The organism is Flavobacterium sp. MMS24-S5, assembly GCF_050320125.1.
Lineage (GTDB): Bacteria > Bacteroidota > Bacteroidia > Flavobacteriales > Flavobacteriaceae > Flavobacterium > Flavobacterium tyrosinilyticum.
The window spans coordinates 2,770,767-3,001,452 of record NZ_CP190016.1 but is presented as its reverse complement, the minus strand read 5'-3'; the positions used below and the strand labels follow the sequence as shown (position 1 = coordinate 3,001,452).

At 33.3% G+C, this 230,686-nt stretch carries 201 protein-coding genes, 3 tRNA genes and 17 pseudogenes (1 of these 221 running past the window's edge); 99 read left to right on the top strand and 122 right to left on the bottom strand.

Annotated elements, in window-relative coordinates; genetic code table 11:
- Positions 1–171 precede the first annotated feature (171 nt).
- The 10 genes and pseudogenes from ACPWTF_RS13890 to ACPWTF_RS13845 all read left to right on the top strand — a co-directional run bounded on the left by ACPWTF_RS13890 (position 172) and on the right by ACPWTF_RS13845 (position 12,814).
- Positions 172–1,201, top strand: a pseudogene (locus ACPWTF_RS13890) (2Fe-2S iron-sulfur cluster-binding protein).
- A gap of 6 nt (positions 1,202–1,207) precedes the next feature.
- A complete protein-coding gene (gene nuoH / locus ACPWTF_RS13885) occupies positions 1,208–2,260 on the top strand; it encodes an NADH-quinone oxidoreductase subunit NuoH (RefSeq protein ID WP_427871620.1) in 1,053 nt (350 codons plus the stop codon).
- A gap of 86 nt (positions 2,261–2,346) precedes the next feature.
- The gene (locus ACPWTF_RS13880; protein ID WP_111286267.1) at positions 2,347–2,892 is read left to right on the top strand and encodes a NuoI/complex I 23 kDa subunit family protein; all 546 of its coding nucleotides are present in this window, start codon (positions 2,347–2,349) and stop codon (positions 2,890–2,892) included.
- The gene (locus ACPWTF_RS13875; RefSeq protein ID WP_095929645.1) at positions 2,893–3,432 is read left to right on the top strand and encodes an NADH-quinone oxidoreductase subunit J family protein; all 540 of its coding nucleotides are present in this window, start codon (positions 2,893–2,895) and stop codon (positions 3,430–3,432) included.
- Complete coding sequence (nuoK, locus tag ACPWTF_RS13870) at positions 3,432–3,752, top strand: NADH-quinone oxidoreductase subunit NuoK (RefSeq protein WP_008466103.1); 321 nt, start codon at positions 3,432–3,434, stop codon at positions 3,750–3,752. Before ACPWTF_RS13875 ends, nuoK begins: the two co-directional genes overlap by 1 nt.
- A 6-nt stretch (positions 3,753–3,758) precedes the next feature.
- Positions 3,759–5,643: pseudogene (gene nuoL / locus ACPWTF_RS13865) on the top strand (NADH-quinone oxidoreductase subunit L).
- A 10-nt stretch (positions 5,644–5,653) separates the two neighbouring features.
- Entirely contained in the window at positions 5,654–7,093 is a 1,440-nt protein-coding gene (locus ACPWTF_RS13860) for a complex I subunit 4 family protein (RefSeq protein ID WP_427871617.1), read from the top strand.
- 66 nt (positions 7,094–7,159) lie between these two features.
- The gene (locus ACPWTF_RS13855) at positions 7,160–8,551 is read left to right on the top strand and encodes an NADH-quinone oxidoreductase subunit N (protein WP_095929642.1); all 1,392 of its coding nucleotides are present in this window, start codon (positions 7,160–7,162) and stop codon (positions 8,549–8,551) included.
- 164 nt (positions 8,552–8,715) lie between these two features.
- Positions 8,716–9,486 carry a Bax inhibitor-1/YccA family protein gene (locus ACPWTF_RS13850; protein ID WP_095929641.1) on the top strand — a complete coding sequence of 257 codons (771 nt, stop codon included), beginning with the start codon at positions 8,716–8,718 and terminating at the stop codon, positions 9,484–9,486.
- 568 nt (positions 9,487–10,054) lie between these two features.
- Complete coding sequence (locus tag ACPWTF_RS13845) at positions 10,055–12,814, top strand: T9SS type A sorting domain-containing protein (RefSeq protein ID WP_427871614.1); 2,760 nt, start codon at positions 10,055–10,057, stop codon at positions 12,812–12,814.
- 51 nt (positions 12,815–12,865) lie between these two features.
- Here the strand turns inward: ACPWTF_RS13845 and ACPWTF_RS13840 are convergent, their stop codons facing one another.
- The 5 genes from ACPWTF_RS13840 to amaB all read right to left on the bottom strand — a co-directional run bounded on the left by ACPWTF_RS13840 (position 12,866) and on the right by amaB (position 17,390).
- Positions 12,866–13,282, bottom strand: coding sequence for a hypothetical protein (locus ACPWTF_RS13840; RefSeq protein ID WP_427871612.1), 417 nt, complete (start codon positions 13,280–13,282; stop codon positions 12,866–12,868).
- Positions 13,251–13,724 (bottom strand): LemA family protein, encoded by a 474-nt coding sequence (locus ACPWTF_RS13835; RefSeq protein WP_427871610.1) that lies wholly within the window; start codon positions 13,722–13,724, stop codon positions 13,251–13,253. Before ACPWTF_RS13835 ends, ACPWTF_RS13840 begins: the two co-directional genes overlap by 32 nt.
- A 96-nt stretch (positions 13,725–13,820) precedes the next feature.
- A complete protein-coding gene (locus ACPWTF_RS13830) occupies positions 13,821–14,864 on the bottom strand; it encodes a hypothetical protein (protein ID WP_427871608.1) in 1,044 nt (347 codons plus the stop codon).
- A 30-nt stretch (positions 14,865–14,894) separates the two neighbouring features.
- The gene (locus tag ACPWTF_RS13825; protein WP_427871606.1) at positions 14,895–15,707 is read right to left on the bottom strand and encodes a leucine-rich repeat domain-containing protein; all 813 of its coding nucleotides are present in this window, start codon (positions 15,705–15,707) and stop codon (positions 14,895–14,897) included.
- A 129-nt stretch (positions 15,708–15,836) separates the two neighbouring features.
- Positions 15,837–17,390 carry an L-piperidine-6-carboxylate dehydrogenase gene (amaB, locus tag ACPWTF_RS13820; protein ID WP_427871604.1) on the bottom strand — a complete coding sequence of 518 codons (1,554 nt, stop codon included), beginning with the start codon at positions 17,388–17,390 and terminating at the stop codon, positions 15,837–15,839.
- A 182-nt stretch (positions 17,391–17,572) separates the two neighbouring features.
- On the opposite strand from amaB, the gene ACPWTF_RS13815 reads away from it, so the two are divergent.
- Positions 17,573–18,529 (top strand): MBL fold metallo-hydrolase, encoded by a 957-nt coding sequence (locus ACPWTF_RS13815; RefSeq protein WP_427871602.1) that lies wholly within the window; start codon positions 17,573–17,575, stop codon positions 18,527–18,529.
- Positions 18,530–18,860: 331 nt separating this feature from the next.
- On the opposite strand, the gene ACPWTF_RS13810 is transcribed toward ACPWTF_RS13815, so the two are convergent.
- The 3 genes from ACPWTF_RS13810 to ACPWTF_RS13800 form a co-directional block, all read right to left on the bottom strand.
- Positions 18,861–19,172 (bottom strand): hypothetical protein, encoded by a 312-nt coding sequence (locus tag ACPWTF_RS13810; RefSeq protein WP_427871601.1) that lies wholly within the window; start codon positions 19,170–19,172, stop codon positions 18,861–18,863.
- Between the two features lie 83 nt (positions 19,173–19,255).
- A complete protein-coding gene (locus tag ACPWTF_RS13805) occupies positions 19,256–19,795 on the bottom strand; it encodes a 3-hydroxyanthranilate 3,4-dioxygenase (RefSeq protein ID WP_286971470.1) in 540 nt (179 codons plus the stop codon).
- Between the two features lie 115 nt (positions 19,796–19,910).
- Positions 19,911–21,011 carry an endonuclease/exonuclease/phosphatase family protein gene (locus ACPWTF_RS13800; RefSeq protein ID WP_427871599.1) on the bottom strand — a complete coding sequence of 367 codons (1,101 nt, stop codon included), beginning with the start codon at positions 21,009–21,011 and terminating at the stop codon, positions 19,911–19,913.
- A 127-nt stretch (positions 21,012–21,138) separates the two neighbouring features.
- On the opposite strand from ACPWTF_RS13800, the gene ACPWTF_RS13795 reads away from it, so the two are divergent.
- From ACPWTF_RS13795 to ACPWTF_RS13770, 6 genes and pseudogenes are all read left to right on the top strand, one after another.
- Complete coding sequence (locus ACPWTF_RS13795; protein ID WP_427871597.1) at positions 21,139–22,122, top strand: serine hydrolase domain-containing protein; 984 nt, start codon at positions 21,139–21,141, stop codon at positions 22,120–22,122.
- 248 nt (positions 22,123–22,370) lie between these two features.
- Positions 22,371–23,270: a S66 peptidase family protein gene (locus ACPWTF_RS13790; protein ID WP_427871596.1), complete on the top strand. Its 900-nt coding sequence runs from the start codon at positions 22,371–22,373 to the stop codon at positions 23,268–23,270.
- A 200-nt stretch (positions 23,271–23,470) separates the two neighbouring features.
- A complete protein-coding gene (locus tag ACPWTF_RS13785) occupies positions 23,471–23,842 on the top strand; it encodes a YraN family protein (RefSeq protein ID WP_427871594.1) in 372 nt (123 codons plus the stop codon).
- A 119-nt stretch (positions 23,843–23,961) separates the two neighbouring features.
- A complete protein-coding gene (locus tag ACPWTF_RS13780; RefSeq protein WP_008466087.1) occupies positions 23,962–24,618 on the top strand; it encodes a hypothetical protein in 657 nt (218 codons plus the stop codon).
- A 479-nt stretch (positions 24,619–25,097) separates the two neighbouring features.
- Positions 25,098–25,229, top strand: a pseudogene (locus tag ACPWTF_RS13775) (RNA polymerase sigma factor); the annotation flags it as partial.
- Between the two features lie 268 nt (positions 25,230–25,497).
- Positions 25,498–27,645, top strand: coding sequence for a glycoside hydrolase family 97 protein (locus tag ACPWTF_RS13770; RefSeq protein ID WP_427875758.1), 2,148 nt, complete (start codon positions 25,498–25,500; stop codon positions 27,643–27,645).
- Between the two features lie 161 nt (positions 27,646–27,806).
- On the opposite strand, the gene ACPWTF_RS13765 is transcribed toward ACPWTF_RS13770, so the two are convergent.
- The 3 genes and pseudogenes from ACPWTF_RS13765 to ACPWTF_RS13755 form a co-directional block, all read right to left on the bottom strand.
- Positions 27,807–28,361 (bottom strand): DUF5683 domain-containing protein, encoded by a 555-nt coding sequence (locus ACPWTF_RS13765; RefSeq protein WP_250834487.1) that lies wholly within the window; start codon positions 28,359–28,361, stop codon positions 27,807–27,809.
- Between the two features lie 188 nt (positions 28,362–28,549).
- Positions 28,550–31,914: pseudogene (gene mfd / locus ACPWTF_RS13760) on the bottom strand (transcription-repair coupling factor).
- Entirely contained in the window at positions 31,907–32,515 is a 609-nt protein-coding gene (locus tag ACPWTF_RS13755; protein ID WP_250834491.1) for a hypothetical protein, read from the bottom strand. Before ACPWTF_RS13755 ends, mfd begins: the two are co-directional and overlap by 8 nt.
- 320 nt (positions 32,516–32,835) lie before the next feature.
- On the opposite strand from ACPWTF_RS13755, the gene ACPWTF_RS13750 reads away from it, so the two are divergent.
- Both ACPWTF_RS13750 and ACPWTF_RS13745 read left to right on the top strand, forming a co-directional pair.
- The gene (locus ACPWTF_RS13750; protein WP_427871590.1) at positions 32,836–33,774 is read left to right on the top strand and encodes an L-threonine 3-dehydrogenase; all 939 of its coding nucleotides are present in this window, start codon (positions 32,836–32,838) and stop codon (positions 33,772–33,774) included.
- Positions 33,775–33,949: 175 nt separating this feature from the next.
- Positions 33,950–35,146, top strand: a complete 1,197-nt coding sequence (locus ACPWTF_RS13745) for a DUF418 domain-containing protein (protein ID WP_427871588.1) — start codon at positions 33,950–33,952, stop codon at positions 35,144–35,146.
- A gap of 130 nt (positions 35,147–35,276) precedes the next feature.
- On the opposite strand, the gene ACPWTF_RS13740 is transcribed toward ACPWTF_RS13745, so the two are convergent.
- From ACPWTF_RS13740 to ACPWTF_RS13690, 11 genes and pseudogenes are all read right to left on the bottom strand, one after another.
- Positions 35,277–36,335, bottom strand: a complete 1,059-nt coding sequence (locus tag ACPWTF_RS13740) for an SDR family oxidoreductase (protein WP_427871586.1) — start codon at positions 36,333–36,335, stop codon at positions 35,277–35,279.
- 94 nt (positions 36,336–36,429) lie between these two features.
- Positions 36,430–37,014 (bottom strand): Crp/Fnr family transcriptional regulator, encoded by a 585-nt coding sequence (locus ACPWTF_RS13735; protein WP_427871585.1) that lies wholly within the window; start codon positions 37,012–37,014, stop codon positions 36,430–36,432.
- 361 nt (positions 37,015–37,375) lie between these two features.
- Entirely contained in the window at positions 37,376–38,410 is a 1,035-nt protein-coding gene (locus ACPWTF_RS13730; RefSeq protein ID WP_427871583.1) for an XAC2610-related protein, read from the bottom strand.
- On the bottom strand, positions 38,388–39,335 hold the full coding sequence (locus tag ACPWTF_RS13725; protein ID WP_427871581.1) for a hypothetical protein: 948 nt from the start codon (positions 39,333–39,335) through the stop codon (positions 38,388–38,390). The genes ACPWTF_RS13730 and ACPWTF_RS13725 overlap by 23 nt, the downstream gene beginning before the upstream one ends.
- A gap of 3 nt (positions 39,336–39,338) precedes the next feature.
- Positions 39,339–43,001 (bottom strand): PAAR-like protein, encoded by a 3,663-nt coding sequence (locus ACPWTF_RS13720; protein ID WP_427871579.1) that lies wholly within the window; start codon positions 42,999–43,001, stop codon positions 39,339–39,341.
- A gap of 161 nt (positions 43,002–43,162) precedes the next feature.
- A complete protein-coding gene (locus tag ACPWTF_RS13715) occupies positions 43,163–43,357 on the bottom strand; it encodes a LysM peptidoglycan-binding domain-containing protein (RefSeq protein ID WP_427871577.1) in 195 nt (64 codons plus the stop codon).
- Positions 43,350–44,213: a hypothetical protein gene (locus tag ACPWTF_RS13710; RefSeq protein WP_427871575.1), complete on the bottom strand. Its 864-nt coding sequence runs from the start codon at positions 44,211–44,213 to the stop codon at positions 43,350–43,352. The genes ACPWTF_RS13715 and ACPWTF_RS13710 overlap by 8 nt, the downstream gene beginning before the upstream one ends.
- Positions 44,203–45,021, bottom strand: coding sequence for a hypothetical protein (locus ACPWTF_RS13705; RefSeq protein ID WP_427871573.1), 819 nt, complete (start codon positions 45,019–45,021; stop codon positions 44,203–44,205). The genes ACPWTF_RS13710 and ACPWTF_RS13705 overlap by 11 nt, the downstream gene beginning before the upstream one ends.
- A 194-nt stretch (positions 45,022–45,215) precedes the next feature.
- Positions 45,216–47,097: pseudogene (locus ACPWTF_RS13700) on the bottom strand (M1 family metallopeptidase).
- 64 nt (positions 47,098–47,161) lie between these two features.
- Positions 47,162–48,800: pseudogene (locus ACPWTF_RS13695) on the bottom strand (S8 family peptidase).
- A gap of 284 nt (positions 48,801–49,084) precedes the next feature.
- Positions 49,085–49,213 carry a hypothetical protein gene (locus ACPWTF_RS13690; protein WP_427871571.1) on the bottom strand — a complete coding sequence of 43 codons (129 nt, stop codon included), beginning with the start codon at positions 49,211–49,213 and terminating at the stop codon, positions 49,085–49,087.
- 259 nt (positions 49,214–49,472) lie between these two features.
- Between ACPWTF_RS13690 and ACPWTF_RS13685 the strand changes: the two genes are divergently transcribed.
- Together ACPWTF_RS13685 and ACPWTF_RS13680 are read left to right on the top strand one after the other, a co-directional pair.
- Positions 49,473–54,101: a T9SS type A sorting domain-containing protein gene (locus ACPWTF_RS13685; protein ID WP_427871569.1), complete on the top strand. Its 4,629-nt coding sequence runs from the start codon at positions 49,473–49,475 to the stop codon at positions 54,099–54,101.
- Between the two features lie 2 nt (positions 54,102–54,103).
- Positions 54,104–54,805, top strand: coding sequence for a hypothetical protein (locus tag ACPWTF_RS13680; RefSeq protein ID WP_427871567.1), 702 nt, complete (start codon positions 54,104–54,106; stop codon positions 54,803–54,805).
- A gap of 86 nt (positions 54,806–54,891) precedes the next feature.
- Here ACPWTF_RS13680 and ACPWTF_RS13675 read toward each other — a convergent pair whose 3' ends face one another.
- Both ACPWTF_RS13675 and ACPWTF_RS13670 read right to left on the bottom strand, forming a co-directional pair.
- Positions 54,892–55,749 carry an MBL fold metallo-hydrolase gene (locus ACPWTF_RS13675; protein ID WP_427871565.1) on the bottom strand — a complete coding sequence of 286 codons (858 nt, stop codon included), beginning with the start codon at positions 55,747–55,749 and terminating at the stop codon, positions 54,892–54,894.
- A 78-nt stretch (positions 55,750–55,827) separates the two neighbouring features.
- On the bottom strand, positions 55,828–56,742 hold the full coding sequence (locus tag ACPWTF_RS13670; protein WP_427871563.1) for a hypothetical protein: 915 nt from the start codon (positions 56,740–56,742) through the stop codon (positions 55,828–55,830).
- Positions 56,743–57,061: 319 nt separating this feature from the next.
- Here ACPWTF_RS13670 and ACPWTF_RS13665 point away from each other — a divergent pair, with 319 nt between their 5' ends.
- The 7 genes from ACPWTF_RS13665 (at position 57,062) to sufD (ending at position 62,039) form a co-directional block, all read left to right on the top strand.
- Positions 57,062–57,391, top strand: coding sequence for a HesB/IscA family protein (locus tag ACPWTF_RS13665; protein ID WP_068841559.1), 330 nt, complete (start codon positions 57,062–57,064; stop codon positions 57,389–57,391).
- Positions 57,392–57,477: 86 nt separating this feature from the next.
- Complete coding sequence (gene sufB / locus ACPWTF_RS13660; RefSeq protein ID WP_427871562.1) at positions 57,478–58,926, top strand: Fe-S cluster assembly protein SufB; 1,449 nt, start codon at positions 57,478–57,480, stop codon at positions 58,924–58,926.
- A 16-nt stretch (positions 58,927–58,942) separates the two neighbouring features.
- The gene (locus ACPWTF_RS13655) at positions 58,943–59,140 is read left to right on the top strand and encodes a DUF2683 family protein (protein ID WP_250834503.1); all 198 of its coding nucleotides are present in this window, start codon (positions 58,943–58,945) and stop codon (positions 59,138–59,140) included.
- Positions 59,131–59,403 (top strand): Txe/YoeB family addiction module toxin, encoded by a 273-nt coding sequence (locus ACPWTF_RS13650; RefSeq protein ID WP_427871559.1) that lies wholly within the window; start codon positions 59,131–59,133, stop codon positions 59,401–59,403. Before ACPWTF_RS13655 ends, ACPWTF_RS13650 begins: the two co-directional genes overlap by 10 nt.
- A gap of 6 nt (positions 59,404–59,409) precedes the next feature.
- Positions 59,410–59,898, top strand: a complete 489-nt coding sequence (locus ACPWTF_RS13645; RefSeq protein WP_427871557.1) for a flavodoxin family protein — start codon at positions 59,410–59,412, stop codon at positions 59,896–59,898.
- Positions 59,899–59,909: 11 nt separating this feature from the next.
- Complete coding sequence (gene sufC / locus ACPWTF_RS13640; protein WP_008466070.1) at positions 59,910–60,656, top strand: Fe-S cluster assembly ATPase SufC; 747 nt, start codon at positions 59,910–59,912, stop codon at positions 60,654–60,656.
- Between the two features lie 66 nt (positions 60,657–60,722).
- Entirely contained in the window at positions 60,723–62,039 is a 1,317-nt protein-coding gene (sufD, locus tag ACPWTF_RS13635) for a Fe-S cluster assembly protein SufD (protein WP_095929604.1), read from the top strand.
- A 99-nt stretch (positions 62,040–62,138) separates the two neighbouring features.
- On the opposite strand, the gene ACPWTF_RS13630 is transcribed toward sufD, so the two are convergent.
- Positions 62,139–63,494, bottom strand: coding sequence for a serine hydrolase domain-containing protein (locus ACPWTF_RS13630; RefSeq protein ID WP_427871554.1), 1,356 nt, complete (start codon positions 63,492–63,494; stop codon positions 62,139–62,141).
- 219 nt (positions 63,495–63,713) lie between these two features.
- Here ACPWTF_RS13630 and ACPWTF_RS13625 point away from each other — a divergent pair, with 219 nt between their 5' ends.
- The 6 genes and pseudogenes from ACPWTF_RS13625 (at position 63,714) to ACPWTF_RS13600 (ending at position 67,954) form a co-directional block, all read left to right on the top strand.
- Entirely contained in the window at positions 63,714–64,928 is a 1,215-nt protein-coding gene (locus ACPWTF_RS13625) for an aminotransferase class V-fold PLP-dependent enzyme (protein ID WP_427871552.1), read from the top strand.
- 11 nt (positions 64,929–64,939) lie between these two features.
- Positions 64,940–65,365, top strand: coding sequence for a hypothetical protein (locus ACPWTF_RS13620; RefSeq protein ID WP_427871550.1), 426 nt, complete (start codon positions 64,940–64,942; stop codon positions 65,363–65,365).
- 2 nt (positions 65,366–65,367) lie between these two features.
- A complete protein-coding gene (locus tag ACPWTF_RS13615) occupies positions 65,368–65,793 on the top strand; it encodes a SufE family protein (protein ID WP_427871548.1) in 426 nt (141 codons plus the stop codon).
- A gap of 167 nt (positions 65,794–65,960) precedes the next feature.
- Positions 65,961–66,284 carry an iron-sulfur cluster assembly protein gene (locus ACPWTF_RS13610; RefSeq protein WP_427871546.1) on the top strand — a complete coding sequence of 108 codons (324 nt, stop codon included), beginning with the start codon at positions 65,961–65,963 and terminating at the stop codon, positions 66,282–66,284.
- A gap of 132 nt (positions 66,285–66,416) precedes the next feature.
- Positions 66,417–66,926 (top strand): DUF2480 family protein, encoded by a 510-nt coding sequence (locus tag ACPWTF_RS13605; RefSeq protein WP_427871544.1) that lies wholly within the window; start codon positions 66,417–66,419, stop codon positions 66,924–66,926.
- 78 nt (positions 66,927–67,004) lie between these two features.
- Positions 67,005–67,954, top strand: a pseudogene (locus ACPWTF_RS13600) (DUF3078 domain-containing protein).
- Between the two features lie 66 nt (positions 67,955–68,020).
- Here ACPWTF_RS13600 and ACPWTF_RS13595 read toward each other — a convergent pair.
- From ACPWTF_RS13595 to ACPWTF_RS13510, 18 genes are all read right to left on the bottom strand, one after another.
- Positions 68,021–68,182 (bottom strand): hypothetical protein, encoded by a 162-nt coding sequence (locus ACPWTF_RS13595; protein ID WP_427871542.1) that lies wholly within the window; start codon positions 68,180–68,182, stop codon positions 68,021–68,023.
- A complete protein-coding gene (locus ACPWTF_RS13590; RefSeq protein WP_427871540.1) occupies positions 68,169–68,753 on the bottom strand; it encodes a zeta toxin family protein in 585 nt (194 codons plus the stop codon). Before ACPWTF_RS13590 ends, ACPWTF_RS13595 begins: the two co-directional genes overlap by 14 nt.
- A gap of 125 nt (positions 68,754–68,878) precedes the next feature.
- The gene (hflX, locus tag ACPWTF_RS13585) at positions 68,879–70,114 is read right to left on the bottom strand and encodes a GTPase HflX (RefSeq protein ID WP_427871539.1); all 1,236 of its coding nucleotides are present in this window, start codon (positions 70,112–70,114) and stop codon (positions 68,879–68,881) included.
- Between the two features lie 166 nt (positions 70,115–70,280).
- Complete coding sequence (locus ACPWTF_RS13580; protein ID WP_427871537.1) at positions 70,281–71,138, bottom strand: hypothetical protein; 858 nt, start codon at positions 71,136–71,138, stop codon at positions 70,281–70,283.
- A gap of 137 nt (positions 71,139–71,275) precedes the next feature.
- Positions 71,276–72,613 carry a DUF5689 domain-containing protein gene (locus tag ACPWTF_RS13575; RefSeq protein WP_427871535.1) on the bottom strand — a complete coding sequence of 446 codons (1,338 nt, stop codon included), beginning with the start codon at positions 72,611–72,613 and terminating at the stop codon, positions 71,276–71,278.
- 11 nt (positions 72,614–72,624) lie between these two features.
- On the bottom strand, positions 72,625–75,444 hold the full coding sequence (locus tag ACPWTF_RS13570) for a carboxypeptidase-like regulatory domain-containing protein (protein WP_427871534.1): 2,820 nt from the start codon (positions 75,442–75,444) through the stop codon (positions 72,625–72,627).
- A gap of 322 nt (positions 75,445–75,766) precedes the next feature.
- On the bottom strand, positions 75,767–76,879 hold the full coding sequence (locus tag ACPWTF_RS13565) for an MFS transporter (RefSeq protein ID WP_427871532.1): 1,113 nt from the start codon (positions 76,877–76,879) through the stop codon (positions 75,767–75,769).
- A 262-nt stretch (positions 76,880–77,141) separates the two neighbouring features.
- On the bottom strand, positions 77,142–78,185 hold the full coding sequence (locus ACPWTF_RS13560) for a Gfo/Idh/MocA family oxidoreductase (RefSeq protein WP_427871530.1): 1,044 nt from the start codon (positions 78,183–78,185) through the stop codon (positions 77,142–77,144).
- Between the two features lie 219 nt (positions 78,186–78,404).
- Positions 78,405–79,475 carry an NADH:flavin oxidoreductase/NADH oxidase gene (locus ACPWTF_RS13555; RefSeq protein WP_427875757.1) on the bottom strand — a complete coding sequence of 357 codons (1,071 nt, stop codon included), beginning with the start codon at positions 79,473–79,475 and terminating at the stop codon, positions 78,405–78,407.
- 134 nt (positions 79,476–79,609) lie between these two features.
- A complete protein-coding gene (locus ACPWTF_RS13550) occupies positions 79,610–81,760 on the bottom strand; it encodes a peptidase domain-containing ABC transporter (protein WP_427871528.1) in 2,151 nt (716 codons plus the stop codon).
- A gap of 6 nt (positions 81,761–81,766) precedes the next feature.
- Positions 81,767–82,825, bottom strand: a complete 1,059-nt coding sequence (locus ACPWTF_RS13545; protein WP_427871527.1) for an HlyD family secretion protein — start codon at positions 82,823–82,825, stop codon at positions 81,767–81,769.
- 167 nt (positions 82,826–82,992) lie between these two features.
- Positions 82,993–83,163 (bottom strand): hypothetical protein, encoded by a 171-nt coding sequence (locus ACPWTF_RS13540; RefSeq protein WP_427871525.1) that lies wholly within the window; start codon positions 83,161–83,163, stop codon positions 82,993–82,995.
- A 12-nt stretch (positions 83,164–83,175) separates the two neighbouring features.
- Positions 83,176–83,805: a CPBP family glutamic-type intramembrane protease gene (locus tag ACPWTF_RS13535; protein ID WP_427871524.1), complete on the bottom strand. Its 630-nt coding sequence runs from the start codon at positions 83,803–83,805 to the stop codon at positions 83,176–83,178.
- A gap of 7 nt (positions 83,806–83,812) precedes the next feature.
- Positions 83,813–83,992: a bacteriocin gene (locus tag ACPWTF_RS13530; RefSeq protein WP_427871522.1), complete on the bottom strand. Its 180-nt coding sequence runs from the start codon at positions 83,990–83,992 to the stop codon at positions 83,813–83,815.
- A gap of 208 nt (positions 83,993–84,200) precedes the next feature.
- Complete coding sequence (locus tag ACPWTF_RS13525; RefSeq protein WP_427871520.1) at positions 84,201–84,773, bottom strand: DUF3267 domain-containing protein; 573 nt, start codon at positions 84,771–84,773, stop codon at positions 84,201–84,203.
- 415 nt (positions 84,774–85,188) lie between these two features.
- The gene (locus ACPWTF_RS13520; protein WP_427871519.1) at positions 85,189–85,356 is read right to left on the bottom strand and encodes a class IIb bacteriocin, lactobin A/cerein 7B family; all 168 of its coding nucleotides are present in this window, start codon (positions 85,354–85,356) and stop codon (positions 85,189–85,191) included.
- 29 nt (positions 85,357–85,385) lie between these two features.
- Complete coding sequence (locus ACPWTF_RS13515) at positions 85,386–85,541, bottom strand: class IIb bacteriocin, lactobin A/cerein 7B family (protein ID WP_427871517.1); 156 nt, start codon at positions 85,539–85,541, stop codon at positions 85,386–85,388.
- Positions 85,542–85,605: 64 nt separating this feature from the next.
- Positions 85,606–85,926, bottom strand: a complete 321-nt coding sequence (locus ACPWTF_RS13510; protein ID WP_427871516.1) for a hypothetical protein — start codon at positions 85,924–85,926, stop codon at positions 85,606–85,608.
- Positions 85,927–86,261: 335 nt separating this feature from the next.
- Here ACPWTF_RS13510 and rseP point away from each other — a divergent pair, with 335 nt between their 5' ends.
- From rseP to ACPWTF_RS13495, 3 genes are all read left to right on the top strand, one after another.
- Positions 86,262–87,605, top strand: a complete 1,344-nt coding sequence (gene rseP / locus ACPWTF_RS13505; protein WP_250834517.1) for an RIP metalloprotease RseP — start codon at positions 86,262–86,264, stop codon at positions 87,603–87,605.
- A gap of 83 nt (positions 87,606–87,688) precedes the next feature.
- Positions 87,689–87,762, top strand: a tRNA-Asn gene (locus ACPWTF_RS13500).
- A gap of 39 nt (positions 87,763–87,801) precedes the next feature.
- Positions 87,802–87,875: transfer RNA gene (locus ACPWTF_RS13495), tRNA-Asn, on the top strand.
- Positions 87,876–88,912: 1,037 nt separating this feature from the next.
- On the opposite strand, the gene ACPWTF_RS13490 is transcribed toward ACPWTF_RS13495, so the two are convergent.
- Both ACPWTF_RS13490 and ACPWTF_RS13485 read right to left on the bottom strand, forming a co-directional pair.
- Complete coding sequence (locus ACPWTF_RS13490; RefSeq protein ID WP_427871513.1) at positions 88,913–89,593, bottom strand: hypothetical protein; 681 nt, start codon at positions 89,591–89,593, stop codon at positions 88,913–88,915.
- 119 nt (positions 89,594–89,712) lie between these two features.
- Positions 89,713–89,991: a hypothetical protein gene (locus ACPWTF_RS13485; RefSeq protein ID WP_427871512.1), complete on the bottom strand. Its 279-nt coding sequence runs from the start codon at positions 89,989–89,991 to the stop codon at positions 89,713–89,715.
- Positions 89,992–90,166: 175 nt separating this feature from the next.
- On the opposite strand from ACPWTF_RS13485, the gene ACPWTF_RS13480 reads away from it, so the two are divergent.
- The 4 genes from ACPWTF_RS13480 (at position 90,167) to ACPWTF_RS13465 (ending at position 94,447) form a co-directional block, all read left to right on the top strand.
- Positions 90,167–90,559 (top strand): helix-turn-helix domain-containing protein, encoded by a 393-nt coding sequence (locus ACPWTF_RS13480; RefSeq protein WP_427871510.1) that lies wholly within the window; start codon positions 90,167–90,169, stop codon positions 90,557–90,559.
- A 185-nt stretch (positions 90,560–90,744) separates the two neighbouring features.
- Positions 90,745–91,905 (top strand): hypothetical protein, encoded by a 1,161-nt coding sequence (locus ACPWTF_RS13475; RefSeq protein WP_427871509.1) that lies wholly within the window; start codon positions 90,745–90,747, stop codon positions 91,903–91,905.
- Entirely contained in the window at positions 91,902–92,405 is a 504-nt protein-coding gene (locus ACPWTF_RS13470; protein WP_427871508.1) for a three component ABC system middle component, read from the top strand. Before ACPWTF_RS13475 ends, ACPWTF_RS13470 begins: the two co-directional genes overlap by 4 nt.
- On the top strand, positions 92,402–94,447 hold the full coding sequence (locus ACPWTF_RS13465; protein WP_427871506.1) for a DUF3732 domain-containing protein: 2,046 nt from the start codon (positions 92,402–92,404) through the stop codon (positions 94,445–94,447). Before ACPWTF_RS13470 ends, ACPWTF_RS13465 begins: the two co-directional genes overlap by 4 nt.
- Positions 94,448–94,519: 72 nt before the next feature.
- Here the strand turns inward: ACPWTF_RS13465 and ACPWTF_RS13460 are convergent, their stop codons facing one another.
- The 15 genes from ACPWTF_RS13460 to ACPWTF_RS13390 form a co-directional block, all read right to left on the bottom strand.
- Entirely contained in the window at positions 94,520–95,716 is a 1,197-nt protein-coding gene (locus tag ACPWTF_RS13460) for an aminopeptidase C (RefSeq protein WP_427871504.1), read from the bottom strand.
- Between the two features lie 221 nt (positions 95,717–95,937).
- A complete protein-coding gene (locus ACPWTF_RS13455) occupies positions 95,938–97,098 on the bottom strand; it encodes a BamA/TamA family outer membrane protein (RefSeq protein ID WP_427871502.1) in 1,161 nt (386 codons plus the stop codon).
- Positions 97,099–97,155: 57 nt separating this feature from the next.
- A complete protein-coding gene (locus ACPWTF_RS13450) occupies positions 97,156–98,124 on the bottom strand; it encodes a SphA family protein (protein ID WP_427871500.1) in 969 nt (322 codons plus the stop codon).
- Positions 98,125–98,195: 71 nt separating this feature from the next.
- Positions 98,196–99,371: a helix-turn-helix domain-containing protein gene (locus ACPWTF_RS13445; protein ID WP_427871499.1), complete on the bottom strand. Its 1,176-nt coding sequence runs from the start codon at positions 99,369–99,371 to the stop codon at positions 98,196–98,198.
- Positions 99,372–99,502: 131 nt separating this feature from the next.
- Complete coding sequence (locus ACPWTF_RS13440) at positions 99,503–100,081, bottom strand: DUF4136 domain-containing protein (protein WP_095930698.1); 579 nt, start codon at positions 100,079–100,081, stop codon at positions 99,503–99,505.
- Positions 100,082–100,371: 290 nt separating this feature from the next.
- Positions 100,372–101,772, bottom strand: a complete 1,401-nt coding sequence (locus ACPWTF_RS13435) for a DUF2252 domain-containing protein (RefSeq protein WP_427871498.1) — start codon at positions 101,770–101,772, stop codon at positions 100,372–100,374.
- Positions 101,773–101,813: 41 nt separating this feature from the next.
- Positions 101,814–102,155 (bottom strand): hypothetical protein, encoded by a 342-nt coding sequence (locus tag ACPWTF_RS13430; RefSeq protein ID WP_427871497.1) that lies wholly within the window; start codon positions 102,153–102,155, stop codon positions 101,814–101,816.
- On the bottom strand, positions 102,088–102,639 hold the full coding sequence (locus ACPWTF_RS13425) for a hypothetical protein (protein WP_427871496.1): 552 nt from the start codon (positions 102,637–102,639) through the stop codon (positions 102,088–102,090). Before ACPWTF_RS13425 ends, ACPWTF_RS13430 begins: the two co-directional genes overlap by 68 nt.
- 40 nt (positions 102,640–102,679) lie before the next feature.
- Positions 102,680–103,696: an HAD family hydrolase gene (locus tag ACPWTF_RS13420; RefSeq protein WP_427871495.1), complete on the bottom strand. Its 1,017-nt coding sequence runs from the start codon at positions 103,694–103,696 to the stop codon at positions 102,680–102,682.
- Positions 103,697–103,755: 59 nt separating this feature from the next.
- Positions 103,756–105,423 (bottom strand): arylsulfatase, encoded by a 1,668-nt coding sequence (locus ACPWTF_RS13415; RefSeq protein ID WP_427871494.1) that lies wholly within the window; start codon positions 105,421–105,423, stop codon positions 103,756–103,758.
- A 601-nt stretch (positions 105,424–106,024) separates the two neighbouring features.
- Positions 106,025–107,458 carry a pyruvate kinase gene (gene pyk, locus ACPWTF_RS13410; RefSeq protein ID WP_095930693.1) on the bottom strand — a complete coding sequence of 478 codons (1,434 nt, stop codon included), beginning with the start codon at positions 107,456–107,458 and terminating at the stop codon, positions 106,025–106,027.
- Positions 107,459–107,463: 5 nt separating this feature from the next.
- Positions 107,464–107,952: an IPExxxVDY family protein gene (locus ACPWTF_RS13405; protein WP_095930692.1), complete on the bottom strand. Its 489-nt coding sequence runs from the start codon at positions 107,950–107,952 to the stop codon at positions 107,464–107,466.
- 125 nt (positions 107,953–108,077) lie between these two features.
- A complete protein-coding gene (gene rnc / locus ACPWTF_RS13400; protein ID WP_095930691.1) occupies positions 108,078–108,818 on the bottom strand; it encodes a ribonuclease III in 741 nt (246 codons plus the stop codon).
- Positions 108,819–108,828: 10 nt separating this feature from the next.
- Entirely contained in the window at positions 108,829–110,082 is a 1,254-nt protein-coding gene (gene fabF, locus ACPWTF_RS13395; RefSeq protein ID WP_111368511.1) for a beta-ketoacyl-ACP synthase II, read from the bottom strand.
- Between the two features lie 244 nt (positions 110,083–110,326).
- The gene (locus ACPWTF_RS13390) at positions 110,327–110,563 is read right to left on the bottom strand and encodes an acyl carrier protein (protein WP_007137004.1); all 237 of its coding nucleotides are present in this window, start codon (positions 110,561–110,563) and stop codon (positions 110,327–110,329) included.
- A gap of 175 nt (positions 110,564–110,738) precedes the next feature.
- On the opposite strand from ACPWTF_RS13390, the gene purN reads away from it, so the two are divergent.
- Both purN and rnhA read left to right on the top strand, forming a co-directional pair.
- Positions 110,739–111,302: a phosphoribosylglycinamide formyltransferase gene (purN, locus tag ACPWTF_RS13385; RefSeq protein ID WP_427871493.1), complete on the top strand. Its 564-nt coding sequence runs from the start codon at positions 110,739–110,741 to the stop codon at positions 111,300–111,302.
- A 70-nt stretch (positions 111,303–111,372) separates the two neighbouring features.
- Positions 111,373–111,849 (top strand): ribonuclease HI, encoded by a 477-nt coding sequence (gene rnhA, locus ACPWTF_RS13380; RefSeq protein WP_427871492.1) that lies wholly within the window; start codon positions 111,373–111,375, stop codon positions 111,847–111,849.
- 51 nt (positions 111,850–111,900) lie between these two features.
- Here the strand turns inward: rnhA and ACPWTF_RS13375 are convergent, their stop codons facing one another.
- Positions 111,901–112,248, bottom strand: a complete 348-nt coding sequence (locus ACPWTF_RS13375) for a DUF6249 domain-containing protein (protein ID WP_095930687.1) — start codon at positions 112,246–112,248, stop codon at positions 111,901–111,903.
- A gap of 298 nt (positions 112,249–112,546) precedes the next feature.
- Between ACPWTF_RS13375 and ACPWTF_RS13370 the strand changes: the two genes are divergently transcribed.
- The 5 genes from ACPWTF_RS13370 to ACPWTF_RS13350 all read left to right on the top strand — a co-directional run bounded on the left by ACPWTF_RS13370 (position 112,547) and on the right by ACPWTF_RS13350 (position 117,639).
- Positions 112,547–113,134 (top strand): RNA polymerase sigma factor, encoded by a 588-nt coding sequence (locus ACPWTF_RS13370; protein ID WP_111286420.1) that lies wholly within the window; start codon positions 112,547–112,549, stop codon positions 113,132–113,134.
- Entirely contained in the window at positions 113,118–113,522 is a 405-nt protein-coding gene (locus ACPWTF_RS13365) for a hypothetical protein (protein WP_427871489.1), read from the top strand. The genes ACPWTF_RS13370 and ACPWTF_RS13365 overlap by 17 nt, the downstream gene beginning before the upstream one ends.
- An 8-nt stretch (positions 113,523–113,530) precedes the next feature.
- A complete protein-coding gene (locus ACPWTF_RS13360; protein ID WP_427871488.1) occupies positions 113,531–114,439 on the top strand; it encodes an alpha/beta hydrolase family protein in 909 nt (302 codons plus the stop codon).
- A gap of 294 nt (positions 114,440–114,733) precedes the next feature.
- Complete coding sequence (locus ACPWTF_RS13355) at positions 114,734–115,657, top strand: PfkB family carbohydrate kinase (protein WP_095930683.1); 924 nt, start codon at positions 114,734–114,736, stop codon at positions 115,655–115,657.
- A gap of 83 nt (positions 115,658–115,740) precedes the next feature.
- Positions 115,741–117,639: an amidophosphoribosyltransferase gene (locus ACPWTF_RS13350; RefSeq protein ID WP_248728938.1), complete on the top strand. Its 1,899-nt coding sequence runs from the start codon at positions 115,741–115,743 to the stop codon at positions 117,637–117,639.
- Positions 117,640–118,522: 883 nt separating this feature from the next.
- Here the strand turns inward: ACPWTF_RS13350 and ACPWTF_RS13345 are convergent.
- From ACPWTF_RS13345 to ACPWTF_RS13330, 4 genes are all read right to left on the bottom strand, one after another.
- The gene (locus tag ACPWTF_RS13345) at positions 118,523–119,134 is read right to left on the bottom strand and encodes a superoxide dismutase (protein ID WP_095930681.1); all 612 of its coding nucleotides are present in this window, start codon (positions 119,132–119,134) and stop codon (positions 118,523–118,525) included.
- A 140-nt stretch (positions 119,135–119,274) separates the two neighbouring features.
- Positions 119,275–119,901, bottom strand: coding sequence for an aminoacyl-tRNA hydrolase (gene pth / locus ACPWTF_RS13340; RefSeq protein ID WP_427871487.1), 627 nt, complete (start codon positions 119,899–119,901; stop codon positions 119,275–119,277).
- Between the two features lie 631 nt (positions 119,902–120,532).
- Positions 120,533–121,144 (bottom strand): 50S ribosomal protein L25/general stress protein Ctc, encoded by a 612-nt coding sequence (locus ACPWTF_RS13335; protein ID WP_026727205.1) that lies wholly within the window; start codon positions 121,142–121,144, stop codon positions 120,533–120,535.
- Between the two features lie 102 nt (positions 121,145–121,246).
- Positions 121,247–122,188, bottom strand: coding sequence for a ribose-phosphate pyrophosphokinase (locus ACPWTF_RS13330; protein WP_095930679.1), 942 nt, complete (start codon positions 122,186–122,188; stop codon positions 121,247–121,249).
- Positions 122,189–122,474: 286 nt separating this feature from the next.
- On the opposite strand from ACPWTF_RS13330, the gene ACPWTF_RS13325 reads away from it, so the two are divergent.
- Positions 122,475–122,554, top strand: a tRNA-Leu gene (locus ACPWTF_RS13325).
- Positions 122,555–122,590: 36 nt separating this feature from the next.
- On the opposite strand, the gene ACPWTF_RS13320 is transcribed toward ACPWTF_RS13325, so the two are convergent.
- From ACPWTF_RS13320 to ACPWTF_RS13235, 18 genes and pseudogenes are all read right to left on the bottom strand, one after another.
- Positions 122,591–123,061, bottom strand: a complete 471-nt coding sequence (locus tag ACPWTF_RS13320) for an OsmC family protein (RefSeq protein ID WP_427871486.1) — start codon at positions 123,059–123,061, stop codon at positions 122,591–122,593.
- 11 nt (positions 123,062–123,072) lie between these two features.
- The gene (locus tag ACPWTF_RS13315) at positions 123,073–123,465 is read right to left on the bottom strand and encodes a hypothetical protein (RefSeq protein WP_427871485.1); all 393 of its coding nucleotides are present in this window, start codon (positions 123,463–123,465) and stop codon (positions 123,073–123,075) included.
- 3 nt (positions 123,466–123,468) lie between these two features.
- The gene (locus ACPWTF_RS13310) at positions 123,469–123,696 is read right to left on the bottom strand and encodes a hypothetical protein (protein WP_427871484.1); all 228 of its coding nucleotides are present in this window, start codon (positions 123,694–123,696) and stop codon (positions 123,469–123,471) included.
- A 154-nt stretch (positions 123,697–123,850) separates the two neighbouring features.
- Positions 123,851–125,041 (bottom strand): aldose epimerase family protein, encoded by a 1,191-nt coding sequence (locus ACPWTF_RS13305; RefSeq protein WP_427871483.1) that lies wholly within the window; start codon positions 125,039–125,041, stop codon positions 123,851–123,853.
- Positions 125,042–125,181: 140 nt separating this feature from the next.
- Positions 125,182–126,690, bottom strand: a complete 1,509-nt coding sequence (araA, locus tag ACPWTF_RS13300; RefSeq protein ID WP_250834546.1) for an L-arabinose isomerase — start codon at positions 126,688–126,690, stop codon at positions 125,182–125,184.
- Positions 126,691–126,845: 155 nt separating this feature from the next.
- A pseudogene (locus tag ACPWTF_RS13295) lies at positions 126,846–127,548 on the bottom strand (L-ribulose-5-phosphate 4-epimerase).
- The gene (locus ACPWTF_RS13290) at positions 127,532–129,223 is read right to left on the bottom strand and encodes a ribulokinase (protein WP_427871482.1); all 1,692 of its coding nucleotides are present in this window, start codon (positions 129,221–129,223) and stop codon (positions 127,532–127,534) included. Before ACPWTF_RS13290 ends, ACPWTF_RS13295 begins: the two are co-directional and overlap by 17 nt.
- A gap of 292 nt (positions 129,224–129,515) precedes the next feature.
- On the bottom strand, positions 129,516–130,631 hold the full coding sequence (locus tag ACPWTF_RS13285) for a glycoside hydrolase family 43 protein (RefSeq protein WP_427871481.1): 1,116 nt from the start codon (positions 130,629–130,631) through the stop codon (positions 129,516–129,518).
- Positions 130,632–130,672: 41 nt separating this feature from the next.
- Positions 130,673–132,652: a glycoside hydrolase family 127 protein gene (locus ACPWTF_RS13280; protein WP_427871480.1), complete on the bottom strand. Its 1,980-nt coding sequence runs from the start codon at positions 132,650–132,652 to the stop codon at positions 130,673–130,675.
- A gap of 12 nt (positions 132,653–132,664) precedes the next feature.
- On the bottom strand, positions 132,665–133,645 hold the full coding sequence (locus ACPWTF_RS13275) for an arabinan endo-1,5-alpha-L-arabinosidase (protein WP_427871479.1): 981 nt from the start codon (positions 133,643–133,645) through the stop codon (positions 132,665–132,667).
- A gap of 112 nt (positions 133,646–133,757) precedes the next feature.
- Complete coding sequence (locus ACPWTF_RS13270; RefSeq protein WP_427871478.1) at positions 133,758–134,255, bottom strand: family 43 glycosylhydrolase; 498 nt, start codon at positions 134,253–134,255, stop codon at positions 133,758–133,760.
- Between the two features lie 23 nt (positions 134,256–134,278).
- Positions 134,279–134,704: a family 43 glycosylhydrolase gene (locus tag ACPWTF_RS13265; protein WP_427871477.1), complete on the bottom strand. Its 426-nt coding sequence runs from the start codon at positions 134,702–134,704 to the stop codon at positions 134,279–134,281.
- Between the two features lie 322 nt (positions 134,705–135,026).
- Positions 135,027–135,851 (bottom strand): glycoside hydrolase family 43 protein, encoded by an 825-nt coding sequence (locus ACPWTF_RS13260; RefSeq protein WP_427871476.1) that lies wholly within the window; start codon positions 135,849–135,851, stop codon positions 135,027–135,029.
- On the bottom strand, positions 135,808–136,650 hold the full coding sequence (locus tag ACPWTF_RS13255) for a family 43 glycosylhydrolase (RefSeq protein ID WP_427871475.1): 843 nt from the start codon (positions 136,648–136,650) through the stop codon (positions 135,808–135,810). The genes ACPWTF_RS13260 and ACPWTF_RS13255 overlap by 44 nt, the downstream gene beginning before the upstream one ends.
- An 11-nt stretch (positions 136,651–136,661) precedes the next feature.
- On the bottom strand, positions 136,662–138,200 hold the full coding sequence (locus ACPWTF_RS13250) for an alpha-N-arabinofuranosidase (protein WP_427871474.1): 1,539 nt from the start codon (positions 138,198–138,200) through the stop codon (positions 136,662–136,664).
- Between the two features lie 8 nt (positions 138,201–138,208).
- The gene (locus tag ACPWTF_RS13245; RefSeq protein WP_427871473.1) at positions 138,209–139,261 is read right to left on the bottom strand and encodes an arabinan endo-1,5-alpha-L-arabinosidase; all 1,053 of its coding nucleotides are present in this window, start codon (positions 139,259–139,261) and stop codon (positions 138,209–138,211) included.
- A 124-nt stretch (positions 139,262–139,385) separates the two neighbouring features.
- Complete coding sequence (locus tag ACPWTF_RS13240; protein ID WP_379794999.1) at positions 139,386–140,948, bottom strand: RagB/SusD family nutrient uptake outer membrane protein; 1,563 nt, start codon at positions 140,946–140,948, stop codon at positions 139,386–139,388.
- A 28-nt stretch (positions 140,949–140,976) separates the two neighbouring features.
- Positions 140,977–144,033 carry a SusC/RagA family TonB-linked outer membrane protein gene (locus ACPWTF_RS13235; RefSeq protein ID WP_427871472.1) on the bottom strand — a complete coding sequence of 1,019 codons (3,057 nt, stop codon included), beginning with the start codon at positions 144,031–144,033 and terminating at the stop codon, positions 140,977–140,979.
- A 573-nt stretch (positions 144,034–144,606) separates the two neighbouring features.
- On the opposite strand from ACPWTF_RS13235, the gene ACPWTF_RS13230 reads away from it, so the two are divergent.
- Positions 144,607–145,296: an NUDIX hydrolase gene (locus ACPWTF_RS13230; RefSeq protein WP_095930664.1), complete on the top strand. Its 690-nt coding sequence runs from the start codon at positions 144,607–144,609 to the stop codon at positions 145,294–145,296.
- An 85-nt stretch (positions 145,297–145,381) separates the two neighbouring features.
- Here ACPWTF_RS13230 and ACPWTF_RS13225 read toward each other — a convergent pair whose 3' ends face one another.
- Positions 145,382–146,380: a GntR family transcriptional regulator gene (locus ACPWTF_RS13225; RefSeq protein ID WP_427871471.1), complete on the bottom strand. Its 999-nt coding sequence runs from the start codon at positions 146,378–146,380 to the stop codon at positions 145,382–145,384.
- 101 nt (positions 146,381–146,481) lie between these two features.
- On the opposite strand from ACPWTF_RS13225, the gene ACPWTF_RS13220 reads away from it, so the two are divergent.
- From ACPWTF_RS13220 to ACPWTF_RS13200, 5 genes are all read left to right on the top strand, one after another.
- On the top strand, positions 146,482–147,534 hold the full coding sequence (locus ACPWTF_RS13220; protein WP_427871470.1) for an aldose epimerase family protein: 1,053 nt from the start codon (positions 146,482–146,484) through the stop codon (positions 147,532–147,534).
- Positions 147,535–147,780: 246 nt separating this feature from the next.
- Entirely contained in the window at positions 147,781–148,941 is a 1,161-nt protein-coding gene (gene galK, locus ACPWTF_RS13215; protein ID WP_427871469.1) for a galactokinase, read from the top strand.
- 15 nt (positions 148,942–148,956) lie between these two features.
- A complete protein-coding gene (locus ACPWTF_RS13210) occupies positions 148,957–150,015 on the top strand; it encodes a UDP-glucose--hexose-1-phosphate uridylyltransferase (protein WP_427871468.1) in 1,059 nt (352 codons plus the stop codon).
- Between the two features lie 250 nt (positions 150,016–150,265).
- Complete coding sequence (locus tag ACPWTF_RS13205) at positions 150,266–151,954, top strand: sodium/sugar symporter (protein ID WP_427871467.1); 1,689 nt, start codon at positions 150,266–150,268, stop codon at positions 151,952–151,954.
- 278 nt (positions 151,955–152,232) lie between these two features.
- Positions 152,233–153,012 carry an SDR family oxidoreductase gene (locus ACPWTF_RS13200; protein ID WP_427871466.1) on the top strand — a complete coding sequence of 260 codons (780 nt, stop codon included), beginning with the start codon at positions 152,233–152,235 and terminating at the stop codon, positions 153,010–153,012.
- A 225-nt stretch (positions 153,013–153,237) separates the two neighbouring features.
- Here the strand turns inward: ACPWTF_RS13200 and ACPWTF_RS13195 are convergent, their stop codons facing one another.
- Positions 153,238–153,846 (bottom strand): helix-turn-helix domain-containing protein, encoded by a 609-nt coding sequence (locus ACPWTF_RS13195; protein ID WP_427875756.1) that lies wholly within the window; start codon positions 153,844–153,846, stop codon positions 153,238–153,240.
- Positions 153,734–154,126 (bottom strand): hypothetical protein, encoded by a 393-nt coding sequence (locus ACPWTF_RS13190; protein WP_427871465.1) that lies wholly within the window; start codon positions 154,124–154,126, stop codon positions 153,734–153,736. The genes ACPWTF_RS13195 and ACPWTF_RS13190 overlap by 113 nt, the downstream gene beginning before the upstream one ends.
- A 171-nt stretch (positions 154,127–154,297) precedes the next feature.
- Between ACPWTF_RS13190 and ACPWTF_RS13185 the strand changes: the two genes are divergently transcribed.
- The 4 genes from ACPWTF_RS13185 (at position 154,298) to ACPWTF_RS13170 (ending at position 158,205) form a co-directional block, all read left to right on the top strand.
- The gene (locus tag ACPWTF_RS13185) at positions 154,298–155,953 is read left to right on the top strand and encodes a UxaA family hydrolase (protein ID WP_427871464.1); all 1,656 of its coding nucleotides are present in this window, start codon (positions 154,298–154,300) and stop codon (positions 155,951–155,953) included.
- Positions 155,954–155,990: 37 nt separating this feature from the next.
- On the top strand, positions 155,991–156,755 hold the full coding sequence (locus ACPWTF_RS13180) for an SDR family NAD(P)-dependent oxidoreductase (RefSeq protein ID WP_289879194.1): 765 nt from the start codon (positions 155,991–155,993) through the stop codon (positions 156,753–156,755).
- 252 nt (positions 156,756–157,007) lie between these two features.
- Positions 157,008–157,865, top strand: coding sequence for a fumarylacetoacetate hydrolase family protein (locus tag ACPWTF_RS13175; RefSeq protein WP_427871463.1), 858 nt, complete (start codon positions 157,008–157,010; stop codon positions 157,863–157,865).
- 4 nt (positions 157,866–157,869) lie between these two features.
- Complete coding sequence (locus ACPWTF_RS13170) at positions 157,870–158,205, top strand: L-rhamnose mutarotase (RefSeq protein WP_427871462.1); 336 nt, start codon at positions 157,870–157,872, stop codon at positions 158,203–158,205.
- A 221-nt stretch (positions 158,206–158,426) separates the two neighbouring features.
- Here the strand turns inward: ACPWTF_RS13170 and ACPWTF_RS13165 are convergent, their stop codons facing one another.
- Positions 158,427–159,677 carry an NAD(P)/FAD-dependent oxidoreductase gene (locus ACPWTF_RS13165; protein WP_427871461.1) on the bottom strand — a complete coding sequence of 417 codons (1,251 nt, stop codon included), beginning with the start codon at positions 159,675–159,677 and terminating at the stop codon, positions 158,427–158,429.
- Positions 159,678–159,778: 101 nt separating this feature from the next.
- Between ACPWTF_RS13165 and ACPWTF_RS13160 the strand changes: the two genes are divergently transcribed.
- The 34 genes and pseudogenes from ACPWTF_RS13160 to ACPWTF_RS12995 all read left to right on the top strand — a co-directional run bounded on the left by ACPWTF_RS13160 (position 159,779) and on the right by ACPWTF_RS12995 (position 192,316).
- Entirely contained in the window at positions 159,779–161,299 is a 1,521-nt protein-coding gene (locus ACPWTF_RS13160) for an HAL/PAL/TAL family ammonia-lyase (protein ID WP_427871460.1), read from the top strand.
- A 40-nt stretch (positions 161,300–161,339) separates the two neighbouring features.
- Entirely contained in the window at positions 161,340–161,669 is a 330-nt protein-coding gene (locus tag ACPWTF_RS13155; RefSeq protein WP_427871459.1) for a WG repeat-containing protein, read from the top strand.
- 63 nt (positions 161,670–161,732) lie between these two features.
- Positions 161,733–162,563, top strand: a complete 831-nt coding sequence (locus ACPWTF_RS13150) for a WG repeat-containing protein (RefSeq protein WP_427871458.1) — start codon at positions 161,733–161,735, stop codon at positions 162,561–162,563.
- Between the two features lie 94 nt (positions 162,564–162,657).
- Entirely contained in the window at positions 162,658–163,389 is a 732-nt protein-coding gene (gene fabG, locus ACPWTF_RS13145; RefSeq protein WP_111378968.1) for a 3-oxoacyl-ACP reductase FabG, read from the top strand.
- 176 nt (positions 163,390–163,565) lie between these two features.
- Positions 163,566–164,801, top strand: coding sequence for a beta-ketoacyl-[acyl-carrier-protein] synthase family protein (locus ACPWTF_RS13140; RefSeq protein ID WP_427871457.1), 1,236 nt, complete (start codon positions 163,566–163,568; stop codon positions 164,799–164,801).
- Complete coding sequence (locus ACPWTF_RS13135; RefSeq protein WP_177211448.1) at positions 164,794–165,048, top strand: acyl carrier protein; 255 nt, start codon at positions 164,794–164,796, stop codon at positions 165,046–165,048. Before ACPWTF_RS13140 ends, ACPWTF_RS13135 begins: the two co-directional genes overlap by 8 nt.
- Positions 165,049–165,949 (top strand): annotated as a pseudogene (locus ACPWTF_RS13130) (lipid A biosynthesis acyltransferase).
- 138 nt (positions 165,950–166,087) lie between these two features.
- The gene (locus ACPWTF_RS13125) at positions 166,088–166,990 is read left to right on the top strand and encodes a dialkylrecorsinol condensing enzyme DarA (protein ID WP_427871456.1); all 903 of its coding nucleotides are present in this window, start codon (positions 166,088–166,090) and stop codon (positions 166,988–166,990) included.
- A 17-nt stretch (positions 166,991–167,007) separates the two neighbouring features.
- Complete coding sequence (locus ACPWTF_RS13120; RefSeq protein WP_427871455.1) at positions 167,008–168,141, top strand: beta-ketoacyl-ACP synthase III; 1,134 nt, start codon at positions 167,008–167,010, stop codon at positions 168,139–168,141.
- Positions 168,141–168,569 (top strand): hypothetical protein, encoded by a 429-nt coding sequence (locus ACPWTF_RS13115; RefSeq protein ID WP_427871454.1) that lies wholly within the window; start codon positions 168,141–168,143, stop codon positions 168,567–168,569. The genes ACPWTF_RS13120 and ACPWTF_RS13115 overlap by 1 nt, the downstream gene beginning before the upstream one ends.
- Positions 168,570–168,578: 9 nt before the next feature.
- A complete protein-coding gene (locus ACPWTF_RS13110) occupies positions 168,579–169,046 on the top strand; it encodes an ABC transporter permease (RefSeq protein WP_427871453.1) in 468 nt (155 codons plus the stop codon).
- A gap of 316 nt (positions 169,047–169,362) precedes the next feature.
- Complete coding sequence (locus ACPWTF_RS13105; protein ID WP_379795021.1) at positions 169,363–169,767, top strand: hypothetical protein; 405 nt, start codon at positions 169,363–169,365, stop codon at positions 169,765–169,767.
- Positions 169,768–170,765: pseudogene (locus ACPWTF_RS13100) on the top strand (BtrH N-terminal domain-containing protein). It abuts the gene before it with no gap.
- A gap of 63 nt (positions 170,766–170,828) precedes the next feature.
- Positions 170,829–171,527, top strand: a complete 699-nt coding sequence (locus tag ACPWTF_RS13095; protein WP_008465897.1) for an ABC transporter ATP-binding protein — start codon at positions 170,829–170,831, stop codon at positions 171,525–171,527.
- Positions 171,517–172,800, top strand: a complete 1,284-nt coding sequence (locus ACPWTF_RS13090) for an ABC transporter permease (RefSeq protein ID WP_427871452.1) — start codon at positions 171,517–171,519, stop codon at positions 172,798–172,800. Before ACPWTF_RS13095 ends, ACPWTF_RS13090 begins: the two co-directional genes overlap by 11 nt.
- Positions 172,775–173,224 carry an acyl-CoA thioesterase gene (locus ACPWTF_RS13085; RefSeq protein WP_427871451.1) on the top strand — a complete coding sequence of 150 codons (450 nt, stop codon included), beginning with the start codon at positions 172,775–172,777 and terminating at the stop codon, positions 173,222–173,224. The genes ACPWTF_RS13090 and ACPWTF_RS13085 overlap by 26 nt, the downstream gene beginning before the upstream one ends.
- Before the next feature lie 160 nt (positions 173,225–173,384).
- Positions 173,385–174,525 (top strand): annotated as a pseudogene (locus ACPWTF_RS13080) (beta-ketoacyl synthase N-terminal-like domain-containing protein).
- 89 nt (positions 174,526–174,614) lie between these two features.
- The gene (locus ACPWTF_RS13075) at positions 174,615–175,082 is read left to right on the top strand and encodes a hypothetical protein (protein ID WP_427871450.1); all 468 of its coding nucleotides are present in this window, start codon (positions 174,615–174,617) and stop codon (positions 175,080–175,082) included.
- 41 nt (positions 175,083–175,123) lie between these two features.
- Positions 175,124–175,741 (top strand): 3-oxoacyl-ACP synthase, encoded by a 618-nt coding sequence (locus ACPWTF_RS13070; RefSeq protein WP_198855005.1) that lies wholly within the window; start codon positions 175,124–175,126, stop codon positions 175,739–175,741.
- Positions 175,742–175,743: 2 nt separating this feature from the next.
- Positions 175,744–176,001, top strand: coding sequence for a phosphopantetheine-binding protein (locus ACPWTF_RS13065; RefSeq protein ID WP_111378796.1), 258 nt, complete (start codon positions 175,744–175,746; stop codon positions 175,999–176,001).
- A 138-nt stretch (positions 176,002–176,139) separates the two neighbouring features.
- Positions 176,140–177,337: pseudogene (locus ACPWTF_RS13060) on the top strand (beta-ketoacyl-[acyl-carrier-protein] synthase family protein).
- Entirely contained in the window at positions 177,337–178,398 is a 1,062-nt protein-coding gene (locus ACPWTF_RS13055; RefSeq protein ID WP_427871449.1) for a beta-ketoacyl synthase N-terminal-like domain-containing protein, read from the top strand. The pseudogene ACPWTF_RS13060 and the gene ACPWTF_RS13055 overlap by 1 nt, the downstream one beginning before the upstream one ends.
- 92 nt (positions 178,399–178,490) lie before the next feature.
- Positions 178,491–179,180, top strand: a complete 690-nt coding sequence (locus ACPWTF_RS13050; RefSeq protein ID WP_427871448.1) for a polysaccharide deacetylase family protein — start codon at positions 178,491–178,493, stop codon at positions 179,178–179,180.
- Positions 179,181–179,462: 282 nt separating this feature from the next.
- The gene (locus tag ACPWTF_RS13045; protein ID WP_427871447.1) at positions 179,463–180,089 is read left to right on the top strand and encodes an outer membrane lipoprotein carrier protein LolA; all 627 of its coding nucleotides are present in this window, start codon (positions 179,463–179,465) and stop codon (positions 180,087–180,089) included.
- Positions 180,055–180,690, top strand: coding sequence for a hypothetical protein (locus ACPWTF_RS13040; RefSeq protein ID WP_427871445.1), 636 nt, complete (start codon positions 180,055–180,057; stop codon positions 180,688–180,690). The genes ACPWTF_RS13045 and ACPWTF_RS13040 overlap by 35 nt, the downstream gene beginning before the upstream one ends.
- Positions 180,691–180,727: 37 nt before the next feature.
- The gene (locus ACPWTF_RS13035) at positions 180,728–181,324 is read left to right on the top strand and encodes a porin family protein (RefSeq protein WP_095930630.1); all 597 of its coding nucleotides are present in this window, start codon (positions 180,728–180,730) and stop codon (positions 181,322–181,324) included.
- A 2-nt stretch (positions 181,325–181,326) separates the two neighbouring features.
- Positions 181,327–181,939, top strand: a pseudogene (locus ACPWTF_RS13030) (outer membrane beta-barrel protein).
- 5 nt (positions 181,940–181,944) lie between these two features.
- Entirely contained in the window at positions 181,945–182,316 is a 372-nt protein-coding gene (locus ACPWTF_RS13025; RefSeq protein WP_201999172.1) for a 3-hydroxyacyl-ACP dehydratase, read from the top strand.
- Positions 182,317–182,318: 2 nt separating this feature from the next.
- Positions 182,319–182,804: a hypothetical protein gene (locus ACPWTF_RS13020; protein ID WP_427871444.1), complete on the top strand. Its 486-nt coding sequence runs from the start codon at positions 182,319–182,321 to the stop codon at positions 182,802–182,804.
- A gap of 15 nt (positions 182,805–182,819) precedes the next feature.
- Positions 182,820–183,995 (top strand): DUF2062 domain-containing protein, encoded by a 1,176-nt coding sequence (locus ACPWTF_RS13015; protein ID WP_427871443.1) that lies wholly within the window; start codon positions 182,820–182,822, stop codon positions 183,993–183,995.
- 162 nt (positions 183,996–184,157) lie between these two features.
- Complete coding sequence (locus tag ACPWTF_RS13010; protein WP_427871442.1) at positions 184,158–187,835, top strand: 1-acyl-sn-glycerol-3-phosphate acyltransferase; 3,678 nt, start codon at positions 184,158–184,160, stop codon at positions 187,833–187,835.
- On the top strand, positions 187,832–189,349 hold the full coding sequence (locus ACPWTF_RS13005) for a phytoene desaturase family protein (protein ID WP_427871441.1): 1,518 nt from the start codon (positions 187,832–187,834) through the stop codon (positions 189,347–189,349). Before ACPWTF_RS13010 ends, ACPWTF_RS13005 begins: the two co-directional genes overlap by 4 nt.
- 7 nt (positions 189,350–189,356) lie before the next feature.
- The gene (locus ACPWTF_RS13000) at positions 189,357–191,021 is read left to right on the top strand and encodes a C45 family autoproteolytic acyltransferase/hydolase (RefSeq protein WP_427871440.1); all 1,665 of its coding nucleotides are present in this window, start codon (positions 189,357–189,359) and stop codon (positions 191,019–191,021) included.
- Positions 191,018–192,316, top strand: coding sequence for a phenylacetate--CoA ligase family protein (locus tag ACPWTF_RS12995; RefSeq protein ID WP_427871439.1), 1,299 nt, complete (start codon positions 191,018–191,020; stop codon positions 192,314–192,316). The genes ACPWTF_RS13000 and ACPWTF_RS12995 overlap by 4 nt, the downstream gene beginning before the upstream one ends.
- Before the next feature lie 48 nt (positions 192,317–192,364).
- Here the strand turns inward: ACPWTF_RS12995 and ACPWTF_RS12990 are convergent, their stop codons facing one another.
- Positions 192,365–193,468 (bottom strand): hypothetical protein, encoded by a 1,104-nt coding sequence (locus ACPWTF_RS12990; protein ID WP_427871438.1) that lies wholly within the window; start codon positions 193,466–193,468, stop codon positions 192,365–192,367.
- A gap of 219 nt (positions 193,469–193,687) precedes the next feature.
- Between ACPWTF_RS12990 and dusB the strand changes: the two genes are divergently transcribed.
- A complete protein-coding gene (gene dusB, locus ACPWTF_RS12985) occupies positions 193,688–194,680 on the top strand; it encodes a tRNA dihydrouridine synthase DusB (RefSeq protein ID WP_427871437.1) in 993 nt (330 codons plus the stop codon).
- Positions 194,681–194,741: 61 nt separating this feature from the next.
- On the opposite strand, the gene ACPWTF_RS12980 is transcribed toward dusB, so the two are convergent.
- The 5 genes from ACPWTF_RS12980 to rbfA all read right to left on the bottom strand — a co-directional run bounded on the left by ACPWTF_RS12980 (position 194,742) and on the right by rbfA (position 198,594).
- The gene (locus ACPWTF_RS12980) at positions 194,742–195,017 is read right to left on the bottom strand and encodes a Txe/YoeB family addiction module toxin (RefSeq protein ID WP_109191262.1); all 276 of its coding nucleotides are present in this window, start codon (positions 195,015–195,017) and stop codon (positions 194,742–194,744) included.
- A gap of 5 nt (positions 195,018–195,022) precedes the next feature.
- Positions 195,023–195,280, bottom strand: coding sequence for a type II toxin-antitoxin system Phd/YefM family antitoxin (locus ACPWTF_RS12975; RefSeq protein WP_427871436.1), 258 nt, complete (start codon positions 195,278–195,280; stop codon positions 195,023–195,025).
- Between the two features lie 121 nt (positions 195,281–195,401).
- The gene (locus ACPWTF_RS12970) at positions 195,402–196,829 is read right to left on the bottom strand and encodes an MATE family efflux transporter (RefSeq protein ID WP_427871435.1); all 1,428 of its coding nucleotides are present in this window, start codon (positions 196,827–196,829) and stop codon (positions 195,402–195,404) included.
- Between the two features lie 171 nt (positions 196,830–197,000).
- Entirely contained in the window at positions 197,001–198,200 is a 1,200-nt protein-coding gene (locus ACPWTF_RS12965; RefSeq protein WP_427871434.1) for an ABC transporter permease, read from the bottom strand.
- Position 198,201: 1 nt separating this feature from the next.
- The gene (gene rbfA / locus ACPWTF_RS12960) at positions 198,202–198,594 is read right to left on the bottom strand and encodes a 30S ribosome-binding factor RbfA (protein WP_095930618.1); all 393 of its coding nucleotides are present in this window, start codon (positions 198,592–198,594) and stop codon (positions 198,202–198,204) included.
- A gap of 124 nt (positions 198,595–198,718) precedes the next feature.
- Between rbfA and ACPWTF_RS12955 the strand changes: the two genes are divergently transcribed.
- On the top strand, positions 198,719–199,138 hold the full coding sequence (locus ACPWTF_RS12955; RefSeq protein ID WP_427871433.1) for a CBS domain-containing protein: 420 nt from the start codon (positions 198,719–198,721) through the stop codon (positions 199,136–199,138).
- A gap of 41 nt (positions 199,139–199,179) precedes the next feature.
- On the opposite strand, the gene ACPWTF_RS12950 is transcribed toward ACPWTF_RS12955, so the two are convergent.
- The 26 genes and pseudogenes from ACPWTF_RS12950 to ACPWTF_RS12825 all read right to left on the bottom strand — a co-directional run bounded on the left by ACPWTF_RS12950 (position 199,180) and on the right by ACPWTF_RS12825 (position 225,428).
- On the bottom strand, positions 199,180–200,433 hold the full coding sequence (locus tag ACPWTF_RS12950) for a murein hydrolase activator EnvC family protein (protein WP_427871432.1): 1,254 nt from the start codon (positions 200,431–200,433) through the stop codon (positions 199,180–199,182).
- A 24-nt stretch (positions 200,434–200,457) separates the two neighbouring features.
- On the bottom strand, positions 200,458–201,237 hold the full coding sequence (locus ACPWTF_RS12945) for a DUF4292 domain-containing protein (protein WP_427871431.1): 780 nt from the start codon (positions 201,235–201,237) through the stop codon (positions 200,458–200,460).
- Positions 201,238–201,251: 14 nt separating this feature from the next.
- Positions 201,252–202,604, bottom strand: a complete 1,353-nt coding sequence (locus ACPWTF_RS12940; protein ID WP_427871430.1) for a tetratricopeptide repeat protein — start codon at positions 202,602–202,604, stop codon at positions 201,252–201,254.
- 48 nt (positions 202,605–202,652) lie between these two features.
- Positions 202,653–203,668, bottom strand: a pseudogene (locus ACPWTF_RS12935) (sugar phosphate nucleotidyltransferase).
- A 65-nt stretch (positions 203,669–203,733) separates the two neighbouring features.
- On the bottom strand, positions 203,734–204,168 hold the full coding sequence (gene dut, locus ACPWTF_RS12930; RefSeq protein ID WP_198855027.1) for a dUTP diphosphatase: 435 nt from the start codon (positions 204,166–204,168) through the stop codon (positions 203,734–203,736).
- 29 nt (positions 204,169–204,197) lie between these two features.
- A pseudogene (locus ACPWTF_RS12925) lies at positions 204,198–205,659 on the bottom strand (lipopolysaccharide biosynthesis protein).
- A gap of 95 nt (positions 205,660–205,754) precedes the next feature.
- The gene (locus tag ACPWTF_RS12920) at positions 205,755–206,201 is read right to left on the bottom strand and encodes a GNAT family N-acetyltransferase (RefSeq protein WP_427871429.1); all 447 of its coding nucleotides are present in this window, start codon (positions 206,199–206,201) and stop codon (positions 205,755–205,757) included.
- 800 nt (positions 206,202–207,001) lie between these two features.
- Positions 207,002–207,646, bottom strand: coding sequence for an AAA family ATPase (locus ACPWTF_RS12915; protein ID WP_427871428.1), 645 nt, complete (start codon positions 207,644–207,646; stop codon positions 207,002–207,004).
- Positions 207,640–208,491, bottom strand: a complete 852-nt coding sequence (locus ACPWTF_RS12910; RefSeq protein WP_427871427.1) for a hypothetical protein — start codon at positions 208,489–208,491, stop codon at positions 207,640–207,642. The genes ACPWTF_RS12915 and ACPWTF_RS12910 overlap by 7 nt, the downstream gene beginning before the upstream one ends.
- An 11-nt stretch (positions 208,492–208,502) precedes the next feature.
- On the bottom strand, positions 208,503–209,333 hold the full coding sequence (locus ACPWTF_RS12905) for an ATP-binding cassette domain-containing protein (protein WP_427871426.1): 831 nt from the start codon (positions 209,331–209,333) through the stop codon (positions 208,503–208,505).
- A gap of 2 nt (positions 209,334–209,335) precedes the next feature.
- The gene (locus ACPWTF_RS12900; RefSeq protein ID WP_427871425.1) at positions 209,336–210,106 is read right to left on the bottom strand and encodes an ABC transporter permease; all 771 of its coding nucleotides are present in this window, start codon (positions 210,104–210,106) and stop codon (positions 209,336–209,338) included.
- A 46-nt stretch (positions 210,107–210,152) separates the two neighbouring features.
- Positions 210,153–211,967 carry an OmpA family protein gene (locus ACPWTF_RS12895; RefSeq protein ID WP_427871424.1) on the bottom strand — a complete coding sequence of 605 codons (1,815 nt, stop codon included), beginning with the start codon at positions 211,965–211,967 and terminating at the stop codon, positions 210,153–210,155.
- Between the two features lie 28 nt (positions 211,968–211,995).
- A complete protein-coding gene (locus tag ACPWTF_RS12890; RefSeq protein ID WP_427871423.1) occupies positions 211,996–213,117 on the bottom strand; it encodes a hypothetical protein in 1,122 nt (373 codons plus the stop codon).
- 4 nt (positions 213,118–213,121) lie between these two features.
- The gene (locus ACPWTF_RS12885; protein ID WP_427871422.1) at positions 213,122–213,790 is read right to left on the bottom strand and encodes a hypothetical protein; all 669 of its coding nucleotides are present in this window, start codon (positions 213,788–213,790) and stop codon (positions 213,122–213,124) included.
- Positions 213,791–214,196: 406 nt separating this feature from the next.
- Positions 214,197–215,057, bottom strand: coding sequence for an ATP synthase F1 subunit gamma (atpG, locus tag ACPWTF_RS12880; RefSeq protein WP_427871421.1), 861 nt, complete (start codon positions 215,055–215,057; stop codon positions 214,197–214,199).
- A 90-nt stretch (positions 215,058–215,147) separates the two neighbouring features.
- Positions 215,148–216,727, bottom strand: a pseudogene (atpA, locus tag ACPWTF_RS12875) (F0F1 ATP synthase subunit alpha).
- A 37-nt stretch (positions 216,728–216,764) separates the two neighbouring features.
- A complete protein-coding gene (gene atpH, locus ACPWTF_RS12870; protein ID WP_379795051.1) occupies positions 216,765–217,298 on the bottom strand; it encodes an ATP synthase F1 subunit delta in 534 nt (177 codons plus the stop codon).
- A 4-nt stretch (positions 217,299–217,302) separates the two neighbouring features.
- A complete protein-coding gene (locus tag ACPWTF_RS12865) occupies positions 217,303–217,803 on the bottom strand; it encodes a F0F1 ATP synthase subunit B (protein WP_095930604.1) in 501 nt (166 codons plus the stop codon).
- A gap of 90 nt (positions 217,804–217,893) precedes the next feature.
- Positions 217,894–218,091 carry an ATP synthase F0 subunit C gene (gene atpE / locus ACPWTF_RS12860; protein ID WP_008465835.1) on the bottom strand — a complete coding sequence of 66 codons (198 nt, stop codon included), beginning with the start codon at positions 218,089–218,091 and terminating at the stop codon, positions 217,894–217,896.
- Positions 218,092–218,124: 33 nt separating this feature from the next.
- Positions 218,125–219,299 (bottom strand): annotated as a pseudogene (gene atpB / locus ACPWTF_RS12855) (F0F1 ATP synthase subunit A).
- A gap of 118 nt (positions 219,300–219,417) precedes the next feature.
- Positions 219,418–219,810: a hypothetical protein gene (locus tag ACPWTF_RS12850; protein ID WP_427875719.1), complete on the bottom strand. Its 393-nt coding sequence runs from the start codon at positions 219,808–219,810 to the stop codon at positions 219,418–219,420.
- A gap of 58 nt (positions 219,811–219,868) precedes the next feature.
- On the bottom strand, positions 219,869–220,096 hold the full coding sequence (locus ACPWTF_RS12845) for an AtpZ/AtpI family protein (protein ID WP_095930601.1): 228 nt from the start codon (positions 220,094–220,096) through the stop codon (positions 219,869–219,871).
- Complete coding sequence (locus ACPWTF_RS12840; protein ID WP_250834613.1) at positions 220,077–220,475, bottom strand: bactofilin family protein; 399 nt, start codon at positions 220,473–220,475, stop codon at positions 220,077–220,079. The genes ACPWTF_RS12845 and ACPWTF_RS12840 overlap by 20 nt, the downstream gene beginning before the upstream one ends.
- A 12-nt stretch (positions 220,476–220,487) precedes the next feature.
- Positions 220,488–223,100, bottom strand: a complete 2,613-nt coding sequence (locus ACPWTF_RS12835; protein ID WP_427875718.1) for a tetratricopeptide repeat protein — start codon at positions 223,098–223,100, stop codon at positions 220,488–220,490.
- A gap of 90 nt (positions 223,101–223,190) precedes the next feature.
- Entirely contained in the window at positions 223,191–223,886 is a 696-nt protein-coding gene (locus tag ACPWTF_RS12830) for an ABC transporter ATP-binding protein (protein ID WP_427875717.1), read from the bottom strand.
- Positions 223,887–223,967: 81 nt separating this feature from the next.
- Positions 223,968–225,428 carry a DUF5687 family protein gene (locus ACPWTF_RS12825; protein ID WP_427875716.1) on the bottom strand — a complete coding sequence of 487 codons (1,461 nt, stop codon included), beginning with the start codon at positions 225,426–225,428 and terminating at the stop codon, positions 223,968–223,970.
- 128 nt (positions 225,429–225,556) lie between these two features.
- Here ACPWTF_RS12825 and ACPWTF_RS12820 point away from each other — a divergent pair, with 128 nt between their 5' ends.
- The 3 genes from ACPWTF_RS12820 (at position 225,557) to ACPWTF_RS12810 (ending at position 227,652) form a co-directional block, all read left to right on the top strand.
- On the top strand, positions 225,557–226,609 hold the full coding sequence (locus ACPWTF_RS12820; RefSeq protein WP_427875715.1) for a 2Fe-2S iron-sulfur cluster-binding protein: 1,053 nt from the start codon (positions 225,557–225,559) through the stop codon (positions 226,607–226,609).
- A gap of 160 nt (positions 226,610–226,769) precedes the next feature.
- Positions 226,770–227,078, top strand: coding sequence for a hypothetical protein (locus ACPWTF_RS12815; RefSeq protein ID WP_427875714.1), 309 nt, complete (start codon positions 226,770–226,772; stop codon positions 227,076–227,078).
- 295 nt (positions 227,079–227,373) lie between these two features.
- On the top strand, positions 227,374–227,652 hold the full coding sequence (locus tag ACPWTF_RS12810; RefSeq protein ID WP_427875713.1) for a hypothetical protein: 279 nt from the start codon (positions 227,374–227,376) through the stop codon (positions 227,650–227,652).
- A 197-nt stretch (positions 227,653–227,849) separates the two neighbouring features.
- On the opposite strand, the gene ACPWTF_RS12805 is transcribed toward ACPWTF_RS12810, so the two are convergent.
- Both ACPWTF_RS12805 and ACPWTF_RS12800 read right to left on the bottom strand, forming a co-directional pair.
- Complete coding sequence (locus ACPWTF_RS12805) at positions 227,850–228,860, bottom strand: glycosyltransferase family 9 protein (protein WP_427875712.1); 1,011 nt, start codon at positions 228,858–228,860, stop codon at positions 227,850–227,852.
- Between the two features lie 43 nt (positions 228,861–228,903).
- Positions 228,904–229,509, bottom strand: coding sequence for a DUF4254 domain-containing protein (locus ACPWTF_RS12800; RefSeq protein ID WP_250834620.1), 606 nt, complete (start codon positions 229,507–229,509; stop codon positions 228,904–228,906).
- Positions 229,510–229,619: 110 nt separating this feature from the next.
- On the opposite strand from ACPWTF_RS12800, the gene upp reads away from it, so the two are divergent.
- Positions 229,620–230,273: a uracil phosphoribosyltransferase gene (upp, locus tag ACPWTF_RS12795; RefSeq protein WP_427875711.1), complete on the top strand. Its 654-nt coding sequence runs from the start codon at positions 229,620–229,622 to the stop codon at positions 230,271–230,273.
- Here upp and ACPWTF_RS12790 read toward each other — a convergent pair.
- Positions 230,268–230,686: the end of a DUF6427 family protein gene (locus ACPWTF_RS12790; protein WP_427875710.1), read on the bottom strand. The gene runs 511 nt beyond the window's last position; the window shows 419 of its 930 coding nt (coding positions 512–930); its start codon lies beyond the right edge, outside the window; its stop codon occupies positions 230,268–230,270. The genes upp and ACPWTF_RS12790 overlap by 6 nt on opposite strands.

Sequence of the window (230,686 nt, the reverse complement as noted above, 5' to 3'; positions counted from 1 at the left end):
AATAAAAAGCAGAAAGTTATAAAGTTCATAATGTTAAAAAGGACAGCAATTCTTTTCAATATTCCGACTTTCAACAAAAAAGTTTAAAATAGTTTCAAGTTTCAAGTTTTTTTAGTTTCAAGTCCAACAACTTGAAACTTTAAACCTGAAACTAAAAAAACAAACAAAGAGATGAAAGTAACCATAGACGGTCAAAGTATAGACGTAGAGCCAGGAACAACAATCCTGCAGGCTGCACGTATGATTGGAGGGGATTTAGTACCGCCAGCCATGTGCTATTACTCAAAATTAAAAGGCAGCGGCGGTAAATGTCGTTGTTGTTTAGTTGAAGTTTCTAAAGGAAGTGAAGCTGACCCACGACCAATGCCAAAATTAATGGCATCTTGTGTAACAGGATGTATGGATGGTATGGAAGTAAACAGTAAATCGTCTGCAAGAGTAACTGAAGCTCGTAAATCTGTAACAGAATTTTTATTAATCAATCACCCATTAGATTGCCCTATTTGTGATCAAGCTGGTGAATGTGATTTACAGAATTTAAGTTTTGAGCACGGAAATCCGAAATCACGTTACATTGAAGAGAAACGAACATTTGAACCAGAAGATATTGGTCCAAATATTCAACTTCACATGAACCGTTGTATTTTATGCCAAAGATGTGTACAAGTTGCAGATCAATTGACAGACAACAGAGTTCACGGAGTATTGGATCGTGGTGACCACGCTAATATTTCAACTGGAATTTCTAAAGCGATTGACAATGAGTTCTCTGGAAACATGATTGATGTTTGTCCAGTTGGAGCTTTAACAGATAAAACTTTCCGTTTTAAATCAAGAGTTTGGTTTAACAAACCTTATAACGCGCACAGAGAATGTACTACTCCAGGATGCTGCGGAAAAACTACAGTTTGGATGTTTGGTGGAGAAATTCAGCGTGTAACTGGTCGTAAAGACGAGTACCATGAAGTGGAAGAATTCATCTGCAACAGCTGTCGTTTTGATCACAAAAATGTGAATGACTGGGTAATTGAAGCTGTCAAGAGAATTTGAAAAAGATTCTGTTATCAACCAAAACAACTATACTCAAAAATTAGAGAAAGTTACAATCGATACTGAAAAAAATATCCTTTTAGGTAGAGATATTGACCGTAAAAAGATTAGTATGGCTGCAATTCCATTAACTGATAAAGATCAAAAATAGTAAGAAATGGAAAGTGCATTTATTATAGAAAAAAGTGTTGTTATTGTTGTCGTTTTCGCGGTAACAATGATCATGGCGATGTATTCTACTTGGGCAGAACGTAAAGTTGCTGCTTTCTTGCAAGATCGTGTTGAACCAAACCGTGCTGGATGGGGAGGTTTATTACAACCACTTGCAGATGGTATGAAATTGTTCTCTAAAGAAGAATTTTTTCCAAACACACCAAATAGATTTTTATTCGTAGTTGAACCTGCAATTGCAATGAGTACTGCTTTAATGACTAGTGCTGTAATTCCGTGGGGAGATCGTTTGCATCTTTTCGGAAGAGATATTATTCTTCAAGCTACAGATGTAAACATTGCTTTATTATACATTTTCGGAGTTCTTTCTGTTGGAGTTTACGGGATCATGATTGGTGGATGGGCTTCTAACAATAAATTCTCTTTAATGGGAGCAATTCGTGCCGCTTCTCAAATGGTTTCTTACGAGGTTGCTATGGGATTATCAATAATTGCTTTATTGATGATGACTGGAACAATGAGTTTGAAAGAAATTTCATTACAGCAGCAAGGAATGAATTGGAATGTTTTTTATCAGCCATTATCATTCTTAATTTTCTTAATCTGCTCATTTGCAGAAACAAACAGAACTCCTTTCGATTTAGCAGAATGTGAAAACGAATTAATTGGAGGTTACCACACCGAATATTCATCTATGAAAATGGGATTCTATTTATTTGCTGAATATGCAAGTATGTTTATCTCTTCTACTATTATTTCTGTATTATTCTTTGGTGGATACAATTACCCAGGAATGCAATGGATGGTAGAAAATGTAGGTGTAAATACAGCAAACTTATTAGGAATTGGAGCATTATTTATAAAAATATGTTTCTTCATTTTCTTCTATATGTGGGTACGTTGGACAATTCCAAGATTTAGATATGACCAATTAATGAACTTAGGCTGGAGAATATTAATTCCGCTTTCGATTATTAATATCATGATTACAGGTGTTGTTATTTTAAGACACGAAATCTTAGCTGCTTTAGGATTCTAAGAACTGTAATTAGCTTCAAATAAAAACAAAATAGATTTTGAATTTGATCGATGTCAAATTATAAATCATAAACTATAATAGTAAAAATGTCAATAGAAACTATATCATTATCGGGTAGAAAAAAGGTGGTGTCAAATAAAGACATGTCTTTTGTTGAACGATTGTATCTTGTGGCGATTGTAAAAGGTTTGGTTATTACAGTAAAACACCTTTTCAGAAAAAAAGTTACCATTCATTACCCAGAGCAGGTTCGTGAAATGAGTCCAGTTTACCGTGGTCAACATATGTTGAAACGTGATGAACAAGGCCGTGAAAACTGTACAGCTTGCGGATTATGTGCTTTATCATGCCCTGCAGAAGCGATCACTATGAAAGCTGCAGAACGCAAACCTGATGAAAAACACTTGTATAGAGAAGAGAAATATGCAGAAATCTATGAAATCAATATGCTTCGTTGCATTTTCTGCGGTTTATGTGAAGAAGCTTGTCCAAAAGACGCTATTTACCTAACTGAATCTAAAGTATTAGTTCCTGCTAATTACAATAGAGAAGATTTCATTTTCGGGAAAGATAAATTAGTAATGCCTTTAGAAATGGCTTTGAAAAACGCTCAACTTAAAAACGCTAACTAAATGATACATATTCCTGATTTTGCACACGCAACAACTGTTCAAGTTATCTTTTGCTTTTTAGCGTTCATTACCGTTATTACTGCTTTCTTGACTATTTTCAGTAGAAACCCGATTCATAGTGCCATCTACTTGGTAATTTGTTTCTTTTCAATCGCTGGTCATTATTTACTATTAAATTCTCAGTTTTTAGCTGTTGTTCATATAATAGTCTACTCCGGAGCTATTATGATTCTGTTCCTGTTTACCATCATGTTGATGAACCTGAACGAACAGCGAGAAGTTCACCGCCCTAGAATTACACGTTTAGGTGCTATTGTTTCTTTCTGTTTAATATTGATTGTTTTGATTACAATCTTTATTAATTCGAAACCAATTGTTGGTGAATACGATTCTACTGGAGAAGATTTCCAATCAATTAAAGTTTTAGGTAAAATATTATTGAACGAATATATGGTTCCGTTCGAATTTGCTTCGATCCTACTTTTGGTTGCTATGATTGGAGCAGTTCTATTGTCTAAAAAAGAAAAATTAAATAAATAATGGGTAATATATTAAATCAAATAGGTATTGAAAACTACATCTTTTTAAGTGTTGTACTTTTCTGTATTGGTATTTTTGGTGTATTGTACAGACGAAATGCTATTATCGTTTTCATGTCTATCGAAATTATGTTGAATGCGGTAAACCTTTTATTTGTTGCTTTTTCAACTTATCATCAAGATGCGCAAGGACAAGTTTTTGTGTTCTTCTCGATGGCGGTTGCTGCAGCCGAAGTTGCGGTAGGATTGGCCATTTTAGTTTCTATCTTTAGAAATATCGGATCAATCAGTATCGATAATTTAAAAAATTTAAAAGGATAATCAGAAATGGATACCAATTTAGCTTTAATTTTAGTTTTAACTCCTTTACTAGGTTTTCTAGTAAATGTCTTTTTTGGAAAAAGCTTAGGCAAAACAGTTTCTGGTGCAATCGGAACAATTGCTGTAGCTATTTCTTTTGTAGTTTCTCTTTTACTTTTTAATCAAATAACTTCAACTGGAAAAGGAATCGAAGTTACTTTATTTGATTGGATTCAAATTAGCAACTTAAAAATCAATCTTGGATTTTTATTAGATCAATTATCTGTTCTTTGGTTACTTTTTGTAACTGGAATTGGATCTTTGATTCACTTATACTCTATCAGTTACATGCATGATGATGAGAATATGCACAAATTTTTTGCGTATTTAAATCTATTCGTATTCTTCATGATTACACTTGTAATTGGAAGCAACTTATTAGTTCTTTTCATCGGATGGGAAGGTGTTGGACTTTGTTCTTACCTATTAATTGGATTCTGGCATAAAAACCAAGATTACAATGATGCCGCGAAAAAAGCTTTCATCATGAACAGAATTGGAGATTTAGGTCTTTTAATCGGAATGTTCATCATTGGTTCAATGTTCTCTACATTAGATTATGCAACTTTAAAAACGGCAATTGCTGGAGCTACAAATTTAAATTTACCATTACTTTCTCTAGCAGCTTTATGCTTGTTTATTGGGGCTTGTGGTAAATCTGCTCAAATTCCGTTATACACTTGGTTGCCTGATGCGATGGCTGCAACCAACTCCAGTTTCTGCATTAATCCACGCAGCTACCATGGTTACTGCTGGTATTTTTATGGTAACAAGATTAAATTTTGTTTTTGACCTTGCAACAGATGTTCAATCTGTAATTGCAATTATTGGAGCTATCACTTCATTAGTTGCTGCTACAATCGGACTTGTTCAAAACGATATCAAAAAAGTATTGGCTTACTCTACAGTTTCTCAATTAGGTCTAATGTTTTTAGCATTAGGTTTTGGAGCTTATGAAGTAGCGGTTTTCCACGTAATTACTCATGCTTTCTTTAAAGCTTGTTTATTCTTAGGATTTGGATCTGTAATTCACGGATTACACGGAGAACAAGATATGCGTAATATGGGAGGTTTGCGTAAAGCAATGCCAATTACATTCTGGACCATGTTGATTTCTTCATTAGCAATCTCAGGAGTTCCCTTCTTCTCAGGATTCTTTTCTAAAGACGAAATTTTATTGACAGCATTCCACCACAGTATTCCATTATACGTTGTTGGATCGATTGCTTCAATCATGACAGCTTTCTATATGTTCCGTTTAATGTTCTTGACTTTCTTCAAAGAATTTAGAGGAACTGAAGAACAAAAACATCACTTACACGAAAGTGGTTCATTAATTACTATTCCACTTATCATCTTAGCTATTTTGGCAACTTTTGGCGGATTAATAAGTTTACCTGGAAACAGCTGGTTAAATGGATACCTTGCTCCTCTTTTCACAAAAGTGGCAGGTGAAGAACACCATTTAGGCGCAACAGAATACACTTTAATGGGTGTAGCTGTTTTAGGCGGATTACTTGGAATTTTAATTGCTTACGTAAAATACTTTAAACAAGATAATGTTCCAGAATCTGATGAAAACATTATTGGTTTAAGCAGACTTTTATATGACAAATATTATGTAGACGAAATCTACGATGCAGTATTTGTGAAACCAATTAATGTTTTATCTAAATTCTTTAGAGATCACGTTGAAACTGTATTATCTGCCGCTGTTTTTGGATTAGGTAAAATAGCAAGCGAAATTGCTTTCCAAGGAAAAAAATTACAAACCGGAAGTATAGGATTATATCTATTTGTATTTGTTTTAGGACTTTGTGCAATTGTTTCCTATATATTTTTAGCTCAATAATATTATTACTATGAACGTTTCTACTATATTAATTATACTTTTAATTGGTGCATTTGCCACTTACTTTTCTGGTGACAAACTAGCTTCAAAAGTTGCTTTACTTTTTAGTTTAGCTGCTTTAGGATGTTCAATTGTATTATTGAATAATTATAACGCTGGCGAAAATATCGGCCTAATCAACAGCTGGATTAATCAGCCAAAAATTTCATTCGCTTTAAACGGTGATGGACTTGGGCTTGCAATGGTTTTATTAACCGCAGCTTTAACTCCGATAATCATATTTTCTTCTTTCGGAAATGAATATAAAAATGCAAAAGGCTTTTATGCTCTAATCTTATTTATGGCATTTGCTATGGTTGGAACTTTCTTAGCAGCTGATGGTCTTTTATATTATATTTTCTGGGAATTAGCACTTATTCCAATTTACTTTATTGCATTAATCTGGGGTAATGGCGACGCTGAAGAACGCAGAAAAGCAGTGGTTAAATTCTTTATTTACACACTTGCTGGTTCGTTATTCATGTTAACTGCATTTATTTATTTATATCAAAAAGCAGGTTCTTTCTTAATCGAAGATTTATATAAAGTAAACTTATCTGCTTGCGAGCAATTCTGGATTTTCTTGGCTTTTTTCTTAGCTTATGCTATCAAAATTCCAATTATCCCTTTCCATACTTGGCAAGCAAATGTATACCAAAAAGCACCAACTGTTGGAACAATGCTTTTATCTGGTATCATGCTTAAAATGGGATTATACAGCGTACTACGTTGGCAATTGCCAATTGCGCCTTTAGCTGCAAAAGAATACATGAATATTTTTATTGCTTTAGGAATTGCTGGCGTAATCTACGGATCAATCGTTGCCTTGAGACAAAAAGATTTGAAAAAATTATTGGCTTATTCTTCTCTTGCTCACGTTGGTTTAATTGCTGCGGGATCGTACACCTTAACTCTTGATGGTTTAAGAGGAGCTGTTTTGCAAATGATTGCTCACGGTTTTGTTGTAGTTGGATTATTCTTTGCTGCTGAAGTAATTTTCAGAAGATATGAAACTAGAGAAATTGAAGAAATGGGCGGAATCCGTACTCAGTCTCCAAAATTCACATCAATGTTTTTAATCTTAGTATTAGCTTCTGTTGCATTACCAAGCACATTTAACTTTGTTGGAGAGTTTACAGTATTGTACAGTTTATCTCAAATCAATATTTGGTTTGCTATTCTTGGCGGAACAACTATCATTTTAGGAGCCTACTATATGTTAAGAATGTTCCAGCATGTTATGTTAGGTGAAACTAATTCTAAAACTTTTTCTGATGTTACGCTTAACGAAGGAGTTTCATTTGCGGTAATCATTGCAGTTTTATTATTCTTTGGTTTCTATCCAAAACCAATCACAGATTTGATTACACCTAGCTTGGAAACTATTTTACAAGTTATCAATAAGAACTAATATTTTAAACAAAAAATAAATTAGGATTCCACTTAAAAATTGAAATCCTAAATCAAAAAGATAAAAATGAATACATTAATAGCTATAACAGGATTGGGTATTTTCTGCCTATTGTTTGAAATTCTTAATTTAAGAAAGGCCATAATTCCTATTACCATTTTGGGTTTAATAGGTGTATTGGCACTTAATTATTGTGAATTTGGAACAGAACAAAGTTATTACAACAATATGATAGCAGTGAGTAAGTTTTCTACAGCTTTTTCATCATTGTTTATCGTTTTGACGATTTTCCTTGTAGCGTTAAGTCACAATTTTTACCAAAATCACCCAACGAAAATTTCAGATTTCGTTGCAATTAAAGTATTCTTATTAGCTGGAGCTGTAGCAATGGTTTCTTTTGGAAACTTAGCGATGTTCTTTTTAGGAATTGAAATCTTATCTATTGCATTATATGTACTTGCTGCAAGTGATCGTTTGAATATCAAAAGTAACGAAGCAGGTATGAAGTATTTCTTAATGGGATCTTTCGCATCAGGAATTATATTATTTGGAATCTGCTTGATCTACGGCGCTATGGGAAGCTTTGATATCAGCGAAATTCACGAAAGTGCTTTGTCTGCAGAGTTACCAATCTGGTTTCCAATCGGAATGATTTTAATGGTTGTTGGAATGTTATTTAAAGTAGCTGCTGTTCCTTTCCATTTCTGGGCTCCAGATGTTTATGAAGGTTCTCCTGCACTAACAACTGCTTTAATGAGTACATTAGCAAAAGTAGTAGCAATAGCAACTTTATTTAAACTGATTGCTGGAATGAACTTTATTTCTTCATTAGAAAATCAAGATCTATTACATACTTTTGAAGTTATAGTGGTTATTATTTCTATTGCTTCAATGTCTGTTGGTAATATTATGGCACTTAGACAAGTAAACGTAAAACGTATGCTTGCTTTCTCTGGAATCTCTCACGCAGGTTTCATGTTAATGACATTGTTAACTGTTTCAGCATCAGCTGGAGTTTTATTGTACTACACTGCTGCTTATGCATTAGCGGGAATCGCAGCTTTCAGTGTGATTTTATATGTATGCAGAGATCAAGATAATGAAGATATTACAAACTTCCACGGTTTAGGAAAAACAAATCCGCTATTGGCTGCAGTTTTAACGGCTTCATTATTATCAATGGCTGGAATTCCTATTTTCTCTGGATTCTTTGCTAAGTTGTTCTTATTCAATCAAACAATTCAAGCAGGATATATTGGTTTAGTAATCGTTGCGGTAATCAATTCTATCATTAGTGTTGGATATTATTTCAAACTGATCATTGCAATGTATTCTAAAGAACCTAATCAAGAAAGAACAGGAAGACCATTCCTTATTTATGCTACAGCTGTAGTGTCAATTGTTTTAAATATTGCTTTAGGTTTATTTCCATCATTAGTTTTAGACTTATTGAAATAAGATAATTTCTTTAAATTAAAATATTCAAAATCCATTAAATTAGTTTTAATGGATTTTTTTTTATGTCTTAAATAAAGAACAGAAATTCATGTTAAAAAATTCTTCTATGCAAGTGCACATCAAAAAATCTCCATATATTTGAATTCAATTAAATGCATTACAATATGAACTTTAATTCAAAAAATCCATTTTTAAACAGTAAGCGTTTTTCGTCTAATACTGAATCAAGAACAGAAGTACACCAAGCTCAGATTATTGATTACAATCAAGAAATGACGGTGTCTGGAACAATTAACAAAACAGCAATCTTATTTCTAATTTTATGCGGAGCTGCTATGGTAACATGGTGGATGGCTTTTAATGGAATGAATCCGATGTTACCAACAATTGGAGGTGCAATTATTGGTTTTATTTTAGTTCTAGTTTCTTCATTCAAACCACAGCTATCTCCTTACCTAGCGCCAGGATATGCTTTATTCGAAGGATTGTTCATAGGTGGTATTTCTGCGATATTTGAATTAAAATTTCCAGGAATCGTAATCAATGCAGTTGGTGCAACTCTTGTTACTTTCTTGGTTTGCCTTGGTTTGTACAAATTTAGAATCGTAAAAGTTACAGAACAATTCAAATCTGTTGTGGTTGCTGCAACGTTAGCAATTGCAACTTATTATTTAATTTCTTGGGTTGTATCAATGTTTACAAGCTGGACACCTGTTCATTATGGAAATTCTATGATGAGTATTGGTATCAGTGTTTTTGTTATCATTATAGCGGCTCTTAACCTTTTCTTAGATTTTGATTTAATTGAAAAAGGTGCAAGAGAAAAAATGCCAAAATATATGGAATGGTTTGGAGCAATGGGATTAATGATCACATTGGTTTGGTTGTATATTGAATTCTTAAGACTTTTATCAAAACTTTCTAGTAAAGACTAATTGTCCAAAAATATTAATTCAGGCCCTTTTGAGTAAAATCAAAAGGGCTTTTTTTTGTTTCTAATAGACTAAAATTTGAATGCCAATTCAATATTCTAGCTAAATCTTCTAAGAATAATCTCCTATTCAAAACACAAAAAGAGTCCATTTCCTACAAAAATTTGAAATGTAATTTATGTAATAAAAAAAAATTACAGATCCTTTTTCTTCTTTTTGTTTAAGGTTTAAAATTACAAAAAAAAGAGAAAGATACGGCTTTCCGTATTTTTCTTACGACATGTAATAAATTACAATTAATGCAATTTATTACATTTTTAATATTTTAAAAGCTAAATAATTCAAGTATCCACTTTTTTTTAGTAAAAAAATTATCGTATTAAAAATTAATATATAATTTTGTGTAATCGATTACAATTAAACCACTTGAAATCGAAAGTAAAAACCACTTACTTATTTTATTAACTATCTTAAACAAACCTTATGAAAAAAAACCTACTTTTCGTGGCTGTCTTTCTCATGACAGTTCAATTATGCCCAAACTATCCAAATTAATGAAGCTTCTGGCTGGTTGGAAACTGCTTTTGTAAAATGGCAGCCAGTCAGTGGTGCTCAGACCTACAATGTCTATTACAGTGGCAATGGATTTACAGACCAAAAAATAGACGACCAGCTTATTAGAAGCTATGGTTCTTATTTCCGCGCTGACATTCCGGGACTTAAAGCCGGAACTTACACTGTAAAAGTAAAACCTGTTATAAATGGCACAGAAGGAACTGGAGCCACAACAGGAAATCTAACTGTAACTGCACACGACAGAAACGGATTTGCTTTTGATGGCGGTCGTGTTCCAGGAGGATACAAAGCAGACGGAACTCCTAAAGACAATGCGGTAATTCTGTACATTACCCAAAATACTAAAAACACTATTTCAATGAATATTACTGGTGCAAGTTCAAACCCTTGTATTGGTTTACAGAATATTCTTTACGCTATCAAGAAAGGAAAAGATACACGTCCGTTTATTATCCGTTTAATCGGAAATATCACTGATATGACGGTTATGGAAGGTGGCGATGTTGTTATTGAAAACGCAAACAATGCTTCGAGTTATGTTACCTTTGAAGGTATTGGAGACGATGCTGTAGCAAATGGATGGGGAGTTAGACTAAAGTCGGCTTCAAACATCGAGGTAAGCAATCTTGGATTTATGAACTGCAATAGTACTGCTGGTGATAACGTAGGAATGCAGCAGGACAATGACCACGTTTGGGTTCATAACTGTGATTTATTCTACGGAAATGCAGGTAGTGATGCTGACCAAATAAAAGGTGATGGTGCACTTGACAATAAAACTTCAACTTATATCACATTATCGTACAACCACTTTTGGGATAATGGAAAAGCAAGTCTTTTAGGTTTAAGCGAAGGAACAACTTCTGGACTTTATATCACGTATCACCACAATTGGTTTGACCACTCCGATTCACGTCATCCTCGTGTGCGTTATTATTCAGCACATATTTATAACAACTATTACGATGGTGTTTCTAAATATGGAGCAGGATCAACTTTAGGATCTTCACTTTTTATTGAAGGAAATTATTTTAGAAATAGTAAGCACCCAATGCTAACTTCACTTCAAGGTTCTGATATTTGGGATGAAGCAAACCAAGTGAATAATGCTGGAACAATGGGAACATTCTCTGGTGAAGCAGGAGGAAGCATTAAAGCTTTCAACAATACTTTTGACGCTTCTAACGGAACAAACAATATGCGTTTCGTAGCTTACAACGATCCAAACCCGCTATACAATATCTCAGGAAAAATAAGCTCTACAACAGATTTTGATGCTTTTGTAGCTGCAACAAGAGGAGAAACGGTAAGCAGTACAGTAAAATCTAAATCGGGTGCCAATGTCTACAACAACTTCGATACAGATGCTAATTTGTATGTAAAAAATCTAGTAATCGATACTCCAGCTGCGGCGAAAACAAAAACGACTCAATATGCTGGACGTGTTTCTGGAGGAGATTTAAAATGGACATTTAATAATGCAACAGATGATACTTCTTCATTAGTAATAACTGCATTAAAAACAGCTCTTACAAACTATACGGGAACTTTAGTAGCTGTACAAGGAGAAGGAAATCCACCTGCTGGAACGCAAACCTTAACTTTGACTTCTGCATCAAACAGCAATCAAACAGTTGCAAGTGGTACTGCAATCTCTTCAATCGTATTTACATGGGGTGGAGATGCAACTGATGCAACAGTAACAGGATTGCCTGCTTCTGGATTATCTTTTGTAAAAAATTCTACAGCTAAAACTATAACTATCACGGGTACGCCAACTGCAACAGTTTCGTATTCCATTGCAACTTCTGGAACTAGTGGTTCCCCAGCCACTGGTTCTGGAACTGTAACAGTAACTGCAGCTGGAACACAAACATTAACTTCATCTGGCAACAACAGCCAAACGGTTTCTTCTGGAACTGCTATTGCTTCGATTGTATTTACTTGGGGCGGAAACGCTACAGATGCAACTGTAACTGGATTACCTGCTTCCGGATTGTCTTTTGTAAAAAATACAACAGCAAAAACTATAACTATTACAGGAACACCAACAGCAAATGTATCTTATTCTGTAACAACATCAGGCACTGCAGGAACACCTGTAACGGCATCAGGAACGATAACGGTTACAACAGGCTCAACTGGCGGATCTGAGCTTCATAACTTTACAACTTCTGGAAAAACAAGTACGTTCTACTCTATTACAGGAAACATGAATTCAACTCCTGGATCTGTGACCTATAACGGATTAACATTGACAGAGCGTTTAAAGATAGAATCTAGTACATCAATAACGTATACAACAACTAGTGCATCAACTTTAACTTTGGTTTTCGATTCAAGCTTTACTGGAACGATTAAAGTAGATAATGTTTCTTATACAGCATCGGCTGGTATCGTAACGGCTTCAATTGCTGCTGGTTCTCATACTATAACAAAAGGCTCTGTTGCCAATTTATTCTATATCAGTACAGTTTACAGCGGAGCGACTTTAAAAATGGCCGCAGTAGCCGAAACTACAACTCCAGAATCAGCAAAAATAATTTTATATCCTAATCCTGTTTCAAGTACATTATACTTATCAGATCCAGAACAGAAAGTACAAAAAGTACTTATTTACAATATTTCTGGAAACCTTGTAGTTAATTCTGGAAACTCTGAAAGTATTGATACAAGCGGTTTAATTCCGGGAACTTATCTAGCTAAAATCTCTACTGTTGATGGATCATTTAACCAAACATTAATTAAAAAATAACTTAACTTAAAAAGGCTTCCAAATCTGGAAGCCTTTTTAACTTTATTATCATTATCTTCTTCGATTTCTAAACTCCTCTTGTTCTGTAACTTTTCCAAATTCATTCAAACATTTTTTGATTGTTTCGAGATTAAAACCAACAAAAAACAACATTCCAATAAAAATGGTGATCCAACTGTACATAATTTTTACACCAGAAATATCTGAAGCCACAACATAAAAGACAATTGTTGGCAAAATAGCAACAAGTAATGTTAATCCTAAAGATAACATAAGCGGATTAATAAAATAGCTATTGAAACTTTTAAGGCCCAGTTTTCTAATCACTATTGAAATAAATAACAGCGCAACAATACTAAAAATAATACCTGCAAAACCATAAATTAAAACTTGGTCCCCTAGATTGTTAATCTGGGTTTCATGACCAAAAAAAGTATTAAAACTGAATCCCATCATACTTCTTTTCATTGAGTGTAACTTCAAATAAACCTTGCGTTCTATAACCAATCATTTTGGCTAATATAAAATTAGGGAATTCCTGAATTCCAACATTATAAAGACTTACACTATCATTAAAAAACTCTCTCCTGTCTGCAATTTTATCTTCCATCTGAGAAACTCTTTTCTGCAATTCTAGAAAATTATTGTTGGATAAAAGAGCTGGATAATTTTCAGAAACTGCAAATAGATTTTTCATGGTTTTTGAAAACTCATTGGCATTTTCTATTTTTTCATCAACTGTTTTTGAATTCAAAAAATCAGTTCTTAATTTGGTCAAACTGGTTAGCATTGCGGTTTCATGTTCCATAAATTTCGAAGCTACTTTTACCAATTCTGGAACTTCATCAGCTCTCTGCATTAAAATAACATCAATGTTTCTAAAAGCTTTCTCATAATTATTCTTTAGCATAACCAACTTATTATAAATTCTGATAAGTACATTAAAAAATATAAGTATGAGAAGTAATCCAACAATTAAGGCAATGTTTTGAGCGGTCATATTTTTTTAATTTAAAATGATATAAATGAGTATAAGGGAAATGAAAAACAAAGTCACCAAAAAAGAGTCTAATAAAGGTTTGTATTTATTTCTGAATGAAATACTTCTCGGCATAGCAATGCCAAAAACAGTATCTGGACTTCCTTTTCTAATTATGGTAGTACCATTGTCTGAATCTGCGTAACCTATAAGTAGCATATAATCATTGCTTTTTAAGTACGTTTCGGTATACCTGGTCTTTCCTCCCGCTTGATTATCTATTCTGTTAAAATAATATTCTAATCCTTCCCCATCTACTGTTACCGAGCCTGTTTCGTCTTTTATCTTAAATTTACCTGTTTTAATTTCTGAAAAAATAGTGCTGTAAGTCGTTCTTCCATCATCATCGCGAGGACTTTCTTTTTCAATTTTATAATAATATCCAATACAAGGTTTATTAAAATAGGGGGAAATAATGGGTTCGATTTCTTCTAAATCTCCTACAATCTCTACCTGACCCATCGCTATTGCATCAATTTTTGAAGTTGGTAAAATAGACTGCAGCCTCATAAATTTGCTTTTATTACTTGGGAAAAATATAGAACTAACTATAATGAAACCTGGAATAATAAGCAAAAGAAGTTTCAAATTTCCATTTTCAGCCAAATAGATAAAAGATAAAATAATACCGATCAAAACAACGATTCCAAGGATTTTTTTACTCAATGGTGTTTTTTGAATATTATGTTTTCGATTGAATTTTTCCCTTTCTATCCTTTCCTCTTTACTGCTTCTAATTCCCGAAACAATCATTCCAATAAAAGCCGATAAAAAAACAGACAAAAACAATAGCAATACAACTGCCAAAGGATACGAAGAATCAATTAAAAAACTGAGTCCGACAAGTACGGGAGATAAAACAAAAAACAGCCAAGATGGAAATTTAAAATTAAAAAGTCCTGAATAAATGACCGTCTGGAACAAAGCAATTCCTAAACTAAAAAGCATCAGAAAAACAACCTCTACGGCATCTGTTTTATTTTGAGTTAAAAATTCGAAAAGATCATTCATAAAATGATAAATAATGATATTGTTAAAGGTTTAAAATAGGATCTCAACTTCCGTAGAAATTAATTTTCTGATTTTATTTCTTTCTTCATCTGAAATTGGATTATTACTTAAATCCAAACCAATCAATTTACTCAATTTATTGATTTCATTTGGAACTTCGGTAATTTGGTTATGACTTAAAATAAGAAACTTCAAATTTTTAAACTTCAAAATCTCTTCAGGAAATAGTGTCAATTTGTTCTTAGACAAATCCAATTCTAGTACTAATTCTGGTTTAAATTTCGCTTGCTCCAGATCATAGAAAGATGTTTTTTCTCTTTTCTTCTCTTCTTTATTTTTACTCAAAAGGCCAAATCCTGCTAGAATAAGTGCTGCCACAAAAAAGATGCACAAAAAAGCAACCCAAACAGGATCTTGATTTTTTTCGTTTGTGAAAAGTCTTTGGTAAATATAAAATGCCATTCCGAAAAACAGAACCAGAAATAAACCTAAAAAAATTAAATAAAGAAGGTATTTAAAAAAGGTAAAAATCACTTTTTTCACGCTGGAAGTATTTTTTGCAAATCGAAAATAGACAACTAACGTCAAGATTAAGACCCAAAAAACAGCAACTCCAATTTTAGCCCATAGGTTTCCATTTTCAATAATCGAAAAGGAAATAAAAGTTGGAAACATCAAAACAAACCAAATAATTATTCCTCCAATTCCAATAGAAAAACAGCCAATTTTATCCTCTTTCCCATTTGATTTCAACCAAAAATAGGCCAATAAAAACGATAAAAGAAGTACTCCAATAAATCCGTATCCAAAAGGGGTAAGTCCGGCTAAAAAAAATAGAGTCATTTTGGGTTGCTTATAATTTATAGAAAGTTTAGGCTAATAAAAGTAAAAATACTACAAATTTTTAGCATTAAAAAACCGCCTTTCTCAAATACTGAAAAAAGCGGTTTTATTTATTTTAAACTTCCCTTCCTACAAGTCAAATTTAATTCCCTGTGCTAACGGAAGATTTGTTGTATAATTAATGGTATTTGTCTGACGTCTCATATAAATTTTCCACGCATCAGATCCTGACTCACGCCCTCCTCCTGTTTCTTTTTCACCACCAAAAGCACCTCCGATTTCAGCACCAGAAGTTCCTATGTTTACGTTTGCAATTCCGCAATCAGAACCTGTCGCAGATAAAAATCTTTCTGCTTCGCGTAAATTATTCGTCATAATTGCAGAAGATAACCCTTGAGCAACACCATTTTGAATTTCGATGGCATTCTCTACTTCTCCAGAATATTTAATTAAATACAAAACTGGAGCAAATGTTTCATGCTGTACAATTTCAAACGAATTTTCAGCTTCCGCAATGGCTGGTTTTACATAACAGCCACTCTCGTAACCTTGACCAGAAAGCACTCCTCCTTCTACAAGGATTTTTCCGCCTTCGGCTACAACTTTATTCAAAGCCGCTGCATACATTTCTACAGCATGAGTATCAATTAGTGGTCCAACATGATTGTTTTCGTCAAGCGGATTTCCGATTCGTAACTGCTTATAGGCCGCAACCAGAGCATCTTTTACTTTATCATAAATACTCTCATGAATAATCAGTCTTCGAGTTGAAGTACAACGTTGTCCAGCAGTTCCAACAGCGCCAAAAACAGCACCAATAACCGTCATTTTAATATCTGCATCTGGAGTAACAATAATAGCATTATTTCCTCCTAATTCTAATAATGATTTTCCTAATCTTCCTGCAACAGTTTGTGCTACGATTTTCCCCATTCGGGTAGAACCTGTAGCTGAAATAAGAGGAATTCGAGTATCTACAGTCAACAACTCTCCTATTTTATAATCACCATTTATTAAACACGAAATTCCTTCTGGAAGATTGTTTTCTTTTATAACTTGAGCAATTATATTTTGGCACGCAATTCCGCAAAGAGGTGTTTTTTCAGAAGGTTTCCAAACGCAGACATCTCCAGAAATCCAAGCTAAAGCTGTGTTCCAAGACCAAACTGCAACTGGGAAATTAAATGCCGAAATAATTCCAACAATTCCAAGCGGATGATATTGTTCGTACATACGGTGTCCAGGTCTTTCAGAATGCATTGTTAACCCATGAAGCTGGCGAGATAAACCTACTGCAAAATCGCAGATATCAATCATTTCCTGTACTTCTCCATATCCTTCTTGTAATGATTTCCCCATTTCATAAGAAACCAATTTACCAAGCGCTTCTTTATTTTGTCTCAATTTTTCTCCAAACTGACGAACAATTTCACCACGCTGTGGAGCAGGAATTAATCTAAAAGTTTTAAAAGCTTCTGCAGCAGTTTGAATTGTTTTTTCGTAATCTGCTGCCGTTGACATTTTTACCGAAGCAATTAATTTTCCATCAACTGGCGAATAACTTTCTAAGATTTCTCCAGAAGAAAAATTATTAATTCCTGTTGATGTTCCTTCATTTATTGTCTTGATGCCCAATTTATCAAGAGCTTCCTTCATTCCAAATTGCGATGCTATTGTTGTCATTGTAACTTTTTTGGTTAAAATTGTTATATTTTTATGTAAAGATATTATTTTAGAATTAATTTTCAGTTGAAGTTAATTCATAAATCAAAGTAAATTTAAGTTTATTTTATAGTATTAACAGAACCGAAACCTCATTATTGAATTTATTTAATGAAATTTGCAGTACTTAAAAATTAAAAAATATGACCCTTTTCAATAGGCTTCTGCTTTGTTTTCTTTTAGTTACGACCAGTATATTTTCTCAAAAGGAAAAAACCTCTTTTTCTGTAGTTCCATTGGGAGTAATGGGCGGTATCGACGAAAAAAATCTTTCGGCTTATTTAATCGCTCCAGCCAATACAACTGATTATATCTGTCTTGATGCTGGAACTGTAAACGCCGGAATCGAAAAAGCTATAGAAAATAAAACTTTTAAAGTTTCTACAAGCGAAGTTTTACGAAAATACATCAAAGGATATTTGATTTCTCATGCACATTTAGATCATGTGTCAGGTTTGATAATCAATTCTCCTGCCGATTCTTCGAAAACGGTTTATGCTACAAAGAAATGCATGGAAATGATGGAAAACCATTATTTCAACGATCAGACTTGGGCTAATTTTGGAGATGCAGGTGCTGGTTTTCATATCAAAAAATATCATTTTCAGACTTTAGATTTGGCGAAAGAAACTCTTTTGACCAATGCTAAAATGACGGTTAAAGCATTTCCTTTAAGCCATGTTAATCCGTTTGAAAGTACCGCTTTCTTAATTAAAAACGACAATAATTATGCTTTGTATTTAGGTGATACAGGGCCTGACGAAGTGGAAAAAAGCAATAATCTCCGTGATTTGTGGACAACTGTTGCGCCATTGGTTAAGGCCAAGCAATTGAAAGGAATTTTTATTGAAGTTTCGTTTCCAAATGAACAGCCCGATAAATTTTTGTTTGGTCATTTGACTCCGAATTATTTAATGAAGGAACTTCATGTTTTAGAGGAATTAGCAGGAAAAGGTTCTCTGGAAAACTTTAAAATCATTATTACACATTTGAAACCTCCTGCAAAGAATATTGCAAAAATTAAAGAGCAGTTAAAAACTCAAAATAATTTAGGATTGAAGATTATTTATCCTGAGCAGGGGAAAAATTTTAGTTTATAAAATGTTTATTTTGTAAGTTTATTTCTATATTTTAGCCGAATATTCAAATTCACAATGGAGATTATTTGGTCTAAAAAAGCGCAATATAACTTTGATAATATTCAAAATTACCTTGAACAATTTTAGTCGCCACACATAGCTCAAAAATTCATTAAGGATGTTTTACACATTATAACTTTATTACAAAACAATCCTATGCTTGGAAAATACGATACGAAATTGAAATGTCGAAGTATAATTATTTCAAAAAACATTACTCTATATTATGAACTTACAGACAATCATATTGAATTGATCTCATTTTATAACAATCGACAAAAACCAATAAATTTTATATAAGATTTTTGCTCTTCAGCTTGGCTAACATTTGTTCATGTGTTATAAAATCTCCATTTTTTATATCTTGCTTTCCTTGCTCAATATCCGCCTTTAACTCTAACATAAAATTTTCTTCTGGAGAAAGTATTTTAGCAATAGATAATACTTCGTCAGGAGTAAATGACAGTGTTTTCAATTTACGATAAAATGTTGGACTAGGAATTCCTACTTTTTCAATTATGTAGTTTTTCTTGTAAGGGGATTTTTCCATTAATCCTTCAATATTATCAACTATATTCTTATATGCGATTATTTCTTGTATCATGATTGATATGTTTTTATTTCGTTTTTGATACAAATATAAAAAATAAAGCACATATATATGTGCTTTTTGCAGTTAAATACTTCTTATTTCTTAGCCGTAAATCTAGGATCGGTTTCCATAACAGTTCCACAATTATCACAAGTTCTTAATTCTTCTGAATTATAGAAGTGCTCAAAATGAGGAAGAAAGTCTTTCTCTATGTTATGAAGTTCAAAATATACTTCATACAATTTATGATTGCAGTTATCGCAATGCCAAAGCAAACCATCTGTAAAACCTTGTCCAGCACGTTTTCTTTCGATTACGAGTCCGATAGAACCTTCTGAACGAACGGGAGAATGAGGCACTTTTGCAGGATGCAAATACATATCGCCAGCATTTAATTCCATTTCTTTACGCTGTCCATCTTCCTGAATGACGACCTTAATACTTCCTTCTAACTGATAAAAAAGTTCTTCTGTTTCGTTATAATGGTAATCTTTTCGTGCATTTGGTCCAGCAACTATCATTACAATATAATCTCCAGAATCAACATACAGGTTTTTATTTCCAACAGGCGGTTTTAGTAAATGACGGTTTTCGTCAATCCATTGAGTCAGGTTAAAAGGTTTTGCTATAGCCATTTTTATTCAAAATTTATGAAAAGCTAAGGTAGTGAAATTGTAGAGACGCACCGCAGTGCGTCTATGGGTTTGTATTTTAATTTCTGAAAAACTTCAGACGCACTGCAGTGCGTCTCTACCTTAAAAACTCTTTTATCAAATAAACATAAACCGGAAAATGATCACTAAAACCTGCATCGCTCAATGTATTCCGCAACGGATATCCTTTATATGCACCAGAATTTTGAATAAGATAAGACCGATTGAAAATACCTGCTTTCCAAAAATTAAAAGTCGAAAAATCAGCTTTAACTAAGGATTCTGTTAGGATAATTTGATCAAAAATATTCCAAGAGTCACGATAAGCAATAGTTCCTAAGCCATTTTTAGCAAGCTCTTCAAACGGATTAAAAACATCAAATTCAGCAACTTCAGCTTTTATTCCCTTAGCTCCTAACCCTATTTTTATACTTTTATTAAATGGTCCGTCATTAAAATCTCCCATTGTCAATACCTTTGCCTGCGGATTAATCTGTTGCAATGAATCAATAATTTTTCGGTTCAATTTTCCTGCGGCTTCCCGAAATACCATTGTTGCTTTTTCTCCGCCAGATCTGGACGGCCAGTGATTGACAATAATATGGATTTCTTCGTCTTCTAAAAATCCTGATACCAAAAGCTGGTCTCTTGTAAAAACTCGATTTTTATTTTCTTTTTTAATTTCAATTTCGTCATCCAAAACTTCTGCTTCTTGTTCTTTTTTGACCATTTCTTTTTTGTAAATAATTAAAGGAATATTCGAATAAGAAGTGGGTCTAAAATATTTTTTCTGATACAGCAAAGCCACATCAATTCCTCGTTTGTCTGGCGAATCAAAATGAATGATTCCTAAATCTAGTGGCAATAGCTTTGGTTCTTTTATCAAATCTTCTAAAACGCCACGATTCTCTATTTCAGCTCCTCCAATTAAAGTTGGAGCATTTGAATTCTCGGGTGTACCAATTTCAGATATTACCTTTGACAAATTTTTTAATTTCTGCTGGTATTTTTCCGTTGTCCAATGCTGCGCACCGTTTGGAGTCCATTCATCATCATTTGTAAATTCATCATTTACAGTATCGTAAAGATTTTCAAAATTGTAAAAAGCTACAGTATGTATTTTGTATTTTTTCGGTTGGCTAAACAGAACATTCAACGCAAAAAGAATAATCAAAGAGAATTTATATTTTAACGGCATAGAGAAGATTTTAAAAAAAACAAACTTAATTATTTGTAAGATTTTTACCTAAATAAAATTTAAAAATATTACATTTGTTTCTAATAAAACTCTTGTATCTTGCTCAAAAAATCTGACAATTTATAACATGAAAAAAATACTGTTTTTTGCTTTATTCTTGAGCTTTATAATTCCATTTTACGGACAAAAAAATAGTTCCAGAGCAGAGGAAATCAGAAAACAATATAAAATTCCAGAATTGGCTTATGCAGTTGTTTCTTCAGATTCTATACTTGAAATTGACGCTTTAGGACTTCAACGTTACAAGTCTTCTCATAAAGCAAAAATTAATGATATATTTCGTTTAGGATCCATCACAAAAACGGTCACAAGTTATATTGCGGCGACTTTAGTTAAAGAAGGAAAAATAAACTGGAATTCTAAATTTTTTGATTTATATCCTGAATTAAAAGCAGAAAGTAATCCAGAAATTTATAATGTAACCTTGCAAGATTTCTTGACATTTAGAGCCCCAATTCCAACTTGGTCTTACGGAAATGCAACTCCAAATCAACAAGAAATTAAAGGAAATAATCAAGAACAGCGTTATGAGTTTATAAGCTGGTTTTTTAAGCAAAAACAAATTGTTACAGAAAAACAAGAATGGTATGGGTCCAATCCAAGTTTTGTTGCTGCAGGTTTAATGCTTGAAAAAGCAACTGGAAAAAGTTATGAAACTTTAGTGCAAGAGTTGGGTAAAAAGCTAAATATTAACTTTGGTTTTGGACAACCAAACGTGACTGATATAAACCAGCCGTGGGGACATGATGAAAATTTGAAGCCTGAAAAACCATTTGTAAATTATAAATTAAATTGGCTTTCATCAGCAGGAAATATCAATGTAAATCTTCCTGATTTTTGCAAATTTACGCAGATGCAATTGCAAGGTTTGTTAGGAAAATCAAAAATATTGTCTGAAGAAGAATTTAATAAAATGCATTTTGGTTTTCCTGAATTTTCTTTTGGATGGTATTCTGAAATAAATGAAAAATCGGGATTAAAATATTCTTTTCACTACGGAAATCCAGGAAACATTTTTAACCAAAGTGTATATTTGCAAAGACATCGATAAAGCTTTTATCTTATTTGCCAATGTGCAATCTGAAGAAGCAGACAAAGGTTTAATGTTGCTTTTGGCCGAACTGCAAAAACAATATGGAGGTTAAATTGTTAAACCTTAAAAATTAATTTTATAATTTTAAGCAAAAGAAAAAAATGAATAAAAACTGCTTTCACTATATAAAGAGACACTTTGTCTTTTGTAAACTCGCATTTCTTATTTTTGCTTTACAATCATTCAACTGTCAATCTCAACAAAACATGATAACACCGCCTTATTTACAAAAAGGAGATACTGTGGCACTTTTGGCAACAGCAAGAAAAAACATCGATGACAATTTAAAACCAACAATAGATTTATTGCACAGTTGGGGGTTAGAAGCCGTAATCGGGTCAACAATTGGTTTAGATTATCATCAATTGGCTGGAACAGATGAACAGAGAGCTGCCGATTTTCAGAAACAAATGGACAATCCAAATGTTAAAGCTATCTGGTGCGTTCGCGGCGGATATGGAACTGTTAGAATGTTGGATTTATTAGATTTTACGAAATTTAAACAGCATCCTAAATGGGTTATCGGTTTTAGTGATGTAACGGTTCTTCATAATCATTTGAATACGATGGGCTATAAATCTATTCATGGCATTATGCCAGTAACCGTTCCTAGAGCGACGCCAGATGCCGTCAGCTCATTAAAAGCCGCTTTATTTGACGAACCTATTTCTTACTCTATTAGTCCAAATCCTATGAATCGTTTAGGAAGTGCTACTGGAGAATTGGTTGGAGGCAACTTGTCTATTTTATATAGTTTGTTAGGATCCCCATCGGCAATTGACTGCAAGGATAAAATTTTATTTATCGAAGATTTAGACGAATATCTGTATCATATTGACCGTATGATGATGAATCTAAGACGTAACGGATGTATCGAAAATCTAAAGGGAATTATCATTGGCGGAATGACAAGCATGAAAGACAATGAAGTTCCTTGGGGGAAAAATGCATTGGAAATTATTGATGATGTTACGAAAAAATACAATATTCCAGTCATTTTTAATTTCCCAGCCGGTCATATTAGAGACAACAGAGCTTTAATTATGGGAAATACTATTTCTATAGAAGTTACTGCTTCTGGAAGTACGGTTACTTTTAAAAAGTAATATCACATTGCTTAGGATCTAAGCAAATCTCACAATACCACATAAAATCTCGCAAAGACGCGAAGTCGCAAAGTTTTAATATCCTTTGTGGCTTCGCGTCTTTGCGTGCAAAAAACATAAAATTAATATGACGCTTTCAAAACTCAAAACTCAAAACTTGAAACCTGAAACTTGAAACTTGAAACAAAAAAACAAAACCCATGGCAGAACATAACGATTTAGGAAAATTAGGAGAAGATCTCGCTGCGGCACATCTTGAAGAAAATGGATATTCGATTATAGAACGAAACTTTGTTATCCAAAAAGCAGAAATAGATATAATTGCACAAAAAAATAATGTTTTGGCAATTGTTGAAGTTAAAACTCGTTCTAGTTTAGATTTTGGTTCTCCGCAAGATTTTGTGAAGTCCAAAAAAATTCAATTACTCATTAAAGCAGTAAATGCCTACATAAACGATAGGGAAAAGGATTTTCAAGAAGATTTAGAAATCCGTTTTGATATCATTGCGGTCCATAAAAACGGCGAATCATTTGCAATTGAACATCTTACTGATGCTTTTTATCACTTTTAACATATTTTTTTATTGTTATAATTGTAACAATTTGTTTTTTTATTTATATTTGCAAAGAATTATAACATCGCAATGTTAAATTAACTACCAACTCAACTGTTACCAAAAAAAAAAAAATTATGAAAACTGTTTCTTCTATTGTAGAAAACTACATTAAAACAAAACCATTTTTATTAAATGCCCTGTCACTCGGAATTATTAACCTAACTTCACTTTCGCGAAATATTATGACCGAATTAGAAAGTGAGTTTGGCAAAGAAGTAAAACAAGGCGCTGTTGTAATGTCTTTAAAACGACTAACGGAAGAACTAGATTTTAAACTAAACCACAAAATCAATAAAGTAATTAAAAATATTGGTGAAATCACAGTTCGTTCGGAACTTACCGATTACACTTTTGCTGCATCTGAAACGGTCTTAAACAAACAAGCAGATTTGATCTCTGATATTAATGCTTTATCTGATATTTTTTATACCTCATCTCGTGGAGTAAATGAAACTAATATTGTAGTGAGCAGCAGTGTAAATCACTTGGTTGAAAAACACTTTATGAGAGAAAAATTAATCCAGAAATTGGATAATTTAGCTTCTATTACAGTAAAATTACCAAAAGAGAACATTGTTGTCCCTGGTATTTACTACTTCATTTTCCAGCGTTTGGCTTGGGAAGGAATCATTATCAATGAGGTAATTTCGACTTCAAATGAATTTACTATTTTAGTCGGAGAAGATCAAGTTGATGTTGCTTTTAAAGTAATTAAAGACTTGAAAAATTAATTAAATAAGATAAAGAATCGCTTTGATTCTTCTTTATAACAAAAAAATCCTTTTGTCTTTTTAATAAAAGATGAAAGGATTTTTTTGTTATAAAGAAGTACATCAACATAATTCTATTTTTAGCAAATAAGAATATTCTCAAAAGTAAAATTCAAAAATTACTTTCTACTTCAGAAAAGCGTCAATATGACACTTACTTGCAGAATGCCACTTCACAATGTATTTTATGTCTTTCTCTAAAAAAACTAACAAAAAATTTGAATTAAGTTTTTTTATATATGATTTATTGAGAATAATATTTTTATATATTTGTGAAGAAGTCAGACATCAGACCTCGAATTTTGATAGTTTAAGACCACTAGAATTAAATAAATGCAAATTAAATTGTTCAAAGCGGCTAACCATAGTGAAAAATTATTGCTAAGTGAACTCCAAAAAGGAAACTTAAAAAACAAGCTATAAAATAGCTTCCACCCAAACGAAGGCAGATTTTAAAATGTCGGAAAAAAGGAATGAGCTACGAAGAAATAAGCAAGGAACTCGGAATCTCGATAAATGCATTCCGGAACCAAATAAGTAAAGCGCTCGAATTGATGCGCGGTTTTTTTTAACTTCATAATAAAATTATCTAACCAAAACCACAAATATTACCCTTAAAATCACTCTTCGGAGTGATTTTTTTTGATCAATTCCAAGTGCTATATTTCCTAAAAGTTTCTATCATTTCGACCGAAGGGAGCACGATTTCTGTAGATTCAGAAATTAATTTAGAAGCTTACCAATATTTAATACTTAAAAAAGAATAAAAGCTTATAATAAAGTTAGATTTGCAAAAAACTAAATAAAATGAATTTTCAATCCCAAAAAACACTGCTTCAAATGCGTTTGAACAAAAAAACAGCGTTTTTATTTTTTACTATCCTAAGTGTATTTTCACTTCAGGCACAAGAAATAGCTTCGCCAGACAAAAATCTTTCTCTAAAATTTGAATTAAAAGAAGGTGGTATTCCGTTTTACCAATTATCATACAAACAGAAACCAGTTATTAAACCAAGTTCTTTAGGTTTAGAGCTTAAAAACAATGCTTCGTTTATGGATGGTTTTACCATTACAAATACAGCACAATCTTCTGTTGATGAAAATTGGAATCCGGTTTTAGGAGAAGAAAAAACAATTCGCAATCATTACAACGAATTGGTTGTCACTTTAGCGCAAGCGAAAAACAACAATCGATTTATCCGTATTCGTTTCCGTTTATTTAACGACGGATTGGGATTTAGATATGAATTTCCGAAACAAAATGACCTGAATTATTTTGTAATTAAAGAAGAGCGCACCGAATTTCAGTTGGCTGGAAATCATAAAATTTTCTGGATTCCAGGAGACTATGACACCAACGAATATGCTTATACAACATCAAAGATTTCAGAAATCCCTTCTTTGATGAAAAAAGCTACGATTGAAATCAATGCACAGCAGCCAATTAAAGAATTGTCAGTACAAACACCATCTATGATGAAGTCTGATGATGGTTTATATATCAATATTCACGAAGCAGGATTAATTAATTATCCAGCAATGTATCTTGAAGTTGATGCTAAAACCAACAAAATGACAAGTCATTTAGCACCAGATGCCGTTGGCGCAAAAGGCTACATGCAGACTGATGCTCAAACACCTTGGAGAACTATTGTGGTAAGTGATAAAGCAACTGATATTTTAGCTTCAAAATTAATTTTAAACCTTAACGAACCAACCAGTTACAAAGATGTTTCATGGATTAAACCAGTAAAATACATTGGAATTTGGTGGGAATATTTCGTAGCTGGAAGAAGTACATGGGCTTTCGGGAAAGAAAACAACGTAAAAATGACAGATGATTTTACGAAACTTACTCCAAACGGAAAACACGGAGCCACAACAGAACGCGCAAAAGAATACATTGATTTTGCTTCTAAAAATGGCTTTGATGCAATCCTTATTGAAGGTTGGAACATTGGCTGGGAAGACTGGATTGGCAATTGGAAAGAAGACGTTTTTGATTTCGTTACCGCATATCCCGATTTTGATGTAAAAGCGGTTCATGCTTATGCAGCTTCAAAAGGTGTAAAAATTATCATGCACCATGAAACTTCAGGTTCTGCAACCAATTACGAACGTCGTTTAGATCGTGCTTTTCAATTTATGAATGATAACGGTTATGATGCTGTAAAAACAGGTTATGTAGGACAGATTATTCCGCGTGGAGAACATCATGACGGACAATGGATGGTCAATCATTACATCAACGTTGCGAAACGTGCTGCCGATTATAAAATTATGATCAACAGCCACGAAGCCGTTCGCCCAACGGGATTAAACCGAACTTTTCCAAACTGGATTGCTCAGGAATCAGCGCGCGGTACCGAGTTCGAATCTATGGGAGGATTAGCTCCAGATCACACTACAATTCTGCCATTTACCCGCTTAATGGGAGGCCCAATGGATTATACGCCTGGAATTTTCCAGACCGATCTTTCCTATTACGGAACAGGAAGTTCACAACGAGTAAACACTACTTTAGTAAAACAATTGGCTTATTATGTAACTATGTACAGTCCGTTGCAAATGGCGGCTGATATTCCTGGAAATTACGAGCGTTTTCCAGATGCATTTCAGTTTATTAAAGACGTAGCTGTAGATTGGGATAACAGTTATATTCTAGAAGCCGAACCTGGAGATTACATTACAATTGCTCGTAAAGCAAAAGGCAAAAACGAATGGTTTATTGGCGGAATTACAGATGAAAATGCCAGAACAGCAAACATTTCTTTTGATTATTTACCTGCAGGAAAAAATTTCGTTGCCACAATTTATGCCGATGCTAAAGAGGCCAATTGGAGTCAAAATCCACAGAAGTATAAGGTTGCTAAAGTTATCGTAAACTCAAAAAGCAAATTGAAGCAGTATTTAGCTCCTGGTGGAGGTGTTGCCATCAGTATTAAAGAAGGAATGGCTTCCGATTTAAAAGGATTGAAAAAGTTATAATTTAAAGTGCTAAGATACTAAGGCATTTAGTTTCTTAGTTTTTTGCCACGAATTTCACACTAGATTATTTCTAAAGATTTTAAAACTAAAAAACTGATTTTAAATAAATTCGATTGGGTTGAAATATAAAAGCGCATGAAATTCATGCGCTTTTATATCTTTTAAAATGTGTAATTCAGAGCAAATCCTAAATTATTCTCCGATGTGATTTCATTTTTATTTAATGCGGGTTTAAAAGCTAAATTCTCATTTACATTAAACTGAGATAAAGCAGCATCAACGTTAGCGTCGATAATGTTTAAGACATAAAAACCAACCATAAACAAAGCCGATAAATCTCTATTTCTTTGATAGCCTTTTTGAGCTGTAATTAATTGGCTTTCGCTTAAACCAGCCAAAAATTCAGAATCGCTTTTTTTACCTTCAAGCCTATTTTTGTATTCATTTCTATAAAGATTGTAATTCTTCTGATTATCGATGTAGAAATAGGCACTCGTGCCAATAGCACCATATACCAAAGGAAGTTTCCAATATTTTTTATTATAAATCTGTCCTAAACCAGGCAAAACTGCCGAATAAAAAGCTGCTTTTGCTGGACGAAGCGGATCGATTGTTTCTGATTTTAAGGAATCATTTGAAATAATTCTATCTTTTCCCTGAGCGAAAATTGAAGTAAATCCAAGAAGTAAAAAAAGAACAAGAAGTTGATTCTGCATATAAAGTGTCTTTGAAAATTTTGGTTCAAAGAAAACTTTTTAATTCTAAGGTTTTTCTTAAATAAAAGATAAAGAAAACTTAATTTTTGATTCGCCACGACTCGAGCGATAGCGAACAGGCGGAGCAATTCACGAATTATTTTAAAAAGATTTATAAAAATTAAATTCGTGAATTCGTGGCTATCTTTTTACTCCTCAAACAACTCCATCAACTCCAAAGCTCGTTTTATCGACTTCACATTTTCAAAAGTCAATAACAAGCGTAGGCCATTCACGGTTTGTTTTTCTTTCATTTTGCAAAGATTACTATGCTTTTGAACAAAGTTTAAAACATTTCTAAACTTCACAGACTGGTAATAATCTGATTGTTGATCGGATACAAAATAGCCAATCATTTTGCCTTGCTTCAAGACTAATTTCTCGATTCCGACTTTTGTAGCAATCCATTTTATTCTAATGCTGTTTAACAATGCTGTTGCCTGTTTTGGCAATGGCCGAAACGGTCAATTAATTTTTTCTCAAATTCCTGTAATCCCGCTTCGTCTTTTATTGCTCCTAATTCGTTGTATAAAACCAAACGTTCCGAAACGTTATTGATATATTCATCTGGGAATAATAATTCGAAATCGGCATCAATTTGAATGTCTTTTACGTATTCTTTGGTATCAATATCATTTTCTTCAGGATACAAATCTTTGAATTCGTTTTCCTTCAATTCTTCAATGGCTTCATTCATGATTTTCTGGTAGGTATCAAAACCAATTTCATTAATGAAACCGCTTTGTTCTCCACCCAATAAATCTCCAGCACCACGAATCTCCAAATCTTTCATGGCAATATTGAAACCGCTTCCCAATTCGCTGAATTGTTCCAACGCCTGAATACGTTTTCTGGCATCTTCGGTCATTGACGAATACGGCGGACAAATGAAATAACAGAATGCTTTTTTGTTGCTTCGCCCTACTCGACCGCGCATTTGATGCAAATCTGATAATCCGAAATTATTGGCATTATTGATAAAAATCGTATTTGCATTTGGAACATCCAAACCACTTTCTATAATTGTGGTTGCCACCAAAACATCAAAATCTCCATTCATGAAACCTAGCATCAATTCTTCGAGTTTGGCACCGTCCATTTGTCCATGACCAATTCCGACTCTTGCATTTGGAACCAAACGCTGAATCATTCCTGCCACTTCTTTTATGTTTTCAATTCTATTATTGATAAAGAAAACCTGTCCGTTTCTCTGAATTTCATACGAAATCGCATCACGAATAATTTCTTCATTAAAACCAACTACATTCGTTTCAATAGGATATCGGTTTGGCGGAGGCGTTGTAATTACCGATAAATCTCGAGCCGCCATCAAAGAAAACTGAAGCGTTCTCGGAATTGGTGTTGCCGTTAAAGTCAATGTATCGACATTGGCAGCAATGGTTTTCAGTTTATCTTTTACGTTTACACCAAACTTTTGTTCCTCATCAACAATCAATAATCCTAAGTCTTTAAAAACTACATTTTTATTGACCAATTGATGTGTTCCAATTACGATATCTAGTTTTCCTTCGGCTAAATCTTTTAAAGTCTGTGTTTTCTGTTTTGCAGTTCTAAATCGGTTTAAGTAACCAATTGTAACCGGCATATCTTTTAATCGTTCCGAAAAAGTTCTATAATGCTGGTAAGCCAAAATAGTTGTGGGAACCAAAACAGCCACTTGTTTACTATTATCAACCGCTTTAAAAGCAGCACGAATCGCAACCTCTGTTTTTCCAAAACCAACATCACCACAAACCAAACGATCCATTGGGCGATCGCTTTCCATATCGGCTTTCACTTCTGCCGTCGATTTCATTTGGTCTGGCGTGTCTTCGTAAATAAACGAACTTTCCAATTCGTTTTGAAGATAACTGTCAGGCGCAAACTGAAATCCTTTTTCTAAACGGCGTTTTGCATAAAGCTGAATCAAGTTGAATGCAATATGTTTGACGCGCGCTTTGGTTTTTTGTTTTAAAACCTTCCAAGCGTTTGATCCTAGTTTATATATTTTTGGAGGGGTTCCGTCTTTTCCGTTGTATTTCGAAATTTTATGAAGCGAGTGAATACTCACATACACAATATCATTATCGGCATAAACCAATTTTATCGCTTCCTGCGTTTTGCCTTCAACCTGAATTTTCTGCAAACCGCCAAACTTTCCAATTCCGTGATCGATGTGTGTTACATAATCACCAACCGAAAGTGCCGTTAATTCCTTAAGCGTAATATTCTGCTTTTTCGAATATCCGTTTTTGATGTTGAATTTATGATAACGTTCAAAAATCTGGTGATCAGTATAAGCCGTTATTTGATTTTCTTCGTCAATAAAACCTTGATACAAAGGCAATACAATGGTATGATATTGCTTTCTGATATTCTCTGAATTGGCTTCATCTAAGCTTTCAAAAATATCGTGAAAACGTTTTGCCTGCGTATCATTCGAACAAAACAGATAATTGACATATCCGTTAAAATGATTTTCACTCAGATTATTCAGCAATAAATCAAATTGTTTATTGAAAGATGGCTGAGGCTGAATATGAAATTCGATTTTTTTAGTGGTTTTAAAAATCGGTCTTGGAGCCAATTCTACCACCGAAAAATCTAAAGCGCGTTTAATAAACGAAGCCTGATTTAAGAATAATTGCTCTGGCGTGGCGTGTTTTATTTCTTTCGAAAGTTTCTCAAAAGCTTCTTCTGCTCTTGCAAATTGTTTGTCTAACTGACTAAAAAGTCCGTCAGTATTTTGAATGAAAAGAACTGTCTTTTCAGCAATATAATCTAAGAAGCTTTCTCGGTTTTCCTGAAAAAGCTTGTTCTCCACATTTGGGATAATCGTGATTTTTTTATGTGTTTCGACAGATAATTGCGTTTCCACATCAAAAGTTCTGATGCTGTCTACTTCGTTTCCAAAAAACTCAATTCGATACGGATGATCATTTGAGAAAGAGAATACATCGACAATTCCTCCACGAACTGAAAATTCGCCAGGTTCTGTAATGAAATCTACTCTTTTGAATTCGTATTCAAATAAAACTTCGTTAATAAAATCAATCGAAATTTTATCGTTTAAAGCCACTTTTAAAGTGTTTTTATCGAGTTCTTTTCTCGTAACAACTTTTTCAAAAAGTGCTTCAGGATACGTAACAATTACGGCTGGTTTTTTTCTTGAATTAATTCGGTTTAAAACCTCAGCGCGAAGCAGCACATTGGCATTGTCTGTTTCATCAATCTGATATGGACGGCGAAATGACGCTGGATAAAACAATACATCTTGTTCTCCAATCATTTGCTCCAGATCGTTTAAGTAATATGCCGCTTCTTCCTTATTGTCTAAAACAATCAGAAAAGGCAGTTCGGTTTTCCTGAAAACAGAACGTATTATAAAAGAAACAGCAGATCCCAACAATCCGCTGATATTCATTTTTACCTGATTTCCCTCCAGTAAACTTTTAGCAATCTGCTCGGCTTTTGGCAGATTATCGTAGGTTGTATATAAGGCGTTTTTACTCAACTTTTGGTATATTTTTATCTAAAGGCGGTGCCGAACTCGGAATCGCACGTGTTGTGTCTAACATTCTAAGGAAATCTTCTTCTCCTTGTTCTTTAGGAATTTTGGCTTTTTCGACAATTTTATCCATTTGTCTTTCCAAAGAAATCAGCTCTTTATTGATTTCTTGTATCAAAAACACCACTTTATCATCTGGAATAGTACTCAAATGAATAAATAAATCCAGCATTTTAATTTTAGTAATCAAAATAGAAATACGGCTTTTGATCTGTGGCTGATTAAATTGAGCCGGAATATTATTGTTTAAAGCCATTGCTTTCTTAGAAATCGCAGCCGATTTTTTCTGAAAAGCCCCAATGGTCTTTCTAGGCTTTTCTGAAATTTCTTTATTAAATTCACGCCACTCTGTCCATGAATTCAATTGCGATTCTGAAATCTCATTAATGGGTTCGTCTAGAAAAGTCCAACCTTTATTTATGTTGTTAAAAATAGCTTCTTTCTTTTTTGCTTCTTTTGCATTTTCTGCAAGGCGTTTTTCATTTTCATTTTGGCAAGAAAATAACACAGTTGTCAAAAGCAGAAAAAGAGATATTTTGTATTTCATTTATTAAAATGTTAGGTTGCAAAGTTACGAAGTAAATTTACAATTACGAATTCTGTTTTTTGCTAAAGATTCTATAAATCAAGGTTATTTTTTTGCATTTTTATCTCTATCAGAGAATCAATTTAAAAAAAAGTCATTTGATCATTATATCAATAAAATAGCGCTTTTTCGTGGGATTCTTAAAAAGGCACAAGACACACTCTTAAAAGAGAATAATATATCAAACAAACTTTTAAATTATTGAATTTATAATTTATTCTTCAAAAAAGCGCAAGTAATTGCGAAAACGTTATATTTGTGTCTCTAAAAATCATCATGAAATGAATCCTAAAATATTGATCATTGGCGCCTGCGGTCAGATTGGAACAGAACTGACGCAGAAACTGCGCAAAATATACGGAACCGAGAATGTTATCGCTTCTGATATTCGAAAATTAAATACTGATGTTGTTAATTCGGGACCTTTTGAAGTGGTCAATGCTTTAGATTTTAATCAGATCGAACATTTGGTAGAAGTGCATAAAATTACTGATGTATATCTTATGGCGGCACTTTTATCGGCAACAGCTGAAAAAAATCCAGCTTTTGCTTGGGATTTGAATATGAATTCACTTTTTCATGTTTTAAATTTAGCTAAAGCCAAAAAGATTCAGAAAATTTTCTGGCCGTCGAGTATTGCGGTTTTTGAACCAACAACTCCAAAAGAAAATACGCCTCAATATACCGTAATGGAGCCTTCTACAGTTTACGGAATTAGTAAACAGGCAGGCGAAAGATGGTGCGAATACTACCATAATATTTATGGTGTCGATGTTCGCAGTATTCGTTATCCAGGCTTAATCAGCTGGTCTACTCCTCCAGGCGGCGGAACTACAGATTATGCTGTTGATATTTTCTATAAAGCGATTGCTGATAAAAAATACGAGTGCTTTTTGTCTTCTGAAACCAGAATGCCAATGATGTATATGGATGATGCAATCGATGCGACAATTAATATTATGAAAGCGCCAGCTGAAGAAATCAAAATACATTCTTCATACAATTTGGCTGCTATGAGTTTTACTCCAACTGAAATTGCTGCTGAAATTAAAAAACATATTCCTGAATTTGAAATTACGTATAATCCAGATTTCCGTCAGAAAATTGCAGACAGCTGGCCCGCAAGTATCGACGATGCTGAAGCAAGAAAAGATTGGGGATGGAATCATAAATTTGATTTGGAAACTATGACTAAAGATATGCTTGAGCATTTGGCATAATCTGAAATAATAAAATTTTAAAGCGCGTTATTCTAAAAAATAACGCGCTTTTTTGTACATTTTATTTGTAAGAAAAAATATTGATTGTATAATTTATGTACTTTTGATTGCGTTTGAATAATAATCAAGTTTATTCCAAAATCATCAATCAAATCACAACAAAAACATCAATCAAATGACAAATTCTTATCATCCTGTCGAGCAAGGCAAAAGAACTGCAATTGTCGACATCCTTCGGGGCTGGGCTATATTGGGTGTAGCCATTGGCAATTATCTGGATTTTCTATACATCGGTATAGAAAAAGAACTTAAGCATAGTGCTTTCTCTGAAACTCTTCAATTTATTAACCGCTATTTATTTGCGGCAAAATCTTGGACATTATTAACTCTTTTATTTGGCTACGGATTTGCAATTTTGATTAACAATGTTGCTTCTAAAGGAAAAAATCCTGTCGCTTTTTTTGCGTGGCGAATGTTTTTGCTATTTATTTTAGCCTTTATTAATTCTGCTTTTTGGCTTGGCGACATTTTAAAAGATTATGCCTTTTTAGGACTTATATTATTGCTTTTTTACAGATGTTCTACCAAAACTTTAGCCATTATTTCTGCCGTAATTATACTTACAATTCCTTTTGTAATGGCTTATGTAAATGGTTTAAAAATTGAACATCCTGCAATTGCAACAAATCCAGAATATTTAAAACTATATCATTCTGGAAACTGGATTGACTTTTTCAGATTTAATCTGCTTGCGTCATTCTACGAACAAATTATAATTCCAGGCTATGCAATTACGGCTCATTATGTAATGTTGGGCTGTATGCTTTTTGGGTTTATGCTTCAAAAACTAAACTTCTTCAATCGCTTAACAGAATTAAAGAGACTTTTAAAATCTGTCTGCATCATTAGTTTGGCTGTTGCTGTACTTATCGCGATTGGATTTAATATTGCTATAATATACAAAGCTCCGTTATTAAAATTCTTTCACCCACTTTACTGGTTAGTGCTAAGTACAATGATTTTTATCTCGACTGGAATCTGTCTTTTATACGTCAATGGAAAATTAAAAACAGTTTTCAGTTATTTTAGCGCAGGCGGAAAAATGACATTGACCAATTATATGAGCCAAAATATATTGGCTGGTATTATTTTTTCTGGAATTGGATTCGGAATTGCAGATTCAATGCCGTATTGGTTTTACTTTTTATTGGCTGTTTTTATCTTTATCATTCAATTGTTTATTAGTAAATGGTGGCTTTCAAAATACAATTATGGCCCAATTGAATGGTTGTGGAGATCTGCAAGTTATAGAGAATGGGTTCCTTTTAAAAAAGCACAGCCAAAGGTTGCTGCTGATATAAAAATGGTCTAAAATTAAAAATTTGGAATAAACTTGAATATAAAAGAAAAGCCCTTAAATTTAGATTTAAGGGCTTTTTTAAGTAGTCTAAAGGAATTACTTCACTTCAAAATATTGTTTGTTTTATATCTGTCGCTTCAATTTATGGTATGATTTTTTTCTGACGCAATTGATCAAAAAGACTAAAAAACATTTCTTCGGTATCTATAAATTCATAAAAACCCAAACGTCTTGCTTTGGTTCCATCAGCAAAAAAATCATAATCCCACGAAAAAACAAAATCTCCAAAGTTCCAACTGGCTAATTTTTCATAATCGTGTTTTTCTAAATTGTATTTTTCCTGAATATTTCCCCATAAAACCTTTTTGTCAGCCATAACTGTTTTTAATTCCATTTGAAGCGGAGGCGCAATAGGAATATCAAAATAAGAAGCAATTTTTGGCCAAAGTTCTGTCCATCGAAACAAATCTCCATTTGTAATATTAAAAGCCTGATTGGCACATTGCGGATTTGTTGCTGCCCATACGGTTGCTTTGGCCAATAGACCGGCATCAGTCATTTCCATAAGCTTATCATACGCTCCTGCTTTTCCAGGAAATCGAAGCGGAAGATTTAATTCTTTAGAAATTGATGCGTAAACAGCTATCAAAAGTGCAAGATTCATTGGGTTTCCTATTGCTGTACCGCCTACAACAGAAGGTCTAATGGCGCTCCAATTCCACTTTTTTCCTTCTTTCTTTTTTTCTAAATATTGCTGCTGGTCAATGTTAAATTCAGGAGGCATATGTCCAGCATCTGTTTCTTTGGCTGGAGTTTTAAATGGCCCTAAATGAGCTCCATAAACTTTATAACCTTGCATCAAACTAATATGCTGTAAGTCTTTAGCTATTGGTTCAATTATCTCAACTACATTTTTAAGCATGTTTAGATTTGGCTCAACAAGTTCAGACCATGATGGACGATCTTGATAAGCGGTATAAAATATATGGGTAATATTTTTAAGATCAGATAATTGTTTCTTACTGTTTTCAGTATCCAGCAAATCAACTGAAATGTATTTCAGATTAGGCGCATCATTGCCTCCTTTTCGGGATAATCCAATAATATCCCAATTGTTAGTAGATAAAAGATATTCTATAAGATTTGCACCGATAACGCCATTTGCGCCAACAACCAATGCTATGTTTTTATTTGCTGTCATTTTCTTTGTATTTAAAATTGTTTTACAAAGTTCAGACAAGCTAAAGAGGTATAAAATGAAGTGGATTATGAAATAAGGTTGAACTAGTTCAAGTTTACTTTTTCAATTTATTGTTTTTTATTTTTGAAAGAAATTCTGTTGTCATTCCCAAATAAGAAGCCAAAGCATATTGAGGTACCCGATTTGCGATTAAAGGGAATTGATTTATAAATTTCTCATAACGCTCTTCTGCCGAAGAGGTAAGATTGGTAATAATTCTTCGTTGAAAAAATGCAGCCGTACGTTCTGCTGTAATACGAAAAAAAGTTTCAAATTTTGGATTCGCCATTTTCAATTTGCTTTCCGTTTCAAAATCTATTTGCAGCAAAACAGCATCTTCTAAAGCCATAACAAACATCGTGGCCGGCTGCTGATAAATGTAACTATTATAGTCAGAAATCCACCAGTCTTCAATAGCAAAGGCAATCGTATGTTCCTGACCTTCATCATTTACCACATACGCTCTTAAAGCGCCTTCGACCACATAGTTTCTATGTTGAGCCACAAAATCTGGCTGCACTATAAACTGCCGTTTCTTTATCTTTTTTATTTTAAAATTAGAAACAAATTGACTGGCCTCTTCGTCAGAAAGTTCTATTCGGTCTTGCAAATGCTTGATTAAAAACTTGTATTCTGTCATCCTTTTTTGATTTAAATATTTCAATATACAAGATTACTATTGTATCAAAATTACAACTCTTTTAAATTTATCAAGCAAAAAAAAACCAAAGCTAGAAACCAGCTTTGGATTTTTTTTGTTGATGTTTTACGCAGATTATAACCAAAAATAAATTTGTAAAACAGCCAATAAGATACTTTTATTTCTACTGAAACATCGTTCTCCTATTCAATCTTTTTAAATGAGTGCGAAACACGAAGTATAACTTTCCATCATTTTATACGTTTTAAACCTTTTTAAAACTGACAGACTAGAACAATATTACATATCATTTGCCTAGAAAACTTTATCACTAACTTTGCACATTACCAACCAAGCAGAGTTAATTAGTGATATTTTCCTGTTTAGATGAGATCATCACCCATTTGTTGCCGTCTGTTAATTGATAAATGATAGTATTTATTTTGCAGCAACCAACAATGCTTACTTGTTCTAAAGTTTTGTCGATTTTGTTTATTTTTGAAGGAATAAGTCTAACAGGAAAAAGCTTATTTTCTTCAAAAAAACCTTCTGAATTTTGAAAAAAATAAGTATAAATTGTTCCTGTATTAATACTATTGTCATACACAATCGCAAAATCATCAAGTGAGTCGAAGTTGTAATCTCCCACGATTATTTCATAGTCATTATGTAAAGGAATATCATTAGTAAATACTATTGATTTACAGTTAAAATCAAAATTAAATGGGGTATAATTTAGTTCTTGAAAAATAATATTGGACTTACTATCAATTAATGTAATTTTTAAATTTTGTGAATTCACAATTTCTGACTTTATTATATGAATAGTTTTGTCTTTCAGTAAATTTTTATAAAAACATTCTTGTAAATTTTCTTGCGCGATTATTTTATTATCATGTCTAATTATAAAATCAATTTTATATTGATTTTTTTCTTTTATTACTCCTAAACATATTTTTTCATCTTCTTTTCCATTATAATAACTAACAATGTATTGATTGTTTACTGATTCATCCTTTTTAACTTTCAATGTTTTAATCCAACCATCATAAAAATCTTGTGCATTTACAAAAGGATCCCAATCTAGACTGCCATTTTCCATTTGATTCCTAATATTTTGTATCAATTTTTTTGATATATATTTATCTTTTATTTTGTTTATAATGTTGGAATTAATTTCATTTTTTGAATTTTCAAAAATATAAGAAATGTAAAACTCTTTAATTGTATTAATTATCAATGAATCATTTTCTTGAATTTGTTCTGTACCATTTATATCTTTTTGAGATATTGAACTCTCTTCTTTTTTTTGAATATCCCTTTTGCAGGAAATTACAAAAAGCATGATACACAAAACATAAAAAAATTTAGACCTAATTACTTTTATTTCCATCATTATCAAATTTTGTTTTCAACACAACTTCTGATTTTAATGATGGACAACATCTAGAATCAGTATCTTTATATTCAATCTTCTCAACGTAGATACTATTATTTGATATTTTTTTAACATAAAACATAAAATCAGGTATAATACTTTCTATTAATTTCATCTCCTTACCTGTGTTTTTATAAATGTTTAAACCAGCACTTATATTGGCATTCCCATCTTTTGCTGTTAGGGAATAAAAAAGAACTATATCATCAATATTATCATTTGTTACATCTCCTAAATATGCTTCCAATATATCTATACCTCCAATTAATTTATTTGTTTTCTTTAATTTTGGCAGTTCTATATTAATGAATTCTTGTTTCACTAATTCAATGGACTTGTTAAAAGAACTATCTTGTAACTTAATAGTTTCTACTATTTTCTTCTGAGGCTCTAATTTGTTGCACTCTTCCTCATCCCAACATTCTCGACAAGGTTGATTATAAAATGTAATTTTCTTCTTGATTAAACTTATACTATCTGCAAACTGATATTGTGATTTCTCGTCACTAAAATCCCATAGTAATTGATCAATCTTTCTTAAATGCCATATTTTTTTACTTGGTATCGGCTTTTCATTTGATAAAAAATAATAACCTTTAGTTGTTATTTTATAGTTTTGATTTTCAATTTCCTCTATTAATTCAGTGAGATAATAAGCTCCCTCTTGTGGAATGTAGAAATAAAATCTATTTTTATAAAAACGTAATACTGGATATCCCCCATCACATCTGTTTATCACTGTGTAAACACTATCCGTCTTCGTTACACCTAATAATGTTAAATTATTTAAATTAAAACTTTCTTTATTTTGTTCTTTGTCTTGTCCTTTGCAACTAATAATTAAAATTGAAAAGATTACACTTAAAAATTTATTTATATTCATTTGTTAATATTTTATTATTTCTCCGTTTTCATTTATATTTCGTCTAACTTGAGTCAAAGTATAAGTTCTTCCTTTTTTCCAGACATCGTCAGAGTATAGTTTTTCAGCAGTTAAAACAAACTTAAAATCACTTTCCTCTCCCTTTGTTGTTGCTACATCCCAAAATCTATACTTAAGCACATTATTATCACAAAACCTTCCTACAATTATAACATAATGATCTGATGTATTTGGCGTTTCATTATAGCCGTAATTTAAAGTATGATTAACTCCTACCATAACAGGATAACCTGCCTCAAGCGATTTGTCTATATAATTTAAACCTTTAACAAAATCATCATTGTTTAATATCAGTTTTTTATTATCCTCCGATTCTATCGCAGTTTGGTAAAAAGATTGGTTTCCGGGTTCTGTGGGATTTTCAGGCACAATATTTAAAACGCTCATTATCTTTCTACAAGTAATATTGCAATCTGTTCTTGTTTGCTGTGCCTGAAAAGTCAATTGCTTGCGTAAATCAACATTTATTTTTCCACCACAACTAATTAATTGATTACTGTCTTTATCTTTACCACACTGACAACTCTCATTAAACTCACTTAAAAAGCCAGATTGTAAATGCAAATTAGTAATTCCTAAAAGTTCCTCTTTCAAAAATTTCTGATAATGTTCAATACATTTCTTCATTGGTGTTGCTGGTTGTCTTACACCATTATAAAAATAATGGCTTTCATTACCTACTTCAGGTAAACTCGCCCAAATAAAACAGCCATCTTTTCTAATTGCATTCTCTATATCATTTTTAATAATCTTTTTAATCAAATTTGATCTTTGAGATTTCATTAATATCACACATATTTTATCTTGCGATTCTTCTTTATAGTCTTCTATTTTATATTTTTTGATATAATCATGTGATACTTTATATATACCAGTTTTTAAATTATTTTCATCAAGTTCTTCACCGTTTAGCCACCACCAAGTATACCTCATTATTTGATACGCACCAGCAGCGGTAGAACCTCCATAATTTTTTTGTGGATGAGTACTTAAATCCGTTATAATATTTCCTCCAAATGCAGTAGTATAACCTTTTTGAAAATCATGATTAATATATATAATCTCTTTAGTATTTTTATCCCAAGATTTAATCAGTTCACCCGTTCCTTCTCCAACTCTTAACATCCTCATAAACGCCCTAACTCTAGCCTCGCATTCACAAGCACAATTTTTATTATTCATTTTAGAAATACTACTCTCAGACTTCTTCACCAAAACAGCGCTCTTATACTCCGCCAAACCTTGCAAAGCACTTGTTTTTGTAATATGCACTCCACCGTTAGCTACTTTATTGCCCTCGTACAAAATCTTGTTTTCGCTATCCTGTACAACTGCATGCACCACACGGCTTGGTATTTTTTGGCTTATCGTGTCCCATTGTAGTTTTGCCTGTATAGCACCGCTTGTATCTATTGTAACATCTTTTACATCAAAAAGCATTTTGCCTTTTTCATAAATCGTGATTTTAAGTTTTTCACCAGCTTTTATACCACGAGACTTTCCGTAGAAATAACTTATTTTGTTGTAGTCTACATGATAATGCCTTTCTTTACCGTCTTGTGTGCCAATTTGAGCAGAGTAGATTTCGCGTTTATCCTCAACATTGAGGTGGTTTTTAGATTTAAAAATATTATTTTCATTGGCCAATTTTAACTGTGGTGCGCCAATTTTTACATATAGCATTCCCCAATCTCCTGCTTTGTTTTTTATATAACTATCTAAAGTTAGCGGTATAAGATTTCCGTCGTATTTTTTTACATTAATTACTTTGCAGTAATCGTCTTTAAAGGCGTCGTTGTCCCAAATCTCAATCGTTAGGTCTTCGCCAATAAGATGTTCTTGTTTTACCCAAATGTTTACGGTTTGGTACCAGCTCGATTTTTCAATCTCGATACCATTGCTGTCTGTAAAAAGCATTCCCAATACTTTTGCCTGTTTTACATCTATACTTAATGTTTTGCCAGGCTGTCTGTTTATACGGCATTTTACAAGTTCTTTTCCTGCTTTTAGGGGTTTTATAGCTATTGTATTTTCACTTGCAATAGTATGCGGTATTGCAGTATCCCAAACCACCATTTCGTTTCCTATCTGTTTTGAAAACACCAATTGATCTGCTTCTAAAAATGTTGTTTTACCTACTTTGGGAACGCCGTTGTAGCTAAAAGAAATTACATCATTTTCTTTTACTTCAAAATGCCAATCGTCGTTTTCATGTTTTGCATTTTGTCCGTAAGCATTTGCGAGTGTTACATAAGCTTCTACAACATATTTGCCTAGTTTCATAAATTCATGCCCTGGTATGGTTATGCTTTTTCCATTGCCCAATAAACGTCCGTTTAAATTCCATTTTACAGCTTGAACTTCTTTAGAAATGGCTTCTTCCTCATCTGGAATGTACATACTAAAACTACTTTCTTTTACGGCAAAGCTCATTGGGGTTCCAGGTCTTATAACCTCGGCATCATGTGTTATTTCTGAGACCGAATTGGTTATGGTTTCACCTGTAAAATTTTGAGTTTGTGTTTCCTTGTCATCAGGTTTATACACTGCAGTAATTTTGTACTGTGCTTTTGAATTTATGGGTGTAAATGAAACCGTATTCTCAATTCGTGTAGATTTTAAAACATTTCCTGAGGCATCTGTAACATACATTTTCAAATTTTCGAGTTCAGAATCTGTTGGAGGCATCAAAAATTTGGCTTTAAAACTAGCTGGAAAGTTTTGTCTTAATCTCATTTTTCCTCCAATTATTTTGGCAAAATTTTCTCCGTCAATTGGTACAAGCTCAGTTCCCTCAAGTTTATTTAAAACTACCTCAACATCAATAGAACAGTCTGGATAGTTCTTATTATATTTTCCGCCCTCGAAATCTTCTTTTTTTGGTTTTCCATATCCTTCAATACGATATTTACCTATTGTTGAGAATGTATATTTAAAGCTTGTTCCCAGCTGTTCTTCTGTAAATAATCTTTTGTCTTTGTCGCCAGTAAAACCATCATAAATAACCCACGAAGTCAGGTTAACATTTCCCTTTTTTATTTTTGCCAAGAAACTGCATTCTTCGTTTTGGCGTATGGTAATTTTTTCGACACTGCCTGTATCGCTTGATGATACTGTTTTAAAATTGGGTATATTTTTAAGAGTTTTTAATGTAATATTCGAAACACTTGGATAAGCGATTTCTAAAACCGGTGTTTTTACCGCGGGGTTTATAAGCGCAAGAGCTGCGGGGTTTGTGTTCTCGGCATGCTCTTTCATAACGGTATCCGTCTGTCCAGATTTTACGACTTCTATTTTACCTCCAATAGTACATTGTAATGTTGAAATCTCTGTAAGTACTTTGTTTCCAAAAATACTTGTTTTATCGTAGGGCTTTGTCCATTTTGGTGCAGGCGCAAGTGCACATGGCTGGTTACCGGCTGAAGATGGCTTAAGCGTGCATTTGCCAAAAGTTGCCGCCGCAGGATCAAAAGTTTTATCTGCATCTGTAGCAGCATATTTACCCGCCTCGCCATTATAGATTACTTTGTTGTGAGAAGTAACCAATAGTTTGGCTGTCTGCTTTGGGTTTTCTGCCTTATCACAGCAGCACAAACCTCCATGCACTACAAAATATTTATTGTCGTGGGCATTTTGGGCAGTTTCTTTTTCTTTCTTTTCTTCTTGTTCTTTTTCTTCTTTCTGCTGTTTTTGCTGTTCTTTTTTTACTTGCTCTTCCTTTTGTGTTTCTATTTCTTCGGCTTCATCAAGTTTAGCTCTTTTGGCATTTATTTCCTTAGTTTTTTCTGAAGAAGGAGTAAGCAGCGTTTTCCCAACAGGAGGTTCGGGCCAATTCCGTCCATTATTTCTGCGTTCATATTGTGATAATGGCGCAAATCCTGAGGATTGTCTATTCCTAACTCTTTGGCAATACTTTGTAAGGTGTCTCCTTTTTTTACTAAATATGGTATTGAATTATTCATGGCTTTGTTTTTTATTAATGGCAGATATGTAAATGGTTTCGCGATGTTTATAAAAATTCCTTATATCTATTTGTATATTAGTTTCAGAAAAATCAAAACCTCCCGTTTCGTTCAGAAATTCCACTTTATGTTTAATGCTGGAAACTATAGGATCTTGCTTAATTTTAATTTTTAACGCAGATTCAAAACCCATTGCCATCTTATTTACAATCTTTGAAATTTCCTCACTTTCCATCACTTCTCCATTGTAGGTTACTTCATTTAAAACAGGATCAAAATGTTTCTTACCTTTCCATAAAATTTCATAGTCAAACAGATTAATACTCCATGGGAACTCATAAACAATATCATTTTCTGATTTTTGAGTACAAAAAACTGCCATTTTCAAAAAACTAAGTGGTAAATAATATTTTGCCATTTGTTTCCCATCTTTTTGGGCTAAACCTATAAAATGATCTTTCATACTTTCAATTATAGCGTATTGGTCTATATCGCCCCCTTTATCTAAATTTCCCTCTATAAAATACTCTGGCATTAGTCTAAGTTTTTCATTTCTTGTACTTATTCTTTCCATTATATCTTTGTAATTACAGAGCTCAATTGAATCTTCACTAACAGTAAATAAAAGCGGACATAATATTTTTGAATATTCCTGAATGACTTTTGCTGCAATCCCTAATTTTACACTGCTGCCATTTACTCTAAATGAAAACTTACGTATTTCTATTTTTAATTCCTGATTATTAATTTCGTGAAAACTAAACTCATAAGTTTCTGTTGTCTCGGCTATATAATTTGGATGCTCTGTTCGTATATTCCTTAGTACCTTAAAATTTCCATGTGATTTAATACTCATATTTATCTTTTGTTTTACTAAAAGCTGTTATGGAAAAATTCTCCTCATAATGAAAATAAGTATTGCTGATTTGAATATTCGTTTCAGATAATTCAAAATCAAGCTGCGCACTATTATATTGAGTTTCGTGTCTAATAGTAGTGGTAATTACAGATTCTTGATCTGTAACTGTGTCAGGATATTGATATGCGTTACCAGCAGTTTTTATATGCTGAAAAAGTGCCTCATTTTGATGGCCTTCTCCTTCATATTTTAAAGTATTAGTTTCAGAGTCAAACCTTTTTTTACCTTTCCAGAAAACGTCATTATCTAATAGCGGGATTTTCCAATTAAAATGGTAGTTATTATCGTTTTCTGGTTTTTCTATACACAGCAATAGTATTCTTATTAATCCAAAAGAACCTATATATTCAGCCATCGCATAGCCATCTTTTGTCGTTTGTGAGAGAAAATCATTGCGAATATGTTCTAATCCTGGGCCTTGATGTCTAGATTTAAGTTCTAGGTCTTTTTGAGTTATCCTCTCCGAAATTTCATTAAAATTAGCCAATAAAAAATTCCCCTCTTTTATCTCAAATAAAATTGGAAAAATTGCATGATTATACGCATATACTATTTTTTCAAATTTTTTGTCTGGAATCTGATCGTCTATCTTAAAATTATAACGCGTTAATTTTACTCGAAAATTGTAGTTCTCGACTTTTTCAAGTTCAATTTCGTAAGAGGCACTGCCTTCATATTTTTTATCAAAAAGTTCGTGATTGATTGTGTGTCGAATTCTGAAATTATACTTTTCCTCTCTGCTCATTTTAAATCATCAAAAAGATTAACAGTTAAAAGTATATATTAATCACGGTTTTATCCTGTCTTAAAAAGTCCTATTTGTAACACAATAAGACTAAGTTTTCGGGTTAATGCTTGTCATTGTTTTTTATATCAAGCAAAAAAAAATCCAAAGCTAGAAACCAGCTTTGGATTTTTTTATTTGAGATTTTTGAATCTTTACTTCACTTCAAAAACATTGTTTGCTTGTTTTACATCAGCCATTAATCCGCTTGGATCAATAGTGATTTTTTTGATTGCCGTTTTGTTTTTGTCAATTGTAAAACTATAGTTTTGCTGTGCCCAAGCCCAGTCTTCTAGAACTGTTCTTTTCTCGTTCGGGTTTGGATTTGGTTTAATGAAATTCATCATTCTTAATGGAATGTAGAATGTTTCAGATGTTCCGTCTGTGTAATCCACTTTCAAGTCAATTGGCATTGGCATTCTTCCAATTCTTTCTAAAGAAACCGTTGTTTTTCCTGCATTGTCAGCAACGTCTTTAATTCCGTAGTCGATCGTATTGGTTGTTTGTGTCCAATCAATCAAATACCAATCTAACTCAGCTCCAGAAACTCTTTCAGCTGTTCTTTTGATGTCGTTTGGCGTTGGGTGTTTGAATTTGAAATCGTTGAAATATCTTTTTAAAGTTGCATCAACATTCTCTTTTCCGATTATATATTCTAATTGAGAAAGGAAAAGACTTCCTTTAATATAAGAAGAAATACTATACGGACGGTTTTCATCGTAACGATCTCCGTGCGTAGTTTGTGGCTGTTCTTTACCAGAATTTACTAAACTGTAATATGCTTTATAATTTCCTACAAAAGGATTTACTTCTTTTTTGTCTCCTTTTAATTCATTCAAAGCACTGTCTTCGATGTAAGTTGTAAAACCTTCGTCCATCCAAGGGTGTTTTGACTCGTTTGAAGCTAAAATGTGCTGGAACCAAGAGTGTCCTAATTCGTGTGTAGCTGTTCCTAGAATTCCTTCAAGAGTTCCGTTTCCTAGCATTAAAGTACACATTGCGTACTCCATTCCACCGTCTCCACCTTGAATAAATGAGTATTGTTTGTATGGATACGCTCCAACTCTCTGGTTGTAATATTCCATTACTTTAACCATTAAAGGTTCTAACTGTTTCCAGTTTGCAGTTGTTTTTTCGTTGTTTTTGTAAAAGAAATGCAAATCTACATCGTTTGGTTCCTTTTACAATATCGTGTGTATATTCTTTATCTGCAGCCCATGTAAAATCGTGAACATTTGGCGCAATAAAATGCCAAGTCAACGTTTTTGCTTTTTTAGGATATGTTACCGTTACACCAGCATCTTGGTAACCATGCCCAATTGAATTTTTGTCTTGCAAATATCCAGAACCACCAATAGTGTAGTCTTTATCAATTGTAATTTTTACATCAAAATTACCCCAAACACCGTGAAATTCTCTTGCAATGTATGGATCTGCATGCCATCCTTCAAAATCAAATTCGGCTAATTTTGGATACCATTGCGACATAGAAAGTTCTACTCCTTCAGAATTGTTTCTTCCAGAACGACGAATCTGAACTGGAACTTGTCCGTCAAAATCTAATGTAAAAGTCGTTTTAGAATTTGGAAGGATTGGTTTCGCCAAAGTTACTTCTAAGATCGTTCCAGAAACTCTTGTTTGAGCAACAGCACCGTCTTGTTTGAAGTTTGTAATTTTTAAATAACCAGCTTCATTTGGTTTTAAAGTCTCAATACGGCTTTGTTTTACTTCTTTTCCGTCAGCTTGTTTTACTTTGTTTACCATTCTTCCGTCTGGATCTTTAATAAAATGAAGACGTGCATCCATTTCGCTTCCTGGTTGAAATGCGTTTGGATATAAATGATAAAATACTTTTTTTAAAGTATCAGAAGAATTATTGGTATAAACCAATTCTTGTTTTCCTTTGTACTGATAGTTTTTTACATCCATAGAAACCTCCATTTTATAGTCAGCGTGTTGCTGCCAATATGGGGCGCTTTGTGCAAAAGCCGAGTTAAAACCTAAGCTTAGGAAAGAAAGTAAAATAATTTTTCGCATGTTTATATGTAATAGAAAATGGAAGAGCGTTAGCCCTTCCATTGGATTAATCGTTTATTATTGTTTATTTTTTAGACATCTTTTCAGCCATTAATAACGCATTATAAGCATTTACAATCTTAGCCGTTTTTGATGATTCTGCAGAAGAAACCGCAACTGGTTTTTCATCTGGATTCTCACTTTCGCCTAAAACAACCATTGAAGGAAGCGCTACTCCAGAGTCCATTAAAATCTTTTTAACTTGAGCTGCTTTCAATTTTGGATAGTACGAACGAATTAATGCTTGCAACACCTGCTGCATTTGGAGACGCCATTGAAGTTCCTTGCAAGTATTTGTATTTGTTGTTTGGCACTGTTGCATAAATTTCTTCACCTGGAGCAAAAACGTCTACGTTTATTTTTCCGAAGTTTGAAAATGGAGCAACAACATTTTCTCCGTACGATTTATTAATCGCTCCAATTGTAATTACATTATCTGCAAATTCTTTTATGTTGTCTTTAGAATCATTTGGATAATTGATGTTCTTTGTTTCATCGATATTGTAACCGTCATTACCTGCAGCATGCACAATTAAAACATCTTTTTTGGCTGCATATTTAATCGCATCATAAACCCATTCTTTCTGTGGAGAGAAGCTTTTCCCAAAACTTCCATTGATTACTTTAGCCCCATTATCTACCGCATAACGAATTGCCAAAGCAATATCTTTATCGTATTCGTCTCCATCTGGAACGGCTCTAACCGTCAAAATTTCGACATTTGGAGAAGCAACTCCGTCTCCACCTAAATTATTACCGCGAATTTGTGCAATAATTCCAGCTACGTGAGTTCCGTGAAGCGCTTTTTCTTTATCTGGACCAAAAACTACATTATTACCGTAATGATTGTCTTTAATGTCTTCTGGATTATCTCCGACGATTTTTCTTCCGTCATAATCTTTGTTAAGATTATATTTTAACTGTTCTTCTACATAATCGCTATACTCTGTAAATTGAGCCTCCGGATCAAAAGTTGGTCCTGCATTTGTAAAAATCATAGTCATAGCCCTTTTACTTTCCAAAACATTTGGATCAGCAGAAGTAATTGTACTTAAATCTTCTAATTTATAATCCGTTTTATTAAGCTCTTTTTTAATCGTATTATGAAAAGCCATTAAACGATCTGCTTGCCCTTTATTTTGAAGAGCTTCTTGATACTTCTCTGTATATTGTGCTAAAGCTGCTTTATATTCTGGAGAACCGTCATCGGCTTTTTTCACGATACGTGTCATTTCCAGATTTTCATGAACAGCATTTCCTAGAAAATTCCATCCGTGAACGTCATCTATAAATCCGTTTTTGTCATCATCGATTCCGTTTCCTGGAATTTCTTTTTTATTCGTCCAAATCATTCCTTGAAGATCTTCGTGCTCGATATCGACACCAGAATCTACAATTCCTACGATTACTTTTTGCCCTTTTTTACCTTGCAGTAATTCAGTCAAAGCTCTGTCTACACTCATTCCCGGAATAGAATCTTTTATCAAATCAAGATGACTCCATCTTTTTAATTCATTTTCGCTAACTGGAGCTTTTTTTACTACTGCTAAAGGAGCCACAATTGGCTGTTTTGGCACTGAAGTTTGTGCTTGTAAAGTGGCATTACAACCTGCTAAAACAAGTAATGCAAACGCAGATAATTTAAGTGGTTTTATATGACTCATATATCTATAAATAATTGTAAAGTTAAAGATGGGTCTAAATTATGCTTTTTTGTTACAAAATGCTAACTGTTAACAATGTGTTATGAAAATACCGTTGTTTTTAAGTCTTAATTATTTAAATAGTAAAGAAATTTCATCCACAAAAATTTATTTTTTATTAGCCATCAATTTTCTAGCTGAATAAATAAAATAAAAAAATCCGCCATTTTAGAGCGGATTTTCAATATTAGAAATTAATCAACATGAGTAACAACCTTCAGAATGTATATTATATTCAATCCAATCTAAAGGATCGACATCATATTTTCTAGGAGCCTGCCACCAATTCCACCATTAATTTCTTTCAATTGATCAAATTCAAGTGCTACAACACCTAACTCATCAGCATTTTTAATAAAATCGTCTAAATTCATAATTAATAAAATTTTTGTTTGCCTACTCTTTAGCTTTTCGACATCCGCTATATTTTGCTAAAATATAAAAATTAACTTACAAAAATATATCAATAGAGAATATTTTCTTGTTAAAATAATAAGTGTTTATGGATAAATATATTTTTGGTTTACTATTTACTTAGCAGTGTAAAAAAAATAATATAACGTTTACGGGTTCACGTAAATATTATCAGTTAAAAAGACGTACCATTGCGCGACCTAATTCTAAACATATTCTATGAAGACAAAACTACTCTTGTTGCTGTTTTTGGCAAGTTTTTCTAATTATGCGCAAAACACAAAAATTCCAGATCTTAATTTTGAGAAATTCTTAATTAATGAAAAATACGATTCTGGAGTTCCTGATGGACAAGTTTTAACTGCAAATATTGCTGCCATAAAAACATTAAATGTCAGTGGATTAAATATTAGCGATTTAACTGGTATTCAAGACTTCAAAGCATTAACCCAGTTAATTTGTTCTTTTAATAATTTAACTTCTCTTGATGTTTCGCAAAATACGGCTCTTTTAACTTTAAATTGTTTTTCTAATAAAATAACAAGTTTAAATATTTCAACAAATACGTTATTAGATAATTTAAATTGTGCTAGTAATTTGCTAACTGTTTTAGACATATCGGCAATTCGCAATGTAAGAACATTAAACTGTTACGACAATAAGCTTAAAGTTTTAGATCTTAAAAACAATACTAATCTAAGTAGCCTTAACTGTTCTGCAAATGATTTTACAAATGGACTAACTCTTTTTAAGAATACTTATTTGACATTTTTAAACTGTAACTTCAGCAATTTAACTTCGCTAGATCTTTCAGAAAATAAATCTTTACAGTCATTAAATTGTCAGGGAAATAGTTTGAAAGCATTAGATCTTTCAAAAAATACTGCGCTTACATTTGTAGACTGCAGTTCAAATCAATTAAAAAGTTTAGATTTAAAAAATGGAAAAAACACCATTTTAACGACCACTTCCACTTTTAAAAACAATCCAAATTTAAGCTGTATTCAGGTTGACAATGATGTTACTGCAAAGGCAAACTGGGGAAATCTAAAAGATGCTGCCGCTACTTATAGCACTAATTGCAGTATAGAAATTCCATATACATCTATTCCAGATATTAATTTTGAGAATAAATTAATTGCTCTTGGCTTTGACTCTGGAGCTCCAGATGGAAGGGTTCCAACTGCAAATATTAACAAAATAACATTCTTAAACGTTTCTTCTAGTTCTATTGCGGATCTTACAGGAATTCAGGATTTTGTTTCTCTGACAGTACTTTGGGCATCACAAAACAAACTAACTAAATTAGATGTTTCAAATAATCTTTTTTTGGAATCGTTAAGTTGCGAATCTAACAAAACACTTGAAACTTTAAATGTTTCCAAAAACCTTTCTTTAACTCAGCTTTGGTGCTATGGCAATAAAATAACAAATTTAGATGTTACAAAACTGCCTAAATTAGCTACTTTGTATTGCGACAGTAACCCTTTGACAAGTATTGATCTTTCTGGCAATCCAAAATTGGGAAATTTACGTATTAGTGATACTGATATTACCTCTTTAGATTTGAGCAAAAACCCTGCTTTAACTTATTTATACGGCAGAAACAACAGACAATTATCTCAAATAAACTTGAAAAACGGAAACAATAAGATCTTACCAGAGAACGCTCTTATTATATACGACAACTCTATTTTAACTTGTATTCTTGTTGATGATGTTGACTATGCAAATGCAAATTGGGCAAAAAGTAAAGACGCTAGTGTTGATTATTCATTAGTTTGCACAGAACCCGAATATACACTTATTCCTGACATTGAATTTGAAAAAAAATTAGTTAATAATGGTGTTGATTTTGCTTTAGACGGAAGAGCATTAACAAGAAAACTTGCGGCTCGTGAATATTTATATCTAGATGATGCTCCAATTACCGATCTTACCGGACTAGAAGCTTTTACTAATCTAAAAACCATCAATTGCAGCAAAATTAAGGTAAGTAATTTTAATTTTTCAAAAAACACAAAGCTAACAACTATAAATTGTTATAGTAACAATATAACATCTATCGATTTATCTCAAAATTTAGCTCTGACAGATGTAAATCTATCAAACAATAGTTTAACGGAGATTAATGTTTCAAAGAACACGGCTTTAAAAAATTTAAACGTGTACCAAAATAAAATTACAGCGATAGATGTGTCAAACAATAAAGATCTAATTAACTTATCAATTAGCAATAACCCATTAGGTAAAATTGATGTTTCAGGAAATCCGCAATTAACTTATTTGGGGTGTACAGATAATTCACTTACAACTTTGGATGTAACTCATAATCCGTTGCTAAAAGGACTTGATTTTGAGCGTAATAAAATAACTGATATTGACGTAACTAAAAACCCTGAATTAGAATCTCTAAACACAAGCCAAAATCCTTTAAAGGCATTAAATGTAACTAAAAACACAAAATTAATAGGTTTGCAATGTTATGGCAGCAGTTATGTCTCTAATGGCGGCGGCGGAAGCGGCTCAATTAAATCATTAGATCTTTCTAATAATACTTTATTGAGTACTTTAAATTGTGGCGCTAATCAATTGACCAGTCTTGATCTTACTTCTAATATTCAACTTCAATATTTTAGAGGTTATGGCAATGCTTTTACCGATTTAGACCTGACAAAGAATACTAATTTAGTTGAATTACATGTTGGTGACAATAAACTGAAAACGGTAAATCTTAAAAATGGAAACAACACAAAATTAACTAAAGTTAATTTTCAAGGGAATAAAAATCTAAGCTGTATCCAAGTAGATAATGTTGAATATTCTAATACTAATTGGGCTACTAATAAAGATGCAACTGCAACATTTAATGTCGATTGCGCTTATTCAACATTAATCCCAGATGAAAAATTTGAACAAAAATTAATTGATTTAGGTATTGATAACGATGGAAAGAATGGAAAAGTTCTTACTGCAAACATTTCTACATTAACATCGTTGGACGTTTCATCTGCAGAAATTACTGATTTAACTGGTATCGAAGATTTTAGAAGCTTGGAGTCATTGTCTGCCGACCAAAATAAACTAACCAAAATAAACGTGTCTAAAAACCAAAAATTAGTTAGTTTAAACGTGTCTAAAAATGAAATAACAAAGCTAGATGTAAAAAACAATATCAAACTTGAAAGCATTTATTGCAACAATAACCTCCTTGCTACTTTAGACCTTTCAAAGAATGTATACTTAAAAACTATATATTGTTCTGACAACAAACTGATTTCATTAAATTTAAAAAATGGAAACAATGTTGCTTCTGATCCTGTTGGGCTTAAAAACTTCACAAATAATCCTAACTTAAAATGTATTCAGGTAGATGATGAAACTTATGCGAATTCAAAATGGACTAATTTCAAGGATGCAACTGCAAGTTACAGTTCAAATTGTGAATATTCAACAGCAATTCCTGATCCGAAATTCGAAGACAAATTAATCGCTCTTGGAATTGATTCTGGCGAAAAAGATGGTAAAGTAGCTACCGCTAATATAACTGAAATTACAAGTTTGGATGTAAGCAGTTCTCAAATTACAGACTTAACTGGAATTCAGGATTTTGCTTCGTTAAAGAGCTTAAACGTAAAATCTAATACTCTAAAGACTTTAGATGTTTCTAAAAATACAGAGTTAACAAGTTTAGATTGCTCTTTTAATACATTGACAAGTTTAAGTATTTCAGAAAACAAATCTTTGAGAAGTTTAACTTGTTATTATAACGCATTAACCAATTTAGATATTTCTAATAATATCGTTTTATACAATTTAGATTGCAGCGGTAATAAAATTGAGTCATTAGAGCTTTCTAAAAACAAAGAATTAATTTTTTTAAATGTTAATAATAACCAGATAAAAAACTTAGATATTAGCAAAAATCCTTTAGTTAGTTCTATTCTTTGTTACAATAATAAACTTCAAACTTTAAACTTGCAAAATGGCGCAAATAAATTACTAACAAGTAATAACGCATCCTTTTCAGGCAATTTGAGCTTGTACTGTATACTTGTTGATGATGTGGCGTATGCCAATAGTACTTGGTCTACCAAAAAAGATGCTATAGCAACTTTTAACACAGAATGTACAGGAGAAATAAATTTACCTGCAAACAACTTTGCTATAGAAACTAAAGGAGAATCTTGTCTTGGTGAAAATAACGGAGAAATCAGTATTGTTGGAAAAGCTTCTTTTGCTTACAGCGCAACGATTAACGACAAGTCTTACACGTTTACAAACAATGCTTTAAAACTTACAGCATTAACTCCAGGAACTTACAATATCAAGATTACAATTCCTGAAATGATTTATGAACAAATTTTTAATGTAACTATTCAAAAAGGTGCAACTGCTACAGGAAAATCTAGCATAAGCGCTAAGAATGTAGAAGTTGAAATTACTGAAGGAACGGCTCCTTTTACTGTATTTGTTAATGGTACAGAACAATTTCAAACAACAGATACAAACTTCACAGTTTCTATGCAAACAGCTGGATTAGTTGAAGTGGCAACGGCAAAAGCTTGCGAAGGTATTTTTGCTAAAAAAGTTTCTTCTTACGAATTGGGGACAATACTTGCCGCTTATCCGAACCCAACTACTGGAATTATTGAAATTGAAATTCCAAGCAGTAAAACTGAAGTTGCAATTGAACTATACAATTTTGGAGGCCAATTAGTTTCTCACGGAACTTATTCTATTGAAAACGGAAAAGCTCTTTTAAATCTTGAAAAATTACCTTCAGGAATTTATGCTGCTAAAGTCAATTTAGAAACTCCAGAATACATTAAAATTATAAAAAAATAAAGATGAAGAATTCTATATACCTTTCAATAATCTGTTTAGTATTTGCTGCTTGCGGAAGCGGAGGCGGAGACGACCCTGTTACGCCACCAGCGGTTAATACGGCTCCGACAGTTCCTGTATTAACACTTCCGGCTGATAATAAATTATGTTTAGACAACAACGTTTCTTTTCAGTGGAACGCTTCAACCGATGAGCAAAAAGACGCGATTGTTTATCAAATTCAAATTGCAAAAGATAATGCATTCAGTCAAATCGTAAGTACACTAGATAATTCGTCTCTTTCTACAAGTGCTTTAGCATTAGAAAAAAATACAGCGTATTACTGGAGAGTAAAAGCAACAGATGCCAGAGGATTGTCAAGCGCTTATTCTTCAACATTTAAGTTTTATACTGCTGGAACAGCTGTGGTGAATCATTTGCCTTTTTCTCCAGAATTGATTGCTCCAGTTTTAAATGGAAACATCAGCACATCATCTGCAAATTTAAGCTGGAATGCTTTTGATGTTGATACTGCAGATGTTTTAACTTATGATGTCTATTTTGGAACTGCAAATCCGCCAACTGCAAAAGTAGGCGATAATATAACTTCAAAAGCATTTGAAGTTGCCCTTCAACCAACTACACAGTATTACTGGAGAGTGGTTGTAAAAGACAATAAAGGCGGTGAAACAGTAGGTCAAGTTTGGAAATTTAAAACCAACTAAACTTTATAATTACAATTAGTTAAAACCAAAAAATCCCATTTTCATTCAGTTGAAAATGGGATTTTTTTATATCTAATTTATTTCGATTAAAGAATTTCTTCACAGGTAAAAACATCTTTTAATCGAACGCCTTTTTCGGTATGTTCCACAGTTATAATCTGATTGTGCGCATCATGTTCTAAAAATAAATAATGATTGTTATCTGCTGCCAAATTCAAGAATTTCGATTTCTCAGGCATTGTCAGCAAAGGTCTTGTATCGTATCCCATAACATATGGAAGCGGAATATGCCCAGCTGTAGCCAATAAATCGGCACAAAAAACAATCGTTTTATCTTGGTATTTAATGTACGGAATCATTTGTTTTTCAGTATGACCGTCAACATAATAAATATCAAAATCAAGTTCTTTTGAAAAGCCAAAATCAGATTCTGGTTTTTCAATAAAATTCAATTGACCGCTTTCCTGCATTGGCAAAATATTTTCAGACAAGAAAGAGGCTTTTTCTCTAGCGTTGGGTTTTGTCGCCCATTCCCAATGGTTTTCGTTGGTCCAGAATTTAGCATTTTTAAAAGCTGGCTCGTAACCTGTTTTATCAGCATTCCATTGAACACTTCCTCCGCAATGATCAAAATGAAGATGCGTCATAAAAACGTCGGTAATGTCATCTCTATTAAAACCATATTTTGCCAGAGATTTATCTAAAGAATGCGATCCCCAAAGTGAATAATACCCGAAGAATTTTTCTGATTGTTTATCGCCCATTCCCGTGTCGATCAAAATAAGACGATTTCCGTCTTCAATCAACAAACAGCGAGCCGCAATATCGATAAGGTTATTGGCATCGGCAGGATTTGTTTTATTCCAAATGGTTTTAGGAACAACGCCAAACATTGCGCCGCCATCTAACTTAAAATTTCCAGATTCTATTGGGTAAAGTTTCATGAGAATGATTTTCTAAAAGAACAAAGCTAGAAAATTCAAACTCCTTTTGCTAAAATTCAAAGCTAAAAAACTTTTAGATTATTCTAATGTAATCGAAGTGCTTCCCATTATTTCCTGCTTATCAAAATAATTCACAAAATAAGTCCCTTTCTTAAACCCATCTGCATTTAAAATTCCATAAGCATTAAGAGATTTACCTTGAAAATCGGTACTAACAATAAAACTATAAACCAGTGCTTTATCATTTCCAAATTCAATCAATTTGTTATCTCCTAAAACCGTATTTTTTTGATCCAAAACTTGAACATAAAAAACTCTTTTTCCTGTCTTTGCAACGGCATTTCCGTTCACGGTAAAACTAATTTTAAGTTTCTTTGCGTTCTTTGCTTTTGTCGTTTCTAGTTCTGCTCCAGAGTTTTTTTCGCGAAGTGCAATTGCTTTAAAATTGCTTAAATAAAGTTTTGAAGCATCTTTTAAAGTCGATTCCAATTTCACTTGTTTAGAAATCAAAGTGTCATTTTCTGCCTTTTGTTTGTACATGACAACATTCTGACTTTCTATTTCGGTCAGTAAATTTTTATTCTGAGATTTTAATTTTTTAATCTCTATGACTTTACTGTCCAATGAAGATTTTAGTCCCGAAAGCTGGTTCCGGTAAATTCTAATTTGATCTGCCGACGGATTTTGCGAAACTTTTATAATTTCCATTAAATTTTCGACATTCTTACGTTCCAGTTCCAACTCTTTAGACAGAGCCGTATTTTCCTGAATGACCAGATCGTATGCTGCTTTCAGTGTACTTAATGAATCTAAAATGTTTTCCTGTTCTGTTCTTTCATTATTAAACATTAAAGCTTTAGCGCTTTCCGCTTTAACTTCTTCCTTAATTTTATCAGATTCACTGCTAAAAACCAATACTGCAGCACCTAATCCAAAAACAAAAATTACTGCCAATAAGGGCTTTAACCACTTATTTTTGTGTTGTTTTTTCATAATTACTCACAATTTTCTGCAAAAGTACCGAATAAATAATGGCTATAATCAGTAGAAATACTTGTTTTTTAACATTTAGGAGCGATATTTGCAGCACGATTCAAAAAACAATTCCTTTTCGAATTTTGATTTCGATTTTGTCAAAATAAGTATTATCTATTTTCACATTTGTTATAATAATGTGAACCGTTATGGAAAAAGGTTTTTAAGTCGTATCTTTGCAGATAATTTCTATTTAACATTGAAAATTAGCGTTTTAAATCTGTAATAAATTCATTACAGACAAAAAATGTTCATTAAAAACAAACATCTAAGAACAATGATAAAAGTTTCTGATACTGCCAAAAAGAAAATCATCGACCTGATGACGGATGATGGTTTTGACGCCGCAAGCGACTACGTAAGAGTAGGCGTAAAAAGTGGTGGATGCTCTGGTTTGTCTTACGATTTAAAATTTGACAAAACCAAAGGAGATGACGACAAAATATTCGTTGACAACGACATACAAATTGCTGTAGAAAAAAAATCATTCCTTTATTTAGCTGGGACAATTTTAGAATTCTCTGGCGGATTAAACGGAAAAGGATTTGTTTTCAACAATCCGAACGCAAGCAGAACTTGCGGATGCGGAGAATCATTCTCTCTTTAGTCAAAAGCGGAAAGCTGTAAAGTCATTAAAGACTTCAATTGACTTTCGAACTTTAGACTTTAAAACATTAGACAATAACAAAAATAATGAGCAAATACACCGAAGACGATTTAAAGATCGAACTGGAAACTAAAGAATACGAGTACGGATTTTATACTAATATAGAATCTGAGACTTTCCCTATTGGCTTAAACGAAGAAATTGTAAGAGCTATTTCTCTTAAAAAAGAAGAACCTGAATGGATGACCGAATGGCGCATCGAGGCTTTCCGTGCTTGGAAAGAAATGATCGAGCCAGAATGGGCAAACGTACATTACGAAAAACCAGACTTTCAGGCCATTTCATATTATTCAGCTCCAAAACAAGTAGATCCTAACAAAACTTTGGATGATGTTGATCCAGAATTATTAGAGATGTACAAAAAATTGGGAATTTCTGTTGATGAACAAAAAATAATGAACAATGTCGCTATGGATATTGTTGTCGATTCTGTTTCTGTAGCAACAACTTTCAAGAAAACATTGGCCGAAAAAGGAATTATTTTCTGTCCGATTTCTGAAGCTATTAAAGAACATCCTGAATTAGTAAAAAAATATTTAGGAACTGTGGTACCTCAAAAAGACAACTTCTACGCAGCATTAAACTCAGCTGTTTTCTCTGACGGAAGTTTCTGTTATATTCCAAAAGGCGTAAAATGTCCAATGGAACTTTCAACTTATTTCAGAATCAACCAAGCAGGAACTGGACAATTCGAAAGAACTCTAGTTATTGCCGATGAAGGAAGTTATGTTTCTTACCTTGAAGGATGTACCGCTCCAAGCCGTGATGAAAATCAATTACACGCTGCTGTTGTTGAATTAATCGCTTTGGATGATGCTGAAATTAAATATTCTACTGTTCAAAACTGGTTCCCTGGAAACAAAGAAGGAAAAGGTGGAGTTTACAACTTCGTGACTAAAAGAGGTTTATGCGAAACAAACGCTAAAATTTCTTGGACACAGGTTGAAACTGGTTCTGCTGTAACTTGGAAATATCCTTCTTGTGTATTAAAAGGAGATAATTCGGTAGGAGAATTTTATTCGATCGCCGTTACCAATAATTACCAACAAGCTGATACTGGAACAAAAATGATCCATTTAGGAAAAAACACTAAATCGACTATTATTTCTAAAGGTATCTCGGCTGGAAAATCACAAAATAGCTACCGTGGTTTAGTGCAAATCTCTCCAAGAGCAGAGAACGCAAGAAACTTTTCTCAATGTGACTCATTGTTAATGGGTAACAATTGCGGTGCACATACTTTCCCTTATATCGAAAGTAAAAATCCATCAGCAAAAATCGAGCACGAAGCAACTACAAGTAAAATTGGAGAAGACCAGGTATTTTACTGTAACCAAAGAGGTATTCCAACTGAAAAAGCCATTGCCTTAATTGTAAACGGTTTCAGTAAAGATGTCTTGAACAAACTTCCAATGGAATTTGCCGTTGAAGCTCAAAAATTATTAGAGATTTCTTTAGAAGGATTTGTAGGATAATCAAAAGCAAGTAATTATGGACATCATCTTAAAAAATGTAAAGAAAAAAGATTTTCCAGTTTTTCAATCACTGGCAAAATCTCTTGGTTTTGAAATTGTTGAAGATAATGAAAAGCCATATAATCCAGAATTTGTAAAAGAGATTATTGACGCTGAAAAAAGTATTGAAGAAGGAAAAGGAATTAAAATAAAAGTTGAGGATTTGTGGAAGTAATTTATTCTGAAAAGGCACAAAAAGACATTCTTTTTTGGAAAAAGTCCGGAAACAAATCAATAATGAAAAAAATCACAAGTTTAATTGAAGATATTTTACTTCATCCTTATGAAGGGCTTGGAAAACCAGAACAATTAAAATATGAATTATCTGGAAGATGGTCTAGAAGAATTGATAAAGAGCATAGAATTATTTACAGAATAACCGAAGAAAACAATATAGAAATACTAAATATTCTTTCACTGAAAGGACATTACGAATAAGTATTAATGGAAAACAAAAACGTCATCATTTTAGGTTCTTCTAGAAAAAACGGAAACACAACAAAAATTGTGGATGAACTTTCGAAAGAACATAACATTGATGTAGTTAATTTGAGTGATTATAATATTTCATATTACGATTACGAAAGCAAAAATATAGACGATGATTTTTTGCCTCTTATAAGAGGAATTATCGAAAAATACGACACCTTAATTTTTGCAACGCCCATTTATTGGTACAATATGAGCGGAATTATGAAGGTCTTTTTCGACAGGATTTCAGATTTAATCCGAATTGAGAAAGAAACCGGAAGAAAACTTAGAGGGAAGAAAATCGGAGTGATATCCAATTCTCACGATGATGAAACTGACGAAAGTTTTTACATTCCATTTCAAAAATCTGCCGATTATTTAGGCATGGAATATTTAGGACATGCGCATTTTAATGCCAACATCCTAAACCAACAAACAAAAATAGAATTGACATTTATATAAAATAAAAAACAATGTTATCAATAAAAAACCTTCACGCCGCGATTGGTGATAAAGAAATTCTTAAAGGAATTAATATAGAAGTTAAAGCTGGAGAAGTTCACGCGATAATGGGACCAAACGGTTCTGGGAAAAGTACACTTTCTGCTGTTATTGCAGGAAACGAAAATTATGAAGTTACAGATGGAGAGGTTATCCTCGACGGAGAAGATCTTGCTGATTTAGCTCCTGAAGAAAGAGCACATAAAGGTGTTTTTCTTTCTTTTCAATATCCTGTAGAAATTCCTGGAGTTAGCGTTACTAACTTCATGAAAACTGCTATCAACGAAACTCGTAAAGCAAACGGTCAGGAAGAAATGCCAGCAAACGAAATGCTGAAAGTAATTCGTGAGAAATCTGAATTGTTAGAAATCGATCGTAAATTTCTTTCTCGTTCTCTTAATGAAGGTTTTTCTGGAGGAGAGAAAAAAAGAAACGAAATCTTCCAAATGGCAATGTTAGAGCCTAAATTAGCTATCCTTGACGAAACCGATTCTGGTCTTGATATCGATGCTTTAAGAATTGTGGCTAATGGTGTAAACAAATTAAAAAGCGACAAAAACGCTATTATTGTTATCACGCACTACCAACGTTTGTTAGATTATATCGTTCCTGATTTCGTTCACGTTCTTTACAACGGAAGAATCGTAAAATCTGGAGGAAAAGAATTGGCTTATGAGCTTGAGGAAAAAGGATACGATTGGATTAAAGCAGAAAACTAGTTTACAGTTACAGTTTACAGTTTGCAAAAACTCATAACTCATAACTCATAACTTACAACTAAAGAAATGGATTTAAAAGAAAAATTAGTATCGTCTTTTATGGCTTTTGAAGAGCGTGTCGATGTACATTCAGATTTACATGACATACGCACAAATGCTTTAAAAAACTTCGAAAATAAAGGTTTCCCAACCAAAAAAGAAGAAGCTTGGAAATATACATCGCTAAATGCCATCTTAAAAAATGACTTTACGGTTTTTCCAAAGCAAGAAAATGCAATCGAATTCAATCAAGTAAAAAAATACTTTTTACACGAAATTGATACTTACAAATTAGTATTTATCGATGGTGTTTTCAGTTCGCATTTGTCTTCTACAACGCATGACGGAATCGATGTTTGTTTGATGTCATCGGCATTGACTAAACCAAAATATAAAATGGTTATTGATACGTACTTCAATCAAATTGCAAGTAAAGACGACAGCTTGACTTCATTGAATACTGCTTTTGCAATTGAAGGTGCATTTATCAATATTCCGAAGAAAAAAGTAGCCGATAAACCAATTGAGATTATGTATTTCTCAACTGGAAACGAAGCCGCTTTAATGGTTCAGCCAAGAAATTTGGTTATTGTGGGCGAAAATTCACATGTTCAGATTATTGAGCGTCACCAAAGTTTGAACGAAAATCCAGTTTTAACAAACTCTGTTACGGAGATTTTTGCTCAAAAACGTGCAATTGTTGATTATTACAAAATTCAAAACGACAACAGCGAAGCGAATTTAATTGACAATACTTATGTTTCACAACAGCAAGAAAGTCATGCTTATGTACACACTTTCTCATTTGGTGGAAATCTAACTCGTAACAACTTAAACTTTTATCACTTTGGTGAAAGATTGACAAGTACGTTAAACGGAATTTCAATCTTAAATGACAAACAACACGTTGATCATTATACTTTGGTAAACCACGCGCAGCCAAACTGCGAAAGTTTCCAAGATTATAAAGGAATTTTCTCTGATCGTTCGACTGGAGTTTTCAACGGAAAAGTTTTGGTAGAAAAAGAAGCTCAAAAAACAAATGCTTTCCAAAAAAGCAACAATATTTTATTGAGTGATAAAGCTACTATCAACGCAAAACCGCAATTAGAGATTTTCGCAGATGATGTAAAATGTTCTCACGGATGTACTGTTGGACAGCTTGATGAAACAGCAATGTTCTACATGCAATCACGTGGAATTCCGAAAAAAGAAGCTAAAGCTTTATTGATGTACGCATTCTCAAATGCCGTTATCGAAAGCATTAAAATACCAGAATTAAAACAAAGAATTACTAAAATCATTGCCATGAAATTAGGCGTGAATTTAGGATTTGATTTGTAGTCGGGTTTTACCGCAAAGACACAAAGGTTACGCAAAGTTCGCAAAGGTTTATTACAAAACTTTGCGAACTTTGCGCTTTTACCCTTGCGCTCTTTGCGGTTAAATCTTATTTTTTACTGAAGAAATTATATCTTTCAAAAACCCATTAAAGTCAAAACTTTTATCACCTTCTCTTACTCCCATTCTCACAATTACCATATCCAAAGACGGAATAATCGCTACCATTTGCCCTTGATATCCGCTACAATAAAACATATCACGAGGAACATCTGGGAATTTCCCTCCAGCGTTTAACCAAAATTGTGCTCCGTATTTTCCTTCTGAAGTATTGGTTGGAGTTGCAGTATATTTTACCCAGCTTTCGTCTAAAATTTGTTCACCGTTCCAGTTTCCTTTGTGAAGATATAATAATCCAAATTTTGACCAATCTCTTGGCGTTGCCCATCCGTAAGATGAACCTACGAAAGTTCCTGACATATCTTGTTCGACAATCATCGAGTTCATTCCGATTTTATCAATTACGGCGCTGTACCAAAAATCAAGATATTCTTGCTGTGTTTTAAATTGTCTTCTTAAAATCAGAGATAATAAATTGGTTGTTCCAGACGAATAATTCCAATGTGTATTGGGTTTAAATTGTGCTGGTTTATCCAATTGTACTTTTCCCATATCTTCGGCCTGAAAAAGCATTTTTGTAGCATCACAGATTGTACTGTAATTTTCTTCCCATTCTAAACCAGAATTCATGTGAAGCAAATCATTAAGTGTGATGTTTTTACGCTCATCATTTTTCCATTCTGTAACTGGAGCAGGTTTGTAAATATCGATTTTTCCTTGTTTAGCCAAAACGCCAAAAGCCGAACTCGTAATGCTTTTTGTCATTGACCAGCCTAAAATTTTACTGTCTTTATTAAAACCTGTATCGTATTTTTCGGCAATCAACTTATCTTTATACAAAACCACAACAGCCCGAGTTCTTTTGATTTTTCCACCTGTTTTGTCAAAAGCATTATCGACAGCTTTTTTCAATTTCGAATAATCTACATCAGAAAATGCAGTGTCTTTTGGCTCATTATTTCCGTATGGAAAAGGAAGATTGTTTTCTAATTTCGTTCTCTTTGGAAGCAGATATGGTTTTGAAACATCAAAATTATCATTAATCAAAACTGCACCTAAACCTTCACGATAAATTGCTTTTCTTTCCTTTAAACCATAAACATTTGAAGTGGCAAATTTCCCAGCTTCATCAATTGAATTTTTCGCTAAATCAATCATATCGATATCATTGTCGGTTTTTTCAATTAAATCCAACGGACGATTATCTATAAAATGTCCAGATGCGACACTTTTAGCCGAGAAGCCTGAAATCAAATCAAGCTTTGGATAAGTTGTAAATCCGAAATACAAAAAAGCAAGAACCACTGCAAGCAAAAGTACTTTGAGAAATTTTTTCATGATGATTAGATATTTTTACTGCAATATAAATAATTTATGTTCAATATTTTAAGCATCAAATTAGAAAACCGTTTCAGATAATTCAGAAAACTGATTTGATTTTTACGGAATCAGCATTTACGCCCTAAATCAATGGTACCATAAAAGGAAATTATAGAATTACTGTATAAACAAATTTAGTTTTAGTACTTTTGTAAATAGATTTTTTCTAAATAAGACATGCTAGATATTCAAAAAATAAGAGCTGATTTCCCGATACTTTCTCAAACTGTAAACGGAAAGCCATTAGTATATTTCGACAACGGAGCTACTTCTCAAAAACCACAAGTTGTAATTGATGCAGAAGTAAAATATTATCAAGAAATTAATGCCAACATTCACCGTGGCGTTCACACTTTAAGCCAGTTAGCAACTGATGCTTACGAGGTTGCTCGCGGAAAAGTAAAAGACCATATCAACGCAAAACACGCCCACGAAGTTCTTTTTACTTCGGGAACAACACACGGAATTAATTTGGTTTCAAATGGTTTTGCTTCCATTTTAAAACCTGGTGACGAAGTTGTTGTTTCTTCATTAGAACATCACAGTAATATTGTGCCTTGGCAAATGTTATGCGAGAAAACTGGAGCAATTTTAAAAGTTATCCCAATCAATGACAATGGAGAATTAATCATTGAGGAATTTGACAAATTGCTTTCAGACAAAACAAAAATTGTTACCGTAAATCATATTTCAAATGCATTGGGTGTAATTAATCCGATCAAATATATTATCGATAAAGCTCACGCAGTTGGTGCTGCAGTTTTAATTGACGGTGCTCAAGCAGTTTCACATTTAAAACCAAATGTTCAAGAATTAGATTGTGATTTTTATGCTTTTTCAGGGCATAAAATGTGCGGACCAACTGGAACAGGAATTCTTTACGGTAAAGAAGAATGGCTGAACAAACTTCCTCCTTACCAAGGCGGTGGTGAAATGATCAAAGAAGTTACTTTCGAGAAAACAACCTACGCTGATCTTCCTCATAAATTTGAAGCAGGAACGCCAAATATTGCTGGCGGAATTGTTTTAGGAACTGCAATTGATTATTTAAACGAGATCGGTTTTGATAAAATTCATGAATATGAAAATGAATTATTAGAACATGCTACAAAACGTCTTAACGAAATTGAAGGTATCCGAATTTATGGAAACACCAAAAATAAAGCTTCTGTAGTTTCATTTAACATTGATGGAATTCACCCGTATGATGTTGGTTCTATTATAGATAAATTAGGAATTGCCGTTAGAACAGGGCATCATTGTGCGCAACCGATCATGAATTTCTTCTGTATTCCAGGAACAATTCGTGCTTCTTTCTCTTTTTACAACACAAAAGAAGAAATTGATGCAATGGTTGATGCTGTGAAAAAAGCACAAACCATGTTAAGCTAAAAAAGAAACATATGAGAATATTATCACTATTGCTTTTAACTCTTTTTATTGCAACTGGATGTTGCAGTCAAAAAAAGACCGATATGAAATCGACACAAATTGAATACTCCGCTCATTCTAGAGGTTATTTTAAAGTGATAACAGTACAAGACAAAACTGTTTCGGTTATTAAGGAACGTAATGCTGAAGCCGTTAGAAGCAATATTGATGATGCAAAATGGAATAAAATTGTTGATGCGTTTTCAAAAGTAAATTTAGAAGGACTTTCTACTTTAAAAGCACCAACAGACAAACGTACTTACGACGGTGCTGCAATAGGAAATTTAAAAATAGTAAAAGACGGAAAAACGTATGAAACTCCAGGTTTTGATAACGGTTTTCCTCCAAAAGAAATCGAAAAACTAGTTAATTTATTAGTTGACTTTTCTAAAGAATAATTATGACAATAAAAGAAATACAAGACGAAATAATAGATGAGTTTTCAATGTTTGATGACTGGATGCAACGTTATGAATACATCATCGAACTAGGAAAAAGTCTTCCATTAATAAAAGAAGAATACAAAACCGATGATAATTTAATTAAAGGCTGTCAGTCAAAAGTTTGGTTGCAAGGTGAACAAAACGATGATAAGATTGTCTTTACAGCAGATAGCGATGCTATTTTGACAAAAGGAATAATCGCAATTTTAATTCGTGCTTTTTCCAATCAAAAACCAAAAGATATCCTAGAAGCTGATACTGATTTTATCGACGAAATTGGACTAAAAGAACATTTATCTGCAACTCGTGCCAACGGTTTGGTTTCGATGATAAAAAACATCAAAATGTACGCTTTGGCTTTTGATGCAAAAAACAAAAATTAAATTTTAATTAAACCATTAAGAAATTAAGCTTCGTAAAGATGATATGCTTAATTTCCTTAATAGTAAAAAGTAAATTAAGCTTGCTATTTTGACACAAAGCAAAACTTAATTTTCTTAATATCTTAATGGTAAAAACATAAAACACTTAGTGTTCAAAAACAAAAACAATGGAACAAGAAATAGACACAAACGAATTAGGAGAATCAATTGTAAGAGTTTTAAAAGGCATTTACAATCCTGAGATTCCTGTAGATATTTACGAATTAGGATTAATTTACGATGTAATGGTAAATACAGATTACGAAGTAAAAATCCTTATGACGCTTACTTCTCCAAACTGCCCAGTTGCTGAAAGTTTACCAAGGGAAGTAGAAGAAAAAGTGAAAACAATCGAAAACATTAAAGATGTTGACGTTGAAATTACTTTTGATCCGCCTTGGAGCAAAGATTTAATGAGCGAAGAAGCGAAATTAGAATTAGGAATGCTTTAAAAAAAAGTGTTCAGTGTTCAGTCGCAGTTTTCAGTATTAACTTTGGCTAAAAAAACACTTAAAATGTATACAGTTTATAATCTCAATCACAGTTCTCACTGTGACTGAGACTGTGACTGAAAACTAAAAAAAATGGAAGAAATTATCAATAAAGTTGCCAATAGTGCTTTAGAAGTTTTTGATTTGGAGGATTATTATCCAAAAGGAATGCGTGTGCAGATTGACATTTCGCAATGGCTTTTGGAAGGATTTTTATTGAAAGAAAAAGACTTTAGAGAACATCTTAAAAACCACGATTGGTCGCAATATCAAGATCAATATGTGGCTGTGCATTGCAGTACAGACGCTATAATTCCTGCTTGGGCATTAATTTTAGTAAGTGTTCATTTAGCGCCTTTCGCAAAAAAAGTCGTTAACGGATCAATTGAAGATCTTGACGCAAGTCTTTACGAAGAAATTCTAAGTACAATTGATTACTCTGCATACAAAGGCAAACCTGTAATTGTAAAAGGTTGCTCTAGAAAACCCGTTCCTATGAGGGCTTACATTTTGGCAACAACTTATCTGCAGCCATTTGCCAGAAGCATTATGTACGGCGAAGCATGCTCTGCAGTGCCTTTATACAAAGAATCTAAGAAATAACCTGCAATAACAGGATAACATCACTTAACTTTCCATTGGTTTTTAGTATATTTGATAATACACTCTAAACTAAAAACCATGAGAAAGATTCTATCATTGCTCTTCGTTTTAGCAAATCTTACTTTTGTTCAAGCCCAAAACACTGAAAAAGAACTAGCCCAAAACACCGAAAAAGCCGTAAAAAAAATCAATGATACAATTGAAAAAGAAGGCTGGAAAGCAAAAGGAACCGTATCTCTTTTATTAAATCAGTCCAGCTTCAATAACTGGATTGCGGGAGGTGAAGACAGCTTTTCGGGAACACTCGGAATCAATTACGACTTCAATTACAAAAAAGAAGATGTAACCTGGGATAACAAAATACTAGCTTCATACGGTCTTTTACAAACTAAAAATACTGATTTCGGAAAAAAAACGGATGACCGTTTAGAATTTAACTCCATTCTTGGTAAAAGAGCCTTTGGTGAATGGTATTACTCTTATTTCTTAAACTTCAGAACTCAATTTACGACAGGTTATATTTATGGGCAGGATGCCAACGGTAAAGAGATCAGAACTGAACAGACGAAGTTTATGTCGCCAGGATATCTTACCACTGAACCGGTATTTATTGGTCTAAAGATGAAAATCTGAAAATTAACTTCGCACCACTGACTTCAAAATTCACTTTTGTAGACAACGCTTATACAAGCGGCATAGATAGGTTTACTGGTCTGCCTTATGTAGATGGAGATTATTTTGGCGTAGATGAAGGCAAAACCATGCGCTATGAACTGGGTTTTTATGCATCAGTTTATTACAAATTAGCCATTATGACGAATGTAACGGCAGAAAACGCACTTAATTTATATTCTAATTATTTAGAAGATCCTCAAAATGTAGATATCAATTATTCTTTGAATATCATTATGAAAATTAACAAATTCTTATCTGCAAATTTTGCTTTTCAAGCAATATATGATGACAATGCCTTCAGAGGGCTTCAAACCAGACAAGTATTTGGTTTAGGCGTTAATTTTGGATTTTAATAAATCCGTTTTTACAAACATATAAAAAAACGGCTTTGATTATTCAAAAGCCGTTTTTTTATATTCTTACTTATTAAATGATTCAGGTTTTATTCGGACGATTTTATCGTCCTTCATAATAACTAATTCCGTTTTTGATTTCTTTTTGAATTCAATTAATTTATCATAAACTAAATCCATCGCATCTAAAATTTTACTTTGAGTTGCAGATCTTTTATATATTTTCATTATAAATTCTTTTTAGTTTATCGTACTTAATTTCATTTATTATATCAATATCGCTTTCGAGTATTTTTTCTGCCAATAATTCCGGTTTTCCAAATGAATTATCAAAGATCATGACTTCATCAGCTATTGGGATATATATATTAAATAAGTTTAATATTCCATTAATGTATCTTCTCTTAATAACATCTGTTTCTATATTATGTCCACCTTCAGTAACTCTAGTTTTTACCCTTTCAATTGCTAACTCAACATCTTGCAACCAAAAAAACAAAAGAATGACTTTATAACCTTTTTCCTGGGCTAAAGTAATTTTAGATTTATAACTTTTAGTTGCAAGTGTAGTCTCAAAAGCAAATACTTGTCCACTTTCTAAGAGATCATTTATTCTGTGAAGCATTATCCTTCCTGCCTCAAAAGCTACTTTTTCAGGCTGAAACGGAGATAGACCTTTTGCAATCTCATCTGCATTTACAAATTCTCTACAATCTAAAACTTCAGGCAATATAGTAAAAGAAGCAGTAGTTTTACCTGCACCATTACAGCCTGAAATTATATATAAATTCTTACTCATTATAACAAAGATATAAAATATCAATCTTCATTAAATGTTATTTGACATATATTTAGTAAAGTTTAAAACCTCTCATAATAGAACTAAAAAAACGACTTTTGAGAAATCAAAAGTCGTTTATATTTTTATTCTTCTTCATCTTCTTTTTCAACTGCATCCTTATAATCTGGATATAAGAAATTGTTATAAGGAAAACGTGTAATATGAATTTGGCGAACAGCTTCATAAACCGTTTCTCTGAATTCTTCGAAATTCTCTTTATTTCTTGCAGAAATAAATAACGCTTTATTGTGACCAACATTACTCATCCAAGTTTGTTTCCACTCGTCAAGTGTCCAGTGTTTTCTGGTTCTTTCTGTTATCAAATCATCTTCCTCGATAGTTAAATGTTTATAAGCATCGATTTTATTAAAAACCATAATTGTTGGTTTGTCGTTGCTTTTGATCTCTTGCAAAGTCTTGTTTACAGACTCAATATGATCTTCAAAATCTGGATGCGAAATATCTACTACATGCAGCAATAAATCGGCTTCACGAACCTCATCTAGAGTACTTTTAAACGAATCTACCAATTGTGTTGGCAGTTTTCGAATAAATCCAACCGTATCAGAAAGTAAAAAAGGAAGGTTTTTAATCACCACTTTTCTAACTGTTGTATCTAAAGTTGCAAACAATTTATTCTCTACAAAAACATCGCTTTTACCAATTGCATTCATCAAAGTCGATTTCCCAACATTGGTATATCCAACCAAAGCAACACGAACCATTGCACCGCGATTACTGCGCTGAATACTCATTTGCTTGTCGATCGTTTTGATTTTATCTTTCAATAACGAAATTCGGTCACGCACAATACGCCTATCGGTTTCAATCTCTGTTTCTCCAGGTTCACGCATACCAATACCTCCTTTTTGACGTTCAAGGTGCGTCCATAAACCTGAAAGTCTCGGAAGTAAATATTGGCATTGCGCCAATTCTACCTGCGTTCTAGCGTATGAAGTTTCGGCTCTTTGTGCAAAAATGTCTAGAATTAAGTTCGTTCTGTCTAAGATTTTGCAATCAATTATTCTTGAGATATTTTTTTGCTGAGATGGCGTTAGTTCATCATCAAAAATTACAGTAGATATTTTGTTCTCTTTTACAAAAAGATTGATGTCGTCAATTTTTCCTGTTCCAACAAAAGTTTTCGGATTAGGGCGTTCCATTTTCTGCGAAAAACGTTTAATAACCTCACCTCCAGCGGTAAAAGTTAAAAACTCCAATTCGTCTAAATATTCATTTAGTTTTTCTTCACTTTGATTCTGAGTAACAATACCAACGATAACTGTTCTCTCAAAATTTATAACTTCTTTTTCTAACATAGTCTTGAATAAGGTGCAAATTTAATCATTTGTCAGCTACAATCAATTATACAATTTTGTTTTTACGTTTATATTAAGACATTATAATTCAAAAAAAAATGGAACCCGTCAAGATAAACTCAACTAAAGCTCCACTTTTCAAATGAATGGTCTAAGTTTAAAACCTTTATTCGTAAATAAAAGTTTTTTCCGTTTTCACAATTCCGTTTTCTTCTATTTGAGAACAAGAAATTGGGTAATTTAATTTGTTGTATTTGTATTTTCTGCTCACCGCAACTAAAGCTGTAGATGATGGGCTGAAATTCATTTCGTTATTATAAGAAATAGATTCAAACTCAAATTCTTCTTCATGATAAGAAACCATCGGAACAATTACTTTGTAATTATCTCCAAAAAGACTCTGAACGATTAACTGGTCAACCGATTTTTTATCATCATAAGTATATGATTTAGAGATCTTATCTCCTACCAATCCTTTATGTCTTGATACATTATCGTTTACATAAACATATTCTAATTTTCCAATAATAGCTTTATTTCTATCTCGTGAAGTACGTCTTACAATAATTCCGTTTTCAACAAGATATTCAATATCATCTACTAAATTCTGATGGTTGGTACTCTTTTTTGTAGTTACTTTTACCCTTGCTCCTTCGTATACAAACGAAACCACTTTTGTAATGTAATTAGGCCCTTCCTGATATTTTTTCACAAATTTGGTAATATTGTTATCAGCGTTGTAAGTATAGTTGATTACTTCTTTCCAATCGCTTCCCACTTTGTCTTTTACAGTCATATCCAGCAAACCATTTTTGTTGTAATAGAAATGCTGCACAACATCTGAAGTGGTTATGGTTTGAAGCTTACCCTCTTTAAAAACCATTGTTTTGTTAACAATTTCGCCGTCTTTAGAGTTTTGGTAATTTGTTCTTACAATGTTAATCTGCTTTAGTTTAACGTCGTCTTGACTGTGCATCAAGCAAGGAAACACCATCATTAAGATGGCAATAAAGTAGGTTTTCATATTTGTTTTTGTATTGATTTGGGACGACCAAAATACAAAATTCAATTAGATTTTAACGTTTTGAAATACAAAAACTACAAACTTTTCAATAATACTTTAAAAATCAGTAGATTATTTTCATTATTCTAAATTAGTTCTTACTTCTCTCCAAATATCTTTACGTCATCTACCATAAAAGCGCCATTTAATGTTTTATCTTTTCCAGAACCAATATATTTAAATGCAATATGTATATTTCCAGAATAAGCAGAAAGATCGATTCCGCCAGAACTTATAAATTCTCGAGCAGGCGTTGAAAGCGTTGGCACTTTTGCTTCCAGTTTTGTCCATTTTGCTTTGGTCACACTTGCACCGTCAAAATTGGTTGAAACATAAACTTCTAAAGTATTTAAAGGCGAATCTACTTTCAAATCATGCTGTGCACTTCTAAACGAGAGAACAGCATTTTTATACCCTGTAAGATTTATTTTTGGTGAAACTAACCAAGCTATATTCTCAGCCGCAGTTGTGCTTGTGGTATTAAATTCGGCATAACCATTTCCGGCGTAAACCATGCTTTTCCATAATTTAGATGCTTTCTCTACAATATTACTCCAGCCCGGAAGCACAAAATTGACATTGTTTTTAACCGATTGGAAATCTTCTGAAAAAAACGGAGTATTTCTTTTTCCATTCATCACAATATCACTTTCATATCGGACCATAAATTGATAATCAGTTCCAAATTTTGTTAGAATACCTCTTACTTTTCCGCTTCCTTCTGGCACAAAATGATCTGCAAATTTTGCATAAGCGCTGGTTCTAAAAATAATCTGATTTCCTGTTTTATCTCTCAAATACCAATTCGTTGAACCTCCTACATTATTGGATTCTTCAAAATAATGGCGTCCTAATGCTGCCTCTGTAAATTCAACATCATTTAATTCTATCAAAGTATTTAGTTTAGAATCTGAAAGTGCTTCATCTATAGAAAGCGATTTCACCAATTGATTCTCCTCTATAGTTGCACAGGAAGCATTCAGCACATTTCTATATTCGTTTTGAGAAATCCTTCCAATTGTCGGGTCTCCAGCATTGCTCACATACAAACTTCCGATTCTTAAACCACCATAATACAAATCTGTAAATTGATTTTTAAGTTTTACAAACACTTTATTTCCCACTCGATAATCAATGTAAGTATTTGTGGCATCAACTGAAGCACTAAAACCAATAGCAGGTATATTTTCAGTTTCTTTTGTCTGTAATGAAATCGTTTTGAAAAAATTACCGCCTTCATCACTCGATATAACATAAGCTTCTATGATATCATCATATAAATATTGTTTAGCAGTCGTTCCCGAAAGCTCGTATACTTTTGCTACCGATTTGTTTACAGTAAAATTAGGTTGATTACATTTTAATTCTGGCGTTTCAACCTCGTTACTGCAACCATACAGTAACGATATAACAAAAAATAAAATTAGTTTTTTCATGAGGAATAGGTTTATAAACCGATTGTAAGATTTAGAAAATAAGTTCGGCCATAGCCATAATAATATCTTGGTCCAAAAGATGGAGTTCCGCTAGATGCGTCCTGATTTAGTGCTCTAAAATTGGCATTTCTTGCCTGTTCAAAACCACCAGTTTTATACATTAAATCGAAAACATTATTTATGCTGGCAAAAAGCCCCACATATTTTTTATGAATACGCCAAGATTTGCCTCCGCTAAAATTCAGTAACGTAGCAGGATTAAACTTTTCTTGTTTTAACAATTCATTTCCTCTTTCAGATGTTGCTTCAGGAAAAGGAAAACCATTGGCTGGATTGATATAAAATTGAGAAGTACGAGAAATTGGCGAAACATCAATATAGCTTTCTGCCAAATAATTGATGTTGCCTCCAATCCACCAGAACTTTGGATCACGATATTCCAATCCAAAAGAATAGGCCTGTTGTGGAGTTCCTGGCTGTTTGTAGTTCTTTAAATAAGCGCGTCCAAAATCAAAAGACGTTTGCGCTCCTTCTTTCGCTCTATTGGCATCGTTTACAATGATTACATTCGGATTGCTATTGTAGATGTAATTCCCAAATGCTGCAGATAAAGTTGTTTTTACTGTTGGCCAAATCTGATATTCAAAACTTAATTCTGCTCCAATATTTTTCTTATCCAAATTGGTCAAAGTCTGACTTACAAATGCATTGGTTGAATCATAACCCGAACCGTTGTCAAAAATTCCTTCTGCATAGAAATAAGAAGTTTTCGAAGTGTTTTTAATCAAAGAATAATATGCTGTTAAGCGTAATTTGAGTTTTGCCGAACGGTATACATAATTAGCCTCGGCACTACTGATATTTTCACTTTCGATTCCGTCAACGACATTGTTATTTAAACGTGAATTTGAAAACGTATTTCGAAGCGAAGGCGCTCTGGTAAAATGTGCAGCATTAAAATACAACAATTGTTTTCCTGAAATCTTATAGGTGAAACCTCCTTTGAAGCCGAAATTCTCAAAATTTACTTTCTCACTTTTACCTAGCGAATTTGTTGGATACAATCCGTTTTGATATAACCCTTCTCTTTGGTAATCTGACATGGAATAGGATTGTGCCAAGAAGAATTCTGTTTTGTTATAGCTAAATTTAAACTGCGCAAAAACATCTAAAGTATTGGCCAGTAAATTATAATTGTATCCGTAAATATCTCCCTTACCGACCTGACGATTTGGATGCTGTAAATCGGACTGAGAAAGGCTTCCTTTATAAAACGGATCAATATCTTCAAAATAAGCGCCACCAAGAAGATCTAATAAATATTGAAAATTATGCGATTTTAATTTCTTAAAAGTAAATCCGCCATCAAAAGAAATATTGGGAGTTATCTGTGTATTCAGATTTGAGTTTACTGCCAAAGTCCTATCATCTGTTCGGTCTTCATAAAGCACATAACGACTTTGAGCAGGAGAATAACCATTTTGTCCTATTTTTTGATTGGCAAAATACATCTCATCCCAATTTATCTGTGACTGGTCCAGAAATGCCACTTTGTTTTTTTCTGCATTTTCATAATCTGGAGTAAACGCGCCTGAAAATTCGCCTTGATCTTTCGCGTAAAGCGAACTAAAATAGCTTGGCATTTTTTTATAATAAACAGGATCTGGACTATCAGCATTTTGGTAATCGATATTACTGTTTCCAACTTTCCCGAATTGATACATAATGGCTGAATTCAGATTGGTTTTATCATCTATTTTAAAATAATGATTCAGCATAAAGAGCGGCTCTTTTACATTTTTTACTCTTGCATTTCGCTTTTCACCATTCTGAAATCCCCAATACGAGTTGTATTTTTCGCCCATTAAATCAGTAACCTCAGCTGTATTCGCAGAATTCTTTCCGCGAGAATTTGGCGTGTAAAATCCTGTAAAATTGAAAGAATGTCTGTTGTTTAATTTCTTTTCGACACTAAGAAAAAAAGAATCAGCATCGAAATTTGTGCCTTCAAAATACCCTTCATCTGCCCAGCGTTTTCCAGCCGAAACTACAAAAGCCCAACCAGAGGCATTCATTCCTGAAGCATATGTTCCTATTGCCCGCCATAAATAAGTGGTATTGCTTCCCGAAAACGTAAGTGATGTTCCTTTTCTATATAAAGAAGCACGAGTAAAAATCTGTTGTGTTCCTAAAACACCTCCAAAAGTATAATTGGAAGCGGCTGTTCCTACTGAGAATTCCTGATTTCGGAGCACATTGTTTAATCCGCCCCAATTTCCCCATTGTGGTCTGCCATCGTAGATTTTATTCATTGGCATTCCGTTAAGCATCGTGATGGCGTTTTCGCTATCTAAACCGCGAACACGAAATCTAGCTTGACCCCAATTGAATGCCGATGCCTGCATAAAAGCATCTCTTGAAGATTGCAAAAGTCCAGATGTCATTTCTGATGAACTGTTATCATCTGAAAAATCATTATCTGAGAGCGTAATCAATGCAGCCGGGACCTCGTCTGAATAAGTATCTTCTAATTGTAAAATTCCAAGATCAATATCCTGTCCAGAATTAGACTTTACTTTTAAAAGAAAATCTTTGTATCCTTGACTCCTTAGTAAAAGTAGTTGTTCTTTTTTAGGAAATATATGAAGTTCAAATTTCCCTGTTTTTGACGTAAGCTGCATCACGGCTGTGTTCTGGATTGTCACCACTACACTTTCCAACGGATTCTGTGTTCGGGCATCAATAACAATTCCTGTTACCGTAATTTCTTTCTGCGAAAAAGCAAAATTAAAGAACCAAAAAATAAAGAAGACTGCGTAATTTTTTACCATTAAAACCTATTATTAACTTTGAAAATACTCTAGGATTGTAATCCTTAATTCAAAAGATAAAATTGGTTTTTGGAAAAAGAAAATTTCAAACTTCAGAGCTTGAAGTTTGAAATTCAAAAATAAACAAAATATTTAATTATAAGTAAATTCCTTCAATTTTATTTTAATGTAATGAAAGAATAGTTAATAATAGACAATTTTACAAAGGCAAACTATTACGCTTCTGTTCTAATTTTAGAAACCATAAAAGCAATCAGCACTCCAAAAATTCCGATAAAAGCAAAAGAAAACTGCAATCCGAAACTTTGCGCAATATGTCCAATTACTGGTAGCGCATTAAGAACCCTAAGAAACTTACACTCGAAACAATCGTTAAAGCCTCTCCCGCTGGAACTGTCGGATTTTTACCTGCAATACTATATACAGTAGGAACAATCGTTGCAACGCCCAAACCTACAAACATAAAGGCGATTGTACACGGAATGATATAAGGAAGAAAAACAGCTGTAAAAAGCCCAGCTGAAATCATAACACCGCTGATCTGCATAACACGTTCACGCCCAAATTTATTGATTAGTCCGTCGCCAAGAAATCTTCCGCTGGCCATCATAATCATAAAAGAAGTGTAGCCTAAAACCACCAATGCTCCAGGTGCTTTTACAATATCTTTAAAGTAAACGCCGCTCCAGTCGAACATAACGCCTTCGCTGGCCATACTGCAGAATCCTATAACACCTAACCAAAGTAACGCGGTATCTGGTTTTACAAATAGCTTTTTGCCTTCTTCTTTTGGTTTCTTTTTTTCTTTGGCTCTAACCAAAAATTTAAAGTTAAAAGCGACCATCAATAAAACAATTCCGGCTACAATGATAAAATGATGTAGCGGACTTAATTTTAAAGCTAACATTCCCAAACCTACCAATGCACCTGTAAATCCGGCAAAACTCCACATTCCGTGAAAAGAGGACATGATTGTTTTTTTGAACAAAACTTCAGTATAAACCCCCTGCGTATTTACGGCAATATTGGCAAGATTTCCGAACACACCAAACAAAAATAATCCTAAAGATAATTGTAACGATGTTGTCGCCAAACCTAAATTGATTAAGCACAAAACATACATTATTAAAGAGAAAATTAGAATACGATGACTGCCGAATTTGGTTACCATTTTTCCTGAAAATGGCATAACAATTAGCTGTCCAACCGGAAGTGCAAAAAGAATAGAACCTAAATCTCCTTCTGTTAAATGTAAAGCTGTTTTGATATCTGGAATTCTACTAGCCCATGTGGCAAAACTCAAACCCATTCCGAAATAAAACATTCCCACAGCAAAACGAATCCGATTTAAATAGGAAGCTTTGGCTTCTCTAAATACTTTCTTGATTTTGGCTTTGGTTTGAAAAAGCGATAATGGATTAATGTTTAACAGCATATTGAATTTTATTGGAATAGGTTCAAAAATACTAAAAACCCTCGTTAAAGTGCATAAAGGCTAAGGTTATACACAATATACAACGTTATTGTTTATAAATTCAAAGGTTTTGAGTTGAATTCTTATTACTAAAATTACAATTTTTCGGCTTTAGTAGAATTATAATTGGTTTGATTTTTTTATTGAAGCAAAAAAGGAGCATTCTCAAAATTGAAAATGCTCCTTTTTTAAATATTATACTTCTTTGTTCCTACAGAATGTGTTATGATATGCCTATTACCTTTTGCTGGGCATTACTCGCAATTGCAGCTTCTATAACCTGCATTACTTTTACACCTTCGTCTGCGGTAACAGGTTCTGTTTTATTGTTTGCAATAGAATCATAAACGCCATCGAAGAAACTGAAATAATTGCCTTGAAGCGTTGGTATTTTTTCTCGCACAATTTTACCGTCTATTTCGGTGTGTAAAAGTCCCTGTAAACTTTCATCTTCTGTTCCCCAAGACTCTAGGTTTGGTTTTTTACCCACTTTCAATTCGTCTTCCTGAACATCTCCACGAGGTTTTAAGAAAGAACCTTTTTTTCCGTGTAAGGTGTACGCCGGATTAGCTTCTCTCACAAAAAATCCAGCTTTTAGGCGGACTCTGAAATTAGAATAAAACAATGTCAAATCGATCCAGTCGTCTACAACAGAATTTTCTCTCGTTACTCGAATATCTCCAAAGACAGCTTTTGGGCAGCCAAATAAACTTACTGCTTGATCTATAATATGAGGCCCTAAATCTTTTAGAACTCCTGCCCCATCATTGGCAGTTTCTTTATGCGCTTTCGGGCTCAATAATGGATTGTATCTGTCAAAATGAAATTCGGCCTCAACCAAATCTCCCAAAAGACCATCATCGATTACTTTTTTTACGGTTTTAAAATCGCTATCCCATCTTCTGTTCTGGAAAACAGCCAATTTCAATCCTTTTTCTTTCGCGATTTTTGCCAATTCTTTTGCTTCTTCAGCCGTTGTGGTAAATGCTTTTTCTACAACGGCATGTTTCCCCGCCAAAAGCACTTTTTTAGCATATTCGTAATGCGTTCCAACTGGCGTATTCACAATGACCAAATCGACATCATCGTTTAATAATTCGTCTAGCGAAGCATAACTTTTTACGTATGGATAATCTTCCTGAATTAATTTTTTGCTTCTTTCCCAAGAACCTAAAAGTTCAAATCCTTCGTGAATATCTAAAAACGGAGCGTGAAAAACTTTCCCCGACATTCCGTATGATAATAATGCTGTTTTTATCTTTTGCATGTTGTTATGTTTTTTTTTTGCCACAGATTATATGGATTAAAAGGATTTTATGTCTGCCACGACTCGAGCGATAGCGAACTGGCGAAGCAATTACACAAATTTACACAAATCATAATGTTCAAAACCTAAATAAACTTCGTGAAAATTTGTGTAATTCGTGGCGAAAAAAAATAAAAAAAAATCATTTTAATCTGTGTAATCTGTGGCTAATAAAAATATTTAAAGTTTAGCTCTTTCGTATTGTTTTGGCCATTGAATATCGTCGTTTAGTTCTTTAGCAAAATCCAAAGGAAGATTTGGGTTTCTTAAAGATTCTCTGGCAAATAAAATCAGGTCGGCTTGACTGTTATTTAAAATTTCTTCGGCTTGTTTGGCTTCTGTAATTAAACCCACTGCACCTGTAGAAATTCCCGCCTCTTGTTTCACTTTTTCTGCAAATGGAACTTGATAACCTGGCCCTAATGTGATTTTCTGATGCGAAACCAATCCGCCTGACGAAACATCAATTAAATCTACTCCTTTTTCTTTTAATATTTTAGAAAGCTGTACAGATTCTTCTGGATTCCATCCGTTTTCTGCCCAATCTGTTGCCGAAATTCTAACAAACAAAGGCAAATCTGAAGGCCATTCTGATTGGACTGCTTCTACAATTTCTAATGTAAAACGGATTCTATTTTCGAAACTTCCTCCATATTCATCTGTTCTTACATTTGTTAAAGGCGATAAAAATTGGTGCAATAAATATCCGTGAGCCGCATGGATTTCTACAACTTGATATCCTGCTTCTACTACTCTTTTTGTAGCGGTTTTAAAATCGGAGATCACTTTCTGGATTCCGTTTTTATCTAACGCTTCTGGAAGAAAGGGTTCGTTGTCATGATACGGAATCGCACTTGGCGCAACGGTTTGCCATCCGCCTTGAGCGAAATCTAACTTTTTATTTCCCAACCACGGAGCCGAAACACTTGCTTTTCTTCCTGCATGCGCTAACTGAATTCCGGGAATTGAATTTTGAGAAACAATAAAAGCGTTGATTTGTTTTAGTTTTTCGATGTGTTCGTCTTTCCAGATTCCTAAATCGGCTGGAGAAATTCTCGCTTCTGGAGAAACCGCCGTTGCTTCCTGAATAATAAGCCCTGCACCTCCGCTGGCACGGCTTCCTAGATGAACCAAATGCCAATCGTTTGCAAATCCGTCAACGGCAGAATACTGGCACATAGGCGAGATTGCAATTCTATTTTTTAAAGTGATATTTTTTATAGTAAGCGGAGAAAATAATTTCGTTGCCATAAATAATTTCGTTGCCATATACGTGTAACTTTTAGTGATTTTTTACTGCCCATTGAGTAAGGCAGTGTTCAAAAAGTAAAGTTACAGTATCTTGTTAAAACGAGAAATCGAAATGTTTATTAATTAACAAACATTTAAATCAAATTCTGCTTATTCCATAAATTATAATACTCCGTTTTTTGATCCAACAAATCAAAATGATTACCTGACTCCACAATAGAACCATTTTTCATAACCAATATGGTGTCAGCGTTGGCTATTGTGCTCAACCGATGTGCAATGACGATTATAGTTTTTCCTGAGGATTTAAAATTATCAATAACATCTTTCACCATTTTTTCTGAATGAGTATCTAATGATGCAGTCGCTTCATCCATTAATAAGATTTCAGGATTTTTATACAATGCCCTTGCAATGGCAATTCTTTGTTTTTGTCCGCCCGAAAGCATCGCTCCGTTTTCACCAATCTGTGTTTCAAAACCGTTTGGCAATTTTTCGACAAACTCGTGAATTCCAAGTTGCTTTGAAAGCTCCAAAATTCTCTGAATATTAGGAAAAGATTCCCCTAAAGCAATGTTTTCTATAATATTTCCAGAAAACAAATTAAGCTGTTGGGGAATAACACCAACAATTTTTCTTAAACTCTTATAATGAACAAATTGAAGATCAAAATCTCCAATATTAATTTTACCTTCTTTTATTGGGTAAAGATTTTGCAAAAGCGAAATTAAAGTCGTTTTTCCGCTACCACTTTCACCGACAATAGCTGTTGTTTGGTTTTTCTTGAATACAGCATTAAAATTTTTAAAAACTTCGACGCGAGATCCATACCGAAAAGAAACATTTTCAAATTTTATATCTCCCAAATTTTCTTTTGATAATTCAATTTTGTTTTCTGTTTCTTCTCTTTCTAAATCCATGATTTCAAAAAGTCTGTCTGCTGCAATTAGTGCGTTTTGTGCTGTTTTATTCATATTAATTAAGGATGCAACGGGCGATGTAAAATAACCGATTAATGCATAAAAGGAAAACAATTCTCCAGGAGTAATTGCTCTGTCGATTACATAACCTGAACCAATCCACATTAAGATTACAGTAAATATAGATGCCAGAAACTGTGTCGATGTTGTGGCAAAAATGCCATTTAGACCAGATTTATATGTTATGAATAATAGTTTTACAAATTTGTTTTCGGTTTTTAAATTTGAAAACTCTTCAATCCCAAATTCCTTTACAGTTCTAACATGCGTAATGCTTTCAACTAATTGTGTTTGTAATTCTGCAGCATTCTCCATTATATTTCTTTCAACTTTTTTGTTGAATTTATTTAGCAGAAAATAAACTAAAACATAAAATGGAATAACTAGAATAATAACCAAAGCCAATTTCCAATAATAGGTAAACATTAATGCAAATGAAAAGACAACAATAAAAATATTTACAATCATTTCGATTGCGGTTTCATTTATAAAGGATCGTATTTTTACAGCATCATTTATTCTAGAGGTGATTTCTCCTATTTGCATGGTATCAAAAAACCGCTGTGGCAGATGAAGCAAATGTTTATAATACCCTAAAATTAATTTAGCATCGATTAACTGACCTGTCTTCATCACAAAAATACTCTTCTTTGACCCAATATAAGCTTGAAGCAGAATAATTGCGACCATGGAAACACTTAATAAATTAAGCAGATTTCTATTGCCATCAACTAAAACATAATCTGTTATTTTTTGAATATAGATAGACATAGCCAATCCTAAAACTGTAAATACTATAGCGCCAATTAATGCTTGAATTAATATAGTTTTGTGTGGCTGAATTAAATTCCAAAACCTTTTTATAGGTGACGTTTTTTCATCTACTATTTTAAAATCATCATTTGGTGCAAAAAGAATTAAAACACTTGTCCATATTTTTTGAAACTCTTCAAAAGTGTATGTTCCCATTTTGCCAAAACCTGGATCCATAACCGTAATTGTAGATTTTTCAACTTTGTAAATAACTACATAATGTTGCAATTGCTCTTTTACAATAATATGGGCAATAGCAGGAAGCGGTATTTTATCTAAAGAGTCTAAACCTCCTTTTACTCCTTTTGCTGTAAAACCCATTTTTTCGGCAGCTTCAATTATTCCAAGAACATTCGTGCCTCGCTTATCTGTGTTGGCATACTGACGAATTCTCGCTATTGGAAGATTAACTTTGAAATGGTTTCCAATAGATGCCAAACAAGCAGCGCCACAATCTTTAATATCATGTTGTTTTATTTTTATTGAAGCCATTTAATTTTAAGCTGATAGTTGTTTTGGGTTTAGCCAATTGTCTATTTTGTCAAATAGCAAATCGAATAAACTTCGGCGTGTAATTATATATCTCGTAGTTAAGGTCATTCCTTTTGAAACATCAGTCTTATAACCTGATTTTAAATGTAAAGTTTTAGAATCTAATGCACAGCGAACTTTAAAAAAAGCTTGCTCTCCCTGCATTGTTATATTTTGGTCAATATCAATTACTTTCCCTTCCAATAACCCCCATTGATTATAATTAAAAGCATCTATTTGAAATTTTACTTTTTGATTTTTCTTAATCAAACCAATATCGTTTGGAGAAACATTATTCTCAACAATAAGATGATCTGGAGAAGAAATTGTTGCAATAGATTGCGATACGTTTATAAAAGAACCTTTTTGAATTCCTGAAAAGTTTTCTATAGTTCCAGAAATGGGAGCCAAAACGAAATAATTATTGGCCTCAACGTTTATTTTAGCAACAGTTCCATTAAGATTTTTCAATCGTTCTTCTAAATCTCTTTTCTGATTTTCCCATGTTGATTTTTGCTGACTTATAAAACTTTGCAATGCTTGTTTGGCTAAGCGTAACTCATATTCATATTTTTCAAAATCTGCTTTTGCGATAATATCTTTATCGTACAAAATCTTATTTCGGTCATAATTTATCTGAGCGTGAGAAATTTTGCTTTGCAGTTCATTTTTTCCAGATTGAAATTTAAATAAATCTTCACGCGCTGTGGATGTCTGCAATTGTGATGGCTTATTTTGTAAAAGATTTGAAATATCACTTAACAACAACAAAACAGAGCTTGACAATGTATCTTGGGTTCTTTTATCGCTTTCCAAATTTTCTTTAGAGATCTTTAAAAGTGTATCTCCTTTTTTTACAAAAACATTATTTTTTAATGCTATACAATTTATCCTTCCACTTACAATTGTTGTAACAGGAACATTATCTATCTTACTTCGAATTATTCCTCTACTCTGACTGCTTATATCTAATTTAATTACTGGCAATAACCCCAATAAAGTGATAACAGCAAGAAGAATTATCAAATAAATTGAAAAGCTTTTTGTTTTGTTTTTTGCAATAAGATTTTCGAGAGTGTTTATAGGGTCTGAACTGAAGTCCATAGGTTATTTACTATAAAGAAGAATGTTTTTAGTCAAAACAATTATTAAAACTGCTTATAAATCTAATTATAAGCAGTTCTAGATAAAATTTAAATTCCTTGACGACTATGCGCAGTAATGTCGCTTTGATCAAGAAATCTATTAAACGAATTCCACATCATATGCGCCCCAACTCCTAATTCATAAAAAAAACCACCTCCATCAATGTTTTCTATTTCAAGGTCATTTAATTCTACTAAATTTAATTCAGTGCAATCCATAATAATAAAGTTTTAGTTAAAAAATAAAGCAAGTGTTAAAATAATTAAATTATATAAAGAATGAATTATGACAGCATTTAGAAAAAAAGTTTTTAATCGAACCGCTGTGAGTATTAATCCTACTACAAGTTGTGGTAGGAAAAGAAATATTTTAGAAAAAACAGGGAGTGAGTTTAGTTGTTCTTCTTGATAGTTAGCAAAATGCAGTGAAACAAAAGTAACAATAGATAAAACTATAATTATGTTTTTCGTTAAACAATCTGGCATTACTAATTTCTTGTCAAACTGATATAGCAATATTGCCCCAATATACAAAAGACACATAATTCTAAGAAAAAACAAACTTGCTGATAGAAATAAAAACACGCAAAGTGTAATACTACTTAGATAATGATTATTCTTTTTTAAAGGAAGTCTAAAAACTATTTCTTCCAGAATAGGAGCAATTAATACAATACCAATACTACCCAAAAAAATATTCTTAAAAAAACTTTCCTCTACTTTACTGCTTGTCGGTTCATCGATACTCAAAATGAATTTTAAAATCTCAGTTACTATCCCAACTATAACAACTACGGATAAGCACTTAAGAATATAAAAAATATTTTTTTTTTCAAAAACGTTGTTCTGCAATTCATTCATTTTTATTCTACCAGCTTCCAGTAGATACTCTGCTATAAGACTCTACCGAATTCCACCCAGCTCCAAAATCACTAAACGCATCATATATTGAAGCTACTTCTAATATTCTTCTAAAAATATTACCCCCTTCAACTTGTTCTATTTCTAGAACATTAAGTTCTACTAAATTTAAATTTTCTAATTCCATAATTTTTAATTTTAAAAATGTTAATTAATAAATCCAACAAAAATCATTTTCTCGAGAAACAATTTGTTATAGCAAACTTATCAGAGTTCCGTCCAATAAACTTGGACGGAACTCTGAATTGTCTGTTTTATTTTCAAAACAGTTGCTTCTTCTTTACTTCCTTGATGAATAGATATTCTTCTTTCTTGCTCGATCAATTTATTTCATTTTAATCTATGATCATAAAACCAACTTTGCTCTTATGATCTAATAATTTATGATTTAAACCTACTTTGAATATTAAATAAGCATAGATAAAATCTCCGACTGCACCTAAAGTCATGGAAAAGCCTATAAATAAAAAAGTCAAATTATTATAAAGAAATCCATAAATTGAAGGCAATAATCCAAGAATAAAAAATGGCGCAAGTGCAACAACTAACATCTTCTTGGATTCTAACGGTTCTATACAATTTGCAAAAGGCATTAAATATTTCTTAATGAAACCAAATTTTACCGATTGCCATCCTTTTTTTGAAAAAAGCGCCATAAAAATCCCATGTATAATTTCATGCACAAGTATACCTACGCAAATAATTAAATTGGGAACCAATAAAATTAAAAGTACATTTAGTTTTTTATTATCAAAAAACTGAAATGTTTGCTTTACTACTTTCAAATTCGCTGTAAAAATCTCATTCCATGTCAAATACAAAACAAATAGGAAAAGCAAAACAATCGGAACACTTATTAGCATTCCTAAAATTTGTACTTTTTTAGAATCAATAGAGATTTCTTTCATTTTCTATGATTTTATAATTTCTAGCAACTCCTGTGGAATTTTCAATTTTTTCTAATGATATTAATCTTTTTAGTCGTTCTGATTAATTTGAGTTCAATTTATTTCAATTTTGTATCTATAAAATGAAACTCTCATTATTTTGTTTTTTGCAATAAGATTTTCTAGAATGCTTATGGGTCTGAGTCAAATTGCACAATTTTTTAAAGCTTAAAAAATGTTTTTTATGCTAAAACAAACACTACAATAACTTTTAACTATTATAGTGTTTGCGTAATTTTAATAATGTTCTAATTAAAAAGATAATGACATACTCTACCTATTATATAGCCCAAAACATATAATACAAATGATATATAAATAATATACTGAATCACGTAAATTTTTGTTTTTGTCATAGTATATTTATAAGTGATTATTAATCATTATATCCAACATAAATCCCTGTACAAAGCAGACCAATACCTAAGCCTCCTGCCCAACCCCAAAGCAACCATTCCGCTTTACCACCTTCAACATTAACTAGTTCATCGCTTGTAAGAGATACTAAACTAATTTCCTCAGAAATATCAAATAAATTTTCCATAATAATTACAATTTAATTTTTTTATTAGATTAACTATTCTCTAAATGATGAGCAACTCTACCAATAACATATCCAGTGCCATAAATACCACCACATATAGCCATAAGTAATGGAATTATTCCTCCTTCAACTTCTTGGATTTCCTGAACATTAAGTTCAACTAAATTCAATTCTTCTAAATTCATAACTTTAAAATTTAAATGGTTAATTAATAAGTTTTAACAAAAATCATTTTCTCGAGACATTTTGTTATAGCAAACTTATCAGAGTTCCGTCCAATAAACTTGGACGGAAGTTAGAACCGCCAAAAATTTCTCTTGATTCATCATCTTTTATTGTTTTTAGCGAAAAAATTAATATCAATTCAAAAGGAGTTTCATAGTAAAAGGTCTCCCTCTTTTTACAATATTTTACTGGCGCATCGAGTTCTTTTATAAGATCTAGCTCGTTATAAAACTGGCTTCGGCTCAAACATAACCTTCTAGCAAATGTTAAAGGAGAGCCTGTTTTTTCTCCGCAAATTAACTTATGCATTTTTTTGATTCTTTCAATTTGTCTAATAAAATTCATATTCTCACTGTAAAAAATTAATAAAACAAAAAAGTCTTTAAGAAATTCAAAATAGTTTTGTTAACTATTTAAGAATAATCTTTTAAGCTTAAAAAATGAAATTAGAATTGAAATTTTAAAAACACCTCCCCAATAAGTTTTAAAAATATCAGAATAGGACATTGTAACATTTTCATGCAATGAAGTACTAATGCAATAAGTGAGATTTACTTTTTGTTTAATAAAAACTAATGTAATTATTAACAAACATTTAAAACCTTAAACACTATCTTGCACTCTTATATTAAAATAGAAAACGCTACTTTTGTGCGTTAAATACGAATTAAAAACAAAAAATGGATATAGTTATCAAACTCTCTCAATTTCTATTGAGTTTATCTTTACTTATTATTCTTCATGAATTAGGGCATTTTATCCCTGCTAAATTGTTTAAAACCAGAGTCGAAAAATTTTATTTGTTTTTTGATGTTAAATACTCACTATTCAAAAAGAAAATCGGAGAAACAGAATACGGTATCGGATGGCTTCCGCTTGGTGGTTATGTGAAAATTTCTGGAATGATTGACGAAAGTATGGACAAAGAGCAAATGGCGCTTCCGCCTGAGCCTTGGGAATTTCGTACTAAACCAGCTTGGCAGCGTTTAATTATTATGCTTGGCGGGGTTACGGTAAACTTTATCCTGGCTTTTATTATTTATATCGGAATGGCATTTGCTTACGGAGATACTTACATTGCAAACTCTGACTTAAAAGATGGTGTTGCGATTGAAAATCCTGCTATGCTTAAAGCTGGTTTTAAAACCGGTGATAAAATTATTTCTATTGATGGTAAAGCGGTAGAAAACTTTGACAGTGATATGAACATGAATGTAATCATGGCAAAACACGTTTTGATTGAAAGAAACGGACAACAGCAAACGATTACTATGCCAACTGATTTTGTTGATCAGCTTTCTAAAACAGAAAAAGGCTTATTAGTTGGCATTAGAATGCCATTTGTTGTGGGCAAAATTACTGAGGAATCTGAAAATACTGCTCTAAAACCAAAAGATTTAGTGGTAAGTCTGAACGGACAGAAAATTAAATATTTTGATGAAGCCAAAGTTATTTTAGAAAGCAATAAAGGAAAATCTATTCCTGCTGTTGTTTTGCGTGATTTAAAAGAAACTCCTATTACAGTAAAAGTATCTAATGCAGGGAAACTTGGAGTTGCTGTTGGTGGTTTAGGAATGGATTCTTTAGAAAAATTAGGCTACTATAAAGTAAGCAAAAAAGAATACGGTTTCTTCGAATCTATTCCGGTTGGTCTTCAAAAAGGAAAAGATCAATTGGTAGGTTACGGAAAACAATTGAAAATGATTTTTAATCCAGAAACTAAAGCTTACAAACAAGTGGGTGGTTTTGCTGCGATTTACAATATTTTCCCTAGTTCTTGGAGCTGGGAAGTTTTCTGGTCAATCACGGCTTTATTGTCAATTATGCTTGGAGTTATGAATTTATTGCCAATTCCGGCACTTGATGGTGGACACGTAATGTTTTTATTATATGAAATTGTAAGCGGCAAAAAACCGAGCGATAAATTCCTAGAGAATGCGCAAATGGTTGGTTTTGTTTTACTTATTTCACTACTACTATTTGCTAATGGTAACGACATTTACAAAGCAATTGTAGGCAAGTAAAAAAAAGTCAAAAAAAGAGTGAAAATGTTTTTGAGAAACTAAAAATAGTTTTATATTTGCACTCGCTAAAAAGAGCAACACTTTCCTCCTTAGCTCAGTTGGTTAGAGCATCTGACTGTTAATCAGAGGGCCCTTGGTTCGAGCCCAAGAGGGGGAGCAACTTTTTTTAGCAAACATATTAACCTTTTAAGGTGATTCCTCCTTAGCTCAGTTGGTTAGAGCATCTGACTGTTAATCAGAGGGCCCTTGGTTCGAGCCCAAGAGGGGGAGCTTAAAAAAAGACGATCAAATTTGATCGTCTTTTTTTTTATTCAAATTCCAAAGTTTAAAAATTCCAAATTCCAATAGTAGGGGTGTTTATTTAACCGCAAAGAGCGCGAAGGTTTACGCAAAGTTCGCAAAGATTTAACGCAGAGGACGTGAAGAGTTTTTTTTTATACGAGACTTAATAGGAATCTATAAAAGAGATCGCAAAGGTTGCCAATCTTTATCGATATGCGAGTGTGATCCTTCGTTCCTCAGGATGACAAACTGTAGGTAAAACAAAAAAATTCGCAAAGCATTATCTACAATAAAACTTTGCGAACTTAATCTTTAGATTTAGCTCAAAATAACCTTAGCGAACATTGCGTAAATCTTAGCGCACTCTGCGGTAAAAAAATTAGAAATTCCAATATATTGGATTGTTTATTTAACCGCAAAGAGCGCAAGGTTTTTACGCAAAGGCCGCAAAGATTTAACGCAGAGGACGCTAAGAGTTTTTTTTATGTGAGACTTAATAGGAATCTATAAAAGAGGATCGCAAAGGTTGCCAATCTCTGTCGATATGCGAGTGTAATCCTTCGTTCCTCAGGATGACAAACTGTGGGTAAAACAAAAAATTCGCAAAGCATTATCTACATAAAACTTTGCGAACTTAATCTTTAGATTTTGGCTAAACTCCATATTCAAATAGCTTTGTGCTCTTTGCGTAAACCTTAGCGCACTTTGCGTTAAAAAAATTAACCCAATCTTGTCATCCTGACGGAGGAAGGATCGCACTAGAAACTCTACAAAGCATTTCTCCAATCTTTATCGATATGCGAGTGTGATCCTTCGTTCCTCAGGATGACAAACTGTAGGTAAAACAAAAAATTCGCAAAGCCTTATACACACAAAGCTTTGCGAACTTAATCTTTAGATTTAGCTCAAAATAATCTTAGCGAACTTTGCGTAAACCTTAGCGCTCTCTGCGTTAAAAAAACTTCGCGCCCTTTGCATAAATCTTAGCGCTCTTTGCGTTAAAAAAAACCTACGAAAGGTAAAACCTATTTCATACTCAAAGTCTCACTCTTAAACCTTTTCATTAAAGTATTTGCTTTTTCATTTTCATTTATTGCTTTTAAGGACTGAGCATATCTGTAATAATAAATAACATCCAAATCTTTAGCTTCTTCAAATAACTGAGCGTAATAACCAGCCGCAGCACTTAGATTCCCTTCAAAATAAAAGCGGTCTGCTACTTTTTTAAGCATATCGATAGATTTATACCCTTTATCAATAACTTTTGTGTACGTGTCAACCATATTAACGGTTACATATTTTGAAGTTGTCGGTGCAGGAGCTGTAATTTCGACTTTAACGGGCTCTACAGAGACAGACGAACTTGCAACAAGCGTTTTGGTCTCTATTGCATTTGGAGCTACCTTGGGCTTTCTTTTTACGTAATTCGGAATTACTGTTCTAGTATTGTTTGGTCCAAGATCGTAAGTGTCGACCATGTCCAATTTGGAAACTTGGTAGGTAATAATTCTACCTCCAAAAAGTTTATTTATTCTCTCTTCTACATAATAAGATTGAATGACCAAATCATCATTAGAAAGACTATCTGTCAAAAGTGTCGTTTTTCCTGTTGCTGGAGAAGCGGAGGCATGGTTGGTGCGCTGAGCAAAACAGCCGAGAGAAAATACGAACGCAAGTGTACATAAAATTGCTTCATACTTTTTCATGATTTTTGAATAAAATTAGATGCCCCAATTAAAAAACTCAGTCTAAAGTTACTGATTTTCTTTTAGTTAGCTTTTATTCTGACCACGAATTACTTAGAAAACCGATAAAATACTTCTTTTTACCCATTTATCATTTGAACGCATGCTTTTTGTATTTCTTCGTCTGAAAATGGTTCCAGTGCTTTTGCCACCATTTTACTGGTTCTAATACAGCTTAGCATTTTAATTCGCAAAGAACGGCTGTCTCCCGATTCTGTTTCTAGAAGATGCTCAAAAATCTCGGTTAAGTATTCTGTATGGTTTTTATATTCTCCGTCGAAACAAAGATCTGATACCAATCTAGCTACCGATTCTATTATTTTGTTTTGATTGGCATTGCTTTCGTTTTCTGTTTTCATGGCGTTTATTTATGGTTTTGATTATGAATTATTATTGTACGAAAAATTGTATTTTTGTTTCGGCTAAATAAACGATAGAATACATTCTAACAAAACATCGGGTTTGGTAATTCACCAAAAAAGATAGTCTTTTACCAATATCCTAATTTTTAAGGATTTTTAATATCTTTGAAGTATGAGCACAGCAACAAAACCAAAACATATCGGGAGAAACATAAGCCGCATTAGAGAGCTTAGAGGAATGAAACAAGAAGCACTTGCCATTGCTATTGGCATGAGCCAACAGACGATTTCTAATATTGAAGGAAGCGAAACGATAGATGACGAAAAACTAAATGTCATTGCAGAAGCTTTGGGAGTTTCAGCTGAAGCAATTAAGAATTTTTCTGATGAAGCAGTTTTGAATGTTATTGGAAATACTTATACCAATAATGACATTGTGAATGCTGGGCTGAATTACAACTGCACTTTCAACCCGCTTGATAAAGTTGTAGAACTTTATGAACGTTTGGTTCAGGCTGAAAAGGATAAAGTGGAGTATTTGGAGAAGTTGATGAAGGGGAAGTAAAATTCTTTGAAAAATATATTATTAAAAGAGGCGCATTAAGCGTCTCTTTTTTTATTTAAGTAGTAATTACGGAAATCCGTATAAAAATTATTCTCCAGCATTTTATCTTTGGAACAAATACATCATGTTTTTTTGTAATCGATTATTTATATATTTACAAATATGAATATAATTCTAATTGATATATGACTAAAGTTAAATTTTCATCTCCTCAACCGACGGGCGCAATAATATCACAATTTTTCTTAGCATTAGAAACATGTTTTAATATGCGAGAAGGAGAAATTGTACTTGTTGAAAAAGATGGTGATGTTAGTTTAAACAATACTCAAAATGAAGGGCTTCAAATTGAATTAAAAGAATATGGAAATGAAGATGATTTAACTGATTCTCATCTTAACATCTGGAACACTTTTAAAAATTGGGTTGATCCAAAATTCAATCATTCAAAATATAAATATTTAATTTTAGCTACGACTCAAGATTACGGAGAAAAAACTTTATTCACAAATTGGAACACTTCTAATCAAAATGAAAAATTAAATATTTTAATAAAGATTTACGAAAAAGCGAAAGAAAGATTTGAAATTGCAAAAGAAAAGGATTCAGATGCAAAACCATCTGAATCGCTTAATTTAATGAATCAAGTTTTAAAAACATCTAATTTAGAAAGTATACTGTCAAAAATTATAATAGATTCTAATAGAACTAGAAGAAATGGAATTGCTGATGAATTGAAAGAAAAAAATCTAAAATTTTTCTCGGATGAAAATAAACAAACAGTAATTAATACTTTACTAGGATTTATTATGAGCGAGGAAGAATATAATAAAGGTTGGGAAGTTAGTTATGATAATTTTTCTAAACAATTACAAGATTTGTCAGCTCAATTAAACAATGAATCAAGAATATTTCCAGTAAATGACATTTTTAAAACAATTCCTGAGAATGAAAAAGAAAAAACTTCAAAATACTCTTTTGTAAAAAAAATTGAAGAAATTGAATATAATGAAGTAATTCCTAGCAGCTTAAATCAATATTGGTTTACTATCAATACAATTAATAAAGAATTTAGCACTAGAAAACAAAAAATGGAAACCTTAAAACAATTTCAAGAAGATTTAATAACAAGCCATAATTCCTTATACAGCAAATCATCTCGAAGCTGTACAGAATCAGATTTAATAAACAAATCAAAGGATTTTTATGACGAAATTATTGGAGCAAAATCACCCAATTATGATATGTTTAATAACATTCCTTTAATTTTTAAAAATGGAATGTATCATCTCTTAGCTGATGATTATGAAGAAATTGTATGGAAACTTAAACTTAGTAAAAAATGAGTAAAGTCATTGAAAACTTTGATATCCTTTATAATAATCCGTTTAATTTAACACCAATAATTGTTAAATTTTATGAGACGTACCAAGGAAAACAGCCCAAAGATATATTACTATCATACTTAATTTTACCACTTGTTCTCTATGAAGATAGTAATGCTGCTTTAAAAAATAGAAAAAAAGAATTACGAACTTTTATAAACTATTGTCAAAAAAAGGATTTGCAAAAAAAACATCTTGAAATAAAGAAAAATGAAAAATTATTTGGGCTTCCTGATAGAGTTCAAGAATACAAAGAGATTACTAACCTTTGTTTACAATATGCGTTTGATACAAATTGTCTTCAACTTAATGAAGACTTGTCAATATCCTTTTTGAAAAATAATTTAAAAAAAGAAAGTTCTTCAATACAATATATTAAAATAGCCGAAAATCTTGCTTGTTTATTTAAAAATGAAAAAATGACTCATATATACATGAGGTTAGGTATAAAAAAATTATGAAAGCATATATTAAATACATTGGAATCATAACTCATGATAATGAAATTCATCATATTGAATTTTCTGAAGGCGTAAACATAGTAACCGGAAGATCATCAACTGGAAAAAGTGCAATATTAGAGGTATTTGATTATTGTTTTGGAAGCTCTGAATTCATAATTCCAGAAGGTGTAATTACTGAATATGCAAAATTATATTTTGTTGTAATGAATCTTTCAGATTCTTATATAGTCTTAGCAAGAGATAACAACCCTAAAAAAGCTTATCTTACTAATGTATTTGATGAAAGTTTTATTGATAAAATTGATAATTTTAATTATTCTTTTTTTGAAAATATGGAACCCTATACATTACCCGATTTCAAAAAAGAATTGAACAGACATTTTAAAATTGATATTGTAGATACTGACGAGGATGCGGAAGATCGAAAATATAGACATAATAATGCAAAGAAAGAAGCCCCATCTTACCGTCATTTCACTTCTTTTATGCTTCAACATCAAAATCTAATCGCTAATAAGCATGCACTATTTTATAGATTTGATGAAAAGGAAAAGAAAGATCAAGTAATTGAGCAATTTAAAATATTTTTAAATTTTGTTGATGCAGAATACTTCCCATTGAAACAAACATTAGCAGATTTAAATAGAGAACTTAAACAAAAAGAATTTGAAAGAGAAAAGACTATTAAATACAATGTTGACAATGAAGAGAATTTAAAACTTCTTTTAGATGAGTATGAAATAATAACAAATAAAAAATTATTTCAACAAAATATTGGGACAATAATATCAAAGCCAGATGAGTATTTAAAGCTTTTGGAAAATGATACTTTTTTGAAAATTGAAAGTATTGATGATTCTGATTCTAATATTAAAAAAAGAACAGATTTACAAACAAAATATAATACCCATATTGCCAATATTAGAAAGTTACAAAATATTATTAGTGAAATTGATGTTTCGATAGTTTACGCAAAAGAATTTAATTCTCAAACATCCAATCTATCTCATATAAATAATGTCGAATTAGCAAATAATAATTGTAGATTTTGTGGGAATGAGAATGTCAAATTAATTGACAAACAAAATAAATTAGTTGAAGCTGTAAATTGGTTTAATACTGAAATTGGTAAATCCAAATATACCATAGATTCTTTCGAGGGAGATAAAAAATCATATCAAAGAAGTATTTCACTCATAAAAAAAGATGCCGCTAGAATAAAACAAGATATAAATAATCTTGATAAAGTAATCTCTTCTTTAGAAAAGAATAAAAGCATTGAATATCAAGCCCAAAAAGCTATTCTAAGAATTGAAGCATTTTTAGAAACTGTACAAAATAATAACCTTTTAAGGATACAAGATGAAATAGATAAAATTAAGCAAAAAAAAGATAAAATTGAAGAAAGGCTTAATACAGAATATAATGTTGATTACAAAATGTGGTCGGCTGCAAGGCAAATTAATCAACAAATGAATATTATAGGAAAAGAATTGGAATTTGAAGAAATTTATAAATCTGTTTTAAATTTAAAGTTTGACATACAAACATTTGAATTATATCAACAAACAAAGATTAAAGGTAAGGATGATAAAAAAATATACCTTAGATCTATGGGAAGTGGAGCCAATTGGTTATCAAGCCATGTCTCATTATTTACGAGTTTATTATATTATTTTTGTTCTCTTAAGGAAAAGTGCTTAATACCAACAATATTATTCTTAGACCAACCTAGCCAAGTTTATTTTCCTACTGAAATAGACAAAGATGAAAAATTTGACGCTAAAAAATTAAAAGATTTAGGCTCAAAATCTGATGCAGAATTAGATGATGATATAAATGCAGTCACAAATCTATTTGATCAATTAGTTAAATTTTGTGCTGACACTTTAAAAGAAACTGGTATAAATCCGCAAATAATTATAACAGATCATGCCGATAATTTAAAACTAGAAAATACAGATTTCGAAAGCTTAGTAAAAAAAAGATGGCGCAAAGCAAACGAAGGTTTTATAAAATTAAATAAAGAATCTGAGTAATCTTGATTTAAAAAAAGCGCCGCAATCCAAAGATTACGGCGCTTTTCTATTTAATTAAAACTCTACGGTTAATTAAACCCCTAATTTTTTAGCAATTTCAGCAGGAATTCCTCCTTTGTTTACTAGTAATGCAGTAGTTTTATATTTTACGAAGTTCTTAGTTACAAACAAGAAACCTTTGTAGTCGTTTGTTTCTCCCCAAGAATTTTTTACGATATAGTATTCTTTTCCAGTTTGATCTTTTGCAAGACCAATAATGTGCATTCCGTGGTCGTCTGTTGTAGTGTAGTTATCAAACGCTGCCTGACGCATTTCTGGAGTAATTTCTGGTTCTGCTTTTGGTCCGTTAAACATGTCTGCTTTTTCTTCAGCCGTCATATCGTCGAATTTTTTAGATGCTACATAAGCTACACCGTTTTTCCAGCTAAAACTTTTCTCGCTCACATCTGTTGCCCAAGCTACAGTGTATCCTTTTTTAAGTGCGTTGTCGATAACATCTGTCATATCGTTCACTTTTACGTTGTAAACTTGATCCAATGACCAGTTGTCTGGCACCATCATAGTTGTTTTTTGGTAATATGGAGCGTTTGTAAAAGATGACATTTCTACATACTCGTCTGGGTTAATACCTACTACTTCTTTAGCAAAAGTTTGTGGTGTATAGTTTTTTCCTTTGTATGTGAAGTTATCTGGCACTTTTCCTAAGTAAGAATCAATAACTGCTGCGTACGCTTTTTGCCAATTTGGAGTCAATTCTCCGTTCGGGTTTTTCACCACTGCTGCAAGAACACTTTCCATAAGAGCTCCCATTTCAGCAAATTTGTTTTTGTCTGTTCCGTAGTTTAATCCAGTATAAACTTCTCTTGGTACAGTTCCGTATTTTTTATACATATTAATTACATCGTGAAGAGCACCTCCGTCACCAAGCGTAATTGCTCCGTGCATACGAACATAGTTTACCCCTTTTTCTACATACACGTTTCTTGCAGAATAAATTTGAGAAAGCTCAACTGGCTGTTTTCCTAAACGAATCATTTCTGACTCTAAGAATGAGTTTGTTGAGTAACTCCAACAAGTTCCAGATGATCCTTGAGATTTTACCGATGTTGTACCTAGATTAATTACTTCTGTAAATTTGAAGTTCTCTTTACTTTTGTCGCTTGCATTTAGTTTAAGTGAATTTACTAAGATGTCTTGCGCAAAACAGCCTGCAGTTCCAGCCAAAAATACTGAAGCAGCAAACACTGATTTGAATGAAAATGTATTCATAATTTATGTTTAAGATTTAACAAAATTAGTCTCCAATGTTTCCAATTTGTTACAAAACAATTAAATATTATACAATTTGTGTAATGTTTAGTTGTTAATGTTTTCTTAACGGCATTAATTATTAAGGCATTTAATACAAAAAGGCTCCATAACGTATCATTGAGACTTTTTGTGGTTATTAATTTATAAATTAACTTCTTACAAGTTTTTTGCTTCAAAATCTATCGCATCCAGTTGCTTCCAAAAACAATATAGTAGGCCCACTCTTCTGGCCATCTGGCAACGTCTACTCCCATTCGGAGTTTAAACTTTCTGGCAATGAGATATCTAAAACCGGTTCCGTAACTGTAGATAACAGGTTTGGCAAAGGCCTGATCCCAATCGTTAAAGGCGCTGGCGAGACCTCCGTAACCCATTAAGCTCCATCGTCTGTAGAGATCCCATCTAAATTCTAACTCGCTCACAATACTGGTGTTTCCCATGTATCTCGCCGCTGGAATTCCGCGCATATTAATTCCTGGTTTTAAATAAAAAGGCGGACTCCCCAACGCCTGCTCCCCTTCAATCCTGAGTCCGCCAATTAGTGTTTTGGCCAGAGGATAATATCCTATTGCCGATAAGTTAATACGCCACGCCTGATAATCGCTTCCTAGCGCTTTATCTGACCAGAAAAAATCGGACTGAAGCCGTATTCCTTTATCTGGCGTAAATATATTGTCACGTCCGTCAAATTGGAGCGCGGCTCCAAGCTGACTTATGGTGCTTTTTATGTCTTTTGGGTCTACAAATGGCGGCTGAAGATTAAAGTCGGGCAGGTTTATTTTTGAGTTTAAAAACAAATACTGAGGCCCTACACTCCATTTGGCATTGTTAAACTGTTTGAGCCATTGTGTATAAAAAATAGTAGATTTAAAGTTGAGTTTAAATTCCTCATCTTTCTGATTGGGCAAGTTATTCGCATAAAAAGATAAATTCATGTCGCCATAAGCCGCAAAAGCTCGGTACAGAATTTTAGGTTTTACCAAGGTTGCCGAACGGAAAGCGCCCACCATCCAGCTTTTGTTGGCCGTATACATTCCGACTCCTCCTGTAATATCTGGATTTATAAATCGTTTTTTTCCGTCTGCTTCAATAACAGGAGCGCGTTTTTTTAGAAAAATTGGTGCAACTGCAACTCCAAATCCTCCAACAGCGGGTTCTGTAATTATGGTTGGCACGACTATAAATCCGTTGGCATAAATAAGAAAATCGCTTAAATCGAAAGCTCCGTCTAGCGAATCTTTCATAACGGTATGATGCTTTTGAGCATTTAAAAAATTCAACGATACAATCATGCAAAGCAAAAACAGAACGCTTTTTTTTGTTGTTTTTTTCTTTTCCATAGACTATTTATCGTTTTAGATTTAAATTTTCACTTCGTCAAAAAAAATCTCCAGCAATTATTTTTTCTTAAAACTGAATACGTGTGCCAGCGTAATAAAGAAAGTATTTCCTTGAAATCTATTTATTGCACTTACCTCTCCAATCCATCTAAAACCTGCCGAGGTCATACAGCCAAGATGCAAGTAATTCACCTCAGCGCCTAGTCCGCCAACTCGATCTTTGTCGGGTTCAACAACCAAAATGCTTCCTACTGGAATTTTATCGTCTGACACTTTATATTGCAGATAATAAATCAGACCCGCATTGAATATGCCTTTTGGTGCGGTTTTTTCGGCATTCATACAATAAAACGTTTTTCCTAAACCTCCTTCGATGCTTAAAATATCTCCTGTTTTTATATCGGTGTCTTTCTTTTTTCCGTTGATTTCATAAGATGCCAAAGCAGAAAAATGAAATGTCTTTTTATCATTAAAGAATAAAGTTGTCCCTGCCGAAAACTCATTCATAAACATTCCTAAACCGCTATTATCGCTAGCTCCAAGTTCATATTTTCCTGTTGGCATATACAATTGGTAACTGAATACAAAATCGGCTCTTTTATTGTGCCAGCCTAACTGAACGGGCTGTATGTACATATCTGTAAAAGCAAAACTGCTTTTAGAATCTACATAACTTCCTTGAATAGTATTAGACGCTCCAGCCAACAGAATTGTAGCACCGTAATTGGCTCCTAGAATTTTAAAATCGGTTACATAATTGGCTCCAGCACCTGTTATAAACATGGTAAGATCTGGATTGCCCATTTTATCTCCGTCAGCATTTCTTAAAGAAGATGCGCTATAAATATAGCCTGGAATGTAGACGCTCAATGTTTTATCTGGAGCCTGAGTTCCAGATTGGAGCCCCATTGCGCCCAAAATATGCCCACCTTTTAATTGAGCATTACTGTAAAAAGAAATCAATAAAAGCATTGCAGCATATATTGATCGGAATGTTTGTATTGAAAAATTTTTTTTTGCCTTCATGCTGAAATGTTTTAAAATAAATTAAGACTTTACAACCGCTGTCAACAACGCTATTTTGGAAGGGAATAATTTTATTTAAAATAATACGCTCCTTTATGATCCGGATTTATTCGTATGGTTTTAAAATATTCTGAAGGAGATTTTCCAGTATGTTTTATAAAAGCTCTAAAACAAGTTGTTCGGGATTTAAAACCAGAGCCCCAAGCCATACCTTCTAAGGATAAGTCTTTCCATTCGGGATCGTTTATTTTATCTTTAAAATATTCAATCCTTTTAAGATTAACATAATCCTGAAAATGAAGACCAAATTCGGAATTAATCAAATTCGATAAATGATGTACCGATATTCCTGTTTCTTCAGCCAAATCTCTTATTACGAAATCTTTCTTTAAGAATAGATTTTTGGTGTTTAAAACATGGTCAAGTTTTAAAAGATACTCTTCTTTCTTTTCTGATGTTAACTCGTTTGCGATTGGAATTATATTCTTGGTTTCTTTAGTTTTTACCACGACCGTATTATCTACAACAAAATCGAATGTTTCTTCTTCGTCATGGAAGATTTGAGGTTTGAAATAAAGCCAACCGACCGTAAAAAACAATACAGAAGAAATGAGAATGTAACACGAAAGATCTGTTGCCTCTACTTTTTGCAATAAAAAATGATGCACAAAAAGTGCCGAAAATAAAAACAAAATCATGAGATTATATACTCTAATCCAGTTAATTACTTTATTATGATGAAATTGGTTTCCTGTAAATTTTTTCAGATCATAGTTTAAAATCAACATGGTTTGAAAAAAGACATAGAAAAGCCAAATCGTCAGTGTTAAAACAGAAAATGGATTTTTAATTAATCCCGCAATATAATGGACCACTTTTAAATTAGTGTAACTTCCGACATAAACAACGAGCGTTAAAAAGAAATAAATAGCAAATGGCACAAAATGCAGCCAGTCGTATTTTCTGAAACTTTTATTTAATGATAAAATGTTTCTAACGTACAAAAATGAGCAAGGAGCGGTTAAAAATATAAACGCTTTTGTGATGGTAAATAGATCTGGAAAATTTTTAAATAAATTGGCCGACAAATAAAAATTGTAGATACTTACCAACGCAAGACTCAATAAGAACATTCCCAAAAAGAAACTCTTTGAATAGTTTTTTTTGGAAAATAAAACCATAATTGCAGTAGCCAGGCCAGCAATTGTGGCTATAAAAAAGAAAAGGGAAAGTAAAATATCGATCATTTTTTTAAGCTTAAATTAGTAACAATTATTTTTCTTAAAATCTTAAAAATAGAATACGATGGGGGGGACGTATGCAGAAGTATAAAGCATTGTACTTGCCAGACTTTGGCAAGTACAATATTGGGCTGTAGTTATTTTTTAACTGCTCCCGGAGGAAAACCAGTTAATATTTTTTTGATTGCATCGTTGATGAATTGTTCTGGATTGTCTGGTTTACTGTCAATTTCGGCATTTCCGATTCCTTGCCAAACCAGCTTGTCTGTTTTTGAAGATACGATATCTATAATTAATGATCCATCAACATAATCGTAAGAGTTAAATGTTGTGGTACCGCCACCCATCATAGCACCGCCACCCCAATATCCGTATGGACGATACATTCCGCCATAGCCATAAAAATTACTATCGGCCGTTACTTGAGTTTTATTTTTTAAGATAGAAACGGCATTCACTTTTAAATCAGGATTGCTGGATTCTGTAAATCCTTTTGCTAGCATTTCATTTCGGATTGCTTTTGCAACACGATCAACATTTAACTGATTTACCTGACCTTGCTGCGCTTTTAAGTCATAAACCGCAAAAGTTTTGTATTCGCTGAAGTTAGCAGAATGATCATAATCAGTTGTAACTTTTACAGTTGGAGAGCAACTGTAAAACAAACCCAAAAATAAGACTGGGAGTATACGAAGACTTGTTCTTTTAATATTCATGTTGTGGTATTTATTAAATTAATAATTAAATCAGTTTAACTCGAATGTATTAAAATCGTAAAAATCTTGAACGGAGGGCAAAAATGTATTAATAATTGTCAGTACATCACAAACACCTACTAAACAATTACTTAGATCACTCTCAAAGATAAATCATTTTATTTAATTAACAGTATTAAATAAATAAAATCTTACTTTCTATTTTCTAGACTTATTTTGTTCAAAATTTAAAGATTTTTTTTAAGCTTAATTTACCTTGTACAGCTACATCATTATCTATATGAAGCTTATTAAATTTCTGCAGCTATAGGCAGTTTGCCATGTTTTATTGCTTCCAGCATTTTGTTGTAATCCGATTCGTTTTGATCGGCGTATAAAACTGAGAACTCCGAAATGGCATTGGCAAATTCGTTTGTATCTCCAATATAACCTGAAATCAGCGAAGGATCTCCCGAACGTGCGTGAGCTCTTGCAAGTGCCCATCCGCAGGCTTTGGCGTACTCTGCCATATTTTTAGGTTTCATCACTTCTAGCACCGGTTTTACTTTAGCATCTCTAAGCTGGCGTATGTAGAAGAACTTGTTTTTGCTATCGTCTGTCCAGCCCAGAAACATATCGGACGCCGATTGCATTAGTTTTTGTCCCATCACAATTCGTTCGCCCTGATGGCTGTATTTTCCTTTTGTTTTTACATTTCCTTCCAATACGCTTTTTCGGGCTTCTTTAAACTGTAAAAAAATAGGCTCTCCAGATGCCGACATCAGCAAGCTAATGCCGCACAATGTTCCAACACTGCCAACCCCAACAACTTTTATAACAATATCATGAAGCTTATACCTGCTTAACAAAACCTGTTTTTCTTCTGAAAGGGATTCCAAATATCTATTGTGGATAATTTCGCCTTCTTTTGCCACTTGTTTTTCAAGTTCTCCGGTTGGATGAAATATCAAGGGTGGATCGTCTTTTATTCGTGCTCTGGCTCCATCAAAATAGGTCATTTTGGCAAACTCCTTTTCGTGAGCTGTATATTCTGATGCTTTTTTAATTCTCTTCTGGTCAAATTCTTTAAAGTCTTTGTCTCGGCCTAATTCAATCAATTCTGCCAGATCAATATCGGCATACCAAATTTGAAGCGCTGAGAGTTTACTATAATCCAACATGTGCCTTTTGTAGCTGTCGGCCACATTCCAAGCAAATTCTTTACAGTTTTTATGGGAAAATTTTCGCCATCTCCCTGCGATAACAAAACTGGCCGCGAGTCGTTTTACATCCCATTCCCAAGGTTCAGGAAAAGTTTCATCAAAATCATTAATATCAAAAACCAGTTTCCGTTCGGGAGTTGCAAATCCGCCAAAATTCATCAAATGGCAATCTCCGCAAAGCTGTAGATTTATTCCAGATATTGGAGTGTGAGCCAAGTCGGTAGCCATTATAGCAGCGGCACCTCTATAAAATGAAAAAGGAGATTCCATCATTCTTCTGTACCGAATAGGCAAAAGACTTTCAACCCTTCCCATACTGGTCTGAATTAAAATATCTACTGGATCTTTTCTGTTTTTAAAAGAATTCCATTCTCCATGCTTCGCTAAAGGGATTTTCTTTCTAATCGAAGCTCCTTTGTCATAACGTTCTGCCTTTGATGCTATCGGATTAAATGCGGTTTCGGCTGTATGTTTTGAATCTTCTTCCATAATTCCGATAAATAAAATTAAAAACCTTTAAACTTCTTTTATTATTGTGGAAATATAAAGGCTACGACTGCTCTTAATCCCCAGTCTGGTCTTATGCTTGAATGCCCAACAACCGGAATTAAAGGCATAACAGCAAACTGCATGGTCTGACCTCCTAATTTTGTAATGGCGCCAACGTTTGGGCTAACGGTAATAAGAGTTGTTTTTCCTTCCCAGTTTTGGGTTATTTCTGAAGTGATTCCTAAACTTGCACCGCTTTTATAACTATGTGTTAGAAATAATTGCGTGTAAAACTGATTAAAATCTGCTCTGTCGTCATTTCCTGCAACAGACCAAATTTGATTGGCTAGAAAACCTATAGAAAGTCCTTTTCCTTGATGCATGACCAAAACGCTGGGTCCAATTCCAAATTTTTCTGTTCCTAAAAGTTTCTCTGTAGCCGTTGGCACCAAAAAAGCACTGACCAACTCCCAAGATAATTCCCTTTGTTTTAGGAGCAAAAAATGCTGTGACTGTTGCATCGCTCAAACCAAACTCATGTGTGTTTTCTCCCGTAACATCCTGCTGATCTACAACTGGAAGAATATAACGCGTAATTAAATTTAAATTTTCACTCAACTTAAAAGGAACAACTGGCTGTATATTGATCTGATATTTTGATCCATTATAAGCACCAATCCCATAAGTGAGATTATTTTGCAGCGGAACACTAATTAAACTTGCCACAGGATTTGCCATTTTATCGGCGAGTTCCTGTGCACTATTTCCAGGCTTTGGCTCTTCTTGTGCAAAAGATCCTAGTGAAATTGCAAAAAACAGAGTACTGAAAAATAATTTAAGGTCGATAAAATGCTTGTTTTGTTTCATGAATTATATTTTTAAAAGTTCTATCTCTTTCAAAATCAAATTATTTATCAGCGAAAACCTGTTTCCAATCGTCTTTCACGCTTATTACATGATATTTATATTTTGCTGCCGTATTTAATGAAAGATTATCTTTTTCCTGATAATTGTATTCTCTAATGGAGTCATTATGGTTTACAATTAATTGAAAAGATGGATATTTACTTCCAGAAGAATATCTTAACATGGCAAGATCTCCTGCTCCGCCTTCATTTCCGCAGGCAAAAACAGGTCTTTGACCAATGTGTAGCTGTATGCCAACAGGTTTTCCTTCTTTATCATTAAAATGATCTAAAGCTGGCTCTCTTAAAACTGCATTTTTAGCATCATCAAATTTGTATTTGAAAGACGTTCCCACAACTTGATCTTTTGGAATTCCGTAGAAATCCTGAGATATTGCTCTAACCACTTCAACCGTTCCGCCAGTAACAATGAAAGTTTTGAAACCATTTGCACGCAAATAATTCAAAAGTTCCAATTGAGGCTGGTATCTAATTTGTTTTACTGGAACATTTTTACCAGGATATTGCGCTGTTTTAAAAAAATCATTCACTGATGCTTCAAATTCATCTTCTGTCATTCCAGTATGAGTTGCCGCAACCAATTCTATAAGTGCTTTATCGCCTCCTTTTTCAAAAAACGTTTTGTCTTTTTCTACAACGGCTTTAAATGGCTGCTTTTGCGCCAAAGCAGGATTGGCTTCAACCATTTTTTTTACTTTATAAAAAGCAAAAAGTTCTTGTACGTATGGTTTTTCTGCCCATAGAGTTCCGTCGTTATCAAAAGTGGCAATTCTGCTTTCTACTGGAATAAAATCCGGACTTCCTTCTTTGGTTACTTTTTCAACATAAGCGATAATGTCTTTTTTTAAAGCTCCGTCATTCCAGCTTGGCAACGGATCGCCGCTATTTGCGGTAGTTTCTGTTTGTTTATTTTCTGTTGGAGCAGTTAAGGTAGCGGACTTTTTACAGGACAAGAAAAACAACACCACCATAGGTAATAGGTATATACTTTTTTTCATGATGTTTTTATGTTAGCAAAAGAGATTCAGATTTGAACCTGAATCTCTTTTTAGATTATTTATTTTTTCTTTTTTGAAGCTGCCTCTTCTTCTTTTAACTTAGGTAAAACATTTTTCTCTACATATTTTTGCGCTTTGATGTCTTTCATTGCTTCTTCCATAATAGTATAAGCAGAGAAACTTGGCGGAATTGATCTTGGAGGATATTCTTTAAATGTCTCTGCAAATGCAACCACATCTTGAATTGCACCGTACATTAACTGTACATGATTTAGCTGCCATTCCCAAAATGAATTAGAAGTTATATCTGCTCTCTCAAAAGGATCTTGATACAAATTGAAAATCTTTTGTAAACGTAGTTTTGTAAACGGTTCTGCCCAAACTCCCATTGTACCTTCTAGTCGCTGTTCTGCAAAAACATACTTATAATCCCCTTCTCTTAAACCAACTAAAAGTCCATCATCATCTGTATAAAAGAATTTTTCTCTGAAACTTTTTTCTGTCTTCCCTTCTAAAAATTTACTTTGATCATAACCATCTAAATGCACCTTATAGGTTTTTCCATTTGCTGAATATCCCTTTAAAAGTTTATTCACAATATCTGGTTCACCTGCGATTGAAGCGAATGTAGGAATCCAATCATTATGGCTCATCAATTCTGTAGTTACAGTTCCTGGTTTGATATGCCCTGGCCAGCGTACAATACATGGTACACGGAAAGCCCCATCCCAGTTCGTATTTTTTTCTGAACGGAAAGGTGTCATCGCACCATCAGGCCAAGTATTCATGTGAGGTCCGTTATCTGTAGAATACACTACAATAGTATTATCAGCAATTCCTAACTCGTCTAGTGCTTTTAAGATACTTCCAATAGTTTCATCATGCTCAATCATACCGTCGATATATTCACTATCTCCGTGAGTATATCTGCCTCTATGCTCAGCTCTTACGTGTGTACGAAGGTGCATACGAGTTGCGTTAAACCAACAGAAAAATGGCTTTCCCGAAGCGCTTTGTCTCTTGATAAAATCAATTGCTGCGGCAGAGGTTTCATCATCTATAGTTTCCATTCTTTTTTTGGTAAGAGCTCCAGTATCTTCAATTTTTTGTTTTCCAACTCTTCCAAAACGAGGATCAACTGTTGGGTCATCAACATTTGTTGCAGTACATTTTAATACTCCTCGTGGTCCAAATTTTTTCAAATATTCTGGATCTTTTGGATAATCTGGCAATTCTGGCTCTTCCTCTGCATTTAAGTGATACAGGTTTCCAAAGAATTCATCAAAACCGTTTACAGTTGGCAAACTCTCATTTCGGTCTCCAACGTGGTTTTTACCGAATTGACCAGTCACATATCCTAAACTTTTCATGATTCCTCCAACAGAAGGATCTAACTGACTCATTCCCATTGGTGCTCCTGGGAAACCTACTTTTGTAAGCCCAGTTCTAAGACCATGTTGCCCTGTTAAAAAGGCTGCTCGACCCGCAGTACAGCTTTGTTCTCCATAATAATGTAAAAAACGTAATCCTTCATTGGCTAAGCGATCGATGTTGGGAGTAGTATATCCCATAAGTCCGTCACTGTAGGCACTTATATTAGTAGTTCCAATATCATCGCCCCAAAGCACCAGAATATTAGGCTTTTTTTGCGCCGTCATAGAAACTCCCACAAAAAATAATATCAATGTGGTATAAAAAAATCTGCATTCTAATTTGATTTGCTTCATGATAAAAAAATTCGTTAATAATTCTTGCTATTTATGAGTATGAAAATCTAAAAAATGTATGCGGGAATGATGATCTTAAAAAACACTTCTAATTTGAGGTTGCATCTTCTCGATGTTTCAAATTCATTTTTGTTTTAAAATCTGAAACAAAATACTTTTAACTTTTTCTTAAGTATCTCAAATTTAACTAGTAAAAGAGCGAACTATTGAATTTATTCGGCATGAACTTGTTTCATTTTATAATATGAAACAAGAAAATTGGAGAATTTGCACCAAAATGTTTCACTTTCTAAAATGAAACACATCAAAACATCAGAAAATTAAGAGGTTATGTTTTAATTTAAAAAAGGATAAAAAAGAGGGAAATAATGAATGGAGTTTATTTTTTGAGGAGCTATCTTTTTAAAAATGGCGTAATGAAACAAAAAATCTTCTCTTTTAGGTAAAATTTTAACAAATTGTCAGAAATTCGATTTTAGAAATATCCTCTAAAAGACAAAATAGCTAAATCAGGAAAGCAAATGAAGTTTTGCAAAAACAGGCTAAAACAAAAAAAAGCCGCTTACAGAAGCGACTTTTTTTCTAATTATTAAAGAATAAATTATTCGATTTCAGAAACTCTCATCGTATTAACCATTCCTTTATCTTTAATTGGCATTGCAGCAAGGTTAATCAAATAATCTCCTTTTTGTGCATAACCTTTTTCGATTGCAATTTGATTTACATCTGTTACAGTATCATCTGTACTTTCTTCATTATCATAGTAGAAAGATTTAACTCCCCATAATAAATTCAATTGTGTTAAGATTCTTCTGTTTGAAGTAAATACTAAAATGTGAGCCGTTGATGGTCTCCAAGCTGAAATTTGGAACGCTGTATAACCGCTATTTGTTAGCGTACAAATTGCTTTAGCTTCAATTTCGTTAGCTAATAACGCTGCTTGGTGGCAAACTGTTTTAGTAACAAAACGTTTAGTTTTAATTTGTGGTGTATTTTGAGGCACTTGAATAAGCGGAGAGTTTTCTACAGCCTCGCAAATTTGCGCCATTCTTTGAATTACTTGTACTGGATAGTTTCCTGTAGCAGTTTCTCCAGACAACATTACAGCATCTGCACCATCCATTACTGAGTTAGCAACGTCATTTACTTCTGCTCTTGTTGGAGTTAAGCTTGTAATCATTGTTTCCATCATTTGCGTAGCAACGATAACAGGAATTCTAGCTGTTTTAGCTCTTCTGATCAAATCTTTTTGCACCAATGGAACTTCGTGAGCAGGAAGCTCAACACCAAGATCTCCACGAGCAACCATTAAACCATCGCAATACGCTACAATTTTATCCATGTTCTCAAGAGCTTCTGGCATTTCAATTTTAGCAATAATTGGAATTTTAACTTCTGAATGTTTTGCAATTAATTCTTGCAAATCTTGTAAATCGCGTGGAGTTTTCACGAATGAAAGTGCGATCCAGTCTACTTTTTGTTCGATTGCAAAAATAGCATCTGCAATATCTTTTTCTGTTAAAGCTGGTAAAGAAATTTTTGTGTTTGGAAGATTAACTCCTTTTTTAGATTTTAATTCTCCACCTTGAATTACTTTAGCAACAACCTCTGTTTTTTTATCTGTTGAAACAATTTCAAAAATAAGTTTACCATCGTCAAGCAAAATACGCTCTCCAACATTTACATCATTTGGGAAATTTTGATATTTCATAAATGCTTTTTTTGCATTTCCGATAATATCTTCTGCAGTTGTAAAAGTGATTTCATCACCATCATTTACCACAGTTCCTTCTTCCATTACACCAACTCTAAGTTTTGGTCCTTGCAAATCTCCTAAGATTGCAGTTGTGTAACCAAACTCTTCGTTTAATCCTCTAATAATGTCGATTTTTTCTTTTACTCCTTCGTAATCTGCATGCGAAAAATTGATTCTAAACACATTAACACCTGCATCGATCATATCTTTAATGATCTCTCTTGTACTACAAGCGGGGCCAAGTGTAGCAACAATTTTGGTTTTCTTGTTTGTTAGCATTTTTTTTAAAAAATTAGATTGTTTTTTGATTTTATTTTGTCTGTATCAACGGCATAAATAGCCGCAATACTTTCTATTGTGTTTAATTTTTGTTGAATTTCTGAAAAATTAAGCGCCTCTTCGCTATTATCAATTTTCAGGAAAAAATCGACTTTTTTAAATTCAGGAAGTAAATGAATTGTTGTAGAAACCTCACTTGTTTCATTAGAAAACAAATTCTGAAAATCATTTGTACTCACAGAAATGATTTCATTTTTATTCTGAATTAAATTCCAGGAAACAGCTTTTTCTTCATCATAATAATAGAATCTTGAAAAATTTGCTTCACCTTCCTTAGTTTGAGCATGAATCTCGTTTTTGCTCTTACTTAAGTTGATCGGAAGGATTTTATTGATAAAATAGGCTAATCTATAATCTTCTAATGAAGTATGAATTGCCATTAAATAATAATCAATTTCGTCAAATTCGTCTAAATCCAATTTATGAATAGCCATGTCTTGAAAAATCAAGTTGTAAATATACTATTTCTAAACGGAGCATCAACAGTTATGACATGCTTGTTTTGTTAAATTATAAACGAAAACGTTGTAGCCTTGTGATAGTTACAACATTTTTGCAGCTATTTCTTGTCAATTTTCTCTTGAAATGCAAAATAAGCTCTTTGCGATGCTTTTTCTTCTGCTTTCTTTTTTGATGTTGCGCGCGCTCTTGCGACAACTTTATCATCGATGCTCAATTTGACACCAAATAAACGCTGGCCGTCTATACCATTGTCTTCAAAAATGTCATAATGAAAAACTCTTTTTTCCTTCTGACACCATTCAATAACAAGGCTTTTATAACTTATAACTTTTCCTTCTAATCGAGCAATGTCGACATAAGGAGTAACTACTCTTTTCTGGATGAATTTCTCGCAAAAAGAATAGCCTTTATCTAAGTAAATTGCTCCAATCAAAGACTCAAAAATATTACCATGAATGTTTTCTCCAAAGTGCTGAATGGGCACTTTACTTTCTACAAACTGTACTAAATTTAAATCTTTTCCTAATTCGTTCAAATGTTCTCGGCTCACGATTTTCGAACGCATTTTGGTTAAATAACCTTCATCGCCATTTGGAGCTTTATTAAATAAATGTGCAGCAATAACGGCACTTAACATCGCATCTCCTAAAAATTCTAAGCGTTCATAATTTATAGGATGCCCATTTTGATCTAATTTATTAGAAGAGCGATGCGTGAAAGCTCTTCGATAAAAATCAACATTTGTAGGCGGAAAACCAAGAATTTTCTGAATAGTGTCAAAAAAAATCCCGTCTTCTAGAGAACGGGATTTAGAAAATATTTTTTTGATAATATTCATATACAGAAAATTAATCAGCTAGTTTTTTAAACAATACGCAAGCATTGTGTCCACCAAAACCAAATGTATTACTCATAGCAACATTTACTTCTCTTTTTTGAGGTTTGTTTAGAGTAAGGTTTAAAGATGGGTCAATGTTTTCGTCAACAACTGTATGGTTAATCGTTGGAGGAACAATACCGTGTTGCATTGCCAAGATAGAAGCAATTGCTTCAATAGCTCCGGCAGCACCAAGTAAGTGTCCTGTCATAGATTTTGTAGAGTTGATGTTGATGTTTTTAGCATGATCACCAAAAACTTTACTAATTGCTTTTAACTCAGCAACGTCTCCTAATGGAGTAGAAGTTCCGTGAGTATTGATATGATCAACTTGATCAGGAGTCATACCAGCATCTCTCAATGTGTTTTCCATTACTGCGATAACTCCAATTCCTTCTGGATGTGGTGCAGTTAAGTGGTAAGCATCAGATGACATACCTCCACCGCCAATTTCGCAGTAGATTTTTGCACCTCTTGCTTTAGCATGCTCATAATCTTCAAGAACTAAAGCTCCTGCTCCTTCTCCTAAAACGAAACCATCTCTAGTTGCGTCAAAAGGTCTTGAAGCCGTTTCTGGGCTTTCGTTTCTTGTAGATAAAGCGTGCATTGAGCTAAATCCTCCCATACCAGCAATTGTAACTGCAGCTTCAGAACCACCAGAAACAATAACGTCGCACATTCCTAAACGAATGTAGTTGAAAGCATCGATTAATGCATTTGCAGAAGATGCACAAGCAGAAACCGTTGTATAATTTGGTCCCATATACCCGTTACGCATAGAAATATGCGCAGGAGCAATATCGGCAATCATTTTAGGTATAAAGAAAGGATTGAACTTTGGAGTTCCATCGCCTTTTGCATAGTACAATACTTCATCCTGAAAAGTTTCTAAACCTCCAATTCCTGCTCCCCAGATAACACCAACTCTTTGTTTGTTTACGTTATCATTTGTGATTCCAGCATCTTTAATAGCTTCGTCACTGGCAGCAATTGCATATTGTGCAAACTTATCTAATCTACGAGATTCCTTGCGATCCATGTAATCTTCAATATTGAAGTTTTTTACTTCGCAGGCAAATTTCGTTTTGTGTTTCTCGGTATCATAATATGTGATCGGAGCGGCTCCGCTAACTCCATTCACAAGTGCATTCCAATATTCCTGGATATTATTCCCAATAGGAGTAAGTGCACCTAATCCTGTTACAACAACTCGCCTTAATGCCATAAATATGTATTTTGTGTCTTAAACAAATAAAACCCATTGCTTTCTTAATCGTATTGCTACTTAAGAGCCATGGGTATTTATATAAATATATCTTGTTTGATTGAAAATCAATCGAAATTTAAAAATTTAAAAAATAATAACACCCGACTCTTAAAAATTTCAAATTTCAAATTTCAAAAATCAAATTCCAATTGGAATTTGGAATTTCAAAAATTGGGATTTTTAGAAATCGGGTGTGGTATTATTATTTTTTTGCTTCTTCGATATAAGAAATAGCTTGACCAACAGTAGCAATGTTTTCTGCTTGATCGTCTGGAATTTGAATATCAAATTCTTTTTCGAATTCCATAATAAGCTCAACAGTGTCTAATGAGTCAGCTCCTAAATCATTAGTGAAGCTTGCTTCTGTTACAACTTCGTTTTCGTCAACACCTAATTTGTCTACGATAATCGCTTTTACTCTTGATGCAATGTCTGACATAATCTTTAATTTTAGAATTTAATTTGTTGGCAAAAATAAAAAACTTTATTTTAAAACAACTATTTAGTTTATAAATGTGACACTAATTTATAAAATTAATTTCAAGAAAGGTCTTTTAAAGCTATTTATTTTCGTTTTTTATTCCGTTTTTTGCAGTCTCAAAATACACAACTCTATGAAAAAAATTATCGTTTTCGCCTCAGGATCAGGAACTAATGCAGAGAACATTATAAAATATTTTTCGAACACCGAAATTGCAAGGGTCGTTTCGGTCTTTACCAATAATGCTTCGGCAAAAGTGATTGAAAGAGCAAAAAATCATCAAATTCCAGTCGAAATCTTCTCAAAAAACGAACTTTTAGAAAGAAACGTACTACAAAAAGTACAAGAAATCGACCCAGATTTAATAATCTTGGCTGGCTTCTTACTAAAGTTCCCAGAAAACATAATCGAACAATATCCAAACAAAATAATTAATATTCATCCTGCACTTTTACCTAATTATGGAGGTAAAGGAATGTACGGTATGCACATTCATAGAGCAATTGTAAATAATAAGGAGAAAGAAACAGGAATCTCAATTCATTACGTTAATGAAAACTATGATGAAGGTGCCATTATCTTTCAAGCAAATGTTGCCTTAACTGATGAAGACACACCTGAAACAGTTGCAGAAAAGATTCATGAACTGGAGCAGAAACACTTTCCAGAGATTATTCATACAATATTGGAAAAATAAATCAATTCAAAAATCTATTACAATTACAAAAATCATCCCGATAGCTATCGGGACTGAAATCTAAAATTAAATGAATCACGAAGTACATATATATACTGATGGCGCAGCAAAAGGAAATCCTGGTAATGGAGGTTACGGCGTGGTAATGGAATTGGTTGGCACTCCTCATAAAAAAGAATTTTATGAAGGTTTTCGTCTTACTACCAATAATAGAATGGAACTTCTAGCCGTAATTGTAGGCTTAGAGAAACTCAAAAAATCAAACATGAAAGTCCTTGTAGTTTCCGATTCTAAATACGTTGTAGATTCTGTCGAAAAAAAATGGGTTTTTGGCTGGGAGAAAAAAGGATACAAGGATAAAAAAAATCCAGATTTATGGAAACGTTTTTTAATTGCCTACCGCAAACACCAAGTCGACTTTAAATGGATTAAAGGTCACAACAATCATCCGCAAAATGAGCGTTGCGATCAATTGGCTGTTATGGCATCCATGCAACCAAAACTTTCGGTTGATGTTTATTACGAAACAATCGCATCTAAAGAATAAAAAAACGCATCAATTTATTTGATGCGTTTTTGTACTAACTTTATTTCTTATTTATTCTTTATCTAAATCTTTTGCTGTTTTAAATCCGGTCAAAAGTCCGATTCCCGCCATGATGAAAATGATTGAAGGATAAACTGCTCCGTCGTTTAAAGAGGTATAAGTTGTAATTAACAGCGCAAGAAAAATTCCAACACCGCTACCTATTAATAAGAATGCTAGATTTACCACAAAGATTTTCCAAGCCGGAACTCCATTTCCTTTTCCCTGAATAAAAATACTGGCATCTACTCCTTTTTCTATAAGAGCCAGACGCTCTCTGTTTCTTGTTGAATAAATAAGATAAACAATTCCGAAGATCATTAAGAAAAAGCTAATTGGAATTAAAATTTTGTCGTCCATGATATTTTACGTTTTTAATTGATTGATATACCTCATATGACGAGGGTTTTTAAAATCAGGTTACAACTTTTGATGAAAAATTTCAAATTTTAAATTTCAAGCTCCAAAACTAACTGATAATCAGTTAATTTTGACTTGGATTTATTCGTCGCTACAACTTTGTCAAAGTTTAAAACTTTGACAAAGTTCAACTCTATACTTTATTATATATAAAGATTGGAATTTGGAATTTAAAAAGTTTGGAATTTATTTTCAATTTTCTTGTAACCTAAACAAACAACCTATCGTCCTATATAATATGAGCACAATACATGATCAACATTATATCGATAAAATTCTGCAAGGCGAGACCAATGCGTTTGCCGTTCTTGTGGATCGTTATAAGGATATGATCTTTACGTTGGCTCTTAAAATGGTTAAAAACCGGGAAGAAGCAGAAGAAGTTGCACAAGACACTTTTATAAAGATTTATAATTCGCTGACTAAATTTAAAGGAGAATCTAAATTTTCGACCTGGATTTATAAAATTGCTTATAATACTTGTCTGGATCGTTTAAAGAAAAATAAAAAAGAAGATTTAAATATTTCTATTGATGATTTTTCGTCTCATTTAATCAAAACAATGGACAATGCTTTAAGTGCCTTGGAAGAAAAAGAACGAAAGCAAACCATTCAAAAATGTTTAAATTTATTACCCAGCGACGAAAACTTCCTTTTAACCTTATTTTATTTTGATGATCAGAATTTAGAGGAAATCGGAAAAATAATGAACATTTCGGCCAATAATGCGAAAGTAAAATTATTTAGGAGCCGACAGAAATTAGCTGTAATTTTGAGACAACAGTTAGAACCAGAAATAATAGAATGCTATGAGAGAGAGCGATAAAAATATAGAACAACTTATTGAGAAAATGATGGCTGAGGAAAAAATGCAGTCACCATCAATAGATTTCACTTCAAAAATTATGGCAAATGTTCAAATTTTAGAAGAGAAAAAATTGAAAGCATACAAACCTTTAATTTCTAAACCAATCTGGATTTCGATCGGCTTGGCGGTAGCGGCATTAGTAATTTATGCATCTCTATTCTCAGTTTCAGAAACTGATTTCAAAATTGACGAAGTTGGGAAATTATATTCTGATAGAATATCAACAGCCTTTTCAGGAATTCATTTCTCTAAAAACATTTTGTATGCCATTTTAATTGTTCCCATTATGATTTTGATTCAGGTTGGGATTTTGAAAAATTATTTTGATAAGAAGTATCAACTATAGATTTAAAAATGAAAAATAAAACGGCAATATTTAAACACTCTTTAAGAGCAAAAAAAACATATACCTATTCTCTTTTAATATTGCTGTTTTCTATCACTAATTATGCATCAGCAATTCCATCAAACTTTACTACTAAAGAAGTAAAATTTGTCAGTGAAGGAGTTTCACTCGCTGGAACTGTTTTTATACCTAACAACATTGAGGCTGCCGTTGTTATTGTTCACGGATCTGGACAAGAAAAAAGAATGATAGATTTTGCTACAACTCTAGCCAACAATGGAATTGCCGTTTTAACGTATGATAAACGTGGAGTCGGAGAATCAGGCGGTATATATGCCGGACCTGAAGTAGGAACCAACAATGTCGATTTCTCCAATCTAAATCTTTTGTCTTTAGACGCGAGTGCTGCTGTAAACACTTTATCTAAATCTCTATCCAATAATAAAATACCAATCGGTTTAATTGGAGGCAGTCAAGCGGGATGGATAATTCCATTGGCTGCAGAGAAAAATAAGAAAGTTAAATTTATGACCATATTTAGCGGAGCTCTTATAACAGTTAAAGAACAATTGAGATTCCAATTTTATACCAATGGAGATCAAAATTTCTGGAATACACATTCAGAAGAAGAAGCGAGAAAACATGTATTTAATGATCCTGATAAATACGAATTTGTCGACACAGATCCCAAAGGTATTCTTGCTAAAGTATCAATTCCGGGATTTTGGATTTTTGGAGACAAGGATATTCAAGTTCCTGCGAATCTATCCATCGAATATCTTGATGCACTAAAATCTAAAGGGAAACCTTATGAGTATAAATTATTTCCAAACTTAGGTCACAACACCGCATTTTCAGACGATGAAGAACCTATGAAAGATGCAATCAATTGGATTAAAAATAGAAAAACAAATTAAGAAATCATGCGCAAGAATTTTTCGTGTTTCAATCGAAAAAGAAAATCCTCTTCATTTAGAAAATTAAGATAGAAGAATCACTTGTAAATTATTCGCAATTATTTTCAAAAAACTTGCAATTTAAATCTAAAAAACATATTTTAATCTCGTTAAAAAAATCAATTTTAACCAATTCATTTACAATAGTTTTACTCCGAAATCGTTGTCATTTTTTTAAGAAAATTTTGAGAACCTAAACCATTGCAAGATTGTAACTTATGAAGTATCTTTGCACCCTAATTCGAAATTCATAAAATGAATAAACTATTGATTGTTGGAACAGTTGCTTTCGACGCGATTGAAACTCCTTTCGGAAAAACAGATAAAATATTAGGTGGTGCTGCAACGTATATTGGTTTATCAGCTTCATTTTTTAACTTGCAATCGGCCATTGTTTCTGTAGTTGGCGACGATTTTCCTCAAGAACATTTAGATCTTTTAACTTCAAAAAATATTGATATCTCTGGTATCGAAATTGTAAAAGGAGGAAAGACTTTTTTCTGGAGCGGTTTATACCACAACGATTTAAATTCTAGAGACACTCTTGTAACAGAGTTGAACGTTTTAGCTGATTTTCAGCCAAAGGTTCCTCAAAACTACAAAGATGCTGATGTTGTCATGTTAGGAAACTTGCATCCATTAGTTCAAAGCAGTGTTTTAGATCAAATGGAGAAAAAACCAAAATTAGTTGTTTTAGATACAATGAACTTTTGGATGGATTGCGCTCTTCCAGAATTATTAGACGTTATTAAACGTGTAGATGTTATTACAATCAATGACGAAGAAGCTAGACAGCTTTCTGGCGAATATTCATTAGTAAAAGCAGCTTCTAAAATCCAAGACATGGGACCAAAATATGTGGTGATCAAAAAAGGAGAGCACGGAGCACTTTTATTCCACAACAGAGAGGTATTCTTTGCACCAGCTTTACCATTAGAAGATGTTTTTGATCCAACAGGAGCTGGAGATACTTTCGCAGGTGGTTTCTCTGGATTTATTGCACAGAGCGAAAACATCTCGTTTAACAACATGAAGAATGCAATTATTTATGGTTCAAATTTAGCTTCGTTCTGCGTTGAAAAATTTGGAACTGAAAGGATGGAAACATTAAGCAAAGCCGAAGTAGCGATTCGATTACAACAATTTAAGTCGTTAACTCAGTTTGACATAGAAATATAATGCCTAAGAGCCTCGATAAAACGGGGCTTTTTTTATTACGTTAATACACACAACTTACAACAACACACAAATAACAAAAAACAATGAGCGACGCTTTAAAACACGAATGTGGTATAGCCTTAGTTAGACTACTAAAACCGCTTGAATATTATAAAGAAAAATACGGAACTGCTTTCTACGGAATCCAGAAGATGTATTTAATGATGGAAAAACAGCACAACCGCGGACAAGACGGAGCTGGTTTTGCTAGCATTAAATTTGATGTTGAACCTGGACAGCGCTATATTAGCAGAGTACGTTCAAATCATTCGCAACCTATCCAAGATGTTTTCAAACAAATCAATGAGCGCGTTAGTGAAGAACTAAAAGCGCATCCAGAACTGGGAGACGACATGAAAGAACTAAAAGCAAATATTCCGTACGTTGGAGAATTGTTTTTAGGCCACGTTCGTTATGGAACTTTTGGAAAAAACAGCATCGAGAGTGTTCACCCATTTTTACGTCAAAGTAACTGGATGCACCGTAACTTGATTTTGGCCGGAAACTTCAACATGACCAATGTTAAAGAGCTTTTCGAAAATCTGGTTGAATTAGGACAGCATCCAAAAGAAATGGCTGATACTGTTACAGTAATGGAAAAAATTGGTCACTTCTTAGATAAAGAAGTAATGCAATTGTACCAAGACTGTAAAGCTGAAGGTTACTCAAAAAGAGAAGCTTCTCCAGTAATTGCAGAACGTTTGGATATTGCTAAAATATTAGGCCGTTCGGCTAAAAACCTAGATGGAGGTTATGCTATGGCAGGTTTATTAGGCCATGGTGATGCATTTGTTTTTAGAGATCCAGCAGGAATTCGTCCAGCTTACTTTTATCAAGATGACGAAGTCGTGGTTGTAGCTTCAGAAAGACCTGTTATTCAAACTGTATTTAACGTTCCTTTTGAAAGTGTTCAAGAAATCGATCCAGGCCACGCTTTAATCATCAAGAAAAACGGAAATGTTTCTATGAATCAAATCTTGGAACCAACAATCAAAAAAGCTTGTTCGTTCGAAAGAATTTATTTCTCAAGAGGAAGTGACGCCGAAATTTACCAGGAGCGTAAAGATTTAGGAAAATTAATTTTACCTGCTGTTCTTAAAGCAATTGATAGCGATACAGACAACACTGTTTTCTCTTATATTCCAAATACAGCCGAAACTTCTTTTTATGGTTTAGTTGAAGCTGCTCAGGATTTCTTAAACCAGAGAAAAAACAATTATATTCTTGAAAATAGAAATACATTAACGACAGAAACCCTTCAGGAACTTTTAGCTGTAAAGATTCGTACAGAGAAAGTTGCCATTAAAGACGCTAAACTTAGAACTTTTATTACCGAAGATAGTAGCCGTGACGATTTAGTGGCTCACGTTTACGATGTTACTTATGGTGTAATTAAGCCTGAGGATAATTTGGTTATTATCGACGACAGTATTGTTCGTGGTACTACATTGAAAATGAGTATCATTAAAATGATGGATCGCTTGAAACCAAAACGTATCGTAATCGTTTCATCTGCACCACAAATTCGTTATCCAGATTGTTACGGAATTGATATGGCAAAACTAGAAGGCCTAGTTGCTTTTAGAGCAGCTCTTGCTTTATTAAAAGAAAGAAACCTTTACCATATTGTAGATGAAGTATATGCAAAATGTAAAGCTCAAGAAAATTTCCTTGATAAGGATGTTGTAAACTACGTAACAGCAATTTACGACCAGTTTACAGACGAGGAGATTTCAGATAAAATTGCAGAAATGTTAAGCTCACCAGAAATAAATGCCGAAGTAAAAATCATCTTCCAAACCGTAGACGATTTACACAAAGCATGTCCTAAAAATTTAGGAGACTGGTACTTTACAGGAGACTACCCAACTCCTGGTGGAAATCGAGTTGTAAATCGTGCCTTCATGAATTTTTACGAAGGAAAAGATGCTCGAGCTTATTAATAAAATACTAACAAAAGGTTAAATTGTGCATTTCATCGGTTTTTTTTGCCGTTCATCCTATTTCTTTGGTGAAATTGAAAAGCTATGATACTTTTGAGATACCATAACATTAGTAGGTTAAGTTTATGGTAGATTTGGGGCAAAAAGGGTGGAAGAAATTCCACCTTTTTTATTGGAATTAACTCAAACAATTTATAAACAGCCGATTATATCTCTTAATCGGATTTACTTACCTTTCATCTAAATTTTTTTCATCACAAAAATATCCACCATACATTTACTACACCATAACATTAGTAGGTTAGTTTATGGTAAATTTGGGGCAAAAAAGGCGGAAGAAATTCCGCCTTTTTTATTTTAATACGTAACACACTGAAAAACAATCACTTAAGTGGATTTTATCGGATATAATTGCGTTTCATCTAAAAAATTTTCTTTATAAAAATGTCCGCCATACATTTACTGAACCATAACATTAGTAGGTTAGTTTATGGTAGATTTGGGGCAAAAAAGGTGGAAGAAATTCCGCCTTTTTTATTTTCTTTTTTTAGAGAATAGAATATAGAATAAAGACAGTAGATTAGACTTAAAAAATTTTGCCTTTATTCTATTCTCTTTTTACTTAATCGGATATATTGACCATTCATCTGAAAAGTTTTTTTAATAATAATAGCTACCATACATTTACAAGACCATAACATTAGTAGGTTAAGTTTATGGTAGATTTGGGGCAAAAAAGGCAGAGTAATATCTGCCTTTTTTATTTTTATTTTTCTTTTTTTAGATAAAAGAAAATAGAATAAAGAGAAAAGACTTTAAACAAAAAAAAGACGGATAACTATTAAGTCATCCGTCTTTTCTCTATATTCTTTACTCTATTTTCTTATTTGTCTAAAGCAAATCTTCTAGCAACTTCTGTCCAGTTAATTACACTGAAAAAAGCTTCAATATAATCTGGTCTTCTGTTTTGGTAGTTTAAGTAGTAAGCGTGCTCCCAAACATCCATTCCTAAGATTGGAGTTCCACCGTTACCAGCAACTTCTGGCATTAATGGATTATCTTGATTTGGAGTACCTACAACTTCTAATTTCCCTCCTTTTTGAACTGTTAACCAAGCCCATCCAGAACCGAATTGTGTAGCTCCAGCTTTAGCAAATTTTGCTTTAAATTCTTCGAATGATCCGAAAGAAGCTTCGATTGCAGCCAATAAATCACCTGTAGGCAATCCTCCTCCGTTTGGAGACATTACAGTCCAGAATAAATTGTGGTTGTAGAAACCTCCACCATTGTTACGAACTGCAGCGTTAGATTTATCTAAGTTGATTAAGATGTTTTCGATTGTTTTTCCTTCTAAATCTGTTCCAGCAATAGCTGCGTTAAGATTTGTTGTGTAGGCGTTGTGGTGCTTTGTATGATGGATTTCCATTGTACGTGCATCAATATGTGGTTCTAATGCATCGTATGCATAAGGTAATTGTGGTAATTCAAAAGCCATGGTATTATGATTTTTATGGTTTATAAATAATTTATCCCAAATTTAGACATTTAACTTTGGAATTGAAAATACTATTTCGTTATAATTGAATTAAATTCTCTGATAATTTACATTTTTACAACATAAATATCTGAAAATCTTTATTTTCCATTAAATGTTGTCATTGTATTTTCTAAACCAGCAGTTCCAAAAGTTCTAATAATTTCTGCAGAAGTTTCTAAACGTTCTGGAAGTTTTGCTTCTTCTTCCGCTGTCCATTCTCCTAAAACATAATCTACCTGCTGTCCCTTTTTGAATTCATCACTAATACCAAATCTATAGCGTGTATAATTTTGTGTATTTAAAACCAAATTAATGTTTTTTAAACCGTTATGACCACCGTCGCTTCCTTTTGGTTTGATTCTAATAGTGCCAAATGACAGATTTAAATCGTCTGTAATGACCAAAATATTCTCTAATGGTATATTTTCTTTATCCATCCAATATTTTACCGCTTTACCGCTTAAGTTCATGTAAGTGTTTGGCTTTAAAAGAAAAAAGGTTCTTCCTTTAAATTTGTATTCAGCCAAAGCACCTAATTTTACGGTTTCAAATGAAAGCCCTTCTTTTTTTGCTAAAAAGTCTAGGACTTTAAATCCGATATTATGCCTGGTGTTTACGTATTCGGCTCCGATATTTCCTAATCCGACGATTAAATATTTTTTCATATTATCTATGTTCTCTTCTTTTTGTGCTGATGAAAACAGTTTTGCTATCCATTTTATCATGATTGCAAAAGTAAGATTAATTAGAGAATGTGGCAATTGGATAATTTGAAAATGTGAAAATTAGAGAATTGTTTACTGGGTGAAATTTAACCGCAAAGTTCGCAAAGGTTTACGCGAAGAACGCAAAGAAATAGTTCCTATAGAGATTGCAAAGCGCACAAAGAAAATGTCTCTGGCAGATTTTATTGCCATCCTAAACGAAATTAAAGAAATGCAAGAAGCTCGACAATCTAAATTCCATATTTTGAGTGGGCTTCGACTCCGTTCAGCCTGGCAATGACGAAAAAAACTTAACACCTCAGGATCTTAGCCACTTTGAATCTTATGAAAAAGATATTTTCTTACTAGCCCTGACAGAAGCGGCATCCTTTTTCTGGTTTCTTTAACCAGGAAAAGATACAGCGGATGGCAGGAATGTTACGTCTTGAAAAACCCGCAAAGATTCTGCTTCTAAAAACAAATCATAAAAAAAGGGTTTCGACTCCGCTCTGCCAGACAAATATTATATGTGTCAGACTGAGCGGAGTCGTGGCCTTTTCACAATAAAAAAACTTAGCATCTTAGAAACTTAGCATCTAAAAAAAAAGCCCCAATCGTAGGATTGAGGCTTTTTGTATTGAGTTGAAAAAAATTATTTTTTCTTTCCTTTTGCAGGAGCTTTTGCAGCTTTTGCAGCCTCTTGAGCAGCTTTCATAGCAGCACGAGAGATTCTCACTTGACAAACAACTGTGTTGTCTGGGTGCATAATTTTGTACTCTGGTTTTCCAACTTTAGTAACATATAATTTGTTACCCATTTCAAGTGGAGTGATGTCAGCTTCAACGAAATCAGGAAGATTTGCTGGTAAAGCTTTAACTTTTAATTTACGTTGGTTTAAACGTAAAACACCTCCCGCAAGAACACCTTTAGATGTACCAACGATTTTCACAGGAACTTCCATTGTGATTTCTTTATCATCAAATAATTGGAAGAAGTCAATGTGTAAAATTTTGTCAGTTACTGGGTGAACTTGGATATCTTGCAAAATTGCATTGAATGATTTTCCTTTTCCAAGCTCAATCACAACTGTGTGTGCATTTGGAGTGTAAACCAAGTTTTTGAACGCTGCAGCGTCTGCTGAGAAGTGTACTGCTTGATTTCCTCCGTATAACACGCAAGGAACCGCTCCAGCATTACGTAAGGCTTTAGTTGACACTTTGCCCACGCTTTCTCTTTCTGATCCTTTAATTGTAATCGATTTCATTGTAAAAAAAATATAGTTATTAATATAAATATTCTATTTTGTAAGCTTTAGCACTAGGCTTTAAGCTTTTTTGTAATTGCGATAGCTTATAGCCTATTGCTTTTACATTATAAATTTTCCACTGATGGAATTGTTGTGGTGAACCATCTGCATAACCTCAGCAAATAGAGGCGCACAGCTTACCACTTTTATCTTTTTTGATTCTTTCTTTAACGGAATAGAATCTGTTACGATTAACTCAGTTAATTTTGAGTTTTCGATTTTTTCGTATGCTCCACCAGATAAAATAGCGTGCGTACAAATTGCTCTTACACTTAGTGCTCCTTTTTCGATCATTAGGTCTGCCGCTTTCGCTAAAGTTCCTCCTGTATCGATCATGTCATCTACTAAGATTACGTTACGTCCTTTTACTTCACCAATAAGCTCCATAGTGTCGATAACGTTGGCTGCTTTTCTTTGTTTGTAACAGATTACTACATCTGATTCTAAAAACTTAGAGTAAGCATATGCTCTTTTTGAACCTCCCATATCTGGAGATGCAATTGTTAGATTATCTAATTTTAAACTTTCTACGTATGGTAAAAAGATGGTAGATGCAAATAAATGATCTACTGGTTTTTCAAAGAATCCTTGAATCTGGTCTGCGTGCAAATCCATTGTCATGATTCTTGTTGCTCCTGCAGCTGTTAATAGATTTGCTACTAATTTAGCTCCAATTGGAACTCTTGGTTTGTCTTTTCTATCTTGTCTTGCCCAACCAAAATAAGGCATAACAGCTGTAATATGTCTTGCTGATGCACGTTTTGCCGCATCAATCATTAACAACAATTCCATCAGATTATCTGCACTTGGAAAAGTTGAACATACGATGAATACTCGTAAACCTCTTATTGATTCTTCGTAAGACGGCTGAAATTCTCCATCACTATACGTTGACATCGTTACTTTTCCTAACGGAATTCCGTAATCTTTTGCAATTTTTTCTGCAAGATAAACACTTTGTGAACAAGCAAAAATTTTAGCTTCTGGTTCTAGGTGCGACATTGTAATTTGTTGTTTTATCCCGTTACTTTTAAAAAAATTCAACTTTATATTTCAATAAAGCGGAATGCGTATAAATGTCTCGGATGTAGTTAGTTGTGTGTGCTTCGTTTTAACGAGCTGCAAATTTATAAAATTTATTGAACACTGAAAGCAAAAATTTAAGTATTTTTAGTAGTTCGTTTAAAATTATTTTTTACATTTGCACCGTGTTAAAGGAATGACGCCATTTATGACTTCATTCTATTGCGTTAAAATAATCGCTTTTGATTATTTTTTCGTCTGCTAAGCCCGGATGGCGGAATTGGTAGACGCGCTGGTCTCAAACACCTGTGGGAAACCGTGCCGGTTCGACTCCGGCTCCGGGTACGAAAAACCTCTTCTTAACGGAAGAGGTTTTTTCTTTTATACTACTTCACAACTTCCATTATGCAAAACAGGAAAATTGCAAGAATTAGCAATAAAACACAATTGATTTGCTTTATGATGCAACTCTAAAGCCAATTCTATTTGATCTGAATTTGAAATTTTTACTTTCGGATATAATCTTGCCTCAACAAAACGTCCGCTTCCTTCTGGATTTACTTCTAAGGTCGCTTCTGCATTGTCTGAATACTCCAGAACTTCTATTCCGTTTTGCGAGCAGACATATAAATATGACATCATGTGGCAGGAAACTAAACTGCTTAACAATAAATCTTCTGGATTGTATAATTCAGGATCGCCTTTAAAAGCTTTTGCTGCCGAAACATCTAAAATGGGTTTTCCTTCAATTTGAACTTGATGGCTTTTGCTATAGAATCTTTTGGAAGAATTTGCTGAATTTTGTTTTAATATCCAGTTTAATTGTGTCTTGAATAGATGTCTGAATGTCATAAATTACTTTATTATTGTACTGATTCTATTTTCTCAATAAACCATTTTATCCCTATCTTTTTTAAAGAATACTTATAGTTTCCAGATATAGGTAGAACAAACGTCACCTCTGAATTAAAATCATCTTTTTGATTTATAGCATATTTAATTTTATCAATATTTAGTAAATCTTCCTCAAATGCTTCTTGAGTAAGAAAGAAATGATCATAATCAAAACCATACGGTGGACCATCATTTTCTGGGTTTTCTTTATAATATTTGTCTGCTTCTAAAAACGATTTTTCTTCATTTTTAAGAATGTTATCAGTTAAAAAACCACTTTTTTTCAATTCTGAAATATATTTTTCAGCTTCTTTAAAATCTACATAATAATTTTCTGCCTCTTCATTCTCTTTTACATCCATTGGTCATCCGCCAATGACATCAAATTTTCCCAGCATATCCATGTTTTTAATATACCATTTCATAAAGTTTTTAACTAATGTTATTTGTTCATTGCTATCATTCGATAAATCTGTTCTTTTGCCTGAATCTACCTTATCAATAGAATTGTTTTGCTGTTGGCTTTTTTCTTTATTTTGACAACTTTGTAGAAATAAAATGGAGAATAAAATACAAATAACTTTTCTTTTCATATTACAATTTTTCAGTTTCCTAAAATGAATTAAGCTCGCTAAGTTAATCTTTTAACAGTAGTGAAATAAATTATCATTCTTTCTAAAAATAAAAAACCTCGAAAGCATTTAACTTCCGAGGTTTTTAGAGAATTACTAAACTAATTAACAGATTCTAAAACTTTTTTTTTACCGAGAATTTAAAAGTAGTTTTAGTTTTATAATTTTCTCCTGGGTTTAAAACCGTTGTTGGGAAATTTTTCTGGTTTGGAGAATCTGGATAATGTTCTGTTTCTAGACACAATCCTGTTCTATGTGCAAAAGTTCCTCCGTTTGGCATTGGCAAGGTTCCGTCAAGGAAGTTTCCAGAGTAGAACTGAATTCCAGGTTCGTCTGTTGTCATTTCCATAACTCTTCCGCTTGCTGCATGATATACTTTTGCAATAATTGTTTTTCCTTTTTCAGGGTTATTCAACACCCAGCAGTGGTCATAACCTTTCCCTTTTTCTAACTGGTCATTTTTAGCATTGATGTCTTTTCCAATTAATTTCGGAGTTCTGAAATCGAAAGGTGTACCAGCAACATCTTCTAATTTTCCTGTCGGAATCAAATCTGCATCAACTGGAACTAATTTATCAGCATTTAAAGTCAATTCGTGATCCAAGATTGTTTTGGTAAAATCTCCTGATAAATTGAAGTATGAATGTTGAGTTAAATTAACAACTGTTTTTTTGTCTGTTGTTGCTTCGTAAAGCACTTCCAACTGATTATCATTTGTCAAGGTATAAGTCACAAAAACTTTCAGATTTCCTGGATAACCTTCTTCCATATCTTTACTTACATAAGATAATTTTAAAGAAGCTGTATCGCCAGATTTAACCTCATCTGCTTTCCAAACTACATTAAAAAACCCTTGTGAACCTCCATGTAAAGCATTTGGAGCGTTGTTTAAAGCTAATTGATATTCTTTTCCATCTAATGAAAATTTACCTTTTGCAATTCGGTTTCCGTATCTTCCGATCAAAGCTCCAAAGAAAGGATTTTCTTTTTCATATTGAGCCAAAGAACTGAATCCTATTACTACATTTTCTGAAACTCCTGCTTTATTAGGCACTTTCAAATCTGTAATTCTTCCACCAAAAGTGATGATATCCACTTCCATCCCGTTTTGGTTTTTCAATTTATAGCTTTCTACTTTTTCTCCTTTAGCAGTAGTTCCGTATTCCGATTTGTCAATTGTAACTAAAGCTTTTGCATCGGCTTCCGTTTTTTCTGTATCAGCTTTTTTATCGCCTTTACACTGAACTGAAACTATAGCAATACCAAGCATGCTTAATATGAAAAGAGAGCGTTTTAATACATTCATAAATGATAATTTTGGGTTTGTAAAAAAGTTAAATGTTAGATGTAAATTGTTAGATGTGAAATTTAATCATTTTAAAAATGTAAAAATTACCTTTTTAAGTTTTTTCACATTTTACATCTTACAAATTACATTTTACCGCCTTACAGGCCGTGTTGAAACAAATGGAAATACGCTTCGTTAGCATTGATTTTATCTTTAAACTCTCTTACAGTTGTTTTTTCATCAATTACCAATAATTCGATTCCAGCAATGTCTGCGAAATCTTCCATATATTCTGTTGTAATCGATTGGCTGTAAACCGTATGGTGCGCTCCTCCAGCTAAAATCCAAGCTGTTGCTGCAACTTCTAAATTTGGTTTACAATCCCAAAGAACACGTGCAACTGGCAATTTTGGCAATTCAGCCATTGGTTTCACTGCTTCTACTTCGTTTACAATTAAACGGAAACGAGTTCCCATATCCACCAAAGAAACATTGATTGCATCTCCTGCAGGCGAATTAAAAACCAAACGAGCTGGATCTTCTTTTCCGCCAATTCCTAATGGATGCACTTCGCAAGAAGGTTTTCCGTCAGCAATAGATGGACAAATCTCTAACATATGAGATCCTAGAACATATGATTTTTGTGGTGTGAAATGGTATGTATAATCTTCCATGAAAGACGTTCCGCCTTCTAAACCAATACACATTACTTTTAAAGCTCTTACCATTGCAGCTGTTTTCCAGTCTCCTTCTCCACCAAAACCATAACCATCAGCCATTAATCTTTGTGTTGCGATTCCTGGTAATTGTTTCCAAACCCCAAGGTTTTCAAATGTATCTGTAAAAGCTCCAAATCCTCCTTCTTCAAGGAAAGCTCTTAAACCTAATTCGATTTTTGCTGCTTCAACCAATGAACTTCTTTGTGCTCCACCTTCTTTTAATGAATCTGTTAAGTTGTATGATTGTTCGTAAACGGCTAATAAATCATTTAATTCTTTGTCAGTTACTTTCTCGATATGTTTGGTAACATCTGAAGAATCGTATCCGTTTACAGACATTCCGAAACGAATTTGAGCTTCAACTTTATCACCTTCTGTTACGGCAACTTCACGCATATTGTCTCCAATACGAGCTACTTTTAAGTTTTGAAGTTCGTCCCATCCAAGAACTACTCTTGACCAGATTCCTAATTGTTTTTGAACTCTTTGATCTTCCCAGTGTCCTACAACTACTTTACGTTTTTTACGTAATCTAGACATGATAAAACCGAATTCACGATCTCCGTGAGCCGATTGGTTCAAGTTCATGAAATCCATGTCGATGCTTCCCCACGGAATTTCAGCATTGTATTGTGTATGTAAATGGCATAATGGTTTTTTAAGGATATTTAAACCGCCAATCCACATTTTTGCTGGAGAGAAAGTGTGCATCCAAGCGATAATTCCGATACAGTTTTTAGCAGAATTCGCCGCCAAACATACATCTAAAATCTGCGATGGAGATTTCACCACATCTTTGTAAACCACTTTTACTGGAATTGAAGACGAAGCGTCTAATCCTTTTGCAATAATCTGTGAATGCTCTGCTACTTTTCTAAGTGTTTCTTCACCGTATAATTCCTGGCTTCCTACTACAAACCATACTTCTTTTTGAGAAATGTCTATCATTTTGTTATTTTTTGTTTCAAGTTTCAGGTTTCAGGTTATTGGAATCTGAAAACTCGATTTGTTATATTATTGTTTCTGTTTTGTTTGTTTCACATTCCAAATTTTACGTCCCAACAACTTGAAACTAAAAAAACCTGAAACCTGAAACAAAGCCTTTACTGTCCGTAATACGAATCTTTTCCGTGTTTACGGTTGTAATGTTTCTTTATTAATGAATCTTTTAATCTTGGTGTGTTTGGATTTATTTGTAAAGTCAAGTATGCCATTTCTGCCACAACTTCTAAGACTTTACTATTATAAACCGCTTTTGCGGCATTTTTTCCCCATGCAAACCGAACCGTGATTTCCAATCAGAATCATTTCTACTTCTTCATAAGAAAGTTTTTTTTCTTTGAAGCAATCTAGAATCTGAATTCCGGTATTGTGTTCGTAGTTTCCTTCAATTAAATGATCTGCCATCGGGGGCGCACACGGAATATCTGCCGTTAAATGATCGGCATGCGTTGTTCCGAAAATTGGAATATCTTGTTGCGATTGTGCCCAAGCCACAGAATAAGTAGCGTGTGTATGAGCCACTCCGCCAATATTTGGCCAATGTTTGTATAAATAAGCATGCGTTTTTGTGTCCGATGACGGACGCATTGTGCCTTCAATAACATTATTATCAAAATCGACAATTACGATATCTTCAGGTTTTAAATCTTCATAAGGAACACCGCTTGGTTTAATGGCAAAAACACCATTTTTTCTATCCACGGCACTTACATTTCCAAAAGTATACACCACCAAATTCAATGCATTTAACTGCATGTTGGCTTCGTAACATTCTTGTTTTAAATCTTTATATTGAGAGCTCATGTTGCGATATTTTAAGGTTTGGATTTGCAAAAGCACTTAATTGTTCGTATCCCAAAAGCAGTTTATGATACGCTTCAACTTGGTCTGTCTGAGGGAAATATTCTCCGTCAAAATCACTTCCAATTTTCTGACTTGCTTCGATTACATTTGGATAAATTCCAGCTGCAACAGCTGCATAAATTGCCGCTCCTAAAGCTGGTGTTTGGTCTGAAGCTGCAACTTTAATTGGCTTGTTTAAAACATTGGCCAAAGTCTGCATGATGAAAGGAGATTTTCTAGCAACACCGCCAATTCCGATTACACTGCCAATTTTTACACCTTCTTCTTCAAAACGATCTACAATTTTCTTGGCTCCAAAACAGATTGCGTTTACTAAAGCTTTAAAAATATGAGGTGCTTTTGTTCCTAAAGAAAGATTCGAAATCGCACTTTTTAATTCCTGATTAGCATCTGGAGTTCTGCGTCCGTTAATCCAATCTAAAGCAATTGGAAGGCTTTCTGAAACCGGGATTTTCTCTGCTTCTTTCGTTAATTCAACAATTAATTTATCGCTAAATTCTTCTCTTAATTGTTCTTTTTGAGCATCATTTAAAACAGATGAAGAACCTAATAAATGTTCCGTCGGCCACATTAATAATTCTTTGTACCAAGCCAATAAATCTCCAAAAGCAGATTGTCCTGCTTCTAAACCAATAAATCCTGGAATAACAAATCCATCAACTTGGCCACAGATTCCGCGAACCGTTTTTGTTCCCACCTCATCATAAGAACCAACAAGGATGTCGCAAGTTGAAGTTCCCATAACACGAACCAAAGTATTCTCTTCGATTTTAGCTCCAACCGCTCCAGAATGTGCATCGAAAGTTCCTACAGCCACAACAGTTTCTGTCGAAAGCCCTAAACGATCTGCCCATTCTTGGCTTAAATTTCCAGCAACTAAATCTGATGTATACGTTTCATCATATAAATTGCCGCGAAGCTGCGCTAAATACGGATGTAATTTTTCTAAGAATTCAACTGGCGGTAATCCGTTCCAGTCTGCGTGCCACATGGCTTTATGACCTGCGGCGCAACGGCTTCTTTTGAAAGTTTTTAAATCTTTATCTTCAATTAATAAATACGTCATTAAATCGCAATGTTCCATCCAGGTGTGCGCTGCATTTCGAACCGCTTCGTCTTGTCTTGCAATGTGCAGGATTTTTGCCCAAAACCATTCAGAAGAATAAATTCCGCCCACATATTTTGTAACATCTTCTCCGCCCCAACTTACTGCTAGTTCGTTGATTTCGTTTGCTTCATTTATAGAAGTATGGTCTTTCCATAAAACCATCATCGCATTTGGGTTTTCTTCAAAACCTTTTGTCAAGGCCAAGGGCGTTCCGTCTTTTGTAACCGGCACCGGAGACGATCCAGTTGTATCAATACAAATTCCTTTTACTAACGAAGGATCTACTTTACTTTCTTTTACAACGTTTTGAATCGTAATTTCTAATCCTTCGATATGATCCAAAGGATGCTGACGAAATTGGTTTATAGAAGCGTCACAATATTGTTTGTTTTTCCATCTTTTGTAATGAGAAACATTCGATGCTAGCTCCTGCCCATTTTCTGTATCAATTAGCACCGCGCGAACAGAATCTGTTCCGTAGTCCAATCCTATTACATAATTTTTCATTCGTATTTTATTTTTAAAATATTGACAAATATAATTATAAATAATTTATAAGTGTATAAAAAACACTTAATAAAATTCTGTTCTTTAATTTTTACAAAAAATGCATCAAAACAAAGATTTAAGCTCAAAACAAAAAATAAATGTCAATGTTACATTTATAATCTTGCGATTATTTCATCTTAATTTTCAAAACAGTCAAAGAATAAGCTGGAAAATCGTACTGAACTTTACTTCCACTTATCTAAAACTGACTTTCTTTTGGACTAATTTTCATCATTACCATTTGGCCTTTTTAGTTAAATTCGAATATTGGTCTACCACTTTCATCAAATTTTAATTTCATCATTCTCGCATGACGATTAGGATCATATAATGGATCTGCAATAATTTCTTTCAACGGTCTTTTATCTGTTGCAGGCACCACTTTTGGATCACCAACAGCTTTTTCGTAATCCCTTGCATGATAAATTACTAATGGTTCTCCGTTTTCATCCACCGTGAATGAATTATGCCCTGGTTCATAAATCTTTTTTGCTTCATTGGTTTTTAATACTGGATATCTGGATTTTTTCCAAGAATTTCTATCTAGTAAATCAGCATTTTCATCTGCTTCCATCATTCCCATACTGTAACAAGAACCAGTAGCACTTGCCGAAAAAGTAATGTAAATTTTTCCTTTGTTTTTAATCACCGCATGACCTTCATTTACCCAAAAACCTATACGTTCCCAATCATAATCCGGAGTCGTTAACATGAATTGAACTGTTTTTAGTTTTACGGGCGATTCCATTTCGGCTAAATACAAATTGGAAGCGGCGAACTGCCCGCCTGTTTTTTCTGCCCAACAGAAATAGCGTTTGTTTTTATGCTCAAATACAGTTCCGTCCAGAGAAAAATCGGTAAAGCTTTTTGGATCTGCATCAGCTGCCTGCATTTGTCCAAGTTCAATCCACTTGTCATGTAAAGGATCCTGGCCTGTACACTCCAAAACATAAGGTCTTAATTTCCAAATATCTTCTTCTTCGCTTGCTGCAAAATACACGTACCATTTTCCATCTAAATAATGAATTTCAGGAGCCCACACGTGACGGCTCATTGGTCCGCTTTTATGTTTTTCCCATACTCTAAAGGTTTCAGCATTTTGAAGCTCAGCAATAGACTTTGCACGTCTTAACTCTATAGCATCATAGGTTGGTACCGATCCCGTAAAATAGTAATACCCATCTGTATGCTTATAGATAAAAGGATCTGCTCTTTGCGACACAATAGGTTTGTTAGTTAAAGTTGTTTTTGTAGTAGCCGTTTCTTTCTTAGACAATTCTTTTTCCGCTTTTTTATCTGTACAGGAAGAAACACTTACAAAAACAATTGCTGAAAGTGCCCATTTTTTTAATAGGTTTGTTTGCATGTTATACTGGTTTGTTTGCATTTAATTTATTTGTGAGGAATTCAGTCTTTAAAATCAATCCACACTTTCATTTTCCCAACTCCACGATTTGACCAAGAATAATATGGAATGGCTTTGAATTTTGAATTTTCGATGACATTTACACCTTGCAATAAGTTCGCTTCTTTTCTTACTTTGAAAGTATCTGAAGCCGAAATATTGATCTTGTCAAAATTGGTTTTGTTGTCCATTTCTTCAACTGCATATACTAGCGGACCGTATTCTAAAGAGACTTTATTTTTATTCGTTTCTACCTTTGAATTGGTTTCTACTTCTTGAACTTCCATCGGGAAATTAAGTGCAATTTTGTCTCCCTTTTTCCAGTTTCTAGTCACGTTGAAATAGCCATTTTCAGGCTGAATTGCTACTATTTCTCCGTTTATAGTAATCGTTGGTTTTTGAGTTGAAGCTTTCTTATACGTATACAAATCTCCTGGCAAAACTTCATTTCTTGCCCAACCTGGAACGCGAAGTTTAATCGTGAATTTGCTCTCTTTTTTAGGATTAACTAAGAGTCCTACTTTTCCGTTCCAAGGATAAGAAGTCTGTTGCGAAATCTGTAAATCGGTTTTTCCTAATGCGAAAGAAGCGTCGTTTGAAACATATAAATTCACATATAAATCGTTCTTTGTTTTCGAATAAATCAATCCTGGAATTGACGGAATAAAACGAATTAAATTCGTCGGACAACAAGAGCAATCAAACCAAGCCTGACGCGTGCAAGAACCTCTGTTTGATTTGTAAACACCGTCCGCTTCTAAGGCATTTGGATAGAAAAATTGTTTTCCGTCAAGCGAAATACCCGAAATTAATCCGTTGTACATCGTTCTTTCTATAACATCAAAATATTGTGATTTCCCGTATAAATTATGCAGTCTATGATTCCAATATACATCGCCAATTGCCGCACAAGTTTCGTTGTAAGCCGTTAGATTTGGCAATTCGTAGTTTGCTCCAAAAGCTTCACCATCATGTCTTGAGCCGATTCCGCCTGTGATATACATTTTTTTATTGACCATATTATCCCATAAATTATTTACGGCATTTTCATAGGCTTTATCTTTGGTCATGGCAACAATATCGGTCATTCCTGCATACATGTAAACCGCACGAACAGCATGCCCCACAGCTTCATTTTGCTGAATTACAGGAATATGATCCTGAGCATATTCTCCATATAATTTATGATTGTTCGGATTTCCGCGATTGTCCAAATAGTATTTTGCCAATTTCAGATAATCTTCTTTTCCTGTAATCTGGTATAATTTTATCAACCCCGTTTCTACAATCTGATGCCCCGGAACTCCTTTTACCTGTCCGGGATTATCTCCAAAAGTTCGTACCAGCATATCGGCAGCTTTTATCGCAATGTCAAGAAAATTGGTTTTTCCTGTTGCTTCATAATGCACGATTGCCGCTTCGATTAAATGTCCTGGATTATACAATTCATGGCTAATCTGCAAAGATTCCCAACGTTTTCCTTCAATTACAGGAACCCAAGGTGCTGGTGGTTTTGCGGGATTTATCGTTCTCCAAGTGGTAATGTATCCGTCTGGTTCCTGACCAATTTTTACAATGGCAATCATCGAATCCAGAACTCTTTCCAATTTCGGATTCGGAGCACTGATTAAAGTATTAGATGCGCCTTCAATGATTTTGTAAACATCGGTATCATCAAAAGGCATATCGCCTCGGACTTTTCCAGTTTTTTGTTTTCCAGCAATTAAAAAGTTTTCAAAACGACCTTCTTCATCACATTTCTTAATCGCATATTCGATTGTTACTTCCTGTACTCTTTTGATAATTGGAAGCCAAAAAGAATCCGTCAGTTTTACATTTTGAATATTAACCGGCTCTATTTCATAACCTGCTTTTAAAACAGATGTTTTATGCTGCACCACATCGTTTTTGGTCTCTTTGCAAGAAACCAAAATCAGAAGTGACATGAAAATCGTTAAAATGGGTAAGTTGTATTTCTTCATTATTGTTGTATTCTATTTTAAAACAGGCCACAAATCAGTATCCCATTGTATTTCTCTAATCACTAATCTTGGTGTTCCGTTGCTTTTCTTTTCATAACCGTGATAAAACATGTAATCTTTTCCATCAAAAGTATAAGCACTGTTATGGCCTACGCCAAAGTAATTTTCATCCCCTTGAACTACTAAACTTCCTCCACCTTGATCGAGCGGTTTTCCTTCTTTATCCACATAAGGTCCAGTGACATTTTTTGATCTTCCAACAACCACTTTGTAAGTGCTTTTTTCTCCGCGACAGCACAAATCCCAAGAAAGAAATTGATAATAGTATCCGTTTTTCTTAAAGATAAAAGGAGCTTCAAGTGCGCCATCTCCCGGGTCTGAATCTGTTAATTCGAAAGATCTTTTGCGTTTTGCAATCGTATGCCATTCCTGAGGTTGTGCAATGGATTTTAAATCGGGATTTAGTTTGACCAATTTCAATCCTTCCCAAAAAGAACCAAAAGAAAGCCAAGGAGTATTGTTTTCATCAAAAACTAGATTCGGATCAATGGCATTCCACATATCTCGATTAGGTTGTGATTGAATGACAATTCCCTGATCGACCCATTTGTAATTTTTATCTTTTGGATCTAAAGTTGTATTCGTCGCAACGCCAATCGCCGATGTATTTTTGGCGAAAGCCGAAACGGAATAATACAGATAATAGGTATTGTTGTGGAATGAAATATCTGGCGCCCAAATATGATTTTTAAAATCGGCCGCAACGCCATCTGCCCAAACTGGTTTTTCTTTGAAAACTTGTGGTTCTTTGTTCCATTTTTTTAAATCTTTCGAGCTGAAAACACTGATTCCGTTGCCTGTACAGTACAAATAATAAGTGTCTTTTTGCTTAATAACAACAGGATCGTGCACGACAATTTCCTGTGCCATAACCACGGAAACTGTGAACATCAGAAAAGCCGAAATTGTATATTTTATATTTTTGTAAACCATATAAGTGATTTAAGTAAATTTAAGTTTAAACCTCAACGAAAACTTTTCTAGAGCATATAAGAAACCCAAACTGAAAACTGTGACTGTCTTCGACTCCGCTCAGACTGACAATCTATTGTATTCCTTCAGATGTCATTACGACACGTTTCATTGTTCCGTCTTTGTTATAAAATAATTTATCTACACAAACAGATCTTCTAAAACTTCCTCCATGTGGTTTTGATGCTCCATTGTGATAAATGAAATACGATTGTCCTTTAAAATCAATTATGGATTGATGATTGGTGTTACTGTTTCCTGCTAATTCATTCAGAATTCCTTTAAACTCCCAAGGTCCTGTAATGGATTTGCTCATGGCATAGGCAATTTTCTCTGGAAACTCATAAGCGTAAGACAAATAATACCAGCCGTTATGTTTGTGAATCCAAGGTGCTTCAGTGAAATTTGGCAATTTTATGTGATGAATTTCGCCGTCTATTTCCGTCATGTTTTCTTTTAATTTAACATAATGACAAGCAGTATTTCCCCAAAACAGATAGGCTTGTCCATCAGTATCAATAAAAACTGTCGGGTCAATATCGTCCCAGCTTATATCGCTAAATTTGGTCATATCGTTGGTGATTAATGCTTTTCCTAATGCATCTTTAAAAGCTGTCCGAGTGGATTATCTGCAACCGCAACTCCAATCGATTTTCCAGGAACAGTACCGTGTTCAACCGTTACGTACCAATAAAATTTTCCGTTCCTTTCAATAACCTGTGAAGCCCAAGCATCACTTTTTGCCCATTTAAAATCGGTTACTTTCAATGGAACAGGATGTGATTGCCATTTTTTCATATCAGAAGAAGAATACACCAGCCATTCATTCATTTTATAAAAATTAAAATCGTTTGGCGCTTCATCATGACCTGCATACAAATACACTTTGTCTTTGTAAACCAATGCTGCGGGATCTCCTGTATATTTATCTGTAATAATGGGGTTGTTGAATTTTACCGATTGTGCAGTTCCCACAATCGATAAAAGCAAAACAGAAAGGTTTATAAATAGGTTTTTCATTTGTTACTTTTTTTTTGCCACAGATTTCACAGATTAAATGGATTTATCTTTTAGTCTATAGTTTATTTTTTTTAACACATAGAATCATAGTATTACTTTGTCTGAAAAAGGCATTTCATTTATTTAAAATTCACATAGCAATCTATGTGTTCAAATCTAGATTTGTTTTGTACTCTTTTTACAGATCAAAAAAACCTATGTTTCTATGTGTTTAAATTTTTATTCTCTCGCAGATTGAGCAGTTTTTTTTAATCTTTTTAATCCTTTAATCTGTGGCCATTCTTTAATACTTGGAATTTGGCATTTAAAAAATTGGAATTTTCTAGTTTACTTTTTTACCCCAAACTGCTAATCCCGCACTATTGATTCCAGTGTAACTTAAAGTCACTTTTCTGGTTGCCGATTCCCAATCCCAAGCATCAATTACGTTGCATTTCACTCCGTTTATGGTGGCAATTTTTTTTGCAGGATCGTAAGACCAAGTTCCTGTTATATCACCGCTTACTTTTTTATCGGCCGTTAAATAAATCGTAACCGCTTTCTGCATGGTTTTGTACTGATAATTCATGGTAATTTGTTCCCATGTTCCAATCAGATTTCCTTCTGCAAAAGTCGTTGTTTGTACTCCAGCATAGCGTTCTGGTTCTATTACAGGCCAGCCGTCTTCTGTCCATTGAATTCCATGCACATGCCCCATCATGACTGCATTTGAAACCGCAATTCCCGAAACTCCTTCTGGCAAACGTGCCTGCGAAGCATAAAACCATTGTTTTGTTTCTGGGTTTTGAAAAACAGCGCAGTGCGCAAATCCAACCCATCCGGTATGATTTTTAAATTGATACGGATGCGTTACCAACGGAAAACATTCGGCACCGTTTGTAATACTCATTCCTGTATTGGTTACGTAAAGACCCAGAATATTTTTGGAACGCGCAACTCGCGTGTTATAAGCAACCGATAATTCGTCATAAGCCAAAAACAAATAATAATATTGCGTCTCTGGATTGTAGATAATTTCTGGTCCTTCAAGTGCTTGCCATCGATTTGAATTTACATTTCCACGACCCGCGATTCGAACCCCGTAATCGTCGATTGTTTTTAATTTATCTGGTTTTCCTGTTGTCGGATTTAGTTTTAAAGCTCGCAATTCCTGAATGCCAAGAACCGTAAATTAAATATTGTTCGCCTTCTGGGGTTTCAATAAAACTCGGATCAATGGCATTGAATTTAAAATAAGCATCCCAATCGTTTCCTCCGTTTCTCAAATAACTTTTTACACCGTCAGGTTCTGAGCAGACTACCATTCCTTTGTCAACCCAATTATTAGAAGCCAAATCTGTTGTTTCAGCCAAACCAATAAAAGCACGTTCTGTCCAAGAAGTATTGGTGTCTGTTCCTGTAATGGGATTGGTTACTACAATGCTGTAATACATTCTAAAAACATTCCCTACTTTTCGAACGCATGGCGCCCAAAATCCATAATTTGGATTTTCTATCGGAGGAAGAGCTGGACTCATTCTGGCTCTTTTGTTATTTAAAGAATCTTTTACCCAAGCTGGAGCCTGAGCCATTGAAGATCCCATAAATTCCCAATTGATTAAATCTTTTGATCTTCGGTAGAAAAAATGTCCGTTACCCTCATGTGCATTTCCGTACGAAGCATCTGTTTGGTACATATAATAATATTCTCCCGATTTTTCAACTGACGGATCATGTACATTTGCCAGATTCCATTGTGATCTAGTGTTCCAGCTTGCAAATGCAGTATAATTATCTGCATAAGTCGGTCCGTTAAATGTTGGCGTAACCACTGGCGGTACGACAGGATCTGGCCCACCAACTTCAGGTGCCGCTGGATCATCTTTAGAACAGCTCGCCATTAGAATTGCTGCCACAAAAAATCCGATGGAAGAAATGGTTTTTAAAATGAAATTTTGCTTTTTCATCTGCTTCTATTTTATTTTCCTTCTAAAACAACAACTGAGAAAGGAGGAATAGTGATTTCAAGTTTTCCTTTTTTGTTTTCGAAACCTTTAAAAGCTGTTGGAACAATTTTATTTGGGTTTTCAAATGAATTGTAATCTTGTAATTTAGCCGATGTTATAACCGCTCCTGTGAAGTTTTTCACGCCTAATTCTTTTACATCAATTTCGATTTTGTTTTTGTTTTTTGCATCCACATTAACTAATGAAATATGAACTGCGCCATTTTTGTCTTTTGATGCTGACACTGAAACCGCAGGAAGTTTTTCTCCATTAAAAGTGTATGATGGTGATTCGAAACTTACTGGCAATAACTTCGCATCTTGATGCACGCTGTACATTTTCATTACATGATACGTTGGCGTTACAATCATTTTAGCTTTGTCTGTAAGGATTACAGCTTGTAAAACGTTAACGCATTGTGCTAGGTTTGCCATACGAACGCGATCTGCATGGTTATTGAAAATGTTAAGAGTTGCTCCAGCTAAAACCGCATCACGCATGGTATTTTGCTGATACAAAAATCCTGGATTGGTTCCTTTTTCTACTTCATACCAGCCTCCCCATTCGTCAACAATCATGGCTACTTTTTTCTCAGGATCGTACTTGTCCATAATAGCAGAATGTTTCGTAACTAATTCTTCCATTTTTAAAGCCGACTGCATCGTTTTAAAATAGCCTTCTTCTGTAAAATTTCTGTCATCTCCTTTTTTACCCCAGTCAATTACAGCATAATGATGAACCCCAACTCCGCCTAACATATTTAACGGAATTCCTTTCATTAAAACTTCAGTCCAATTGTAATCTGAACTATTTGATCCAGAAGCAATTCTTGTGATTCCTCCCGTATTTTCCCAGTCAGACATGAAAGTCGCATATTTACGGTATTCTCCTGCATAATATTCTGCTGTCATATTTCCTCCACATCCCCAAGCTTCATTTCCAATTCCCCAATACTTTACTTTCCAAGGTTCTTTTCTTCCATTTTTAGCACGTAAATCACTCATTGGACTTTTACCGCTGAAGTTCGTATACTGAACCCAGTCTGCTAATTCCTGAACCGTTCCGCTTCCTACATTTCCAGATAAATAAGGTTCAGCACCTAAAAGTTCGCACATATTCAAGAAATCATGTGTCCCAAAACTGTTATCTTCAGTAACTCCGCCCCACCATTTGTTTACAATAGTTGGTCTTTGTTCTTGTGGCCCGATTCCATCTTTCCAATGGTAAGTATCAGCGAAACAGCCTCCTGGCCATCTTAAATTTGGAATTTTTAAATCTTTTAAAGCCGCAATAATATCATTTCTTACTCCTTTTGTATTTGGAATTTTCGAAGTATCTCCCACAAAAAATCCTCCGTAAATACAACGCCCTAAATGCTCTGCAAAATGACCGTAGATATTTTTGTCAATTGTGGGCGCATCGGCCGTATTTTTAATGGTGATTGTGGTCTGCGCAAAATTCAGCTGACTGCAAAACGAAATAAGAAATGTGATTAAAAGTGCTTTTTTCATAGTGGTTTTTATTGTAGAGGAAAGCCCAAAAACTTTCCTCTGAATTTTAATTTTTTAATAAGAAAGTGTCGGCCATCCTGATGACCAAGTAAAGTATACAATTTCGAGTTTTGGATTTCCGCTGTCGGCTCCGTCATAATAATGAACAGCTCCTTTTTGAGTTCCTGTAATTCTTGACAAATGCCCTGGCCGATATAATTTCCTTGTGAAGCCAGAACGGTTGTTCCGCCGCCGCTTTTTAGAGATACACCGTTTTTATCCACAAAAGGCCCAAACGGACTTGTAGAACGTCCAACTACAATATAGTAGGTGCTGTTAACTCCATTACAGCAAGTTCCTCGGTTTACAAATAAGTAATAATAACTTCCTTCTTTAATTAAACAAGGAGCCTCCCAAGACGCGCTGTTTCCGCCAGCAACAATGGTTCTGCTTCCTGTTGTTTTTCCTGTTGAAGGATTAATTTGAATTACGCCAATACCTGCATGCCATGAACCGTAAGCCATATAGACATTGCTTCCATCTACTAAAATTGACGGATCGATTGCATTAACATCTGATGCTGATGAAGAAGAAACAACAACTCCTCTGTCTGTCCATGTTGTTCCCGCGCTTTGCGAAATGGCTGGTGTTGTAACCAATCCGATTGCAGAAGTAGCTGAACCAAATGTGGAACAGGAATAGTACATATTCCATCTGTTATTAAACCAAGCAACGTCTGGTGCCCAAAACGTTTTCACGAATCCTGGAACATATCCTGTAATCCAACTTGGCGTTGATGAAAACACAGATGTTCCCCATGCCCAGCTTGTTAGATTTGTTGAATAGGTAACTGGTATATTATCTCCTGTAGTAAAAACATAATAATTAACACCGCTTTTTACAATCGTACTTGGATCGTGCGATGGCACATTTCCGCTGACTGTTTTAGCTGTTGAATTGGTAACCTGTGAATCCTCTGCATTTACAACTGCTGTTGTTCCTTCTTGAGTTGGGACAATATCTTCATTCTGACAACTCCCAAATAATATCGCTAATAAAACCAAACTTGTAATTGTTTTCATTATTCTAATTTTAGTTACTGTTAAAAATTACTTCTCTTGTATTCCAAATTCTAAGGCATAATATCATGTGAAGAATCCACAACCTTCACATGATATTAGGTATTCAAACTAACTCAAATAAATATTAATAACTATCGTTTTGAACAGTTCCCGGGTTGTTATCCATTTCTAATTGTGGAATTGGGAAATATTCTCTTCCTGCTGTATAAGAATTAAACTCTGCATCTCTTGCTTTTAACCAAGCTAATTTAGCAGGGTCTTGAAGCCATCCCCAACGACGGATATCGTCAAAACGGTGTCCTTCTAGAGGGAATTCTAAAAATCTTTCGTGACCAATTTGTTCTCTCATTTGCGCTTGAGACAATCCTGGTTTTGCAGTGGCTAAATCAGGAAGATTTACTCTGTCTCTTACCATTTGAATGTAAGTATAAGCTCCTTGTGTATCGCCCGTTTCATTCAAACATTCTGCATACATTAAAAGAACATCAGCATATCTTAATAAACGCTCATTGATTCCGGAACGCCAATCGTATTCGTCTGCAAATTGTCCGTCAGAGTTTTGGTATTTTCTGCAGAATAAATCATTTAAATCGGCTGGACTTGAGGCATAGAATGTTGCAAAATCTTTTCCGTACAATTGCATTCCGCCTGGTTTATTGTAGAAAATAGTAGCATCTAGACGAGGATCATCTTGTCCTGTTTTTGTTTTTTCTTCTTTAAATTCATTAAACAATGCCCAAGTTGGCTGAACGTCTGTCCATCCAAAAGCACGTGGTGCATAGGTAATGGCTCTTGCAGATGTTTTTCCCCATCCAGAAGCAGGAGCACCTCCCCAACCTAAATCGACACCTCCGGCATCACGGCTAAATTGCACTTCAAAAAGTGACTCTGAATTGTTTTCGTTTGCTGTTGTGAAGTTATCACGGTAATTTGCTACCAAAGAATAAACTCCTAAATCTATTACTTGCTTGAAAGTTGTTTTAGCATTTGTAAAATCTTTTGTAAACAAATAGGCTTTTCCTAAATATCCTAACGCTGCACCTTTAGTTGCACGTCCTTTTTGTCCTCCATCTAATCCTGAAAGGCCAACATAAGAATTTGGAAGTAATTCTGCTGCTGCTTTAAAGTCTGCAATAACTTGTGCCCAGCCTTCATCTTGTGTTTTTTGAGGATAATAAACTGCTAATTCTGTTGGAAGAGGTACATTCTTAAACATGTTTACTGCATGAAAAAAATACAATCCTCTTAAGAAATAAGCTTGTCCTATAATTCTGTTTTTTAGAGCTTCATCTTCAAATTCAATTCCGGGTACATTGGTTAATACTTGATTAGCACGGTAAATACCTTGATAATAAGTTTCGTAAGCCCATCCATAAATCGCTGCGTCTGCAACATTTGAATTAAAGTGCCCCACGTTATACATTGAACCCCAAGGGCTGTTTGTACGAGAATCATCTGCTTTTACATCTAGCAATAATGGCGTGCTTCTCATGTAAGTTCCATCTGTTAGTAAACTTCCGTAAGCAGCATTTACACCTTGCAATGCATCTTCATCTGTTTTCCAAAAGTTATCGACTGAATCATTATTTGGATCTAGTTGAGTCAAATCTTCGTTATCCACACAGCTTGTGGTTACCAAGGCTAGTGAAAGGAAAACGGTTATATAGCTAAAAAATTTAGATTTCATTTTAATACGTTTTAATGGTTAGACCTGGTTAGAAGCTCACTTCTACTCCTAAAGAAATTGTTCTTGGATTTGGAAAAGATCCTGCATCATATCCTCTTGAAAGTAATCCGTCACTGTTAAAGTCAGGATCATATCCTTTATATTTAGAGATAATCAACAGATTTTGACCATTTAGGTAAACCTTAGCTTTTTCAATAAATTTATCTTTTATCGGGATGTTATACCCGATTTCCATTGTTTGCAGTTTCACATAATCACCGCTTTCAATAAATCTGTTTGAATCTCTGCTGTTTCCATTTGGATCTCCAATAACTGGAGCTGGAATATTGGTATTGGTATTCGTTGGTGTCCAATAATTTAACTCATCTGTATGATGGTTTGTATATTGTCCGATCATCAAATTGCGGTACATTGCATTAAATACTTTGTTACCTCCCGCTCCCTGCCAAAACATAGAGAAATCAAAGTTAGAATAAGAAGCACTGAAATTTAATCCGAAGCCATATTTAGGAATGGTCACACCTTGGAAAGTTCTATCTGCATCTGTAATTATTCCGTCGCCATTTACATCTCTAAATTTCACGTCTCCAGGAGCTGCACCCGTTTGAGTTGGAGAAGCCGCAACTTCAGCTGCATTTTGGAAAATTCCAACTGCTTCCCAAGCAAACATTTCTCCAACAGATCTTCCTACTTCAGTTTTAGAAACTGCTCCGTAGATCGGATTTCCGTTTACACCGATTTTAGTAACTTCATTTTTCAGTGTTCCAAAGTTTGCAGAAATATCATATTTAAATTTATGATGATGATTGCTGTAAGCTGCTGTAAACTCAACCCCAGAATTTTTCATTGATCCCGCATTTGTGGTAACACTCGCTGGAAATGCCCCTGTAGAAAACGGAAGCGGAACGCCTAACAATAAATCATCTGATTTTTTTACAAAGTACTCTGCTGTAAACTGTAAATCATTGTTTAAGAAACCTAATTCGATACCTACGTTTGAGTTTGTAGATTTTTCCCATTTTACATTCGGTTGCAATGCCGCCACTACAGTTGTTCCTGGAGCAAGCTCATTATTAAAATCATAACCTGCAAAACTGTTTACGGTTGAAGCAAAGAAATATTGCGAAATGGTATTATTTCCTAATGTCCCGTAACCTCCTCTAAGTTTAATATTGCTTATCCATTCTGGCAATGTCCAGAATTTTTCGTTACTAAGTTTCCAACCTCCTGAAAAAGAGTAAAAGTTTGCCGAATTATTTTTTTCACTAAAAAGAGACGTTTTATCTTGTCTAAAGTTAGCCTGCACTAAATATCTATCATCATAAGAATAATTTAATCTACTAATGTATGATATTCCAGTAATCGTAAATTTATATTCAGATGCATTTCTAGCATCAGCATATTGAAGCATCGGAATGTCGTTTGGAGTAAAACCTACACCTCTCATATTATATCTATGATAATCTCTTTTTTCCTGAATCCAACCTGCAAGAGCATCAAATTTATGTTTACCTAATGTAACTTCATAAGTTAAAATGTTATTTAAGAATGTTCTTAACTCATTTCCCGTTTCAACATCTAGAGATGCTTCGTCATTTGTAGTAATGTAATACCATCCTAAATCACTTGGCGGAATAAATTTTCTATTTTCCCAATCAGTTCTATCGTAACTTACATCCAGTTTGTATTTTAGGCCTTTTACGATTTCTACTTCTCCCCAAACATCTCCAATAAAACGGTTTCTTTTTCCATTATTATCAATCAGATTGTTGTATCCAATAGGGTTCATAGAAATTGCTCTCTGAGTCAGGTTGTCTGTACCTCCATAACCACCAAGTCTGTTTGCATCATAAACGGGCATAGTCGGAATAGCTCCTAAAATATCACTTACAACCGTTTGACCTGCATTGTATTCATTAAAAATTTCTTTATCAGATTGTGTATAAGCTATTTTTGCACCGTATTTAAATTTTCCTTTTTTACCATTTAAATTTAAATTGGTTGACAATCTCTCATAGTCCTGAGGCGTTTTAATGTAACTTGTATTTTTAAAATAGTCAACATTAAAGCTGTAAGCAATACTTTCTGCACCTCCTGTAAATGTCAAGGCTTGATTTTGTACAACACCAGTTTGAAAAGATTCTTTCTGCCAATCTGTATCTACATTTGATATGTACGATGCACTATTTGGGTCATTTCCTGGAGCAATGCTTACAGGAACACCTGCTCTAATATCTCTGTTTCTTTCGGCCTCGCTCGTAATTTTCTGGTAACCTACTCGATCTGTAACATCCCACTTTTTAGCAACATTTTGAAGACCTACAATAGACTTGAATTTAATATCCATTTTGCCTTGTTTCCCTTTTTTAGTCGTAATAATTACAACACCATTTGCACCGCGCACACCATAAATAGCAGCCGATGATGCATCCTTTAAAACCTGCATAGATTCTATTTCTCCTGGGGCAAAATCATAAGGTGAATCGACCATAATTCCGTCGATTACAAAAAGTGGATTATTGTTGCTAAATGAAGTTATACCTCTAATCTTCACATTAACAAAACCTCCCGGTTCTCCCGAAGATTGTACAGTAACACCTGGCACTTGTCCTTGAAGCATTTTTGCGGCATCATACGTAACTACTTTTTTAGCCGATTCTAAATTAACAACACTTACAGAACCTGTTAAATCTGATTTCTTTTGAGTTCCGTAACCAATAACAACTACCTCGTTAAGTTTATTAGTGTCTTCACCCAACGCCACATCAATTTTAGACTGGCTTCCTACGACTATCTCTTTGTTCTGAAATCCTATAAATGAAAAAACTAAAACATCATTTGTGGATGCTTTAATCGAATACTCTCCATCAAATCCAGTTGTAGCAACTGTTTTGGTTCCTTTTATTATAATGTTTACACCCGGCAAAGGAAGATTGTCTTGTGCCGATGTAACAACCCCTGTTATCGTTTTGTCTTGAGCAGACATCTGATTAACAGAAAATAATAGCATTAAAACTGCTAAAATCCAATTTGTTTTTGGCAATAGAAAATTGCAATACAAAAGTAATTTTTGTTTTGTAATCATAATGGTTTAGTTAAGATTGGTTAGTGGTTTAGTTAATAAGTGTTAATCTTACATTTGTAAATTTAACTAAAAAAAAATCATGTAAACAAATTAATATCACAAAAAAAGAGCTCAAAAAAAACACATATCGCAAATTAAGTGTCAAATTAACATTTAAAAATTCAAGGTTTTTTCAAAAAAATTGCTGTTTTAATGATTTTAATTGTGTAAAAAATACACTTTTACTGAAAAAGTCGTTTTTTAATCAAAAAAAGATGGGAATAAAAAAAGTATAAATAATCTGTTTTTTAATGTTTTGAATTCAAAAAAAAAGATAGTTTTGTAGGTAAAAGATTGTTTATTTTTGAGTCTTTTTGGCTAAACAGAACCTATTTTTACAAAAAACTATCCTTGACTGTCCTGTTTTTTTCTTAAAAAAATCTTAAAAAGAGAATTTGTATGTTATTTTTATGTAAAAAGTAACTTTTTTAACTATACATTTGAGTAGTTAATTATGTAAGTGTAAAATCTACATTAATAAATTATGATACGTTTTAAGAAGTTCATATATTTACCCATCCAAATTAATAATATATGCTAAATAGTTATAGCTCTGCTGATAAAGTTTTACTGGCAGTAGACTGCATCATTTTCGGATTCGACAATGATGGTCTAAAAATCCTTTTAATACAAAGAGATTTTGAGCCAGAAAAAGGGAAATGGTCCTTAATTGGAGGTTTTCTAAAACGCGATGAAGTCTTAGATGCTGCCGCAACTAGAATCTTAAATACCTATACAGGTCTTAACGATATTTATATGGAGCAACTGCATGCTTACAGTGAAATTGATCGTGACCCTGTAGAAAGAACCATCTCGGTTTCTTATTTCGCTTTAATTAATATCGAAAACCACAATGCAGAATTGATCCAGAATTACCACGCTGAATGGTTCCCGATTAACGACGCTCCAAATTTAATTTTTGACCATAACGAAATGGTTCAAAATGCGATTAAGAGGCTTCGATATAAAACTTCTGTAAAACCAATTGGTTTTGAATTGCTTCCGGAGAAATTCACCATGCGTCAGCTTTTAGAACTTTATGAAGCTATTTTGAGCAAAGAATTGGACAAAAGAAATTTCATCAGTAAAATAAACTCTCTGGAAATTCTAAATAAACTAGAAGAAAAAGACATGCAGTCTTCTCGAAAAGGCTCTTACTTATATACCTTCAACAAAGAGAAATATGAAGAAAAACTACTCAATAATTTTGTATTGAATTTATAAACTTTATTTATTCTCTAGCAGATTTAGGAGATTTGGCTGATTTAATAAAAAAATCCCCTGCATCTGCTAAATCTGCGGGAGAAATTTATAGCGAATTACGCAATATAAGAGCAGATCTATTTTCAATCTGCTCTTTTGTTCCTTTTAAAACCATATCGGCCAGAATTTTTCCCATCAATTCAAAATTGGTTGAAATGGTGGTAATTCCGTTTGCGGCAATTTTCTTCAATGGAGTTTCATTGTACGATATAATTCCGAAATCTTCTCCCAATTTTAAATTTCTGCTCATTGCATTTTCTATAACCAAAAGCAAGTCACGATCATGCGGTATAATGTACAGATCTCCCAAAGCAATAGATTGATTGCCGAAATCTGAAATAATTTCATAATCAAAACCATAAGTCTGGCAAAACGACTCAAACCCTAATTTCATTCCGGGAGGTTCTCTAAAACCAGGGAAAATTAAAATCAGTTTCCTGTATTTTGATAATCGCGATTTGCCTTTCATCAAACCTTCAAAGATATCTTTTTGGTGATTTTGATAAATTGCAGGAAACATTTTTAAGTCCGGATTGGTCTGATCCAAAATAATTACGTCGCTTACTGGTAGGGTTTTTATAGAATCGACGATATCGTTTAAGTTCGTCGGCATAATAATGTATTTTGTATAATTTCCGTTGCTGTCATTTAGCAGCTTTTCGAAAACTTGAACATTAAAGTGGTGGAAAAAAATATCGACTTGAACATTTTTTCCGATGTTTTTTAAAAACGAATTATAAATATCCTCTTTAAAAATATTCAATTCGTCAAAAAGTAAAAAAACCTTCTGAGTTATAGTGATTTCAACGCTTTTAACGTAATATCCCTTTCCTGGAATAGCGTAAATGATTCCTCTTTTCTTCAATTCGTCATACGCCAATAAGACCGTATCACGAGATAAAGAAAAAGCCAAGCAGACTTTATTTACCGACGGAAGCCTATCGCCTTTAATCAAATTTCCTTCTTCAATCGCTTTTTCGATTGAAAGAATAATCTGCTTATATTTTGGCAGACCGATGTTATTTTGAATTGAAATAATGTTCATAATAAAGTCATTTTGACTATAAACAGCAAAAACTGGTAGGTACTGGTATGCAAAAATAATAAATGTTTCTATTTTTGGATTTCATTTTTGGTAAAATTTTTATGGAAATAAAACACATATCGCATTTAAAAGAGACTCATAATTGCAATTTATTTGGTTTAATGCCTAATAAGGAAGAAATTTATTCTTTTGATCTGGTTAATAAAAACGGAATGAAAGTGCAGATTATCAATTATGGAGCAACTGTAACTTCTATCCAAATTCCGCTTGACGGAAAATTAGTAGATGTTGTTTTAGGTTTTGATAATCTTGAAGCATATTTAGAATCGTATAATTTACCAAGCGCTCCTTATTTCGGAACTACAGTTGGCCGTTACGCAGGACGTATTCATAATGCGACTTTTAGTCTTGACGATAAAAAATTTCAGCTAGACGGAAACAATAACGGCAACACGCTTCACGGAGGAGTAATGGGATTTGGAAGAAAAGCATGGAGTGTTGTTAATGCAACTTCTGGCGAAAATCCTTCTATAACTTTCGCCCTTTTCAGTGCCCATCTGGACGAGAATTTTCCTGGAGAAATGACGGTTTATTTGACTTATACTTTGACCGAAGAAAATGAATTGAAGCTAGAATACAAAGCAACTTCAACCGAAGATACGATTATCAATTTAACGCATCATAGCTATTTTAACCTGGATGGACATGATGGAAATGTTTTAGAACAGCAAATGTTTATCAAATCGGCTAAAATGCTGGAAACCAATTCTGACAATATTCCAACAGGAAATTTCACCGATTTAACCAATCATGATTTTGATTTTAGAACTTCAAAAAACTGTCCGTTTCCAATTGACAATTCATTTGTAGTGAATTCTAAAACTGAAATCGTAGCGCAGTTAATCAGCTTAAAAAATAACCTAAGAATGAATGTTTATACCGATCAGCCAAGTGTACATATATATGTTGGTGGAAATTGTTTCGGAAAACTGAAAGGAAAAGAAAACGTTGATTACAATGCACAAAGCGGAATTTGTTTTGAAACTCAAAATTTCCCAGATGCGCCAAATCATGCACATTTTCCAAATGCAGTTTTGAAAAAAGGTGAAGAATATACGCAAAAAACACTTTACAAATTTGAAAGTTTAAATTAATATAATAACTGCTGGATAAGATAAAATAAAAATAATTTCATCCATCAAGTAAAATCTAATTGAATCTGCTGAAATCTTTTAAAATCTGCGTGAAATACTTTTGCCAAGATTTTTTCACGCAGATTTACACAGATTAAAGCTGATTTAGACAGATTTTGATTTAAGCTATAAGCAGTAGGTAGAATAGAAAAAATAATTTCACTCAACACATATAAAATTCTAAAACCACAATACACTAACTATATAATGAATGATATTTTAATACAGAATACCGTTGCTTTTTTTGAGAAATCTTTCGGATCTTCTCCTCAAAAAACGGTACTTTCTCCAGGCAGAATCAACATCATTGGAGAACATATTGACTACAATGATGGTTATGTTTTGCCTGCTGCAATTGACAAAGTGATTTGCTTTGCTTTTGAAAAAAACAACACCAAAACTTCTAAAATAATTGCCATCGATTTGAATGAAGAATTTGAAATCGATTTGACTCAGGAAGTAAAACTGAGCGATGTGGTTTGGACCAATTACATTCGTGGTGTAATCAAACAATTGCAAGATAACGGATTTTCGTTTGATGGTTTTAACTGTGTTTTCAGCAGTAATATTCCGGTTGGTTCTGGATTGTCTTCTTCTGCAGCTTTAGAATGCGGAATGATTTTCGGAATCAAATCGCTGTTTGATTTAAAAATCGAGAAAAAAGACATTTCATTATTAGGACAAAAAGCAGAACACTGGGTGGGTATCAACTGCGGAATTATGGACCAATTTTCAAGCGTTCACGGCCTTGAAAATAAAGTGATCAAACTAGATTGCAACACTTTAGATTTTGAATATCACAATGCCGACTTCAAAGATTATTCTCTGATTTTATTTGATTCTAATGTAAAACATTCACTTTTTACATCAGAATATAATACCAGAAGAATTGAATGTGAGGAAGGTTTATCTATCATAAAAAATCATTTCCCAGAAGTAAAAAGTTTCAGAGATTCTTCTGTAGAACAAGTTTTGAGCTTAAAAGATAAAATGACTGAAAAAGTTTTTGACCGAGTTCATTTTGTTGTAAAAGAAATCAATCGCGTTATCAAAGCTTGTGAAGCACTAGACCAAGGAAACATTGAACTTTTAGGAGAACTGCTTTTTGAAACACATTATGGTTTATCTAAAGAATACGAGGTAAGCTGCGAAGAATTAGACATGCTTGTTGATACCGCAAAAGAAGATGATGCCATTATTGGTTCCCGACTTATGGGAGGTGGTTTTGGAGGATGCACTATCAATTTAGTTAAAAAAGGAAATGAAAATGAGGTAAAGCGTAAGTTCTCTAAACTTTATTTAGATACATTTGGAATTGAATTAAAATTCTATGATGTAAAAATCTCTAACGGAACAACGCTACTTTAAAACCACAACTGTACAATGAAAAATTTTGACATTAACGAAGATCCTCACAGACGCTTCAACCCATTAATTAACGAATGGGTCTTGGTTTCACCTCACCGTGCAAAACGCCCTTGGCAAGGACAAAATGAAACTATTTCAACAGAAGAACTTCCTAAGTACGACCCAACTTGTTACTTATGTCCAGGAAATGTTCGTGCCAACGGAATGAATAATCCGCAATACGAAAGCAGTTTTGTTTTTGAAAATGATTTTGCTGCTATGAAACAGGACGAAATCATTTTTGAAGATGATATTAAACATACTTTTTTTAAGGCAAAACCAGAACAAGGAATTTCGAGAGTGGTTTGCTTTTCGCCAAGACACGATCTAACTCTTCCAGAAATGGAAATTGCCGATATTGAAAACATCATTAGAACTTGGCAAAAAGAATATACCGATTTAGGAAATATTAAATTCATCAACCACGTTCAGATTTTTGAAAACAAAGGAAGTGTTATGGGCTGCAGCAACCCACACCCACACGGCCAAATTTGGGCACAATCTTCTCTACCAACTCAAGTTGAAAAAACACAAAACAGCTTAAAATCGTACTACGATAAAAATCAGACAACATTGTTAGAAGATTACGTAAAAGCCGAATTGAAAGCTGGCGATCGTATCGTAATCGAAAATGATCATTTTGTGGCATTGGTTCCGTTTTGGGCAATCTGGCCATACGAAACCATGATTATCAGCAAAAGAGCTGTAAACAAAATCACCAATTTTACTGCCGATGAAAGTACCGCTTTCGCGAAAATCTTAAAGCAACTTACAACGAAGTATGACAATTTATTTAATACTTCATTTCCATATTCGTCAGGAATTCACCAATCGCCAACAGATGGTTTAATCCATCCAGAATGGCATTTCCACATGCATTTTTATCCACCTTTGCTGAGATCTGCAACGGTAAAAAAATTCATGGTCGGATATGAAATGTTGGGAGAATCGCAGCGTGATATTACACCTGAAAAAAGTGCTGAAATTTTGAGACAGCTTTCAGATGTACATTACAAAAGCCCAGTAAAAGCGTAATGGTTTAGTGTTGTCCTTAATTCAAATCTAAAAATTTAACACAATTCTTATTAGATAAATGTAAAAAACACATTTACTAACGGTTAATTTCTAAATTTTTATTTTACATTTGGCTTCTGCTTTATTTTCGCAAAAAAATAACAGAAATAAAACACATCTTGCATTTTTAACAAGATTTGACAACACAAAAACTGATTTAAAACCACATAAACAAACAACCCTATAATAATTATTTAAAATACTACTAACAATGAACCAAAACCTCGCTTTCGCAGACTATGCGGTTTTTATTATTTATTTCATCGTAGTCTCGGTCTACGGTTACACCGTTTACCGCAAACGTAAACAAGACGAACAAGATGCTAAAGCTTACTTTTTGGCTGAAGGAAATTTAACTTGGTGGGCAATTGGAGCTTCTCTTATTGCTTCTAATATCTCTGCAGAACAGTTCATCGGAATGAGCGGTGAAGGATTCTTCTTAGGAATTGCTGTTGCTGCTTACGAATGGCTTGCTGCCGTTGCTCTTATTATTGTCGCGGTGTGGTTTATTCCTGTATATCTTAAAAATAAGATTTACACGATGCCACAATTCTTAAAAACACGTTACAACGAATCTACTGCACTTATCATGGCTGTATTCTGGCTGTTTTTATATGTTTTCGTAAACCTTACTTCTATTTTATACTTAGGAGCTGTTGCGATTAACAAACTTGCGGGTGGAGAATATCTTCACGTAATTATGCTTGGATTGGCTATTTTTGCTTTGTTTATTTCTCTTGGAGGAATGAAGGTTGTGGCTTATACAGACGTTATTCAGGTGGCTGTATTAATTATAGGAGGTTTAGTAACTTCTTATATTGCCTTAACAACAGTTGCAGAAGCTTTTGGTGTTGGACAAAACGCAATTGCCGGTTTCAAAGTTTTAATGCAGCAGGCTCCGGAACATTTCAAAATGATTATTCCGAAACCAACTGCGACGTCTTCTCAGCTTGAAATCGATAAATATTTAACTTTCCCTGGATTGTTATCTTACGCTGCTGGTATCTGGATCATCAACTTAAACTACTGGGGATGTAACCAATACATTACACAAAGAGCACTTGGAGCAGATTTACAAACCGCTCGTACAGGAATTTTATTCGCTGGTATGTTAAAATTATTAATGCCGCTTATCGTAATGCTTCCTGGTATTGCTGCTTACGTTTTATACACAAACGGACATTTACCTCAATTGGAGGGAGGAGTAAAAGACGAGGCATATTCTGCTATATTAACATTCCTTCCAACTGGATTAAAAGGTCTTTCTGTTGCTGCTCTTACTGCTGCAATTGTAGCATCGTTGGCTGGAAAAGTAAACAGTATTTCTACAATCTACACATTAGACGTTCATAAAAAATATATCCAGAAAGATGCTGGTGAAAAACAGCAGGTGAACATCGGGCGTCTTGCCGTTTTTGTTGCCATGCTTTTAGCCGTTCTATTTACATGGAATGACGTCTTAGGAATTGGTGGCGTTGGAGGATTTACCTACATCCAAAAATACACTGGATTCATTAGCCCTGGAGTTTTTGCAATGTTCTTCCTTGGTATGTTCTGGAAAAGAACTACTGGAACAGCAGCAATCGTGGGGGTAATTTTAGGATTCTTATTATCTGTCTTATTCAACGAATACGCTCCAGCTTTATTTGGAAACGATACACTTTTATACACAGCTTACAATAATGGAAAAGGAGGCTTCGAAATTCCGTTCCACATCTGTATGGGATTATCATTCTTATTCACAATGATTGCAATGATTCTGATAAGTTTTGCTGGTCCAAAAGTAAACCCTAAAGCATTTGAAATTGATTCTGAAATGTTTAAAGTTAAACCGCAGACAACAGTCTTAATCGTAATTACATTATTGATTATTGCTGCGCTTTATGTTAAGTTCTGGTAATAAATTATCAGTTCTATTCTCTCTATCTTTACAGCTGTTGTTTGTCATGAACAACAGCTGTAAATTTTTAAAAAGGTTTTAAAATAGAAATAAAAGCTACGGATTATAATGATTCGCTTTATTTTGTCACCCTGAGCGAAGTCGAAGGGCGCTCCAATTGGGCGTGGTCTTCGACTTCGCTCAGCCTGACAAAACTGGATTTAAAAAAATCCTTTTAATCTTTATAATCTGTGGCAAAAAATATTAAACAGAATTTTAAATTATAATACATAAATACCATGCAGTTATCATTAACCCAAAAAATCATTATCGTTACTGGAGGCGCAAAAGGAATCGGTTTAGGAATCGTTAAAGTTCTTGCCGAAGAAAATGCCATTCCGTTTATTGTTGGACGTAACGAAAATGACAACATCAAAGCCGTAGAAGAATTAAAAGCCATTGGAAAAGAAGCGCACCAAGTTGCCGCCGATTTGACAAAACCTGAAGACTGCAAAAAAGCCGTTGAAGCCGTAATCGCAAAATTCGGCAGAATTGACGGATTGGTGAACAATGCCGGAGTTAATGACGGCGTTGGATTAGAAAACGGAAATTATGAAAATTTCGCTGCTTCGCTTCACAAAAATTTAGTGCATTATTATTTAATGGCACAGCATGCTCTTCCTTATCTTAAAGAATCAAAAGGAGCAATTGTAAACATTGGTTCTAAAACTGCCGAAACTGGTCAGGGCGGAACCTCAGCTTACGCTGCTTCAAACGGTGGAAGAAATGCTTTAACGAGAGAATGGGCGGTTGAATTATTAAAATACAGCATCCGTGTAAACGCTGTAATCGTAGCAGAATGTTACACGCCGCTTTACGAAACGTGGATCAATACTTTTGAAAATAAAGAAGAAAAACTGGCTGCAATTACCAAAAATATTCCGCTAGAAAACAGAATGACAACCGCAGAAGAAATCGCGAATATGGTGGTTTTCTTATTGTCTGAAAAATCAAGCCATACAACAGGTCAAATTATTTATGTTGATGGTGGTTATACTCATTTAGATCGTTCTATTTAATTTTTTTTTAGCCACGAATTCACGAATTATTTTTTGATAATCTTTGGGAATAAATTTATGAATTCGTGGTTTCCTTTTTTATCTCACTTAGATTTCACAAATTTTTAAATTACCTTAATTTGTGAAATTGTTGGCTAGTTTTTGATTCAGATTTTTACAGCTTTTTTGAATTGCTTTAATTCGTGAATTCGTGGCTATTTCTTTTCAAACAGATTTGAATCCTCTTTAATCTTTATAATCTGTGGCAAAACTAACCTTCGCATTATTTTTAAAATCAGAAGGCGTAATTCCTTTAACTTTTTTGAAGAGTTTATTAAAGTTTGAAGCTGTTTTATAACCGCATTCATACGCAATTTCAGACATGCTTTTATCGGTTTCCAATAACAATTTGCAGGCATTCGAAATTCGGATTTCATGCAGATAATCCACAAAATTCTTTTTCGCTTTTACCCTGAACATTCTACAAAAAGACGTTCTTGTCATATTCGCGACAGCGGCAATTTCTTCTAAGGAAATATTCTTTTTATAATTTTTATTGACATATTGAAAAACCTCAGAAAGACGATCTACTTTGGAATCCTTCTGCATCAAAGAATAAATTTCATCGTTGATATAAATCGTATCCTGACTTTCAGAAAGAATAGACAAAATCTCAAAAAGCCCAACAATAACTTCGAAGTCTTTTTTAGCAACTAACTTCTCTAGTTTCTTTGCAATTTGTTTATTCGTTTTTCCAATAATCGAAATTCCTTTTCCTGCCTGAAAAAAAAGTTCGTTTATTTTCTGAGTTTCTTTTAATTCGTAAAAAGTCGGCCAAAATATCCTTATGAAAATATACGACAATCGAATGGGCTCTTAAATCTTCAATTCCGTGATAGTATTTTTCATCATTCAGCCAAACGTGCGGAATATCAGAACCTAAAAAAACCATATCTCCAGGCTCAAACGGCATTACCGAATTTCCGATAATCCGCTTACCGTAACTCTCTTTTACATATACCAATTCCAATTCCGGATGCGAATGAAACGGCGCCTGAAAAAAAGGTTCAATACGATTCAGCACCGAAACCTTCGTGTTAAGATAAGACGCTATTTTGGTTTGCTCCAATTTCATACTGCAAAGATAATTAAAGATTAGATACGGATAATATTAGACTATCAACCAATGTGTAAAAAAACTAATTTTATTTTTCGTTAACTGCCCGAATTCTATACAAAATCAAAGGATTAAATTGTTATAAAACGAAAGCAGTAACATCAAAAAAAAGAAAAAACAAACAACACAATGTCTGAAAATAACACAAAAAAACTGGTTGTAAAATTGCATCCAGACGATAATGTATTGGTTGCCTTAACCGATCTTCAAAAAGGCGAAACCATTCATTTTGAAAACGAAACATACGTTTTACAAGACCTCATCAAAGCCAAACATAAATTCTACATGCAGGATATGAAGCAGGGAGAAGAAGTAAATATGTACGGAGTTTTGGTTGGAAAAGTGCAAAATGATTTGGCGAAAGGAAGTTTAATGACGACCGAAAACCTTAAACACGCTGCAGATCCGTATGCTTACAGAAACGCTTCTTACGAATGGAATGCACCAGATGTTTCTAAATTTGAAAACAGAACTTTTAAAGGTTACAAAAGAAAAGACGGACGCGTTGGAACGGCGAATTACTGGCTTTTTGTTCCAACTGTTTTTTGTGAAAACAGAAATTTAGATGTTATCAAAGAAGCCTTGCACAAACAATTGGGTTATGCTGTAACGGACAAATACAACCAATTCACGCACGAATTACTGGAAGGTTATTTGAACGGAAATGACATTAACGATATCAATATTGAATTAAATCCGACTCCAAAAAACAAACGTGTTTTTGAAAATGTGGACGGAATTAAATTCTTAAATCATCAAGGAGGCTGCGGCGGAACGCGTCAGGACGCTTCTACTTTGAGCGCTTTATTGGCTTCTTACGCCAATCATCCAAATGTGGGCGGAATCACGCTTTTGAGTTTAGGATGCCAGCATTTACAAGTTCAAGATTTTGTAAATGATGTAAAAAGACAAAATCCAGAGTTTGACAAACCGTTGTTTATTTTTGAACAACAGCAGACAGAAAGCGAAGAAGTTTTGATTACAAATGCTATCAAAAAAACTTTTGAAGGTTTAATTGAAATCAATAAATATGAAAGAACCGATGCGCCTTTGAGCGATTTATGCATTGGTGTAAAATGTGGCGGAAGCGATGGTTTCAGCGGTGTTTCTGCAAATCCTGCTGTGGGTTATACTTCAGATTTAGTCGTAGCTTTAGGCGGAAAAATTCTTTTGGCTGAGTTCCCAGAATTATGCGGTGCAGAGCAGAATTTAATCGACAGATGTATTACGGAAGATAAGGCGAAAAAATTCATAGATTTAATGGAGTCTTATGATGAACTGGCTCATAAAGTGGGTTCTGGTTTCCATATGAATCCTTCTCCAGGAAATATCAAAGACGGATTAATTACTGATGCAATCAAAAGTGCTGGAGCGGCCAAAAAAGGCGGAACTTCTCCTGTTGTAGACGTTTTAGATTATACCGAATTGGTTACAAAACCAGGCTTAAGTTTGGTTTGTACGCCAGGAAATGACGTAGAAGCAACAACTGGAAAAGCAGCTTCTGGAGCAACTTTAATTTTGTTTACAACTGGATTGGGAACTCCGACAGGAAATCCAGTTTGTCCTGTAATTAAAGTGGCAACAAACTCTGTTTTGGCAACTAGAATGAAAGATATTATCGATATTGACTGCGGGCCAATCATTAGTGGTGAAAAATCTATTGAAGAAATGGGCGAGGAAATTTTAGAATACTGCATCAAAGCGGCAAGCGGCGAAATTATTCCGAAAGCGGTTCAATTAAACCAAGACGATTTTATTCCGTGGAAACGCGGAGTATCTTTGTAAAAGACTATTAAAAACAACTCATAAAAATTTATATCAAATGTTTTCATTACAAAACAAAAAAGCAATTATCACGGGCGGTGGAAGCGGAATTGGAAGAGCGATTTCGGTTTTATTTGCGAAACAAGGAGCTGAAGTTCATATTTTAGAATTAACAGAAGAAAGCGCAAAAGAAACGGTTGAAGAAATAAAATCAGCTGGAGGAAATGTTTTTGCTCACGCTTGTGATGTTTCTAACCACGAACAAGTAAATTCAACTTTCGAGAAAATCGGAAACATTAATATTCTAGTAAACAACGCTGGAATTGCTCACGTTGGAAAAGTAGACACCACTTCAGAATCTGATTTTGACAGAATTATGAATGTAAATGTAAAAGGAGTTTACAACTGTCTTCATGCTTCAATTCCGGCGCTAAGAAATTCTGGCGGAGGTGTGATTTTGAACTTGGCTTCAATCGCGTGTTGGGTTGGAATTCCAGATCGTTTTGCTTATTCTACAGCAAAAGGAGCAGTTATGGCAATGACTTTATCGGTTGCAAAAGATTATTTAAATGATAAAATTAGATGTAATTCTATTTCTCCTGCGAGAGTTCACACACCTTTTGTAGACGGGTTTATCGCTAAAAATTATCCTGGAAAAGAAGAAGAAATTTTCGAGAAATTATCACAGTCACAGCCAATCGGCCGTATGGGAAAACCAGAAGAAATCGCAACTTTAGCCTTATTCTTATGCAGCGACGAATCGTCTTTCATAACAGGTTCTGATTACCCAATTGATGGTGGATTTATTAAATTGAACAACTAAAAATTATTTAGCCACAGACTTAAAAGATTAAAACTACTCGATCTGCTAAATCTGCGAGCAAAAAAATAAAGCCACAGATTTAAAGGATTAAAAAGATTTTTATTTCCTGCTTTTGTCAGGCTGAGCGAAGTCGAAGCCCACGTCCAATTGGAACGCCCTTCGACTTCGCTCAGGGTGACAATCTAAAAGAAATCATTCTAATCCTTTAAATCTGTGGCAAAAAAATAAACACATTACTAAAAAAATTAAAATATGAAACTTATTAGATTCGGAGAAGAAGGAAAGGAAAAACCAGGAGTTTTACTAAATGATAAAAGATATGATGTTTCGTCTATCGTATCAGATTACAACGAAGCTTTTTTTGAAAATGACGGTTTAGCAAAATTAGAAGAAGCTTTAAAAAATAGTCCATCTTTACCAGAAGTAAGCGATTCAGTTCGTTTAGGTTCGCCGGTTGCGCGCCCATCAAAAATTATCTGCATCGGATTAAATTATGTAGATCACTGCGAAGAAACTGGCGCTGCAATTCCAGAAGAACCAATTATTTTCTTCAAATCTACGACTTCTTTATGCGGACCAAATGACAATTTGATCATTCCAAAAAACAGTGAAAAAACAGACTGGGAAGTGGAATTGGCTTTTGTTGTTGGTAAAAAAGCAAGCTACGTTTCTGAAGAAGATGCGCCAAACTACATTGCTGGATATTGCCTTTTGAATGATTACAGCGAAAGAGCTTTCCAAATCGAGCGTGGCGGACAATGGGCAAAAGGAAAAGGTTCTGATACCTTCGCTCCTCTTGGACCAATTATGGCAACTCCGGACGAAGTGGGCGATGTAAATAACTTAAAAATGTGGCTTACTGTAAACGGAAAAACATTCCAAAACAGTAACACTTCGAACTTGATTTTTAAAATTCCGTTTTTAGTGCATTACTTAAGCCAGTTTATGACTTTGCTTCCTGGTGATGTTATCAGTACAGGAACGCCTCCGGGAGTTGGATTAGGAATTAAACCAGACCCAATTTACATTAAAGCGGGTGACGTAATCGAATTAGGAATTGAAGGTTTAGGCACAAGCAAGCAAACTGCCGTAGCGTATCAACAAAACTAAAATTATGGCAACTCAAAAATTCTATCTGGCTTTAGACTTAAAAGACGATGCCAATTTAATTGCAGAATACAAAGTACTGCACGAAAATGTATGGCCAGAAATTAAAAAAAGCATTCAAGATTCTGGAATTGAAGTCCTGGATATTTATTGCACGGGAAATCGATTGTTCATGATCATCGAAGCTGATGCCGATTTTACTTTCGAGAAAAAAGACAAAGCCGATGCTGAGAACGAAAAAGTTCAGGAATGGGAAACTTTAATGTGGAAATTCCAGCAAGCTTTACCTTGGGCAAAACCGGGACAAAAATGGATTTTAATGGATAAAATATTTGGATTATAATTCATCAAATATTCCGTAGGAATATCTCGTCGGTAGAAAAAAAATATTATCGTTTTGCATTATGTCCTGTAGGGACATCTGATTTTTTGGAAATAACCTAAATCAATTAATAAAACGTTCCTCCGGAACGTATTATCGCAATTCAAATTTCATTCTACCGACGAAACATTCCTACGGAATGAATCTACAAAATGAATTATTTTTTTATAAAAAAGCCCTGATTATTCAGGGCTTTGTTCTTTTTGCATATTTAATAAATACGCCATATTGGCTATTACGTGATCGTGTTTTTTGACAAAAGGATTTTCTTCGTTCCAAACATATCCTGCTAATACAGAACATATTTTTTCTTTCACATCTGGATTTTCAGGTTGGTGGAAAAACAGCGTCTGTAGATTTCCTGTATACCATTCTTGAACGTAAGTGGTAAAAACAGCAATTCCGCGTTTCATATATTGCGTGAATTCCACTTCCCAATCAACAGGAATTCCTTGTGATTCTTTCAAATATAATTTTGCTGCCAGCATTCCAGACTCGGTTGCAAAAGCAACTCCCGAAGAAAAAACTGGATCTAAGAATTCTGAGCTGTTTCCCGTTAAGGCAAAACCGTCACCATACATTCTTTTTACGGCTCTTGAGTAGTTTTCTAATTTAACTGGCTCAAATAAAAATTCTGTTCCAGCAAATCTTTTAATATAATAATCCGATTTCTGAATGGCATTTCGAAGAGCCTCAGCATTGTCTTTATTTTCAGAAAGTGAATTGATAAAATCGGTTGGACCCACAACGCCTAAACTTGTATTTCCGTTAGAAAACGGAATTACCCAAAGCCAAACTTGAGTTTCCAGAATGTCAAATGAAATTTGAGTTCCTTCTACTCCTTCTTCTCTATTAATATCTTTGACATGGGTAAAAATCGAAGAATGCGGATTTAGTTTTGATGGCGTATCCAAATCTAAAAGTCTTGGTAAAACGCGTCCGTAACCACTAGAGTCGATGATAAATTTAGCGTGAATTTCTTTTAAGTTTCCGTCCTTATCTTTTACAATAGTTTTTGAATTTTTCCCTTCAAAAGAAACTTCCAAAACTTCGGTTTCAAATTCTAAGTCGATTCCTTTTCGTATGATTTCTTGAGCCATTGTATTATCAAAATCAGCTCTAGGAACTTGCCAAGTCCAGTCCCAACCTTCGCCAAATTTGACACTAAAATCAAAATTGCAGATTTCTTCACCTCTGATAAAACGAGCTCCTAATTTCTTTTCGAAGTTCATCGCGTCAAGTGCTTCAAACAATTCTGCTTCAGCAAAATGATCCATTACACGCGGAATAAGACTTTCGCCAACAACCAGTCTCGGGAACTTCGTTTTTTCTACAACTTTTACCTTTACGTTGTTTTTAAAAAGATACGATGCCGAAACACATCCAGACGGTCCTGCACCAATCACTAAAACATCAACAAACTCCTTTGTCATATTAGAATTATTATCATTAATTAACCTACATTTGCCATCATCAAAATAACTACATTTATTTTGATAAATAAAATTAAATTAGCGCAACCAAAAACGATTTGATGAATACAATAAATGAATATCTAAGTTTAGCAGAATTTGAAGCCATAATCTTTGGAAAAAACAAAGTTGCCATAAGCGATGTGGTTCAAAATCGAGTAAACGAAAGTTTTAATTTCTTAAAAGAATTCTCAGGAAATAAAGTAATCTACGGAGTAAATACTGGCTTTGGCCCGATGGCTCAATATAGAATTAAGGAGTCGGATCAAATTCAATTGCAATATAACTTAATTAGAAGCCACTCTTCCGGAACTGGAAAACCTTTAAACGCTGAGTGCGCAAAAGCAGCAATTTTAGCAAGATTAAATACCCTTTCTTTAGGAAATTCAGGAGTTCATTCTTCTGTTATTCATTTAATGGCAGAATTAATCAATAGAGATATTACGCCTTTAATTTTTGAGCACGGCGGTGTTGGTGCCAGCGGTGACTTAGTACAATTATCACACTTAGCTTTGGTTTTAATTGGCGAAGGAGAAGTTTTTTATAAAGGAGATAGACGCCCAACGGCAGAAGTTTTCGAAATTGAAGGTTTAAAACCAATTCAAGTAGAAATTAGAGAAGGTCTGGCATTAATCAACGGAACTTCTGTAATGACAGGAATTGGAGTGGTAAATGTTCATTATTCAAAAAAATTACTAGACTGGTCATTAAAAGCTTCTTGTGCAATTAACGAATTGGTTCAAGCTTATGATGATCATTTCTCAGCAGAATTAAACCAAACCAAACGTCATAAAGGACAGCAAGAAGTTGCCGAAAGAATGAGACAAAATCTTTCTGACAGTACTTTGATCCGTAAAAGAGAAGATCATTTATATTCTGGCGAAAACACCGAAGAAATTTTCAAAGAAAAAGTTCAGGAATATTATTCACTAAGATGTGTTCCTCAAATTTTAGGGCCTGTTTTAGAAACTATAAATAATGTAGCTTCTATTTTAGAAGACGAATTTAACTCGGCAAACGACAACCCAATTATAGACGTAAAAAACAAACACGTTTACCACGGCGGAAATTTCCACGGAGATTATATTTCGCTAGAAATGGATAAATTGAAAATCGTTATTACCAAATTAACGATGCTGGCAGAACGTCAATTGAATTATTTATTGAATTCAAAAATCAACGAAATTCTTCCTCCATTCGTAAATTTAGGAACATTAGGTTTTAATTTCGGAATGCAGGGCGTTCAATTCGTTGCGACTTCAACAACTGCCGAAAACCAAATGCTGTCTAACCCAATGTATGTGCACAGTATTCCAAACAACAATGACAATCAAGACATTGTAAGTATGGGAACCAATGCTGCGGTTATTACATCAAAAGTAATTGAAAACTCATTTGAAGTTTTAGCAATCGAATTAATCACAATTGTTCAGGCAATTGATTATTTGAAACAAAAAGATCAAATTTCGTCTACAACTAAAAAATGGTACGACGATATCAGAAATATAATTCCAGAATTTAAGGAAGACCAAGTAATGTATCCTTTTGTTCAAAAAGTAAAAGATTATTTGATCAACAGTTAAAAATCTTTATTTTACAGTATTAATATTGAATCTTAAAATCATGAAAAAGTCACTTGTTTTTTTATTGCTAAGCTGCATTCAATTTGTTAATAGTCAAGAATTAGCATTAGTTAAGAAAAATTCTAAAATTGGATATATCTCTAAAGATGGATCTTTTAAAATCGAACCTCAGTACAAATCTGCCAGAAGTTTTTCTGAAGGTTTAGCCGCTGTAGAAAATGGCGGAAAATGGGGATTTATCGATGCAAAAGGAACTTGGGTAATTCCAGCAGATTTTAAAGATGCTAAAGATTTTAACAGCGGAATCGCAGTTGTACAAAAAGAGAAAGACTGGGTTTATATTAATACAAAAGGAGAAATCCAAAAATGACCAACTACGGACAAAGTATTTGATTTTAATGACGGAGTTGCTTTCTTCAGACAAAACAATAAAGTGGGGTTAATCAACAACAAAATGAATGTTGTTTTAGAACCAAAATACGATCAAATCAAACCTTTTGAAAATGGTTACGCCAGAGTAGAACTGAACAAAAACTGGGGAATTATTGATACTAACGGAAAAGAATTGGTTGAACCAGCTTATGCCGAAGTAGGAAATTATTTTAAAGGAACAACTTGGGCTAAAAAAGATAAAACTTTCGGATTGGTAAGCGGTGGAAAATTTATTCCGGTTGACGGAGCCGAAAAAATCTGGGATTTTGAAACTCAAGATTTGACTTTTGCTAAGAAAAACGGAAAAATTGGTTACATCGATTTAAAAGGAAATTGGGCCATTCTTCCTATTTATGATAAAGGAAAAGCGTTCTCAAAAAATTTAGCTCCAGTCTTGGTTGGAAAAAAATGGGGATTCATTAATCCAGAAGGAAAATTTGTTATTGAACCAACTTACAGCGACGCAGAAGTTTTTAGTACAAACGGTCTGGCTCCTGTAAAAGAAAGCAATTGGGGATTTATAAATGAATCTGGAAAATTGGTTATTCCAACTCAATACGGGATTACTGCAAATGCTATTATTGCAATGTTTGTACAACAGGACAAAGGATTTATTGATGGCGTTGCCCGCGTAAAAAACGAAGGAAAATGGGGATTTCTTAAATCAGACGGAACCGTTCTAGCCAACCAATGGTTTGAAAACGCTGAACTGTTTTCTAAAAGTACAGAAAAACCTCAACCTGTTGTTGCTCCAGCAGAAAAACCAAAAGAAGAAACTAAACCGGTAGCAAAAAAAACAACAGCAAAACCAGCACCGAAAAAAAAGAAATAATATTTATCTCCAAATAAATTAGACATTTGCATAAATGAAATCGCATTCTATAAAGCGGTTTCATTTATGATGAATAAAAATAAACCCTACATCAATGAAGTGTGTATTAGTAACAGGCGGTTCGAGAGGAATTGGAAGTGCGATTTGTAAAAAACTAGCCGTAGAATCCGATTATCATATTCTAATTAATTATCATTCGAATAAAACAGCTGCCGAAGAGACATTACAAGAAGTACAAAAATTAGGCGCAACAGGAGAAATCTTAGGTTTTGATGTTTCTAATTTTGAAAACGTACAAAATGTTTTAACTGCTTGGCAGGAAGCAAATCCTGAGAAATTGGTTGAAGCAATTGTAAACAATGCTGGAATCACCAAAGACGGTCTTTTTATGTGGATGACACCAGAAGACTGGAATGGCGTTATGAATACAAGTGTAAACGGTTTCTTTAATGTGACTCAGTTTTTCATTCAAAAAATGTTACGCAACAAATACGGCCGAATCGTAAATATGGTTTCGGTTTCTGGAGTAAAAGGAACTGCAGGACAAACCAATTATTCGGCTGCAAAAGGTGCTATTGTTGCTGCTACAAAAGCATTAGCACAAGAAGTGGCAAAACGAAATATTACTGTAAATGCTGTCGCTCCTGGTTTTATTAGAACCGATATGACAAGTCAATTGGACGAAAAAGAATTATTAAAACTAATTCCGGTAAACCGTTTTGGCGAAGCCGAAGAAGTAGCAGATTTGGTAAGCTTTTTGATTTCTAAAAAAGCAAGCTATATTACAGGAGAAATTATCAACATAAATGGCGGAATATATTCTTAAAGAATACTATGTTTGCGAGATTATTTTAAAGATTTTTAAACATAGAAAATTGCTCACAAAGACACAGAGTCGCAAAGTTTAAGCAAAAAAACTTTAAAAAAACTTAGTGCCTTAGTGCCTTTGTGGCAAGATTAAAAAATTACACTTTAAGGATAAAAAATTACTTTTGAAAGACGATGAATAGACGAGTTGTAATTACTGGAATGGGAATTTATTCTTGTATCGGAACTTCTTTAGACGAAGTAAAAGATTCGTTATACGAAGGAAAATCTGGTATTCAGTTTGATTCTGAACGTAAAGAATTTGGTTTCCAGTCGGCCTTAACAGGGATGGTTCCGAAAGCCGATCTTAAAAATTTATTGACGCGCAGACAACGTATGAGCATCGGTGAAGAAACCGAATATGCTTATATGGCCACTATAGAAGCTTTAAAAAACGCTAACATTGATGATGCTTTTTTTGACGAACGCGAAGTAGGTATTATGTACGGAAACGACAGCGTTTCTAAAGCAATTATTGACGCAACAGATATTGTTCGCGAGAAAAAAGACACCGCTCTTATTGGTTCTGGCGCTATTTTTAAATCGATGAATTCTACGGTTACGATGAATCTTTCGACGATTTTTAAACTTCGCGGGATCAATCTTACTGTAAGTGCGGCTTGTGCAAGCGGTTCTCATTCTATTGGTTTGGCTTATTTTTTAATCAAAAGCGGTTTCCAAGATATTGTTATAACTGGCGGAGCTCAGGAAATCAACAAATATGCCATGAGCAGTTTTGACGGATTGGGCGTTTTTTCTAACCGAGAAGGCGATCCTACAAAGGCTTCAAGACCTTTTGATATTGGACGTGACGGATTAATTCCGAGTGGTGGTGGCGCAACTTTAATTTTAGAAAGTTACGAATCTGCCATTGCGCGTGGTGCCAATATCATTGCAGAAATTGGCGGTTACGGATTTTCATCAAATGGTGGACATATCTCAACACCAAACGTAGAACGACCAGCCACAGCAATGAAACGTGCACTTGACGATGCAAAATTACAAGCTTCAGATATTGAATATATAAATGCTCATGCAACCTCAACACCTGTTGGCGATGCTAATGAAGCCAAAGCCATTTTTGAAGTTTTTGGAGAAAAAAATCCTCCTGTAAGTTCTACAAAATCAATGACTGGCCACGAATGCTGGATGGCAGGAGCCAGCGAAATCATTTATTCTATCCTAATGATGCAGCACGATTTTATCGCGCCAAACATCAATTTGGAAACTCCAGATGAAGATGCGTCAAAATTAAATTTAGTTAAAACTACGTTAAACAAAAAATTTGACATATTTTTGTCCAATTCTTTCGGTTTCGGAGGAACCAACTCTGCGTTGGTGGTTAAAAAGTTTAAATTGAACAATGAATAAAGAAGAGATTATAGCAAAGATTAATGGTTTTTTAGTTGATGAATTTGAAGTTGATAGTGACGACATTGAACCAAATGCTAATTTGAAAGATACACTTGGGTTAGACAGTCTGGATTATGTTGATTTAGTCGTTTCAATAGAGGCAAACTTTGGTGTAAAACTAGTGGAAGCAGATTTTGTTGGAATTTCTGATTTTCAAAGTTTTTATGACTTAATCGAAACTAAAATAAAAGCCAAATCAGCTTAAATGAGTCAATGGGATGGTAAATCCAAAGGAACTGTATTAGGTTATAAAATATTCGTTTTTTTAATTCAAAAAGCGGGTGTCAAAGCGGCTTATGTCTTACTTTATTTTGTTGCGTCTTATTATTTTTTATTTCTAAGAAAAAGCAACAAAGCCATTTTCTATTATTTTAAAGAAAGACTGCAATACTCCTATTTCAAATCCAAAAAAATGGTTTTCAAAAGTTACTATACTTTTGGACAGACCATTATTGATAAAGTTTCTATTTCGGCAGGAATGCGAAACAAATTTACTTACGAATTTGACGGAATAGAAACACTAAAAAAATTACTTGCCGAGAAAAAAGGCGGTGTTTTAATTAGTGCCCATGTCGGAAATTTTGAAATTGCCGAACATTTTTTGGGAGATATTGATCTTAATTTCCAAATCAATTTGGTTACAACAGATTTAGAGCATTCTGCCATTAAGAATTATCTCGAAAGCGTTTCTCAAAAACCAACTGTAAAATTTATTATCATCAAAGAAGATTTATCTCATATATTTGAGATCAATGCCGCTTTGGCCAATAATGAACTAATCTGCTTTACAGGCGATCGTTATTTTGAAGGAACAAAATCGCTTTCTGAAAACCTTTTGGGCAAAGAAGCCAATTTTCCTGCAGGTTCCATTTTTAATTGCTTCACGATTAAAAGTTCCTGTGGTTTTTGTTTATGTAATGAAAGAACCCAATCTTCATTATCATTTGTACGCAAGAGAAGCCGAAGTAAAACACCGAGACGAAAAAGCGCTTTTGAAGGAATATGTAAAAAGTGTTGAAAGCATTCTGCACACATATCCTTTGCAATGGTTCAATTATTTTGATTTCTGGAAGCAGTTAGAAAGCAAAAATTCATTGCCAAAATAGTATCAAACAAACACTTTTCGGTTTAGTTTTTTTCAATAAATCAAAAAATTGGGAATTCTATGTCATTGGTCGAAATAAGAAAATTCGTTTAAATAAATTTACTTATTTTTGCTGACCACCAAAGCCCAAAAACCTAAAATGAAAAATGTTCTCGTAATTTATTATACGCAATCTGGACAGCTAGAATCTATTGCAAGAAATATTGCAAAACCATTTCTAGATTCAGAAGAAATAAATCTCACATTTCATGAAATACAATTAGAGAAACCGTTTCCTTTTCCTTGGAACAAAGAATCGTTTTTTGATGCCTTTCCAGAATCGTTTTTACAGATTCCGACTGCATTAAAACCTGTTCCTGAGGAAATTTTAAACACAAAATTTGATTTAGTATTATTTCATTATCAGGTTTGGTATCTATCTCCTTCTATTCCAATCAATTCATTTTTGAAAAGTGAAGATACCAAGAAAATTTTAAACAATACTCCTGTTATTACCATCAGCGGTTCAAGAAACATGTGGATTATGGCTCAGGAAAAGATCAAAGTTTTGCTAAGAAAGGCCAATGCTAACTTGGTCGGAAACGTAGCTTTGGTAGACCGTGTTGGAAATTTAATAAGTGTAATCACCATTGTAGAATGGATGTTCTCTGGAGTTAAGAAAAAATATTTAGGTATTTTTCCGCTTCCTGGAGTTTCAGAAAAAGACATACAAGAATCGAGTCAGTTTGGAGAAATCATGCTGGATTCTTTACAGCAAAATAATTTAGCGCAATTACAGCCCAAATTAGTCCATGCTGGTGCTGTAAAAATAAGTTCGTATTTAGTAACGGTTGATAAAACGGCCAACAAAATTTTTAATAAATGGTCAAATATCATTTATAAAAATCAAAAAAACCGAAAACAGCTGCTTAAAGTATTTAATGTTTATTTATTCCTTGCGATATGGTTAATCTCACCAATAGTGTATATATTGCACCTTATTACCTATCCGCTTAAGTTAAAATCTATAAAAAAGGAAACTCAATATTATCAGGGAGTTTAGAAGACGAAATTTAAATTATGTTTGAAGTATATATTACAAAAGCTGCAAAATATTTGCCAAACGAAGCCGTTTCAAATGACGAAATGGAAGCCTACTTGGGCCTTATCAATGATACTGCTTCTAAAGCAAGACGCATTATTTTGCGCAACAATAAAATTACAAGCCGATATTACGCTGTTGACAAAGAAGGAAAAAGCACACACAGCAATGCCGAATTAACCAAAAATGCCATTTTACCGTTATTCGACGAAAATTTTACGCCTCAAGATTTAGAAGTACTTTCATGTGGAACCTCAACTCCAGACATATTTCTGCCTTCGCACGCTGCGATGGTTCATGGTCTGCTAAAAAATAAATCGGTAGAATTAAACTCTTCAACAGGAGTTTGCTGTGCTGGAATGAACTCTCTTAAATTTGGTTTTCTTTCTATTAAATCTGGAAATTCAAAAAATGCAATCTGCACAGGATCAGAAAAAGTTTCTACTTGGCTAAATGCTCAAAAATACAATCACGAGGCCGATAATTTAAAAAGCCTTGAAGAACAGCCAATTATTGCATTCAAAAAAGATTTTCTTCGTTGGATGCTGTCAGATGGCGCTGGAGCTTTTCTTTTGGAAAACAAACCAAGAGGACCAATTTCGCTAAAAATCGAATGGATGGAAGCTTTTTCGTATGCGTACGAATTAGAAACCTGTATGTATGCCGGAGGTGATAAATTGGAAAATGGTGAAATTAAAGGCTGGAGCGATTATTCGCCAGAACAATGGCTGAACGAATCTGTTTTTTCAATAAAACAAGACGTTAAATTATTAGATGAATTTATCCTGTCAAAAGGTGCCCAAAGCATGAAAGACGCCATGGATAAAAACAATATTAAATCGGAAGATATTACTTATTTTATTCCTCATGTTTCTTCAAACTTTTTTGTTGAAGGATTGAAAAAAGGATTAAACGAAAAAGGTATCGGAATGAGCGATGACAAATGGTTCATGAACCTTTCTCGAGTTGGAAATGTTGGCTCTGCCTCTATTTACTTGGCTCTTGAAGAATTGATGGGTTCAGGGAATTTGAAAAAAGGAGATAAAATTTTATTATCTGTTCCAGAAAGCGGAAGATTCTCTTTTGCGTATGCCTATTTAACGGTTTGTTAATGGAAACAATGCTTTTAGAAAAAGAAATGGTCGAAAATTTACTGCCTCAAAAGTTTCCTTTTGTGATGGTAGACGCTATGCATTCTTATTCTGAAACTTCGTTGGTTTCGGGTTTAGAAATTCAGCGCGAAAATATTTTTGTATCAAACGATATTTTTCTTGAAGCTGGATTAATAGAACATATGGCACAGTCTGTGGCATTGCATACGGGATATCAATATTTTTTGAAAAACGAAATTGCTCCAACGGGCTATATTGGTTCCATCAAAGAAATTGATATTAAGAAACTTCCAAAGCTTAACGATACTATTCAAACTGAAGTAACGATTCTACAGGAATTTGCAGGAATTACTTTAGTAGATATTGTTACGACTTTAAATAATGAAGAAATTGCCAGAGGACAAATGAAAACCGTTTTGGCAAAATAAAAGCAATCGATGAAAACTACTTCTGCTGTTGACATACAAAATTATTTACCGCACCGAGCACCAATGCTTATGGTGGATTTGATTTTGGATATAGATGCCAACTTTGTAGAAACTATATTTTTGATAAAAAAAGACAATATTTTTATTCAGAATAATGTTTTTATCGAAGCGGGATTAATCGAAAATACAGCACAGACTTGTTCTGCAATTGTTGGAAAAAAATACTTTTTTGACGACAACGGAATCGAAAATGAAAACGTAAATGTAATTGGATTTATCAGCGCTTTAAAAAGTGTAAAAGTTCATGCATTGCCAAAGGTTGGCGATACGATCATAACAAAAGCCAATCTGGTTTCTAAATTTGTGGGCGACGATTATACTTTGTGTACAATGAGCTGTAAAAGCTTATTGGAAGACCAGATACTCTTAGAATGTGAAATTAATTTGTTCATTCAGAAAACAATCTCGGTTGGATAATCCAAAAAAAATCATTTTACATCTAGGAACTCGAATCGGTGTTTTGGCTCTTTTACTTGGTTTAGTTTTCTTAATTTGGTATTTTGGCCTTCTCACTTTTCTGTAGAAAAAGGAGATAAACATAACGCTGGTGCTTTAGCAATGGTAATGATAATATCTGTTATAGTACTTATTTTTAATATAGTATTATTTATAGAAATGGTTGATTTATTTTTAAGGAAAAACAAAATTTTAGCTTTTACAAATCTTGGATTTTTAATAATTAGCCTATACATAATTTCAGTCTATATGTTTCCTAATATATTAAATTAACAATATGGAAAAAGAAAATGTACCACAAGACCAAAGCAACTTAACGAAAAACAACGTTAAAGAGCTTTTGTACGCAACTGATGAAAATGGCAATTATACCACAACATTAAGTACGGGCTGGGAACCGAAAACAATTGCCCTTTCAAATTCTATTGATGAAATAAACGAACGAATTGCCGATGCCAAACAACAGGTTTTAAATGGTGAAGCAAGTCCGATTGTGTATTTTATGGAAGTCAATAAAATGGATCTTAACATATTATCCAGCTATGTTGGGTTTTGGAAATGGCGCGTAAAAAGACATTTTAAACCAAGTGTTTTTGCCAAACTAAACGATAAAATCCTGAAAAAATATGCTGATACTTTTGGAGTATCAATCGAAGAATTAAAAAACAGCATTACCAAATAAATGGAATTAACTTTCACACATCATCAGTCTGCTCATTGCGAGAATGGAGTAGCGTCAAATCTGCTAAAAAACAGCGGACTAAACATTAGCGAACCGATGGTTTTTGGTATTGGCTCTGGATTATTCTTTGTTTATCTGCCTTTTATAAAAGTGAATCATGCACCAGCAATCAGTTATAGAACTTTGCCAGGACAGATTTTCAATAAAGTGGCGACCCGTTTAAATTTAAAAATAAAAAGACAAAAATTTTCCTCTATTTCAAGTGCCAATAAAGCTTTAGACGAAAATTTAAAAAATAATATTCCAACAGGATTACAGGTTGGCGTTTACAATTTAAGTTATTTCCCAGACGAATATCGTTTTCATTTCAACGCGCACAATTTAGTCGTTTACGGAAAAACCGAAACGGGATATTTAGTGAGCGATCCTGTTATGGAGACCGTTACGACTTTAACTTACGAAGACATGAATAAAGTACGTTTTGCCAAAGGAGCTTTTGCGCCTCGCGGACAAATGTACTATCCAATTCAGATTCCGAAAGAAGTCGATTTAAAAAGCGCCATTATTAAAGGAATCAAAAATACGTGTCGAGATATGCTGGCGCCAATGCCAATTGTTGGTGTTCGCGGCATCAAAATGGTTTCTCGCCAGATTCGTAAATGGCCTAAAAAACATGGCGTTAGAAAAGCCAATCATTACCTGGCTCAAATGGTTCGTATGCAAGAAGAAATTGGAACCGGCGGCGGTGGTTTCCGTTTTATTTATGCAGCTTTTTACAGGAAGCTTCTGTTATTTTGGGTAACGAAGAACTGAAAGCACTTTCTAAAGAAATGACTCAAATTGGAGATTCATGGCGTGATTTTGCTGTTGAAGCTTCACGAATTTACAAAAACAGAAGTGCCAAAGAAGATGCTTACAACACTATTGCCGATGAACTTTTGGACATTGCCAATAGAGAAGAAATCTTTTTCAAAAAACTAAAAAAAGCCATCAGCTAAAATCATATTTTGCAATCTATCATTCAAATAGAATCCCTTTCGAAAAAGTACAAAAATGCAGAAATGTATTCTTTGAACAACGTTTCGCTAAATATAAATGAAGGCCAGATTTTTGGTTTGCTTGGCCCAAACGGCGCTGGAAAAACAACCTTAATCTCGATGCTCTGCGGATTGGTAAAGCCAACTTCTGGACATTTTACAATTGATGGTTTAGACTATCAGCATCATGCTTCGAAAATTAAAAAAATCATAGGCGTTGTTCCTCAAGAATATGCTTTGTATCCGACTTTGACTGCTAGAGAAAATCTGCTCTATTTTGGAAGTATGTATGGCTTGAAAGGTTCTGATTTAAAAGATAAAGTAATCGAGACTCTGGATCTTTTAGGTTTACTGAAATTTGCCGACAAACAAGTTCAGACTTTCTCGGGCGGAATGAAACGACGTGTCAATCTGATTGCCGGAATTCTCCATAATCCGAAAGTTTTGTTTTTGGATGAACCAACAGTTGGTGTGGACGTGCATTCTAAAACTGCCATTATCGATTATCTGAAAGTGTTGAACCAAAACGGAACAACCATTATTTATACTTCTCATCATTTGGCTGAAGCCGAAGATTTCTGTTCTCAAATCGCCATTTTAGATCAAGGACAGATTTACGCACAAGCAACTCCGTCGGCATTAATTGAATCTACAAAAGATGCCCGAAATCTAGAAGATGTTTTTATTTCATTAACTGGTAAAGCGTTGAGAGATGATATATAAAATTTGGATGTCGGTAGTAAAAGAATTCCTTTTGCTAAAAAGAGATTTAGGCGGATTGATTATTTTATTTATCATGCCTTTGGTTTTGGTAATTGCTGTAACCTTAATTCAAGACAGCACTTTTAAAGCTGTAACCGATTCTAAACTTCAGATTCTTTTGGTCGATAAAGACCACGGATCTGTTTCTAAAACCGTTTTTGAAAATTTAGAAAAAAGCAAATATTTTACGGTTGTTACCCAAATTGACAATAAACCGATTACCGAAGAAATTGCCAAAGAAAATGTGTACAAAGGAAAATTTCAATTGGCAATTGTAATTCCAGAAAACTTAAGTTCCGATTTGCAGGAAAAAGTAAATCAGAATGTAGAGAAAATTGTGAGCAATTTAGGATTGACTGACAGCACTTCTGCTGCCGAACCTCAGCGTGTTATTAAAGAAAAAGAAGTAAAACTGTATTTTGATCCAGCGGTTCAGATGAGTTTCAAAAATGCCGTAATGAGTACAATCGACAAAATGATTTCGCAGATTGAAACCAAATCGATTTACAGCACTTTTCAAAAACAATTAGGAGAAGAAACCATCGATTTTGAGCAAAAAAACTTTATTACTTTCAAAGAAATAATTCCGAGAATCAACAACAAAGAAGTTCGTCCAAATTCAGTTCAGCACAATGTTCCAGCGTGGACACTTTTTGCAATCTTTTTTATTGTAATTCCGTTATCTATCAATATTGTTAAAGAAAAATCACAAGGAACTTTTGTTCGATTAAGAACCAATCCGGTTTCTAATCTGGTTGTCATTATTGGAAAAACCATCACCTACTCGATCATCTGTATGATTCAGTTTTATATGATGGTTGCCGTGGCAGTATTCCTATTTCCATCAATCGGATTGCCTTCTTTAAATATCGAAGGTCATTTTGTATTGACAAGTGTTGTGGCATTATTTTCAGGTTTTGCCGCCATCGGCTTCGGAATTTTATTAGGAACTGTGGCCAGCACTCAAGAACAATCGGCTCCTTTTGGTGCTACAAGTGTGATCATTTTAGCAGCAATTGGCGGTGTTTGGGTTCCTGTTTTTGCTATGCCGAAAATCATGCAATATATCGCAAAATCATCTCCAATGAACTGGGGTTTAGAAGCTTTTTACGATGTATTACTTAGAAACGTTTCTTTCGTCGAAATCATACCAAGAATAAGTTTATTATTTTTGTTTTTCATTATTACCACTTCCATCGCATTATTTTATGATAAAAAGAAAAGAGCAGTTTAAAGAAGCTACAGATCTAACCGTTACACATGAAATTAGGATTCGTTTTAACGAAACAGATCCGCTTGGAATTGTTTGGCACGGCAATTATATCACCTATTTCGAAGATGGACGTGAAGCATTTGGCCGCCAGCATGGACTTACGTATCTGGATATTGCAGCGACTGGTTATACAACGCCAATTGTAAAATCGACGTGCGAACATAAATTGTCTTTACGTTATGGAGATGTGGTAACGATAGAAACAACAGTTGTCGACACTCCTGCAGCTAAAATGATTTACCGTTTTAAAATTATTGATGACAAAGGAGAAGTAGCCTGCACAGGCGAAACCACTCAGGTTTTTTTAGATGCAGCAGGAAATTTAATGCTAACCAATCCGCCTTTTTATGAGGAATGGAAACGAAAAGTGGGGTTGTTGAAATAAAACACGGATTACACGAATTTTCACGAATTAAAAATAAAAAGAATCTGTGCAAATCTGCTTAAATCTGTAAAATCTGCGTGAAACTTTTTTTCAGATAAAGCTTAAAATAAAACATACCTACAAGGTTTTAAAAACCTTGCAGGAGAAATCGAAATTTAAAATGTTAAGAGAAATATACATCACAGAAACGAATTGCATCACACCTTTAGGTTTTGACGTTGAATCTAATATCAACGCCATTCTTCGCTGCGATTCTGGAATTCAGCTTCATAACGATGTTTCTTTGATGCCGAATCCGTTTTATGCTTCGATTATTTCTGATGAAAAAATAAATAGTGCTTTTTCAAAAATTAGTACTGACACCAAATATTCCCGTTTAGAGAAAATGATGATTTTGGCTTTAGAGCCGATTATCAAAAACTCAAATGTAGAATTAAATTCAAAAACAGCTTTTATACTTTCTACCACAAAAGGAAATGTTACCGCTTTGGCAAATGATTCTGAAGAAAGTTTTAACAACGGACATTTAGATGTTTTAGCTAAAAACGTTGCCGATTTCTTCAGATTCCAAACTCAACCCATTGTAGTTTCAAATGCCTGCGTTTCTGGAATTTTAGCCGTTTCTGTTGCTAAAAGAATGATTCAATCTGAACTTTATGACAACGTTTTTGTGGTGGCTGGAGATGAAGTTTCAGAATTTGTTTTGTCTGGTTTTAATGCATTCCAAGCGATGAGCGAACTGCCTTGCAAACCGTATTCTAAAAACAGAACTGGAGTAAGTTTAGGCGAAGCGACAGCAGCAGTTTTAGTTTCGACGGATGCCAAAAACGCTAAAATAAAAGTAATTGGCGACAGTTCGATAAACGATGCGAATCATATTTCTGGCACCTTCAAGAACAGGTGAAGGTTTGTTCAGAAGCATTCAAAATGCTTTGAAAGAAGCACAAATTGAAGCCAACAAATTAGATTATATTTCAGCACACGGAACTGCAACGCCTTACAATGACGAAATGGAAGCGATCGCTCTAACTCGTTTAGATTTACAAAATGTTCCCATAAATAGTTTAAAAGGATTTTACGGTCATACTTTAGGCGCTTCGGGGTTATTGGAAACCGTAATTGCGATAGAATCTGCTAATCAAAATAAACTTTTTGAATCGAAAGGTTTTGATGAAATTGGGGTTAGTGAAACTATCAATGTGATTGAGAAAAATGAAGAAAAGAAAATTGAATATTTCCTGAAAACGGCTTCTGGATTTGGTGGTTGTAATACGGCTGTGGTTTTTGAGAAAATAAAATAAATTTGAACTGTTCGGAAATTCCGAACAGTTCAAAAATCCAACTTGTAAATAAATCTTACAAGTTCAATATATTTAAAATTCATGAAATTATGGACGAGGATATTACATACCTAAAAAAATATATTGAGCGAAATCTTAATAAAAGAGAAGTTGGTCATTGGGAATATATTGTTCGTCCTGAAATCAGAGATGTTATCAACGTTTTAAGTGAAACTGATAGTGAAAGATTTTCCAAGGAAATTTTTAATTGGGATGAAAAAACGATATATCCATTAGCTGATGAAATCATATTTGGTGATAATAAATACATAGATCAAGATTATCTCTATTGTTGTATTTTTTTAAAAATTAATGATAAAGAAAAGTTACGCTATTTATATGAAAATTTATTTGCCGCCTTCAATCTGATTAATTTTGAAAAAATCTCCTTAGAATTCTTTATACAGATGAAAGAGAAAATAAAAAATCTTTACAATATAGAAGATGAAAAGGAAAATGAGGATTATTTCATTAAGCCATTAAATGATATCATTAATGAAAAAATGAAGAACATCTAAAATCACTAATTCAGTATAAATTTTATACTAATTAATTACAAATGACTCAAAACAAAACCTACATACAATCCTACATCACCATCCAAAACAACGAAATTGTTTTGAACGGAACTTCTGTATTCAAAATTGAACCAACAGATTTTGCTGATTTCTCGAAACAAGCGTATCGTAATTTTGAAATGCAATATCCAAAGTTTTTCAAAATGGATGCTTTGAGCAAACTGGCTTTTTTAGGTTCAGAATTGCTTTTGAGTCCGATTACATCAACGGAACAGGAAAATAATATTGCTTTAGTTTTGGCCAATAAATCGTCAAGTTTGGATACCGATGTAAAATATCAGGAATCTATTTCAGACAAAGAAAACTATTATCCGAGTCCGGCGGTCTTTGTTTATACGCTGCCAAATATTTGTTTGGGCGAAATAAGTATCCGTCATCAGCTGAAAAGTGAAAATTCTTTCTTTATATTTGACACCTTTAACACCGAATTTATGTCGAATTATTCGAATATTCTTCTGAATACGAATAAAGCAGATGTAGTTTTGTGCGGTTGGGTAGAATATTTTAACGACAATTATAAAGCTTTTTTATGTACAATTAGTACAGAAGAAAATGCAAAATATACAAACGAGACTATCAATACATTATACAATAAATAATCATGGAAGCATTAAAAGAAGAATTAAAAAATAAAATCATAACAACTTTAAACCTTGAAGATATTGCAGTAGAAGATATTGCTGATAACGATCCTTTGTTTGGAGACGGTTTAGGTTTAGACTCGATTGATGCACTTGAATTGATCGTGATTTTAGATAAAGATTACGGAATTAAATTAGTAGATCCGAAAGAAGGGAAATCTATTTTCCAGTCTATCGAAACTATGGCGGCTTACATTAGCGCAAATAGAACTAAATAGATTTCAGATTTTAGACTTTAGATTTTAGATTCCATCCTGAATCTAAAATTTTAAATGTTTAAAAATCCGTCAACTTTGTCAAAGTTTGAAACTTTGACAAAGTTCTAAGAATCTAAAATCATAAATCTAAAATCTAAAATGGCAAGAGGTGTTGCAATAACGGGAATGGGAATTATCTCTGCGATTGGTAATTCGGTTGAGGAAAATTATATTTCCCTGATTGAAAACAAAATCGGTGTTTCTCGTATTCAAAATATTTCGACTGTTCATGCAGATGTTATCAAAGTTGGCGAAATCAAAAAAACCAATGAAGATCTTGTTGATGAACTGAAATTAAATGAGAATAATAATTTCTCCAGAACCGCTATGATTGGCACTTTGGCAGCAAGACAAGCTGTTGAAAATGCCGGCATTACCGATATAAATGAATTTAGAACGGGACTTATTTCGGCTACAAGTGTAGGCGGAATGGACATGACGGAAAGACATTATTACGATTATTTCGAAAAACCAGAATTGATCAAGTACATTACTTGCCACGATGGCGGCGATGTTGCCGAAAAAATTGCTGAAGAATTAGGCTTAAAAGGAATGGTAACTACCATTAGTACGGCTTGTTCGTCTGCAGCCAATTCGATTATGTTGGGTGCAAGATTGATCAAAACGGGAAAACTGGATCGCGTAATTGTGGGCGGTGCCGATGCTTTGGCTAAATTCACTATCAACGGATTTAAGACTCTTATGATTTTATCTGACGATTATAACAAACCTTTTGACAACACCAGAAAAGGATTGAATCTTGGAGAAGCTGCTCTTTTTAGTTTTAGAATCGGATGAAATTGTAGCAAAACAAAACAAAAAAGTCTTGGCAAGAGTTTCGGGTTACGGAAATGCAAATGACGCTTTTCACCAAACCGCTTCTTCAGAAAACGGAGATGGTGCTTATTTGGCCATGAAAAAAGCATTTGAAGTTTCTGGTTTAAAACCTTCTGAAATTGATTACATCAATGTTCATGGGACAGCAACGCCAAATAACGATTTGTCTGAGGGAAGAGCTTTGCTCCGAATTTATGAAAACGAAAAAGTTCCAGATTTCAGTTCTACAAAACCTTTTACCGGACATACATTAGCTGCTGCAGCTGCGATTGAGGCTGTTTACAGTGTTTTGGCAATTCAGAATAATGTGGTTTATCCAAATTTGAATTTTGAAGTTCCGATGGAAGAATTTGATTTGAAACCACAGACTTCATTAAAAAATAAAACTATCGAACACGTTTTATCCAACTCTTTTGGTTTTGGAGGAAATTGTTCCACTCTTATATTTTCAAAAAGCTAATGAAGAAGACCTATATAAATGGAGTAGGCTGTATTTCGACTCAAAAAACATTTGATACTGTTTTTTTGGAAGAAGCTGTTGTGAATCATGACGAAAATGTATTGGCAATTGTTCCGCCAGCATACAAAGAATATATTTCGCCTGCTGCCAGCCGCCGTATGGCAAAAGGTGTAAAAAACGGAATCGTAGCTTCTGCTTTAGCTATGAAAGATGCTAATGTTGAAAAAGTCGATGCGATTATCACAGGAACTGGTTTAGGCTGCATTGAAGATTCTGAAAAATTCTTAAAAAGTATTTTAGATAATAACGAAGAGTTTTTAACTCCGACTTCTTTCATTCAGTCTACTCATAATACCGTTGGAGCGCAGATTGCCCTTTTACAGCAATGTAAAGGTTATAATTTTACGTATGTAAACGGAGCAGTTTCTTTTGAGTCCGCTCTTATTGATGCTAAAATGCAGATTGAAGAAGACGAAGCCAATTCGATTTTAGTAGGCGGGGTTGATGAAAATGGCGATTATACGACTTCGCTTTTTAAACTAAACGGTCGCATTAAAGCAGATAATACTGCTCCATACGATGTTTTAAATTCTACAACAAGTGGAGCTGTTTATGGTGAAGGCGCCAATTTTTTTGTTTTAGAAAACGAAAGAAAAGAAAACACTTATGCTGAACTTCTAGATGTTGCTATTGTAAATACGCTGGAAGAAAATGAAGTTGAAGCAGCAATTATTTCGTTCTTAAAATCAAATGATTTAGAAATTTCAGATGTCGATGCTCTTGTTTTAGGTTTTGACGGAAATGTCGATTTTGAGAATTATTATAGAAATCTTGCTGAAAATTCGTTTGCCCAAACTCCTGTTTTATATTACAAACATTTGAGCGGCGAATACGATACAGCTTCGGCTTTTGCTTTTTGGATGGCTTCTAAAATTTTGAAAACTCAGGAAATTCCTGAAATTACAAAAGTAAATGCTGTTGAAAAATCAGAGTATAAAACGATTTTATTATACAATCAATTAAACGGAAAAAACCATAGTTTTACGCTGCTGTCAAAATGATAACGCACAAAAACATATCCCTGTTTTTTATCTTTTTATTGCTTTTATTGTTTCTCCTGAATCTGTATAACGCAATTCATTTTCTGTGGTTTGTGGTTATAATTCTCGTTTGGATCGGAATAAATGCTTTTGGATCTGCACGAATTTCTTCCAATTATCATGTAAAAGCTTTTTGCAGTAATCCGTTAGAAACCGAAAAAAAAATTGCGCTTACTTTTGATGATGGTCCAAGTATTTACACTTTGGAAGTTTTGGAACTTCTGAAAAAATACAATGCTAAAGCGACTTTTTTCTGCATTGGAAAAAACATCGAAACTCATCCTGAAATTCTCCAAAAAATAATTGACGATGGTCATTTAGTTGGAAATCATTCTTATTCACATTCTAAGTTTTTTGATTTTTATAATGCTAAAAAAATAACCGAAGAACTTCAGAAAACAGACGCGCTTCTGGAAAAATTCACTTCCAAAAAAATAAACTTCTTTCGTCCCCCTTATGGAGTTACGACACCTTCGATTAGAAGAGCTTTAGAAGTAACCGGACATAAAACAATAGGCTGGAATATTCGTTCGCTTGATGGAGGAACCCAAAATCAGGAATTAATTTTCAATCGGTTAATTAAGCATATATCTCCCGGCGGAATTGTACTTTTGCATGATACAGGCAAACATTCTGTTTTGGTACTGGAACAGTTTTTGCAATTTTTACAGCAAAATAATTATGAAGTGATTTCTGTTGAAGAATTACTGAAACTTAATGCTCATGAAATTGAACGCGGATAAAACAGATTCGCTTTCGCGAAGACGCGGATAAAAACGGATTTTTATAATTTAAATTTTAACACATAGAAACATAGATTTAGGATGCTTAAAAAAAGGCGTTTCACTTATTTAAATACACATAGTGCTATGTGTTAGAAACCTGTTTCTTTTTTATATTCTTTTATACACATAAAAACCTATGTCTCTATGTGTTTAATAAAATTTACAAGTATTCAATAAATAGTAATCTGTGGAAATCATTTTAATCTGTGGCAAAAAAAATTAAGCACAATATTATAAAATATGAAAACTAAAATAGCACTACTCATTCTATTTATTTCAGGCAATTTGTTCGCTCAGGAACAAAAAATGACCGATGCCGAAATTGCTTCTTTTAAACAAGACGTAAATGTGGTGGCCAAAAAAATCAAGACGTTGACGACTGATTTTGTTCAGTATAAACATTTAGATTTTTTATCAAAAGACATTGAAACTTCAGGAAAAATGGTTTTTAAAGAACCAGCTTTACTTCAATGGCAATATAAAAAACCATACAACTATAGCATTACTTTCAAGAACGGAAAAATCCTAATTAACGATGAAGGAAAGAAAAGTGCTGTTGATATTGGAAACAGTAAAATCTTTGCCCGAATTAATAAATTGATCGTGGGTAGCGTAAGCGGCAATATGTTTGATGATAAAGAATTTACGATTTCGTATTTTAAATTGAAAGGTCAGAATCTGGCAAAATTTGTTCCGAAAGATGCGACGCTGAAAAAATACATCAAACAAATCGAACTGACTTTTGACAAAGAAGAAGCAACAGTTGTTCAGGTAAAATTGTTAGAATCATCTGAAGATTATACCCGAATTGTACTTAAAAATAAAGTGATCAATGCAAAAATCGACGATTCAGTTTTTACTAATTAATTGCTTTCTGGCAATTGTATTAATTTCTTGTGGCTCGGTCACAAAAAATTATACGCCTAAAAAATTAGACAAAACGTCTTATACGGTTCCGTATTTTTCAGACTCAAAAACCGATTATGTTTATAAAACCAACATTACTGTTTACGGAAATGAATTGTCTGGAATTTTTATTGCCAAGAAAATAAATGACACTACGCATCGAATAGTTTTTACAACCGAATTCGGAAACAAATTAATGGATTTTGAAATCTCAGATACGGATTTTAAAGTCAATTCTATTGTATCAGAATTAGATCGAAAAATCTTGATCAATACTTTAAAAGAAGATTTCCGATTGCTTTTAAAGAAAGAATATTCGATTCAGGAACAATTCGAAAACGAATCGGATGACATTTACAAATCGGCAGATGGCAAACGCGACAATTACATTTTTATCTCCAAAAAAGATCAGAAATTAGAAAAGATCGTCCATGCTTCTCAAACAAAAGAAAAATTTACACTGCTTTTCAGTTCAGAAAACAATATTTTTGCCGAAAGGATTCAGATAATCCATCAGAATATAAAATTGAAAATCGAACTGAATTATTTCAAATCAGAATAAAAACTTAAACTAATCCTAAACTTAAACCAAGCCCAAAATGAGAAAATTTGTTTTAATTGCATTTGTTTTATTAATCGGAATCCAAGCAGAAGCGCAAGTAAAAGTTAGTCCAGGACTAAGAGGTGGTTTGAATGTATCAACATTAACGAATATTGATGATAATAGCTCTAAAACTGATTTCTATGTTGGTGGATTGGTAAATATTAAATTCAATAAATTTTTCTCGGTTCAGCCAGAAATAAATTATTCCAGACAAGGTGATGAAGGAAGATATTTTGAAAACGGCCGTTATTATTCTGAAAAGTATGAGTTGAATTATATAACACTGGGAGCGGTTGCAAAATTTAACTTTGGAGGTGGAGGTTTTCATTTATTAGCAGGACCATCATTAGATTTAAAAGTTAGTGATAATTATATAAATACTAATCCTGAAGATTTTGATCTTGCATTTGTTGGAGGTCTTGGTTATACTTTACCAAATGGTTTAACTTTTGAAGCTCGACTTAAACAAGGATTAATTGATATTTACGGTTATAACGGATATGATTATGACAATAATGGATATTACTATAATGATGTAATCTTAAATCAAGTTTTCCAAATCGGAATTAGTTATACGTTTAAAACAAAATAAAAATGAATAAAAGAATATTCTTCTTTATTGCTGTTTTTTTCTCGCTTTTAAATATACAAGCGCAAGTATCAGTTAAACCAGGTTTAAGAGCTGGATTTAGTTTTTCTACTATTTCTGAAATGCACGCCGATTATAAAACTGATTTTTATGCTGGTGGTTTTACAGAAATTAAGATAACAAGAATTTATTCCCTTCAGCCTGAAATTAATTACAGCAGACAAGGTTCTAATAATGTTGCGCGAAATTATTTTGATGAAAATACACAGACCAATAAAGTAGAACATTTAGATCTTGACATCAACTATTTGTCTCTTTCTATGATAAATAAGTTTACGTTGCCACAAGGAATTCAGTTTCAAGCACTAACCAACATTAGATATTTTATTGAATGATAATCTTGCGGTTAGAAAAGCACAAAATGATCTTGGTTTGGTTTTAGGAGTCGCTTATGCCCTACCTTCAGGTTTGACATTTGAAGCTCGATTTAAAAAAGGACTGCTTGATGTTTTAAGCAGCGATTATTATCAAAACGACTCCAATAACCATTATTTATTTGGAGATTATAACACAAATATTAATTTTCAGTTAGGGGTTTCCTATTCATTTGGAAAATAAAAAATATGATTTTACAAGATTTTTATAAAATACTATCAGAAGAAAAAGTATCTGATTCAAAATATACTGTTACAATTTTAGTCAACGAAAAACACGAGGTTTTTAAAGGACATTTCCCTGGAAATCCAATTATGCCTGGTGTTTGTATGATTCAGATTATCAAAGAACTTACAGAATCTATTACCAAAAGTTCGCTGATGATCCAGTCTTTGGCAAATGTAAAATTCATGGCGCTGATTAATCCAGAGGTTACTCCAGAATTGCGATTGGAATTGGATGTTACAACAACTGAAGACGGTTTGGTAAAAGTGAAAAACACGACTTACTTTAACGACACAACTGCTCTTAAATTGAGTAATGTGTACAAAAAAATATAATTATGAAACTATTACTGACCTTATTTTTATGGATAGGTTTTGCTGGAACGCCAGATTTGGCTTCGATACGCAAAATGTATTCTGATGTGGCAAAATCAGAAACCAACGCCAAAGAGTTTGTAGACAAACTTGCGGGTGTTTCAAGTAATGATGATAAAATTTTATTGGCTTATAAAGCGGCTTCTATTTTATTGGATTCTAAATTTGAAAAAAAATTAAGCCAGAAAATGGAACGTTTTAAAGAAGGTGCAAAATTGCTTGAAGCAACAATAAAAAGTGATCCAAGCAATATCGAAATGCGAATGATTCGATTGAGTATTCAGGAAAATGTTCCTGGTATTACAGGCTACAAGAAAAACATTAAAGAAGATAAAAAATTCATAACCACATATTATGCATCACAAGGTGCGGCTTTGAAAGATTATCTTAAAGACTTTGTTTTACAATCTAAAAGTTTCTCCGAAAAAGAGAAGCAATTTGTAAAGTAAGCGCAATAACACCTCATGAAATCACAGCAAGAATTACTTAGTTCGACCAACTTTTGTGTTATTGTACCTACGTACAATAATCAAAAAACGCTGAAAAAAGTATTGGATTCTATTTTAGATTTCACCACAAATGTCATTATTGTCAATGACGGCTCAACTGATTCTACGAGCGAAATTCTAAAATCATATTTACAGCTTACTCAAATTCACCATCATAAAAATTTAGGAAAAGGACGAGCGCTCAGAAACGGATTTAGAAAAGCATTGGAATTAAATTTTGAATATGCCATAACAATCGATTCTGACGGACAGCATTTTGCAGCAGATATTCCTGTTTTCTTGGAAGCAATTCAAGATGAGCCAAACGCTCTCTTGATTGGAAGTCGCAATATGACTCAGGAAAATGTTCCGAAGAAAAGCAGTTTTGGCAACAAGTTTTCTAATTTTTGGTTCAAGTTTGAAACTGGAATTAAACTAGACGACACACAATCTGGCTTTAGATTGTATCCGCTTCGATTACTGCCAAAACGTTTTTATACCAATAAATTTGAGTTTGAAATCGAAGTTATCGTGCGAGCTGCTTGGAAAGGAATTGTGGTAAAAAATATTCCGATTCAGGTTTTATACAATCCTGCAGAAAGAGTTTCACATTTTCGTCCGTTTCAAGATTTTACCCGAATCAGTATTTTGAATACGGTTTTGGTTACCAATGCTTTGCTATATATAAAACCGAGAGATTTTTTTAGAAGAGCTAAAAAAAAAGGTTTTAAAAAATTCTTCCTAGAAGATATTTTAGAAAGCAACGATTCCAATTTTAAAAAATCTGCAGCAATTGCTCTTGGTATTTTTATCGGACTTTCGCCTTTTTGGGGATTTCAAACCATTCTGCTTTTTACTTTTGCCGCTTTGTTCAGACTCAACAAAGTCATTGCCTATCTTACTTCAAATGTAAGTTTCCCGCCTTTTATTCCGTTTATTGTTTATGCTTCACTTCAGGTTGGAAGTGTTTTTGTATCCAGCGACGCGCCGTTGGTTTTAGATAGTTCAATCACGCTCGACGATATTCAAAAAAATGCTACGCAATATATCGTAGGAAGTCTTATTTTAGCAACCGTTTCAGCACTATCAGTTGGTCTCATAAGTTATTTGCTTTTAACGGCTTTTAGTTCTAAAAACAAACCGAATATTTAAGTTAAGTTTGCCACAGATTAAAAGGATTAAAATGATTTTTACATCTAGTTTGTCAGGCTGACCGAAGTCGAAGCCCACGTCCAATTGGAACGCCCTTCGACTTCGCTCAGGGTGACAAACTAAAGCTAATCTTTTTATCTATGGCAAAAAAATAAAATTACCATGCATCAATACTTCTACGCCATTCATTTATTTGTAAACCGAAGAAAATCTCTTTCGGTTCTATTGGCTGTTCTGATGCTTTTGGTTTTTGGATTTTTTGCTTCAAGACTAAAGTTTGAAGAAGATATAACCAAACTTATCCCAACCAACGACAAAACCGATGTTACTGCCAAAGTCTTAAAACAATTAAATTTTGCGGATAAAACAACCGTAATTTTTAGCTTGGATAAAAATGGTTCTGCCGAGGATTTGAAAGAAATGGCAACTGTATTTTCAGACAGCGTTTCTAAATCCTGCAAACCATACATAACCGGAATTCAAGGAAAAATTGACGAAGAAAACATTCAGGAAACTATAGATTTTGTTTACAATAATCTGCCGCTTTTTCTAGATGATAACGATTATGCTGCTATAGAGAAGAAATTGAAGAAAGACAGTATTGCAGCAACCGTTCAAGGAAATTACAAATCGATTATTTCTCCGTCTGGCTTTATTACCAAAGATTTTATTCTGCAAGATCCGTTTGGGATTTCTTTTATCGCTTTAAAAAAATTACAGCAATTAAATATTGGCGACGATTTTACGCTGGAAAATGGTTTTGTAATGACGAAGGATAAAAAGAAATTGTTGCTTTTTATCACATCCAATATTCCGTCGAGCGAAACAGAAAAGAATACCATTTTTGCTGAAAAATTGAAATCGATTCAGGAAAATCTAAATACCCAATTTAAAGGAAAAACTTCGATCAGTTATTTTGGTTCTGCTTTAATAGCGGTTGCCAATGCCAATCAGATTAAAGGAGATATTATTTTAACGACATCAATTGCGATGTTTACTTTAATGCTGATTCTGATTTTATTTTATAGAAAAGTCTTAATTCCGCTGATTATATTTTTGCCAACCGTTTTTGGCGGTTTATTTGCTGTGGCGTTTTTATATTTCGCTAGAGAACAAATCTCAGCAATTTCATTAGGAATTGGTTCTATTTTATTGGGAATCACGATTGATTATTCTATTCATATTCTTACGCATTACAAACATAATAGCGATGTAAAAACGTTGTACAAAGACATTACAATGCCAGTCATCATGAGCAGTTCTACAACTGCGGTTGCTTTTTTATGTCTGCTTTTTGTAAAATCGGATGCCTTAAACGATCTCGGAATTTTCGCTGCTGTTATCGTTATGGCTTCGGCTATTTTCTCTCTTTTGATTATTCCTCATTTATATAAACCAAAAGAAAATCCGGCAGATCATAAAAAGAATGTGATTGATAAAATGGCTCATTTTTCTTTTCACAACAATAAAATCTTAATCGGGCTTTGTGTTATCATTACCATTATCTGCTGTTTTACTTATAATGATGTAGGTTTCAATAACGATTTATCGCAGCTGAATTTTATTCCGAAAGAAATTAAAGCTGCCGAAAAACAGTTGGAGGAAAGCACGAGTTTAACTTCCAAAACGATTTATGTTGCTTCGTACGGAAAAACAATAGAAGAAGCTTTACAGCATAATAGTCAGCTTTTTGATGATTTATCTGCAGCAAAAAATCAAGATAAAATTCTAAATTTCAGTTCAGTTGGTGGAATTGTGCTCTCGCAAAAGGAACAAATCAAAAAAATTGAAAAATGGAATTCGTTTTGGACTTCGCAGAAAAAACAATTTATAAAATCTGAATTAATTTCAGAAAGCGCTAAACTTGGTTTTAAACCTTCAACTTATAATTTATTTTTTGATCATTTAGATTTTGATTTCAAACCGATTTCTGCCAAAGATTATCTTCAAATAAAAGCACTTCAACTACAAGAATTCATAACCGAAAAAAATGGTTTTTATACTATTTCAACTTTAGTAAAAGTTGCTCCAGAACAGCGAGATGCTTTTGTAAAATCGGCTTCCGCAAAGGCAAACGTGATTGCAATCGATCGTCAGCAGATGAACGAAACGTTTTTCAGCACTTTAAAAACCGATTTTAATTCGTTAGTAAATTATTCTTTTGTAGCGGTAATTTTAATTCTATTTTTCTTTTTCCGAAGAATCGAATTAGTAATCGTAAGCTGTATTCCAATCGCTTTAACCGGAATTGTAACCGCAGGAATTATGGGCATTTTTGGCATTCAGATGAATATTTTCAGTATGATTGTCTGCACCTTAATTTTTGGTCACGGAGTCGATTTTAGTATTTTCATGACCAGCGCCTTGCAAAAAGAATACACCAATGGAGTCAACGAAATTGCAATTTACAGAACCTCTATCATCTTGGCTGTAATCACGACAATTTTAGGAATTGGTGCGATGATTTTTGCTAAACATCCTGCGCTTACTTCAATCTCATTAGTTTCATTAATTGGAGTTTTTGCAGCGTTGATTATTACTTTTATTTTCTATCCGATTTTATTCAAACTGTTTTTATCGAATCGTCCTAAAAAAGGAAATCCGCCTTTTCAATTGCGAACTTTTGTCCATGGCGTAATTTCATTTGCTTATTATGGTTTGGGCGGCATTATAATGTCGGTTTTCAGTTTTACTATTATGCCGATTTTGCCTTTCAGCAAAAAATCCAAAATGAAAGCTTTCCGATATGTGATTTCAAAATTCATGAAATCGGTACTGTATTCGAATCCGTTTATTCGTAAAAAAGTTGTTAATAATTTCAATGAAACTTTTGAGAAACCAGCCGTAATTATTGCAAATCATTCTTCATTTCTAGACATTTTAGCAATCGGAATGCTGAGTCCAAAAATCATTTTCTTGGTGAGCGACTGGGTTTACAACTCTCCAATTTTTGGTGGTGTTGTTAGAAAAGCAGGTTTTTATCCCGTTTCTGAAGGTCTTGAAGGCGGTGTTGAACATTTGCGAAAAAAAATAGAACAAGGCTATTCGTTAATGGTTTTCCCAGAAGGAACACGTTCCGAAAGCAATGTGATTAAACGATTCCACAAAGGTGCTTTTTTCCTTGCCGAAGAATTTAAACTCGATATTATTCCGGTTGTTATTCATGGTGCTTCAGAACTAATTCCAAAAGGGGATTTTGTTATTCACCACGGAAAATTAACGGTTACAATTCTAGAAAGAATTGCTCCAGATGATCTTTCGTTTGGAAATAATTATGCCGAAAGAACCAAACAAATCAGTTCGTTCTTTAAAGCAGAATATCGCAAAATTAGACAAGAACTTGAAGGCCCAGATTATTTCAAAACAATGTTAATCAACAGTTATGATTACAAAGAAATTGAAATTGGGCAAAGCGTAAAAAAGGATTTGAAACAGAATCTCGAAACGTATTTCAGCTTAAATAAATACGTTCAGCCAAAAGCAAAAATCCTTCATTTAGGAAACGATTATGGGCAATTGGATGTTTTATTGGCTTTACAAGAACCACAGCGAAAAATATTTTCTTTTATAAATGATGAAGAAAAATTGCTGGTTGCCAAAACGAATTATTTAGTTAAAAAGAGAAAAATAACATATCTCGACAAATTAGAATCGCCATCTGAAAATCATTATGATGTACTTCTAATTTCTGACGAAAGCTATCACGATGAAATCGAAAAACAGATTCTAAACGTTTCTTTTATAATTTTAGTCAATTGTTCTCGTTTAAAAAGTCAGTTTGAGAATTTTGAAATTGTTTCTGAAGAAAATGCTTTACTAGTTTTAAAGAAAAAAGGATGAAAAAACAATACGATGTAGTTATAATTGGCAGCGGTTTAGGCGGATTAGTTTCTGCTGTTATTCTGGCAAAAGAAGGCTACAGCGTTTGTGTACTCGAAAAAAACAATCAATATGGCGGAAATCTTCAGACTTTCGTTAGAGATAAAACCATTTTTGATACAGGAATTCATTATATCGGAGGTTTAGGCGAAGGTCAGAATCTTCATCAGTATTTCAAATATGTCGGAATAATGGATCATTTGAATCTAAAAAAACTGGACGAAAATGGTTTTGATATTATTTCTTTTGATGATGATAAAACCGAATATCCGCATGCGCAAGGTTTCGAAAATTTCATTCAGCAACTGACAAAATACTTTCCTGAAGAAAGAGAAAATCTCGAACAATACTGCCAGAAAATAAAAGCAGTCTGCAAAACATTTCCGCTTTACAATCTAGAATCGCAAGGAAAATATGATGATGAAATTTTAGCGCTTAACGCGAAAGAAACTATAGATTCTTTTACTGAAAATGAAAAACTGAAAGCGGTTTTAGCTGGATCCAATTTTCTTTATGCCGGAATTCCTGACAAATCGCCTTTTTACGTTCATGCGCTTGTAGTCAATTCGTATATCGAAAGTTCATGGCGATGTGTAAATGGCGGAAGTCAAATTACTAAACAATTGCTAAAACAATTAAAAAAATATAGCGGAGAGTTTTTCAAACATAAAGAAGTCACCAAAATTGAAGTCGAAAACCAAAAGGTAAATTCGGTACAAATGAAAGACGGGACCGAGGTTTCTGGAACCTATTTTATTTCGAACATCGAACCAAAAACGACTTTGAAAATGGCGGGTCAGGAAAACTTTAGAAAACCGTTTTTCAATAGAATTCAAAATCTGGAAAACGTACTTTCTGCTTTCAGTTTGTATATCGTTTTTAAACCTAAAACTTTTAAATATATCAATCATAATTATTACCATTTTAAAAGTGCTAATGATGTCTGGACCGCTTATGATTATGACGAAAATTCGTGGCCAAAAACTTTTATGGCTTCTATGAATCCGTCGAAAAAAGACGAAGAATGGGCAGATGGAATGACGTTTTTGACTTATATGAAATATGATGATGTTAAAACTTGGGAAAACACTTTCAATACCACTTTTGAAGAAAATGATCGAGGAGAAAGTTATGAGGAATTCAAAACTAAAAAAGCGGCTAAATTTTTAGAAGAAATCGAGAAAAAGTTTCCTGGGATAAAAGATTGCATCAAATCAGCGCATACTTCAACACCACTTTCCTATCGTGATTATATTGGCGGAGACGGCGGAAATATGTACGGATATGTTAAAGATTCAAATAATCCGATGAAAACTATGATTCCGACTAAAACTAAGGTAGAAAATCTTTATCTTACAGGCCAAAGTATTAACATGCATGGTGTCTTGGGTGTTACGGTTGGAGCGGTCATAACTTGCTCTGAAATTGTAGGAAAAGAATATCTGCTGGAAAAAATTAAAAAAGCATCTGAATAATTGCATCATGAAAAGCCGAATTTTTTATTTCTTCCTTATCGGTTTTTTAAGCTTGATGACTTCCTGCGGTACTTCAAAATCAAAAAAACATATACCAGATATCACTGCTTTTAATTCGACAAAACCTATTGTCGAAAAAATATCAGACAGTATTTTTCTCTCTGGAAAAAATTCACTTTTAAAAAACAAACAAGGTCTTTGGGAATTATATGTAGAAGGTGATCCCCTAGAAATTGGACTTTCGACTGGCGCATTGACTGATTCTCTTTTGCACAAACAACAGCGTATTTTTTTCTCAAAAATAACCGATTTAATTCCGTCAAAATTCCAGCAGAAAATGCTTCGTCAGTTTTTAAAATGGTATAATCGAAAATTATACTTGAATGTTCCTGACGAATATCAAACCGAAATTTATGGCGTTTCGCAATATACTTCGAATGACTTTGATAATATCGCACCGCAATATCAGCGCAGTTTGTACTTACATGCCGCTCATGATATTGGACACGCGTTACAAGATTTGGCATTAGTGGGCTGTTCTTCTTTTGCAGCTTGGAACGAAAAATCGGAAGATGGAAATTTAATTCTGGCTCGAAATTTTGATTTTTATGTGAATGACGCTTTCGCGGAAAATAAAATCGCGGCCTTTATCAAACCAAAAGAAGGATATCCGTTTATGATGGTAACTTGGCCCGGAATGATCGGAGCCGTTTCTGGAATGAATTACAAAGGATTGACTGTAACGATAAATGCTTCTAAATCTAAAATTCCGTTGAGTGCCAAAACTCCGATTTCGATCTTGACCCGAGAAATTTTGCAACATGCGAAAAATCTGGACGAAGCCATTGCCATTGCAAAAAAAAGAAAAGTCTTTGTTTCTGAATCCATTATGGTTGGAAGCGCTAGTGATAACAAAGCCATTTTAATTGAAGTTTCTCCAAATAAAATGGACGTTTATGATGTTCCAAACAGCGATCAATTAATTTGTTCGAATCATTTTCAAGGTGAAGCTTTCAAAGAAGATAAACGAAATCTGGAACAAATTGCCAACAGCCATTCAGAATACCGTTATGAAAGAATGCAGGAATTGCTGTCTGAAAATCCGAAAGTAAATCCTGAAATTGCTTCAGAAATTCTTCGAGACAAAAATGGCTTAAAAAATATTTCTTTGGGATATGGAAATGAAAAAGCACTCAATCAGTTACTGGCGCATCACGGAATTATCTTTAAACCAAAAGAAAAATTAGTTTGGGTTTCGGCAAATCCGTTTCAATTGGGCGAATTTGTTTGTTATGATTTAAATTCCATTTTTGCTGAAAATAGAAATGCAGCAAAATCTTTTCAAAAAGAAAATCTGAATATTGCCAAAGATCCTTTTCTTAAAACGACCGCTTTTCAGAATTTTAAAAAATTTAAAATTGAAGATCATAAAATAGATTCCATTTTAGAAAGGAAAAAAAACGTTTCTTCTGAGTTTCTTCAGAATTATCAAGCATTAAACCCTAATTATTGGGTTGTATATTATAAGGCAGGATTGTACTTTTACCAAAAAAAGGAATTTCTTCAGGCAAAGCTTAATTTTGAAAAAGCATTAAGTCATGAAATCACTACAGTTCCTCAAAAAGAAGAGATTGAAAAATATTTAAAAAAAGTCAAAAGAAAATTACAATGATTCCAGCAATAGAAAAAGATTCTTTAGAAGAGATTAAAATTTTTCAAGAAAAAAAATTAGCCGAACTTTTAGTTTATATCAGTGAGAATTCTCCTTTTTATAAAAGACTTTTTGCAGGACAGAATATTGATATTTCGAAAGTAAAAACGCTGGAAGATTTACAACATTTACCTGTTACAACCAAAGAAGATTTACAGCAATACAATGATGATTTTTTGTGTGTTCCGCAACATAAAATTATAGATTACGCTTCGACTTCGGGAACTTTAGGCGATCCCGTTACTTTTGGTCTAACCGATTCTGACTTAGATCGATTGGCTTATAATGAAGCGATTTCATTTGCCTGCGCTGGAATTGCAGAAGGCGATGTGGTACAGTTAATGACCACAATCGATAGAAAATTTATGGCTGGTTTGGCTTATTTCCTAGGACTTCGAAAACTGAAAGTGGGCGTAATTCGTGTTGGCGCTGGAATTCCAGAAATGCAGTGGGATTCTATTTTAAAATACAATCCGTCTTATTTGATTACAGTTCCTTCTTTCCTTTTAAAATTAATCGAATATGCTGAAATGCACGGAATCGATTATAACAATTCGAGCATAAAAGGTGCCATCTGTATCGGGGAATCTTTGAGAGAACAAGATTTCTCCATGAATATTTTATCTAAAAAAATTACTGACAAATGGAATATTAAGTTGTTTTCTACTTATGCTTCTACCGAAATGAGCACCGCTTTTACAGAATGTGAACACGGAAAAGGCGGACATCATCACCCAGAATTGATCATTGTTGAAGTTTTAGACGAAAATAATCAGCCAGTAAAAAACGGGGAAACGGGCGAACTAACCTTCACTACTTTAGGAATTGAAGCGATGCCTTTACTGCGTTTTAAAACGGGAGACATGGTTCAGTTTCACGACGAATCTTGCGCTTGCGGAAGAAATACTTTACGTGTTGGTTCAGTTGTTGGCCGCAAAAAACAAATGATTAAATATAAAGGCACAACTCTTTATCCACCAGCAATGAACGATGTTCTAAGCAGTTTTGATAATATTGAAAATCATTTGATTGAAATTTCAACTAACGATTTAGGCACAGATGAAATCTTGATTAAAATTGCGGTAAAAAATCAAACCCCAGAATTTTTACAAGAAATAAAAGATCACTTTAGAGCCAAATTGAGAGTGACTCCAAAAATAGAATTTGCTTCAAAAGAAGTTTTAAATCCGTTGGTTTTTAATCCAATGAGCCGAAAACCAATTCGATTTTTTGATTATAGAAAAACTTCTGTTTAAGAGATAAAAAAAAGCCTAGTTTATTCAAACTAGGCTTTTTCTTTTTATTTAATAAGCTTCTTCTAACACACCAGTCGATTGAACTACTTGTGGTGCAGTTGAAAATGACTGGCCGTTGGCATCAACCACTCTTACGTATAAATTATAATAAGTAGATTTAATTGATGTTTTTGTCAATAAATATAACTCTGAACCTGTTCCAATTTGCAAGTAAAATGAATCTGGATCTTGTTGACGTTTAATCCACCAATAATAAGAATAAGGAGCGGTTCCTCCTGAAGCTGTTGCAGACCAAGATCCCATTGATGTTTTTGTTACATAAGTTGAACCTGTAAAACTTGCAGTGGGAATAGGTTCCGGAGTTCCTGTTAAATTAATTGTAACTTTTTTTGTTGCCTCTTTTTCAAATGAAACGCCATTAATTTTACCTCTTTGATGTTTTGCTTTTAATGTAAATGTATATGCCTTACTTGGAGCTTCACCTTTAAATTCAAAACTGCAACTAAATCCATTTCCAATCATTCGCAAATATTTATAATCAGCTGGGTCTGCATCCCAAGCATATTGAACATCTAAAATGCTTGTTGCATTATGTATTGCAGAAATTGTAAATGGCACTTTTCTAGTTGGGTTGGTTTCGTAAGGATTTAAAGCTAGGTTTAAAGCATAGGTTCTATAATAGTGTGTACCTGCTAAATAAACATCATTGATACAGTTTTGAAATACTTCATTAGCTCCTTGTTTAGAATATACAATGTTATCGCCTTCTACAATAATTGCAGAATGGTCGACTCCAATAAAATTACGATTTTTATAATCCGTTAAATTATTCCAATAAATAACTTTTGTGGCGTTGCTGCTGCTATCTTCTACAAATATTCCATTTTGAATAAACCTAGTATAAACATCTCCTGGCAAATCTATTTTTTCTTTTGTTTCTAGATATTTTTCACTTAAAACAAATGAAAGTCCATGACAGTTATATAAATTATCTTCTGGTTCAACTTTCACTTTAGCAAAAGAACAGTTTTCTTGTGTTGATGTTTTTCTTGTACTTGCGATATTTGATACTGTGGCTGTTTCTGCAAGATTTTCATTTTTTAAAATATTTTCCTCAGAACAAGAAACAAATGTCAAAACAATGAATGACATTATCAGAAATTTTAATTTTTTCATGGGATTAATGTGGTATTTTGGGTTAATAACATAATCATCAAATATATAAATTTAAGATAAATCCTATTTTATTAAATTATTTTTTGTGAACCAATACTTACAATATAAACTTTGAACCTTTGTCTCTCTGAACCTTTGAACCTCAATTTGGTACAAATTGAACTAAATGTTGTAATTTTGCAAAAAATTACGAAGATGGTCAAGATTGGCAACATAGAATTACCCGAATTTCCTTTATTACTAGCTCCGATGGAAGATGTTAGTGATCCGCCGTTTCGCAGGTTATGCAAAACGCATGGAGCGGACATGATGTACTCTGAATTTATTTCGTCGGAAGGATTAATTCGTGACGCTATAAAAAGCCGCATGAAACTGGATATTTTTGATTACGAACGTCCTGTTGGAATACAGATTTTTGGTGGTGATGAAGAAGCAATGGAAATGTCGTCTAAAATTGTTTCTACTGTGAAACCAGATTTAGTGGATATCAATTTTGGATGTCCGGTAAAAAAAGTTGTTTGTCGTGGTGCTGGAGCAGGAGTTTTAAAAGATGTTGATTTGATGGTGCGTTTAACGAAAGCGGTTATCAAAGGAACTGATTTACCAGTTACAGTAAAAACGCGTTTAGGCTGGGATGATAGCTCGATTAATATTGATGAAGTTGCAGAAAGGCTTCAGGATATTGGTGTTCAAGCTTTAACAATCCACGCAAGAACTCGTGCTCAAATGTATAAAGGTCATTCTGACTGGTCGCATATTGCACGAGTAAAAAACAACCCAAGAATTACAATGCCAATTTTCGGAAACGGTGATATCGACAGTCCGGAAAAAGCATTAAAATATAAAAACGAATACGGAATTGACGGAATCATGATTGGCCGTGCAGCAATTGGTTATCCGTGGATTTTTAACGAAATCAAGCACTATTTCAAAACTGGCGAGCACTTGCCTGCTCCAACGGTTATTGATCGTGTTGAAGCTGCAAGAAACCACTTAAAATGGTCTATGGAGTGGAAAGGCGAGCGTTTAGGAATTGTAGAAATGCGTCGTCATTATACAAACTATTTCAAAGGAATTCATTCCTTCAAAGAATTCAAACAAAAATTAGTTACCACTGATGCTCCTGAAGATTTATTCTCTATTATGAAAGAGATTGAAGAGGTTTATGCTGGATATGAATTTGTTTAAAATAATCTTTGATAAAGAACTATAAAAAGAAAGACCTTCAAAAATTTGAAGGTCTTTCTTTTTAATCATCATAATGGAATCGACATTGTAAAATCACACATTTTTGATCAACACTTTTCGTTCCAGAAACTTTGTAAACCAGCCGATGCTCTCCTGTAATTCGACGAGACCAAAAACTTTTTAAATCATGTCTTAAAGGTTCCGGTTTTCCAATTCCTTTAAAAGGATTCTCCCGAATAGATTTTATTAATTCTTTTATTTTTATCGCGGTATCTGTATCGTTTTCTAACCAATATTCAAACTCTTCCCAACCATTTTTAGTAAAACAAATATCCATACAATCTAAATTTCATCTGGGTTAAAGTCCACAAGTTTTCCTTTTTCCATTTGTTCTATAGATTCTGAAAGTCTTTTTCTATTTGCTTTAGTTGATAACAAATGTTGTGTTTCTAATATTGAATTGTATTCCTTCATAGAAATTATTACAACCGCATCTTCTTCCGAATTTCTCGGAACAACAATTATTTCTGATGATTCTGAAACTTCATCAAAATAATTTTTAATATTCTTTCTTAATGCTGATATCGTAATTGCTTTCATAAATTGGTACTTTAAAACGTACGTTCAAAGGTACAATATTTTACATTTATAAACTGGCTATGTAAAATATTTAACTTTTAATTGAAAAAAAGGCCTTCAATTATGAAGGCCGTTTTCTTTATTATACTTGAACTCGTTTCCACTTTCCTCTTTTATAGAAAACAATTCCAGCCAAAGTAATCGCAGTTTCAGCAACAGGAATAGCAATAAAAACTCCTGTTGGTCCCATATTAAAATGTTTGGCTAATACATAAGCAAGTGGAATTTGAAACAGCCAAAATCCGAAAAAGTTGATTCCAGTTGGTGTCCAGGTATCTCCTGCTCCATTGAAAGTATTAATTAAAACCATTCCGATTCCGTAGAAAATAAAACCGATGCTCATGATTTGCAATGCTTCAATTGCAATGGTTTTTACTTGCTCATCATTCGTAAAAAACGAAATAATATACTGTCCAAAAACCAACGTAATAATCATAATCGAAGCCATGAAAATTACATTATATCTTGCTGTTGTATAAACCGATTTTTCTGCACGTTCGATTTGTTTGGCTCCTAAATTCTGTCCAACCAAAGTCGCAGCGGCATTACTCAATCCCCAAGCTGGAAGTATGAAAAACATCATAATTCTTAAAGCTGTCTGATAACCTGCAGAACCATGATCACCACCCGTTGTCGCGACTAATTGTGCCAAGAAAATCCAGCTGCAAGATGCTATTACAAACTGCAGAATTCCAGGTGCTGCAATTTTTACCAAAGCTCGTATTTGTTTAAAATCGGGAGCGAAATAAGGTATTTTGATTTTTAAAATGCCGTTTCCAAAAAACAAATGGTAAACCTGATATAAAACTCCAATACTTCTTCCGATAGTGGTTGCCAAAGCTGCACCAACTAGTCCGAAAGCGGGAATTGGCCCTAAACCATTAATTAGAACTGGACACAAAATAATATTACAAATGTTCGCGATCCAAAGACTTTTCATGGCAATGGCTGCATTTCCTGCTCCGCGAAATATTCCGTTTATTAAGAACAAAAGCATAATGCACAAACTAGAGCAAATCATAATCTGAGTAAATCGGAAACCATGTTCTGCAGATTCTACAGAAGATCCCATCAAAATTAAAATTTCTTTGGCATAAATAACCCCGAAGATGCTCATCAAACTGTTAACTGCAAATGCAATTATAATGGCTTGCATTCCAGCTTTTGCTGCAGCGACAGGATCTTTTTCTCCAATTCTTCTTGCCACAACTGCTGTTGCTGCCATACTCATTCCAATTGCGAGAGAATAAATTACTGTTAATACAGATTCGGTCAAACCAACGGTCTGAATGGCAAAACTACTATGTTCTAAATGTCCAACGAAATATAAATCGACTAAAGCAAAAACCGATTCCATCATCATTTCTAAAACCATCGGAATGGCTAGTAGAATTACTGCTTTTTTGATACTCCCAGAAGTATAATCAAAAGACTCGTCGCCTTTTAAGGCTTGTTTTAAAGTGGTAAAAATTTTAGAAAAGAAGCTTTTCTTTATAGATGTTTCTGTCATGATATTTTAGGATAAATAATAAAATTGGTCCAGATGTATCTTAATCTGAACTAAAAAAGTAAACGTAAGTATCCTAATTATTCTAAAAAAATAAAATAGGATTAGGCAGAAACAATCATATGCTGTAGATTTTCAAGGCAGTAAATATAAGTAATATTTCTAAAGAAGAAATTAATCCAGTAATTTTTTACTTACTCGGCTGCTTGCAATTAATGAAGCAACAAACCCTAATGAAATAATGGTCGTCATTACTATTAGAACATTTTCTATTGTAAAAACAACAGGGTAAGCCAAAGTTGGTGTGATCATGATGAGTTCAAACTTCTGCTGTAATAAGACAAGGATTATACCTAAAGCAAGTCCGATTAAACCACCAAAAACACTCAATAAAGTTCCTTGAAGTAAAAATATTTTTCGAAGTCCCGTAATATCCGTCCCTAAGTTGAACAGCGTTTTTAGATTTCCTTTCTTTTCTAAAATCATCATAATCAATGCGCCAATCAAATTAAAAAGAGCCACAATAATTACTAATGTAAAAATCAGATAAACTGCAATGTTTTCGGTATTTAGCATTCTATACAAAGACTCGTTTAGCTGTGCTCTATTTTTTAAAGTGATTTTATTTTTAAAAATAGATTTGAGCTGAGTCTTTACTGCTCCCTCATCTGCGTTTTCTTTTAATTTAAATTCAATTCCAGAGATCTGATTTGGTTTGTACATGAGTAATTCCTGTGCCAATCCTAAATCTGCAAATACATATTTTGAATCTAAATCTTCACTAATCGAATAAATTCCAACAGGTAAAACATCGGTTTTAGTGAACGCTTCTTCTGGATTTTCGATTGCGCCTTTTCCTGGTTTAGGAGCAAAAACCTGAAGTGGGTTTTCAAAATCAAGAATTCCCATTGAGAAATTTTGAGCTAATCCGTAACCAATTACAACCTGATAACTGTCTGGTTTGAGCCACTGTCCATTAAAGAGTTTTTTCTTAATATCGTTAACAACTGGATAAACACTATCAACTCCTTTTAGATAAGTAACTTGCTGTTTGTCTTTAAATAAAAACAAAACACGTTCTTCTATAATTTTGGTATAAGAAGCAACACCATTGATTTTCTTAATTTCGTTTTCCTGATCGGGAGTAAGTAAAAAAGACTTTCCATAAGTATTTGTCAATTTTAAGTCTGGATCAATTTCGTTTGTAAACGAAAGACTAAAAACCTTTAATCCGCTAAAAACAGATAAAACCACAAACAAAGCCATTGTTCCAACAATGATTCCCATGCTGGCAATACGATTGATGATATTGATAGCATTGTTTTTACTGCTGCTAAAAATATAACGTTTGGCTATGTATAAGGGGAAATTCAAATTATGATTTTCTTCTTTTTTCTAAAAGATCTCTGTTTTCTATTGGGTTTTCTTTTCCTGCAAGTGCATTGTCGATTTTCTCGATGTAATCTAATGAATCGTCTATGAAGAATACTAAATTAGGAACACGGCGCAATTGTAAACGTACACGTTGTGATAAATCATGTTTGATTAAAGTGGTATTGGTTTTAATTGCCTCTAAAGTTTCTTTGGCTTTTTCTTGTGGAAAAATACTTAAATATACTGTCGCAACAGATAAATCTGTAGTTACACTCACTTTGGATACAGAAATCACCAAATTTGTAATTCCGTTTTTTCTCACTTCACCTTGCAAAATGTCAACCAGATCTTTCTGAATAACACCGCCTATTTTTTTCTGTCTATTTGTTTCCATACTGCAAAAATACTAAAATTTAGTCGTATTACATGCTCTTTTAATTGTTTTAAAAGCTGATAAAGGTCATGGCTTTTGAGGGAATTATTCTACATATTTGATATAAATATAAAACTAATCTATCATGAAAAAAAGAGAACCAATTAGTCATATTATGACTAAAACTGTAGTGACTGCGAACGAAAAAGATGATCTTAAAAAAGTAGTCGAAAAATTAAAAACACATGCCATACGTCACATTCCGATTGTAAAAGGTAAAGAAGTTGTTGGAATTATTAGCCGAACGGATATAAACCGATTAACTTTTGGAGCTTTATTTGAAGGTCAGGAAAATGCCGATGAAGCGATATTAGAAATGCTAACTATTTCTCAGGTTATGACTTCGAAACCGAAAACAGTATCATCTGACACTATAATAAGAGATTTGGCTGAGATTTTTGTAAAAGAAGATTTTCATGCTCTTCCCGTTGTTGATGAAGGCGAACTTAAAGGGATAGTAACCACAACTGATGTTGTGAAATACTTTTTGGAACAGTACGATTAAATGACTGAAATAAAAAGGGAGCAAAATGCTCCCTCTTATTTTTATCTGCTTTGCAGCCATCCTTCTGGATTATTATTCGATGTGTTTTGAAGAATCAAGAATTTAATAATAGTTTTTCCTGTATCTCCACTTGTTCTTACTTTTCCGATGTTTTGCTTAATAGTCACTTTATCTCCTTGGCTAACCGAAACAGAGCTTAAATTTTGATATACCGTGAAAAAGTCTCCATGCTGAATCACGACTGCTTTATTCACAGGTGATAAAACGATTACTTTAGAAACTTCTCCCGCAAATACTGCTCTAGCGCTTGCCCCGTCTTCTGTTGTAATCTCAACTCCAGAATTATGAACTGTAATTGAAGGATGCAATGGGTGTGGTTGATCTCCATATCCAAGAGAAATAAATCCTTTTTCAACTGGCCATGGTAATCTTCCTCTATTTGCTTTAAAATCTGCAGCTAAAATTTTATCTTCTGGTGTCAATGCAATTTTAGAAGAAGACACTGGTGCTTTTGCTTCGCTAAATCCTGGATTCGCTTTTGCTCTTTCTGCAGCGGCTTTTCTATTGGCTTCAGCAATGGCTTCACGAATTAAACGATCAATTTGTTTATCAATTCTTTTCGCTTCACTTTGTTTTGATCTGATATCTGCAGCAATTTTATTCTTATCCTTTTTAAGGGCATTAACTAATTTCTGCTGTTCTTTTTTCTCTGCTTCCAGCGTAATTTTCTCTTTCTGGTTTTCAGCAATTACCTTCTTTTTTATTTGTCTTTGACCATCCAATTTAGCATTAAAATCTACTAATTGAGCCGTTTTGGACTGAATTTCAAGACCTTGCTTTTTTCTAAAAGCAGTATATTGTTTTAGGTATTGTGCTCTTTTATAAGCTTGTAAGAAACTTTCAGAAGATAAAATGAACATAGCACGGCTCTGTTCAGAACGGCTTTTGTATGATTTTAAAATCATCTCGGCATAATCTTCCTTTAGAACTTTCAATTCTTTTTTAAGTTTATTAACCTGAACCTGATTAATGTACATATCATTACTAATCAGTTTTTCTTGTTTTGCTGTAGTATTGATTAATTTCTCTTTTAGCTTGATTTTGTTTGCCTGAATTAAATATTCATTTACAGCAGATTTCTCTTTTTTTCGAACAGACTGTAGCATCTTTTCGTTATCTCTTATTTCCTGCTGAATTTGAGCTTTACGCTGCTCCAGTTTTTCTTGCTGAGAATCTTGCGCCCATACAAATGTAGTGGCACAAACTAAAACTAGACTTAGGAGAAATTTTGGCATGTTTCTATTTTTATTTTTGCAAATTTACTTAATTGAAACTTTTTTATAACCGCTTGGGACACTATATGGAAAAGAAAGTTCTTCATTAAATGAAATATTGTTGTAATTCAAGTTAATACTTGTTTTTCCTTTTGGCTGTACTGCATTGATTTCGATGCTTGTAGGCAAAGCACCTTGATCAAAATTTTTAGTATCAGAATATGCAATTTGTAAAGTTCTATTTTCTGATGGCTGTGAAATTTCTTCTTTCTGAATTAAATATTTCTCTCCGTCTAAGAAAAAGGTTTTCTTCAAATTGGCATCTTTTTCTTCGTCTAGCCTAAAAAGATTATCTACAATAGTTTGAGTATATTTTCCTTTTCTTAAATCATCAAATGCTTCTCCAACCAACAGATTCTGAACTTTAGAATAATCTAAATCTGTTCCTAACCATTTGCTTAAACTAGTAAAATCACCTTCGTAATATGTACTGTTTATTTTCTCGTAATAACTTACTGCATCAGGTGTTATTAAAGCTTTTGCCATTGTTATTCCTAAGAAACGAATGCTTATTAAAATCTGTTTATCTTTTTCGATTCTAATCTCAGCCGTAACATTTTGGCTTTGTTTTTCATCAACATATTTTGCACTTGCTTTGATGTATAAAGTCGAAAAATCTAACTTATTATCATAATGTTTTTCGATTACTTTTTTGTCTTCTTTTGGTGCAATTGTCTGGCTTGTATTTCCTTGTACTGCTACTGCTTTCGATTTACATGAAATTACAGCAATAGACAATACTAGTATTGATATATATTTTTTCATCTGAATTCTCTTTTTTATTTTTTCTTCTTTAATACTTCATTTGCCTTCAAAAAGTATTCCTCTTTTTTCTTTACATCTCCTAAACCATTGTATGCCTCTCCTAACTGAATATTAAAATTTGATTCTAATTTTAAGTCATCCACCACATAATCAAGACCCATTTCTAAGACGGTTTTTGCATTTTTAAACTGTTTAAGCTGATTACTTCCTAAACCTGCATAGTAATAAAACTGAGCCTGACTCGGATAAACTTCAATCAGCATCATGGCTCTTTTGGTCATGGGCTCGTATTGTTTTGCCTGAGTATAAGCTTCCAGCAATAACATATTGGTTTCAAGATCAGTATCTGAATTTGCTTTTAAATCTTTTTCATAATATTTAATGGCATTTTCAAATTGTCCTTTGCTGTGATAAAATTTTCCAATTTCCTTGGCAACGTCAACATCTTTGTCATTATCAAAGTAAGAAATAGCTTTTTCTAAATCGGCAGAATACTGTGGATTTTTATTTACATAAATCAAAAATTCATTCAAAGTTCTATGTTTGATTTTTGAATCGATTTTTGAACTTGCTAAAATCACATTCATCGATTTTATAGCTTTATCAGCCTGATTGGCATCTAAATAAGTTTTGAATAAACTCACCTGTGCCCATTCAGAATTTGGAATTTCTTTTGCCAATTGCTTTGCTACTTCAAGCGATTTTTCGTTTTCATTACTTTTTGAATATAAGAGAATGAGATTCAAGTAATTTGATTCTTCTTTTGGATCTTTTTTAATCTGTTGAATCAAATTATCAATTTCAGCATTTTGATATTTTCCTTGCGATAAAATCTGTGCTTTGTAAATTTCGCGATCAGAAGATTTTCCGAACTTATCATTCATTTCATTAATCGCGATCAATGCTTTATCATACTGATTGGTAATCATGTACAGCGAAATCAAATCGTCTTTATACTCTTCGTCAAAAGCAATTATTTTTTGAATAATTTCAATTGCCAAAGGATAATTTTTTGTCTCATAACTTACATCGTAAATTCCAAGCCAAAACCATTTGTTTTTAGGATCAAGCTGTGTTGCTTTTTCAAAAGCATCTTGCGCGTTTGGGTATTGCTTAAGCGCCAGATAGTTTTTTCCTAATTCAAAATAAGCAACTGCATCATTGGGTTTCAGTTTGATACATTTCTCCAATGATACAATGGCTTTATCATAATTTTCAATTCCTTTTTGTTTTAAAGATTCATAAAACGAGTCTTGGTATTCGTCTGGTGCCATAGCAATATCTTCGGGTTCTGTCTGTGCAAAAACCGAAAATGATATGCTGAATAAAGCAAAAAACAAAACTGTAAAAACTCTTTTTTTGATCATTTGTAAAAATTAAATTTTAAACAAAACGAAACTTTGCTAATTTTTATTTTATTCTAAAACAGCGTAATCTCCAATGCTGATGCTTGTAAATTTACCATCGTAACTTACATGATTTCCGATCATTGCATTATCAAGATTAGCATTTTTAATTTTAGAATACGTTTGTACCAAACTGTTTTTGATTGTACTGTCTGTTACGTGGCATCCATTTCCAAGAGAAACATTTGGTCCAATTGTCGTATTCTTCAAAACCACATTTTCTCCAATATAACAAGGAGGAATAATTGTTGAATTCTCTAAAGTCACGCCATAATCTACTAAATGTTCTCCGTCATTATGAAGAAAACCTAACATTCTAGTATTCGTTTCAACGGTAACATCTTTGTTTCCGCAGTCCATCCACTCGTCAACACTTCCAGTTTTAAAAACTTTTCCGTTTGCCATCATCGCTTTGATACCATCATTTATCTGGTATTCTCCACCATTCTGAATGTTATTATCCAAAACATTTTGAAGTTCATTTCTTAAAACTCCAACTTCTTTAAAATAATAAATTCCGATAACGGCTAAATCGCTAACAAACTCTTTTGGTTTTTCAACCAATTCTACAATTTCATTATTTTGGTTTAGTTTTACAACACCAAAAGCTTCAGGCTGATCTACTTGTTTTACCCAGATTACAGCATCTGCTTCTGGATCTAATTCAAAATCAGCTCTAATTAAAGTATCTGCATAAGCAATTACAGCTGGTCCAGATAGAGATTCTTTTGCACACATAATCGCATGTCCAGTTCCTAACGGCTGATCCTGGCGGTAAATTGAAGCTTTAGCTCCTAATCCTTTAGCCAAATCTTCTAAGCTTGCTACAACATCGTCTCCAAAGAAAGCTTCATCTCCTAAAATAAAAGCAATTTCTTCAATTGGTTCTTTTAATATTTTGGCAATATCTTCTACTAAGCGGTGTACAATAGATTTTCCGGCAACTGGAATTAATGGTTTTGGAACGGTTAATGTATGAGGCCTCAATCTTGATCCGCGGCCGCCATTGGCACAATTATCTTCATTTTCTTATTTGATTTTATGTGAAGATTTTATAAAAATCTTCATTGGGTTTGGTCTTTCTTTTTTATTATTTCACTCCAGTGCTTCCAAAGCCGCCTTCACCTCTTGATGTTTCAGTAAGTGTTTCAACTTCAATCCATTCTGCTCTTTCGTGTTTTGCAATAATCAGCTGTGCAATTCGTTCTCCATTTTCGATTACAAAATCGTCATTAGATAAATTTACTAAAATTACTCCTATTTCTCCTCTGTAATCTGCATCAATAGTTCCTGGCGAATTCAAAACTGTTACTCCTTTTTTAGCGGCCAGACCGCTTCTTGGTCTTACTTGCGCTTCGTAACCAATTGGCAATTCGATAAAAAGTCCTGTTTTTACGATAGTTCTTTCTAAAGGTTTTAACGTAATTGGTTCTATAATATTGGCCCGTAAATCCATACCTGCAGAAGCAATCGTTTCGTAATTTGGTAAATCGTGCTGTGATTTATTGATAATTTGAATTTTCATTTTTAAATATAAAATTTTTAAAAAGCGTCTTATTTTCTCTTCATTATTCCTTTAATAGTATCTTTTTCAAAATGGTAAACCATATACATAAAAACTAAAAGAAGCGGAATTCCAACATAATATTTTTCTCTAAATCCGTAAAAAGAGATAATTGAAAACAATATTGAAACGCCTAGATAAGCGCCAATTTTGTTCATGTCATAAGGAATTGGGTAATATTTATTTCCTAAAACATAAGAAATAAGCATCATACTTCCGTAGGCTGAAATGGTTGCAATTGCAGAACCATAATAGCTGTATTTCGGAATTAATAGATAATTTAAAATCAAGGTAACAATTGCTCCTACAATAGAAATGTAAGCTCCTATTTTTGTTTTATCAGTTAGTTTGTACCAAACCGATAAATTGTTGTAAATCCCTAAAAAGAAATTTGCCAAAATAATTAATGGCACAACTTTCATGGCTTCCCAATACGATTTATTGTCTAATAACAAATATTTCAAAACGTCGGCGAAAACAATTACACCTAATAAAATCAATGATCCTAAAATCACGAAATACTTGGTAATTACCGCATAAGTCTGCGGTGCGTTTTCATTTTTAGCATGACTAAAAAAGAATGGCTCAATACCTAATCTAAAAGCAGTTGCAAAAAGAACCATAAATAGTCCTAGTTTGTAACAAGCAGAATAAGCTCCAACTTCAGACTTTGCTAAATTTTCTGGAAGTAAATATCCTAATAGAATTTTATCGAAGTGTTCATTTACTGCAAACGCTAGTCCAGCCACTAAAATAGGCAATCCATACTTCATCATTTTCTTCCAAAGCACAGGATTCGAATTTTCGCCCAAGCGAAAGATAATTTGGAGAAAGTACAATAAAAGTTGCCAAACTTGCCAAAAGGTTTGCAATGAAAATATAAGCAATTTGGAAATTTTGTACATATAAATTATCCCAAACAGAATTCGGATTTTCTGCTGCCAATTTTGGCAGATAAATCAAGAAAAATATATTCAGCAATAAGTTTATCACCACATTTCCAATCTTGATTGCCGCATAAACCATTGGTCTCTGATTAGCCCTAAGTTTAGAAAACGGAATTAAAACCAGCGCATCTAAAACTAAAATCCAAACGGTATAAGTAATATATTGAACATCAACTTCGGCTAGATTTGCCAGCGTATTTCTAAAAATTAATCCAACAAAAAGAAAGATTATTGAGGTCCAAAATATAGAAATGGTAGACGTTGCGATTACATTCTTCTTGTCCTCTTCGGCACTGTAAAATCTAAAAAAAGCAGTTTCCATTCCGTAAGAAAGAACTACGTTAAAGAAAACCATCCAAGACAATACAATTGAAACTTCACCATACTCAGCTGTAGGCAAAATTCCTGTATATAATCTCACTAATAAAAAACTTAGCATTCTAGGTAAAACTGTAGCCAGTCCGTAAATTGCCGTTTGCTTGAATAGATTTTTATATAATCCCAAAATATAATTCTAATAATGTTTGTAAGACAAAAATAACCATTTCTTTTGTTTAATGGAGCTTTTGTTGATGCAATAAAGAAAACTTATGATCGTTTTTAGACAGTCATTTTCTTTTCATCTAAAATTTTGACAAAATGAAATCCTTTTGGAGCATAACCTTGGTTATAATAAAATCTATGCGCTCCAAAATTTCCCGTAAAAGCATCCAAGACTATACTGCTGCAATTTAACTCAATTGCTTTTTTCTCTATATAATCGGTAAGCAATTTTCCGATTCCTTTAGATCGATGATCTGGATTAACAACAAAATTGTCAATTTCTAGATATTTTCCCGTCCACAGTTTTGTAGCCGACCAGCAACCTGTTAGACCGAGACAAATATCATCTTCAAATATTGCAATCTGAATATAGTTATGCGGAACCATTTCAGAAAGAAATGATTCATACTTTTCTAGAGATATATTAGGATATAGAAATCGAATTGTATTGATTTGAGCCACCATTTCCTCAATGGTCGTAAGCTCTTTTATTTGTAAAGCCATTATTTAAAAATGAAATAGAATTCAAAAATACTCAAAATATAATCACGAAAGAATCTGTTTTTCCATCATAGATCTATTCTACTTAAACGTCTTTAACTAATTTATTGGACATTGATTGTATTACAGAAAAAATAAATGCACATTTTATACGTTTTATATAAGATTATACGTTTTATATAAGAGCAATTGCTTTAAAAAACTTCTCGATAACAGACAAAACTGAGGAATGTCTAGGCAAATTACTGAAACAAGTAATAATATTTCAACAATATACTTACTCACAGATAATTACAACTATTTTTTAACACAACATGTGAAATATATAAAACAAACATGAAAATTATGTAACATTTTTTTTACAGTCTTTTTTTAAATTTGTCTCAAAGGGAATGAGAAAAGCTAGTAACAACCCTTCATAAAAAAGAAAGCACTGGGACTAATAAAGCTTGTTTGTTCCCATAAAAGACAAAGCATAAGGGATTGATTCAGCTGTATTGTAACCCTAACAAAAACAGAGCACTGGGACTGATAAAGCTTGTTTGTTCCCAAGAAAGACAAAGCACAAGGGATTGATTCTGCTGTATTGTAACCCTTAAAAAAACAGAGCATTGGGACTAATAAAGCTAGTTTGTTCCCATGAAAGACAAAGCACGCAGAGTTATCTGTCTATTTTTATAAAATGGTAGTGATTCTCAACTTAACTGTAATTTGAGAATCACCATTTTATAAAATTATTTTTAAAAAAGAATAAAACTTCCAATAAAAAATTAGCCAGCAAATATTTGCTGGCTAATTTTTTGTCAAGAATCGAAATTATATTCAATTTCTTTTAACTCGGGAACATCATCATCTGTTAATTTTTTTAAAGTATCACTGTTTAATTCTTTTAAAGTTATAATTCTATTGGCTTGATTTTGCACACATTTTTCGAATACGTTACGTGCCAATCTCGCGTTTCCAAAGTTTTCGGTTTTATTTCTATATAATAATTCAAAAGTATCTGTTAGTTTTTCTTTAGCTTCATCAGAAATTATAAAATCTGATTTTAAACAAAACGACTCAAAAATTGCATATAATTGATTGGAAGTAAAATCTTTAAAATAAAAATATCTATTAAAACGAGAGCGCAGTCCTTGGTTCGATTCTATAAAAATTTTCATTGGTTGTGTATATCCCGCCACTACAACTGCCAGATCTTTGCGGTTGTCTTCCATTCTTTTTAACAAAATATTTACCGCTTCAGATCCGTAATCATTGCCAAGTGTATTTTGTGTCAAGGCATAAGCCTCGTCTATAAATAGCACACCCCCAATACTTGAGTTTACCACGTTGTTTACTTTCGTGGCCGTTTGTCCAACATATCCAGCAATGAGTCCTTCTCTATCTGTTTCGTATAATTGTCCTTTAGATAAAAACCCTAAATGCTTGAAAATTCTGCTTAACAATCTTGCAACTGTTGTTTTACCTGTTCCTGGGGGCCAAGAAAAACAGTGTGTAATGTTATCTCAATATTCTTTAACCCATCTCTTGATCTCTTTTTTTGGATTTCTAATAAATTAATAAGTTTTTCAATATCTTTTTTAACTTCATCAAGACCTATCAAGTCATTTAATTCTTGAAGCACTTTTTCTAACGTATCATTTTCTAAAACTTCACTTATTGCTTTATTTTTTTCAAATTCAGAACTTGACTTTATTCCAAAAAAATCTTTGAATTTGTCAACGTTATTAAATTTTTGATCAAAAGCATATTCAATAAAATTTTTATACTTTTTGATGATTTCTTCCTGTCTTGCATCATTTAATTCTTCTAACAAAAAATACTGTTGCTTTGTGTCTTTTGCCAGTGAAATGGTATTATCCTGAATGATATTTTGAAAAATCTTTTTAAATTCATTTGAAAAAATCAATTGATTTAATGCTTTAGATGAATCTTGATCGGCAAAATGTTTATTTCGTAAAACATCATAGTAATAAGCCATTACAAATTGTGCTTTCTCATTTTGCTTTATTTCGATCTTAAAAAGAGTAATAAAATCTGCCAGAAAAAAAAGCTCTGTTTTTAGTAATTTCCCTTGAGATTCACTGTTTTTGCATTCGTTTATCTTTACAATAAAATCTTGATCTTGATTTAATACATCGCAAATTTCAAGAATGCTTCTTGTTTCATTTTCTAGCTTTTTAATAAATGAAGCCGTAAAAACGGCTTCATTATCATTTGTATTTAGCTCTAAATATTTTTTTAAAGACAAAAATGAATCTTCTATAATTGAGATTGGATTTTTTTTCATTGCCCAATATTTTAAGAAATCATCATTTGATGAATAATTTCTTTTGATAATTTTAAATGATCTTCGCAATATTCTTTCCAGGCTAATCCCATTTCTCTTAAATCATATTTGGCTACAATTGTTCCGTACGATTGTTGTACTCCGTTTACTGTTGGGTATCCTATTATATAAATTACCTGCGCTAATTCCAGTGCTAAATCAATATCATGTGTAGAAAAAATAACAGTATTAAATTCAGAAGAGTTTCCAAGTAATTCAAATGCTTTTTTCACTTCTTCTATGTTTCCAACATCAAGGCCTGAGAAAGGTTCATCTAAAACGATAAACTGATCTGATGAAAATAACTGTTCAATTATTGCTGTTCTTTGTCTTTGTCCTCCAGAAAGTTCATTAGGATATTTATCGGCACAATTCATTAAACCCCATTCGTTTAAATACTGATTAATCTTTCCTTCTTTATCACTATTTGAAAGATTTGTTTTTCTTAAAGAAAATTGAAGTGATTCCCGAACTGTTTTATGTCTGAACAAAGTATATTTTTGATCTACAAATCCAATGTCGCCTTCGTGTATTGTTTTTGCCATATTGGGTGCAGGATTTTCAAAATCTTTAATTAAAATTTTCCCTGACGTAGGAGATACTAATCCTGTAAGTGCTTTAAAAAAAGTAGATTTTCCACGGCCAGATCTCCCAACAAAAGCCAAAACTTGTCCTGTACAATCACTTTCTTCCCGAACAACATCTTTTTCTGTAATATTTATATCTTTAATAATAATGTTATTGTCGTATGCAACGCTAAGATTTTCTACATATAGTAGTGTCTCTTTAAATTCGTATTTCATAATTATATTTTTGAATATCTAAATATTGCTTTTCTTAAAAAATTGATTGCGGAATCTAATCCCAAACCAATTAATAAAATGATGATTTGTAATGCAATTATACGTCCGGTATTCATGAATTTATCTGAATTTTTAATTAAAAACCCCAATCCTCCAGAAGCCACTACAATAGATTCAACCGTAACAAGCATCATCCAGGTTATCGCCAGATTTTGTCTAATTACATCAATTACATAATCTAGCCTCCCTAAAATAATTACCTGCCAAAGCACTTCCCATCGCGTACATTTCAACATTTTGGCATGATCAAATTCTTCTTGCGGAATATCTTTAACTACTGCAATTAGAGATGTCGTTAAAAATGTAGTCAGGAAAATAACTAATATCCATACCTGCATCATTCTCGCTTCATGAATAACCATTGTAATGTAAAATGAAAGACCTGTAAAAGGCAAAAACCTAAATTTGGTTATAAATTCAGATACCGGTTTTAATAATGGGATTGGCCACAAATAAGCAAATAACAATGATATTATTGTAGCTAAAAAAATAGAGATGAAACACAGTTTTAAAGAATTAAAAATATGCACGACCAAACCTTCTTTATACAATTCTGTAAAGCCAGTTAATACTTGGCTTGGCGAAGGAAAAAGATGTTTTTGCCCAGATGTTCCTATAAACCAAAACGCTATCAAAAGAACCAACCATGCAGTTATAATAACGGTTCTGTTGATTTTTGATGTTTTTTCAAAGGGAATAAAATATTTTATCATAATTATAGAAGAAGGCCATCATAAGACAGCCTTCTATATTTAATTTTTATTTTAAGAAAGTAATGACAACTCGTCTATTTAATGCTTTTCCAGAAGCAGAATTATTATCGGCAACTGGATCGCTTTGCCCTTTTCCGTCAACCATTTGAAAACGACTTGCCGGAATTCCTTTTTGCTTTAAATAATTTACAACTGCTTCAGCTCTGCTTTTTGACAATGCTAAATTGGCATCTGGATTTCCAACATTATCTGTATGTCCAACAACTGTAAGCTTTGTATTTTCTGCCTGAACCAAAAGATTATAAATTCTTTCAACTTCTTTACTTGATGAACTTGAAATTTCGGCACTTCCTGTATTAAAGTTAATTTTCCATTCTCCAGAAGCTACAACCTCAGTAGCTTTGTTACTGTAGTCTGCTTTATCTGCAGAAGTTGATTCAATATCATTAATATTTTTAAGAAAGAATAAATTTACTGCTTCATCATACGAAACAGGAGTTCCTACATTTTCATTAAATCCAAACGGATTCAATTCTGTCAAATATCCCGAAACCTGATTGTAAACCGATTTATATCTGTTAACTCCATCAGATAAACCAAAATACTGCATTGCATCAGCATAATTAAATACTTTTGAACCTCCCATATTGTAAGTCAATCCGTTTTTAGTTTCTTGCTGTCCTTTAAACATTTTATACCAATATTCTGGAGTTTCAATTTGGTAAGTATCTGCAACTGCCTGCGAAGCTCTTACTTTCCAATCTTCATAATTTTTCATTTGATTTGAAGCCGTAAGTGCCGATTTTAAAATATTCGAAACAATTTCAGGATTTTTTTCTGCCCATTCTTTTACTCCAATAACTACTGTTGGCATCTGGTTATTAAATTCTTTTGTAGAAACAATATCTACAAAACCAGATAATCTGTCAAAAACAGTTTTATCACCAGGTGTCCAAGTCGCACAGCCGTCAATTTTTCTATTTACAGATTTTCCTGTTAACTTACCGTTTACAACTTCTTTCAATGTTACAGTCCATCCTGTAGTCTGCGATTTAATCAATTCTTCAGCAGATTTGATATAGTCATCATTTTCAGATGGATAAATATTTACGGCTTCGGCATCATAAGTAGTCGGATCTGGATTTACTTTTAAACCGTTTACAAAACAATAATTTACTGTTGTAACCCAGTCACCATCACCAAGAACGGCAGAAATAACTGAACCTTTCATAGACTTTGGATCAGATTTCCAATTTGGCGGGCCAATCAATTTATCTTCTCCATTACTCATTCCAACAACACCTAAAACTTGTACATGGTATTTATTTTTACCATATTTTTCATTTAGTGATTTTTGCATAGAGCTAATGTAAAACGGCGCGCCATCTCCCATCATCATAATAGCAAAAGCACTTTTATTTGAAGATGGATAAGCTTCTCCCTTATCAAATTCTTCGATAAATTTCATTTGCATATTGCGTAATTCCGAAAGCCAGTCTTGACGAATAATTTCAAGATTAACTCCGTTTTTTTCCATCAAAGAACCTTTTGTTGTTTTTGGCCTTCCGTTAGAAACAATAATTCCAGATTGAGCATTCCATGCATACGCTGCAATTCTTACTAATGGTTTATTAGTAACTTCTGTAGAAACTTCTTTAGACGGAAGAGCAATTTTTTCAGCGTTCATTACATTATTAACATCCTGTTGATTAAGATCAATACCGCTTAATTGTTTTGACACAGCAGTTTTCAACCCTGGAGATAAATAATAAATTCCCCCTAAAACAACTCCAATTGCTACAATAACAATCAGTAATTCTGAAAATGTAGTTAACTTTTGTGTTCTTAAAATTTTTCCCATTATATATTTGAATTTTATTTATTCTTTATTAAAAAATATCGCCAAAACCTCCGCTTGACAATTTATCTTCCTTCGTCATTTTATAATTTGGTCCAGAATATTTTGTAGAATCCGGAATTGTATTATTTCCGGTTTTAATTTCATCTGCCAAAGAGTCCAATCTTGAGTAGAGTTCATCGTTATCAACAGAATACTTAGAAGTCAAAGCATCAATATCTATTAAGTTCTCAGAAGTCTTTGCTATATCCAGAGCAATTGTTGAAGTCACAACTTCCAAGGCATATTCCAATTCCCAATCCTTTGTAAACATCATAGCGCTTTTTGCACTTTCTGTAGCTTCTCTGGCATTTTTTGCAAATTCATATTCTTTTTGAAGCATTTTGACCGTCGCATCAAAATCTGCAATTTTGATGTCTATTGCTGTTCCTGCCAAAGTCAATTTTCTATCCATTTTTCCAAGCACGTTTGCTCTTACTCCATATTTTTGAATAAAGCTTTTGCTTTGCTCATATTGCGTTGAAATTCTTTGAGATTCACTAAGCTTTTTGGCCAACTCACTTTGCAAAGCCACATATTCATCTGTATCTTTAGCTGCGAGACCATTTACTTTCACCATTTCATCCATTGCCGATTTTAATTTTTCTGACTGACGCTGTAAACTCAAAACATCATCTTGAAAAGATTTTGCTTCTTTTTCAGATTTATTGGCTTCGATCTCCATGTCATTTTTCAATCCTTTTAACTTGGCTTTTGTGTTTTTAAAAACCTCACGGTTCTTGATCATTTTTTGTTTTTGCTCTTCCAATTCATTAAAAGGATTGCTTTGAATTAGAGCTTTGTGAATATTTTTTGTGGCAAAACGAAGCGCTTTGTTAATGACCGGAGCCATCATAATTAGAAAAACCAAAAAAACACCCGTTGCAGATAATGCAATAGCTTGTCCAAGCATTGTAAATAATGGCGGAATAATATAAGTCCAGACTAAATAACCTCCCATACCAAGCAAACCAATCGCTAAAGCAAGATATAGTCCTTTTTCCCCTTTTTTAAGATCTGCTGTTTTTAAAGCAATTTCGCCCTTTGATTCATCAAAGTGTTTTAATATTGGTAATGATAAAAGTGTACTTTTTTCTTGTTCGTACTTATCCATGTCTTTATAAATATTGATTGATTCCTGTAACTACAGTATTTATTGATGCTAAAATCTTTTGTCTTGATAGATCGTTGGCTTCTATTTTCAATTGAATTTCTAAAAGCTGTTTTTCATTATTTGGATCCATTTTCTGAAGTTCTATCTTTTTTAATTCGAGCTCCTTTTGCAATTCAACTATTTTAGTCTCTAATTCTGTCACACTTTTAGAAAGATTATTTTTTTCCTGTGTGATTGAATTGTCTAACTCCTTCTTTTTTGCTAGACCAACAACATTGTATTTTTCGTAAACCTTTTCAATTTCAGCTATATAAAAATTTGCCTTCTCTAAGAGAAACTCTTTTGTTAATTCTGAATTTATAGATTTACCCATCGCAAAAGCCATTTGGTAGCTTTGTGCGTTAGAACTTCCAACAGCTAAAACTGATTTATACATTTCAAAAAAATCAAATCCTTCTATGTTCAAAGAATTGAATCCTTTTTCATAAACATCGAAAACTTCGCTTAAAAAAGGATTCGACGAATTTGAATTGTATATCTCCTCATTATGAATCGGGAACTGGTTACTTAAATTTACTGAAGTCTGTTTTTCTCTTACAAATTCAGATTTCTCATTGCTACTCTCTTCTTCATTTATAAAGAGCTTTTTCCAATTAAAACTATCGTTTGCCATTATTGCTTGTTTTCTTTAGCTCCAATAATAAATTTGATTATTGAACATGAATAAATAAATGGCAAAAATATACTTTTAAATTAAATTATAAAGTTTTTCTTTCAATTTAAATTTAAACTTAAAAAATTACTTACAATTATTTAAACAGTCTTAGGAAAATAATAAGAAAGCAATTCTAAGATTTTTTATTAAACGAAGTAAAGTGGCTATAAAAGCGTTGGAAATAATATTAGAAAATAGATTTTATAGTGTTAATTGCAATCTATGTCTTGTACAAAATAAAAATCAATAATTCTTACAAAATAAGTGATTGATTCAAAAGTGTAGATTTTTTGTACTTCGAAAAAAAACAAAAAAAAAAGGCCAGCATAATTTGCTGGCCTTCTAATTATATTTAATGAATTAATTATCCATTCAAAGCTTCTGCTCCACCAACGATCTCCAAAATCTCACTTGTAATCGCAGCTTGACGAGCTTTGTTATAAGTTAATTTTAATTGGTTTCTTAAAGCTGTTGCGTTATCTGTTGCTTTGTGCATTGCAGTCATACGCGCTCCGTGCTCAGAAGCAAATGAATCACGAATACCTTTGTACAATTGCGTTTTTAAAGACTTAGGAATTAAAGCCAATACAATTTCTTCTTTTCCTGGTTCAAAAATATAATCTCCAGAAACAGCAGCACCATCAGTATTAATAGGCGCTAACGGTAAAAACTGCTCTACCTGAACAATCTGAGTAGCAGCATTTTTAAACTGATTGTATACTAACTCAATTCTATCGTATTCTCCAGATAAGAATTTCTCAGTCAAATTATCTGCAATTCCAGCAACATTTTCAAATGTTAAATGATCAAAGATTGCATTATGATGACCGTGAATTTTATGTGTTTTAACTAAAGCATCACCACCTTTTTTACCAATGGCAAAAACGTCAACTTGCTTTCCAGCATAAAATTCAGTACGATTTTTAATCTCTTTAATAATATTTGAATTGAAAGCACCACAAAGACCTCTGTTTGAGGTTACGGCAACTAACAATACTTTTTTTACTTCACGCTGTGTAGTGTAATCTCCTCCTATTTCACCTTCTAGTGTAGCAGAAAGATCTTGCAATAACTCCGTTAATTTCTCGGCATAAGGACGCATTGCAGTGATTGCATCTTGTGCTTTCTTCAGCTTTGCAGCAGAAACCATTTTCATAGCCGATGTAATCTGCATCGTCGATGAAACGGAAGTAATTCTATTACGGATTTCCTTTAAATTTGCCATCTATTAATTAGAAAATGCGACAATTTTAAAATTAGATAATTAGAATAATGATGGAACATTATCTAATTATCTAATTTATCAATTATCTAATTAGTTATATTTTGCTGAAACTTCTTTTGCCGCTTTTTCGATAACATCTGTAATAGCGTCATCTAATTTACCAGCTTTCAAAGCGTTAAGTGTATCTTTATGTTTGCTATTTAAGTAAGCTAAGAAATCTGCTTCGAATTCTTTTACTTTATTAACAGGTACATTTCTTAATAAGTTTTTAGAACCAGCGTAGATAATAGCCACTTGGTTTTCAACTGTATAAGGATCATTTAAACCTTGCTTCAAGATCTCAACGTTTCTTTTTCCTTTTTCAATTACGTTTAAAGTAACAGAATCTAAGTCAGAACCAAATTTAGCGAAAGCTTCTAATTCACGGAATTGAGCTTGGTCTAATTTTAAAGTTCCAGAAACTTTTTTCATTGATTTAATTTGAGCATTACCTCCAACACGAGATACAGAGATACCTACGTTAATTGCAGGACGAACCCCAGAGTTGAACAAATCTCCATCAAGGAAAATCTGACCATCTGTAATAGAGATTACGTTTGTTGGGATATATGCAGAAACGTCACCAGCTTGAGTTTCGATAATTGGCAATGCAGTTAATGAACCACCACCTTTTACGATAGATTTGATAGAATCTGGTAAATCGTTCATGTTTTTAGCGATACCATCATCAGCGATTACTTTACAAGCACGCTCTAATAAACGAGAGTGTAAGTAGAAAACGTCTCCAGGGTAAGCCTCACGTCCCGGTGGTCTTCTTAATAAAAGAGAAACCTCACGGTAAGCAACAGCTTGTTTAGATAAATCATCATAAACGATAAGAGCTGGACGACCAGAATCTCTGAAATATTCTCCAATTGCAGCACCAGCGAATGGAGCGTAAACTTGCATTGGAGCCGGGTCAGAAGCATTAGCAGCAACGATAACTGTATAAGCCATTGCTCCTTTTTCTTCTAACATTTTAGCGATTCCTGCTACAGTTGAAGCTTTTTGTCCAATTGCAACATATATACAGAATACAGGTTTTCCTGCATCGTAAAATTCTTTTTGATTTAAGATTGTATCGATACAAACAGTTGATTTACCTGTTTGACGGTCACCGATTACAAGCTCACGTTGTCCACGACCAACTGGAATCATAGCATCAACCGCTTTTACTCCTGTTTGTAATGGCTCAGTTACTGGCTGACGGAAGATAACTCCAGGTGCTTTTCTTTCTAAAGGCATTTCGTATAAGTCACCACCGATTGGTCATTTTCCATCAATTGGAAAACCAAGAGTGTTAACTACACGTCCTACCATTTGCTCACCAACTTTAAGAGAAGCAATACGTTGAGTTCTTTTTGCTGTAGATCCTTCTTTAATTCCAGTTGATGGCTGCCTAATAATACAACCCCAACATTATCCTCTTCAAGATTCAATACGATACCTTCCATACCGTTATCAAATTCCACTAACTCACCATATTGAACATTAGATAGCCCGTAAACACGAGCAATACCATCTCCAACTTGAAGTACTGATCCTACTTCCTCTAGCGTAGCACCAGATTCAAAACCTTCTACTTGCTTTCTTAATATTGCTGAAATTTCAGCAGGTTTGATTTCCGCCATCTTAATTTATAATTTAGACACTTTTTGTGTTATAAAACTAATTACTTAACTCTCTTTTTAATACTTGTAATCTGTTAGCAACTGAAGCGTTGTACTGATTATCTCCTATTCTCAAAATAAATCCACCAATAATTGAAGGATCTACTACATTTTCTATTGTAATTTTTTTATCTGATAAAGTTGCAACTTTTGCCAAAACTTTAGCTTCTAAGTCTGCATCCATTGGAATAGCTGTTGTAACTTTTGCTACTTCAACACCATTACTTTCATCAAATAATTTATTGTATTCTAATGCAATTGCATTTAGAATTTCGAATCTTTTGTTTTCGAATAATAAATGAAATAAACCTTTTGTTACTCCATTTACATCTGCAAAAACTTCCAAAAGAGCACTTTCTTTAACTTCAACAGTAGTTGTTGGGTTTTGGATAAATGTACTCAATTCTTGATTCGTCTCAATTGCATTTGCAATTGATTTCATATCGTTATTGACAGCTTCGGCAACACCTTTAGAGTTTGCTAAGTCTAGAATTGCTTTTGCATAACGAATTGCTGCTCTTGTACTTGCCATAATCTTAGTTTAACTTTACGTCACCTAATAATTTCTCTACCAATTTAGTTTGAGATTCTTTATTAGATAGTTCTTCTTTCAATAATTTTTCAGCAATACTCAAAGATAGAGTTGAAACTTGAGATTTCAATTCTGCCATTGCAGCATTTTTTTCGCTTTCGATAGCCGCTTTAGCTTGATCAATCATTTTTTGACCAGCTTCTTGAGCTTCGTTTTTAGAATCAGCAATCATTTTCTCTTTCATTTCGCGAGCTTCTTTCAACATCGCGTCACGTTCTGCACGAGCTTCATTCAAAATTCTTTGATTATCAGCTTGTAAATTTTCCATTTCTCTCTTTGCGTTTTCAGCAGAAAGCAATGCATTTTTAATACCTTCTTCTCTTGCAGTAATAGATTCCATAATTGGTTTCCAAGCAAATTTTACTAAAAGCAAAATTAATATTACCAAGATTAAAGCCTGCCAGAAGAATAATCCGAATGAAAAATCGTTAATTAACTTATCCATTTTATATAACTATATTAAATATTTAATTTCTTTTTTAAAAGTAACAACATCTTTAACCAACCGTTAAAGATGCTGTTATTTCTCTCTTTATTATTTTCCTAAGATCAAAGCAGCGAATGCTAAACCTTCTAATAAAGCCGCGATAATAATCATCGCAGTTTGAATTTTACCAGCAGCTTCTGGCTGACGAGCAATAGCGTCCATAGCAGATCCACCGATTTTACCTAAACCTAAACCTGCACCGATTACTACTAAACCAGCACCTACTAAAGTTGGAATTGTTCCCATAACTATTTATATATATAAAATTAAACTTCTAAATTAAATAATTGCTGTTTCGTCTTCATGGTGGTGAGCATGATCATGATCTTGAACTGCCATACCAATAAACAATGATGATAACATTGTAAAGATGAATGCCTGTAAAAATGCAACTAAAATTTCAATAACAGAGATAAATAATGTCAATCCTAATGAGATTGGCAAATCTGCTGCTAAATTTTTTCCAACAAAAATCATTGCGATCAAACTCATAATTACTACGTGACCTGCAGTAATGTTTGCGTACAAACGAATTAATAATGCGAATGGTTTTGTTAATGTTCCTAAAACCTCAATTGGAGCTAAGATAATTTTCATTGGAACTGGTACTCCTGGCATCCAGAAGATGTGTCCCCAATAATCTTTGTTTGCACTAAATTGAGTAATGATAAATGTAAAGGCTGCTAAACAAACTGTAATAGCAATATTTCCTGTAACGTTGATTCCTAGCGGAGTCATTCCTAATAAGTTTAAGATCCACACAAAGAAAAATACAGTTAATAAGTAACCCATGTATTTACGGTATTTTTTCTCTCCAATATTTGGAACAGCAATTTCGTCTCTGATGAAAATTACTAATGGTTCTAAAACTCTACCAAATCCTGTTGGGATTGGTCATTTTTTATATGATCTTGCTAAACCAGTAAACATTACTAATAATAGTACTGATACGAAAAGCATTGAAACAACATTTTTAGTAATTGAAAAATCTAATGGTTTTTCATTTGATGGATGACCGTGCTCATCAAAGTTGATTGTTCCGGCAGCATCTGTTTTGTAAATTTTACCGTGAACTAATTTGTAGTAGTTACCATCAACTTCTGCAACTTCTTCTCCGTGGTGTAATTTTGAAGAAGAGAAAACTTTTAAACCACCATCAATTAAAATAACTGGTAATGGAAAACCGTAGTGTTTATTTTCTTTTTCATCTGAAAAGAAAACAAAGTCATGAGAATCTTGTAAGTGGTGATCAATAAAAGCATCTACTTTAGCCTTTGGATCAAGAGCAACATGCTCCCCTTCTTCGTGAGCAGTATGTGAAACTACTTTCTCTTCGTGAGCTGTTTCAGTTTGAACATGCGTCGAATCATTCTCTTGATTTGCAAAACCCATAATAGGTAGAGAAGCTACAAAAGCTGAAGAATAAAGCTGAGTGGTTTGTTTGAAATCACCATATCGTGGAAAATCTTATTTTTTTACGTTTCTAAAATTTGGTGCAAAGGTACATTTTTTATTAATATTCAAAAGGATATGAAAAATTATTTTTAAACCTTGTTTTAAAGAATTGTTATTTTAACGCTTTTCATTTAATAATCGGACAGTTAAAAGCGTCTGAAATAACAAAAACAGCACAAATGTTATAAAAAAACTGACTTTTTCAACATCGCTTTCTCCCATTTTATTTTTTAAGATCGGCTGAAGAAATAAATAGGCTAATAACATTTGTGTAAAAGTTCCAAATAAAAATGCCATTCCGACAATTTCAAAATTCTTCTTTTTTACTACTAATAATATAAGGTATAATAAAGACGAAATCGCGAAGAAAGAAAAATACAGTATTTCTAAACTGTAATGAAACTTCTCCGTACTAATTTCACTAAATAAAAAAGCGGCTTTATGAATACAATAAGTTCCTAAAGCAAGACATAACAAATAGAAAACTGGTTTGTAATTTTTTGAAAGCATTTAAAATAATTTTTGTGCAAAGATGCAACTTTTATCTTAAGGCATTTTTATTTACAAACTACTTTGTTTTATTGATATCGTTTACTTGTCGGATTACATTGTACAATGCAACTCCAACACCGGCTAATACAAAAATGGTGTTATAATATACTTTTGGGCTTGGATGTTTCTCGTCAAGCCAGGTTCCGAAATAAGAGAATACGAAAATGATTACTCCCATTTGAAAGGGAATATTAATAAATGCCAACCATTTATTTCTCCTATTATTATTCGGCTCCTTTTCCATCTTCTAGCATTATTACTGTATTTGAATGCGCAAGCATAGTGCAAGTTGCTGTAAAGTCAGCTCCTGGTTCTATAGAAAGTTTTCCTACTGCTACTTCTCCATGAATTTGAGCAGTCGATTTAATATTAAGGGTTTCAAGAACTTTTATTTTTCCATGAAATTCTCCTTCGATGTCTGCATTGTTACAGATAATTTCTCCTTTAATAACTCCTTTTGCTCCTATCACAATTTTGCCCTGCGAAGTAAAATTTCCTATCAACTCACCGTCTAATCTAAAGTCGGCTTTAGAGACTATATCTCCTATTATTGATGTTCCTTCAACAATTCTATTAGTTTTTCCTAATTGTTCAGTTCCGTTTTTTTTTACTTTTTCAAACATGGCGGTTAAGATTTAAGGGGTTTTCGGGGTAAGGTATGCGTCTAGATTCTTTTTAATCTGAACAATTTTGTAATTATCATTTGATATAATGATTGCTTGATCTGGGATTTTATATTTCTTATCTTCTCTAAAAACTCCAGCAATATCATTTGCATAAGCTTCAGATTTTAAACCATGAATAACTACAAAACTTTCTGTTTTATTGTATTTATCTAGAGATGTTGTCAATCTTTCGTAATTTTCAACTAATAAAAATACTCTAATTGCTTCTTCTATTCTTTTAACCGCCTTTGTATCGTTGTTTGCAACACGATATAGTATTTTCCAGTTTTTAGTATCTGTTGTTGTAAAGTTAAGTTTTTCCAAAACAGGAACTTGTTTTTCTAAGATCTCTCTTGCATTTTTACCTTCTTCACTATTTGGGTAATTATCTGAAACGTTCTCAAGTCCTTTTTTATAGGCTTCTAAACCATATACTTTTCCTGAAGTATTGGCTTTTAGCAATTCGTATTTTGAAACAATATCATCTCCCGAATATTGATTAATTAGATTATCAATATTGGCCAAGACTTCATCAAAATGTTCTTCTTCAAAAAGTTTGTACCATTTTTGATATTCTTTGTCTGGACTAGAATTTGGATCGTCTTCTTTATTGTTTAGAATGTGAGCATATCTCGAATCTGGATATTTAGATGAAATCTCTGCTTTTATAGCTTCAGCTTTTGCCGGATTTGTAATTTGATAAATTTTATACAAATTATACATTGATGGCAATACCAATTTTTCTTCAGGATTGTTCTGAAGCAGTTGTTCTAGTTTGTTGCTAGCCAAATTATATTCTTTAAACTTCTCCTTATATATAAGTCCTAATTGATAGTATGAAAAATTACGCTCTTTGCCAATACTATCCATTGCGGTTTGTGAAGTTGGAAGCTGTTTTACATAATAGGCTACAGTATATTTTTCTGGCACAATTGTATCATTGAGCACATTGGCAACTTCTTTAGTAGAAATCGTATCATTCATAGCATCGCTATTTGCACCTTTTATACCTGACAATCGCCAGTTTCCGCCCATAGTTCTACTACCCCACATTTTTTTAAACTGTAGTTTCCCGTAAGCAACTGTTGTTGGATTATAAAAATAGAATGAACTAGCATTATCATTTCCTCCAGGAGGCATTCCAACTCCTTCTGGTTCTACTGGTTTACCCAAAGAATTAGGATTAACAGCTCCATTTCCTGAAAAATCTGCTTGAGAGTTTCGGTCTATATTAGCTAATCGTTCTTTTTCCTTTTCTTCTAAAAGTTTTTTTGCTTCGTCTTTCTTTTTAAGTTCTGCAATATAATTTTCGAAATAAACTTTCTTATCGTTTGGTGGCAGATTATATACTTTAATGATACTGTCATTGCGTTTTGCAATAGCTTCGTATTTAATTACATCATCAAGATTTTTTCTGTTTTTTTCTATAAATGCAAACTCTCTAGTTTTAGGATCCAGTTTAACCAAAGTACTATCATAATACTTGGCTGCCATTGAGTAATCTGTATTTTTAAAATACATGTTTCCAATATTTCTATAGGCAGAAGCCATCAAATACGGATCTTTAGATTTTCTTCCTAAAGACTTATTGTAAAATTTTAATGCGTTTTCTTGATCTTTCTTTTTATCATAATAAACTCCCATTTCATAAAAAAGAACATCATAATAAGGACGATTTTCACGATCAGTCACCAATTTATTAAATGTTTTCAAGAAAATCGTATCATTATCTTTTCCATAATCAAACATCTGTGCTTTTTTCGCGTACGCGTGCATCATGTACTTTCGATCTGCTTTTCTATTTAAATCAATAACCGCATCATAAAAATAAATGGCACTGTCACGTTTTCCTTCTGCCTGGTACATTTGGCCAAGGATAAAACGATATCTTGCACGTTCTTCATTATTTCGAGTAAATTGTTCTGCAACTCTAAGTCTAGAAACAGCACTGTCTTTTTGTTCCAGATTTAGAAAAGCTTCTGCCAAAAGTGCGTTGGCATCTGCATAAGTCTGTTTATCTAAATCTGTCTTTTTAAGTAAAATTTTGATGTTCTTAAGAGCAATCGCGTCATTACCTAGACGCATGTTGGTTTTTTCACGCCAGATTTTTGCCGTATAAATATTATTGCTTTCTGGATATTTGTATAAAATATAATTGAATGCCTCAATTGCCGGAATAAAACGCTGATCATAATATCTTGCTTTTCCCAGCATCAAATACGCTTCGTCAATCTGCCAGTTTCTTTCTCTTCCGCCAATATTCATGGAGTGTTTTTGAATGGCTTTTGTTGCTTTTGTTTCTGCCAATTCAAAATCAGGGTTTTTAGCTTTTTCGGCTTCAGAAAAATTTTCATCAAACTGCATTTTTTCAATTGGCAGTTGCTTCCAGAAATTATCTTCGTTATTGGCCTGAATGGACTTTAAACCTTTGTCTAAACCAATTCCTCCATTGTAAAGAATGTTATATTTTGTCCCGATTGAGTGAGAACTTCGAGCCAAAAAGGTATTTTTTTTGGTAGAACAAGCTATCAAAAAGAATAAAAAAACGAAAGTAAAACTATATTTAAGAGTATTCTTTTTCAATAGAAAAGAGTTTAAAACAGATAACTACTAAAAATTGGTTTTAGTATATTCATTTGTAAAAATACGCTTCTTTTTGAAATATAGAAATTCTTACACAGCAAAAAACAATTCTAGTTCTTGTAAGGTTTCTTCTGAGGTCTGAATATCTTTAACAATTTCGCCCTTATTAAGCGCCACAATTCGATTGCAAACTTCTACAGTATGCTGTAAATCATGACTTGAAACCAAAACAGTTACATTTGGATCGTCGGCTAATTCTTTGATAATTTTTTTTAATCGGCTCACTGTTGTGGGATCTAAATTTGCAAAAGGCTCATCTAAAATTACAACTTCAGGATTACCAATAAGTGTAGCAATAATACCTGCTTTTTTCTGATTTCCTTTAGATAAATCGCGAAGGTATTTTTTGTTGTTCAAAATTTCACCGTTAAAAAACTCCTCGTGTTTTGCTAGCAACGCATCAATATCTGCCTTATTCTGATTGCGTAAATCACCAATAAAATAAAAGTATTCTTCTGGAGTTAAATACCCGATAAGGAAATTTTCATCTAAAAAAGATCCTGTAAAAGATTTCCATTTCTCACTTGTATTTACCTGAATATCATTACTTTTTATATATCCCGTTGAAGGCTGGATTAGATCTAAAAGTAAACTGAAAAAAGTCGTTTTTCCAGCTCCGTTATTTCCCACCAAGCCAAAACTTTGTCCTTTTGGGATTTCTAGATTATTAATGTTTAAAACTGTTGTTCCGTTATATGTTTTTGAAAGCTGATTTACTTGTATCATAATAATTTTAGATTGTTGATTTCAGATTTTAGATATAAAATGAAGATAATGATCTCATTTTCAAATTGACAATTTATCTAATTAACCCTTTTGTTTATAAGCACTTATTGTACTGTATTTTTCTATTTTGTACCTCTTTTCTATTATTGAAAACACTTTTTCTTTAAAGATAAAACCCAAAATTCCTGCTCCTGCAACCAAACTTAATGCTACAGTTTTATCTGCAAAACGAAGTCCAAGCCAATACAATAATAAAGGAAGGAATATTTTTGGCAAAGACAGAAGCATCGAATTTACATTAAACGCTTTTTTATCTCCAAAGGCACCACCAGCACTGCTTAAATCAATTGGTGTTTTAGTAAAAGCACCTCCCAAAAGTACCAAATGAGAATTTACGCCAATATTATAAATTGCACCAACTACAATAGTTAGATAAACTTCCCATCCGTAAAAAAGATAAAAAGATGCTAGAATTGTAGAAATAAAAGTAGCAATTACAATTAGCCACCATTTTGCGGTAATATAACCTCTATACGGAATATTCTGTGTCATCATTAATTGATAATATGAACTATCCCAACTAGGTACAAACTGTCCGAAGACAAATAGAAATCCTCCTGAAACGAATATTCCAGCAAAAATTTGCATAGCAGGCGGTTGATGTGTATTTCCGAAAAAAATCAATCCGTAGAATAAAAAGATCACACTCATTACTATAGTAGTTTTTGATCTTTTATTTCTTTTGATAAGTCTAATGTCATTTTTAAGGAAAGTCCCCAAAGTACCAAACTGATTCAGCCAAGAAAGATTTTCTGTAGAGGCAACATCATGTTTTAAAGAAAGTCCTGCATCGAGATATAAATTCTTTTCGAAGTATTTAAATGTAAAATAATGCAACGCAATTAATACTAGAATCGGAATCAAGAACAATCCATCTATTTCATAAAAGCTTTGAAAAAATGGAGTTGTAAACTCTGTAATATCAAACAATTGATAATACTGCGCACCTCCTAGAACTACAATTAGCAGCAGAAAAAGAGCAAATAATCTATCAATATTGCTTAAAATAATATTCAGAAAATTGTTAATGTAAATAATAGATATTACTCCCAAATGCCAAAAAATAATTTGGACAACATCATATCCGTTTAAAATTAGGACAACTGTAAATGGAATAAAAAATAAAGCATGTATCCAGTTAAAAAAAGATAAAATGGTTTTGCCTAAAGAAAAATGAACAATGGTTGTTTTCTTTAAAGGAAGAGCTAGTAAAGGTTTGATGTTTAATACAGGAATTGACTGTAATAACAATCGAACTGCTAAATCGCCTAGAAAATAATAAATTAGAAATTTGTTTAAAGTTGCCAGAGGTTCCAAATTCATTTCCTTAAGCATATAAAATGCCCCCACTCCCATAGCAATAAAAATTAATGAAAAATAGATCATCAAAAAACCTATTATTATTTTCATTGTCAGATTTTTACCGAAAGATGCCGACCTAATAAAGGCCTTCCATTCGAGATAAATAAACTTCTTAATCATGGTTTATGGTTTTAATATTTTTGTAGTAAGAGACCAAATGTAGGAAAACGTTACAAAAAAAGTTAAAAAAAATAATTTCGTGCTAAAATTTTAATAGTGGTTTGCTACTTTTGCATAAAAATTCTATCATGCCTTCATTCTTAAAACTTATAATTAAAGAGGTTAAACGCGAAACTGCAGATGCTGTTTCGATTCTTTTTAATGTTCCTGAAGAACTAAAATCTGACTATAAATTTATAGCAGGCCAATATATAAATTTAAAATTAACTCTTGATAACCAAGAAATTAGACGTGCTTATTCTATTTGCTCTGCACCAGACAGCGGCGAATTAAGAATTGCTGTAAAAGCAGTAAAAAAAGGTCTTTTTTCTCAGTTTGCCAATACAACCTTAAAAGCGGGAGATGTTCTAGAAGTAGGCCAGCCTGAAGGTAAATTTACTTTTGAACCAGATGCTGAAAGACAAAAAAACTACGCGGCTTTTGTTGCAGGAAGCGGAATTACTCCAGTTCTTTCTATCATAAAATCGGTTTTAAAAAATGAACCAAAAAGTTCATTTGTATTGGTTTACGGAAATAAAACTCCCGAAAGCACCATCTTTCATCAAGAGCTTCACGATTTGCAATTACAATATGTAGGCAGGCTTTTTGTGCATTATGTGTACAGTCAAGCAAAAGCTGAAAATGCTTTATTTGGAAGAATTGAAAAATCGGCTGTGAATTTTGTTTTAAACAACAAACACAAAGAACTTCAATTTGATAAGTTTTTCCTTTGCGGACCAGAAGAAATGATTAACACCGTTTCTAATGTTTTGAAAGAGAAAAATGTAAAAGAATCTGCAATTAAATTTGAGTTGTTTACGTCTTCTTCTGAAGAACATGAAATTCAGGGTTCTCAAGAAGGACATACAAAAATTACTGTTTTGGTAGACGATGAAGAGACTACTTTTGAAATGTCTAAAAAACAAACTATTCTTGACGCAGCTCTAAAACAAGGTGTTGACGCTCCTTATTCTTGTCAAGGCGGAATTTGTAGCAGCTGTTTAGGCCGTGTTACAAAAGGAAGCGCAGAAATGACTAAAAATTCTATTTTAACAGACGGCGAAATTGCTGAAGGTTTAATTTTAACTTGTCAAGCACATCCAACATCAGAGACCATTTATGTTGATTACGACGACGTTTAATCAATCAAATTCCAATATCAAAAATTCCAAATTCCAATCTTTCAATTGGGATTTGGAATTTTTTTTGTTTAATTGCGTTTCTACTCTTTGTCGAAGTTTAAAACTTTGATAAAGATGTAACTTGGAATTTGGAATTTAAAAATTTGAAAATTAATTGTTTATGAAATCTGTACTAGAAATTTTTAGAAATAAAGAATATCTTTTGGAAGAACCAGAAGTTATGAAGCTGGTTGATTACTGCGAAGAACTTCAGGATGAAATTGTTGAATTTAAATTTCAAAAAACCGACAATAAAGAACTTGCTTTACTCGACATGATCAAAGAGGTTATAAAAGGATGTGATGCCATCGAAAGAGAACAAATGGAACATGAACGCTACGGTTATGACGCACCAAATTATCAGGAAACTATTGCAAATTTAAAAAGTTACATTTACAGTCGCTGCCGTGATGAGAAGATTTGGCTCTAATTGAAATAAAAGCAAAATTTTGGAGAAATATTGCTGATTTTTCATTAAATTAGGAGTATAATTACGGCAATCTTACTCTCATTGTTTTGAGAATTTGTGGAGCTAAATCAAATTTGTCAAACATTTAAACATTAAATATCATGACAGCTCACGTTCAACACTTTCATTTATATCTATTTATTATGCTGGTTGTAACTGCTTCGCTATGCGTTCTGGCAGTTATTATAAAAATGAAAAATAAAAAAGGCCGAAGTTACTCGAAAGAGAAAAATACAATTCAACATTGACCGAAAAAATGGTAGAAGTAAAAAAGACAGATTCGAATATCTTTAATATCTGGCCTTATGTAAGCAGACTTAAATCGGCTAAAATTTTATCTAAAAAAATTAAAGATCACGACTTAATTTATAAAATTTACAGAGATTCATCTGATAAATTCGAACATATCCTATTGTCAACTGAAGACAAAAATAACTTTGTCACCATTATAGTAAACAAAAAAAGAAAAAAAACTATCGGATATTCTTTCCTCGATTCTAATGAAAGATACGATTTAAACAAAAATATTGCTTAAAGATCATTTTTACCAGCAATACTCCAACTGGAAAAAATATTTATATAAACGAAAGAAGCTCCAAAGAAGCGACTATATTATAAAAAAATATGTCGCTCCTCTGGAGCTTTAATATTGTAGACGTTATTCTTTGCTATAAATATTCCGCTTCTCCAAAGCTTGCAAGTAACTATCGTTTTAGCCTGTTTTCTAAATATTTATAAAAGCTGTTCTGTAAGTTTGTCAACAACCTGTTGCGGTAAAATTGTCCTCATCGCATCCTCATATCCTTCAACAACTTTATTGCCATAAACTGAAGTTGGTAATTGTGGATATTGATTTCGGTCTGAAGTCAATGCATTTTCTAAAGTTTGATTAAATGGCAAAAATCCTGCGTACGGATGTGTCGCGCCCCAAAGCGTAATGACTTTTACACCCAGCATCGCTGCGATATGTGCATTTCCAGAGTCCATAGAAAGCATGACATCAAGATTGCTGATCAATTGTAATTCCTGCTGAAATTTAATTTTCCCAGCCATATTAATTACATTTTCAAATGGTCGTGCAAGAGAATCTAAAATTTCAATCTCTTTCTTTCCTCCGCCAAAAAGTAAAATTTTATATGATGAATTTTCAGCCAATTTTTCAATTACCTCTTTCATTAAGTCCAAAGGATAAACTTTAGAATCATATTGTGCAAAAGGCGCAATTCCAATAAGCTTTTGATTTTCATTTCCGATAATTTGTAAAATATCAGAACTTAAAACTGCTTTTTCAGGAAATGCTGGTTTTGATAAATCTAAAAGAAAACCTAACTCTTCAAACACTTTTGCATGTCTTTCAAACATGGTTGGCAATTGTTTGAAAATCTTGTTTTCGGCTCTCGTTAATTCTTTTTTTCCTTCTCTTCCTTTATCAACGGTTGCTCTTTTTTTTCCGCTTAAAGCGAAAAACAAACTCACAATCTTAGATCTTAAAACATTATGAAGATCTGCAAAAGCATCAATTTTCAGTTTTTTTACGTCTTTATATAAGCGCACAAGACCTGGAAAACCTTTATGCCTTTCTTTTTCATCAAAAGCAAAAAACTCCAAATTAGGAATTCCTTCAAAAAAAGGTTTAAAAAATGGGCGAGAAATAACGGTAAGTTTTACCGTTGGATATTGTTTTACAAAAGCTCGTAAAACAGGAACCGTCATGGCGACATCTCCCATTGCGGATAGTCTCATGACGGCTATATGCTTAATTTTGCTAGACAAGTCTGCCAAATTATTATTTTTTATTTTGATATAAAACTGGGTTCAAATCATCGTCGTTGTACATTTTCATTTGTTTGTACACTTTCATGAATTTATCTCCGTTTTCGATATCTGTCAATAATTCTTCAATTGCTGTAGATAAATCTGTTCTTTGTTCTAAAAGAATATTTAATTTTTCCTGACATTTATCTCTGTGTTCCTGAGAAGCTTCAGCACGATTAGCTTCTTCATTCATATGATAAATTTTTAAAGCCAAAATAGACAATCTGTCAAAAGCCCAAGCTGGACTTTCAGAATTGATTTTCGCTCCGTCTTTTACTTTAACATCACTGTACTTTTGTAAAAAGTAGCTATCTATATATTCCACCATATCAGTACGTTCCTGATTTGATGCATCAATTCTTCTTTTTAAAGTTAATGCCGCAACTGGATCAATCTGCGGATCACGAATAATATCTTCAAAATGCCATTGAACGGTATCAATCCAGTTTTTTAGATATAACAAATGCTCGAACTTATCTTTTGGATAAGGGTTATTGATCGGCTGATCTACATTATCAAACTGGTGATAATCTTTGATGCTTTGCTCGAAAACAGAATATGCTAATTTTGAAAACATGTTTTTATTTTTTTATAAAACAAAGATACTTTTTATACTTTTATACTTTGAAAAAAAACAGCAATTTTTCAATTATTCTTAAAAAACAATTGCTCTTCTAAAAAAATAATATGAAAATCCATTATATCTCTGAGAACAACAGTGTGTTAAATCATTTTTTAGGTCAGATCCGAAATGTAAATGTTCAAAACGACAGTATGCGTTTTCGTAGAAATATTGAACGCATTGGAGAAATTATGGCTTATGAATTAAGCAAAATTTTGCCTTATAAAAAGGTTGAAATTCAGACGCCTTTAGGAATTAAGAACACCACAGAAATTGATGCCGATTTGGTATTATGTCCAATTTTAAGAGCTGGATTGCCACTTCACAATGGTTTTTTAAATTATTTTGATCATGCCGAAAACAGCTTTGTTTCTGCCTGCAGACATCATCCAAATAATGATGACGAATTTGAAATTCGAGTTGAATATCAAGCCATTTCAGATTTAAATAATAAGACCGTTTTGCTTCTTGACCCAATGCTGGCAACTGGACAATCAATTGTTGCTGTTCATAAAAAATTAGTAGAAAATGCAACTCCAACAGAAATACATATTGTTGTTGTTATTGCTGCTCCAGAAGGAATTGCTTACCTCGAAAAAAATCTTCCAGAAAACTGCCACTTATGGGTTGCTTCTTTAGACGAAAAACTAAACGAAAAAAACTACATTGTTCCAGGACTTGGCGACGCTGGCGATCTTGCTTACGGAAGCAAATTATAACTGAGAGAAAAAAGTAAATAAACTACACACAATCAAGGTATAATATACAATTTCGTTGTTAAGTTTCTGCTGTACATATTCGACATGACTTGCTGCCATTATTGTTAATGGCGCAATACTGAACAATAATAAATCGTTACTTTTATTTGGCGAAATAATGTAAACAAAGACTGCTATAAAAAAACAAGCGACAACTTTCTTGTATGAAGAATGTACAATTTGTGGTCTGTTTGACAGTGTCATTAGCATGGAAGTAACAAAAAATAGCGCTACAGCTGTGTATATAGAAAGTGCCGCGTTTTCATAATTATTCTTAAAATAATCTATTCTAAAATCGACTACAGCTCTTTCTTGAATGAAAGCTAAAGCATCAATATTCAAAATTAATGATGTCATGTAGAATAAAATTATTA

Excerpts from the sequence above, each read along its gene's own strand:
- ACPWTF_RS13850 (WP_095929641.1), top strand. The coding sequence starts at position 8,716 with ATGAACTTTAATTCAAAAAATCCATTTTTAAACAGTAAGCGTTTTTCG.
- ACPWTF_RS13245 (WP_427871473.1), bottom strand. The coding sequence starts at position 139,261 with ATGAAAACAATTACAAGTTTGGTTTTATTAGCGATATTATTTGGGAGT.
- ACPWTF_RS13685 (WP_427871569.1), top strand. The coding sequence starts at position 49,473 with ATGAAGACAAAACTACTCTTGTTGCTGTTTTTGGCAAGTTTTTCTAAT.
- ACPWTF_RS13450 (WP_427871500.1), bottom strand. The coding sequence starts at position 98,124 with ATGAAGGCAAAAAAAAATTTTTCAATACAAACATTCCGATCAATATAT.
- ACPWTF_RS13825 (WP_427871606.1), bottom strand. The coding sequence starts at position 15,707 with ATGACTCTATTTTTTTTAGCCGGACTTACCCCTTTTGGATACGGATTT.
- rbfA (WP_095930618.1), bottom strand. The coding sequence starts at position 198,594 with ATGGAAACAAATAGACAGAAAAAAATAGGCGGTGTTATTCAGAAAGAT.
- ACPWTF_RS13560 (WP_427871530.1), bottom strand. The coding sequence starts at position 78,185 with ATGCAAAAGATAAAAACAGCATTATTATCATACGGAATGTCGGGGAAA.
- ACPWTF_RS13025 (WP_201999172.1), top strand. The coding sequence starts at position 181,945 with ATGATTTTACAAGATTTTTATAAAATACTATCAGAAGAAAAAGTATCT.
- ACPWTF_RS13155 (WP_427871459.1), top strand. The coding sequence starts at position 161,340 with ATGAAAAAGTCACTTGTTTTTTTATTGCTAAGCTGCATTCAATTTGTT.
- ACPWTF_RS13810 (WP_427871601.1), bottom strand. The coding sequence starts at position 19,172 with ATGATACAAGAAATAATCGCATATAAGAATATAGTTGATAATATTGAA.
- ACPWTF_RS13490 (WP_427871513.1), bottom strand. The coding sequence starts at position 89,593 with ATGAAAAAGTATGAAGCAATTTTATGTACACTTGCGTTCGTATTTTCT.
- ACPWTF_RS13035 (WP_095930630.1), top strand. The coding sequence starts at position 180,728 with ATGAGAAAATTTGTTTTAATTGCATTTGTTTTATTAATCGGAATCCAA.
- ACPWTF_RS13740 (WP_427871586.1), bottom strand. The coding sequence starts at position 36,335 with ATGACAGCAAATAAAAACATAGCATTGGTTGTTGGCGCAAATGGCGTT.
- ACPWTF_RS12890 (WP_427871423.1), bottom strand. The coding sequence starts at position 213,117 with ATGGATAAGTACGAACAAGAAAAAAGTACACTTTTATCATTACCAATA.
- ACPWTF_RS13160 (WP_427871460.1), top strand. The coding sequence starts at position 159,779 with ATGAATACAATAAATGAATATCTAAGTTTAGCAGAATTTGAAGCCATA.
- ACPWTF_RS13510 (WP_427871516.1), bottom strand. The coding sequence starts at position 85,926 with ATGAATTTTATTAGACAAATTGAAAGAATCAAAAAAATGCATAAGTTA.
- fabF (WP_111368511.1), bottom strand. The coding sequence starts at position 110,082 with ATGGCATTAAGGCGAGTTGTTGTAACAGGATTAGGTGCACTTACTCCT.
- ACPWTF_RS13840 (WP_427871612.1), bottom strand. The coding sequence starts at position 13,282 with ATGAAAAGAAGTATGATGGGATTCAGTTTTAATACTTTTTTTGGTCAT.
- ACPWTF_RS12865 (WP_095930604.1), bottom strand. The coding sequence starts at position 217,803 with ATGGATAAGTTAATTAACGATTTTTCATTCGGATTATTCTTCTGGCAG.
- ACPWTF_RS12805 (WP_427875712.1), bottom strand. The coding sequence starts at position 228,860 with ATGAGACTATCCGCAATGGGAGATGTCGCCATGACGGTTCCTGTTTTA.
- nuoH (WP_427871620.1), top strand. The coding sequence starts at position 1,208 with ATGGAAAGTGCATTTATTATAGAAAAAAGTGTTGTTATTGTTGTCGTT.
- ACPWTF_RS13140 (WP_427871457.1), top strand. The coding sequence starts at position 163,566 with ATGAATAGACGAGTTGTAATTACTGGAATGGGAATTTATTCTTGTATC.
- ACPWTF_RS12885 (WP_427871422.1), bottom strand. The coding sequence starts at position 213,790 with ATGGCAAACGATAGTTTTAATTGGAAAAAGCTCTTTATAAATGAAGAA.
- ACPWTF_RS13745 (WP_427871588.1), top strand. The coding sequence starts at position 33,950 with ATGACAAATTCTTATCATCCTGTCGAGCAAGGCAAAAGAACTGCAATT.
- ACPWTF_RS13305 (WP_427871483.1), bottom strand. The coding sequence starts at position 125,041 with ATGAATGTATTAAAACGCTCTCTTTTCATATTAAGCATGCTTGGTATT.
- ACPWTF_RS13595 (WP_427871542.1), bottom strand. The coding sequence starts at position 68,182 with ATGAAAATATATAAAAGATCTGCAACTCAAAGTAAAATTTTAGATGCG.
- ACPWTF_RS12945 (WP_427871431.1), bottom strand. The coding sequence starts at position 201,237 with ATGAAAAAATATATATCAATACTAGTATTGTCTATTGCTGTAATTTCA.
- ACPWTF_RS12940 (WP_427871430.1), bottom strand. The coding sequence starts at position 202,604 with ATGATCAAAAAAAGAGTTTTTACAGTTTTGTTTTTTGCTTTATTCAGC.
- ACPWTF_RS13460 (WP_427871504.1), bottom strand. The coding sequence starts at position 95,716 with ATGAATACATTTTCATTCAAATCAGTGTTTGCTGCTTCAGTATTTTTG.
- ACPWTF_RS12970 (WP_427871435.1), bottom strand. The coding sequence starts at position 196,829 with ATGACAGAAACATCTATAAAGAAAAGCTTCTTTTCTAAAATTTTTACC.
- ACPWTF_RS13240 (WP_379794999.1), bottom strand. The coding sequence starts at position 140,948 with ATGAAATCTAAATTTTTTAGCTATATAACCGTTTTCCTTTCACTAGCC.
- atpE (WP_008465835.1), bottom strand. The coding sequence starts at position 218,091 with ATGGGAACAATTCCAACTTTAGTAGGTGCTGGTTTAGTAGTAATCGGT.
- ACPWTF_RS13690 (WP_427871571.1), bottom strand. The coding sequence starts at position 49,213 with ATGAATTTAGACGATTTTATTAAAAATGCTGATGAGTTAGGTGTTGTA.
- ACPWTF_RS13620 (WP_427871550.1), top strand. The coding sequence starts at position 64,940 with ATGAGAATATTATCACTATTGCTTTTAACTCTTTTTATTGCAACTGGA.
- ACPWTF_RS13475 (WP_427871509.1), top strand. The coding sequence starts at position 90,745 with ATGACTAAAGTTAAATTTTCATCTCCTCAACCGACGGGCGCAATAATA.
- ACPWTF_RS13680 (WP_427871567.1), top strand. The coding sequence starts at position 54,104 with ATGAAGAATTCTATATACCTTTCAATAATCTGTTTAGTATTTGCTGCT.
- ACPWTF_RS12995 (WP_427871439.1), top strand. The coding sequence starts at position 191,018 with ATGATTCCAGCAATAGAAAAAGATTCTTTAGAAGAGATTAAAATTTTT.
- ACPWTF_RS13615 (WP_427871548.1), top strand. The coding sequence starts at position 65,368 with ATGACAATAAAAGAAATACAAGACGAAATAATAGATGAGTTTTCAATG.
- ACPWTF_RS13190 (WP_427871465.1), bottom strand. The coding sequence starts at position 154,126 with ATGAAATTGGAGCAAACCAAAATAGCGTCTTATCTTAACACGAAGGTT.
- ACPWTF_RS13235 (WP_427871472.1), bottom strand. The coding sequence starts at position 144,033 with ATGATTACAAAACAAAAATTACTTTTGTATTGCAATTTTCTATTGCCA.
- ACPWTF_RS13225 (WP_427871471.1), bottom strand. The coding sequence starts at position 146,380 with ATGAACATTATTTCAATTCAAAATAACATCGGTCTGCCAAAATATAAG.
- ACPWTF_RS13180 (WP_289879194.1), top strand. The coding sequence starts at position 155,991 with ATGTTTTCATTACAAAACAAAAAAGCAATTATCACGGGCGGTGGAAGC.
- ACPWTF_RS13655 (WP_250834503.1), top strand. The coding sequence starts at position 58,943 with ATGGACATCATCTTAAAAAATGTAAAGAAAAAAGATTTTCCAGTTTTT.
- ACPWTF_RS13070 (WP_198855005.1), top strand. The coding sequence starts at position 175,124 with ATGACTCAAAACAAAACCTACATACAATCCTACATCACCATCCAAAAC.
- ACPWTF_RS13550 (WP_427871528.1), bottom strand. The coding sequence starts at position 81,760 with ATGGCTTCAATAAAAATAAAACAACATGATATTAAAGATTGTGGCGCT.
- ACPWTF_RS13200 (WP_427871466.1), top strand. The coding sequence starts at position 152,233 with ATGCAGTTATCATTAACCCAAAAAATCATTATCGTTACTGGAGGCGCA.
- ACPWTF_RS13750 (WP_427871590.1), top strand. The coding sequence starts at position 32,836 with ATGAATCCTAAAATATTGATCATTGGCGCCTGCGGTCAGATTGGAACA.
- ACPWTF_RS13170 (WP_427871462.1), top strand. The coding sequence starts at position 157,870 with ATGGCAACTCAAAAATTCTATCTGGCTTTAGACTTAAAAGACGATGCC.
- ACPWTF_RS13785 (WP_427871594.1), top strand. The coding sequence starts at position 23,471 with ATGGCAGAACATAACGATTTAGGAAAATTAGGAGAAGATCTCGCTGCG.
- ACPWTF_RS13020 (WP_427871444.1), top strand. The coding sequence starts at position 182,319 with ATGAAACTATTACTGACCTTATTTTTATGGATAGGTTTTGCTGGAACG.
- ACPWTF_RS12830 (WP_427875717.1), bottom strand. The coding sequence starts at position 223,886 with ATGATACAAGTAAATCAGCTTTCAAAAACATATAACGGAACAACAGTT.
- fabG (WP_111378968.1), top strand. The coding sequence starts at position 162,658 with ATGAAGTGTGTATTAGTAACAGGCGGTTCGAGAGGAATTGGAAGTGCG.
- ACPWTF_RS13830 (WP_427871608.1), bottom strand. The coding sequence starts at position 14,864 with ATGAATGATCTTTTCGAATTTTTAACTCAAAATAAAACAGATGCCGTA.
- ACPWTF_RS12975 (WP_427871436.1), bottom strand. The coding sequence starts at position 195,280 with ATGAAAGCAATTACGATATCAGCATTAAGAAAGAATATTAAAAATTAT.
- ACPWTF_RS13365 (WP_427871489.1), top strand. The coding sequence starts at position 113,118 with ATGAGAGAGAGCGATAAAAATATAGAACAACTTATTGAGAAAATGATG.
- ACPWTF_RS13480 (WP_427871510.1), top strand. The coding sequence starts at position 90,167 with ATGAGCACAGCAACAAAACCAAAACATATCGGGAGAAACATAAGCCGC.
- ACPWTF_RS13000 (WP_427871440.1), top strand. The coding sequence starts at position 189,357 with ATGAAAAGCCGAATTTTTTATTTCTTCCTTATCGGTTTTTTAAGCTTG.
- ACPWTF_RS13445 (WP_427871499.1), bottom strand. The coding sequence starts at position 99,371 with ATGATCGATATTTTACTTTCCCTTTTCTTTTTTATAGCCACAATTGCT.
- ACPWTF_RS13010 (WP_427871442.1), top strand. The coding sequence starts at position 184,158 with ATGCATCAATACTTCTACGCCATTCATTTATTTGTAAACCGAAGAAAA.
- ACPWTF_RS13390 (WP_007137004.1), bottom strand. The coding sequence starts at position 110,563 with ATGTCAGACATTGCATCAAGAGTAAAAGCGATTATCGTAGACAAATTA.
- ACPWTF_RS12850 (WP_427875719.1), bottom strand. The coding sequence starts at position 219,810 with ATGCTTTCAAAAAATTACAAACCAGTTTTCTATTTGTTATGTCTTGCT.
- ACPWTF_RS13090 (WP_427871452.1), top strand. The coding sequence starts at position 171,517 with ATGATATATAAAATTTGGATGTCGGTAGTAAAAGAATTCCTTTTGCTA.
- ACPWTF_RS13725 (WP_427871581.1), bottom strand. The coding sequence starts at position 39,335 with ATGAATATAAATAAATTTTTAAGTGTAATCTTTTCAATTTTAATTATT.
- ACPWTF_RS12815 (WP_427875714.1), top strand. The coding sequence starts at position 226,770 with ATGAAATCTGTACTAGAAATTTTTAGAAATAAAGAATATCTTTTGGAA.
- nuoK (WP_008466103.1), top strand. The coding sequence starts at position 3,432 with ATGGGTAATATATTAAATCAAATAGGTATTGAAAACTACATCTTTTTA.
- ACPWTF_RS13355 (WP_095930683.1), top strand. The coding sequence starts at position 114,734 with ATGAATAAACTATTGATTGTTGGAACAGTTGCTTTCGACGCGATTGAA.
- ACPWTF_RS13310 (WP_427871484.1), bottom strand. The coding sequence starts at position 123,696 with ATGAAAAGAAAAGTTATTTGTATTTTATTCTCCATTTTATTTCTACAA.
- ACPWTF_RS13135 (WP_177211448.1), top strand. The coding sequence starts at position 164,794 with ATGAATAAAGAAGAGATTATAGCAAAGATTAATGGTTTTTTAGTTGAT.
- rseP (WP_250834517.1), top strand. The coding sequence starts at position 86,262 with ATGGATATAGTTATCAAACTCTCTCAATTTCTATTGAGTTTATCTTTA.
- ACPWTF_RS13590 (WP_427871540.1), bottom strand. The coding sequence starts at position 68,753 with ATGAGTAAGAATTTATATATAATTTCAGGCTGTAATGGTGCAGGTAAA.
- ACPWTF_RS13770 (WP_427875758.1), top strand. The coding sequence starts at position 25,498 with ATGCGTTTGAACAAAAAAACAGCGTTTTTATTTTTTACTATCCTAAGT.
- ACPWTF_RS13055 (WP_427871449.1), top strand. The coding sequence starts at position 177,337 with ATGAAGAAGACCTATATAAATGGAGTAGGCTGTATTTCGACTCAAAAA.
- ACPWTF_RS13285 (WP_427871481.1), bottom strand. The coding sequence starts at position 130,631 with ATGCAAACAAACCTATTAAAAAAATGGGCACTTTCAGCAATTGTTTTT.
- ACPWTF_RS13290 (WP_427871482.1), bottom strand. The coding sequence starts at position 129,223 with ATGAAAAATTATGTAATAGGATTGGACTACGGAACAGATTCTGTTCGC.
- ACPWTF_RS13065 (WP_111378796.1), top strand. The coding sequence starts at position 175,744 with ATGGAAGCATTAAAAGAAGAATTAAAAAATAAAATCATAACAACTTTA.
- dut (WP_198855027.1), bottom strand. The coding sequence starts at position 204,168 with ATGAAAATTCAAATTATCAATAAATCACAGCACGATTTACCAAATTAC.
- ACPWTF_RS12950 (WP_427871432.1), bottom strand. The coding sequence starts at position 200,433 with ATGCCAAAATTTCTCCTAAGTCTAGTTTTAGTTTGTGCCACTACATTT.
- ACPWTF_RS13075 (WP_427871450.1), top strand. The coding sequence starts at position 174,615 with ATGGACGAGGATATTACATACCTAAAAAAATATATTGAGCGAAATCTT.
- ACPWTF_RS13230 (WP_095930664.1), top strand. The coding sequence starts at position 144,607 with ATGCTAAATAGTTATAGCTCTGCTGATAAAGTTTTACTGGCAGTAGAC.
- ACPWTF_RS13405 (WP_095930692.1), bottom strand. The coding sequence starts at position 107,952 with ATGGCTATTCATAAATTGGATTTAGACGAATTTGACGAAATTGATTAT.
- ACPWTF_RS13630 (WP_427871554.1), bottom strand. The coding sequence starts at position 63,494 with ATGAAAAAATTTCTCAAAGTACTTTTGCTTGCAGTGGTTCTTGCTTTT.
- amaB (WP_427871604.1), bottom strand. The coding sequence starts at position 17,390 with ATGACAACAATAGCATCGCAATTTGGAATGAAGGAAGCTCTTGATAAA.
- ACPWTF_RS13455 (WP_427871502.1), bottom strand. The coding sequence starts at position 97,098 with ATGGAAAAGAAAAAAACAACAAAAAAAAGCGTTCTGTTTTTGCTTTGC.
- ACPWTF_RS13610 (WP_427871546.1), top strand. The coding sequence starts at position 65,961 with ATGGAACAAGAAATAGACACAAACGAATTAGGAGAATCAATTGTAAGA.
- ACPWTF_RS12895 (WP_427871424.1), bottom strand. The coding sequence starts at position 211,967 with ATGGGAAAAATTTTAAGAACACAAAAGTTAACTACATTTTCAGAATTA.
- ACPWTF_RS13835 (WP_427871610.1), bottom strand. The coding sequence starts at position 13,724 with ATGCTAAAGAATAATTATGAGAAAGCTTTTAGAAACATTGATGTTATT.
- ACPWTF_RS13360 (WP_427871488.1), top strand. The coding sequence starts at position 113,531 with ATGAAAAATAAAACGGCAATATTTAAACACTCTTTAAGAGCAAAAAAA.
- ACPWTF_RS13815 (WP_427871602.1), top strand. The coding sequence starts at position 17,573 with ATGACCCTTTTCAATAGGCTTCTGCTTTGTTTTCTTTTAGTTACGACC.
- purN (WP_427871493.1), top strand. The coding sequence starts at position 110,739 with ATGAAAAAAATTATCGTTTTCGCCTCAGGATCAGGAACTAATGCAGAG.
- ACPWTF_RS13535 (WP_427871524.1), bottom strand. The coding sequence starts at position 83,805 with ATGAATGAATTGCAGAACAACGTTTTTGAAAAAAAAAATATTTTTTAT.
- ACPWTF_RS13645 (WP_427871557.1), top strand. The coding sequence starts at position 59,410 with ATGGAAAACAAAAACGTCATCATTTTAGGTTCTTCTAGAAAAAACGGA.
- ACPWTF_RS13580 (WP_427871537.1), bottom strand. The coding sequence starts at position 71,138 with ATGAAAACCTACTTTATTGCCATCTTAATGATGGTGTTTCCTTGCTTG.
- ACPWTF_RS13575 (WP_427871535.1), bottom strand. The coding sequence starts at position 72,613 with ATGAAAAAACTAATTTTATTTTTTGTTATATCGTTACTGTATGGTTGC.
- sufB (WP_427871562.1), top strand. The coding sequence starts at position 57,478 with ATGAGCAAATACACCGAAGACGATTTAAAGATCGAACTGGAAACTAAA.
- ACPWTF_RS13210 (WP_427871468.1), top strand. The coding sequence starts at position 148,957 with ATGAAAAATTTTGACATTAACGAAGATCCTCACAGACGCTTCAACCCA.
- ACPWTF_RS12905 (WP_427871426.1), bottom strand. The coding sequence starts at position 209,333 with ATGAAATACGAATTTAAAGAGACACTACTATATGTAGAAAATCTTAGC.
- ACPWTF_RS13185 (WP_427871464.1), top strand. The coding sequence starts at position 154,298 with ATGTCTGAAAATAACACAAAAAAACTGGTTGTAAAATTGCATCCAGAC.
- ACPWTF_RS12920 (WP_427871429.1), bottom strand. The coding sequence starts at position 206,201 with ATGGCTTTACAAATAAAAGAGCTTACGACCATTGAGGAAATGGTGGCT.
- ACPWTF_RS13320 (WP_427871486.1), bottom strand. The coding sequence starts at position 123,061 with ATGACATTCAGACATCTATTCAAGACACAATTAAACTGGATATTAAAA.
- ACPWTF_RS13875 (WP_095929645.1), top strand. The coding sequence starts at position 2,893 with ATGATACATATTCCTGATTTTGCACACGCAACAACTGTTCAAGTTATC.
- ACPWTF_RS13730 (WP_427871583.1), bottom strand. The coding sequence starts at position 38,410 with ATGATGGAAATAAAAGTAATTAGGTCTAAATTTTTTTATGTTTTGTGT.
- ACPWTF_RS13435 (WP_427871498.1), bottom strand. The coding sequence starts at position 101,772 with ATGGAAGAAGATTCAAAACATACAGCCGAAACCGCATTTAATCCGATA.
- ACPWTF_RS12845 (WP_095930601.1), bottom strand. The coding sequence starts at position 220,096 with ATGGAAAAGGAGCCGAATAATAATAGGAGAAATAAATGGTTGGCATTT.
- ACPWTF_RS13040 (WP_427871445.1), top strand. The coding sequence starts at position 180,055 with ATGCAAAAATCGACGATTCAGTTTTTACTAATTAATTGCTTTCTGGCA.
- dusB (WP_427871437.1), top strand. The coding sequence starts at position 193,688 with ATGGTCAAGATTGGCAACATAGAATTACCCGAATTTCCTTTATTACTA.
- ACPWTF_RS13270 (WP_427871478.1), bottom strand. The coding sequence starts at position 134,255 with ATGACCAAATTTAGCGATATAAGCTGGGACGATATTGACCCGACAGTT.
- ACPWTF_RS13735 (WP_427871585.1), bottom strand. The coding sequence starts at position 37,014 with ATGACAGAATACAAGTTTTTAATCAAGCATTTGCAAGACCGAATAGAA.
- galK (WP_427871469.1), top strand. The coding sequence starts at position 147,781 with ATGAATGATATTTTAATACAGAATACCGTTGCTTTTTTTGAGAAATCT.
- ACPWTF_RS12825 (WP_427875716.1), bottom strand. The coding sequence starts at position 225,428 with ATGATTAAGAAGTTTATTTATCTCGAATGGAAGGCCTTTATTAGGTCG.
- ACPWTF_RS13280 (WP_427871480.1), bottom strand. The coding sequence starts at position 132,652 with ATGAAGAAATACAACTTACCCATTTTAACGATTTTCATGTCACTTCTG.
- ACPWTF_RS13350 (WP_248728938.1), top strand. The coding sequence starts at position 115,741 with ATGAGCGACGCTTTAAAACACGAATGTGGTATAGCCTTAGTTAGACTA.
- sufC (WP_008466070.1), top strand. The coding sequence starts at position 59,910 with ATGTTATCAATAAAAAACCTTCACGCCGCGATTGGTGATAAAGAAATT.
- rnhA (WP_427871492.1), top strand. The coding sequence starts at position 111,373 with ATGAATCACGAAGTACATATATATACTGATGGCGCAGCAAAAGGAAAT.
- araA (WP_250834546.1), bottom strand. The coding sequence starts at position 126,690 with ATGATAGACATTTCTCAAAAAGAAGTATGGTTTGTAGTAGGAAGCCAG.
- ACPWTF_RS12900 (WP_427871425.1), bottom strand. The coding sequence starts at position 210,106 with ATGATAAAATATTTTATTCCCTTTGAAAAAACATCAAAAATCAACAGA.
- ACPWTF_RS12840 (WP_250834613.1), bottom strand. The coding sequence starts at position 220,475 with ATGTTTGAAAAAGTAAAAAAAAACGGAACTGAACAATTAGGAAAAACT.
- ACPWTF_RS13855 (WP_095929642.1), top strand. The coding sequence starts at position 7,160 with ATGAATACATTAATAGCTATAACAGGATTGGGTATTTTCTGCCTATTG.
- ACPWTF_RS13715 (WP_427871577.1), bottom strand. The coding sequence starts at position 43,357 with ATGAATAATTCAATACCATATTTAGTAAAAAAAGGAGACACCTTACAA.
- ACPWTF_RS13115 (WP_427871454.1), top strand. The coding sequence starts at position 168,141 with ATGGAAACAATGCTTTTAGAAAAAGAAATGGTCGAAAATTTACTGCCT.
- sufD (WP_095929604.1), top strand. The coding sequence starts at position 60,723 with ATGGATTTAAAAGAAAAATTAGTATCGTCTTTTATGGCTTTTGAAGAG.
- ACPWTF_RS13540 (WP_427871525.1), bottom strand. The coding sequence starts at position 83,163 with ATGGATTGCACTGAATTAAATTTAGTAGAATTAAATGACCTTGAAATA.
- ACPWTF_RS13675 (WP_427871565.1), bottom strand. The coding sequence starts at position 55,749 with ATGAAACTTTACCCAATAGAATCTGGAAATTTTAAGTTAGATGGCGGC.
- ACPWTF_RS13250 (WP_427871474.1), bottom strand. The coding sequence starts at position 138,200 with ATGAAAAAAGCACTTTTAATCACATTTCTTATTTCGTTTTGCAGTCAG.
- ACPWTF_RS13570 (WP_427871534.1), bottom strand. The coding sequence starts at position 75,444 with ATGGTAAAAAATTACGCAGTCTTCTTTATTTTTTGGTTCTTTAATTTT.
- ACPWTF_RS13755 (WP_250834491.1), bottom strand. The coding sequence starts at position 32,515 with ATGAAATACAAAATATCTCTTTTTCTGCTTTTGACAACTGTGTTATTT.
- ACPWTF_RS13005 (WP_427871441.1), top strand. The coding sequence starts at position 187,832 with ATGAAAAAACAATACGATGTAGTTATAATTGGCAGCGGTTTAGGCGGA.
- ACPWTF_RS13780 (WP_008466087.1), top strand. The coding sequence starts at position 23,962 with ATGAAAACTGTTTCTTCTATTGTAGAAAACTACATTAAAACAAAACCA.
- upp (WP_427875711.1), top strand. The coding sequence starts at position 229,620 with ATGAAAATCCATTATATCTCTGAGAACAACAGTGTGTTAAATCATTTT.
- ACPWTF_RS12820 (WP_427875715.1), top strand. The coding sequence starts at position 225,557 with ATGCCTTCATTCTTAAAACTTATAATTAAAGAGGTTAAACGCGAAACT.
- ACPWTF_RS13370 (WP_111286420.1), top strand. The coding sequence starts at position 112,547 with ATGAGCACAATACATGATCAACATTATATCGATAAAATTCTGCAAGGC.
- ACPWTF_RS13015 (WP_427871443.1), top strand. The coding sequence starts at position 182,820 with ATGAAATCACAGCAAGAATTACTTAGTTCGACCAACTTTTGTGTTATT.
- ACPWTF_RS12955 (WP_427871433.1), top strand. The coding sequence starts at position 198,719 with ATGAAAAAAAGAGAACCAATTAGTCATATTATGACTAAAACTGTAGTG.
- ACPWTF_RS13765 (WP_250834487.1), bottom strand. The coding sequence starts at position 28,361 with ATGCAGAATCAACTTCTTGTTCTTTTTTTACTTCTTGGATTTACTTCA.
- ACPWTF_RS13485 (WP_427871512.1), bottom strand. The coding sequence starts at position 89,991 with ATGAAAACAGAAAACGAAAGCAATGCCAATCAAAACAAAATAATAGAA.
- ACPWTF_RS13425 (WP_427871496.1), bottom strand. The coding sequence starts at position 102,639 with ATGAAACAAAACAAGCATTTTATCGACCTTAAATTATTTTTCAGTACT.
- ACPWTF_RS13175 (WP_427871463.1), top strand. The coding sequence starts at position 157,008 with ATGAAACTTATTAGATTCGGAGAAGAAGGAAAGGAAAAACCAGGAGTT.
- ACPWTF_RS13255 (WP_427871475.1), bottom strand. The coding sequence starts at position 136,650 with ATGAAAAAGCAAAATTTCATTTTAAAAACCATTTCTTCCATCGGATTT.
- ACPWTF_RS13205 (WP_427871467.1), top strand. The coding sequence starts at position 150,266 with ATGAACCAAAACCTCGCTTTCGCAGACTATGCGGTTTTTATTATTTAT.
- pth (WP_427871487.1), bottom strand. The coding sequence starts at position 119,901 with ATGATAAAATGGATAGCAAAACTGTTTTCATCAGCACAAAAAGAAGAG.
- ACPWTF_RS13665 (WP_068841559.1), top strand. The coding sequence starts at position 57,062 with ATGATAAAAGTTTCTGATACTGCCAAAAAGAAAATCATCGACCTGATG.
- ACPWTF_RS13275 (WP_427871479.1), bottom strand. The coding sequence starts at position 133,645 with ATGGTTTACAAAAATATAAAATATACAATTTCGGCTTTTCTGATGTTC.
- ACPWTF_RS13605 (WP_427871544.1), top strand. The coding sequence starts at position 66,417 with ATGGAAGAAATTATCAATAAAGTTGCCAATAGTGCTTTAGAAGTTTTT.
- ACPWTF_RS13085 (WP_427871451.1), top strand. The coding sequence starts at position 172,775 with ATGATAAAAAGAAAAGAGCAGTTTAAAGAAGCTACAGATCTAACCGTT.
- ACPWTF_RS13430 (WP_427871497.1), bottom strand. The coding sequence starts at position 102,155 with ATGCATCAAGGAAAAGGACTTTCTATAGGTTTTCTAGCCAATCAAATT.
- ACPWTF_RS13440 (WP_095930698.1), bottom strand. The coding sequence starts at position 100,081 with ATGAATATTAAAAGAACAAGTCTTCGTATACTCCCAGTCTTATTTTTG.
- ACPWTF_RS13555 (WP_427875757.1), bottom strand. The coding sequence starts at position 79,475 with ATGGCAACGAAATTATTTTCTCCGCTTACTATAAAAAATATCACTTTA.
- ACPWTF_RS13415 (WP_427871494.1), bottom strand. The coding sequence starts at position 105,423 with ATGAAGCAAATCAAATTAGAATGCAGATTTTTTTATACCACATTGATA.
- ACPWTF_RS13220 (WP_427871470.1), top strand. The coding sequence starts at position 146,482 with ATGGAAATAAAACACATATCGCATTTAAAAGAGACTCATAATTGCAAT.
- ACPWTF_RS13315 (WP_427871485.1), bottom strand. The coding sequence starts at position 123,465 with ATGGATGTAAAAGAGAATGAAGAGGCAGAAAATTATTATGTAGATTTT.
- ACPWTF_RS13710 (WP_427871575.1), bottom strand. The coding sequence starts at position 44,213 with ATGAGTATTAAATCACATGGAAATTTTAAGGTACTAAGGAATATACGA.
- ACPWTF_RS13705 (WP_427871573.1), bottom strand. The coding sequence starts at position 45,021 with ATGAGCAGAGAGGAAAAGTATAATTTCAGAATTCGACACACAATCAAT.
- ACPWTF_RS13335 (WP_026727205.1), bottom strand. The coding sequence starts at position 121,144 with ATGAAATCGATTACAATTAAAGGATCAGAAAGAGAAAGCGTGGGCAAA.
- ACPWTF_RS13790 (WP_427871596.1), top strand. The coding sequence starts at position 22,371 with ATGATAACACCGCCTTATTTACAAAAAGGAGATACTGTGGCACTTTTG.
- pyk (WP_095930693.1), bottom strand. The coding sequence starts at position 107,458 with ATGCTAACAAACAAGAAAACCAAAATTGTTGCTACACTTGGCCCCGCT.
- ACPWTF_RS13565 (WP_427871532.1), bottom strand. The coding sequence starts at position 76,879 with ATGCTGTTAAACATTAATCCATTATCGCTTTTTCAAACCAAAGCCAAA.
- rnc (WP_095930691.1), bottom strand. The coding sequence starts at position 108,818 with ATGAATATTATCAAAAAAATATTTTCTAAATCCCGTTCTCTAGAAGAC.
- ACPWTF_RS13375 (WP_095930687.1), bottom strand. The coding sequence starts at position 112,248 with ATGGACGACAAAATTTTAATTCCAATTAGCTTTTTCTTAATGATCTTC.
- ACPWTF_RS13795 (WP_427871597.1), top strand. The coding sequence starts at position 21,139 with ATGAAAAAAATACTGTTTTTTGCTTTATTCTTGAGCTTTATAATTCCA.
- ACPWTF_RS13110 (WP_427871453.1), top strand. The coding sequence starts at position 168,579 with ATGAAAACTACTTCTGCTGTTGACATACAAAATTATTTACCGCACCGA.
- ACPWTF_RS13805 (WP_286971470.1), bottom strand. The coding sequence starts at position 19,795 with ATGGCTATAGCAAAACCTTTTAACCTGACTCAATGGATTGACGAAAAC.
- atpG (WP_427871421.1), bottom strand. The coding sequence starts at position 215,057 with ATGGCAAATTTAAAGGAAATCCGTAATAGAATTACTTCCGTTTCATCG.
- ACPWTF_RS12810 (WP_427875713.1), top strand. The coding sequence starts at position 227,374 with ATGGTAGAAGTAAAAAAGACAGATTCGAATATCTTTAATATCTGGCCT.
- ACPWTF_RS12980 (WP_109191262.1), bottom strand. The coding sequence starts at position 195,017 with ATGGATATTTGTTTTACTAAAAATGGTTGGGAAGAGTTTGAATATTGG.
- ACPWTF_RS13625 (WP_427871552.1), top strand. The coding sequence starts at position 63,714 with ATGCTAGATATTCAAAAAATAAGAGCTGATTTCCCGATACTTTCTCAA.
- ACPWTF_RS13120 (WP_427871455.1), top strand. The coding sequence starts at position 167,008 with ATGTTTGAAGTATATATTACAAAAGCTGCAAAATATTTGCCAAACGAA.
- ACPWTF_RS13465 (WP_427871506.1), top strand. The coding sequence starts at position 92,402 with ATGAAAGCATATATTAAATACATTGGAATCATAACTCATGATAATGAA.
- ACPWTF_RS13515 (WP_427871517.1), bottom strand. The coding sequence starts at position 85,541 with ATGAATTTAGAAGAATTGAATTTAGTTGAACTTAATGTTCAGGAAATC.
- atpH (WP_379795051.1), bottom strand. The coding sequence starts at position 217,298 with ATGGCAAGTACAAGAGCAGCAATTCGTTATGCAAAAGCAATTCTAGAC.
- ACPWTF_RS13165 (WP_427871461.1), bottom strand. The coding sequence starts at position 159,677 with ATGACAAAGGAGTTTGTTGATGTTTTAGTGATTGGTGCAGGACCGTCT.
- ACPWTF_RS13125 (WP_427871456.1), top strand. The coding sequence starts at position 166,088 with ATGAAAAATGTTCTCGTAATTTATTATACGCAATCTGGACAGCTAGAA.
- ACPWTF_RS13860 (WP_427871617.1), top strand. The coding sequence starts at position 5,654 with ATGAACGTTTCTACTATATTAATTATACTTTTAATTGGTGCATTTGCC.
- ACPWTF_RS13420 (WP_427871495.1), bottom strand. The coding sequence starts at position 103,696 with ATGAAAAAAAGTATATACCTATTACCTATGGTGGTGTTGTTTTTCTTG.
- ACPWTF_RS13345 (WP_095930681.1), bottom strand. The coding sequence starts at position 119,134 with ATGGCTTTTGAATTACCACAATTACCTTATGCATACGATGCATTAGAA.
- ACPWTF_RS12990 (WP_427871438.1), bottom strand. The coding sequence starts at position 193,468 with ATGTCATTCATTGTTTTGACATTTGTTTCTTGTTCTGAGGAAAATATT.
- ACPWTF_RS13105 (WP_379795021.1), top strand. The coding sequence starts at position 169,363 with ATGGAAAAAGAAAATGTACCACAAGACCAAAGCAACTTAACGAAAAAC.
- ACPWTF_RS13520 (WP_427871519.1), bottom strand. The coding sequence starts at position 85,356 with ATGGAAAATTTATTTGATATTTCTGAGGAAATTAGTTTAGTATCTCTT.
- ACPWTF_RS13800 (WP_427871599.1), bottom strand. The coding sequence starts at position 21,011 with ATGCCGTTAAAATATAAATTCTCTTTGATTATTCTTTTTGCGTTGAAT.
- ACPWTF_RS13880 (WP_111286267.1), top strand. The coding sequence starts at position 2,347 with ATGTCAATAGAAACTATATCATTATCGGGTAGAAAAAAGGTGGTGTCA.
- ACPWTF_RS13045 (WP_427871447.1), top strand. The coding sequence starts at position 179,463 with ATGAAAACTAAAATAGCACTACTCATTCTATTTATTTCAGGCAATTTG.
- ACPWTF_RS12800 (WP_250834620.1), bottom strand. The coding sequence starts at position 229,509 with ATGTTTTCAAAATTAGCATATTCTGTTTTCGAGCAAAGCATCAAAGAT.
- ACPWTF_RS13670 (WP_427871563.1), bottom strand. The coding sequence starts at position 56,742 with ATGAAAAAACAACACAAAAATAAGTGGTTAAAGCCCTTATTGGCAGTA.
- ACPWTF_RS13265 (WP_427871477.1), bottom strand. The coding sequence starts at position 134,704 with ATGAAAAACCTATTTATAAACCTTTCTGTTTTGCTTTTATCGATTGTG.
- hflX (WP_427871539.1), bottom strand. The coding sequence starts at position 70,114 with ATGTTAGAAAAAGAAGTTATAAATTTTGAGAGAACAGTTATCGTTGGT.
- ACPWTF_RS13530 (WP_427871522.1), bottom strand. The coding sequence starts at position 83,992 with ATGGAATTAGAAAATTTAAATTTAGTAGAACTTAATGTTCTAGAAATA.
- ACPWTF_RS12910 (WP_427871427.1), bottom strand. The coding sequence starts at position 208,491 with ATGAAAAAAAATCCAATCTCAATTATAGAAGATTCATTTTTGTCTTTA.
- ACPWTF_RS13525 (WP_427871520.1), bottom strand. The coding sequence starts at position 84,773 with ATGAAAGAAATCTCTATTGATTCTAAAAAAGTACAAATTTTAGGAATG.
- ACPWTF_RS13330 (WP_095930679.1), bottom strand. The coding sequence starts at position 122,188 with ATGTCGCACCTAGAACCAGAAGCTAAAATTTTTGCTTGTTCACAAAGT.
- ACPWTF_RS13095 (WP_008465897.1), top strand. The coding sequence starts at position 170,829 with ATGTATTCTTTGAACAACGTTTCGCTAAATATAAATGAAGGCCAGATT.
- ACPWTF_RS13470 (WP_427871508.1), top strand. The coding sequence starts at position 91,902 with ATGAGTAAAGTCATTGAAAACTTTGATATCCTTTATAATAATCCGTTT.